Below are 223,239 nucleotides of genomic sequence, written 5' to 3'. Positions count from 1 at the left end.
TCCTCACACGGCTCTTGGCTGGCTGACGCCAGCTGAATATGCTGCATCCGCCGGGGTTAACCCCGGCGGATGCAAGCCGGAAGCTCGCATCACGCCCGGATGAGAAACCGGGGGACCGTCACTTCAAGGGCCGGTCTCTAGTTCCAGGTGGATGAAGAAACGGGGGTCACGTCACGCGCTCAGGAACGATGAAGCTTGTTAGCGATAACGAAGAAGAAGCACGCGGCGCGGATCTCAGTCACGCAGCCAGGCGCACGGTCCTTCACTTTCCCACGGCGAAACCGTCCTGTTGCCAACGGCCAGCGAATCTGCGGCGACGCGACCGCTTTCCTGCCTCAGGGGAACGGCCGCTAACCACTCATTTTCCGCGGCTCCAGGTGGAGGTACCCTCCGGCTCGCTCCGGGAGACACCGCCGAAGACCTGGTTCCTAGACAGCGTGTGGTCGAGCGGCACCCTCGTCGCCCCCCTCCGGCTAGATCGACACCAGGCGCACCTCTGGCTGTTCGATTTCCTTACGCTAAAGGAGACCCTCACGAAGAGAGGCGCTCCCGATGGACCGAGACAAGCTCATTATCATCAAGCCCGACTTTGTTGATCCGGCCTTGCCGGGCGCACGCTTCTACTGCTGGCACTGCGCCTTGATGGAAGGCGTCCTCGTCAGCTTTCCTACACTGGCGACGCGTATCGACGTTCTTCGGGTCGACTGGGCCCGACCGAGGCAAGCGGTCATTGAGTTGGTCGGAGCCGAGAACCAATCGCTCCCGCTCCTCTTGCTGGCCGATGATGCCGGCGCTCGAATGGCAACCGGGAGCTATAACGGACAAGCCTTCGTGCAAGGCAAAGATGCGATCCTGGAGGCGCTGGCGCGCCGACACGGAATTCCGTTCCCGCATCCATGATCAAGAAGGAGCGCACCAGCTTCGACGCTCGCTTTCGAAAAGAGCTGGCGCGCCGTCCGCCGAACCGGCTGCGGCAAGGCGTCGGACGTTCCGCGCTCGATCCGGAGGCGGGCGCTGATCGCTTCACAACCTAGTCGCCTCAGCGCGCACTAGCACTGCTTCTACAAGCCCTCCTCATGCTCGATGCAGGCGGTAACTCTGGCGTCGAAATAGGCGAGAGCAGCGGCTCTCTTGTCCGGAGGCAGCATCGGAAGCGCGAATGGCGCGGTTCTCCCCAACCCGAGGGCGGCGCCGCAGGCGGTGTCCTCCTCTGCTTGTCGCGAACAAGCGTAGATCGCATCCTCAAGCTGGGCACTATGCACCGCCGCCGAGCAGGACCGGACGCTATCGGCCAGGCTCGGCTCTGCCAGGCCCGCCACCAGGATCGTCAGAAACACTGCAGGCCTCTTTCTGTGTGCCGCCTGCTGGCGGACTGGCAAAGCTGACGCCACTCGGCAACGGTGAGCAAATCCGCCGACAACCTGCCGACCCTTCCCATCCGCCGCCGCGCCGGCGATCGACACAACGATCGATTGCAGGAGCTGGAAGAGGTGACCGGCGTCGCCGCCAGCTGGCACGATCACGGCGCCGCGAAGTAGTTGACTGCGCCCGCAAGCTGCCCGCACCCCTGCCAACAAAGCGAGCACCTCCGCGGCGACGGTGGCCGAGAGCACCGTCAGAAATCGCCGCAATGCTTAGTTGGGCGGTCTCTACGGTCCCCGGATGCCCGATCTCTACCAGGCGATGACCGCGTCGCTGAGCGAGTCTGCCGTCACCGAACTCGAAGCAGCTTAACGCGCAGCTGCGGAATGCCGTCGAAGCGAGCACCACAAGGACAAAAGAAGCGAATAAAAAGAGTTGGCTGGGGCGGCAGGATTCGAACCTGCGAATGCCGGTACCAAAAACCGGTGCCTTACCGCTTGGCGACGCCCCAACAGCCGCGGGGCCTTATACCGGCCCCGGGCGTGGTGGGAAGGGGGTTATGCGTCGATCCGCTCAAGCCAGCCGTACGGATCCTCCGTGCGGCCCCGCTGCAGGTTCACCAACGTGTCGCGCAGCGCGATCGTACGCTCGCCCGGGCCGCCGTTGCCGATCGAGAAGCTGCCCTGCGGCGAGGATACCTTGCCGATCGGGGTCACCACTGCCGCGGTGCCGCAGGCGAATGCTTCGCGAAGCCGGCCGCTGTGGGCATCTGCCTCCCACTGGTCGATCCCATAGCGTTCCTCGCGCACCGTGATCCCCTGGTCGCGGGCAAGGCGCAGGATCGAATCGCGGGTAATGCCGGGCAAGATCGTGCCGGTCAGCGGCGGCGTCAGCATGCTGCCGTCGTCGAACACGAAGAAGATGTTCATGCCGCCCAGTTCCTCGACCCAGCGGCGCTCGGCTGCATCAAGGAAGACGACCTGGTCGCAGCCCTGACGGATCGCCTCCGCCTGCGCCACCAGGCTGGCCGCATAGTTGCCGCCGCACTTGGCGTCACCGGTGCCGCCCGGCGCTGCGCGCGTATATTCCTGGGACACCCACAGCGAAACGCTCGGCGCGCCGCCCTTGAAATAGGCGCCGACCGAAGATGCGAGCACGATGTAGAGATACTCGGCCGAGGGCTTCACCCCCAGGAACACCTCGCTCGCGAACATGAACGGGCGCAGGTAGAGCGCCCCGCCCTCACCCTCGGGAATCCAGTCCCGCTCGACCAGCGAGAGCTCCCGGCAGGACGCGAGGAACAGCTCCTCCGGCAGCTCCGGCATCGCCATGCGGCGCGCCGAACGACGGAAGCGCTTCGCGTTCTCTTCCGGACGGAAAAGGCCGACGCCACCATCCTCGAGCCGGTACGCCTTCAGCCCCTCAAAGATTTCCTGCGCATAGTGGAGCACCGCCGCTGCGGGGTCCATCTGCACGGGGCCGCGCGCGACGATCTGCATGTCGTGCCAGCCCTTTTCGTCGGACCAGCGTGCAATCGCCATGTGATCGGTGAACACGCGACCGAAGCCCGGGCTCACCAGCTTGTCCGCACGCTCGCTGGCCGGGAGCGGCGAGGCGTTCGGCGTAAGAGGAAAGCGCGTTTCGGACTGGTCGATCATGATCTGCTCCGCAATCGGACGGCGCGGTGCCGTTCCGGCTTGCCGTGGCCTAAGCCCACTGGCAGAACAGGTCAACATGACTGTCCCAAATCGTGCAGCCTCGGCCCAGTTCCTCCGCGAGACGGAAATCCGCCGCGGCTTCGAGCTGCTCTATTTCGGGCATTCCAATCTGACCCGCGTGACCGACGCCGAGCTGGAAGCCCACAAGCTCGGCCGGGCGCATTACCGGGCCCTCTACTTCATTGCGCGCAAGCCCAGCCTGTCGGTGAGCGAACTGCTGCGGCTGCTCGCCATCACGAAGCAATCGCTGGGGCGTGTGCTGGGCGAGCTTTCCGAACGCGGATTGGTGGAAAGCCGAAGCGACGACCGCGACGCACGCAGGCGGCTGCTGAAGCTGACGCCGGAAGGCGCCGCGCTGGAGAGCCGCCTGTATCAGCTCGTGCGGGAGCGGCTGGCAAAAGCCTATCAGACGGCCGGACCCGAAGCGGTCGCAGGGTTCTGGACGGTGCTCGAAAGCCTCATCCCGGACAGCGACCGTCCGATAATCCGGGCACTCGGCGAGCGCTGATCAGCCGCGCGCGGCGGCCGCCATCTCGGCGTTGCGCCGAGCCGATGCCGCCAGCGTCTCCGCCATCAGACGACGCAGGACATCCTCGCGGTCGAGCACGTTGAGGCCCTCGCGGGTGGAGCCGCCCGGGCTCGCGACCCGGTCGGCCAGGGTCGCGGGCGAAGCGTCCGTCCGGCTGGCCAACGCTCCTGCGCCTTCGACGGTCGCGATCGCCAGGCGTCGCGCCTGGTCCTCCGGAAGGCCGAGTGCCGCGCCCGCCGCGCCCATCGCGTCGATGAAGCGAAAGACGAAGCCGGGGCCGCATCCGGACAGCGCGGTCACCGCATCGAAGAGCCCCTCCTCGGCGATCCATTCGACGGTGCCGAGCGGGGCCATCAGCGCCGTCGCCGCACCCCGCAGCCCCTCATCGGTGCTATCGCTGTGCAGCGCCACCACACCCTTGCCGATCGACACCGGCAGGTTCGGCATCGCGCGGACAATGGCATCCGCCTGGAATCGCGCCGCAAGCGCTGCATTCTCCACGCCTGCCAGGATCGAGAGCAGAAGCCTGGGGCGAAGCTGCGCAACCGCGGTCTGCGCGATGGCGTCGAGCTGCTGCGGCTTCACGCCCAGCATCACCGTCGCTGGTGCAGGCGCATCGGCAGGCACCTCGGTCAGCACGCGAATGGCGTCGATCGGCAGCGAGCCGCTGCGATTGATGACCGTGACGTCAGCCGCGGACACGTGTCCGGTGTCCAGCCAACGGCGCAGCATCGCGCCGGCCATGTTGCCACATCCGATCAGCCAGATCGGGCCGGCGAGCGGCTGCGTCACGCCTCGCCCCGCGTCTCGATCATCGAGGCGGCGATTGCCTCTCGCGGAGACTTGCCGCCCCACAATACGAATTGGAACACCGGGTAGAAGCGCTCGCACTCATCGATCGCGGTATCGACCAGAACCTCGGCCTGCTCCAGCGAGAGCGCCGCTTCCTCGACATCGATCATCGCTGCGTGGCGGAACAGCAGGATGCCGCTCGACGACCATAGTTCGAAGTGGCCGATCCACAGCTGCTCGTTGATCAGGCCGATCGCCTCATAGATCGAGCCGCGACGATCGTCCGCCACGCGCACGTCGGGAAAGGCCAGGAACTGGAGCACGCCGTCGTCCGCGCGCCAGATCGCGCGCAGCTCGAACTCGGTCCAGCTTCCCTTGACCTTGGCGACGATCTCATCCTCGTCGCGCTGGTGCGACCAGCCGTGCGCGGCGAAGTAGCGCTCCAACATATCGATCGGAGCGGCAGCGTCGCGATCATCCTCGGCTTCGTCGAGCATCAGGTCCTTTCCGGATGGGCAGTCGTCATGGTTCGGAAATGCCAAGCGGCGCGCACCGACACAAGGTCGACGCGCGCCGCTTGGTCCAGAAAGCTGGGGAAAACCCGTTAGCCGATGCTGTCGCCCGCAAGCGGTTCGGCCGCCGTGGGGGCCGTGCTTCCGCCGGCGAGCTTCGCCTCCAGTGCTTCCAGTCGTGCCCTCAGGCCATCTGCCTCGTCCCGCGCGGCAACGGCCATCGCCTTCACGACCTCGAACTCGTCGCGGCTGACGAAGTCGAGCCCGCCGACGAATTCACGCACCCGCTCGCGCGCTGCGCTTTCGCCCTCGCGCGCCATGCCAGCCAGGGTGCCGGCAGCGCCGTTCACGAACTTGGCGAAATCGTCGAAGATCCGGTTTTCGGATTGCATGTGTCAGGTCCTTCCCGCGTCTAGATCGCCATTTGGGCAGACGAGGTCGCGGGCACAAGGGTTTCGGCACCCGGATTACGCCGATCGATCTCCCAGGTGAGCGCCGTCGCCAGGATCAGCCACGCGACATAGGGCACGAAAAGCAACGCCGCACGCGGGCGGATCCGGGCAAACAACCAGGCCGTAAGCGCCACCAGAACAAGCAGCACCAGGATCAGCGCCAGGGCCGCGGACACGCGATGCGCTCCGAAGAACAGCGGCATCCAGGCGAGGTTGAGCACCAGTTGCACCACAAAGGCGCTGACGGCGATCCCACGCCCGCGCGCGCCTCGCGCGTCGAGCACCATGGCCAAGGCCACGCCCAGCAGCAGGTAGATCAGCGTCCAGGCGACCGGAAAGGCCCAGTCCGGGGGCGTGAACCACGGCTTTGCCAAGGCGGCGTACCAGGCGTTCTGGGATCCAGCGGGAACCAGGCTGCCGGCGACCAGTCCCAGGAGGAGGACGAGCGGCACGGTCACGATCGCCCACCGCAGGAAGCCCGCACGCAATTGCGCTCTGGAAGCGATCTCGTTCACGCGCTCAATCCTGTTCATCCGGTCGCGTTGTCTGCGGTGCGGCCGGGTGCAATGCAAGCCGGAGCCGCCACTCAGAGCCTGTCCCTATTCGGGACCGCCGCCCTCGTCGGGAGCATGGGCTGCGATGAGGAACTCGACGTTGCCTTCGGGACCGGTGATGGGGCTCTGCGTCACGCCCTCCACCTGCCAGCCGCGACCGCTGAGCCAGTTCGCCACCTCCTCGCACACGCGCGCGTGCACGGCGGGATCGCGGACGACGCCGCCCTTACCCACCTCCGCGCGCCCGGCCTCGAACTGCGGCTTCACCAGCGCGAGCAACCGTGCGCCCGGCTTCGCGAACCCCATCGGCACGTCGAGCACCTTGGCGAGCGCGATGAAGCTCGCATCGCAGACGATCAGGTCCACCCGCTCCGGCACATGCGCCGCGGTGAGGAGCCGCGCACTCGTCTGCTCGTGCACGATGACCCTAGGGTCCTGGCGGAGCTTCCAGGCGAGCTGGTTGGTGCCGCTGTCGACGGCATAGACGCGCGCCGCCCCACGGGTCAGGAGCACGTCGGTGAAGCCGCCCGTGGACGCGCCGACGTCGATCGCAACCGCGCCGTCGACCGTCCAGCCGAAGTGATCGAGGCCATGGGCGAGCTTCACGCCGCCGCGGGAAACCCAGGGATGGTCGCGTCCGCGCACGTCCAGCACGGCATCGTCCGCCAGCTGCTGCCCGGGCTTCTCGATCTTGCGATCGCCGACGAACACGAGGCCGGCCATCACCAACGCCTGCGCCCGCGTACGGCTCTCGGCGAGGCCTCGGTCGACGAGCAGCTGGTCGGCACGGATTTTGGGCATGGCGGCCGCATGGACCGGAACGGCCCCCGGAGGCAAGCCGTCAGCAGGCGACGACGTTCACTGCCAGCCCGCCCAGGCTCGTCTCCTTATACTCGGATCGCATGTGGTCGCCGGTCTGACGCATCGTCTCGATCACCGCATCCAGCGGCACGATATGGCTGCCGTCGCCGTGCAGCGCCAGATAGGCGGCGTTGACCGCCTTCACCGCGCCCATGGTGTTGCGCTCGATGCAGGGCACCTGCACCAGGCCGCCGATCGGGTCGCAGGTCAGGCCCAGGTTGTGCTCCATGCCGATCTCTGCGGCATTCTCGATCTGCTGGTTCGTGCCACCAAGCACCGCCGCAAGCCCCGCTGCCGCCATCGAGCAGGCGACGCCGACCTCCCCCTGGCACCCCATCTCGGCAGCCGAGATCGACGCGCGCTTCTTGTACAGGAAGCCAATGGCGGCCGCGGTCGCGAGCAGCACCCGCGAGCCCTCCGGTGTCGCTCCTTCCACGAACCGCTCGTAATATTGGAGCACTGCCGGGATGACGCCCGCGGCCCCGTTCGTGGGCGCGGTAACCACTCGTCCGCCGGCCGCATTCTCCTCGTTGACGGCCAGCGCCCACAGGCTGATCCATTCCATCACCGAAGCCGGCGCCGCTCGATCGCTGCGCGCAGCCAGCGTCGTGTGCAGCGCCTTGGCACGCCGACGGACGTTCAGGCCCCCCGGGAGCACGCCGTCGGTCGCACAGCCCCGTTCGATGGACGCGAGCATCGCTGCCCGCACGGCGTCCAGAAAGGCATCGGTTTCCTCGCGGCTGCGCCAGGCGCACTCGTTTCGGCGGACGATCTCACCGATCGAAAGGCCGGTCGCCTCGCCCAGCTCGAGCAACTCGGCACCAGAGGCGAACGGATGCGCGACCGCGGCGTTGGCGATGTGCAACCCGGCGCCCGCCTCCACCACCACGCCGCCGCCGATGGAGAAATAGGTCTGGGTGCGTTCGCCTTCGTACGCATCCCAGGCGGTGAAGCGAACCGCATTGGGATGCCCGGGCAGGAATTCGTGCGAGAAGACGATGTCGTCCGCGCCGAACGCGATCGGCACCCGGCCGCCAAGCTGCAATCGGCCGCGTTCGCGCACCGCCCGCAGGATCTCCGCTACTGCGTCGGGATCCACGGTATCGGGCAGATGGCCGGCAAGCCCGAGCACGACGGCGCTGTCCGTCGCGTGGCCGCGTCCCGTCAGCGACAGGGAACCGAACAGCTCGCAGCGGACACGAACCGGCTGCAGCGCCTCCAGCGCCGCCTCGGCAAAGCCATGGGCCGCCCGCATCGGCCCCACGGTGTGGGAGCTCGACGGCCCGATGCCGATCGTGAACAATTCGGTGACGCTGATCGCGCGGCGCGCGTCGGCGCGGCTGTTCTGGGAAGGATCGTCCGGCATGATGAACTCCCCGCCTCCAGGCGGTTGCATGCCCCCTCTGTCCTTCCTGCCTGAGAATGCTATCCCGTCGGCGGACGCCAGCGCGCCTCTCTCCAGATGTTGATGACGACCGGTCCTTCTGCCTGAAAGTTTCCGGGGCGGTTGCTCCTTCGGCGCCGGGCTGGTGCCCGATCTCTCCCATGTCGTCGCACCCGTGCTGCCGCTTGCGCCGGGCAGGTGTCAAGCCGGATCGGCGTCACTTCACGATGATGGGGATGCCGGCCACGGTCATGTGCACCTGGTCGGCCACCGCGGCGACGCGCTGGTTGACGGTGCCGGCAAGATCGCGGAACGCCCTGGCGAGCGCGTTGTCGGGCACGATGCCGAGCCCGACCTCGTTGGCTACGAGGAGCACCTGCCCCCGCGCGCGCTCCAGTGCCGCCAGCAACTGCGCCAGCCGCGCCTCGGCATCCTCCTCGCCGAGCAGCAAGTTGGAGGCCCACAGCGTCAGGCAGTCGACCAGCACCACGGCATCCTCGTCATCCGCGGCCGCGATCGCGCTGGCCAGGTCGACCGACGCCTCGACGGTCGTCCAGCGGCCGTCGCGATCCGCCTGGTGCCGGCGAATGCGATCGGTCATCTCGTCGTCGAACGCCTGGGCAGTCGCGACGAAGACCAGCCGACCACCCGACGCCTCTGCCAGGCTTTGTGCGTAGCGGCTCTTGCCCGAACGGGCGCCGCCCAGCACCAGCATCGTGCGTCCCGATCGTTCGATGCTCATCCTTTGCCCCTTGCCTGTTGCTCCGCCAATGCGGATGGAGGCTGCCGCACCCCAAGTAGAGGCTCCGCATTGCGCGCATTGATGTTCCACGGCGGCTGCCTCGAAGAGGCGACGCACTGCTTTCCCGATGCGCCGCAGCCATGGCTCGATCTCTCCACCGGGATCAACCCCGTTGCATGGAGCCCGACGATTGCGCCCGACATCGACCTCGATCGGCTACCCTCGGAGCGATCGCGCGCGGCACTGGAAGCGGCCGCCGCCGCCGCGTTCGGGGCGCAGCATCTGGCGATCACCGCATTGCCGGGCACCGAACTCGGGCTACGGCTGCTCAGTGGTCTCGGGTTGCCGTCGCCGCACCGCCACGGTGCGCCCGGCTACCGAACCCACGCGGATGCCCTCGCCTGCAGCGACATGGTCCCGATCGATGCGCTTGGAGCGGTCGGCGACGGCACCTTGCTGCTCGCGAACCCGAACAACCCGGACGGCCGCGTGGTCGCGCCCGAACAGATGCTGGACCTGGCCCGTCGTCTTGCTCGCGCAGGTGGCGTGCTGGTGATCGACGAGGCCTTCGCCGACGCGACTCCAGAGGTAAGCGTGCTCCCGCATCTGACGCCCAAGGATCGGGTGCTCGTCTTGCGGTCGTTCGGGAAGTTCTTCGGCTTGGCCGGCGTCCGCCTGGGCTTCACCTGTGGCGCGGCGGATCTGGTGGCGGCGTTGCGCGATCGGCTGGGAAGCTGGCCGATCTCCGCCCACGCCATCGCGCTCGGCACTGCCGCCTATGGCGATGCCGACTGGATCGCCGACGCCCGCAAGCAGCTGGCCGAGCGCTGCGGGGCTCTGGATGCCGTGCTGCGTCGTCATCACCTCGAGCCGCAGGGCGCAAGTCCGCTATTCCGTCTGATCGAGGACGCAGCGGCGCAGGCGATCTTCACCGACTTGGCGCGCCAAGGCATCCTGACCCGGCCGTTCGACTATGCGCCCGAGTGGCTGCGCATCGGCCTTCCAACGGATGCGGCGGCGCTGGCGCGGCTTGATCGGGCGCTCTCCCATCGCTGAGCCGATCGCCCTGCTCGCGCTTGCGATCGATGCCGCAGTCGGGTGGCCCGAGCGGCTCTATGCCCGCGTCGGCCACCCCGTCGGCGGCTTCGCGCGCCTGATCGGTGCGTGCGAGGCGCGCTGGAACGTTCCCGACCGGCCGGAGTGGAGCCGCCGTGCCGCCGGGGTTCTCACGGTCATGCTCCTGATCGTCGCCGCAGCGGGTGGCGCCTGGCTCCTCGAACGAACGGCCCGCAACCTGCTGGGTCCTTATGGCTGGATCGGCGTGGCGCTGTTGGCGGCACCCGGCCTGGCACAGCGAAGCCTCGACGATCACGTCCGGCCGGTTGCAGCGGCCCTGCTGGCCGGCGACCTGCCGAGGGCGCGTGCTGCAGTCTCCCGCATCGTCGGCAGGGACACTGCCGCGCTCGATGAAGCCGCCGTCGCGCGCGCCGGCATCGAAAGCCTTGCAGAGAGCTTCTGCGACGGCATCGCGGCACCGCTCTTCTGGCTTCTGCTGCTGGGACTGCCGGGGCTTTGGGCCTACAAGGCGCTCAACACTGCGGACAGCCTGATCGGCCATCGAGAGCCGCGCTGGCGTGCCTTCGGCTGGGCATCGGCGCGGCTCGACGACCTCGCCAATATTCTGCCGGCACGATTGGGTGGCGCCCTCCTCTGCCTTGCTGGCGCCGGCGGATGGCGAACGATGTGGCGCGACGCCCGCCGTCATGCGTCTCTCAACGCTGGCTGGACGGAAGCGGCGATGGCCGGCGCCCTTCGCGTCCGGCTGGCCGGGCCGGTCGCCTATGATGGCGTAACGGCGGACAAGCCGTGGATCGGCGGCGAATATCGGGACCCGACTTCAAAAGACCTTTTCAGAGCGCTCCGCGTCTATCGTCGCGCCTGTCTCTTTCTCTGGGTGATTGCAGGAGCCATTGCATGGGTGCCGTGATGTTGCAGGGGACCGGCTCCGATGTGGGCAAGTCGGTGCTGGTCGCGGGCCTCTGCCGGGCACTCGCCAATCGCGGCCTGCGCGTACGTCCATTCAAGCCGCAGAACATGTCGAACAACGCCGCGGTCACGGCGGAAGGCGGCGAGATCGGCCGTGCCCAGGCCACCCAGGCCCTGGCTGCGCGGGTCCGACCCACCGTCGACATGAACCCCGTGCTGCTGAAACCTCAGGGGGACCGCACCTCGCAACTGGTAGTGCGGGGGCAGGTGCGCGGCATTCTTCGGGCTGCGCAATGGCGCCAGGGTCGCGAAGGCCTGCTGGACGAGGTGCTGGCGAGCTACCGGCGCTTGCAGGCCGAAGCGGACATCGTCGTGATCGAGGGCGCCGGCTCGCCTGCCGAAATCAACCTGCGCGCCGGCGACATCGCCAACATGGGCTTCGCGCGCGCAGCCGGGGTGCCGGTGGTGCTGGTCGGCGACATTGACCGGGGCGGCGTGATCGCCTCGCTGGTCGGCACGCGCGCGGTAATAGACCCCGAGGATGCCGCCATGATCCACGGTTTTCTGGTCAACAAGTTTCGCGGGGATCCGGCGCTGTTCTCCGATGGCTACCATGCGATCGCAGAACGGACGGGGTGGCGCGGGTTCGGCGTGGTGCCGTGGCTCGCGGACGCGGTCAGGCTGCCGAGCGAGGATGCCGTCGTGCTCCAGCAATCCCAGGCCGTGAGAGCGGATCGCGTGGTGATCGCCTGCCCCATCACCGCCCATATCGCCAACTTCGACGACCTCGATCCCCTGCGCCTCGAACCCGACGTGGAACTGGTGATGGTAGCGCCCGGCAAGCCGATCCCGGCAGAGGCGGCGCTGATCGTCCTTGCCGGCTCCAAGGCGACGATCGCCGACCTTCGTTTCGTGCGCGCGCAAGGCTGGGACATCGACATCCGCGCGCATCATCGGCGCGGGCGGCCCGTGCTGGGCCTCTGCGGGGGTTATCAGATGCTTGGACGCAGCATCGCCGATCCGGAGGGGGTTGAGGGTCCTGCGGAGAGGGTCGGCGGCCTCGGGCTGCTGGCAGTCGACACCGTGCTCGGAGGCGACAAGACGCTGGCAGAGGTCCGCGGCACCGCCAACGGCGCGGCGTTCGAGGGCTATGAAATCCATCTCGGCCGGACCACGGGCGCCGACACGGCACGCCCGGCGGTGCGCTTCGAAGACGGCCGGACGGACGGCGCGGTGAGTGCGGATGGGCTGGTGACCGGAAGCTATGTGCATGGTCTGCTGGGGCTGGCCGCGCAACGGCGCGCGTGGCTCGCGCGGATCGGCGTGGCAGGCAGCGGCCCGGACCACAGCGCTTCCGTCGACCGCGCGCTCGACGGTATCGCGGCGGAGCTGGAGCAGCATGTCGACATCGACGCGCTGATCGCGCTGTCAGCCTTGGCCGATCGTCACTAGCGCCACCAGCAATCCGGTCTCCACCAGCTCGATTCCTGCACCATGGGCGTCGCCGGTGATCCCGCCCAGGCGTCGCCGGAACCAGGCCGCAGCAGCCCCGATCAGCAGCGGCGCGACGATCAGGGAAGGCACTGCGACGCATGCGGCCGCCAACACGGCCGCCCAGCCCCAAAGATCCCGCGCGCGGACCGCGGAGGCCACGGTTGCGCCGAGCCCAGCCGGTTTGAGCGGCCGGACCCAGCGTGCCCAGGCGAGCGGGCCCATGCGGGCGGCAAACGGCACCAGCACGAACGGAAGCCATCCGGCCCCCGCCGCGCCATGAAGCAGCACCAGCTTCGCCAGCAGCTGCAACACGATCGCCACCACGCCGAAGCTTCCGACACGGGGGTCGGCCATGACCGCGATCAGGCGGCTACGATCCCCGTGCGCGGCACCGACCCCATCAGCGACATCGGCAAGGCCGTCGAGATGCAGCGCGCCCGTGACGCCGACCCAGCAGGCGAGCGCCGCAAGCGCGCCGACCCAGGGGTCGGCGAGGCTCCCGAGCCACCCCGCCCCGGCAACGAGCGTCCCTACCACCAGCCCCACGACCGGGTAGCACCGGATCGCGGCCGCGAACGCCTTGGGGTCAGCGGACACCGATGGAACCGGCAGGCGGGTGAGGAAGCCGAACGCGAGCAGCAGCCCCTTCATGGGCGCAATGCCAGGATCTGCGCGGCGGGTGCCTCGCCGCGCCAGAGGCGTAGCGAGAGCACACAGGCATAAGGCAGGTCGAAGGCCCAACTCTGACGCCGGTCGAAGCCGCAGGCGGCTACCAGAGCCGCCCGCATGGCGCCCGCATGAGTAACGATCAGGCTGCCGTCCCCGACCTCTTCCAGGGCCCGGGCGACGCGTTCAAGGAGCGTCGACCAACGCTCCCCACCGGGTGGCGGCGCTCCATCCGGATCGTCCCAGAACCCGCGGAGAGCCGTAGCGTCCACCTCTTCCGGGCGCCGTCCATCCCAGTGTCCGAAATCGAGTTCCCGCCACCGTCCATCAAGGCCCAGCGGTACCTCGTGATCCGCCGCGACCGCCGTGGCGCAGTCCACCGAGCGGCGCAGATCGGACGCGACCACCTGCCGGATGGCCAATTCGGCCGCAGCCGAACGGCATGCCCGCACCCCGTTGGGGAGAACTTCACAATCCGTGCTGCCAAGCAGCCGGCCGGCAAGCGCCGGCTCGCCGTGGCGCATCAGGTGAAGATCGATCGGCGCCGTCACGCCTCGGAAACGCCTGCCTCGGCAAAGCTCGCCATCTGGTCGTGGGTCGCGATCGCGGCGCGCACCACCCCTGCTGCAATCGCAGCGCCGCTGCCCTCCCCCAATCGCATTCCCAGAGACAGGATCGGGGTGAGCCCGAGCCGGTCGAGCAGCCGCGCATGACCGGGCTCGGCCGAGCAATGTCCGGCGAGGCAATGCCCGACGATGTCCGGGTTGGTCGCCGCAAGCGGAGCGACGCCGGAACAGCAGATGAAGCCGTCCAGCAGCACGGGGACGCCTGCCTGCCGTGCTGCAAGCACCGCGCCGGCGATGGCGACGATCTCCCGTCCGCCCAGGCGCCGGAGGATCTCAAAGGCACCCGATGCCGCCTTCGCGTGACGGGTCAGGGCGGCGTCGACTGCCGCGACCTTGGCTTCGAATGCACTACCGTGGACGCCGGTACCCGGCCCCACCCAATCCCGCGCGCCGCCGCCGAAGCTCGCTGCCGCTAGTGCGGCCGCCGCGGTCGAGTTGCCGATGCCCATCTCGCCCAGCACGAGCAGGTCGAGATCCGGCTCGACCACCGCGGCGCCCGCATTGAGCGCCGCGAGGCACTCTTCGGCGGACATGGCGGGCGCTTCGACGAAGTCCTCCGTCGGGCGGTGGAGATCGATCGGGACGACGACCAGTTCCAGCCCGGCGGCACGGGCCAAGGCATTGATGGCGGCGCCTCCGGCTTCGAAGTTGGCGACCATCTGCGCCGTAACTTCGGACGGAAAGGCACTCACGCCTCGGGCCGCCACGCCATGGTTGCCCGCGAAGATTGCCACCCGCCCCCGGTCGATCCGAGGACGCTCGCGTCCCTGCCACCCGGCGAGAAACAGCGCGATCTCCTCCAGCCTTCCCAAGGATCCGGGTGGCTTGGTGAGGACGTCCTGACGGGCGGCAGCAGCACCGCGCGCTGCCGCATCGATGCTCCGAAGGCTTCCTAACGCCGCTTCGAACGCTGCGGCCGAAGCGAAGAAGCCGCTCATGCCACCACGAAGCCGGCGGGCGGCATGCGCGTCAGGAAGTGCCCCTTCACACCTTCCGGCCAGTCGCGATAGGGCACCTGTCCCGCATCGCTCTCTGCATACAGGACTGCATAGTCCAGGATAGCACGTGCCGCACCTTCGTCCGGCGTGAAGCGCCCGAGGACGTAGCCGACCTTCTCCGGCGCGCGCAGATGCACGGTGCAGGAGTCCCCGCAGGCGAACAAGCAGGGCATCTCCTCGACTGCCACGGCCTCATACGCGGGGTCGCTCGCCTGCACGGCCCGCAGTGCCTCGACCAGGCGGGCACCGCTTCGCTTGCCGCTGTCGCCGGTCTGGTCCTCACCGGGCACGCGGCAGGTGTTGCAGGCGACGATCGCCGGCCCGCTGGCCGCTGGCTTCAGGATCATGCGAGCGCACGCTCCGTCTGCACGGGCGGCACGCCGAGGCTGATGAGCAGACGGTGGAGAACCAGCAAGCCTGCGAGCACGGCCGCATTGCGCGCGAGCTGGCGCAGCAGCACGTCCGGAGCGAAAGCCGCGGTCCCGCCATCCAGCACTAGCGTCCCGAGAAGGATCATCACCTTGAAGGCGACGAAGGACGCGACGAAGCTCAGGCCGAGCCGGGTGAGGAGCCCCGCCCCCGATCGCGCCGCTGTCGAGTGCGCTGCGATGGCGCCCGCGACGGCCGCGAGCCCCATCACCCCACCCCAGCCGAGGCTGTTGGCGGCCAGAGGGTAATCAAGCCAGCAGAAGCCGACGAGCTGGCTCACCGCCCATGCGAGCAGCGCGAGCGACACCCCGTCCTTCGCCCGCATGTGCACCGCCGCCAGGGCGGCAAGCGCCGGGAATGGCGTCGCGCACTTGAACACCAGGGTGGTCGCGACGCTCGCCACGGTGAGCAGCAGGATCCAGAGCGCCGATGCGGCTTGCGAAGAACGGGGTGTCGTCATCGATCATTTCCCTCAGAAGCGGCCGCGCAGACCTGCATAGACGCTGCGGCCGAGCGTGCCGTACCGGTAGACGGTGGCATAGTCCTCGTCGAACAGGTTCTCCACCCGCGCGAAGAGCCGCACCTTCGGGCTCAGCGGGACCTCGCCCCGAACGTCGACCAGCGTATAGTCGTCCAGTCGCGTCGTGTTGGCCGCATTGTCATAGCTCTTGCCGGCCCAGCGCAGCGCCGCGCCCAGGGACGCACCACTCGGCAGGCTGTAGGTCGCGGACGCATTGGCCGTGTGGCGGGGACGCCGCGGCAACCAGTTGCCATAGGCGCTGCCGGTCGAGCGGTTCTCGGCCTCGGTCCAGCTGTAGTTGGCGTCGGCGGTCACCCGCGAACCCAGGCGGGCAGCGACGGTGGCTTCCACTCCGCGGGCAAATGCGCGGGCGATGTTGTCATAATAGCCCCAGCGCGCGATGTCGGTGCCGGGGATGACGCAGAGCGGGTCCGGTGTGGCGCCGCAGCCGATGTATTCGACCAGGTCGCGGGTCCGGCGCTCGAAATAGGTCGCCGAGAGCGTCACTGCACGGTCGAACAGGCGCTGCTCGACCCCCGCCTCCCAGCTCCGCGCGCGCTCCGGGTTGAGGGCCTGGTTCCCGTATTCGGAGAACAGCTGGTAGAGCGTCGGCGCCTTGAAGCCTTCGGAGTAGCTGGCGCGAACCACGGTGCCCCACGGCAGTGCCCAGGCTCCGCCCCCGGCGAAGAGCGTCTTGCTGCCGTAGCGGTTGTGGTTGTCCTGCCGCAGCCCCGCAGTCAGGGTGAGGCCGTCGATCACCATGCCGTTGATCTGCCCAAAGACGCCGGTGAGTTCGGCCTTGCCGCGTGCCGGCTCCGGCACCGGGTCCGACAAGGCGCCGGAAGGGGAAACGGAGCGGAAGCGCGACTTCTCGTTCTCGATCCCGAACACGGCGTTCCATCCGGTCGCGATCGCAAGGCTGCCCTGATACTCGAGCCGCTCGTTCCGGCCTGCCGCGTCGAAGGTCTTGGGTCGCTCGCGCGCCGGATCATAGTTGTCGCGGTTGGTGTCGGTATAGCCGTAGCCGAAGCGGTTGCGCAGACGGCCACCCAGAAGGTCGACGTTCAGGCCCGCATATCCCACGAACTCACGGTTGCGCGAATACTCCAGGCTGTCGCCGGCGAACCCGTCGATCTCCACGCGTCCATTGGCGTAATAGCCCCGCACCTCGGCGCTGACGCCGGTCGCCAGCTCGAGCCGCGCGCGGCCCTGCGCGCTTTGGTTCGTATAGCCGTCCGCCTCGCGGCCACCGAAGTCGGGTGCCACTGCCGAGACACCATCGGTAGTGAACGTCTGACCGCCGACGCGCCACGCGAGCGGGCCGGTCTTCCCGCCCACCGCGGCGCGGGCGCTCACGGTGTCGCGTGACCCCGCCTCGACATCGAAGCTCCCCTCGAGATCGCTCTGCGGCAGCGGCGTCACGACGTTGACGACGCCGCCGATCGCCTGGCTGCCCCAGAGGATCGACTGGACGCCCCGCAGCACCTCGATGCGGGAGGCATCCCCCACCAGCAGGTTCGCGAAGTTGTAGCCGCCGCCCGTCGAGGACGGATCGTTCAGCTTGACACCGTCGATCACCACCACCGTCTGGTCGGCTTCGGCACCGCGGATGCGAACCGAGGTGGCGGTACCGAAGCCGCCGTTGCTCGACAGGCTGACACCCGGGGTGCGGAGCAGCAGCCCTGCCACGGTCAGGTCCTGGGCCTGGTCGATCGCTTCCTTGTCGAGCACCGTGATGGATGCGGCGACCCGATCGGCAGCGACGGGCGTGCGGGTGGCGGTGACGACGACCTCGTCCGAGGCCGGGGCAGTCGCAGCGTCGGGCGCCGGCGCCTCCTGTGCAAAAACGGGAAGCGAAAACAGCAGCGGCAACGGCGCAAGAACTCGGATCATGAAACCCCCTTCAACATGCAACGCCCGCTGCTTGCCGGGAGAGGGCGCACGCCCTCGCCCCCGCAAGCATGCAGGCTGACGATGTCGTCGCTCGGGTTTCCCCGTCCGTTCGGCGCACCCTGACCGATCGAAGGACGACTGCGTCAGGCAGGTCTCCTGGCTCGCGGGTCTCAGCCGGTCCTCGCCGCCTTCTCAGGATCACTCCCAATGGCGTATGGCGCGGTGGCTCGCCGCGTACAGTTGCAGGGGCAGCCGGGGTTTTCCCGTTCCCTTTTCATCCCCGTCTCCGGGGAACCTGTCGCATGCCGCCCGGTAGCCGCGCCGCCGGGCGGGGTCAATCGCGCTGCGTTGCTGGGGTTGCGCGCGCGATCAGAATTCGATCCCGGCCTGGGCCTTCACCCCGTCCCGGAACGGATGCTTGACCTGCGTCATCTCGGTGACGAGGTCGGCCATGTCGATCAGCGCCTGCGGCGCGTTGCGCCCGGTGACGACGAAATGCTGCCGAGGCCCCCGTGCCGCAGCCGCCGCCAGCACCTCTTCCACTGGCAGATAATCGTAGCGCAGGACGATGTTGAGTTCGTCGGCGATCACCATGTCGTAGGTGGGATCCTCCAGCATCCGCTTCACCTCTTCCCAGGCGGTGCGGGTCACGGCGATGTCGCGGGCGCGATCCTGGGTGTCCCAGGTGAACCCCTCCCCCATGGGGCGAAACTCGATGTGATCGGAAAGGGCGTCGAACACCGCCTTTTCGCCGGTATCCATCGCCCCTTTGACGAACTGAATCACACCCACCTTCATGCCGTGGCCGATCGCGCGCACCGCCATGCCGAGCGCCGCGGTGGTCTTCCCCTTGCCAGGGCCGGTGTGGACGATCAGCAGCCCCTTCTCGATCGTCTTGGTTGCCATCATCGCCTGGCGCGCAAGCTGTACCTTGCGCATCCTGGCATTGTGGCGCGCGTCCTTGTCCTGCTCCAACCCACTCTCCTGACAGCAAATCCGCGCCCGCCGTCGCGCCGCGCACCGCGGTCGTCAAGGCGGCCGGATCAGGAAAGGTGGCGCTTCTCCAGCTTCCGGGCGAGGGTACGCCGATGCATGCCGAGCCGCCGCGCGGCCTCCGACACGTTGAAGTCGCTCGCGGCCAGCGTCTGGTGGATATGCTCCCACTCCAGCGTCTTGATCGTCGTGGGGGTGGCGGAGACCTCGACCTGAGCGTCGCCGCCGGGCCGATCGAACGCCGCCTCGATCTCGTCGGTGTGCGAGGGCTTCGTCAGATAGTTGGTGGCGCCCAGCTTGATCGCCTCCACTGCCGTCGCGATGCTCGCAAAGCCCGTCAGCACCACGATCCGCATCTCCGGGTCCGCGGCATGAAGCTGCTCGACACAGGCAAGGCCCGATGCCCCGCCGAGCCGCAGATCCACGACCGCGAACTCGGGCGCAAACCGATCGACGATGCCGGCCAGATCCTCGAGATCCGCCGTCACCTCCACCTGGTAGCCACGCCGCTCGAACGACCGGGCGAGCGTGCGCGCGAAGACCGCATCGTCCTCGACGATCAGGAGCCTGCGGTCGGTCATTCCGTCTCCTCCAGCGCGAGCGAGGCGATCGGCAGCGCCAGCACCACCTCCGCGCCGCCGCCGGCCCGGTTCTGTGCCTCCAGCGTGCCGCCCAGCGTCCGCAGGACGTTGGTCGCAAGGAACAGCCCCAGGCCGCCCGCTTCCTTGCTGCTGCGATACGGCTGCCCGACAGTCCCCAACATATCCTCCCGAAAGCCGCGTCCGTCGTCCCGGACCGCCAGCACCAATATGGGGCCGTCCATCACCGCCGCCAGCGTGATCGACCCGGCGCCGGCCTCGGCCGCATTGTCGAAGAGGTTGGTGAGCGCCTGCGCCAGCGCCCGATCGGCGACGATCGGCCGGTCGGGACCCAGATGGCTCTCGAACCGGAGAGGAACCGGGCCCTTGCCGCGCCAGTCTTCGACCACGCCTTCCAGGAAGCGATGCAGGCTGGTGCGCACCGGCGCCTCGCCGGTGACTTCGCCCGCGGCGAACAGGACGCCGCCCAGGATCTTCTTGCAGCGGGCGATCTCGTCCCGCATCTCGTCTACCTCCGCCGCCAGCCGCGGACTGCCGGCGATGGCGGGCTCCTGCCGCCAGTCGCCGAGCGCCACGGAAAGCGACGCGAGAGGGGTTCCCAGCTCGTGCGCGGCACCGCTCGCGAGCAATCCCATGCGGACGATATGGTCCTCTTCGGCCGCTCGCTGGCGGATCGCCGCTAGGTGCGCGTCCCGATCGCGGACGTTGCGGGCCATGCGGGTCACGAACGCGACCAGCAGGATCGAGGTGAGCGTGAAGTTGAACCAGTTGGCGGCCATGAACCCCGGGGACAGATCGCTCGCCAATGCCGCCGGCAGCGGCAGCGGTCGATGCACCACCGCAAGCGCTGCAAACGCCACGCTGGTCATCGCCACCAGCGCCCAGCTCGACCAGGCGGACAGCAGCACCGCGCCGATGACGACCTGCAACAGGTAGAGGGTCACGAACGGGTTCTTGGCCCCGCCGGACAGGTAGAGCTGGACCGTCAGCGCACCGACATCGACCAGCAGCACGCCGAACATCTGGAGGTTGGTGGTCGATCTGCCCCGACGGAACAGGGCGAATAGGTTGAGGCCGAGGAGCACCCCAAGCGTCGCCAGCATCGGCGTCAGCGGGAGGGCGATGCCAAGGCCGAAGTGCACGGCCAGAATCGCGGTCAGCTGCCCCCCGATCGCGATCCAGCGGAGCTGTACCAGCAGCCGCTGGTTCCGGCTCCCGGCGTCGCCGTCGGCGCGAAAGGCGATGCTACGCGTCATGTGGCGGCGCCTCGTGGACCTCCCTGCCCCAGCGGCGGGCGACCGCGACCATCACCAGCAGACCGGCGGCCAGCCCGAACCAGGTGAAGGCGTACCCAAGGTGATTGTTCCGGAAGCGGACGACCGTCAGGCCGCCGCGCGGCCATCCGGAACGTGGTCCGACGGCATCGATGAAATAGGGAGCGACATTCTCAAGCCCCCGTTTGTTGGCGATCGCTGCGACATCGCGCGAGTACCAACGATCCTGCCCGGGATCGTTGCTGCGCAGGAAGCCACCGCCGGGCTCCGTCACCCGCAACAGCCCCTCCACGGAGACCTGCCCTTCGGGCGCCGCCACCTTGCCGCGCAGTTCCGGCGGCACGAAGCCCCGATTGACCAGGAGCGTGAACTTGCCCGTGTCGAGCGGCGTCAGCACCCAGTATCCGGGACCGAGCTGCGTGCTAGCCTGTACGAAACTGTCCGCACCGGCCCGGTACCGGCCGCTTGCGATGACGCGGGTATAGACGTCCCCGTCATCGATGCCGCCCCAGGCCGTGGGCCCCGGAGCCGCGACAGGTGGAGCGTGCAGTCGCTGCTCCACCTGTGCGATCAACGCCAGCTTCCAGCTACGGCGTTCCAGCTGCCAGATCCCCAGCGCCACCAGCGCTGCAAAGACCAGGGCAATCAGCGTGCCCAGCGCGAGCCGGGCGACACGCTGCTTCACATCGCTTCCATGGCCTCGGACGCCATCTCGGGCATCATGTTGAGGTTCATGTGGTACATGACCCAGAGCGATCCGGCGACCACGATGACGACGATGATGATCGTGAAGATCAGCGCCATCAGCGTCCAGCCGCTTTCCGACTTGGTGTTCATGTGCAGGAAGTAGATCATGTGCACGACGATCTGCACCATCGCCATCGCCGTCACGATGCCCGCGGTCACCCGCGGATCCGAGAAGGCGTTGGTCATGACGAGCGCGAACGGGATCGCCGTCAGCACGACCGACAGGAGAAAGCCGATCACATAGTCGCGGCGCGAGCCATGTGCTTCGCCGCTGGCGTGATGGGCCACGGGTTCCGCGCTCATCGCAGCACTCCCAACAGATAGACAAAGGTGAAGACGCCGATCCAGACGACGTCGAGGAAGTGCCAGAACAGCGAGAGGCACTGGAGGCGACGCTGGTTGGCGGCGATCAGGCCACCGCGGCTCACCTGCACCATCAGCACCACCAGCCAGATGATGCCGAAAGTGACGTGCAGACCGTGCGTGCCGACCAGCGTGAAGAAGCCCGACAGGAACGCACTGCGCCACGGACCCGCACCTTCATGGATCAGGTGCGAGAACTCGTAGAGCTCGATGCCCAGGAACGCGAGGCCGAACAGGCCGGTCGCGGCCAGCCAGCCAAGGGTCGCGCCCTTGTTCTGCTCGCCGGCTGCGATCATTGCGAAGCCATAGGTGATCGACGACAGCAGCAGCATCGCGGTGTTCACCGCGACCAGCTTCAGGTCGAACAGCTCGTGCGGTCCGGGACCGCCCGCCAGGCTGCCGCTGTAGACGCCGTAGCAGGCGAACAGCATGGCGAAGATGAGGCAGTCGCTCATCAGGTACATCCAGAAGCCCAGCATGGTGCTGGACCCGGCGTCGTGATGATGCTCGTCGAGCTCGTAGAACATGGGCGCCTCGGCGCCGGGCGGAATCGTGGCCTCGGCCATCGTTATGCTGCTCCTGCCGCGGCGAGCTGACGCCCGTAGGCTTCCTCGGTGGCGGTTACTTCGGCGGCCGGGATGTAGAAGTCCCGGTCATAGTTGAAGCTGTGGATGATCGTCGCTGCGATCACGCCCAGCAGGCCCAGGGCTGCCAGCCACCACATGTACCAGATCAGGCCGAAGGCACAGATCGCGGAGAACGCGGCGATGATGAGGCCGGCACCCGTGTTCTTGGGCATGTGGATGTCGCGGTAGCCACCGGTCGGACGAACGGCCTGACGGTTCTTCATGTCGTACCAGGCGTCCAGGTCGTGGACGATCGGCGTGAACGCGAAGTTGTAGGCCGGCGGCGGGGACGAGGTCGCCCACTCCAGCGTGCGGCCACCCCATGGATCGCCCGTCAGGTCGCGCAGCTGGTCGCGCCGCAGGATGCTCACCCCGAACTGGATCAGCATGGCGAGGATTCCCACCGCGATCAGCGCGGCACCCAGCCCTGCGATGATGAACCAGATCTGGAGCGACGGGTCCTCGAACACGCGCAGGCGACGGGTAACGCCCATGAGGCCCAGGATGTAGATCGGCGCGAACGCGACCCAGAACCCGACGACCCAGCACCAGAAGCTGACCTTCCCCCAGAACGGGTCGAGGCGGAAACCCATGGCCTTCGGCCACCAGTAGTTCACGCCTGCGAACAGGCCGAACAGCACGCCGCCGATGATCACGTTGTGGAAGTGCGCGACCAGGAACAGCGAGTTGTGGAGGACGAAGTCCGCTGGCGGCACCGCGAGGATGACGCCCGTCATGCCGCCGATCACGAAGGTCAGCATGAACGCGACCGTCCACATCATCGGCAGTTCGAAGCGCACGCGCCCCTTGTACATGGTGAACAGCCAGTTGAAGATCTTCGCTCCCGTCGGGATCGAGATGATCATCGTCGTGATGCCGAAGAAGGAGTTCACGCTCGCGCCCGAGCCCATCGTGAAGAAGTGATGGAGCCAGACGAGGTACGACAGGATGGTGATGACGAGGGTCGCGTAGACCATCGACGTGTAGCCGAACAGGCGCTTGCTCGAGAAGGTGGAGGTCACCTCCGAGAAGATGCCGAATGCCGGCAGGATCAGGATGTACACCTCCGGGTGGCCCCAGATCCAGATCATGTTCACGTACATCATCGGGTTGCCGCCCAGGGTGTTCGTGAAGAAGTTGGTTCCGGCGTAGCGGTCGAGCGACAGCAGCGCGAGCACCGCGGTCAGCACCGGGAATGCGGCGACGATCAGCACGTTGGTCGCCAGCGACGTCCAGACGAACACCGGCATCTTCATCATGGTCATGCCCGGCGCGCGCATCTTCACGATGGTCGCGATCAGGTTGACGCCCGATAGCAAGGTACCGACACCCGCCACCTGCAAGGCCCAGATGTAATAGTCGACACCGACGTCCGGCGAATAGTCGAGGCCCGACAGCGGCGCCATCGCCAGCCAGCCGGTGCGGGCGAACTCGCCCACGAACAGGCTGACCATCACCAGCGCCGCGCCGAACGCCGTCATCCAGAAGCTGAAGTTGTTCAGGAACGGGAAGGACACGTCGCGGGCGCCAATCTGCAACGGCACCACCAAGTTCATGAGGCCCGTGACGAACGGCATCGCCACGAAGAAGATCATGATCACGCCATGGGCGGTGAAGACCTGGTCGAAGTGGTGCGCGGGCAGATAGCCCTCGCTGCCGCCGAAGGCCATGGCCTGCTGCAGACGCATCATCACCGCGTCGGCGAAGCCGCGCAGGAACATGATCAGCGCCAGGATGATGTACATGATCCCGATGCGCTTGTGGTCGACGGTGGTGAACCACTCCTTCCAGAGATAGCCCCAAAGCCGGAAATAGGTGAGCGCCGCGACCACCGCGACGCCGCCCAGCATGACCGCCCCGAAGGTGACCAGCAGGATCGGCTCGTGGATCGGGAAGCTTTCGAGCGTCAGTCGCCCGAAGATTGTCTTGAGAATGCTGTCTGACATGGTTCGGCCTTTATGCGCGGTCGGCCGCGCTCGCACCCGGCAGGCGGGGGCGGAGGAGCTGGGTCATATTGCGGTTCGCCTCGGATCCGGGATCCTGGGTGCCCTGGGCCGGCCCGGCCGGCTTCGACTGGTGATCGCCGCCGTGCTTTTCCTCGTTGCCCTTGAAGAGCGCGCCTTCCGGCTCGCCCGGCACCGCGTGGCGGTTGTTCACGCCGGGCTGCCCGCCGTGCCCCATGTTGTGGGTATCGCACGGGCGCTTGGGATCCGGGCACATCTGCACGATGCGCTCGAACAGGCCCTTGTCGACGCCGCCGAAGCGCATCACCGGCACCTTTTCGGACGGCTTCTCAAGCTTGAGATAGGTCGCCGCGTCGAGCGTTCCCTTGGCGGCCTTCGCCTCCGAGACCCAGCGCGCGAAGCCCGCGTCATCCACCGAGTGGGTGGTGAAGCGCATGTGGCTGTAGCCGGCGCCGCTGTAATTCGAGGAGATGCCCGGGAACTGGCCGGGACGGTTCAGGACGGCATGAAGCTTCGTCTCCATGCCCGGCATGGTGTAGATCATGCCCGCCATCGCCGGCACGTAGAACGCGTTCATCACGCTGGAAGAGGTCAGCCGGAACTGGACCTGGCGGCCGACCGGCACCACCAGCTCGTTCACCGTTGCGATCCCCTGTTCCGGGTAGATGAACAGCCACTTCCAGTCGAGCGACACCACTTCGACTTCCAGCGGCCGCTCGTTCGCCTTCACCGCCTGAGTCGGCGAGAGGCGACCCAGCGGGCGGTAGGGGTCGAGCAGGTGGGTCGAGGTCCAGGTCAGTGCGCCGAGCGCGATGATGATCAGCAGCGGCGCCGACCAGATCACCAGCTCGAGCATGATCGAGTGATCCCAGTCCGGCTTGTACTCGGCGTCCTTGTTGCTCGCGCGATAGCGCCAGGCGAACAGGACGGTGAGCACCATCACCGGCACGATGATGAGCAGCATCAGACCGGTCGACCAGAGAATCAGGTCGCCTTGCTGACGCGCCACGTCACCAGAGGGGTTCAGCACCACCAGGTCGCACCCTCCCAGGAGTGCGGCAAGCGGCAAGCTCAGGCCGCATCGCGCGGCGAAGGAAGACGATAGGCGGGACATCATCGGCGCGCCTAAACCTCCGTTCGCACATGCGGAATAGGACAATTTGTCCTATCCCCGATCGGCGCCCCGGAGCCTATCGGGACGCCGAACGTTCGGAGAGTTGAATACGTAATGGCTCAGGCCCATGCCTCGTCCGCGCCCTTGGAGCGCGATGCCCGCGTCGTGAATTCCCGCGGCCATGATGACGTGCACCCGGGGGAGATCGCCGTCGGTGTGATCATCGGGCGCACTTCGGAATTCTTCGACTTTTTCGTCTATGCGATCGCGTCGGTGCTCGTGTTCCCCCGGTTCGTCTTCCCCTATCTGGAAGCGGTCCAGGCGACCCTCGCCTCCTTTGCGCTGTTCGCATTGGCCTTCATCGCGCGCCCGGTCGGCAGCCAGATCTTCATGGCGATCGACCGCCGCTATGGCCGCAGCGTCAAGCTGACGATCGCGCTCTTCCTGCTCGGCACGTCCACGGTGTCGGTCGCCTTCCTCCCCAGCTATGCGCAGGTCGGCGCCGCTTCGGCGGTTCTGCTGGCGATCTTCCGGATCGGCCAGGGACTCGCACTGGGCGGCAGCTGGGACGGCCTCGCGTCGCTGCTCGCGCTCAACGCGCCGCCGCACAAGCGCGGTTGGTATGCCATGGTGCCGCAGCTGGGCGCTCCGATCGGCCTGATCGTGGCGAGCGGGCTGTTCGCCTTCTTCCTCGGCACGCTCGGGGGCGAGGACTTCCTCAGCTGGGGCTGGCGCTATCCGTTCTTCGTTGCGTTCGCGCTGAACGTCGTGGCGCTGTTCGCGCGCCTGCGCATGGTGGCGTCGCCGGAGTATTCCGAGCTGTTCAAGTCCCGCGAACTCACCGCATCGCCGGTTCCCGCGACGCTCAAGAACCAGTGGCGCAACATCATCATCGGTGCGTTCGCACCGCTGGCGAGCTTTGCGCTGTTCCACATGGTCACCGTATTCCCGCTCTCCTGGGTCGCGGTGTTCACGCAGCAGAGCGTCACCCGCTTCCTGGTGATCGAGATGGTCGGCGCCGTCTTCGGCGTGGTGGCGATCGTGTGCTCGGGCCTGCTCGCGGATCGCATCGGGCGCCGCTCGGTACTCGGCTACACCGCCGCTGCGATCGCGATCTTCGCCTGTGTCGCACCGATGCTGCTGAACGGCGGCGAGGCGGGCGAGACGGCCTTCATGATCGTCGGCTTCATCCTGCTCGGCCTGTCGTTCGGTCAGTCGTCGGGTGCCGTGACCAGCAACTTCCCGAAGCGCGCGCGCTACACGGGTGCCGCACTCACCTCGGATCTGGCCTGGCTGTTCGGTGCGGGCTTCGCTCCGTTCGCCGCGCTGTGGCTCGCGGAGACCTTCGGCCTGATCGCCGCCGGCGGCTATCTGCTGTCGGGTGCGGTCGCCACGCTGATCGCGCTGGGCCTCAACCGCGAACTGGCCCGCCGCCTCGACTGAGGCTGCGCTCCGGATCAAAAGAAAGGCGGCGGGGACCCGGTCCTCGCCGCCTTTTTCTTTGTCCGCTCCCGGCGATCAGGAGAACCCGACCACCGCGTGGGGCACATAGGGTGCTTCGAGCCGCTCGATCTCCTCATCGCTCAGCACGAGATCAAGCGCGGCGATCGCGTCCTCCAGGTGGCCCGGCTTGGACGCACCGACGATCGGCGCCGCCACCATCGGCTTTGCCAATACCCAGGCAAGCGCGACCTGTGCGGGCGGCACGCCCCTGCCCGCCGCCACCTCTGCCACCGCCTCGATGACCTTACGATCCGCATCGGCGGTGTGCGCGTAGAGGCTCTTGCCGAACGCGTCGCTCTGCGTTCGTTCGGTCTCGGCGTTCCAAGGTCGCGTTAGCCGCCCGCGCGCAAGCGGGCTCCACGGGATGACGCCGATCCCCTCGGCGTCGCAAAGCGGCAGCATCTCGCGCTCTTCCTCGCGATAGAGCAGGTTCACGTAGTTCTGCATGGTCGCGAACCGCGTCCAGCCATTCGCCTCGGCGACATGGAGCATGGTGGCGAACTGCCAAGCGTACATCGAGGAGGCGCCGATGTACCGGGCTTTGCCCGCCTTCACGACGTCGTGCAGCGCCTCCAGCGTCTCTTCGATCGGGGTTTCGGGATCGAACCGATGGATCTGGTACAGATCCACATAGTCGGTGCCGAGCCGGCGGAGCGAGGCGTCGATCTCCTGCAGAATGGCCTTGCGACTGAGGCCGGCGCCATTCGGCCCCGCGTGCATGCGACCGTGTACCTTGGTGGCGATCACCACCTCGTCGCGGCGTGTGAACTCCTTGAGGGCCCGCCCGACGATCTCCTCGGACGTGCCATCCGAATAGACATTGGCGGTGTCGAAGAAGTTGATCCCCGCCTCCACTGCCTGACGCAGCAGCGGCCGGCTGCGCTCCTCGTCCAGCGTCCACGGGTGGGTCCCGCGATCGGGAACGCCATAGGTCATGCAGCCGAGGCACAGGCGCGACACGTCCAGGCCGGTGCTGCCGAGCTTCCGATATTCCATGCTGATCTCCTCCAGACGCAAAAACGGCCGGCGCGGGAGGCTGATCCCGCACCGGCCGTGATTTGGACCATCGACGAGCCGCAGCCCGCCGCATGTTACTGGGCGGACACCTCACGAAGGCCGCCGCCCAGTGCCACATAGAGCGACACGCCGTTCTGGAGCTCTGCGGCGCGAAGCGCCAGCAGTTGCTGCTCGGCCGCGAACAGGTTGCGCTCCGCGTCCAGCACCTCGAGGTAGATCGAGATGCCGTTCTGGTACCGCAGCCGCGCCGTGCGGGCGAGGCTGCGCTGCGCGGCCACCGCCCGCGTCTGCGCCTCGATCTGCTCGGCGTAACGACGACGCGCGACCAGAGCGTCTGCGACTTCGCGGAACGCCTCCTGGACCGTACGCTGATAAGCCGCGACGAGTTCGTCCGCCTGTGCCCGCGTCAGCTGCAGATTCGCCTCGCGGCGTCCCCAGTCGAAGATCGGCAGGTTGAGCGCACCGCCGAAGGACCAGCTCTGCGAGCTTCCGCTGAACAGGCCCCCGAGATCCGGCGAGGCGAAGCCATAGTTGCCGGTCAGCGAGATGTTCGGGAAGAAGGCCGCCCGCGCCGCGCCGATGTCGGCATTCGCCGCACGCAGCTGCAGTTCAGCGCCCAGGATGTCCGGTCGATTGGCGAGAAGTGCGGAAGGCAGGCCTGGGTCGATCGCGCTGAACTGCGCGGACTGGCTGAGCGGACGCGCCTCCGGCAGCGGCCCGGTAAGCGGCCCACCGATCAACACGGTCAGCAGGTTCACCGACTGGGCGGTGGTCCGCCGCAACTCGGCGAGTTCCGCTTCCGCCTGGGTTACCAGCAAGGTGGACTGGTCGAAGTCCACCGAGGAGGTGACGCCGCGCTCCATGCGGATGCGCGCGATGCGCAATCCCTCGCGACGGGCTTCCAGCGTCCGTTCGGCAAGCGCGATGCGCTCCTCGCCCGCGCGGATCGACAGGTAGGTCGCCGCGACCTGGCTCACCAGCGACAGGCGGAACGAACGCTCCGCCTCGATCGTCGCCAGATAGCGCGCCCGTGCCGCTTCGCTGAGGTTGCGCACCCGGCCCCAGAAGTCGAGCTCGAACGAGGTGACCGCCACGCCGACGTTCAGTTGGGTGACTTCGATCGCGTCCGGCGACTCCGCCGCCTCGCCGCCGCCCCCCAGCGCATCGCCGAACCCCAGCGAGTTGAGCGGGGTCCGCGTGCGGGTGCCGCTGGCCTGTAGCCCCAGCTCCGGCAAGCGCTGCGCGTCGGTGATGCGGTACTGCGCCCGCGCCTGCTCGATGCGCGCGACGGACTGTGCCAGGTCGCGGTTATTGGCGAGTGCCGCAGCGATATAGGACTCCAGTCGCGCATCGCCGAAGAACTCGCGCCAGCCGATCTCGGTCGCGAGGCGGCTCCCCGGGGCGGCCACCGCCTCCGGGAACGTCCCGGACACGGGTGCCACGGGCTGGCGGTACTGGGGTGCGAAGTTGCACCCTGCGAGCATGGTGGTCGCCGCAAGGGCTGTGACGAGCTTACGCATTCTGGGGCTCCCCGGCGCGGCCGTCGCGCTCCGCAAGGCGTCGGGCATCCTCCGCCTCCTCGCGCGCATCCATCGCCTCATAGTCGTGGTCGCGGGCAAGCCACTTCTTTGCCGCGATGTAGAACACCGGCGTGAAGAAGATGCCCAGCAGCGTGGCGGTGATCATGCCGCCCATCACGCCCGTACCCACCGCATGGCGGCTTGCCGCACCCGGACCGGTCGCGATCACCAGCGGGACCATGCCCAGGATGAAGGCAAGGCTGGTCATCAGGATCGGCCGCAGGCGCTGGCGTGCGGCCTCTATGGTCGCAGCCTCGGCAGTCTTGTCGCCCTGCTCGTCCTCTATCGCGAATTCGACGATCAGGATCGCGTTCTTTGCGGCGAGGCCGATGATCGTGATCAAGCCGACGTTGAAGTAGACGTCCGCCGACAGCCCGCGCAGCGAGGTGAAGACCACCGCGCCCAGCACGCCGAACGGCACCACCAGAAGCACCGCCAGCGGAATCGGCCAGCTGTTGTAGAGCGCTGCCAGCAGCAGGAAGACGACCACCATGGAGAGGCCGAGCAGAAGGCCGATCTGCCCGCCCGCCTGCTTCTCTTCATACGCAGTGCCGGTCCACTCATAGGCCTGGCTGCCCTTCAGCACCTCACCCGCGATCTTCTCCATCTCCTCGAGCGCGGTACCGCTCGACTGGCCGGGAGCCGCCTGGCCCGAGATCGTCAGCGACGGATAGCCGTTGTAGCGCTCGAGCTGTGTGGGGCCCGAGGTCCAGCGCACGCTGGTGAAGGCGGAGAATGGAACCATGGTGCCGGTCGTCGCATTGCGGACGCGCAGGTTCAGCACATCCTCCGGCTTCATCCGCTGCGGAGCATCCGCCTGCAGATAGACGCGCAGCACATTGCCATCGCGGCTGAAGTCGTTGGCATAGGCCGAGCCGAAGCTGATCGCGAGGGTCGCGTTCACGTCCGCGATCGAGAGGCCAAGCGCACGCGCCTGTACCCGATCGATGTCGACGTAGAGCTGCGGCGCCTCACCCTGGCCTTCCGGCCGGACGCCGGCGAGCACCTTGCTCTGCATGGCGCGGCCGAGGATGGCGTCGCGTGCCGCAAGCAGGCCGGCACGATCGGTGCCGCTGCGGTCCTCGATCTTCATCGAGAAGCCCGTGGCGTTGCCGAGCGACTGGATCGGCGGCGGGTTCAGCGGGAATACCGTCGCCGACGCGATGCCCGACACGAAGCCGAACGTCTTGCCGATAATGGTGTCGACGCTGTTCTCCGCGCCCGGACGCTCTTCCCACGGGTGGAGATCGACGAACGACAACGCTGCCGACTGCCCTTGGCCGAAGAAGTTGAAGCCGACGATCGACACGATGTTCCGGACCTGCGGCTGCTCCTTCAGGAAGGCCTCGGTCGTCTTCACCGCCGCCTCGGTCCGCTGCATCGTGGACCCGGGCGCTGCGTCATAGTTGACCATGAAATAGCCCTGGTCCTCGTTCGGCAGGAAGCCGCCGGGCAGGCGCATGAACATCAGGACGGTGATGACAAGCACGACCGCGAACACGGCGAGCCAGCGCACCGGACGCGACAGCATCGATCCGACACCACGCCCGTAGCGGTTCGTCGCGCGACCAAACCGGTTGTTGAACCAGTTGAAGAAGCACTGCGGGATGCCCCGCCAACCCGGCTTCGGCTCCGGCGGGTGCTCGCCCGGCAGATGCGCCTGGTCCCGCTTCAGCAGCTGCCCGCAAAGAGCAGGCGTGAGCGTGAGCGCGAGCACGGCCGAGAAGAAGATCGACACGGCCAGCGTGACGGAGAACTGGCGATAGATGCCGCCGGTCGACCCGGGGAAGAACGCCATCGGGATGAACACCGCGATCAGCACCAGCGTGATGCCGATGATGGCGCCGCGGATCTGGCCCATCGCCTTTACGGTCGCGCGACGGGGGCTGAGCCCCTCCTCGGCCATGATGCGCTCGACGTTCTCCACGACGACGATCGCGTCGTCGACGAGGATGCCGATCGCCACCACCATGCCGAACAGCGACAGCGTGTTGATGGAAAAGCCGAAGAGGTAGAGCCCCAGGCACGCACCCGCGAGCGCGATCGGAACCACGATCGCGGGGATCAGCGTCGCACGCCAGTTCTGCAGGAACAGGAACATGACGAGGAAGACCAGCACCATCGCCTCGACCAGCGTATGGATGACGCTGTCGATCGAGGCGTTGATGAAGGGCGTGGTGTCGAACGGGACGCGCCACGTCATCTCGGGCGGGAAGTTCGCCTCCAGCTCCTGCATGCGGGTGCGCACGGCCTCTGCGGTCGCGACCGCATTGGCGCCTGCCGCGAGCTGCACGCCCATGCCGGCGATCTCGCTGCCGTTCAGGGTCGCCTTGAAGCCATAGCTCTCGGCACCGAGCTCGACGCGCGCCACATCGCCCAGGCGGATGGTCGCGCCGCTGGGATCGGAACGGACGATGATGTTCTGGAACTGCTCGGGATCGCTGAATCGATTCTGCGTGACGATCTTCGCGTTGAACTCGGTCTCCCGCGTGATCGGCTGCTCGCCCAGGCCACCACCGGCGGTCTGGCTGTTCTGCTCCTGAACCGCCGCCAGTGCCTCGGCCGGCGAGATGCCGTACCCGGCAAGCTTTTCCGGATCGAGCCAGATGCGCATCGCATACTGCGAGCCGAACAGCTGCACGTCGCCCACGCCCTCGACGCGGCGCAGTTCGTTGACGACGTTGTTCGCGGCGTAGTTGCCGAGCTCCACGACCGGCAGAGTGCCGTTCTTCGAGGTGAGCGCGACCACCATCAGGAAGCCGGAGGTGTTGTCGGTGATCTGGATACCCAGGCGCCGGACGTCTTCCGGCAACCGCGGCTCGGCTCGGTTGAGGCGATCCTGGACCTCGACGCGGGCGGTGTTCAGATCGGTGCCGCTCTGGAAGGTGAGCGTGATCTGCGCCGTGCCGTTCGAGCGGCTCGTCGAGTTCATGTACAGGAACCCGTCGATGCCGTTCATCTCGCGCTCGATGACCGAAGTCACGTTGCGGTCGAGCGTCTCGGCGTCGGCACCATTATAGGTGAAGGCGAGGTTCAGCGCCGGCGGCGCCACCTGCGGATATTGCTCGATCGGAAGGCCGATCAGCCCGATCACGCCGGCCAGGGCGATGAACGCCGCGATGACCCACGCGAAAACGGGCTTGTAGACGAAAAAGCGGTCCATGGATCAGCGTCCCGATGCGGGGCCGTTGGCGGCACCCGGTTGCCCGGGCTGCCCCGACTGCGCGGCAGTGCCGCCCTGGCCCGGCTGCCCGGCGGCCCCACCCTGTCCGGCCGGCCCGGCGCGGCCAGGGGCGCCGGCTGCGGCAGGCTGCTCGCCCTGCACCCGCACCTTGCCGCCCGGCTGCACCTTCTGCCAGCCTTCGGTGATCACGCGGTCACCCGCCTTCAGGCCCGAGCGGATGATCCAGTTGGCGCCGCTCTGCCCGCCCAGCTGCACTTGGCGCGTGCTGACGCTTCCGTCCTGCGCGACGACGGAGACGCTCGCGTTGGTGCCGTTGATCTGCACGGCGCGTTGCGGCACCATGAAGCCGTTGACGGTGCCCGCCGACAGGCGGCCGCGCACGAACTGCCCCGGCAACAGGCGGCGATCCGGGTTCACGAAGCTTGCCCGCAGCACCTGGCTGCCGGTTGCGGGATCGACGCTCAGGTCGGCGAAGTTCAGCCGGCCGACCGGGCCATATTCCTCGCCGCTCTCCAGGATCAGGCGGACTTCCACTCCGGTGAGCGTCGGCAGCTTCAGTTCACCGTTGCGCGCGCGGGTAAGCAGCGTCTGCAGCTCGGTGCTCGACTGGGCGAAGACAGCGTAGACCGGGGTCAACTGCTCAATGGTCGTGAGCGGCGTCGCCTGGGTGGCGCTGGCAAGCGCGCCCTCGGTCACCTGCGCCCGACCCACCCGGCCGCTGATCGGCGCTCGCACGGTGGCGTAGCTCAGCTCCAGCTCGGCACGCGTGAGCGCCGCCCGCGCATCGGCGACGCTCGCCTCCGCCTGGCGAAGCGTAGCCTGGGCAGCCTCGAACTCCTGCGCGCTCACCGCACGCTCGCTGATGAGCGGGCGGTAGCGTTCATACACCTGGCGGGCGTTGACGCGCGTCGCTTCTGCACGCTGCACTGCAGCGCGGGCCTGCTGCACCGCCGCGCGCTTGTCGCGCGGATCGATCAGGAACAGCGGCGTGCCTTCGCGCACGTCGGTTCCTTCCTGATAGAGACGGCGCTCGATGATGCCGTCGGTCCGCGCGCGGACTTCCGCCGAGCGCACCGCCTCGATGCGGCCGGGCAGCTCGATGATGTTGGGCACGCTCTGCGCCTGGATGGTCACCACTGAAACGAGCGGCGGCGGGGGTGCAGGCACTTGCTCCGCACCGCCGCCACAAGAGGCGAGCGCAAGCGCACCAGCGACGACGACCAGCGTCCGGCCGGGCCGGCCGAAGGAGGGGGCGATGATCACAAACGATTCTCCAAGAGGGCGAGCCCGTGCAGGCGGGGATTTCTGTACCGCTCCGTTGCGACAAATCAACTGTGTCGTGCATTTTTTTGCGGACCAGTTTATAACGTTTTCCGGGAAGCGTGGAGCTACTGATTTGAAATGTGGTGAACGCCGGGGCGCCGGCCGTCCGACGCGCGAAGAAGCAGCTGCCATCAACGATCGTGTGCTCGATGGGGCCCGTACCGCTTTCTGCCGCCAGGGAATATCCGGCGCGTCGATGGATGAAATCGCAACCGCGGTCGGCGTCACCAAGCACACCATCTACCGCCGCTATCCCAGCAAGGCAGCGTCGCTCGAAGCCGTTGTGCAGCGCGACATCGCGCGCTTCGCAGCAGAGATGCAGGCCAATAGCGATCAGGCCGCAGCAGAGGCCGGTGACCCCGTGGAGGCGCTGAAACTCGCCACGCGACGTTTCTTCCAATGCTGCGTGACGCCGGAGGACGTCGCCTTCATCTCCTTCCTCCAGGCGGAGGGCGCCTTTTCGGAGGACATGCGCCGCAAGCTGACCGAGTGGGAGCGCGTTGCGAACGCACCGCTGCGCGAACGAATCGAAGATGCGCAGGCGGCCGGCTGCGTTCGCACGGGCGACCCCGCCAGGATCTGTGAAGTCCTGGTCGATCTGATCGACGGCGGCGCCCGACGGTCCACCTCCGCCGAAGGCACCAAAAGCCTTTCGGAAGAGCGGTTCGAAGAGCGCTGGAGCATCTTCGCGCGCGCAATGCTCGAACGCTGTTGAGGCAGCCTAGCCGGCGAGGTTACTCGGCGGTCTCGCCCTCCGTCTCCAGGCGTTCCGCATCGAGGATGCGCACCCGCTTGCGTCCGGCCGCGACGATGCCGGCACGCTCCCACCGGCTCACCAGCCGACTGACGCTGTGGAGCGTCGTGGCGGTTAGTTCGGCGAGGTCCTGACGCGAAAGCGCCACCTGCACCCCGCCCTCCCCCGGTGCCCCGTCCGCTGCGAGCCGAAGGAGCGCGCGCGCCACCCGCTGCGCAACCGGAAGCGTGGACACCTCATGAAGCCGCTGGAGCATCTCCTCGTTGCGCTCGGCGATCATCTGCAGGAAGTTGCTCGCAAGTTCGGGGTGCGCGGCGATGAGCTGGCGCATCTTATCGGCGGGCCAACTCAACGCGCGAATGTCGGTCAGTGCCGTGACGGTCGCGGGATAGGGCATCTGGCGTAGCGCCGCGACGCAGCCCGGCATCGTCCCCGGCCCCAGCATGTGCACGGTCATGGCCGTGCCCCCGGTCGAGGTCCGCCACACCCGCACCCGCCCTTCCGTCAGCAGCAGGAACTGATCGGGGTAGTCCTCCTCGTACATCAGGACCTGACCGGCGCGGTACGCCCGGGGGGTCGCAGTGCGACGCAGCGCGGCGTCCAGTTCTTCCGGAAGACCGTCAAACAAGCGGCAATGGGTCAACAATCCTGGCACGGTGATACCGTTTCTCCGCGCGAGGAAGCGGCGCGCCCGTTACAAGCAGCTGCGAACCCCCCGCAGCTTCCCCGACAGTCCAGCACCTAGAAACCCGCACGACATGCTTCTTTGACGCGCGTCAAACGGCGTTGTTTGACCGCCATCAAATCCCGTTCGTCTCGGTCGTGCCATTCGGAACCGGTGATTCCGGGCACCTGAGCTGTGCCGAAACTATTGGCGCAGGGAGGACGATGCGCATGCCGATCGGAGTAATCACCGGTACCTATGGGCTGTTGATCCTGGTGACGCTGGTGTCGGGGTATTTCGCATTCCTGCACGCCAACACGCTCGCGCGGGAATCGCAGACGCCCGACAATGACGTCGTCGCCGGTCGAAGTCGCCCGGTCGGCCGCCGCGGGCGGGCACGCCGTTCGATCCTGGCGGTGATCATCTTCCACCTGGCCTGGATCGGCCTGATGGTTCTGATCGGCCTGCACGTGAGCGGCACGCTTTCCACCCTGGTCAAGTCTCAGGACGTGACGGTGCAGCGGCCGTAGGCGCCCGCGCCGCAGGTCTTGACGGAAATCAATGTTGCAGGGGGCCGAGCAGCCGAGGGCCCCCGTTAGCTGGATCGGCTGCTCGAGCGAGGGGCTCATGGACAATATCATCACAAATGCCGGGGCCTGGTTGCTCCTGGCCATTCTGGCGCTGTTCGGCGCGGCGCTTGCCGCCGACGCGGGCTTCGCCGTCCACATGGGAATCATGGCGATAGCGGCGCTGGCTGCGTCGTTCCTCACCATCTCGAAGGGCGACTTCAACGCGCTCCCGGGTCGGCTTGCCGGCCCCGCGGCACTGCAGAGCCGCTATTATGACGATGTGATCCGCTGGGGCGTGATCGCGACCGTCTTCTGGGGCGTCGTCGGATTCCTGGTCGGCGTCGTCATCGCCCTCCAGCTCCCCTTCCCGGCCCTGAACCTCAACAACGAGTTCACAACCTTCGGGCGCCTGCGGCCGCTGCACACCTCGGCCGTGATTTTCGCGTTCGGCGGCAACGCGCTGCTCGCGACGAGCTTCTATGTCGTGCAGCGCACCTGCCGCGCGCGGCTGTTCGCACCCAAGCTCGCGAACTTCGTGTTCTGGGGCTACCAGCTGTTCATCGTCCTGGCGGCGACCGGCTATGTCCTCGGCATCACCGAGGGCAAGGAATATGCCGAGCCCGAATGGTACATCGACCTGTGGCTGACGATCGTCTGGGTCTGCTACCTCGCGGTCTTCGTCGGCACGATCGTGAAGCGGTCCGAACCCCACATCTATGTGGCGAACTGGTTCTACCTGTCCTTCATCATCACCATCGCGATGCTGCACATCGTCAACAACCTGTCGATGCCGGTGTCGCTGCTGGGTTCCAAGTCCTATGCCGCCTTCGCCGGCGTGCAGGATGCGCTGACTCAATGGTGGTACGGCCACAACGCGGTCGGCTTCTTCCTGACCGCCGGCTTCCTCGGCATGATGTACTATTTCGTGCCCAAGCAGGCCGAGCGCCCGGTCTACAGCTACCGGCTGTCGATCATCCACTTCTGGTCGCTGATCTTCCTCTACATCTGGGCGGGTCCGCACCACCTCCACTATACCGCGCTGCCCGACTGGGCGCAGACGCTGGGCATGGTGTTCTCGGTGATGCTGTGGATGCCGAGCTGGGGCGGCATGATCAACGGGCTGATGACGCTTAACGGCGCATGGGACAAGATCCGCACCGATCCGATCATCCGCATGATGGTCTTCGCGCTCGCCTTCTACGGCATGGCGACCTTCGAAGGCCCGATGATGTCGATCAAGTCGGTCAACTCACTCAGCCACTATACCGAGTGGACGGTCGGCCATGTGCACTCCGGTGCGCTCGGTTGGAACGGCATGATTACCTTCTCGGCGATCTACTACATGGCGCCGCGCCTGTGGGGTCGTGAGCGGCTCTATTCGCTCCGGATGGTGAACTGGCACTTCTGGCTCGCGACGCTGGGGATCGTTCTCTACGCCTCCTCCATGTGGGTGGCGGGCATCACCCAGGGGCTGATGTGGCGCGAGTACGGCGAGGACGGATACCTCGTCTACGCCTTCGCCGAGGTCGTCTCCGCGATGAAGCCCTACTACGTGATCCGCATGCTGGGCGGCCTGTTCTATCTCACCGGGGCGCTGGTGATGGCCTGGAACATCTTCAAGACGATCAAGGGCGACCTGCGCCAGGAGGCGCCGATGACCGACGCCGCCTTTGATCCCGAGGCGGACCGCCCGGTCGTGCGGGCGCCCGCCGCCGGTACCCCCCAGCCCGCTCCCGCCGAGTAAGGACAAGGACGATGGCTTCCAAGTTCCTCGATCACAAGAAGATCGAACGCAACGTCACCGTCCTGGGCGTCCTCGCCTTCCTGGCGGTGATCATCGGCGGCATCGTGGAGATCGCTCCGCTGTTCTGGATCGACTCCACGGTGGAGAAGGTGGAGGGGGTCCGCCCCTACACCCCGCTCGAGCTCGCCGGCCGCAACATCTACATCCGCGAGGGCTGCTACAACTGCCACAGCCAGCAGATCCGCCCCTTCCGGGACGAGGTCGAGCGCTATGGCCACTACAGCCTCGCAGCCGAGAGCATGTACGATCACCCGTTCCAGTGGGGCTCCAAGCGCACCGGGCCGGACCTGGCCCGAGTCGGCGGTCGCTACTCGGACGAGTGGCACGTCCAGCACCTCAAGGACCCGCGCTCCGTGGTGCCGGAGTCGATCATGCCGCCCTATGCCTTCATGGCCGCGCGCGACCTGGATGCGGGCGACATGGCCAAGCACCTGACCGCCATGCGCCGGGTCGGCGTCCCCTACACGGACGAGGACATCCAGAAGGCGCAGCAGGACCTGCAGCTTCAGGCGCTTGCCGACGGCGACGCCGCGGACCTGGTCCGCCGCTATCCTAAGGCGCAGGCCCGCGACTTCGATGGGGATCCCAACCGGCTGACCGAGATGGATGCGCTGGTCGCCTATCTCCAGATGCTCGGCACCACCGTCGATTTCCGGTCGGCGGGGGCACAGGAGCAGCCCCGGTGAACTATAGCGATCTGCGGCATTTCGCAGACAGCTACGGCCTGGTCTTCATGAGCGTGGTCTTCCTCGTGCTGGTCGGATGGACGTTCCGCCGCAACGCCGGGAAGCACCACGACCAGGCCGCCCACAGCATCTTCGAGGAAGAGGACCGCTCCGATGGTTGAGCGCAAGCGGATCGACGACAAGACCGGCACCAGCACCGTCGGCCACGAATGGGACGGCATCGAGGAACTCGACACGCCGATGCCACGCTGGTGGCTGATCACCTTCTTCGCCAGCATCGTGTTCGCGGCGGTGTATGTCGTGCTCTACCCGGCGTGGCCGCTGGTCCACAGCGCCACCGCCGGCGTGCTGGGCTGGTCCAGCCGCGGCCAGCTGGCGAAGGAAGTGGCGACCGAGGGCACCCGCAAGGCGCCGATCGAGCAGGCCCTGGCCCGCATCCAGATCGAGCGTCTGCCGGAGAACAGCGAGCTGTTTCAGGCGGCCGTTGCCGGCGGCAGCGCGGCGTTCAAGGTCTATTGCGTGCAGTGCCATGGCGCAGGCGCCGCCGGCACCAAGGGCTATCCCAACCTCAACGATGACGACTGGCTCTGGGGCGGCGACCTGAAGACGATCCAGCAGACGCTGCTGAACGGCATCCGCCAGCCCGGCAACGATGCGACCCGCATGTCGGTGATGCCGGCCTTTGGCCGCGACGGCATCCTCCAGCCGGCAGAGGTTCAGGACGTGGTGAGCTATGTCCGGGTTCTCTCCCATCAGGAGAAGCCGAGCGAGGCCGCCCGCCGCGGCGCCACGCTGTTCGCGAACAACTGCGTCGCCTGCCACGGGCCGCAGGGCAAGGGCATGCGCGAGTTCGGTGCCCCGAACCTGACCGACGGCATCTGGCTGTACGGCGGCGATCGCGACACGCTGACGGAGACCGTCACCAACTCGCGCTATGGCGTGATGCCCGCCTGGGGTCATCGCCTCGACCCCGTCACCATGAAAATGCTCGCGGCCTATGTCCATTCGCTGGGCGGCGGCGAGGCGTTCGTACCCGAGACGCCGGCAGCCGTTGCGGCCGCCACGTCCAACCCGGAGGCGGCCACACCGGTCGCGCAACCCCGAAATGTCCAGCCCTGACGACCTGGCGGGCCCCAAGCAGAAGCTGTTCGAGGCCCGCACCAAGATCTTTCCCAAGGCAGTCGACGGCAGCTTCCGCCGGCTGAAATGGGCGCTGATGGCCGTGACCCTGACCATCTACTATGTGACGCCGTGGCTGCGGTGGGATCGGGGGCCGTACGCCCCCGACCAGGCGGTGCTGGTGGACATCGCCCACCGCCGCTTCTTCATGTTCTCGATCGAGATCTGGCCGCACGAGTTCTACTACGTCGCCGGTCTCCTCATCATGGCCGGGATCGGCCTGTTCCTGGTGACCTCTGCGGTGGGGCGCGCCTGGTGCGGCTATGCCTGTCCGCAGACGGTGTGGACCGACCTGTTCGTCCATGTCGAACGCGCGATCGAAGGCGACCGCAACGCCCAGATCCGCCTGCAAAAGGCGCCATGGGGTCCGGCCAAGATCGCCAAGCGCGCCACCAAGCACGGCATCTGGCTGCTGATCGCGGTCGCGACCGGCGGTGCCTGGATCTTCTACTTCGACGATGCGCCGACGCTGTTCGGCCAGGTCGTCCGCGGCGAGGCGCCGATCGCCGCCTATGCCACCATCGCGATCCTGACGGGCACCACCTATGTGCTGGGCGGGCTGATGCGCGAGCAAGTGTGCGTCTACATGTGCCCATGGCCGCGCATCCAGGGCGCGATGCTCGACGAGAAGTCGCTGCTGGTCACCTACAAATACTGGCGTGGCGAGCCGCGCACCCATGGCCTGAAGCGCGCCGGCCCCGCCGCACGACGTCCGGAGGTGCAGGACCAGGGCGCCGAGCCGCAGGGCGGCATCCCCTCGCTGGTGGCGCTCGCCGCCAACCCGGAAAAGGCGCCGCGGATCGGCGACTGCATCGACTGCAACGCGTGTGTGGCGGTGTGCCCGACCGGCATCGACATCCGCAACGGCAGCCAGATCGGCTGCATCACCTGCGGGCTGTGCATCGATGCGTGCGACCAGATCATGACCAAGATCGGCCGGCCGCCGCGGCTGATCGGCTACAGCACCATCGCCGACGAGACCATCGCGGGCGAAGGCGGTGAGCCGATGCATCCGCTGCGCCGGCTGCTGCGGCTGCGCACCATCCTCTACACGCTGGTGTGGGCGGGGATCGGCATGGGCATGCTGTTCGCGCTGGGCACCCGCACGCGCATCGACCTGTCGGTCAGCCAGACGCGCAACCCGCTCTACGTCCGCCTGTCGGACGGCAGCATTCGCAACACCTACACGATCAAGGTCCGCAACATGGAGAATCGCCCGCGGGAGGTGGAGATCGGCCTCTCCGGCCTGACGGGCGCCGCCATGTGGAACGACGGCGGCAGCCGCGAGACCGCAGGCCCGACCGTCCGGCTGAAGGTGCCCGCCGACCAGGTCGCACGGACCCGCGTGTTCGTGGCCGCGCCCGCTCAAGGACCGACCCGCCAGGACGTGACCTTCACCGTCCGCGCCCTCGACCAGGAAGGCGGGCAGGACACCGACGAGAACTTCTTCGAGCGCCCGGAGACCGGACAATGATCAGCCCCCGCCCCGCCCCCGCCCGCCGCTTCACCGGCTGGCACATGCTGGCGATCCTGCTGGGCATGTTCGGCACGATCATCGCCGTGAACTTCGTCATGGCGCGCTTTGCGGTCGGCACGTTCGGGGGAACCGTGGTGGACAACAGCTATGTGGCGAGCCAGAAGTTCAACCGCTGGCTTGCCGAGGCACGCGCGCAGGAGGCGCTTGGCTGGAAGCTGGACGTGACGGTGGATCACAGCCGCACCGTCCGCATCGCCACCAACTCGCCGATGGGGCCGCTGTACGCCGCCATGATCGACGCCGTGGCGACCCACCCGCTGGGCCGCGCACCCGAGCAGAAGCTCCACTTCCTGAACGTCGGTGGCGGCGCCTTCGCCTCGCAGCAGCGGCTGCCGGAGGGGCGGTGGCTGCTCCGGATCGAGGTGCGGGAGGGGCGCAGCACCGCCCGCTTCGACGACCAGGTCGGCGCATGAACGCGCCCGCCCCCGCGGCCGTCGCGGCCGAAGGCTGCGCCACCAGCCAGTTCAGCGTGCCGACGCTGCACTGCGCCGGCTGCATCGCCAAGCTGGAGGGCGGGCTGGCCGCCACGCCGGGGGTGATCGACGCGCGGGTCAACTTCACGGCCAAGCGGGTGCGGGTCACCCATCTTCCCGAACTCGACACCGGCGCGGTGCGCGCGGCAATCGCCCGCATCGGCTTTCCGGCCGAGCCGTTCCTGGGCGAAGCGGACGGCGCCGCCAGCCGGGAGAGCCGCGCGCTGGTGAAGGCGCTGGCCGTCGCAGGCTTCGCCGCCATGAACGTCATGCTGCTGTCGGTGTCGGTCTGGTCCGGCGCGGAAGGAGCGACCCGGCAGCTGTTCCACTGGCTGTCGGCGATGATCGCGCTGCCGGCGGTGGCCTATGCCGGCCGCCCGTTCTTCCGCAGCGCCTGGGCGGCGCTGCGCCATGGCCGCACCAACATGGACGTGCCGATCTCGATCGGGGTGGTCCTCGCCTGCGGGCTGAGCCTCTACGAGACCGCGACCGGCGGCCACGACGCCTATTTCGACGGCGCCGTCATGCTGCTGTTCTTCCTGCTCGCGGGGCGCTTCCTGGACAGCGTGATGCGGGCGCGGGCGCAGGACAGCGCGGGCGCGCTGCTGCGCCAGACGGCGCCCGGCGCGCAGGTGCTCGACAAGCAGAACGTGCCGCAGTGGCGCGCGGCCGAGGAGCTTGCCCCCAACATGCGGATGCTGGTGGCGGCCGGCGATCGGCTGGCAGCGGACGGCGTGGTGGAGAGCGGCACCAGCAGCATCGATCGCTCGCTGATCACCGGCGAAAGCGTGCCGGAGACGGTGGCAGCCGGCAGCCGGGTGCTCGCGGGCACGATCAACATGGACGGGCCGCTGATCGTGAAGGTGACCGCCGCGGGCGAGAACACCGCGATCGCGGACATCGCGCGGCTGATGGAGGCGGCGGGCGGCACCAAGTCGCGCTATGTCCGCATCGCCGATCGCGCGGCGCGGCTCTATGCGCCGGCCGTCCACAGCCTGGCGGCGCTGAGCTTCCTGGGCTGGATGCTGGCCGGGGCCGGCGTGCATCAGGCGGTGCTGATCGCGGTCGCCGTGCTGATCATTACCTGCCCCTGCGCCTTGGGACTCGCGGTACCGGTGGCCCAGGTGGTCGCGTCGGGCGCGCTGATGCGCGCGGGCGTGCTGATCAAGGACGGCTCGGCCCTGGAGCGGCTGGCGGAGGCCGACGCCGCGCTGTTCGACAAGACCGGCACGCTCACCCTCGGACGGCCGACCCCGTTCGGCACCCTGCCGCTCACCGCCGAGGAGAGGCCGGCAGCGCTCGCGCTGGCGCGCGCCAGCCGCCACCCGCTGTCCCGGGCGCTGGCTACAGCGCTGGAGGCAGAGGGCATCCAGGCGACGACGCTCGCGGACATGATCGAGCAGCCCGGCCTGGGCATCGAGGGACATGTCGATGGAGTGCGCGCACGGCTCGGCCGGGCGGACTGGGTCGGGGCGGAGCAGCCGGCGGAGGGCGCGGCGCTCAGCACCGGCTTCGTGCTCGGCAGCGCGCCCGCGCGGCTGCTCCGGTTCGAGGACGCCCTGCGGCCCGATGCCGAGGCGGCAGTCGCGCGGCTGCGCAGCCAGGGGCTTGCGCCCGCCATCCTGTCCGGAGACCGGGCACAGGCCGTGGCTGCCATCGGCCATCAGCTGGCGGTCGAGGCGACGGCCGAGCTGTCGCCCGCCGACAAGTTTGCCGCCATCGAGCAGCTGGCCGCCTCCGGTCGCCGCGTGCTGATGGTGGGCGACGGCCTCAACGACGGCCCGGCGCTGAAGGCGGCGCATGTGTCGATCGCGCCCTCCTCCGCCAGCGACGTCGGGCAGACCGCGGCGGACCTGCTGTTCCTGGGCGACCGGCTGATGCCGGTGCCGGTGGCGATCGCCGCCGCGCGCCGCACCATGGCGGTGGTGCGGCAGAACTTCATGCTGGCGATCGGCTACAACGTGCTCGCCGTGCCGCTCGCGATCGCGGGCTATGTGACGCCCCTGATCGCGGCGCTCGCCATGTCCGGGTCCTCGCTGATCGTCGTGGCAAATGCGTTGCGGCTGCGGAGTGCTGCCCGATGAACGGCCTGGCCCTGTTGATCCCCATTGCGCTGCTGCTGGGCCTGGCGGGCCTGGGCGCGTTCTTCTGGTCGGTGAAGTCTGGCCAATTCGACGACATGGACGGCGCGGCCATGCGGGTCCTGATCGACGACGAGGCCCCTGCCGAGGGCCCCGACGAGCGATCGGACCGCGGAAGGTTAGGCTAAAGTTAGTCCAAGAACGCATCTCTCGACCCGTGCGGAAGGCGCGTTTCCGCGGCATCGCGCGGCGGTTCCGGGGGCGTCACGCCGGCCCGGATTGCTTCCTTCGCGCACCTGATGGCGATCATGCTCCGGCAACGCTCCAACCTTAGTATCAGGGGGAGCGGAGCGTAGCTCGTGGTCGCTGCTGTAGGACAGAGCCGAACCCGACCGGCCCGTTCCCGACCAAGGTCGCGCACCATTGAGCGACCGTTCGTGTGCTGACGGCTACTCGTCCTCGCCGAGTGGCCGGCTGCGCCAACTTGCGTGCAGCGTCGGCACCGCGCTGAACAGCGCCATCATGTAGAAGGCGAGCGCAGTCAGTTCCTGCTGCGCAACGGGGGCCGACCATAACTCGGTCGCCAACATTCCCACCGTGAGCCATATGCCCCCGATGCCCGCCACGGCAACCGCCGCCAGGCCGACCAGAAGCGAGCCGCGCCGCTGCTGCCGCTCGAACTCATCCGCGCGCTCGCTGAAGCGCCGCAGCGGCCCCCAGATCGGCATCAGATTGGCGATGAAGAAGCCGACCATGATCAGTGTGTAGCCAAGCCAGTAGCTGCGGCCGGGGTGCAAAAGGCACCAGAGCAGCCCTGCGCTGGAGAACAACAACGCAATCAGCGGCGGCCAGCGCAAGTGCCTCCTGCGCGGCGTTCCCGTGGCCAGGGCGGGAACGCCCGTCCACATCACCGACCGATCCAGCCAGGCGAGAAAACGATGCTGTCGATCGCTCATTGCTCCACTCCTATCCGCCGCAGGCTGGTTCCGATCGCTTCGAACGGGGTGAGCGAGAAGATCAGCTCGACCGGCACGTCGAACACCGCAGCGACCTTGAGCGCCAGCTCGAGGCTCGGCTTGTAGTCGCCGCGCTCGAGGTAGCCGATCGTCTGCGGGTTCACGTCGACCGCCTCCGCGAGCTGTCGGCGCGACAACCCATGTTCGGCGCGAAAGACGGCGATCCTGTTGTGCATAGCCTTCTCAAAGCCCCGACTCATCTACGAGTCGTTGTGTTAACACAACAGATCGGGATAATGATCAAGCGTGTATGTCTGTACGCTCGCTCGGGCCTGGAGCAGACCGCCCGAACAAGACCGTGAACCGATACAAGACCGCGCCTGGATCGAGCGCTGAACGGCCGATTGTGGGTGGAAAACGGACATCAGTCCGCCGGTTAGCTACCGGAGAGAGTGAAAATATCTACGACGGCGGTTCTGCCTTCGGTAGAACGGATGAGGGCGATTTCACCTCCAATGTTGTGCGCCCAACTCCCCGCGGAAAGCGCCTGATAGCGAACGCCGGCGGGTAAGCTAATCGTCGAAAGGTGTCGATTGTGGGCGGACGAATGACGCTTAATGTGTAGCCTCCCGCTTCCTCGTTCCTGATGAAGACTGAGGCAGGAGGAAAGCGGACCGAAAGTCGTGCTCGCTGTCGAACTCTTGTCGCACTCTCTCGCGGCATCAAGCGTCCAAGTAGGCCGCGCTGGATAGCTATCGGTTTCGAATATCGGCGTTGACACAATCGCTGCTGGCTGGCTCCAGTCACGAAGCCACACGTAGCTACCATCAGAAAGGCGCGCGCCGCTACTGTTTGGATCGTAAGCGATAATCATTACGACGCAGCGAGCATCGACAGACTCGATTGTGCGCGTGGTGCGATATGTAAGACCTTGATCACTCGTTTGGCGCTGAGCCGCCAAGTGGGCGTCAGTAGTTTCCCGCAGACGCAACTGCGTTCCTACGGCGCAGGTCGGGGGTGATGAAGTAGCCTTAGATCCGGTCGCCTCTTGAGCAAGGGCTGTTAAAAGCAACAACAGCATTGCGCCTCCTGATGGATGCCGGAGCAAGTGTGCGATAGCCTACTTTGATTGCCAATATAAGTATGCGTCGTTGATACAGGATCGTTCACCGATCTTAGACCATGGTCGGTTCGCAACAAATTGCGTGGAATGTCCGCGAGTGGGCGAAAACCACCGCTATCGTGAAGGTAGCCGCTGCCCAATGAAGAAGCAGAGCACGGCAGCTCCCATGAGTGCGGCAGCTATCGCCGCGACCCGCAGGCCTTCGCCCTGGCTACCATAATAGGACGCGTGCGACACCTGAGCCAGAACGGCGATTGACATCAATGCGAGCAAACAGCCGATCACGATCAAAGTAGGGCGTAGCAGCTTCACCAAAAATCCGACTTCCCTATGTCTGCTAAAGGGAGCGATGCACGACCGGAGGGATGTCGGCAATTGGGCGATTCCTGCCGGTTCCTTCTGGCGTCCACTTTCGCCAGCGCGGACAGCCGACCGTGGGTGGAAAGCGGCCATACCCGAAGGCGGCTAAACAGAGCCGAGCACGTCACCGATGAAGCCGATCAATTCGAGGATCACGACTGTCAGGGTTGCAGGAAGCATCCACGCCCAGAGCCAGGCATAGCGTCGCGTGGTGCCCTGAGCGGTGCGCCAGCGAGCAAGCGCGTAAACCGGCGACCACAGGAGTAGAGCCGGTAGCCAGAACAGCAGCAGGATGACCGGAAAGAACACGCCGCCAGGATGGCAGCGCTGCAGAGTGCCAGCAAGTGGGCCCTTCCGGACAATCGGCCTTTATGAGTCTACGACCTAGTTGAGAAACCCACGGCGTTCGCGAGGGCCGATACCGATCTGCACCAGCGGCTTTGACGGCACGATTTCCACAGTATCGGTACCGCCGCGAACGGCTGGCCGTGCATATCGGGGGTTCGCGAGCACGGTCATTCCTCTCGCCCCCATTCGCCGCCCGTGAGACGGATCAACTCGGCTTCGGCGAGTTCGGCGGTTCCGTAGATCCCGCTCAGGACACGATCTTCCAGCCAATAGGGCTGAGACCCGTCTTCCAATGTTGCGCCGTCATGGACGACCTGAAATCCTCCATCAGGCCTGCGCCGGACAGAGTAGCGCATGCAACCGGAAGGCTCCGCATATCGTACAACTGTGTCGCCCACGGTCGCCATGGCGTTCGTGTAGCGCTTCTTCAGCGAGTTCGGCCAGTGAAAGTATCTCGGCGGTCGGCGATCATCAGTTTACAGCCTAGTTGAGCGCGTTTGGAACAGGTTCGGCTACGCTGCGGCGAACGCAACAGTTGCTCGCCGAAGGCGCTGTTGTGTCGGGACGGTGATCGTGCATAATTCGCCGCACGGGCCTTTGTCGCGGACGCCCGTTTAGACGGTTGTCGTCCAAGTCCGCTCCCGGAGTCGCGCCCTTGCGACCAGGAGCCGATATGATGCACGCCCATTCGCCCCGCCCTTCCGCCATCAGCCTTCCCCGGTTGTTCGCCAAGTTCCTGCGCTTCGGCATGCTGGCCTTTGGCGGGCCCGTCGCGCAGATCGCGATGATCCGGCAGGCGTTGGTGGAGGAGGAAGGCTGGATCCCGGGCAGCCGGTTCAATCGCCTGCTGGCGGTGATGCAGGTGCTGCCCGGGCCGGAGGCGCACGAGCTGTGCGTGCACATGGGCATGGTCGCGCGTGGGCGCATCGGCGGGGTGCTGGCGGGCCTGGGGTTCATGCTGCCGGGCTTCCTCCTGATGCTGCTGTGCGCCTGGGCCTATGCCGCCTTTATCGCGGGCGATGCGCAGCTCGCCGGGGTGCTGCTGGGTGTGCAGGCGGCGGTGCTGGCGATCATCCTGCGGGCCGTGCACCGGATCGGCAGCCATATCCTGGTCGACCGGACCCTGGTGGGGCTGGCGATCCTGGGCCTCCTCGGCACGCTGGCGGGGGTACCCTTCTGGGTCCTGCTGGCGGCGACGGGGGCTGCCCATGCGCTTCTTCGGCGGCCGGTGGCGATCCTGGGTTCGGTGCTGCTGGTGGCGGTCGCGGCCTGGATCGTGATCCAGAGTCGCGGGGCGCCGGACGCCGCCGTGCTCACGCACGTAGCCGCCCCGGCCGGAGTCCTCGCGCTCTTCGTGGCGGGGCTCAAGGGGGGGCTTCTCACCTTTGGGGGCGCCTATACCGCCATCCCCTATGTGCGCGAGGATACGGTGGGCCGGGGCTGGCTCGCGGACGGCGCCTTTCTCGATGGGGTGGCGCTCGCAGGGCTGTTGCCGGCGCCGCTGGTGATCTTTGCGACCTTTGCCGGCTATCTCGCCGGGGGACTGGCGGGCGCGCTGGCGATCACGGCGGGCATGTTCCTGCCGGCCTTTGCCTTCTCGCTCCTCTTCTTCGAGCGGCTGGAGGCGCTGGTCGACAACCCGACCCTACACCGCGTGCTCGACGGCGTCGCCGCGATGGTCGTCGGCATCATCGCCGCGACCTTCCTGGAGCTCGGCGCGAGCACGCTGGAGCGAGCGCCCCGCCTGCTGCCGGTGGTGGCGATCTTCGTGGTCGCGGCGCTGGTCAGCTGGCGGCTGAAGGGGCGTTGGCTGCCGCTCGCGCTCGTCGGCTTTGGCGGCGCGGCGGGTTGGCTGGCGCTTTCCTGACGCCCTGTTGCCGCTTGCGGCGGGGTTCGTCTTCCACTCCAGCGTCATCGTACACGCAAAAACCCTGCCCCCCCGCCTCTCCGTCCTGCGCGGGCAGTCGGTTGAGGTGGAGGAACAGGGTCCCCTCGCTCTGGGCGGAGAGCCTTAGAAGCGGGTGCCGATGCCGATGCCGAACACCAGCGGATCGAGACTGAGCTTGACGGTCTGGCGACCGGCCGCGGTGGTGTAGAGCTTGGCGGTGGTGTCGATGTCGATGTACTTCACGTCAAGGTTCAGGAAGACCTTGGGCGTGAGATCGATGTCGACGCCAGCCTGGGCGGCCCAGCCGAAGCTGTCGTCCATCTTGACCCGGGTCTCGCCGACCGCAGCCTCGAGCGAGCCCGACGCCTTCTCGTTCCAGAAGATCGTGTAGTTGACGCCCGCGCCGACATAGGGGCGCACGGTGCCCGTCGGGTTGAGGTGGTACTGGGCCGTGAGCGTCGGGGGGAGCACCCAGGTGCTGGCGAGCTTGCCGAGCGAGCCGGTGGTGCCGGTCTGGCCCGATGCCTTGTGCTTGGTGGTGGAGGCGATCAGTTCGAAGCCGATGTTGTCGGTGGCCATATAGGTGACGTCAACTTCGGGCATGAAGCTGTTGTTGACGCTGACCTTTTCACCCGGGAACGCCGGGAGCACGCTGCCCGACTTCTCGTTCGGCGCCACGACGATGCCGCGCAGGCGGACCAGGACGTCGCCTGCCGCGACTCCGACGCGGCCGGTATCCTGGGCTGCCGCAGGCGTTGCCGCCACACCGGCTGCAAGAGCGGCGAGGATCGCGCCCTTCATCGTCTTGTTCATCCCCCGTCTCCTTCAAATTGGGTGAGGGCGGGATAGGAGCGGCCCGGCCTACCAGCTTTGATCCAGCCCAAAGCCGTGTTTGCGCGCGGTCAACGTGGACAGGGCGACCACCGCGCATGAAGGTAGCGCGATGCTGACCAGCGCCCCGCCCTTCACGCGTCTCGCCTGTGCGGCCCTTTCCGGAGCGAGCGCGCTGATGCTCGCGGTGCCCGCGGGTGCGCTGCCGAGCCGGGTGCTGGTGGTGGCGACGTGCCACGGCGGGCGCATGTCGATCCCCATCGGGGAGGATCGGCAAGGGCCGGACAAGCAATGCCCCGGCGGGTGCCACGCCGCCTGCGCGCGCAAGCGTGGGGAAGACGACGCGGACTAAGGGTCTGGCTGCCCTGGTCGGCGGTGCCGCGGTTCCAGGAGCACCGAAACACCGCTCCCGGATCGCGTAGCTACTCCCGCGGCTGCCGGTGGTATGGCCTGGCTAGGCGTGCACCATCTCTGCGCTGAGGCGTAGCGGGAGCGGTTCACCGGCTTCGGCGCGGGCGAGGCTGTCGAGGGTGGTGGCGGCGATGGCTTCGAGCGCCTCGTTGGTCAGGAACGCCTGGTGGCCGGTGACGAGGACGTTCGGAAAGGTCAGCAGGCGCTGGAAGACATCGTCCTGGATGATCTCGTCAGACAGATCCTCGAAGAACAGGTCCGCCTCCTGCTCATAGACGTCCAGCGCGACGCCGCCGATCTTGCGGGACTTGAGGCCCTCGATCAGCGCAGAGGTGTCGATCAGCCCGCCGCGGCTGGTGTTCACGACGATCAGGCCGGGGCGTGCGGCCGCGATGGCTGCGGCGTCGACGATGTGGCGCGTCTCGGGCGTCAGCGGACAATGGAGGCTGACGATGTCGACGTGGCGCAGCAATTCGGCCGGCTCGACATAGCGCACGCCGATCGCCTCCAGTTCGGGATCGGGCGTGACGTCGCTTGCCAGCACCTCGCAACCGAAGCCGAGGCGAAAGGCGCGCGCGACATACCCGCCGATGCGACCGGTTCCGATCACGCCCACCGTGCGGCCGTGAACGTTGCGGCCGATCAGCCCGTCGAGCGCGAAGTTGTTTTCCCGAACGCGGGCCCAGGCGCGGTGGATCTTGCGATCGAGCGCCATCAGCAGCGCGACGGTGAACTCCGACACCGCGTGCGGCGAATAGGCGGGCACGCGCACGACCGTGATGTCCAGCGCGTCGGCTGCGCGCAGATCGACATTGTTGAAGCCGGCGCACCGCAAGGCGATGGTGCGGATGCCCGTGTTCGCCAGCGCCTCCAGCACGGGCCGGTCGACCCGATCGTTGACGAAGACGCAGACCGCGTCGTGGCCCTCCGCCAGCACCGCCGTCTGCTCGTCCAGCCGCGCCTCGAAGAAGCTCAGCGCGTGGCCGAACCGCGCATTGGCAGCCTCCAGGAACCGGCGGTCATAGCCCTTGGTACTGAACACCGCGACGCGCATGCCTGTCTCCCCCTGTCAGATGCGAAGGCCGGCAGGATCGCCGAAGCGACCGGCCTGGTAATCGTGGATCGCCTGGACGATCTCCTCGCGCGTGTTCATCACGAAGGGTCCGTGGGCGACGACCGGCTCGTCAATCGCGTCGGCGTGGCCGAAGAGAAGCAGCGCACCGTCACCGCTTGCGAGCGCGAGCGTGTCCCCGTCGTGGGCGAGTTCGGCGAGGTGCCATTGCGGGAGCGGCTTGCCCGCGACGGCAACGTTTCCGCGCACGGCGTAGAGGAAGACGCTGCGGTCGGCGGGTGCCGGCAGCCGGACGTCGGCTCCGGGGGCGAGCGATACGACCGACATGAAGACGCCGGTGAGCGAGTCCACCGGACCCTGCGTATCGGCGAAGCTGCCGGAGATGAGCCGCAGTTCGCTGCCGCTCCCGAGCGGCAACACCGGGATCGCATCCGCCTGCACGCCGGTGTAGCGCGGCTCGGTCATCTTGAGGCGGCCGGGCAGGTTCACCCAGAGCTGCAGGATCTCCATCGGGCCGCCGTCTCGCTTGAATGCGGGCGGGGAGAGTTCGGCGTGGATCAGGCCCGAGCCGGCCGTCATCCACTGCACGCCGCCCGCATCGACCACATAGGCGTGGCCGCCGGTGTCGTGGTGGGCGAGGCTGCCCTCCAGGATGAAGGTCACCGTCTCGAACCCGCGGTGCGGGTGCGGGCCGAACGGCAGGCCGTGGTTGCCGGGCGGGTAGGTCTGCGGGCCGTGGTGGTTAAGGAACAGGAACGGATCGACCTGCGGCAGGCCGGGTCCGGGCAGCGGACGGCGGGTGACGAGGTCGGCGATGTCATCGCGATGGGCGGGGTGTGCGGCGACCAGGCTGCGGTCGGTCATGCGCCGAGCTCCAGCGCCATGTCCGGCCCGACGGGGACGATGCCGGTCGGGTTGATGGTGGTGTGGCTCTGATAATAGTGCCGCTTGATGTGATCGAAGTTGGTCGTCTCCGCGACGCCCGGCAGGTGGTAGACGTCGCGGACGAAGCGGGAGAGCGCGGGATAGTCGGCGATCCGGCGCAGGTTGCACTTGAAGTGGCCGTGATAGACCGGGTCGAAGCGGATGAGGGTGGTGAAGAGGCGGATGTCGGCCTCGGTCAGCGTATCGCCGAACAGGTAGCGCCCCTGCCCCAGCCGCACCTCCAGTGCGTCGAGAGCTGCGAACAGCGGGACGACGGCTTCCTCATAGGCCTGCTGCGTGGTGGCGAAGCCGGCGCGGTACACGCCGTTGTTGACGTGCGTGTAGATGCGCTCGTTGAGCGCGTCGATCTCCGGCCGCAGGGGTTCGGGGGAGAAGTCGCCCGGCCGCGCGCCCGCGCCGTCGAAAGCGCTGCCGAACATGCGCAGGATGTCGGCGGACTCGTTGCTGACGATGGTGGCGCGCTGCTTGTCCCACAGGACCGGCACGGTGACGCGACCGCTGTAGTGCGGATCGGCGGCGGTATAGACCTGGTGGAGATAGTCGGCGCCGTGGAGCGGATCGCCCGTGACGCAGGGGCCGCCGGCGAAGGTCCAGCCGTTCTCCTGCATCAGCCAGTGCACGACCGAGACGGAGACGAGGTCTTCCAGCCCCTTCAGCCGGCGCGCGATCAGCGTGCGGTGGGCCCAGGGACAGGCGAGGCTGACGTAGAGGTGATAGCGGCCGGGTTCCGCCGCGAAACCGCCCTCGCCGGTCGGGCCGGCGGCGCCGTCGGGCGTCACCCAGTTGCGGAACTGGCTCTTGGAGCGCTCGAACCGCCCGCCCGTCTTGCTGGTGTCGTACCAGCGATCCTGCCAAACACCGTCGACGAGCAGTCCCATGCGTTTCCTTCCTGGTTGCCCGGGCGGAACGCACGAGCCCGGCGAACGTCCCCGCGCGCCGGGCCGGTCGATCAGATGAACTCGATCTTGGACACCACGTAATAGCGGTCGCCGGCGGGAACCGAGACCTCGACCTCGTCGTCGACCTTGCGGCCGATCAGCGCGCGGCCGAGCGGCGAGTTGTACGAGATGCGGCCGGTCTTGGCGTCCGCCTCGGTCTGGCCGACGATCTGGTACTTCACCGGCTTGTCGTCATCGTCGAGCAGCGTGACGGTGGCGCCGAACACGATCTTGTCGCCCGACAGGTCGCGCGGGTCGATCACCTGCGCGCGGCTGAGCTTGTCCTCAATGTCGGAGATCGATGCCTCGACCTGGCCCTGGCGCTCCTTGGCAGCGTGGTATTCGGCGTTTTCAGAAAGATCGCCGTGCGCGCGCGCTTCCTCGATCGCGTCCACGATCTGCGGCCGTTCTTCTTTGAGACGCTTCAGGTCCTGGATGAGCTTTTCATAGCCCTCCTGGAGCATCGGCATCTTTTCGACGGTCGCCATCGTTGCGGTCCTTCGTTCACGTCCCCTGGCGCGAGCGGACCCGGATGGCCCGCCCGCACCTATCGTCTTGTTCTGGGGATCAGTTGTGCGGCCGCGAATAATAGGCCTGTAGCGGACGCACTTCAAGGGAGCGCCGCGAGAGGGCCTCGATCGCCTGCGCCGTGGCCACGCTCGCCGATGCCGTGGTGAAGTACGGCACCTTCTGCGCGACCGCAGAGGCACGGATGGATTCGGAGTCGCGCAGCGACTGCCAGCCTTCGGTGGTGTTGAAGATCAGCGCGATGTCGCCGTCGAGGATGCGGTCGACGATGTGCGGCCGGCCTTGGGCCACCTTGTTGACGCGCTCGACCGGCACGCCGTGTTCGGCGAGATAGTCGGCGGTGCCGGCGGTGGCGACGATGGCGAAGCCCAGTTCCACCAGCAGCCGCGCGCCCGGCAGGATCACCGCCTTGTCGCTGTCCTTTACCGACACGAACACGGTGCCGCCGGTTGGCAGGGTGATGCCGGCGCCGAGCTGCGACTTGGCGAAGGCGGTAGCGAAATCGCTATCGATACCCATGACTTCGCCGGTGGACTTCATCTCCGGGCTGAGCACCGGATCGACGCCGGGGAAGCGGCCCCAGGGGAACACGGCTTCCTTGACGGCGATGTGGTCGATGTTGCGATCGATTGGCGGCAGATCGGCCAGCTTCTCGCCCGCCATCACCCGGCTGGCGATCTTGGCGACGGGAACGCCGATCGCCTTGGCCACGAACGGCACGGTGCGCGAGGCGCGCGGGTTCACCTCGATGAGGTAGACCTGCCCGTCCTTGACCGCGAACTGGATGTTCATCAGCCCCTTCACCGACAGCGCCTTGGCAAGCGCCACCGTCTGGCGCTCGATCTCGGCGATGAGTTCGGCCGACAGGCTGTAGGGCGGGATCGAGCAGGCGCTGTCGCCCGAATGGACGCCGGCTTCCTCGATGTGCTGGAGCACGCCCGCGACGGTCACGTCGGCACCGTCGCTGATCGCGTCGACGTCGACCTCGATCGCGTCGCGCAGATACTGGTCGATCAGCACGGGGCTGTCGCCGGAGACCTGCACGGCCGTCTGGATATAGTCATCAAGCTGGCGCTGGCTATCGACGATCTCCATCGCGCGGCCGCCGAGCACATAGCTGGGACGCATCAGGACCGGGTAGCCGATGCGCTCCGCGACCGCGACGGCCTCGTCGCGGCTGCGGGCGATGCCGTTTGCCGGCTGGAGCAGGCCGAGCTTGGAGACGAGGGCTGCGAAACGCTCGCGGTCCTCGGCCAGGTCGATCGCATCCGGGCTGGTGCCCAGGATCGGGATGCCTGCGTCTTCCAGCGCCTTGGCGAGGTTGAGCGGGGTCTGGCCGCCGAACTGGACGATGACCCCCAGGAGCGTGCCCTTCTGCTGCTCGACGTGCAGGATCTCCAGCACGTCCTCGGCCGTCAGCGGCTCGAAATAGAGGCGGTCGGAGGTGTCATAGTCGGTGCTCACCGTCTCCGGATTGCAGTTGACCATGATCGTCTCATAGCCCGCGTCCGACAGCGCGAAGCAGGCGTGGCAGCAGCAATAGTCGAATTCGATGCCCTGGCCGATGCGGTTGGGACCGCCGCCCAGGATCACAACCTTGGTGCGCTCGGACGGCTGGCTCTCGTCCTCGGGATCGCCGAAGGTCGGCGCCTCATAGGTCGAGTACATGTACGGCGTCTTCGCCTCGAACTCCGCGGCGCAGGTATCGATGCGCTTGAAGACCGGGCGGACGCCGAGCTTCAGGCGATGCTCGCGCACCTCCGCCTCGGTCACGCCGCCGGACATCGCCTTCACCACCTCGTGGATCAGGCCCGACCCTTGCGCGATGCCGCGCTGCATGCCGCGCAGGTGGACGGAGTCGAGCGCGAGCTTGGCGAGCCGCTTGTCGGAGAAACCCATCGCCTTGAGGCGGCGCATGCCGGCCGTGTCGATCGGCAGGCCGTTGCGCTTCACCTCGTCCTCGGCAGCGATGATCTCGGCGATGCGCTCCAGGAACCAAGGGTCGTACTTGGCGATCGCATGGACCTCGGCGACGGTGAAGCCCTCGCGCAGCGCCTGTGCCGCGACCAGCAGCCGGTCCGGGGTGGCGACCGCGAGCGCTGCTTCGATCAGGTCGCGGCGCGCGCCGACCAGCCGCTCGACCTCGTTGAAGCCGCACAGGCCGGTTTCGAGGCCGCGCAGCGCCTTTTGCAGGCTTTCGTGGATGTTGCGGCCGATCGCCATCACCTCGCCCACCGACTTCATCGCGGTGGAGAGCACGGCCTCCGAGCCCTTGAACTTCTCGAACGCGAAGCGCGGGATCTTGGTGACCACATAGTCGATGGTCGGCTCGAACGAGGCCGGCGTGGCGCCGGTGATGTCGTTGGTGATCTCGTCCAGAGTGTACCCGACCGCGAGCTTGGCCGCGACCTTGGCGATCGGGAAGCCGGTCGCCTTGGACGCGAGCGCCGAGGAGCGCGACACGCGCGGGTTCATCTCGATGACGATCAGGCGACCGTCCTTCGGATTGACTGCGAACTGGACGTTGGAACCGCCTGTTTCGACGCCGATTTCCCGCAGGACCGCGATCGATGCGTTGCGCATGATCTGGTATTCCTTGTCGGTCAGCGTCAGCGCAGGCGCGACCGTGATGGAGTCGCCGGTGTGGACGCCCATCGGGTCGATGTTCTCGATCGAACAGACGATGATGCAGTTGTCCGCACGGTCGCGGACCACCTCCATCTCATATTCCTTCCAGCCGAGCAGCGACTCCTCGATCAGCACCTCGGTGGTGGGCGAGGCGTCGAGGCCGGCGCGGACGATCTTGAGGAACTCGTCCTTGTTATAGGCGACGCCGCCGCCGGTGCCGCCGAGCGTGAAGCTGGGACGGATGATCGCGGGCAGGCCGACCTTCTCGAGCCCCTCCAGCGCCTCCGCCTCAGTATGCGCGATCGCCGAGCGCGCGCTTTCGAGGCCGATCTTGTCCATCGCATCGCGGAACTTCAGCCGGTCCTCGGCCTTGTCGATCGCGTCGGCGTCGGCACCGATCATCTTCACGCCGAACTTGTCGAGCGTGCCGTCGCGGAACAGCGCGAGCGCGGTGTTGAGCGCGGTCTGCCCGCCCATCGTCGGGAGCACCGCATCGGGGCGCTCCTTCTCGATGATCTTGGCGACCACGGCCGGGGTGATCGGCTCGACATAGGTCGCGTCGGCCAGCTCAGGATCGGTCATGATCGTCGCCGGGTTCGAATTGACCAGGACGATGCGAAAGCCCTCTTCCTTCAGCGCCTTGATCGCCTGCACGCCCGAATAATCGAACTCACAGGCCTGGCCGATGACGATCGGCCCGGCGCCGATGACGAGGATGGAGGAGATGTCGGTGCGTTTTGGCATTAGTCTTCTTCGGCCTCACAAATCGGGGGCTGCGTATTCATGGTCACGGTCAGTTGCCGCCGATGCCCGTCGTAAATTGCTCCGCCGATCACCGGTAAGGTGTCTCGCTCGGAAGCCGCAGGCGCACGAAACGCGTGCCGTTCGACTGCGCATCGGCATCAACTATCCAGCCGGGATGCGTCTTTGCCGTAGCCAGCCAAGCCTCGACTTGGCTCGGATCACCGCTTGCTACCACGAACATCTCAATGCGGACTGCGGCTGCATCAGCAGCCTTCACGCATTGTTGCGCAGGCGGCGGAGGCGGCAGCGCCTGCATCAAACGGCCTTCGTCAGCATCCCCACAAACCGCTCGAACAGGTAGAAACTGTCCTGCGGGCCGGGGCTGGCTTCGGGGTGGTACTGGACGCTGAACGCCGGCTTATCGGTGAGCTCAAGCCCCGCGTTGCTGCCGTCGAACAGCGAGACATGGGTCTCGCGGACGTTGGCGGGCAGGCTGTCGCGCTCGACGGCGAAGCCGTGGTTCATCGAGGTGATCTCGACCGCACCGTCTTCCAGCCGCTTGACCGGGTGGTTGGCGCCGCGGTGGCCCTGGAACATCTTGGTCGTGGTGGCGCCGACCGCCAGGCCGAGCAGCTGGTGGCCGAGGCAGATGCCGAACAGCGGCTTGCCGGTGTCGAGCAGCTGGCGGATCACCGGAACGGCGTATTCGCCGGTCGCGGCCGGATCGCCCGGGCCGTTGGACAGGAAGATGCCATCCGGGTTCTGCGCCATCACCTCTTCGAAGGTGGCGGTGGCGGGCAGCACCGAGACGCGCGCGCCGGCCTGGACGAGATTGCGGAAGATGTTGCGCTTCGAACCATAGTCGATCGCGACGACGTGGGGCGCGGCGCTGGCCTGCGCTGCCCGCGCCTGAGCCTCGTCGGCCGGGTTCTCGCTGGTGTCGTAGCCGGCGCCCAGGCGCCAGATGCCGCCCTGCCAGCCGTAATGCGTCTCGCAGCTGACGTCCTTGGCGAGGTCCATGCCCTCCAGCCCCGGCCAGCCGCGCGCCTTTTCGAGCAGCGCGTCGATGTCGAACTCGCCGGTGGGCGAATGCGCGATGACGCCGTTGGGGGCGCCGCCGACGCGGATGCGGCGGGTGAGCGCGCGCGTGTCGATGCCGGCCAGGCCGATACGGCCGTGCTTGCGCATCCAGGCGATCAGCGGCTCGGACGAGCGGAAGTTGCTGGGTGCGGTCGGATCCTCGCGCACGATCATGCCGAGCGCGTGGGGGTCGTTCGCCTCGATGTCGTCGGGGTTGGCGCCGACGTTGCCGATGTGCGGGAAGGTGAAGGTGATGATCTGCCCGGCAAAGGACGGATCGGTCATGATCTCCTGGTACCCGGTCATCGCGGTGTGGAAGCAGACTTCACCGACGGCGTCGCCCTCGGCACCGAAGCCGCGGCCCCACAACACGTCCCCCGACGCCAGAACGAGTACGCCGGTGGCTCCTTCGGGCGCGGGCATGGGTTTGGCGTCGGCCACTCGGGCGATCCTCCTGAAAAAGGTTGTGCTGGCGATGTCGCTAAGCGCTGCCGGCTAAGGCCCACTGGCCCCCACGTCAATCTGTTAAAGAAGGCGAGTTCCGGCTACCCTCCCCGGCTTTCCGACGAACCGAGAGAACCGATGATTCGCGACACCATCAAGGCTGCGCTGGTTTCCGCCATGAAGGGCGGCGACAAGCCGACGACCGCCACGATCCGCCTGATCCAGTCCGCGATCAAGAACCGGGACATCGAGGTGCGGACCGGCGGCGCCCCCGCCGACGACGACGCGCTGGTCGTCGAGGTGCTGCAGAAGATGGTGAAGCAGCGCCGCGAATCGATCGCCATGTACGAGCAGGGCAACCGCCCGGAGCTCGCCGCGAACGAAGCCGCCGAGGTCGAGGTGATCGAGCGCTTCCTGCCCGCCCAGATGGACGAGGCCGAGACGGCGGCGGCGATCGAGGCGATCAAGGCCGAACTCGGTGCCACGGGCATGAAGGACATGGGCCGCGTCATGGCCGAGCTGAAGGCGCGTCACGCCGCCAATCTCGACATGAGCAAGGCGTCGGGCGCGGTGAAGGCGGCGCTGGCAGGCTGAGCCCGAGCGCGTCCCTGCCTGGCGGCGGGGGCGCCGGCGGCGCGTACCCATGAGCCTCTCCCCCCAGTTCCTCGACGAGCTACGCGCCCGCACGGTGCTGTCGGCGCTGATCGGCAAGACCGTGAAGCTCCAGCGTGCGGGGCGGGAGTGGCGCGCCTGCTGCCCGTTTCACAACGAGAAGACGCCCAGCTTCTACGTCAACGACGACAAGGGCTTCTATCACTGCTTCGGCTGTTCGGCGCATGGCGATGCCATCCGCTGGATGACCGACCAGCGCGGGCTGCCCTTCATCGACGCGGTGAAGGAACTGGCGCAAGCCGTTGGTTTGGAAGTGCCGGCGCAGGACCGGCGCTCCGCCGAACGCGCCGAGCGCGCCAAGGGCCTCCACGATGCGATGGAGGAGGCGGCGCGCTGGTTCACCGAGCAGCTGCACGGGCTCGCCGGTGCCGAGGCGCGGGCGGCGCTGGAGCGGCGGGGCATCTCTGCGAGCACGGCGCGCAGCTTTGGGCTGGGCTTTTCCCCCGACTCGCGGGGCAAGCTCAAGGAAGCCCTCGGCAGCTATGGCGACCCGATGCTGGTCGAGGCGGGGCTGCTGATCCAGGTCGAGGACAAGGCGCCCTATGACCGGTTCCGCGGCCGGCTGATGATCCCGATCCGCGACGTGCGCGGCCGGGTGATCGCCTTTGGCGGCCGCGTGATCGGCGACGGCGAGCCGAAGTACCTCAATTCCCCCGAGACGCCGCTGTTCGACAAGGGGCGCACGCTCTTCAACCTTGATCGCGCGCAGGCTGCCGCCCGCAAGGCAGGCCGCGTGATCGCGGTCGAGGGCTATATGGACGTGATCGCGCTGGCCCAGGCGGGGTTCGGCGAGGCAGTGGCGCCGCTCGGCACCGCGATGACGGAGAGCCAGCTGGAACGGCTGTGGCGGATGGCGGACGTGCCGATCCTGTGCTTCGACGGGGACTCCGCGGGGCAGAAGGCGGCGATCCGCGCGGCGCATCGCGCGCTGCCGCTGCTGGGGCCCGGCCGCAGCCTTTCCTTCGTGACGCTGCCGCAGGGTCAGGATCCCGACGACCTGGTCCGCAGCAAAGGACCGGGCGCGTTCGAGGCGCTGCTGCGCGAGCCCGAGCCGCTGGTCGAGCGGCTGTGGAAGCAGGAGCTTGCCGCAGAACCGCTCACGACGCCGGAGAACCGCGCGGGCCTGAAGCGCCGGCTGGGCGAGCTTGCCCGCACGATCGGCGACCCGATGGTGCGCGACGAGTATCTGTCGGAGTTCCGCAACCGCTGCGACGCGGCGTTCGCGCCGCCCGAGCGGAACCGACAGTGGCAGGGCGGCGGCGGTGGTTCGTGGCAGCGCGGCAACGGGGGACAGCAGCGCGGCGGCAACCGGCCGGGCCAGCGCGGCGGCTGGCGCCCGCCCGAGCCGCCGCCGTCCGACACCGCGCGCCAGATCGCACAGGGCATCGACCCGGTGCTCGCCAAGGCCGTGGTCGCCGGGCTGATCCGCCACCCCGCGCAGATCGCCCGGCACCTGGAGGTGCTGGGATCGCTTCGCCTGGCCGACGGCGCGCTCGGGCGGTTGTTCGAAGCGGTCGTCGATATGGCACTTGCCGACCGGCAACTTGATAGCGGCGGAGTTCGTACCATATTGGCGAAGTCTGGTTTCAACGACATCGCAAACGAACTGCTGAGGGCGGATACCCTGCCCTTTTCGTTCACTCGTCATGACGAGGACGACGAAGCGCGGGCGGTGGCGGACCTGGACGAGGCGATCGCCGTTCTGGTGACGCGTCCCGCAGTGGATGCGGCATTGGCGGAGGCGACGGCAGCGTTGCAGGCCGGGCTCGATGAGACCGCATTCGAGCGTCAGGTGGCGCTGGTGCAGGAACAGGAAGCGCTCAAGGCGCGTCTTGCAAATCTGGTGCTGGCAGACGAAGACGATTAGAATCAGGCCGGATTTCAGTCCGGGTTTTTCGAGGGCAATTGATGGCGAAGGCGAACGGTGGCGGCGACGACACGATGGAGACGGGCGACGCGCCGCTGATCGATCTGAACGAGGGATCGATCAAGAAGCTGATCGCGCGCGCAAAGAAGCGCGGCTACATCACGGTCGATCAGCTCAACGAGATGCTGCCGCAGGACCAGATGTCCTCGGAGCAGATCGAGGACATCATGGCCGCGCTCAATGAAATGGGCGTGAACGTCGTCGAGAACGAGGAAGCCGGCGAGGAAGGCGAGACCGAGCAGGCCGCCGACGACGGCGACGAGGATTCGGGTGACCAGCAGGACGATTCCGCACCTGCGTTCGAGGCGGCGAAGAAGAAGGAGACGGTCGATCGTACCGACGATCCCGTCCGCATGTACCTGCGCGAGATGGGCGCCGTCGAGCTGCTCAGCCGCGAGGGCGAGATCGCGATCGCCAAGCGCATCGAGGCCGGCCGGGACACGATGATCCTGGGGCTGTGCGAGAGCCCGATCACCTTCAACGCGATCATCGGCTGGTCCGAGGCGCTGAACGAAGGCACGATGCAGCTGCGCGAGATCCTGGATCTCGACGCGATGCTGTCGAAGGGTCCGTCCGCCGAGCAGGTCGAAGCCGCCGAAGACGACGAAGGCGACGAGATCAGCGAGAAGAGCACCGGCCCCTCCTTCAAGGAAGAGGAAGAGCCGGAAGAGGAATCTTCGGAGGACGAGGATGGCGAGCGCCGCGGCCCGCGCAACTCCGACGACGAGGAGGAGGACAACACCCTCAGCCTCGCGCAGATGGAGGAGACGCTCAAGCCGCAGGCGCTGGAGAAGTTCGCCAACATCACCGCGATCTATGAGCAGTTCTCGCGCATGCAGGCGCGCCGGCTGGACGCCATGTCGTCGGGCGGCGAGCTGTCGGCCGCCGACGAGGCGACCTACCAGAAGCTGCGCGAGGACCTGACCGCGGAGGTCGAGAGCGTCCAGTTCCACCAGGCGAAGATCGAGTATCTCGTCGACCAGCTCTATGCGTTCAACCGGCGCCTGACGACGCTGGGCGGCCAGATGCTGCGCCTTGCCGAGCGCCACAAGGTGCCGCGCAAGTCGTTCCTGGAGCAGTATGTCGACCACGAGATGGACGAGCAGTGGCTGACCTCGGTCGCGACGCTCGACAAGAAGTGGAAGGCGTTCGCCGAGAACGAAGCCGCCGCCGTCGACCGCATCCGCAGCGAGGTCGCCGAGATTTCGCAGCAGACCGGCATGGCGCTCACCGAGTTCCGCCGCATCGTGAACATGGTGCAGAAGGCGGAGCGCGAGGCGCGCATCGCCAAGAAGGAGATGGTCGAGGCGAACCTGCGCCTCGTGATCTCGATCGCCAAGAAGTACACCAACCGCGGCCTGCAATTCCTGGACCTGATCCAGGAAGGCAACATCGGCCTGATGAAGGCGGTGGACAAGTTCGAGTATCGCCGCGGCTACAAGTTCTCGACCTATGCGACGTGGTGGATCCGCCAGGCGATCACCCGCTCGATCGCCGACCAGGCGCGGACCATCCGCATCCCGGTCCACATGATCGAGACGATCAACAAGCTGGTGCGCACCAGCCGCCAGTTCCTGCACGAGCAGGGCCGCGAACCGACGCCGGAGGAGATGGCCGAGCGCCTCTCCATGCCGCTGGAGAAGGTGCGCAAGGTGATGAAGATCGCCAAGGAGCCGATCTCCCTCGAAACGCCGATCGGCGACGAGGAAGACAGCCACCTGGGCGACTTCATCGAGGACAAGAACGCGATCATCCCCGTGGACGCCGCGATCCAGGCGAACCTGAAGGAAACCGTCACCCGCGTCCTCGCCTCGCTCACCCCGCGTGAGGAGCGCGTGCTGCGCATGCGCTTCGGCATCGGCATGAACACCGATCACACGCTGGAAGAGGTCGGGCAGCAGTTCTCGGTCACCCGCGAACGCATCCGCCAGATCGAGGCAAAGGCGCTCCGGAAGCTCAAGCATCCGAGCCGGTCTCGCAAGATGCGCAGCTTCCTCGACCAGTAAGCACCAGAAGGCCCCGGAAAGCAGCGCTTTTCGGGGTCTTTCTTTTGTGACGTCCCGGCGCCACGTGCACGGTCTGTTTACGCCCTTCTGCTACGCGTCCGGGCACCAGCGGGTGTCATGGCGGCCCCGGGGCATGGAGGCGACGGAGGAGGCCGGTCCGTGGGTGGGGTGATCAGCGCGACGGCGCCGGACGCATGGTCCATGGTGTCGTCGCTGGCGAAGCGCGACGGCAGTGCCGGGCAGCCGCAGCTTGCGGCGCTCGCCCGCGACGCGTGCGACCCACGCGACGTCGCCGATGCCGCCCATCACCTCTGCTTCCTCCACGGCCGGCAGCCCGGCGTCATCGAACATGCGGCAGCCCATAGCGACTTCGACTTTGCGCGCGACTGGCTGATCGAGGCGGCGGCGGGCTTCGCCCAGGAGCGCGGCCACCTGGTGGCGCTGGCTGCCGCGGCGGGGCCGATGCCGAGCACGCCGGGACAGGCCAATACCGAAGCGGCGATCGCCGCGCAGCGCCACGCGATCGACATGCTTTCGCAGTCCGAGCGTCGTGGCTGTGCGCTGGGCGCTGCGATCGCGCTGGTGCTCGATTGGCCGGCGATCCGCACCGGCCTTGATGCGGCGGCGATCCGCCAGGGAGCGGACCCGGTGCCGCTCACCTTGCCCGACTCGGCCGCGACCACCGACCTGGTCGCCATGCTCGCTGCCAACCGGGCGACCGAGCGGGCGATGCTGTTCGGGATGGAACAGTTGCTCGCCCAGCACCGCGGGCTCTGGGACCTGATGGAAGCACGATCGGAAGCCCGCGCCGGCTGAGCGCCCGTGCTTTTGCGATCTTCCCTGCGTGCGCGTTAACCGACAGGTTAGGAAGCCGGGCTACCACCGCCCTATGTTCGCTTCGATGCTCAGGGGCGCGCTCTGCCTCTCCCTTGCTGTCACCGCGACGCTGCCCGCCGGCGCGCGAACCCTGCTCGACTATACGGGCGAGTGCGTGCCCTTTGCCCGCAGCGCATCGGGCGTGCAGATCTATGGCGATGCCTGGACCTGGTGGGACCAGGCGAAGGGCAAGTACGAGCGCGGCCATATCCCCAAGGTCGGCGCGGTGCTGGCGATGGCGAAGTCCGAGCGGCTGCGGCTCGGCCATGTCGCAGTGGTCAGCCGGATCGTGGACAAGCGCGTGCTGATGGTGACCCACGCAAACTGGTCGCGGATCGGCGGCACGCGTGGACAGGTGGAGCAGGACGTGACGCTGTTCGACGTCTCCCCCGAGAACGACTGGACGCAGGTGAAGGTCTGGTATCGCGACAGCGACGGGCTGGGCGGCAGCATCTATCCCGCGCACGGCTTCATCTATGGCGACAAGCCGGTGGCCGAACTGAGCGGCAAGAGCCCCGATTACGTAGGATCGCTGATCGACGCCTATGCGCGCTGACCCCTGCCCGCTAGCCTGAGCCTAGGGGGTACGCATGGGGGCGTGGAAGCAGGACGAGCGCTGGGCGCTTGCGGCCGTCGCGACAGCGATCGTGGCGGGGCTCGTGCTGCGCATCGCGGCGGGCACCGGCGCGCTGTGGCTGGACGAGGCCTGGTCGGCGGTGTTCGCCCGCGACGCGGGAACGCCGCTCGGCATCCTCTGGCTGATCAACCACGACAACAACCACCACCTCAACACGCTGTGGATGCAAGTGGTGGGGTTCGATGCACCGCCGCTCCTCCAGCGCGGGCTGGCGATCGCGTCGGGCACGCTCACCATCGGCGTGGCGGCGGCGATCGGCTGGCGGCGCAGCCCCTTGGCCGGCGCAATCACGGCGGGACTGTTCGCGTTGTCGCCCGCGCTGGTCTGCTACGGTTCGGAAGCCCGCGGCTACGCGCCGATGCTGCTGGCGTTCGCGACCGCGGTGCTGCTGGTCGACCGCTGGCTCGCCGCGCCTGAACGAGCGCCCGGAGCAGCGAGCCTCGCGATCGCGCTTGGCCTGGGGCTGCTCGCCCAGGCGACGATCGTGTTCGGGCTGGCGGCGCTGCTCGGCTGGGCGGTGATCGAGCGGCGGCGCGTCGTCGGCCCTGGCACCGTGGCGCGCGAGATGCTGCGCCTCTTCGGTCCTGCCCTGCTGACGATGGCGACCATCATCGCGCTGATGTGGCTTGCCGCGCACACGAGCGCGACCGGTTTCGCCGTGGGCGGCGTGCAGCCGCACAGCTGGGCCGGCTGGGCGCATGCGCTGTCGCAGCTGCTCCACTATACGCTGGGGCTGCCGCCGCTGGTGGGCGCGGTGGTTCCCCTGATGCTGGTGCTGGCGCCCCGGAGCCGGCTGCGCGACCTAGCGCTGTGGAGCGCGATCGCCTTTCCGCTGGTGCTCGCCCTGCTGGGGCTGCCCAACAGCATGATGCCGCGCTACTATCTGGTCGGCAGCGTCGGGCTGCTGCTGTGGCTGGGCGAGTGGCTGGCGCAGCTTGCCGAGCGTGGCGCCCGGGCACGGGCGGCGGTCGGCGTGGCGCTGCTCGCCGGGGCGGTGGCGATGCTGGCGACCGACCGGCTGCTGATCCGCGACCAGCGCGGCGACCCGGGGCAGGCGATTGCCGCCATGGCCACGCTCGCACCTCGAGGGACGACCGTCGTGGTGCACCGTGACCGGGAGACGGCGGTGCTCGATGCGGCAGCGGCCGCACGCGGCTATCCGCTGGAGGTGCAGGTCGCGCCCTGCCCGGCCGCGCCGTTCGTGCTGGTCGACCGGGACGGCGACCACCCCTTTCCCGCGCACGTGCGCGCGTGCGGCCACCCCTATGCCGTGGTGGCGGAACGCCGTGCCCTGGGCCTGTCCGGCCTTCACTGGCAGCTGCTGCGTCGGAGCGACTGATCCGCCCGCGGCCGCGCCGAGGCGAGAGGCCGGCCGGTGTTGCGCAGGCGCAATAAATGCTACAGCCCCGACCCATGGATTCCGGCTTCAGCACCGCGGGCGAACAGGCGCCAGACGTACAGGCATATGCGGGCGAGACGCGCCGCTCGTTCGAAGCCGTGCAGGACGAGGCCGAAGCGGAAGCCCCCTCACCGAAGCGCTGGCTCGTGCCGGCGGTCGTGCTGGTGCTCGCGTTCGGGTGGGTGGCGCTGATGGTGTCGCTGGCCGGACCTTGGCTGGGGAGCGGTCCCTTCCCGCCTCAGGTCGCTAGCTTCGTGGCGGCGCTGTGCGTGCCGCCGATGCTGCTGGCGATCCTGTGGCTGGTCTTCCAGCGCAACAGCGCAGCGGAAGCGCGGCGGTTCGGCGACGTGGCGAGCGGGCTGCGCGAGGAGTCCGAGCGCCTGGAACAGTCGGTCGCGGCGCTCACCGAGCGGCTGGCGGCGAATCGCGCCGAACTGGCGGAACAGGCGAACACGCTGCTGGCGCTCGCCGGCAATGCCAGCGAACGGCTGGCAGTGATCCGCAGCGGCATGGCGCAGGAGAGCGAGGCGCTGAAGCGCCACACCGACCTGCTGGGCGGCACCGCGCGCGAGGCCGAGCAACGGCTGCAGCGATTGGTGCAGGCGCTGCCGGATGCCCGGACCGAGATCAGCGAGATCGCCCAGGCGGTCGAGCGTGCGGGGACGGCCGCGACCCGCTCGGCGGGCGAGCTCGACACCCGGCTGGTGCAACTGGCGGAGCATGGACGCGTCGCAGGCAGCGAGGCCGGGGCGGCGAGCGAGCGGCTGGCGCAGCATCTGGCGCGGATCGAGGCGGCGGGCGACTTTGCCGGCGCACGGCTGGAAACCGTCGCGGGCAGCATGGTCGACATGATCGAGGCCGTGTTGGAGCGGACCGGCAGCGCGGTCGAGAATGCCCGCTCGGCACTTGCCGCCGAGGGCGATGCCGCGATCGAGCGGCTCCAGCGCGAGCATCTGGCGATCGAACGCACCGCGCGCGAGGGGGGCGAGGCGCTGGACGAGCGCATCGCCCGCATCGAGGAGGGACTGGCGCGGATTGGCGCGACGCTGGACGAGCGGCACCGCGAAGGCGATGCGCTGGTGCGTACCCTGGCCGAGGGCATCGACGACGTCGACGCGCGCTTTGCCGCGCTGCATGCGACCGGCACCGACCGCGCCCAGGCACTGGCGGCGGCGATCGACGCGCTGCGCAACCTGGTGGGCTCGACCACCGCGGCGATGCGCAATGGCGATGCGACCGCGCAGGAGGTGATCACCACGGCTGAGCGGCTGCTGACCGCGCTCGACGCCTCGGCGCGCGAGCTCGACGAGACGCTGCCGGCGGCGCTGGAGCGGCTGGACCAGCGGCTCGCCATCACGCGCGGCGCCGTCGCAGGCACCACGCCGGAAGTGCGCGCGCTGGTGCAGGACGCCGAGGCGACGCAGCAGGCGGTGGAAAAGGTGGGGGCGCTGATCGAGGGCCAGCGGGTGGCGCTGAACGACGCCGCACGCACCATGGCCGAGACGCTGGACACCGGGCGCGAGCGCGTGGACGGCGTTCACGTCATCGTCGATGCGACGGTCGCGACCACCCGGCGCTTCGCCGAGGAGGCGGCACCCCAGCTGATCGAGGCGCTGGAGCAGATCCGCGCGACTGCGACCGGCACTGCGGAGGACGCGCAGAACGCGTTCGACCGGATCGTGCCGACCGCCGCCAAGCGGCTCCAGACCGAGAGCGCCGCCGCGCTTTCGCGTGCGATTGACCGGGCGGTCGTGCAGCAGGTCGCAGCCCTGGGCGAGGCTGCGACCAAGGCGGTCGAGACTGCGCACCGCGCCTCCGACCGGCTGGCGCAGCAGCTCGGCCAGATCGCCGAGACCAGCGCCGCCATGGAAGCGCGCCTCGCCGAGCATGAGGCGGAGCGCGAGGCGTCCGACACGGACACGCTGGCGCGCCGGGTCTCCCTGTTGATCGAGGCGATGCACTCGGCCTCCATCGACATCACCCGCGCCTTCTCGCAGGAAGTGACCGACGCCGCCTGGGCCGCGTATCTGAAGGGGGACCGCGGCGTGTTCACCCGCCGGGCCGTCAAGCTGATCGACTCCGCCCAGGCGCGCGAGATCGCGCAATTCTACGACGAGGATGCGGGCTTCCGCGAGCAGGTGAACCGCTACATCCACGACTTCGAGGCGATGCTGCGCCAGATCCTGACGCTGCGCGACGGATCGCCGCTGGGCGTGACGCTGCTGTCGTCGGACATGGGCAAGCTCTACGTCGCGCTTGCGCAGGCGATCGAGCGACTGCGCGGCTGAGCCGCGTCGCGGAAAGTTAGTCGAAAGTTAGTCCAAGAACCGCCCTCCCCGCATCCCCGGCGGACGGCGCCGGAAGGCTGCCGCCGGAACGTGTGCCCGGCGAGTCAGATCAGAGGTGGGCGCTGTAGGAAAGCCCCCGCCAGCGTTCCGGCGGCAGGGTTGCCGCCTGGCCATTGGCCGATATCGCGCCCGCGATGCAACTTCTGGGGCCGCCCACCGCTCTAGCCGGGTCTGCAAGTCAAAGCCGGCGGGGTGTTGCCGATGCCTTCTGCGGTGCTGCGTACCATTCTGGCCCCCCGCGCGACGATCTCGCCGGAAGCGCGCGAGCGCGGCTTGCGCTTCCTGCTGATCGATGCCGCCTTTGCCACCGCGATCGGCGCGCTCAACAGCGGCGTGGTGCTGCTGGCGCTGGCGCTGCATATCGGGGCGAGCGAGATCGAGATCGGCGTGATCGCGGCCATCCCGTTGCTGACCCAGATGCTCCAGGCGCCCGCCGTGACCCTGGTGGAGCGGGTGCGGCGTCGGCGGCTGATCTCGGTCGCCTGCGTGTTCGGCGCGCGGCTGGCGCTGCCGGTCTATGCGGCGGTTCCGCTGATCCCCGACCGGAACATCGCCGTCGGCGTGCTCGTCGCCGCAGCGCTGCTCCACTACGGCCTGAATGCGGTGGGCGCCTGCAGCTGGAACAGCTGGATGCGCGACCTGCTGCCCGAAGAGCAGCTGGGAGCGTTCTTCGCGCGCCGCAACCTCTATGGAACGGTCGTGGGCGCGGTGGCGACGCTGCTGGCCGCGTTCGCCCTCCAACGCGCGGGGCGATCGGACGCGGGCGGCGACCGCGTCTATGTGGCGCTCTACCTGATCGGCTTCCTGTGCGGGCTGGCGAGCACCGCGGCGCTGGCGCGGGTGCCGGAGCCGTGGATGGGACGGCGTCGTGGCCGGCCATCGCTGCGAAGGCTGCTGCTGCGGCCGCTGCGCGATCGCAACTTCCGCTCGGTGCTGCGCTACCTGGCGAGCTGGCAGTTCGCGGTAAACCTGGCGACGCCGTTCTTCACCGTCTATTTCGTGCGTGAGCTGGGCTTTTCGGTGGGCTTCGTCCTCACCCTGACGGTGGCGAGCCAGCTTGCCAATGCGGCGGTGGTGCGCGGCTGGGGGAGCCTGTCCGACCGGTTCACCAACAAGTCGGTGCTGACGGTCGCCTCCCCCCTCTACCTGCTGTGCGTCGCGGGGATGATCTTTGCCGACGACTTCACCGGCGACTGGTCGCGGCCGGCCTATCTGCTGGCGCTGCACCTGGTGATGGGTGCAGCCCAGGCCGGCGTGGGACTCGCAGCCGGCAACATCGTCATCAAGCTGAGCCCGGCAGGCGCGGCCACCAGCTTCATGGCGACCAACGCGCTAGTAGGGGCGCTGGCATCCGGCGCCGCGCCGATCGTCGGCGGCTGGCTGACCGAGTTCTTCGCGGCGCGCAAGCTGCACCTGTCGATCGATTGGACGAGCCCGAGCGGCACTGCCGAGCTGTTCGGCGTCGGCATCGCGCACTGGGAGTTCTTCTTCCTCCTGTCCGCGGTGCTGGGTCTCTATGCCCTCCACCGGCTGTCGGTGGTGACGGAGCTCGGCTCGGTCGAGCGGCGCGAGGTGATCCAGCACATCGTCCAGTCTGCGCGCTATAATCTGCGCAACGCCTCCTCGGTGGCCGGCGTGCGCCAGGCGCTCGCCTTCCCCGCCGATGCGCTCATCAAGTCGCGGGAGGGGACGCGCTTCCTGGTCGAGGCGCTGTTCGAGCGCCACCGCGACACGCGCGCGCCGGAGGTGGCGCAGGAAGCGGTCGGCACCATGCTGGATGCGGCGTTCGAGCCGCCCGCCGACGACCTGTTCGACGCGCTGGTCCGCCAGCTCGACGCGCAGCCCCGGCGGGACCCGCCTAGCGCCCGATAGCCGCCAGCACCGGATCGTGGCTGCCGTCGCGTTCGGCACGGGGAAGGTAGAGGCGGGGGCGATAGGCTTCGCGCGGGAGGCCATCGACGGTGAAGAGCTGCTCGGTGCCGAGGTCGATCCTGGCCGCGGAGCCGTCGATCGTCTCGTTGCTCAGCGCGCCGAGCAGGTCGCCTAGATCGCTGCCCACGGTGGTGGCGCCGATCGCGTCGAAGCCGATCATCAGCCCCTCCCCCATGCTGCCGGTCCAGCGGCCGCCGGCGACATAGACCTTGCCCCCGTAGCGCGCGCCGAAGGGGGCGACATATTCCGCGAACCGGCGCGGCGGCCCCAGCACGCGCGACTCATAGGGGATGACGTGCACCTGGTAGGGCCGCTCGTGATCGACGAAATGGCCGAGGATACCGCGGGCGACGCTGGTGTTGCCGCCGCTGGGCGTATTGCGCAGGTCGATCAGCAGCGTGGTGGTGTCGGCGAGGCCTGCCAGCGCCTGCGAGAATTGCGCGATCAAGGCTTGATCGCCGAGCGAGTTATGGATGCGCAGGATGCCGAGCGTGCCTTGCCGCTCCACGCTCAGCAGCGGGCCTTCTTGCACCCTCTTCGCCTGATCGGTGGTGGCGGCCAGGGCGACGCTGCGGCGGCGGTGCCCGTTGGTTACCTCCAGCGTGCGCGGGCGTCGGCGAATGCCGGCGAGCGCCATGTTGAAGGCGAAGTCGATCTGGGTCGGGGCGAGCGTCGCGAAGGGTCGGCCGGTGATGATCTCGACCGCCGCGCGTGGTGACCGGCCGTCCAGGGCCCGCACGACCATGCCGGGCTTCAGGCCCTTGGCGAGCGCGTCGCTGTCGGCCCGCACCTCTTCGATCCGGAACGCGGTGCCATCATAGCTGCCGAACAGGTCCGACGCCGTCGGGATGACGGCCCAGTCTTCCAGGTCGAGCGGCCCGACGACGAAATGCGGGTCGGCGAAGTTGTGCGCGACCAGCTGGAGCGTGTCGATGAAAACCTTGTCGTCCGGCGCACGGCGGGCCTGTTCGGCGAAGTTAGAGAGGATGGCGTTGCCGTCGATGCCGGGGCGGTCGAAATAGCCGTAGCGCTCCCGCAGCAGGGTTTCGAAGGACGTCCAGGCGGTCGTGGCGTCGAACGGCTTTGCCGGCGATTGTGCATGGGCCGCGGGGGCGGAAAGCAGCAGCAGGGCTGCCAGCGGAGCGGTCGCGGGGCGGAGGTCCATCGCGCGACCATCCGACACCGGGCGGCAGAATGGCAAGCCCGGCCTTCTGCGAGCGAATCAGGCTGCGGTGAGGCGCGTCATCAGGATTTCGCAGCGGTGGCGGAAGCCGAGGCGTTCGTAGAGGGCGATCGCGGCCTGGTTGCTGGCATAGGCGTGGAGGAACGGCGTGTCGCCGCGGGCGAGGATGCCGCGGGCGACCTCGCGCATCAGTGCGGCGGCGTAGCCGCGGCCGCGATGATCCGGATGGGTGCAGACGCCGCTCACCTCGGTGAAACCGTCGGGCTGCATGCGCTCGCCGGCCATGGCCACGAGGCGGCCGTCCTGGCGGATGCCGACGAAGCGGCCGAGCTGGTGGGTCTTCTCGAAGAACGGGCCGGGTTCGGCGAGGGTTGCGAGCGCGAGCATCTCTGGCGCGTCGGCGTCGCCGAGCGCGATGGGGGTTATGTCGGGAGCGCGGGCGTCTGGGATGTGGGTTGCCACCATCTGGACGCCGACATCCTGGGACACGACCGCAAGGCCGGGGACCGACGGAGGGGCATCCGCCTGCAGCAGTGCGATGTCGCCGTGCTCGATCACCAGCGCGGCAAGGTTGGCGAGGCTCGGCTCCGCATCGTCCGCGAGCGCGGCGAAGACGCCATAGGCGGGGTGGTAGCGGCGGGCTGTGCCGTGAACGACGGCGAAGCGTGCGTGGCGGCCGTTGAGCGCGGAGAGGGCTGGAAGGTCGAGGGGGTGTGGCGCGGTCATGGGCCGGAGCTTAGTCGGAGTGGGGGTGCTTCGGTAGCGCTGGTGGCGAGGGGTGCCGCCGATATCGGGCCGCGTCGCAACTGGGCCCCGGCCTTCGCCGGGGTACGGTTGAGCTTTGGGGTTGGGCGGTTGGTTAGTTGCGGGGGTTCGGCTTTGGCCACACCCTGCCCCGTGATCGTACCCCGGCGGAGGCCGGGGTCCAGGTGGGGGCCGGTTGCGGCGAAATGTGCTGCAGCATTACCCCCCTTGCTCGCGTCACACCGTGCTCCTGCGCAGGCAGGAGCCCAGGGTTATGAAGAACGGCGCTTGTGGCTCTGGGCTCCTGCCTTCGCAGGAGCACGGTCTCTTGCAGATACGCGGCGGTGCGATCGCGCGGGGGCCGCCGCGCGGCGCGGCTAGCCGAAGAAGTCGAGGTTCTCCGGGGTCAGCCAGCCATAGATGTAGTTGAGGTAGAAGGCCCCGAAGAGGACGAGCGAGACGATCGTGGTGCGGAGCGCGATCCTGCCGGGAGCGAACTGGGCAGGCGCGCTTTCGGCCTGGCCGGGGACGTGGGCGTGGCCCGCCTCCTCGGCCGTGCGCATGCCGAACGGCAGGACGAGGAATGCGCTGAGCACCCAGAACAGCAGGTAGATCGCCAATGCCGACTGCCAGCGCATATCCCTCAGGCCTCGATCAGGAGGACGTCCACGATCGGCTTCTTGCCGGTCCAACGGGTCGCCACGCGACGCACCGCCAGGCGAAGCTGCTCGCGCAGCTTCTCGCGATCGCGACCACCCTTGCGCACCGCGGCCTCGGCGGCGTCGGCGGCTTCCTCCAGGAAGGGATCGCGCTCGTCCTCGACCGGCACGCCCTGCGCGCGCACCACGGCGTTGCCGACCAGGTTGCCGCGGCGATCGATCGCGACCGCAACCGACATCTGGCCATATTGCGAGATACGGCGGCGCTCGTTGATGGTGTTGCCGTCCGCCGGCAGGATCACGTCGCCATCGAGCGCGAGGCGGCCGACCACGGCGTGGCCGATGCGCCGCGGACCGCCGGGCGCGAGGCGCAGGATGTCGCCGTTCTGCTGGGTGATCGCATCCGGCACGCCCTGCGCCAGCGCGAAGCGGGTGTGCTCGGCGAGGTGACGGGCCTCGCCGTGAACGGGCACGACGAGATCCGGGCGGATCCACTTGTACATGGCGGCGAGTTCCGGACGCCCCGGGTGGCCGGAGACGTGGACGTGCGCCTGGCGATCGGTGATCATCTCCACGCCCTTGGTCGCGAGCGCGTTCATGATGCGGCCGATCGCGACTTCGTTGCCGGGGATCTGCTTGGAGGAGAAGACGACGCGGTCGCCCTGCTCCAGGCTGATCTGGTGGCTGCCGTCCGCCACGCGGGCGAGTGCCGCGCGCGGTTCGCCCTGGCCGCCGGTGGCGATGATCAGCACCTCGTTGCGGGGCATCGACATGGCGGTATCGAAGTCGACGGTCGCCGGGAAGTCGGTGAGATAGCCGGTGGCACGGGCGACGCGCAGGATGCGGTCGAGCGAGCGGCCGGCGACGCAGACGGCGCGGCCGGTCTCCTGCGCGACCTTGCCCAGCGTCGACAGGCGCGCGGCGTTGGAGGCGAAGGTGGTGACCATGACGCGGCCGCGCGCGCTGGCGACCGTGTCGAGCAGCCCGGCATAGACGTCGTCCTCGGAGCCCGAGGCGGTGTCGTTGAGGACGTTGGTGGAATCGCAGACCAGCGCGAACACGCCTTCGTCGCCGATCGCTTCCAGCTCGGCCGGGGTGGAGGCTGCGCCGACCAGCGTCGTCTTGTCGAGCTTCCAGTCGCCGGTGTGGAACACGCGGCCATGCGGCGTGTCGATCAGGAGCGCGTTCGCCTCCGGGATCGAGTGGGCGAGCGGCACGAAGCGGAAGCCGAACGGGCCCGCGCGGAAGCTGCCGGCGCGCTCGATCACCTTCAGTTCGACGGTGTCGGCGATACCCTCTTCCTCGAGCTTGCCGCGGATCAGGCCGGCCGTGAACGGCGTGGCGTAGATCGGCACGTCGAGGTCGGCGGCGAGATAGGGCAGCCCGCCGATGTGATCCTCATGCCCGTGCGTGATGACGATGCCGACGAGGTCGTCCAGGCGATCCTCGATGAACTGGAGGTCGGGCAGCATCACGTCGATGCCGGGATAGGCCGGATCGGCAAAGGTGATGCCGCAATCGACCATCACCCACTTGCCCTGGGTTCCGTAGAGATTGACGTTCATGCCGATCTCGCCCGAACCGCCGAGCGCGACAAATAGAAGTTCGTTTCCGGGAGTCACTGGGTTCTTTCTTCAGGTAACTCGCCGCCATCCCGCGACGAGGGGCCCGGCCGTGCCGGTGCCACTTTGCAAAATCTCTTCAGGCTTTGGCGGCTATATGGGTTCTTGCCCACAGCATCGCCAGCCCTCGCAAGGTGAGGTCCGCCTCTACCACGTCGAACACCGCGGTGCGCTGCTCGAACAAGATGGCGAGGCCGCCGGTCGCGATCACCTTCACCGGCCGGCCGATCTCCTGCTTGAGCCGGGCGACCAGCCCCTCGATCATCGCGACATAGCCCCAATAGATGCCGATGTGCATCTGGCTGACGGTGTTGCGGCCGATCACGGTGGAGTCCGCAGGCGCCTCGATCGCGATGCGGGGCAGCTTGGCAGCCGCGGTCACCAGCGCGTCGAGCGAGAGGTTGATACCGGGGGCGATGATGCCGCCCTTATAGGCACCGCGGAAGTCGACCACGTCGAAGGTGGTGGCGGTGCCGAAGTCGATCACGATCAGGTCGCCGGGATGCTCGGCATGGGCGGCGATGACGTTGAGCGCGCGGTCGGCGCCCAGGTTCTGCGGCTCGTCCACGTCGAGGGGGAAGCCCCAGGGGGCGGCGGGGCTGCCGGCGATCACCGGCTCCGTCCCGAAATACTTGCGGGCGAGCACCTGGAGGTTGTGGAGCGCACGCGGGACGACGGTGCCGATCATCACGCCGTCCACGTCGGAACGCTGGTGGCCTTCCAGGGCGAGCAGCTGGCTCAGCCACACGGCATATTCGTCGGCGGTCCGCCGAGGATCGGTCGCGATGCGCCAGCGCGCGTGGATGGTCTCGCCTTCCATCAGCGCGAACACGATGTTGGTGTTGCCGGCGTCGATCGCGAGCAGCATGGCGGCTTCTACCCTTTGGTTCGTGGCGGGCGCGCGGGCGTCAGGCCAGCAGCACGTCGCCTGCGTGCATGACATGGCGCGTGCCATCGGCCAAGCGCAGCAGCAACGCCCCGTCGGAATCGAGCCCGTCGAACAGCCCGGTGACGCTGCCGCCGTCGGGCAGGCGCGCGGTAAGCGCGGTGCCGAGCGGATGGGCGCGATCGAGCCAGCGCTGGCGGACGGGGGCGAGCCCCTCCCCCCGCCAGCGGCCAAGCCAGCGCGCGAAGGCCTCCGCCAGCGTCTCCAGGAAGGCGTCGGGTGCGACCTGGGCGCCGTGCGCGGCGAGGCTGGTCGTGACGCGGTCGGGAAGATCGGGATGGTGGGCGAGGTTGACGCCGATGCCGATCACGACCGTACCCCCTGCCCGCTCCAGCAACATGCCCGAGAGCTTGGCGCCGTCGACCAGCAGGTCGTTGGGCCATTTGAGCGCGAGCCCCGCCGCTTGCGGAAGATAGACGCGCACCGCCTCGTCCAGCGCGACGGCCGCGACGAAGGCGAGCGTGGATGCCGGGGGATCGGCCGCGCGCAGGTTTACGACGGTGCTGGCGTAGCAGTTGCCGGGGGGCGAGACCCAGGCGCGGCCGAGGCGGCCGCGGCCGGCGGTCTGGCGCTCGGCACGCAGCCACAGGCCTTCGGATGCGAGACCGGCCCCAGCCAACGCCAACAGGTCGGCGTTGGTGGAGCCGGTCTCCGCAACGACGCGGATGGTCGTCAGAACAGCGACCGTGCCGCCGTCATGGTCCAGGCGCCGAGCGGGGCGAGCAGGAACCAGCCCACCGGCGAGATGAACACGGCGGTCGCCGCGAGCAGGCCGCCCTCGAAGCGATCGGTGCGGACGGCAACGCCCTCTGCCGGTGCGTCGAAGTAGAGCGTCTTGACGATGCGCAGGTAGTAATAGGCGCCCGGCACGGAGCCGATCACCGCAACCACCGCCAGCACGAACAGGTCGGCCTGCACCGCGGCGTTGAACACCTCCAGCTTGGCATTGAAGCCGAGCAGCGGCGGGATGCCCGCGAGCGAGAACATCATGATCGCGAGCGCGGCGGCAAGGCCCGGATGCGAGCGCGACAGGCCAGCGAAGCCTGCGATCGTCTCGATCGGGCGACCCGCCACGTCGCGCATCTGCAGCACCACCAGGAAGGAGCCGAGCGTCATGACGATGTAGATCGCCATGTAGAACAGCACCGAGGCGACGCCCTCCGGCGTGCCGGCGGCGAGGCCGACGAGCGCGAAGCCGACGTTGTTGATCGACGAATAGGCGAGCAGGCGCTTGATGTTGGTCTGGCCGATCGCCGCGACGGCACCGAGCACGATCGACGCGAGCGACGCGAAGATCACGATCTGGCGCCAGTCGGCGGTCGCCGGGCCCATCGCCTCGACCGCGACACGCATGCCGAGGCCGATCGCCGCCACCTTGGGCGCCGAGGCGAAGAAGGCGGTGACCGGGGTCGGTGCGCCCTCGTACACGTCCGGGGTCCACATGTGGAACGGCACGGCCGACATCTTGAAGGCGATACCCGCGAATACGAACACCAGGCCGAACAGCAGGCCGAGCGAACGATCGCCGCCGAGGTCGCCGGCATAGGCCTGCGCGATGTCGACGAACAGGGTCGTGCCGCTGAAGCCGTACACCAGGCTGATGCCGTAGAGCAGGATGCCGGAGGCGAGCGCGCCGAGGACGAAATACTTCAGGCCCGCTTCGGCCGAGCGCGTGTCGCGGCGCATGAAGCTGGCGAGGACATAGGCAGCAAGGCTCTGCAGCTCGAGGCCGACGTAGAGCAGCAGCATGTCGCCCGCCGACACCATCATGCCCATGCCGGTGCACGAGAGCAGGATGAGGATCGGATATTCGGGCTTCAAGTTATCGCCGGCCGTCTGCGCGAAGAAGCGCGGAGCGACCATGATCGCGATCGCCGAGGCGGCGTAGATCAGCACCTTGGCATAGGCTGCAAAGGCGTCGGCACGGTACATGCCGCCGAACGCGGTCGTCCCCGACGAGGCCGGGCCGATGAGCGCGATGCCCGCACCGACCATGACGAAGACGGATGCGATGCTGACCGCACGGGTCGAACGCTGCCCGCCCCAGGCGGCGACGAGCATCAGCACGATCGCGCCGGCCGCGAGCACGAGCTCCGGCAGGGTGGTCGCGAGTTGGGATGCGTAGCTCATCAGTGCGCCTCGGAGTGTGCAGGGGCGCCGTGCGCCGCTTCGCCGCCGTGCTCAGCCGCCGCGGCCGCAGCCGCTTCGGGGTTGCCGGGGGTGGGTCGGGAATCGCTGGCCGGGGTCGCACGTTCGATGCGGGCCAGCAGCGTGGTGACGTCGTTGCGCATCGGCGCCATGAAGCTTTCCGGATAGACACCCATCCAGAGCGCCACGGCCGCGACCGGTGCCAGCAGCGCGATCTCCCGAACCGACAGGTCCGGCATCGCCCGCACGTCTTCCTTGTCGAGCGGGCCATAGGCGACCCGGCGGTAGAGGTAGAGCATGTAGGCAGCGCCCAGGATGATGCTGGTGGTGCAGATCAGCGCCGCCCAGGTCGACACCTGGTAGAGACCGGCGAGGCTGAGGAACTCGGCGACGAAGCCGCTGGTCCCCGGCAGGCCGATCGATGCCATGGTGAAGAACAGGAAGAACACGGCATAGCGCGGCATGTTTTCCGCCAGACCGCCGTAGCGGGCGATCTCACGGGTGTGCAGGCGGTCGTAGATGACGCCCACGCACAGGAACAGCGCGCCCGACACCAGGCCGTGGCTGAGCATCATGATCATCGCGCCTTCGATGCCCTGCCGGTTGAAGGCGAACAGGCCGATGGTCACGATCGCCATGTGCGCGACCGACGAATAGGCGATCAGCTTCTTCATGTCCGACTGCACCAGCGCCACGAGCGAGGTGTAGACCACCGCCACCGCCGAGAGCAGGAACACCAGCCAGGCCAGATCGCCCGAGGCATCCGGGAACATCGGCAGCGAGAAGCGCAGGAAGCCGTAGCCGCCGAGCTTCAGCAGCACGCCCGCCAGGATGACCGAGCCCGCGGTCGGCGCCTGCACGTGCGCGTCGGGCAGCCAGGTGTGGACCGGCCACATCGGCATCTTGACCGCGAAGGACGCGAAGAACGCCAGCCACAGCCAGGTCTGGACCTGCGGCGGGAAGTCGTACGCCATCAGCGTCGGGATGTCGGTCGTGCCGGCAGTCGAGCGGATGTAGATCATCGCGATCAGCATCAGCACCGAGCCGAGCAGCGTATAGAGGAAGAACTTGTACGACGCGTAGATGCGGTTCGCGCCGCCCCAGATGCCGATGATCAGGTACATCGGGATCAGGCCACCTTCGAAGAAGATGTAGAACAGCAGCAGGTCCTGCGCCGCGAAGGTGCCGATCATCAGCACTTCGGTAAGGCAGAAAGCGGCCATGTATTCGGGCACGCGATCCGTCACCGACTTCCAGCTGGCGCCGATGCAGATCGGCATCAGGAAGACGCTGAGCATGATCAGCAGCAGCGAGATGCCGTCGATGCCCAGGGCCCAGTTGAAGCCGCCGACGTTGATCGGGCCTTCGACGAACTGCCACTGAGCACCGCCCACGTCGAACGACGCCCACAGCAGGATGCCCAGCGCGAAATCGACCAGCGTGGCGAGGAGCGCGATCCAGCGCGCCGCCTCCGCCTTGACGAACAGGCAGGCGATAGCCGCGATCGCGGGGACCGCCAGCATCACCGACAGGATCGGGAACTCCATCACTTCGCGAACCCCCGAACCAGGATCGTTACATAGCCGGCCATTGCCGGACCCCCCATTGCTTGTTCGGCCATCCCGGTGCCGCGCCCGGCCGGTGCGCTCGCGCCGCCGATCACGACGCGATCGCCCAGGTGACCGCCGCCGTCAGGCCGATCAGCATGACGAAGGCATAGGTGTAGAGATAGCCGGTCTGCATCTTGACCGCGACGCGGCTGCCCAGCGCGACCACCGCGGCCGAGCCGTTGGGCCCGAACCGGTCGATGGTGCCCTCGTCGCCGCGCTTCCAGAAGAAGCGGCCGAGCGCGAACGCCGGGCGGACGAAGATGAGGTTGTACAGCTCGTCGAAGTACCACTTGCGCAGCAGGAACTGGTGCAGCGGACGCAGGGCGGTTGCCGTGCGACGCGACGTACCGGGCTTGAGCACATAGGTGACCAGCGCTGCCACGAAGCCGAGGATCATGACGATCGTCGCCGCCAGCTTCACCAGCATCGGCACCTCGTGCATCGCGTGCATCAGATGCTCGTTGAAGAACAGGCTGCCGCCCCAGAAGCGCGCGCCCTCCTCTGCCCCGATGAACCACGGGTTGAACACGAAGCCTGCGGCCACCGCGCCCACCGTCAGCACGATTAGCGGTACCAGCATCGGCAACGGGCTTTCGTGCGGGTGATAGCCGCCGGTGCCGGCCGGAATCTGGTCCGCGTGCGCCGCAAGGGTCGAAGGCGCATGGCCTGCGTCCTCGGCATCCGCGTGCACTTCCTGGCCGTGCGAGTCCGCAGCGGCATGCGCATGGGCGTGGTCGTCGTGACCGTGCGCGTCATGGCCATGGCCGTGGGCATCGTGGAGCGCATGCTGGATGTGCTCCGACGCGGCCCAGCGCGGCGTGCCGAAGAAGGTCAGGAAGATCAGGCGCCACGAATAGAAGCTGGTCAGCAGCGCGGCGAAGGTGCCGACGTAGAACGCCAGCGTACCGGTGCCGCCGGCCGCGAACGCCGCCTCGAGGATCGCGTCCTTCGAGTGGTAGCCCGCGAAGCCGCCCACGCCGTAGATGCCCACGCCGGTGATCGCGAGCGTGCCCGCCATCATCGCCCAGAAGGTGAGCGGGATCGACTTCCGGAGACCGCCGTAGAAGCGCATGTCCTGCTCGTGGTGCATCGCATGGATCACCGAGCCCGCACCCAGGAACAACAGCGCCTTGAAGAAGGCGTGGGTGAACAGGTGGAACATCGCTGCGCCATAGGCGCCGACGCCGGCCGCGAAGAACATGTATCCGAGCTGCGAGCAGGTCGAATAGGCGATCACGCGCTTGATGTCGGTCTGCACGAGGCCGATCGTCGCGGCGAACAGGCAGGTCGCGGCGCCGACGACGGTGACGACGGTGAGCGCCGTGGGGCTCACCTCGAACATCGGCGACAGGCGGCACACCATGAAGACGCCGGCGGTGACCATGGTCGCCGCGTGGATCAGCGCCGACACCGGGGTCGGGCCTTCCATCGCGTCCGGGAGCCAGGTGTGGAGGCCGAGCTGCGCCGACTTGCCCATCGCGCCGACGAACAGCAGCAGGCAGAGGACGGTCATCGTATCGAAGCGCGCGCCCAGGAAGCCGATGGTCGAGCCGGCCATGCCCGGTGCTGCCGCCAGAATCTCCGGGATCGAGACGGTGCCGAACACCAGGAAGGTGCCGAAGATGCCGAGCATGAAGCCGAGATCGCCGACGCGGTTGACGACGAACGCCTTGATCGCGGCGGCGTTGGCGCTGGGCTTATAGTACCAGAAGCCGATCAGCAGGTAGGACGCGAGACCCACGCCTTCCCAGCCGAAGAACATCTGCACCAGGTTGTTCGCCGTCACGAGCATCAGCATCGCGAAGGTGAACAGCGAGAGGTAGGCGAAGAAGCGCGGCTGCGACGGGTCCTCGCTCATATAGCCCCAGCTATAGAGGTGGACGAGCGCGGACACGCTGGTGATCACCACCAGCATCACGGCCGTCATCGCATCGACGCGCAGCGCCCAGGCGATGTCCATGTCCCCGGACACGATCCAGGTGAACAGCGGCTCGACGTGCGCGACCTGCGTGCCCGTCATGAAGCCGATGAAGATCGGCCAGGACATGGCGCACGAGGCGAACAGCGCGCCCGTGGTCACGATCTTGGGAAATGCGGTGCCGAACGCACGGTTGCTCAGGCCCGCGATCGCGGCGGCCAGGAGCGGCAGGAGAACGATAAGCTGGATCACCGAATGATCACCCCTTCATCCGGTTGACGTCGTCGACCGAGATCGCGCCGCGGCCACGGAAATAGATCACCAGGATCGCCAGGCCGATGGCGGCTTCGCCGGCGGCCACGGTGAGCACGAACATCGCGAACACCTGCCCCACCAGGTCGCCCAGGTAGGAGGAAAAGGCCACGAAGTTGATGTTCACGCTGAGCAGGATCAGCTCGATCGCCATCAGCAGCACGATCAGGTTCTTCCGGTTGAGGAAGATGCCGAGCACGCCGAGCGTGAACAGGATCGCCCCCACGACCAGATAATGGATCAGACCGATCACAGCTCCACTCCCTGCCCGACGGGCTGATTGACGTTGCGAGTCGCGTCCTTGGAACGACGGTTGACCTGGCGGCTGACGTTCTGGCGATGGCTGTCGGTGCGGTTGCGGTGCGTGAGCACGATCGCGCCGATCATGGCGACCAGCAGCACCAGCCCCGCGCCTTCGAAGACGTAGAGGTAGCGCGTGTAGAGCAGGTGGCCGATCGCCTCGATGTTCGGGAGCGCGCCGTCGATCGGCGCGATGCGCCGGCCGAGCTCGATGCGGCCTGCCGACCAGGCGCCGACCGCGATCAGGATCTCTGCCACCAGCGCCACCGCGAGCACCAGGCCCAGCGGCAGGTAGCGGACGAAGCCCGCGCGCAGCTCCGCGAAGTCGATGTCGAGCATCATGACCACGAACAGGAACAGCACGGCGACCGCGCCCACATAGACGATGACGAGCAGCATCGCGATGAACTCGGCACCGACGAGCACCATCAGGCCGGCCGCGTTGAAGAACGCGAGGATCAGCCAGAGGACGGCGTGGACCGGGTTGCGCGACGTGATCGTCAGCGCCGCCGACACGATCACCACCGCGGCGAAGAGATAAAAGGCGAGTGTATGGATCACGGACGCGTTGGGCCCCCTGCCCTCCGTTCGCCCCGCGCGCTGCGCGAGGCCGGTTCACTTCTTGAGGAAGCAGCGCAGGGCCTCGACTGGCTCGGCCCGAACGGCATGAATTTCGAAGTCGCGCGCATTACCGGTACGGCGCGTCGCTCGCAAGGTTCGCGGCGATGGCGCGTTCCCAGCGGTCCCCGTTCGCGAGCAGCTTGTCCTTGTGGTAGATCAGCTCCTCGCGCGTCTCGGTCGCGAACTCGAAGTTGGGCCCCTCGACGACGGCGTCCACCGGGCATGCCTCCTGGCAGAGACCGCAGTAGATGCACTTGGTCATGTCGATGTCGTAGCGCGTGGTGCGGCGGCTGCCGTCCTCGCGCGGTTCGGCCTCGATCGTGATCGCCAGCGCCGGGCACACCGCCTCGCACAGCTTGCACGCGATGCAGCGCTCTTCGCCATTGGGATAGCGACGCAGCGCATGCTCACCGCGGAAGCGGGGCGACAGCGGGTTCTTCTCGTACGGATAGTTGATCGTCGCCTTGGGCTTGAAGAAATAGCGCAAGGTCAGCGCGTGGGCCTTGATGAACTCCCACAGCGTGAACGATCGGATTACCTGTGCGACGCTCATGCGGGCACTCCAACGCGGTCGAGCATGAGATACCCCGACACCATGAACACGAACAACAGCGACAGCGGCAGGAAGATCTTCCAGCCAAGCCGCATCAGCTGGTCGTAACGGTACCGCGGCACCGTCGCGCGAACCCAGCTGAACACGAAGAAGAAGAACAGGATCTTGGCGAACAGCCAGATGATGCCCGGGACCATGTAGAGCGGCGCCCAGTCGACCGGCGGCAGCCAGCCACCCCAGAACAGCGTCGCATTGAGCGCGCACATCAGGAGGACGTTGGCATACTCACCCAGCCAGAACAGCGCGAACGCCATCGAGCTGTATTCGGTCTGGTAGCCGGCGACGAGCTCGGACTCCGCCTCGGTCAAGTCGAACGGGGCGCGCTGGGTCTCGGCCATGGACGAGATCAGGAACACGACGGCCATCGGGAACAGCAGCGGGTTGAAGCCGAAGCCGTTGATGAAGCCGAAGATGTGCCCCTTCTGCTCCGTCACGATGGTCGAGAGGTTGAACGACCCGGCCCAGAGCACCACCGCGATCAGCACGAAGCCGATGGCGACCTCGTACGACACCATCTGCGCGGCACCGCGAAGCGCGGAGTAGAAGGGATACTTCGAGTTGGACGCCCAGCCCGCGATGATGATGCCGTAGACGCCGAGCGACGAGGCCGCGAGCACGTAGAGCAGGCCGACGTTGATGTTCGAGAGGACCATGCCCTCCTGGAACGGCACCACCGCCCACACGATCAGCGCGACCGTGAAGGTGATGATCGGCGCGAGCAGGAACAGGCCCTTGTTCGCGCTGGTCGGGATGATGGTTTCCTGGAGGAACACCTTCAGGCCGTCGGCGAAGCTCTGCAGCAGGCCGAACGGACCGACAACGTTGGGGCCGCGGCGCAGCGCCATCGCCGCCCAGATCTTGCGATCGGCGTAGATGATCATGGCGACAGCCAGCATCAGCGGCAGCGCGATCAGCAGGATCGAGACGACCGTGCCGACGAACCACGCCCAGTCGTAGGGAAGCCCTACGGTATTCTGAAAGAACGAAGTCACTCCGCGGCCTCCGCGAAATCCTGGCCATGGACCAGTTCAGCCGAGCAGCGCTGCATCGTCGGGCTCGCGCGGCAGATGGCGTTGGTGAGATAGAAGTCGGCGATCGGATAGGTGACGCTGCCTTCGGCACGCGCGTCCAGCACCGGCGGGTTCCAGTCGTAGCGGACCAGCCCCTCGGTGGCGAGCGCGGGCACTTCGGCGAACATCGCCGCGCGCAGCGCCTGGAACGTGTCGAACGGCAGGGTCGCGCCCAGTCGGTCCGACAGCGCGCGCAGGATCGTCCAGTCCTCGCGTGCGTCGCCCGGTGCGAACACCGCCGCATCGCCACGCTGCACGCGCCCTTCCAGGTTCACATAGGTGCCCGCCTTTTCGGCGTAGCTCGCACCCGGCAGGATCACGTCCGCATGGTGCGCGCCCTTGTCGCCGTGGTGGCCGATGTAGACCTTGAAGCTGCCCGCGAACGCCGAGAAGTCCACCTCGTCCGCGCCCAGGAAGAACACGAGCTTCGGATTGGCAGCAACGATATCGGCGATGCCACCCGGCTGCGCGAAGCCGAGCATCAGCCCGCCCATGCGCGCCGCCGCGGTGTGGACGACGTTGAAGCCGTTCCAGCCATCGCGAACCAGATTGCCGTCGGTGGCGAGCTTGAGCGCGGCTGCATGACCGTTCTTGAGGGCGCCCGGGCCGACGATGACCATCGGCCGCTCGGCCGCGTCCAGCGCCTCTGCGGCGCGGTCGGGAAGACCGCCCAGCAGCGACAGGTCCTCGCCCAGCCACTCGACCTTGTAGGTCAGGTCCGTCTCCGGCCCGATCGCGAACACGCGCGCGCCGCGCTTGATCGCCTTGCGCACGCGGGTGTTCACCAGCGGCGCCTCGTGACGGAGGTCGGTGCCGACCAGCAGGATCGCGTCGGCCTGCTCGACACCGGCGATGGTGGTGTTGAACGCCACCGCGCCGAGGTTCGAGACGTCATAGGCCATGCCGGTCTGACGGCCTTCGATCAGCGACGAGCCCAGGTTGCGGACCAGCGCCTTGGCGGCGAACATGGTCTCGCAATCGAGAAGATCACCCGCGATCGCGGCGACGCTGGAGCCGGCGTTGACCGCGGCGATCGCATCGAACCCCTCGTCCCACTCGACCGCGACCAGCTTGCCGTCGCGGCGCACGTACGGGCGGTCAAGCCGCTTGCGCACGAGACCGTCGACCGCGTGGCGGGTCTTGTCGTGCGCCCACTCCTCGTTGACGTCCTCGTTGATGCGCGGGAGCGCGCGCAGCACCTGGCGACCGCGGCTGTCGAGCCGAATGTTGGTGCCGACCGCGTCCATCACGTCGATGGCGAGCGTCTTCTTGAGCTCCCACGGGCGCGCTTCGAACGCATAGGGCTTCGAGGTCAGCGCGCCGACCGGGCAGAGGTCGACGACATTGCCCGAGAGCTCGCTCGACACCGCGCGCTCGAGGTAGGAAGTGATCTGCATGTCCTCGCCGCGATAGATCGCGCCGATTTCCTCCACGCCCGCGACTTCCTCCGCAAAGCGGACGCAGCGCGTGCACTGGATGCAGCGGGTCATCACCGTCTTGACGATGGGGCCCATGTACTTCTCGGTCACGGCGCGCTTGTTCTCGTCATAGCGAGAAATGCCGCGGCCATAGGCGACCGACTGGTCCTGCAGGTCGCACTCGCCGCCCTGATCGCAGATCGGGCAGTCGAGCGGGTGGTTGATGAGCAGGAACTCCATCACGCCTTCGCGCGCGGCCTTGACCATCGCGCTGTCGGTGCGGACTTCCTGACCGTCGGCGGCCGGAAGCGCGCACGACGCCTGCGGCTTGGGCGGCCCGGGCTTCACCTCGACCAGGCACATGCGGCAGTTGCCGGCGATCGACAGGCGTTCGTGGTAGCAGAAGCGCGGGATTTCCTTGCCCGCGATCTCGCACGCCTGGAGCACCGTGGCGCCCTGGGGGACCTCTACTTCGATCCCGTCTACTTTGAGCTTCGGCATTACTCGGCAGCTTCCATCATCGGTTCCAGCCCGCCGCCGCGCTTCTCGAGGATGCGGCGTTCGATTTCGGGGCGGAAGTGTCGGATCAAGCCCTGGATCGGCCATGCCGCCGCGTCGCCGAGCGCGCAGATGGTATGACCTTCGACCTGCTTGGTGACCTGTTGCAGCGTGTCGATCTCGGAAATGTCGGCGTCGCCGGTGCGCAGCCGCTCCATCACCCGCCACATCCAGCCCGTGCCCTCGCGGCAAGGCGTGCACTGGCCGCAGCTCTCGTGCTTGTAGAAGTACGACAGGCGGCTGATCGCGCGGACGATGTCGGTGGACTTGTCCATGACGATGATCGCCGCGGTGCCCAGGCCCGAGCCGAGCGCCTTCAGGCCATCGAAGTCCATCGGCGCGTCCATGATCTGCGCCGCCGGCACCAGCGGCACGGACGAGCCGCCCGGGATCACCGCGAGCAGATTGTCCCAGCCACCGCGGATGCCGCCGCAATGCGTCTCGATCAGTTCGCGGAAGGAGATCGACATCGCCTCCTCCACCACGCACGGACGGTTCACATGGCCGCTGATCTGGAAGAGCTTGGTGCCCTTGTTGTTCTCGTTGCCGAAGCTGGAGAACCATTCGGGACCGCGCCGCAGGATCGTCGGCGCGACCGCGATCGACTCCACGTTGTTGACCGTGGTCGGGCAGCCATAGAGGCCCGCACCGGCCGGGAACGGCGGCTTCAGGCGCGGCTGGCCCTTCTTGCCTTCCAGGCTTTCCAGCATCGCGGTCTCTTCGCCGCAGATGTAGGCGCCGGCACCGCGGTGCACGAAGACGTCGAAGTCATAGCCCGAACCGCAGGCGTTCTTGCCGACCAGGCCGCGGGCGTACGCCTCTGCGACGGCCGCGAACAGCGTCTCTGCCTCACGGATATATTCGCCGCGGATGTAGATGTAGGCGGCGCGCGCCCGCATCGCGAAGCCGGCGACCAGCGCGCCCTCGATCAGCTTGTGCGGATCGTGGCGGATGATCTCGCGGTCCTTGCACGAGCCGGGCTCGGACTCGTCGGCGTTGATGACCAGGAAGCTCGGCCGTTCCGGCGTCGGGTTCTTGGGCATGAAGCTCCACTTCATGCCGGTCGGGAAGCCTGCGCCCCCGCGCCCGCGCAGGCCCGACGCCTTGATGCGATCGATGATCACATCGGGGCCGAGCTGGAGCAGCGCCTTGGTATTGTCCCAGTCGCCGCGCTTGATCGCTGCGTCCAGGTTCCACGGCTGGAAGCCGTAGACGTTGGTGAAGATACGGTCCTTGTCCGCGAGCACGGTCAGCGCCCCTTCCCGATAAGCTTTTCGGCCAGCAAATAGGCCACAACCGCCACGCCGATCGCGATCAGGACGCCGATCAGCTTCAGCGCCCCCACGAACAGCTGCAGCAGCACCCAGAGCGCCACGAACCCGACGAGGATCGCCAGGATCAGGGATCCCAGCGCCTTCACGCCGCCGAACCCCATTCGCCGCGATAGTCGTGGTTCTCGGTCACCATCGCCTGGAGCGACGTCGGGCCGCCTTCCGGCGCGCTCGCCTGACGCTCGATCTGCGGACCGGGCTTCGGGGTCTCGCCCCGGGCCAGCGCGTCCAGGATCGCGACGGTCTTGTCGTAGTCGAGATCTTCGAAGTTATCGTCGTTGATCTGGACCATCGGCGCGTTGGCGCAGGTACCCAGGCACTCGACCTCGGTCAGCGTGAACAGGCCGTCCGGCGTGGTCTTGCCCTTGGCAAGGCCGCGGTTCTTGCAGGCCGCGAGCACGTCGTCGGAGCCGCGCAGCATGCACGGCGTCGTGCCGCAGACCTGCACATGGTAGCGGCCGACCGGCGCCAGGTTGAACATGGTGTAAAAGGTCGCGACCTCGAACACGCGGATATAGGCGACGCCGATCTCGCGCGCGACGAACTCGATCACCGGGACCGGCAGCCAGCCCTGGGTGTTCGTCTCCTCGCCGACCTGGCGCTGGGCCAGGTCGAGGAACGGGATTGAGGCCGATTGCTCGCGGCCTGCCGGATAGCGCGACAGGATCTCGCGCGCCTTTTCGGCGTTCTTCTCGTTCCACGCGAAGTTGCCCCAGCGTGCGCGGGTCTCTGCCTCGTCCGGAATATGGGGTGCGTCAGCCATCAGCGGTCACATTCACCAAAAACAATGTCCATCGCGCCCAGGATGGCGGTCGTGTCGGCGAGCATGTGCCCCTTCGACATGAAGTCCATCGCCTGGAGGTGGCTGAACGCGGTCGGGCGGATCTTGCACCGGTACGGCTTGTTGGTGCCGTCGGAGACCAGATACACGCCGAACTCGCCCTTGGGGCTCTCGGTCGCGACATAGACTTCGCCGGCGGGCACGTGGAAGCCCTCGGTGAAATATTTGAAGTGGTGGATGAGCGCTTCCATCGAGCGCTTCATCTCGCCACGCTTCGGCGGCGCGACCTTACGGTCGAGGCTGAGCGTGGGACCTTCCGGCATTTCGGCCAGGCACTGCTTCATGATGCGCGCCGACTGGCGCACCTCTTCCACGCGAACCATGAACCGGTCGTAGCAGTCGCCCCGCGTGCCGACCGGCACGTCGAAGTTCATGCGACCGTAAACGTCATAGGGCTGCGACTTGCGCAGATCCCACGGCAGGCCCGCGGCGCGGATCATCGGACCCGAGAAGCCCCACTTGAGGGCGTCTTCGCGGCTGACGATCGCGATGTCGACGTTGCGCTGCTTGAAGATGCGGTTTTCGGCCACCAGGCTGATCGCATCCTCGAACAGGCGCGGCAGGCGGGTGTCGAGCCACTCGGCGATGTCGGTCAGCAGCTTGAGCGGCACGTCCTGGCGGACGCCGCCCGGGCGGAAATAGTTCGCATGCATGCGCGCGCCCGAGGCACGCTCATAGAAGTTCATGCAGTCTTCGCGCAGCTCGAACAGCCACAGGTTGGGCGTCATCGCGCCCACGTCCATGATGTGCGAACCGAGGTTCAGCATGTGGTTCTTGATGCGGGTCAGCTCCGCGAAGAACACGCGGAGGTACTGCGCACGCAGCGGCACTTCGAGGTCGAGCAGCTTCTCGATCGCGAGCACATAGCTGTGCTCCATGCACATCGGCGAGCAGTAGTCGAGCCGGTCGAAGTACGGGATCGACTGCAGATAGGTCTTGTGCTCGATGAACTTTTCAGTCCCGCGATGCAGCAGGCCGACGTGCGGGTCGACCCGCTCGACGATCTCGCCGTCGAGCTCCATCACCAGACGCAGCACGCCGTGCGCCGCCGGGTGCTGGGGCCCGAAGTTGATCGTGTAGTTCTGGATCTCGACATCGCCGGTCGACGTATGATCGTCGGCGCGATGGTCGAGCTGGTCGAGATACTCAGCCATTACTGGTTCTGCCCTTCGCCCTTGGACGGAATCACATCCGGATCCTTGGGCTTTTCCTCCGGCTTGTTGCCCGGATCGGACTTGCCGACGCCGGTCTGCGCGGGAGAGTCGGTGACCTTCGCCTCCGGCGCGTTCGGCGGCGAATCCTTCTTGTCGTCGTCGGCGCGGCGCACCTGCTCGGCCGTCACCGGCGAGGGCGCACCCTTGGCCTGCGGCAGCGCCGCCTTGTGCTCGCCCGCAGGTGCCGCCTTCTCGTCACCCGGGAGGACGTATTCCGCGCCTTCCCACGGGCTCATGAAGTCGAAGCTGCGGAAGTCCTGCGCCAGCTGCACCGGCTCATAGACCACGCGCTTGGCGGCTTCGGAATAACGCACCTCGGCGAAGCCGGAGAGCGGGAAGTCCTTGCGCTGCGGGTGGCCGCGGAAGCCATAGTCCGTCAGGATGCGGCGCAGGTCGAGGTTGCCCTCGAAGATCACGCCGTACATGTCGAACACTTCGCGCTCGAGCCAGCCCGCGACGGGCCAGATGCCCGTCACCGACGGCACCGGCTGCACCTCGTCGGTGCGCACGCGCACGCGGATGCGGTGGTTCCGGGTGACCGAGAGCAGGTGGTAGCAGACGTCGAACCGCTCGACGCGCGACGGATAGTCGACGCCGGCGATCTCCATCAGCTGCTGATATTCGAGGCCCGGCGTGTCGCGCAGCGCGATCATCGCCAGCACGAGCTGATCACGCTCGACCAGCAGCGTCACTTCGCCGACGAGATCCTGCGCCTCGAGCAGCGCCGCGCCCAGGGCCGCGGTCGCCGTGTCGATGACGCCGTCGTTGGCGGCATAGGCAGGTGCGGGCGCCCTCACCGTTCGATGCTCCCCGAACGGCGGATCTTCCGCTGCAACTGCATGACGCCATAGAGCAGCGCCTCTGCGGTCGGCGGGCAGCCGGGGACGTAGATGTCCACGGGCACCACGCGATCGCAGCCGCGCACGACGCTGTAGCTATAGTGGTAATAGCCACCGCCGTTGGCGCACGATCCCATCGAGATCACGTACTTCGGCTCCGACATCTGGTCGTACACGCGACGCAGCGCGGGGGCCATCTTGTTGCACAAGGTGCCCGCGACGATCATCACGTCCGACTGGCGCGGAGACGCGCGCGGAGCCGCGCCGAAGCGCTCCATGTCATAGCGCGGCATGTTGACGTGGATCATTTCGACCGCGCAGCATGCGAGACCAAAGGTCATCCACCACAAGCTGCCGGTGCGCGCCCAATGGAACAGGTCTTCGGTCGAGGTGACAAGGAAACCCTTGTCGGTCAGCTCGCCGTTCAGGTCGTCGAAGAAGCGCTGGTCCGGCGCGACGTGCGCGCCGGGGGCCAGGGCGTTCTGCTCACCGAAAGCGGCAGGCGACGGGTTCAGTTCTACTCCCAATCCAACGCTCCCATCTTCCACGCGTACACGAGGCCCAGCGCCAGTTCGCCGATGAAGATCATCATGGAGATCCATGCCGTCCAACCGAGGTCGAACACCGACACCGCCCAGGGATATAGGAACGCCGCCTCCAGATCGAAGACGATGAAGAGGATCGCCACCAGATAGAAGCGGACGTCGTACTGGCTGCGCGAGTCCTCGAATGCGGGGAAGCCGCATTCATATTCCGAGAGCTTCTCGGCATTGGGCTTGTCCGCGCCGGTGAGGCGCGACACCAGGATCGGCAGCGCCACGAAGGCACCGGACAGGAGAAGCGCGATCCCAAGGAAAATCAGGATCGGCAGATATTGCGATAGGTCGACCAAGGTCATCTCGCGGTTGCGGAATGCTGAGGGGCTTCTAGGCGCATGACCCGGAGGCATCAAGGCGCAAACCCCTTGAGAATCGCTCGCAATTAGGCTCTGCTATGCGCTGGAACCCGCTTGCCGCGGCCACGCGCGGCGCCGCCCGCGGCCAAGTGGCGCGGACGGTGCGGAGCGGGACAAGATTTGTAACGAAACGCGGCGTCAGCCTGCCCTGGAACCGGGTGGCGGACGAATCGCACGGGGGCGCGAAAAGGCGGCGGAACGCACGAGGTTCCGCCGCGGTCAGGTCAGCGCAGCGCGCCTGCGACCAGCTTGTGAAGGCGCGAGTGAAGCGCGTCGTTGGCGGCCAGCACTTCGCGCTTGATGAAGGCGCGGTCGGCGCCCTTGAAGTCTGTCACGAAGCCGCCGGCCTCGCGCACCAGCAGGATGCCGGCCGCGATGTCCCAGGGCTGGAGACCCGATTCCCAATAGCCGTCGAAGCGGCCGGCGGCGACCCAGGCCAGGTCGAGCGCGGCGGAGCCGAAGCGGCGGATGCCGGCGACCTCGGGTGCGACGGCCCCGAAGATGCGGCTCCACTCGGCGAAATTGCCGTGGCCCATGAAGGGAATGCCGGTCGCGATCAGCGACTCGGTCAGGTCGCGGCGTGCCGAGACGCGCAGCCGCTGGTCCTGGTGCCAGGCGCCCCGGCCCTTCTCGGCCCAGAAGCTCTCGTCGGTGATCGGCTGATAGACGAGCGCGGTGGTGATTTCCGGCTGACCGCCGGCGCCCATCGGCTCCTCGACCGCGATCGAGATCGCGAAGTGCGGGATGCCATGGAGGAAGTTGCTGGTGCCGTCGAGCGGATCGATGATCCAGCGCGGCTTGGTGGGATCGCCTTCGATCTTGCCGCCTTCTTCCAACAGGAAGCCCCAGTCGGGACGCGCCTTGCGCAGTTCCTCGACCAGCGTCTGTTCGGCGCGCTTGTCGGCGACCGAGACGAAATCGGCCGGGCCCTTTCGGCTGACCTGGAGGTTCTGGACCTCGCCGAAGTCGCGACGCAGGCGGGGACCCGCCTTGCGCGCGGCGCGCTCCATGACCGTGAAGAGGCCGGAATGTGCAACCATGATATTTAGCGTCCCTGGGGCTTCTTGGCAGCCGGCGCGGCGCCGGGAGGCGCTTCGCGCACGCCGCACACGGCCGCGACCGCCGAGAGGCGATCGGTCGTGTTGGACGCGTTCAGCTTGTCCTTGTTCTTGTTGAGCATCTCGGTCGTGCGCAGGCTGATCTCGGCCAGCGGCGCGCGATAGATGCAGGCGAAGAGCGCGCTCTTCACCTGTTCGGGCACCTTTTCGGACTGGAGCCCGCCGATCATCGCGGCAAGCGTCTTGGAAGCGTTCTCCACCTCCTCGCGGGAGGGCTGGCCGGCGGCAGGCTTGGCAGCCGCGGGCTTGGCACCGCTCTTCGCCTTTTGCGCCGAGGCGCCGGGGCTCAGGACCAGGGCGGCCGCGGCCGCGAGGGGGAGGAGAAGCTTCATACGCGTTACTCTCGTTGCTCAGTCCGCGCGGCGGACGTAGGTCTGCTCGTACACGTCAACCACGATGCGGGTTCCGCTGGCGATGTGCGGCGGCACCATGACGCGCACGCCATTGTCCAGCACGGCCGGCTTGTAGGAAGACGAGGCGGTCTGCCCCTTCACCACCGCGTCCGCCTCGACGATCGTGGCTTCGATCGTGTCGGGCAGCTGAACGCTGATCGCTTCCTCGTCGTAGAGTTCCATCACCACGTCCATGCCGTCCTGAAGGAAGGCGGCCGCATCGCCCAGCAGGTCGCGCGGCAGCGAAACCTGATCATAGGTTTCCTTGTCCATGAAGACGAGCATGTCGCCTTCCGGATACAGGAACTGGAAATCCTTGGTGTCGAGGCGCACGCGCTCCACCGTCTCTGCCGAGCGGAAGCGGACGTTGTTCTTGCGGCCGTCGCGCAGGTTCTTGAGCTCCACCTGCATGTAGGCGCCGCCCTTGCCAGGCTGGGTGTGCTGGATCTTCACCGCACGCCAGATGCCGCCTTCATATTCGATGATGTTGCCGGGACGGATGTCGACGCCGCTGATCTTCATGCTGGAACCTGTGGTGGAAAGAGCCAAGGGCCGGCGACGCAAATCGCCCGGGCCACGATGCGCGCGGCTTTAGCCGCCGCCGCCGGTTCCGGCAAGCAGCGGATAGGGGTTGAGCGGCGTGCCCTGGTGCCAGCGCTCGCCCGGCGCCATGTGCTTCACCGCGAAATGGAGGTGGGGACCGTCCGGGCTGGCGTTGCCGGTGGAGCCGACGGTGCCGATCCCCTGCCCCCGGCGCACCAGCTGCCCCTCCTGCAAGCCGGAGGCATAGGCGTCGAGGTGCGCGTAATAGTCGACGTGGGCGCCATCGGCGGTTCGGATGTAGATGGTGTGGCCGCCGGCGGCGCTGTCGAACAGCTTCTCGATGCGGCCCCCGCGGGCGGCGAGCACGGGCGTGCCGCGCGGCGCCATGATGTCGATCGCCTCATGCTCGCGCGCGCCGCCGTCGCGGCTCTGGTCCCAGGTGTCGACGAGTTGCTCGGGCGCGATCCCGGCGACGGGGACGATGAGGCCTGCGGCGTTGGGACGCAGCCGCGCGGCGGGCGGAGCGAGGGCCGGTTCCGAGGCCACGCCGGGTGGCGGTGGGGTGCTGCCCGGCGACAGCATCAGGGCAAATGCGCCGCCCGCGAGCACCAGCAGCAGCAGGATCGACCAGCCGAGGCGGTTCATGGCTGGCGTGCCCGCCGGTTGGTGGTGCCGCCGATTGCTGTTCGACCCATCGCGCGCTCCGAGGATGTTTCGGGTGGAGAACGTTCGAGGGGGCGGTGGTATCCCGCGGCGGCGGTGTCGCGAGTCTCACGGGCGCCTTCCCGACTGGGCTCCGGCCTTCGCCGGGGTACAGGTGGGTTGTGCCGGCCCGCCCCAGTCCCGGCGTATCCCCGCGCAGGCGGGGCTTCTGCGAAACAGGGGCGCCGTCCTTTGGTCACACCCGTATTCCTGCGCAGGCAGGAATCCAGGGCCAAGCAGAGCAACGACGTGCGGTGCTTGGGACCCTGGGCTCCTGCCTTCGCAGGAGCACGGGAACGTGAAGCCTAGCGCGTCTTCCCCTTGGCGAGCAGTTCGGTGAAGGCGCGGACGGCGGCGGCTTCGTCGCCGTTCCAGACCGAGCCGCTCACCGCCAGGAAATCGGCGCCGGCGTCGATCAGCGGCTGCGCATTGTCCGGCGTGATGCCGCCGATCGCGACGCAGGGCAGCTCGAACAGCGTCGTCCACCAGGACAGGATCGCCGGCTCCGCGCGGTGGCGGACTTCCTTGGTGGTGGTAGGATAGAAGCTGCCGAAGGCGACATAGTCGGCTCCCGCCTCCCCCGCTCCCATCGCCAGGTGGCGGCTGTCGTGGCAGGTCACGCCGATCTGGACCGACGGGCCGAGCGCGGCGCGGGCCTCGCGCGGGTCGCCGTCCTCCTGGCCGAGATGGACGCCGTCCGCGCCCAGCCGCTTGGCGAGGCTGACGCTGTCGTTGACGATGAACGCGACCTCGCGATCGGCGCAGAGGCGCTGGAGCGGCTCGGCGAGGCGCGCGGCGGCGTGCTGGTCCATGTCCTTCACGCGGAACTGGAAGGCTGCGACCGGACCTGCATCGAGCGCGCGGGCGAGCCGGTCCGGGAAGGCGCCGGACACGTCGAGCGGCGAGATGAGATAGAGCTGGGTGGCCGGCCGGCGATTGTGGGCCTCGAATTGATCCGCAAAGCCTTCCAGCGCGTTGTCGGCTTCGAGGTCGTCTTCGGGATCGTGCATGGAAAGCTCCGGGTTCGCGGCAGTTCGGGTGGGGTGCTCCGGTTGGATCTACCCGCATTGGCGTGGCCGCTTCTACCCCGAGAAGCTGGCGGTCAAGCGCTGGTTCGCCTTCTACGCCGAGCATTTCGACACGGTGGAGATCAACAACAGCTTCTATCGCCTCCCCAAACCCGAAACGTTCGACGGCTGGGCGGCACAGGCGCCGCCGGGCTTTCGCTATGCGGTGAAGGCCAACCGCTTCCTGACCCAGGCCAAGAAGCTGAAGGATTGCGAGGAGCCGATGGCGCGGATGATGCCGGCGTTCCGGCATCTGGGGGAGACGCTGGGGCCGGTGCTCTACCAGCTGCCGCCGCGGTTCAAGGTCAACCTGGAGCGGCTGGAGGCGTTCCTAGAACTCGTGCCAAAGGACGTCGTCAACGTCTTCGAATTCCGGGAAAAGAGCTGGTACGACGACCGGGTGTTCGCGTTGCTGGAGCGATATGGCGCGAGTTTCTGTGCGCACGACATGCCGGGGTCGGACAGCCCGGACCTGGCGGTGGGGCCGGTCGCCTATGTCCGCTTCCATGGCGGCGAGGGGAAGTATTGGGGGCGCTATTCCGAGGAGCGGCTGCTGCGCTGGACCGACTGGATGATGGCGCAGGTGCGCGCCGGGCGCGAAGTGTGGGCGTATTTCAACAACGATGCCGAGGCGCATGCCATTCACGATGCGCTGACGCTGAAGGCGATGCTGCGGCAGGCAGGGCGGTAAGGTGCCGTATCCCCGCGCAGGCGGGGATCCAGGGTTTGGTGGAGCAACGGCGGTGGCGCTCGGTACCCTGGGCTCCCGCCTTCGCGGGAGCACTGCGACCGCAATCCACATAGCCGTACCCCGGCGGAGGCCGGGGTCCAGTTGCGGGCGGCTCGCGAGATGCGGAGAGGTTTCCCAACTGGGCCCCGGCCTTCGCCGGGGTGCCGGTGCGGGTGCGGGTTCCGTCAGGCGCCGGCGAGGAAGCTGCCGGGGACCGGGCGAGTCTCGGCGCTGAGGTCGAAGCCGGCGATCAGGGGGCGGCCCTTGGCGATCGCGTCCTGAACGGCCGGGAGCTTCAGCGAGGCGGCGTGGCTTTCTTTGCGATCCCAAAGCTCGGTGATCCAGATCGCGTCCGGATCGGCCGCGTCCTCGGCGATCAGATAGGCGAGGCAGCCCGGCATCGCGCCGGTGCCGCTGGCGAGGATGGCGACGAGCTCGGCACGGGTGCCGGGCCTTGCCCTGATCTTGCCGATCATGCCGAAACCTGCGGTCGTGCCTGCCATCGCCACCTCTCCGTTGAGAAGGCGCCCGCCGACCAGCGCGAGCGCGAGCCCGGCCAGCAGCGGGCGCCGCTCCATCAGTCCTGACCCTGGTAGATGCCGATGATCTTGTCGAGCATCGCCAGCGCCTCGTCGCGCGGACGCTGGAAGGTGTTGCGACCGATGATCGAGCCATTGCCGCCGCCGTCGCGGATGTCGCGTGCGTCCTGGTAGACCGCGTCGGCACCCTTGGCGGCGCCGCCCGAGAAGACGACGATGCGGCGGCCGTTGAAGCAGCTCTTCACGACATGGGCAACGCGCTTGGCCTGGGTGGAAGCGTCGAAGCCCTCATAGACCTTCTTGGCTTCCTTCTGCTCGATATGATCGGTCGGCAGCTTCACCTTGATGATGTGCGCGCCGAGCAGCGCCGCCATGTGGGCGGCATAGGCGCCCACGTCGAGCGCGAGCTCGCCGTCCTTGGAGAGGTTGCCGCCGCGCGGATAGGACCAGATCACGGTGGCGATGCCGACCGATTTGGCCTGGGCCGAAAGCTCGCGGATCTCTTCCATCATGTCGAACACGTCGTCGGCGCCCGGGTAGATGGTGAAGCCGATCGCCGAGCAGCCGAGGCGGAGCGCATCGTCGACGCCGCCGGTCACCGCCTGGTTAATGCCGGTCGCCCAGCTGTTGGACGAGTTGACCTTCAGGATGGTCGGGATCTGGCCGGCGAAGGTGCCCGCACCCGCCTCCAGCATCCCGAGCGGGGCTGCATAGGCGGAGAGGCCGGCGTCGATCGCGAGCTGGAAATGGTAATGCGGGTCATAGGCCGGCTCGTTGACCGCGAAGCTGCGGGCCGGGCCATGCTCGAACCCCTGGTCGACCGGCAGGATGACCAGCTTGCCGGTGCCGCCCAGCCGACCCTGCATCAGGATGCGGGCGAGGTTCGCCTTCACGCCGGGATTGTCGGACTCGTAGTTCGCGAGAATTTCTCTGACGATCGGCGTCATTCTGGAGGTCTCCCATGCTGCTGGTTCGCTGCGGCTGTTACCGCTTGCCTGACTTCGTTAGGCGGGCACCGCCGGCCCCACAAGGGCAGCCCAACCATGGGAGCGCTCACTTCGTCGCGGTGCAACAAACTTCCGCTCGACGCGTATGTCCCGGATGCCTGAACGGCCCTCTGCGACCCCGCGCCACCGCCCGTTGAGTCCAGGCGAGACAGCCATGCTGCGCGGCGTGTTCGGCGAGGGTATTGACTATGCGCGCGTGCGCATCCACCCGCGAAAATGGTGGTTCGTGTTTCCTGGCAACCGGCCGATGGCGCCGAACGGACATGCCTATTTTCCCGGCGAAACCCATGTTCCCGATTTCGCCGCACCCGGCGTGCCGTTGTGGCGCAAGGCGAGCTTCGTGCACGAGGGGACGCACCTCTATCAATGGTATGGGCTGAAGCAGTGGGTGTGGGTGCGCGGGCCGTTCCAGCGCAATTACGACTATCGGCTGGAGCCGGGGAAACCCTTCACCGCCTATGGGTTGGAACAGATGGGCATGATCGCCCAGCATTATTTCACGCTGGCGAACGGCGGCCGCATCCCCCTGCCCTATACGCTGGCGGACTATGCGCCGCTGCTGCCGCTGACATGAGGCCGCTGCTGGCGCTGGCGGTCGTGCTGGCGGGATGCTCGAGCCAGAGCGCCGACGATCCGGACTGGCATTCGAGCAAGCGCGCGACCGACCTGGTCGTGGAGGAAGCGCTTGCGGCTGAGCCGCCGGACTATGCGCGGGCGATCACCGCAATCGAGCGATCCGGGCGGCCGAGTGCGACGGTGGCGCTGGAGACGGGCAATCTGATCGTCGCTGGGCATCGCGAGGTGCAGCCGGAGCGGCGGCCGGCGGCGACGCTGGAACAGGGGCTGGCGCTGCTCGAACGGGCTGCGAGCGATCGCGGGGAAGCGGCTGATATCGCGCCACAACATCTGCGGCTCTGGTTCGAGCGCGGGGTCGGCAGCGACGTGTATCAGGCCATGCCGCCACGGCCCGAGCTGGCGCGGTGCTGGCGGTCGGTAGAGGACCGGGAGCTGCGGGCGGCGGCGTGTATCGCGATGCGGGCTCGCGGGCGGTAGGGGCCGGGCGCGCCGCGAAGTGTTCCGTGCTCCCGCGGAGGCGGGAGCCCAGGGTACAAAGGGCCACGCGCCGTTGGTCTGCTTGGCCCTGGATCCCCGCCTGCGCGGGGATACGGGATGTGAGCCGCGGGACGTGGCGTTCGGGACCCCGGGCCCCGGCCTTCGCCGGGGTACGAGTTCCGCGTTAGCGCGCCAGGGCGGCGACGCCGGGGAGCTCGCGGCCTTCCATCCACTCCAGGAAGGCGCCGCCTGCGGTGGAGACGAAGGTGAAGGCGCCCGCTGCGCCGGCCTGGTTGAGGGCTGCGACCGTGTCGCCGCCGCCCGCGACCGACACGAGCGAGCCGTCGCTGGTGAGCGCGGCGGCCGTCTTCGCGAGCGACACCGTGGCGGCATCGAACGGCGGCGTCTCGAACGCGCCGAGCGGGCCGTTCCAAACAAGCGTGCGGCAGTTCTTGAGCACGTCGCCCAGCGCCTCCACTGCGGCGGGACCAACGTCGAGGATCATCTCGTCGGCGGCGACCTCGTGGACGTTGACGGTGCGCGTCGGCGGGTTCGGGCGGAATTCGGTCGCGACCACCACGTCGTACGGCAGGTGGATGGTGCAGCCGGCCTTGTCGGCGGCGTCGAAGATCTCCTCGGCGGTGCCGGTGAGATCGTGCTCGCACAGGCTCTTGCCGACGTTCACGCCGCGCGCGGCAAGGAAGGTGTTGGCCATGCCGCCGCCGATGATGAGGTGGTCGACCTGCCCGACGAGGTGCTTGAGCACGTCGAGCTTGGTCGACACCTTGGCGCCGCCCACGACCGCCGCGACCGGGTGCTCGGGGTTGCCAAGCGCCTTGTCGAGCGCGTCGAGTTCGGCTTCCATTTGGCGGCCGGCGAACGCCGGCAGCTTGTGCGCGAGCCCTGCCGTCGAGGCGTGGGCGCGGTGCGCGGCGGAGAAGGCATCGTTGACGTAGAGGTCGCCCAGCGCCGCGAAGCGATCGACCACGGCGGGATCGTTCTTTTCCTCACCGCCGAAGAAGCGGGTGTTTTCCAGCAGCGCGATGTCGCCCGGCTGGAGCGTGGCCACCGCGTCGGCTGCGCCCTCCCAGTCGATGTAGCGGACCGGACGGCCGAGCACCTGGCCGAACGGGATCGCCAGCTGAGCGGTCGAGAATTCCGGGCTCGGCACCCCCTTGGGGCGGCCGAAGTGGGCGAGCACCAGCACAATGGCGCCGCGATTGGCGAGTTCGGTGACGGTGGAGATCGCCGCGCGCAGGCGGGTCGCGTCGGTGACGTGACCGTCAGCCATCGGCACGTTCAGATCCTCACGGACCAGCACGCGCTTGCCCGCGATGTCACCCATGTCGTCCAGGGTCTTGAAATTGCGTGTCATGTCTCGATCCTGATTGTGTCGCCCACGGCGATCGTTCCGCCCGCCAGCACGCGCGTGCAGGCCCCGCCGCGCCAGTCCGGCAACAGCGCCTCGAAGAGCCCCGGCACCAGCGCGTCCATGCGCTGGCACGGGTCGCATTCACAGGTGATTTCCAGCACCACGTCGGCGCCGATGCGCAGCCGCGTGCCGGGCACCTGCGGCACGTCGAACCCGTCGACCAGCAGGTTGGCGCGACGTTCCTGCCACGGGAGGGTCCGGCTGACCGCGGCAGTGGCCGCTTCCCAGTCGCCGCGCTCCATCAGCGTCACCTGGCGCTTGCCGGTGCCGCCGGGCTTGCGCCGGCCGCGGTGGTCGCCGGCGATGCCGGCTTCCACGCTGACGTCGGCGCGGTCGAGCACCTCCATGGGTGCCCGTACAAAGGCGTGGCGCGCGATGCCGGCGATCGTGCCGACCCGCGCGCCCGCTTGCCCGTCCTCTCCGGCATCCGCCAGCGCGACGGGCATCGACATCAGCCGAACTTGGCCATCGCGCAGGCGGTGTCGACCATGCGGTTGGAGAAGCCCCACTCGTTGTCGTACCAGCTGACGACGCGCACCAGCTTGCCGTCGATCACCGCCGTCTCCAGGCTGTCGACGGTCGAGGATGCCGGCGTGTGGACGATGTCGATCGAGACGAGCGGCTCGTCCGAATAGACCAGGATGCCCTTGAGCGGGCCGTCCTCGGAAGCCGCCTTGAGGATGGCGTTGACCTCGTCCTTGGTGGTGTCGCGCTTGGGCGTGAAGGTCAGGTCGACGAGGCTGCCGTCCGGCACCGGCACGCGCACCGACGAACCGTCGAGCTTGCCCTTGAGCTCCGGAAGCACCTCACCCACCGCGCGGGCAGCGCCCGTGGTGGTCGGGATGATCGACATGGCGGCCGCACGTGCGCGGCGCAGGTCCTTGTGGATCTGATCCAGGATCTTCTGGTCGTTGGTGTAGGCGTGGATCGTGGTCATCAGGCCCCGCTCGATGCCGATCGAGTCGTTCAGCACCTTGGCAACCGGCGCCAGGCAGTTGGTGGTGCACGATGCGTTGGAGACGATCGTGTGGCCGGCCTCCAGCTTGTCGTGGTTCACGCCGTAGACGACGGTCAGGTCGACGTTCTTACCGGGAGCCGAGATCAGCACCTTCTTGGCGCCGGCGTCGATGTGCTTCTGGGCGCTTGCGCGATCGGTGAAAAAGCCGGTGCACTCCAGCACCAGCTCGACGCCGTTCTCGGCGTGCGGCAGGTTCGCGGGGTCGCGCTCTGCCGTCACCTTGATGCGCTTGCCGTCAATCACGAGGTCGTTGCCGTCGGCCGAGACCTCGCCCGGATAGCGGCCGTGGATGCTGTCGCGGCTGAAGAGCCAGGCGTTGGACTTGGCGTCCGACAGATCGTTGATGGTGACCAGTTCGAGGCCGCAGTCCGGGCGCTCCAGAATGGCCCGCGCAACCAGGCGGCCGATGCGCCCGAACCCGTTGATCGCTACCTTCGTCATGTTGCCGATCCTTTCACTTGGATGGTCCAATGCCCGCGTTGCCGCGAGCTTCAATTCTCGAGCGCAGCCGCAACCTTGGTGGCGATCGCGTCCGCGGTCAGTCCGAAATATTCGTAGAGCTTGGGCGCCGGGCCAGAGGCGCCGAACCGGTCGATGCCGAAGCGCAGGCCGTCGCGCCCGGTGTAGCGTTCCCAGCCCATGGTGGTGCCGGCCTCGATCGAGACGATCAGCGCGTCCGCCGGCAGCACGTCGCGACGATAGTCGGCAGGCTGTGCATCGAAGCGCGACCAGCAGGGCATGGACACCACATCGGCACCGATACCCCGCGCTTCAAGCTGCGCGCGGGCGGAAACCGCGAGTTCGACCTCGGAACCGGTGGCCACGAGCACGACGCGGCGCGGCGCCTCGGCCGCGACCAGGCGGTACGCACCCTTGGCGCACAGGTTCTCCGAGGCGTCGGTGCGCAGCTGCGGCAGGTTCTGGCGCGACAGCGCGAGCAGCGACGGGCCGGTCGCGTCCTGGAGCGACAATTCCCAGCACTCGGCCGTCTCGATCGTGTCGCACGGGCGATAGACATCGAGGTTGGGGATCAGGCGCAGGCTGTTGAGGTGCTCGATCGGCTGGTGGGTCGGGCCGTCCTCGCCGAGACCGATGGAGTCGTGCGTCATCACATAGATGACGCGCGCGTTCTGGAGCGCCGACAGGCGGATCGCCGGGCGGGCATAGTCGGCGAACACCAGGAAGGTGCCGCCGAACGGGATGATGCCGCCGTGCAGCGCCAGGCCGTTCATTGCCGCCGCCATGCCGAACTCGCGAATGCCGTAATAGACATAGCGGCCGGCATAGTCGTTGCGGTTGAGCGGCTGCAGCGCCTTGGTCTTGGTGTTGTTCGAGCCGGTGAGGTCGGCTGAGCCGCCGACCGTCTCGGGCAGCTGCTCGGTGATGGTGCCGAGCACCAGTTCCGACGCCTTGCGGGTGGCGAGCTTCTGCGGGTTGGCGAGCAGGCCGTCGAGGTACGGCTTGAGCGTGAAGCCCTCGGTCAGCTCGCCCGACATGCGGCGGCGGAAGGTCGCGCCTTGCGCATCGGCGTCGCACCGCGCCTCCCAGGCGAGGCGGACGTCGCGGCTGCGGACGCCGGCGGCGGCCCAGGTCTCGGTGATTTCCTCCGGCACCTCGAACGCCTCGGGCTCCCAGCCCATGGCGAGGCGGGTCTTGGCGACGATGTCGGGGCCGAGCGCTGCGCCGTGGACGGCGCTGGTGCCTTCCTTGCCGGGCGCGCCCTTGCCGATGATGGTGCGGCAGGCGATCAGCGACGGGCGCGGATCGGCGAGCGCCTCGTCGATCGCGCGGCAGATGTCGGCGGGGTCGTGGCCGTCGCAGGCGACGGTGTGCCAGCCGGTGGCGGCATAGCGCGCGGCGACGTCCTCGCTCGACGACAGCTCGACCGCGCCGTCGATGGTGATGCGATTGTCGTCCCACAGCACGATCATGCGGCCGAGGCCGAGGTGGCCTGCAAGGCCGATCGCCTCGTGGTTGATGCCTTCCATCAGGCAGCCGTCACCGGCGATCACCCAGGTGCGGTGGTCGACCAGGTCGTCGCCAAAGGTGGCGTTGAGGTGGCGTTCGGCGAGCGCGAGGCCGACCGCGGTGGCGAGGCCCTGGCCGAGCGGACCGGTGGTGGTCTCGATGCCCGGCAGCTCGAAATTCTCGGGGTGGCCGGCGCACGGGCTGTGCAGCTGGCGGAAGTTCTTGATGTCGTCGATGGTCGGGCGCGCATGGCCGGTCAGGTGCAGCAGTGCATAGATCAGCATCGATCCATGGCCGGCCGACAGCACGAAGCGGTCGCGGTCCGGCCACTTGGGGTCGGCGGCATCGAATTTGAGGTAGCGGGTCCACAGCACCGTCGCCACGTCCGCCATGCCCATCGGCATGCCCGGGTGCCCGGAATTGGCGGCCTCCACCGCATCCATCGCAAGCGCACGAATCGCGTTGGCGAGCAGGGTATCCGAGGCGGCCATGAGTCATCCTTGTGACGGCGCGGTCCCCCTTGACCGCGTATGCCCGCCTTTGGGGCGGCGACCCGCCTTCGTCAACCGGCGAGCCGTGCTTGCGGCGGCCGGTCACCCCTCCTATCCGGGAACCATGGACCAGCCCCCAGCGAACCCAGGCCTCGCCCGCATTGACGCCGCGCTCCGGCGGATCGAAGCGGCTGCGCGCGCCCGTGCGGCTGCGGCCGAATCGCTCGAGCAGCGGCACGCGGCGCTGCGGGCCAGCATGGCGGAGGCGATCACCGCGCTGGACCAGGTGATCGGGGGCCAGGTCGACGACTGATGGCACAGGTCAGCTTCACGATCGCGAATCGCTCCCACAGCGTCGCCTGCCGCGACGGCGAGGAGCCGCACCTGCTGGCCCTGGTCGAGCGGCTGCAGCGGCATGCGCCGGCAGCGATGCGGGCCTCGGCCGGCACCTCGGCGGAGCGGACGCTGCTGCTGATCGCGCTGATGCTGGCGGACGAGCTGGACGAGCGCGACCGGACGCCTGCCACGCCACCCGCCGCACCTGCGCCCGAGCCGGCAGCACCGGTGCAGGAGCCGGAGCTGCCGCAGGACCTGCTCGACGAAATCGCCGAACGGCTGGAAGCCGTCGCGGCAGCCCTTGAGGATCACGGCCACGTCGCCTAAGTTGGTCCACGGCGGGCACTGCCCGGTACGAGCCTTCATTATCCCTGAGGCTATTCATCATCCATGGGGGCTGTCCCTGCGCAGATCCTGGTCTGACGTACATGGTCCCCACCTGACGTACTGGGCGTCAGTGGATATCGCGGCCAACGGCCACGGCGGTCCCGCCACCCGCTCCCCCCGATGACGCTCGACAAAAAAGCCCTGCGCGCCCAGCTGCGCGCCGCTCGCGACGGGTTCTTTGCCGAGCATCGCCCGCGGCTGGCCGTGCCCGATGTGCTGCGTGCGCGGCTGGCGCCGGGCGTGGTGGTTGCCAGCTATCTGCCGGTCGGGAGCGAGGCGGACCCCGCCCCGCTGGTCGACGCGGCACGAGAGGCCGGCTGCGTGCTGGCGCTCGCCTGGGTGGCGGATCGCGCGACGCCGATGGAGTTCCTGCGCTGGGACGCGGACACCGCGATCGAGGCCGGGCCGATGGGGCTGCGCCAGCCGTCGCGCAGCGCGCCCGCGGTGGTGCCGGACGTGATCCTGGCGCCGCTGGTGGGGTTCGACGCGACGCTCAACCGGCTGGGCCAGGGTGCCGGCTTCTACGACCGCGCGTTCGTGCAGCATGGGGGCGCCTGGCGGCTGGGGCTCGCCTGGTCGGTGCAGCAGGTGCCCGAGCTTCCCGCCGATCCCTGGGACGTGCCGCTGCACGCCATCCTGACAGAGCAGGCGCTGCACCTGCCGGAGCAACGTTGATGCAACCGACCTGGCGCAAACCCGTGGGGATGCTCGGCATCCTGGCGTTCATCCTGTTCTGGCTGGTGGCGGTGGCGAGCCTGTCTCCGTGGATCGGCGCCCTGCCCGCGCTGGTGCAGATGCTGGTCTATGGTGTCGCCGGGGTGGCGTGGATCGCGCCGCTGAAGCCGGCGCTGCGGTGGATGGAGACGGGGCGTTGGCGGCGCTGAGCGCGGCGTCGCCCCGGACTGGAACAGCACAGTTGCGCATTGCAGTACCCCGGCGGAGGCCGGGGTCCAGTTCCGACGCCCTGTGACGTGGCGCGCGCGATTTCCCGGGCGCCCCCCCAACTGGGCCCCGGCCTTCGCCGGGGTACGATGTTGGCGTAATGGGGTAGCCTGAGCGGGTGCGATGCGCGGGAGAGGCCCGGACTTCGCCAAGGTGAAGGCGTTGCCCGGGGGCGGCCTTCGTTATGTGGGAGTGTTCGCAAGCGGCGGACCTTGCCATAGGCGGTTCTTCAAGACCGCTGCAATGGCGCGAGTGACGGGGCTCGAACCCGCGACCTCCGGCGTGACAGGCCGGCGCTCTAACCAACTGAGCTACACCCGCTCGCTTGCGAGGAGGCGGGCTCTAGGCGAGCGATCAGGGCCTGTCAAAGCCAGAATTGGCCGATTTCGCAATTTTCGCAAAAAAGTTTCGGAAGCGTATCGAAGGGCGACAATGCCGCGCGCAGGCGAGTGCCTGTGGGGTCGATGTCGCGGTATTCCAGGGGGAGTTTCGCAAGCGGCGGACCAGCCATCGGCAGCTCCAACGAACCGCTGCAATGGCGCGAGTGACGGGGCTCGAACCCGCGACCTCCGGCGTGACAGGCCGGCGCTCTAACCAACTGAGCTACACCCGCTCGCTTGCGAGGAGGCGGCCTCTAAGCGAGGGCTCCGGACCTGTCAACCGCCTTCCCGTCGGCTTTTTCGCCGGCGGGCGTGTTCCCGGCCTGAACCGGGGTGCCGGGCGGTGCGACGTCGTTCACGAGCGTGCCGTGCTCGAACAGGAAGCCCGCGATGTCGGGCTTGCCGGCCGCCTTCACGACCGTCTGGATGATGATGAGCAGCGGCACCGCGAGCAGCGCGCCGGGCGTCCCCCACACCCATCCCCAGAAGCTGAGCGCCACCAGGATCATGAGCGGGCTGATGGTCAGGCGATGGCCGACGATCAGTGGGGTGACGACATTTGCCTCCACCAGATGCGCTCCGACCATGATCGCCGCCGGCAGCAGCGCCCACCAAACGTCGGTGAAGGTCATGAGCCCGCCCAGCGCCAGCAGCGCCGCCGACAGGATGGGGCCGAAATAGGGAATGTAGTTGAGCACGGCGACGATGCCGCCCCACATGAGCGGTGTCGGCATCCCTACGAACCACAGGGCACCCGCCACCAACAGCCCGAGCGTGAGGTTGATGAACGAGATGGTGCCCAGATAGGCGGAGGTGAAGTCGACCACGTCCTGGATCACCCGCGCCGTCGCCATCGCGCCGCCGAAGCTGGTGCGGCTGGTGATCGCCGAGCGCCTGAGCCGCGTCCAGCCGGCGAGGAAGAAGTAGATCACCAGGATCGCGAAGAACATTTCGATCAGGGCCGAGGGCGCCGTGCTGGCGGTGAAATCGAGCAGCGACGCCGGGCGCTCGGTGGTAGCGCCCGTCTGCCGGACGGGCGTGTTCGCGACGTTGGCGAGCAGCTCGTTCACGAACCGCTCCAAGTTGGAATAGAAGTCGATCAGCGGCGCGATGTTCTGCTGCACGCGCTCGATCCGCTCGGGCAGGATCTCCGCCCAGCCCCAGGCCGGCAACACGATCGAGGCGATCGCGCCGTTGGCGACGACCAGGAACAGAAGCACGCACACGAAGGCGGCGAGCGGGGCTGGCAGCCGGCGGCGCTCCAGCCACTCGAGCAGCGGCACCAGCGCGATCGCGATGACGATGGCCGCGGTGAGCGGCAGGAAGAAGCGCGACCCCGCTTTCAGGGCGAACGGCAGGGCGAGGACCAGGCCGGCCCCCGCGATCAAGGTGAGCGCGGCGAGCAGGCGGTCGCGGCGCAGCTCTTCCTTGGGGGCGCCCTCCGCAGGCTCGGGCAGCGCCGGTTCTGCCACGGTCGTGGCGGAAGAAGGGGCGGGAACGGATTCGGCGATACCGAAATGGTCCAAGTGCGGATGTCCTTTCGGTCGCACCGTAGCGGCTTTCCCGACGCGTGTAATCCCGTCCCGCTCGGCGCGTGCGCCGTAGATATGAAAGAGGCCGCCGAGCCCCCGCAGGGGCCCGACGACCTCAAGCATGGTCAGCGGCCGGAAGCTCCAGCCCGGGAGACCATGCGAACCGCGTTACGCCGCCCGGTCATGCGACCGGGCCGCCGTTCAGCGGCGCGTCTCCCGAACGAACTGAACCGACCCCATTGCTGAACCATGAGACATCGGATCACCTCCTTTCGCTAGTTGAGCTAGAGCGTGACCGCTGCTGCGATCACGACCCGAATGTGTGACACCGCGCCCCTGCAAACAAGTCTTGTAATGCGCGGCAGATTCAACGACCTTCTTCCGCCTGCCCGGATCAGCGGCCGCGACAGGCGCGGATCACCGCAGCGATCGCGGGGTCGGCCGGCACGGCAAGGACCGGCCCCTCCCCCAGCGAGACGCCGATCGGGCCCTTCACCTTCTGCAGCGCGGCGAGGAAGCGATCGTCGATGCTGGCGCGTGCCTCCACCCTGCGGCCGCTCGCCACCACCGGATAGGAGGCCGCGGCCATGCCGGTCACGATCCGCAGCATGGCGCCCGCCTCGACAGTGCCGCTGCGCAGGAAGACGAGCTGGCGGCGTGGGGAGTCGCAGCGGAGCGCAAAGGCCCCCGTGCCGCCCGCGTCCACGAAGCGGGCGTTGCCCTTGCCCGTGTGCCATTGTCCGGAGGCGGGCGCGACGCCGGCCAGTTCGGGCGCGGGCAACTCGCCGGGCGCGAGCGCGCCGACGTCGATCGGCGCGGGCGCGGGCGCCGGTTCGGGAGCGGCTTGCGGCGTCGGGCTGGGCGCGGGTGCGGGCTGCTCGCTGGAACAGCCCGCAAGCGCGAGCGCGAGCAGCCCTGCCCGCCACCGCATCACCCGCGGCAATCCTCCGTCAGGCGCAGCACTTCGGCCCAGGCAGGCACGACCAATGCCGCCTGGCCGGGCAGTTCGACGATGAAGCGGCCGCGGCTGAAGCCCATCGCATCGAGCAACGGATCCTGCGCGGGAAGGGCGGCGGCGACCGTGCCCGCCCCCGCCGTCACCGGAAGGGTGCGCGCGGTGCTGGAGGTGCGGATCGTCAGCGCGGCGCCGGGCGCGGCGGCACCCGTGCGGGTTAGCGTCACCTGGCGGCGCGCCCGATCACAGCGGAGCGTCAGCACGGGTGCGGCGCCGGGGGTGCCGAAGGAGGCGACGGAGCCCTGCCCGTCCTGCGCATAGCGCCAGTCGCCGCGGGTGACCGGCCAGTCGCGCCAATCCCCCACTGGCGGCGGCGCCGGCGGTGCGACGGGCGCAGCGGCGACCGGCGCGGGCGGCGGAGCTGCCGGCGGCGGTTCGGAGGGACGGACGCACTGGGTCAGGACCAGCAGGGGCAGGATGAGGACGACGCGACGCATGTCCGGCTTATGGGGGAAGCCGGCGGGCGGCTCAACCACCCGTCCCTCCCCGCGCGGCGAGCGGTTCGCCGCAGATGCGGTTGGCCCCGTTCGTCCGACGCATGGCGCGGGCCGGCCGGGTTGCGCTATCCGGACGCCATGACGATCAAGCTCATCTGCCTCGATGCCGACGACACGCTGTGGCACAACATGCGGCACTTCCACGCGACCGAAGCGGCGCTGCTCGCGCTGATCGAGCCGTTTGCGGCCCGCGACATCGCGCGAGAGCGGCTGAACGCCTGCGAGGCGCGCAACCTGAAGCTCTATGGCTATGGCGCCAAGGGCTTCACGCTGTCGATGATCGAGACGGCCATCGAGCTGGCCGACGACCCGCTGCCGAAGGCGGTGATCGCCGACATCCTAGAGGCGGGACGTGCGCTGCTGTCCCACCCCGTCGAGCTGTTCGAAGGGATCGCCGACACGCTCGAACAGCTGGCAGACCGAGGCCGTCTGGTGCTGGTGACCAAGGGCGACCTGCTCCACCAGGAAGCGAAGCTCGCCGCATCGGGACTCGGTGATCGGTTCAGCGGGATCGAGATCGTCAGCGACAAAACGGCCGACACCTTCCGGCGGCTGTTCGCCCGGGAGGGCGTCGCGCCGGAGGAGGCGGTGATGGCCGGCGATTCGCTGCGGTCCGACATCAACCCGGCGCTGGACGCGGGCGCCTGGGCGGCGTTCATCCCGCAGGAGGGCGCCTGGTCGCACGAGCACGCACCGCTGCCCGCCGAGCACCCGCGCTTTTGCCAGCTGCGAAACCTGGCCGAACTGCCGGGGTGGATCGACGCGATCGCCTAGCTCGGCTGCATCCCGGGCGTGAGCGGCACGACGGCAGCGCCGTTGCCTATCCCGCGCCGGGACGTTCGCCTCAACCGCGCTTGGAGGCGATCCAGCGGTCGATCTTCTGCTCCAGGATGTTCATCGGCAGCGAGCCCGTCATCAGCACCTGCGCGTGGAACTCCTTGAGATCGAACTTCGCACCCAGCGCCTGCTCGGCCCTGGCGCGCAGCTCCAGGATCTTGAGCTGGCCGATCTTGTAGGAGAGCGCCTGGCCCGGCATCGCGATGTAGCGCTCGACCTCGCTGGTGGCGTCGGTGCGGCCCATCGAGCTGTTGTCGAGCATGTACTTGATCGCCTGGTCTCGGGTCCAACCCTTGGCATGGATGCCGCTGTCGACGACCAGCCGCATCGCGCGCAGCATCTCGTCGTTCAAGCCACCGAAGCGCTGGTAGGGATGGGTCTCCATGCCGAGTTCGTCCCACAGCGTCTCGGCATAGAGCGCCCAGCCCTCGACATAGGCGGTGTTGCCGCCGAAGCGCATGAAATTGGGAAGCTCGGCATTCTCCTGCGCAAGGCTGATCTGGAAGTGATGCCCGGGCGCGCCCTCGTGCAGGTACAGCGTCTCCTGCCCCCAGGTGGAGCGCGACGGCAGGTCGTAGGTGTTATAGTAGAAGATGCCCGGCCGCGATCCGTCCGGCGCGCCCTGCATATAGGAGCCGCCGGCGTCCGTCTTTTCGCGATAGTCGGGCACCGGGCGGATCTCGAGCGGGGTCTTGGGTAGCGTCGAGAAGAGCTCGCCCACGCGGGCGTCCACCCGCTTGCCGATCGCATAATATTCGTCGCGCAGCGCCTGCTTGCTGGCGGGACGGAACTCGGGGGCCGTGCGCAGGAACTCGAAGAAGGCCGGGAGCGTGCCCTTGAACCCAACCTGGGTCTTCACCGCCTCCATCTCGCGGTGGATGCGCGCCACTTCGCTGAGGCCGAGGGCGTGGACCTCGTCGGCCGACAGCGGCAGCGTCGTGTTCTGCTCGATCAGGAAGGCGTAGAGCTTGGGGCCGCCCTTCATGTGGACGAGGCCGACGCCCTCGCGGGCAGCCGGCAGATATTCCTTGGCGAGGAAGTCGCGCAGGCGCTGGTAGGCCGGGCGGATTTCGTCGCGAATCACGGCGGCCGTCTCGGTGCGCAGCTGCGCCTGCTCGGCCGCCGGAATGTCAGCCGGGAACGCCTTCAGCGGCGCATAGAAGGTCGAACCCTCGACGCCCTGGGCCAGCTGCAGGTCGAGCTGGTCGATGACGTTGCGCACCACCAGCTTGGGCTGGACGACTCCGGCCGCCATGCCCTGGCGGAAGCGGCCGATCGCGGCGTCCAGAATCTGGGCATAGCGGTGATGGCGGCTGATGCTGTCGCGATAATCCTTCACCGTCTTGAACGGCGCCGCGCTCTGGCCCGAGGCGAGATCGGGATAGAAGGTGTGGATGCCGGTGAAATGGTCGATCGGACGCACCACCGACAGCGGCAGGATGTCGGGGCCGAGTGCCCGCAGCCCGAGTTCCGTCTGCCAACGGAACACGTCGTAGGCGAGCTGGTCGGTGGCCGAGAGCGCCGCGCGATCGATGCGCCGCAGCTGCGCCAGGTCCTTCTCGCCGGCCGCCCGCTCCGCGTCGAAATAGGCGTCGCTGATCATGTCGCCGAGCTGGTCGGCATAGCGCATGTCGCCGCGGAACAGCGCGTTGAGCGGATTGCGGCGGAGATTGTCCTCGTCGCTCTGCTTAAACAGCGCATGGAGGGCCGTCGCGGCGTCCACGGGCGCAGCCTCGGGCGCGGCCACGGAAGGCGGCGAAGAGGCAAGCGGCGGAGTCGTGGCGCAGCCTGCCAGAAGCGCCGCAACCGAAGCGGCGAGAAGTCGAACGCGCAAGTGGATCCCCCCAATACAACTGTGTTGCAGGGATGCAGCACCGCACCGGCCGAGGCAAGCGCCGTTCGGAGACCGCCCGCCTCCGGCGAGCGCCGTGGCTGTTCATCCCCGTTGTCCGCGAGACGCTTTGGGCGCAGAGGGGCAGTGCCGAGACCGGCAGGAGGCCCGAATTGCGTTTTTCCGTTGCCCTGGCGCTTGCGTTGGCGGCCACTGCCACTCCGGCGGTGGCGCAGGAGCACGACGCGCAGCTGTGGCTGACGGCCAACGCCTCCACCGAGTTGCGCGAAGGGCTCAAGCTGGAGCTGGAGACCAACCAGCGGTTCAGCGATGACAGCGGCGAACTGTACGAGAGCCAGTATCTCGCTGCACTCACAGTCCAGGTCGCGACGGGGGTGACCCTGACCGGCGGCCTGAACCGGGTGGTCCGGCCGCGCGACGGCAAAGTTCAGAACACCGAATGGCGGCCCCGCCAGCAGATCGGGTTCGCGATTGCAAAGCTGGGTTCAGGTCAGCTGGCGGGTCGCGTTCGCCTGGAGCAACGCTTCCGAAGCGACGACAGCGAGACGGGGCACCGGGTTCGTCCCGAAATCACCTACACCCTGCCCGTCTATCGCGACGTCAAACTGCGGCTGGCGCACGAAAGCTACTTCAACCTCAACAGCACCGGCTTTCAGGACCGGGGACATGAGCGGATGCGCAACTGGGCCATCGCGACCGTGCCCGTCACGAAGAACCTCAGCGCGCAGCTCGGCTACATGAACCAGTATCGCTTCAACGACGAGGACCCCGACGTCATGGAGCACGGGCTGATGACGGCTCTGTACGTGACGTTCTGACGAGAAGGCCGGCGCGCGGCCATCGCTTCGGCCGCGTGCCGCCTCTCCCGCGCCAGGACCCGGCTACGCCCGCCGGTGGCTCATGCGCGTCTTCTGCTGCTTGCCGTAGCGCGTCTTGCGCGTGCCCGGCTTGCCCTCGTTGGAGCGGCCCATCACCGGCGCCTTGTGCTCCGCTACCGGGAGGCCGAGTTCCTCGTTTTCCAGGCTGCGGATCTCGTCGCGCAGGCGCCCGGCTTCCTCGAACTCCAGGTTCGCGGCGGCCTCGCGCATCTTCTTTTCCAGGCTCTCGATGTACGACCGCAGGTTGTGGCCGACCATGTGCGGCCGTTCCTCGTCAATCTCGACCGTGACCTGATCCTTGGACGCGACATGAGCGATGATGTCGCCGATGTTACGCTTGATCGTGGTCGGCGTGATGCCGTGCTCGAGGTTGTACGCCTTTTGCTTTTCGCGGCGGCGGTCGGTCTCGGCGATCGCGCGCTCCATGCTGCCGGTCATGCGATCGGCGTAGAGGATCACGCGGCCTTCGACGTTGCGCGCGGCGCGGCCGATCGTCTGGATGAGCGAAGTTTCCGAACGGAGGAAACCTTCCTTGTCGGCGTCGAGGATCGCGACCAGCCCGCATTCGGGAATGTCGAGACCCTCGCGCAGCAGGTTGATGCCGACCAGCACGTCGTACACGCCCATGCGCAGGTCGCGGATCAGCTCGATGCGCTCCAGCGTCTCGACGTCGGAGTGCATGTAGCGGACCTTCAGACCCGCCTCGTGCATGAACTCGGTCAGATCCTCGGCCATGCGCTTGGTGAGCGTCGTCACCAGCGTGCGATAGCCGGCCTGCGCGGTCTTCTTCGCCTCGTGGATCAGGTCGTCGACCTGTTCCTCGACCGGCTTGATCTCGATCGGCGGGTCGATGAGGCCGGTGGGGCGGATGACCTGTTCGGAAAAGACGCCGCCGGTCTGCTCCAGCTCCCAGCCGCCCGGGGTCGCGGAGACGCAGACCGTCTGCGGGCGCATCGCGTCCCATTCGTTGAAGCGCAGCGGCCGGTTGTCGATGCACGACGGCAGACGGAAGCCGTACTCCGCAAGCGTGATCTTCCGCCGGTGGTCGCCCCGGGCCATGCCGTTGACCTGGCCGATGGTCTGATGGCTCTCGTCCACGAACAGCAGCGCGTTTTCGGGGAGATATTCGAACAACGTGGGCGGCGGCTCGCCCGGCAGGCGGCCGGTGAGGAAGCGCGAATAGTTCTCGATGCCCGCGCAGCTGCCGGTGGCGGCGATCATCTCCAGATCGAAGTTGGTACGCTGCTCCAGCCGCTGGGCTTCCAGCAGCTTGCCCTCGGCGTGCAGCTCCTTCAGCCGCTCGGCGAGCTCGTGCTTGATCGCCTCGCTTGCCTGCTTGAGCGTGGGCCCGGGCGTCACATAGTGCGAGTTGGCGTAGACGCGCACGGAGTTCAGCTCGGCAACCTTCTTGCCGGTCAGCGGATCGAATTCGGTGATCGCCTCGATCTCGTCGCCGAAGAAGGTGATGCGCCAGGCGCTGTCCTCATAGTGCGAGGGGAACAGCTCCAGGCTGTCGCCGCGCACGCGAAAGGCGCCGCGCTGAAACGCGGCGTCGTTGCGCTTGTACTGGAGGGCGACGAGCTTGCGCACGATCTCGCGCTGGTCGACCACCTGCCCTTTCTTCAGGTCGAAGATCATCGCCGAATAGGTCTCGACCGAACCGATGCCGTAGAGGCACGACACCGAGGCAACGATGATGACGTCGTCGCGCTCCAGCAGCGAGCGCGTGGCGGAGTGGCGCATCCGGTCGATCGCCTCGTTCACCGAGCTTTCCTTCTCGATGTAGGTGTCCGACCGCGGCACATAGGCCTCGGGCTGGTAATAGTCGTAGTAGCTGACGAAATATTCGACCGCGTTCTCGGGGAAGAAGCTCTTGAACTCGCCATAGAGCTGGGCGGCCAGGATCTTGTTGGGTGCCAGGATCAGCGCCGGGCGCTGAAGCGCCTCGATCGTCTTGGCCATGGTGAAGGTCTTGCCCGAGCCGGTGACACCCAGAAGCACCTGGTCGCGCTCGCCCGCCTGTGCGGCGGCCACGAGTTCCGCGATCGCGGTCGGCTGGTCGCCCGACGCTTCGTACTCGGAGACGAGCTTGAACGGCTTGCCGCCCTCCACCTTGGGCGGGCGTGCCGGACGGTGGGGCACGAACGAGGGGCCGGTTTCCGGCTCGGCAAGGCTGGTGCGGATCTGGATCGCCATAGGTCCCCAATATGGGGATGCGGTGAAGCAGCGGCAACGCGGGGCACAAGCTTTGCTTTGGTTGACCGGGCGCCGTGCAGCCCATAGTGCGATGCCCTCGCAACAAGCCCAGGCAAGACGAACCGCGCCTGTCCAGACGCGGCTGAAGGAAGAAGTGCATGACCGACGTCCGCGAACCCGTGCTCATTCCGGAATCCAAGGCGTTCCTGAACGCCAAGGTGCTGTGGGTGCGCCATTGGAACGACCGGCTGTTCTCGTTCGCGGTCGAGCGCCCGTCGAGCTTCCGCTTCCGTTCGGGCGAGTTCGTGATGATCGGGCTGCCGGGCGAGACCAAGCCGATCATGCGCGCCTATTCGATCGCCAGCCCGCATTATGCCGAGGAGCTGGAGTTCCTGTCGATCAAGGTCGAGGACGGCCCCCTCACCTCCAAGCTCCAGCTGATCCAGCCTGGCGACGAGGTGTACCTGGGCAAGAAGCCGACCGGCACGCTCGTCACCGACGCGCTGACCGGCGGCAAGCGGTTGTTCTTCTTCTCGACCGGCACCGGCCTGGCGCCGTTCCTGAGCCTCGCGCGCGACCCGGACGTCTATTCGATGTTCGATCAGGTGATCCTGGTGCATTCGGTGCGCCAGGTGAGCGACCTCGCCTATCACGACGAGCTGGCGTCGCGGCTGGCGGACGACCCGCTGGTGTCGGAAGAGGCGCAGGCGCAGTTCCACTATATCCCGACCGTGACCCGCGAGGCGTTCCGCAACACGGGCCGCATCAACGACCTGATCGAGAGCGCCGCGCTGTTCGGCGAGCCGGTGCAGGGCCCCAAGAAGCTCGATCCGGAGACCGACCGCATCATGCTGTGCGGCAGCATGGCGATGATCCGCGACTTCGCCGCGATGCTGGAGGGCATGGGCTTCGTCGAGGGTTCCAACGCGGCGCCCGGTCAGTTCGTGATCGAGCGCGCCTTCGTCGACTGATGATAGGGCGGCGGTCGGCTTTGAGACGTCTCGCCCACAGGTGAATCATCGGTCCCCGGCGCAGGCCGGGGTCCAGGTGGGGGACGGACGTTGTGTTTCGTCCCCTCACCACCGGCTTCCCAACCGGGCCCCGGCCTTCGCCGGGGTACGGGTTGCGCTCGTGATGGGCGCCGCCGCCCATCTTGCCGCAGCGCAGCAGGCTTGCTAGAGGCGCGCCAGCATCGAGAGTCGGGGCGACCCCGACACCAACCTGCTCCCGAGCAAGGTGGTGCCTTCGCGCTTCGCGGGAAGGGATGTGGCCGGTCGGCAAACCACGGGACCCAAGCCACGCGTCGCACCGACTCTCCAACGAGGTACGACAAAGGCATGACCCAAGAACCCCAGCAGTTCGCCAGCGACAACTACGCCGGCATTTGTCCCGCGGCATGGGCGGCGATGGACGAGGCCAATCGCGGCTATGTGCCCGCCTATGGTGAGGACCCGTGGACGCAGCGCGCCTCCGACTCGTTCCGCACGCTGTTCGAGACGGACTGCGAGGTATTCTTCGCGTTCAACGGCACCGCGGCCAATTCGCTGGCGCTGGCGGCGCTGTGCCAGTCCTACCACAGCGTGATCTGCTCCTCCTCCGCCCATGTCGAGACCGACGAGTGCGGCGCGCCGGAGTTCTTCTCCAACGGCTCCAAGCTGCTGGTCGCGCAGACCGAGGGCGGCAAGCTGACGCCCGAGGCCGTGCGTGCGCTCGCGACCGGGCGCTCCGACATCCACTTCCCGAAGCCGCGCGCGGTGACGATCACCCAGCCGACCGAGACCGGGCAGGTCTATTCGCTCGACGAAATCCGGGCGCTGTCCGCCACCTGCCGCGAGCTGGGCCTGCGCCTGCACATGGACGGCGCGCGCTTCGCCAACGCCTGCGCGGCGCTCGGCTGCTCGCCGGCCGACATGACGTGGCGCTCGGGTGTCGACGTGCTGTGCTTCGGCGGCACCAAGAACGGCATGGCCGCGGGCGAAGCGATCCTGTTCTTCGACCACGCCCTCGCCATCGACTTCGACTATCGCTGCAAGCAGGCGGGGCAGCTTGCCTCCAAGATGCGCTTCCTGGCGGCGCCTTGGGTCGGCATGCTGGAAAGCGGCGTGTGGCTGAGCAACGCCGCGCACGGAAACGAGTGCGCGCGGCGGCTGGCAACGGCGATCGCCGACCTGCCGGGCATCGAGCCGATGTTCCCGGTCGAGGCGAATGCGGTGTTCCTGCGCGCGCCGGAGGCGGTGCTGGAGGGGCTGCGCGCCCGCGGGTGGCGCTTCTATACCTTCATCGGTGGCGGCGCGCGCTTCATGTTCGCGTGGGACGCGGACCTAGGGCGAGTCGACGCGCTCGCCCGGGACCTGCGCGCGGCGGTGACGGAAGCGAACCGCGGCGAGACGCTCGCCGCCTGAGAGGCGCCGAAGCGCCCGCGGGGTGCGGCGCCGTGGGGGAACCGCGCCGCAACCTCGTCCATTGCAGAAATCCTGGCATGCAACGGACGAGGTCTACCATGACGGATGCACGCAGTTTCGAAAACAAGGTCGCGATCATCACGGGAGCCGCAGGCGCCATCGGCGCCGAGACGGCAGTGCTCATGGCGGAACGCGGCGCAAAGATCGTCGCGGTGGACATCGCCGGCGCCAATGTGGACGTGCTGAAGGAACGGATCGACGCGGATCGGCTGGTGATCGTGGAGGCGGACGTCAGCGACGAAGCGTCGGTGCGCAACTATGTCGAGGAAGCGAAGCGGGCGTTCGGCGGCCGCATCGACGTCTTCTTCAACAATGCGGGGATCGAGGGGCCGGTGAAGCCGATCGGCGATTACCCGCTGGACGCCTTCAAGAAGGTGATGGCGGTCAATGTCGACGGCGTGTTCCTGGGGCTGAAATACGTGCTGCCGGTGATGCTGGAGCAGGGCGGCGGCGCGATCGTCAACTCGTCCAGCGTGGCAGGGCTGAGCGGATCGCCGGGAACCTCCGCCTATAACGCCAGCAAGCATGCGGTGCTGGGGCTGACCCGCGTGGCGGCGATGGAGGTCGCCGACAAGAACATCCGGGTGAACTGCATCAACCCAGGCCCGATCCACAGTCGCATGATGGATTCGCTGGACGAAGGCAGCAAGGGTTCGGAAGCCGAACGTGCAAAGGCGCTGCCGGCGAAACGCTATGGGCGCCCCGAAGAGGTGGCGCAGCTGGTGGCGTTCCTCGTGTCCGACGCCGCGGGGTACATCAACGGCGCCTATCACCCGATCGACGGCGGCCTGCACGCATCGACGTAATCGCCCCGCCCTGTTGGGCTCCTGCTCAGGCAGGAGCCCAGGGTTTCGGGCGATCACGGGCGTTGCTCTGCTTGGCCCTGGATCCCTGCCCGCGCAGGGATACGGCTTGGGTGCAGGGTGGCGCCCCCTCGCGCCGCCATCCCAGCTGGGCCCCGGCCTTCGCCGGGGTACGGAAGAGCTTGGCGCGAGGGCCTCTTCCACCTGACCGGCGTCAGGCGTTTTCGAGCAGGCGTTCCTTGGCGATTTTCTCGCGCCAGACGAGCGGCGCGAGCGTGTGGACGTTCTGCCCCTCCGCATCGACGGCGACTGTGACGGGGAAGTCCTGCACCTCGAACTCGTAGATCGCCTCCATGCCGAGGTCCTCGAAGCCGACGACCTTGGAGCCCTTGATCGCACGGGCGACGAGGTACGCAGCCCCGCCGACTGCCATCAGATAGGCGCTCTTGTTTTCGCGGATGGCGTCGGTCGCAGCCGGGCCGCGCTCGGCCTTGCCCACCATCGCGAGCAGGCCCTGATCGAGCATCATGCGGGTGAACTTGTCCATGCGGGTGGCGGTGGTGGGACCGGCGGGGCCGACCACTTCCTCGCCGACCGGATCGACCGGACCGACATAATAGATCACGCGGCCCTTGAACTCGACCGGCAGTTCCTCGCCGCGGGCGAGCATGTCGGCGATCCGCTTGTGGGCGGCGTCACGGCCGGTGAGCATCTTGCCGTTCAGCAGCAGGCGGTCGCCGTGCCTCCAGGACTGCACCACTTCCGGGGTGAGCGTATCGAGGTCGACGCGCTTTGCCTCGGCCGAGGGCTTCCACTCGACATTGGGCCATTCGTCGAGCTTGGGCGCTTCCAGATAGACCGGACCCGAGCCGTCGAGGGTGAAGTGCGCGTGGCGGGTGGCGGCGCAGTTCGGGATCATCGCCACCGGCTTGGACGCGGCATGGGTCGGCCAGTCGAGGATCTTGATGTCGAGGATGGTGGACAAGCCGCCCAGCCCCTGCGCGCCGATGCCGAGCGCGTTGACCTTGTCGAACAGCTCGATGCGCAGCGCCTCGATGTCGTTCTGGGGGCCACGCTGCTTAAGCTGTGCCATGTCGATGGCACCCATCAGCGATTCCTTGGCGAGCAGCATCGCCTTTTCGGCGGTGCCGCCGATGCCGATGCCGAGCATGCCGGGCGGGCACCAGCCGGCACCCATCTGCGGGACCATCTCCAGCACCCAGTCGACGATCGAGTCGCTGGGGTTCATCATCTTGAACTTGGTCTTGTTCTCCGAGCCGCCGCCCTTGGCCGCGACGTCGACCGACACCGTGTTCCCCGGCACCATCTCGACGTGCATCACGCTCGGCGTATTGTCGCGCGTGTTGCGGCGGGTGAAGGCCGGGTCGGCCAGGATCGAGGCGCGCAGCTTGTTCTCCGGGTGGAGATAGGCGCGGCGGACGCCCTCGTCGACGACCTCCTGCAGCGAGCGGTTCGACTGGAGGCGGCAGTCCTGGCCCCACTTCACGAACACGGTGACGATGCCGGTATCCTGGCAGATCGGGCGATGCCCCTCCGCGCACATGCGGCTGTTGGTGAGGATCTGCGCGATGGCGTCCTTGGCCGCCGGGCTCTGCTCGGCCTCATAGGCCTGGCCCAGCGCGCGGATGTAATCCATCGGATGATAGTAGCTGATGAACTGGAGGGCGTCGGCGACGCTTTCGATCAGGTCGGCTTCGGTGATGATGGTGGTCATTGCGGGTCCATGTTGGGTTCGCGCCCCTATGCAACATGGGGGCGGCCACGAAAACCGCTGTCGCATCGACGTGCGCGCGCCTTGATCGGCGCGGCGGCCGTGCGTACCGACCGGGCATGGACCCGCTGCCCCAGACCGACCAGGACGCCGCCCAGGAGCTCGCCGCGCTCTCCGCGGAGATCGCGCGCCACAACCAGCTCTATCACGACGCCGATGCGCCCGAGATCAGCGACGCGGACTATGACGCGCTGGTCCGGCGGAACGCGGCGATCGAGGCCGCCTTCCCGCACCTGGTGCTGAGCGACTCGGCGGCACGGCAGGTTGGCGCCACGCCGACCGGGCACCTGGCCAAGGTGGCCCACGCGCGGCCGATGCTCAGCCTCGACAATGCCTTCAGCGACGAGGAGGTGGCGGATTTCCTGGGGCGGGTGCGCCGCTTCCTGGCGCTGGGTGCCGAGGCACCGGTGGTGCTGACGGCCGAGCCCAAGATCGACGGGCTGTCCTGCTCGCTGCGGTACGAGAACCGCCGGCTGGTGCGCGCGCTGACCCGCGGCGACGGCGCGGTCGGGGAGGACGTGACGGCGAACGTCCGCACCATCGCCGACATTCCGGAGACGCTGCCTGACGACGCGCCCGAACTCTTCGAGGTGCGCGGCGAAGTGTACATGGAGAAGGCGGCGTTCGCCGCGCTGAACGCACGGCTGCTGGCCGAGGCGACCGATCCGGCCAAGGCGCGGCAGTTCGCGAACCCGCGCAACGCGGCCGCCGGATCGCTGCGGCAGAAGGATGCAGGCGTCACCGCCACCCGGCCGTTGCGGTTCCTGATGCACGGGTGGGGCGAGACCAGCAGCCTGCCGGGCGAGGCCCAGGCTGCCGTGGTGGCGGCGATCGCCGGCTGGGGCTTTCCGGTCGCCGACAGCTTCGCGCTGACCCCGACGCTTGAGGAGGCGCTGGGCGTCTACCGCGCGATCGAGGCGCAGCGGGCCGACCTGCCGTTCGACATCGACGGCGTCGTCTACAAGGTGGACCGGCTCGACTGGCAGGCGCGGCTCGGCCAGGTCGGGCGCGCGCCGCGCTGGGCGCTGGCGCACAAGTTCCCGGCCGAGCGCGCGCAGACGACGCTGGAGCGGATCGACATCCAGGTCGGCCGTACCGGCAAGCTGACGCCGGTCGCGCGGCTGGAGGCGGTGACGGTCGGCGGCGTGGTCGTCACCAACGCGACGCTGCACAACGCCGACGAGATCGCGCGGCTGGGCGTGCGACCGGGCGACCGCGTGGTGCTGCAACGCGCCGGCGACGTGATCCCGCAGATCGTCGACAACCTGACCCGCGACGTGGCGCGCGAGCCTTGGGCGTTCCCAACCCATTGCCCGGAGTGCGGATCCGACGCGGTCGCCGAGGAAGGCGAGGTGGACATTCGCTGCACGGGTGGCCTCATCTGCCCGGCGCAGCGGGTCGAGCGCTTCAAGCACTTCGCGAGCCGCGGCGCGCTCGACATCGAGGGGCTGGGCGCGACGACCATCGAGGCGTTCGTGCGCGACGGGCTGCTGCATTCGCCGGCCGACATCTTTCGCCTGAAGGACCGGCGCGCCGACATCCTGGCCCGCGAGCGCTGGGCCGAGATCTCGGTCGACAACCTGCTCGCCGCGATCGAGGCGAAGCGGGAACCCGACCCCGTGCGGCTGCTGTTCGGCCTCGGCATCCGCCACATCGGCATCGTAACCGCGCGCGACCTGCTCAAACGCTATGCCACCCTGCCCGCGATTCAGCTGCTGGCCGACGAGATCATCGCGTTGCGCCAGGGCACGGCGCCCGTGGTCGGCGAGAGCGACCAGAAGTTCCAGGCGCGCGTCGACAAGGCGATCGCCGAGCACATCGGCGTCGAGAACGTGGGCGCAGCGGTGGGCCACGCGCTCGCCGACTTCTTCGCAGAACCGCACAATCGGGAGCTTTGGGCGGACTTGCTGGGCGAAGTATCGCCGCCCGCCTTCGTGCCGGAGATTCGCGACTCGGAAGTAACCGGCCTCACGGTGGTGTTCACCGGAACGCTGGAGACGATGTCGCGCGACGAGGCGAAGGCGCAGGCGGAGGCATTGGGCGCGCGCGTCGCGGGATCCGTGTCCGCCAAGACCGGGCTGGTCGTCGCCGGTGCGAACGCCGGCTCCAAGCTCAAGAAGGCGGCAGAACTGGGCGTCCGCGTGGTAAACGAGAGCGAGTGGGCGCAAATCGTTACGACAGCAGGGTAATTTCCGGGGAACCGCCAAGTGTGGCGTTTGTGCAACGCAACAAAAAGCTTTTGGTTCCCCCTCCCCCCATTGTCACAAAGCGGACATATGAATCGCCCACGGGGCGGCCAGACGGTGAACGGGCACCGCGTCTGAGCATCCGCTCACGATAGGGGAACACATGCGTACGAAGCTTTTTGCAGGCGCGGCTTTTGCTGCGCTGGTCATGCCGGCTGCTGCCTTTGCGCAGTCGACGGGCTCGCAGGATTTCGATGACAGCGGCGAGATCGTCGTCACGGGCAACCGTGAAACCGACGTCGGCGGTGTCGAAATCCCCGACTCGCCCAAGGCGAAGGTCGTGCTGAGCCAGGAGATCATCTCCCGCCAGACGCCGGGCCAGACCGTCAACCAGATCATCAACCTGGTTCCGGGTGTCAGCTTCACCAACAACGACCCCTTCGGCTCCGCCGGCGGCTCGTTCACCATCCGCGGGTTCGATTCGTCGCGTGTGTCGCAGACCGTGGACGGCCTGCCGCTGAACGACTCGGGCAACTACTCGCTCTATTCGAACCAGCAGATTGACCCCGAACTGGTTGAGACGATCAACGTCAACCTGGGCTCTACGGATGTCGACAGCCCGACCGCGGCTGCGGTCGGCGGCACCGTCAACATCAACACGCTGAACCCGTCCGAGGAAATGGGCGCATCGCTGGTTGCCAGCTACGGTGACATTGCCGCGGAAGGCGCCGGCTATCGTCCGTACCACCGCGTGTTCGGCCTGATCCAGACCGGTGACATCACCGGCGCCGGCACCCGGGCTTGGGTTTCGGCCTCGGTTGCGCGCAACGAAGCGAGCTTCGCCAACTACGGCAAGATCTACAAGCAGCAGTACAACGCCAAGATCCGCCAGGACATCGGCAGCAACGGCGACTTCATCGCGATTGCGGGCCACTACAATCAGAACCGCAACAACTTCGGTGGTTCGCCGCTGAGCGCGAGCGCGTTCGGCGACGACAAGAGCGTTCGCTTCTATGAGATCGCGGGTGGTTATCCGTGCCAGACCGACACGCCGCAGGCCGGCGTCGAGGATCGGACGAACAGCTGCGGCACCTCCTTCGAGCGTCGCTACAACCCGTCCAACACCGGCAACGTCCGCGTAAATTCGCTGTTCCACCTCGCCGAACAGCTGACGCTTTCGGTCGACGGTGCGTATCAGTACACCAAGGCCAATGGCGGCGGCACCAACGCTGCGCGCGAGCAATTCTACACCGCAGCGGGTACGAACCTCACCGGCACGTTCGGAGGCAACTACTACTTCGGTCGCGACCTGAACGGCGACGGCGACGTGCTCGACCAGGTGCTGGTCGGGAATCCTAGCCAGACGCAGACGGACCGTTACAACGCGATCGTCAACCTGGCCTATGACGTGAACGACACCAACCGCATCCGCGCCTTCTACGCGCTCGATACGGCGAACCACCGCCAGACCGGCGAAGCGACCGGTATCTATTCCAACGGTGAGCCGTTCGACGTCTTCCCGGTCAACGATCCGCTGACAGACGCAGCCGGCAACATCCTGCAGAAGCGTGACCGTGAGTCGGAGGCCACCCTGCACCTCGTCGGTGCCGAGTATCGTGGCAGCTTCCTCCAGGATCGCCTGACCGTGCTGATCGGCGGCAACTGGAAGTTCTTCAAGCGCGGCCTCCAGCAGAACTGCTTCACCACTGCAGCCAACGGCAACGTCGACTGCATCGCGGGCGGCGATGTCGCGGCCTATGCGGCAGCCAGCCCGTATGTAATCACGCCGGCGGGTCGTCCCACCGGTGCGAGGGCGCCGTTCTCGCGGGATCTCAACTACGACAAGTTCCTGCCGAACGTCGGCTTCACCTATCACTTCACGCCGGAGATCAGCGTCGGCCTGAACTATGCCAAGAACATCTCGGTTCCGAGCACCGACACGCTGTACAACTCGCTCTACGCGCCGGAAGGCACGGACGCGGCGAGCCCGGCTCCGGAAACCGCCGACAGCTTCGACCTGAGCCTCCGCTACACCAGCGGCAAGGTGCAGGCCTCGGTCACGCCGTGGTATTCGAAGTACAAGAACCGCATCATCTCGGCCTACAACCTCGACTGCGATTGCAACATCGACACCAACCTGGGTGAAGTCGAGAAGTACGGTGTCGATGCCAGCATCGCATACCGTCCGGTCCGTGAGCTGCTGCTGTACGCTTTCGGTTCGTACATCGGCTCCGAGATCAAGGACAACGTCCTCGCGGCGTCGTGCACGACTGCCGATCTGGCATCGGGCGCTTGCTTCACGGAAGGTGGCCAGTCTTACTTCGCGACGGCCGGTAACCGCGAGCGTGCGGCTCCCGAATGGCTGGCAGGTGCCCGCGTTCAGGCAACCCTCGGCAACCTCGATCTGGGCGCCCAGGCCAAGTACACCAGCGGTCGTTTCCTGAACGATACGAACACCTTCGAGGCAGACGGCTACACGGTCGTCGATCTCGACGCGCGCTACTCGCTGGCCGCCTTCGGCCTGGAGAAGACCGCGTTCCAGCTGAACGTCACCAACCTCTTCGACGAGTTCTACATCGGCTCGTTCAGCGGTGGCCTCAACACGCTGGGCACGGGCGCCTTCGTGAACTTCGGTGCGCCGCGCACCATCATCGGCTCGCTGATCGTCGGCTTCTAAGCCCTCGATCCGAACGCGACCTGAAAGCAGGCCGCCGTTCCCCATCCGGGGAGCGGCGGTTTTGCTTTTTGGCGGGGGGTGTGGTTCCCGCGCCCCTTCCCCGCGAAGTTGACCCGCAGTAAGGCGGCGGCACGATGGCTGCCGTGTCTTCCCTGTTCTCGCGCCCGTTCTTCGAAGAGAAGAGCCGCGCCTTCTGGATCCTGCAGGCCGCGGGGTGGAGCGGCTATCTGCTGCTGCGCACCGTCTCCACCGTGTTCAACGCGCCCAGCCTCAAGGTGGTGCTGGGCGTCATCGTGGAATCCATCGTCGGCTATTGCCTGACGCTGCTGATGTCGGTGCTCTACGGCAGCTATCGGCGCCTGCCCCGGATGTGGGCGATCATCTGCACGCTGCTGACGCTGTTCGCGGCCACACTGCTGTATGCGATCATCGAGACCTACACCTTCTCGCTGTCACGCGCCAACGCCCCGTCGACGGCGGTGCTGGACCTCTCGCTGCTGCCGGGGCTGTTGTTCCTCACCTTCACGGTGCTGGCCGGCTGGTCCGCCCTCTATTTCGGCATCAACTTCTACCTGATCGTCGAGCAGCAGACCCGCACCATGCAGGCGCTGGAGAACCAGGCGTCGTCGGCGCAGCTGGCGATGCTGCGCTATCAGCTGAACCCGCACTTCCTGTTCAACACGCTGAATTCGATCTCCACGCTGGTGCTGCTCAAGCACACCGAGCGCGCCAACATCATGCTGTCGCGGCTCGCCTCGTTCCTGCGCTACACGCTCGCCAACGAGCCGACCGCGCATGTGACGCTGTCGCAGGAGGTGGAGACGCTGAAGCTCTACCTCGACATCGAGAAGATGCGCTTCGAGGAGCGGCTGCAGATGCGGTTCGACATCGACCCGCGGGTGGCGAACGCCCGGCTGCCCTCGCTGCTGCTCCAGCCGCTGGTCGAAAACGCCATCAAATACGCGGTCACCCCGAAGGAAGAGGGTGCCGAGATCGCGGTTACGGCTCGGCTCGCCGGGGAACGGGTGCAGATTGGCGTTTCGGACACCGGCCCGGGCTTGAACGAGGCGTCGCGCAGGCCGACCTTATCGACCGGCGTGGGACTGGCAAACATCCGGGAGCGACTGGCGCAGGCATATGGTGAAGACCATCGCCTCGATACGCGGTCGATTCCGGGCAGCGGGTTCAGCGTCGAGATCGAAATTCCGTTCCAGGTCGAGGAACGCACGCGAGAGGCTGCATGACCATCCGTACCATATTAGTCGACGACGAGCCGCTGGCCATCCAGGGGCTGGAACTGCGCCTGCAGGCGCATGAAGACGTCGAGATCGTCGACAAGTGCGTCAACGGCCGCGAGGCCATCCGCTCGATCAAGACCCACAAGCCCGACCTCGTGTTCCTCGACATCCAGATGCCGGGCTTCGACGGTTTCTCCGTCGTCCAGGGACTGATGGAGGTGGAGCCGCCGCTGGTGGTGTTCGTGACCGCCTATTCCGACCACGCCCTGCGCGCGTTCGAGGCGCAGGCCGTGGATTACCTCATGAAGCCGGTGGACGACGCCCGCCTGGCCGACACGCTCGACCGCGTGCGCCAGCGGCTCAACGAGAAGCGCGGCCAGGCCGAGGTAGACCGGCTGAAGGAAGTGTTGGCCGAGGTGGCCCCGGAAGCCGCCGAGACGCTGTCGGACGGCAGCGACGGCGCGCACAATGCCAATCGGTTCGAGAAGCTGATCAACATCAAGGATCGCGGGCAGATCTTCCGCGTGGACGTCGACACGATCGAGCGCATCGACGCGGCCGGCGACTATATGTGCATCTACACCGGCGACAACACGCTGATCCTGCGCGAGACGATGAAGGACCTGGAGAAGCGGCTCGATCCGCGCCGGTTCCAGCGCGTGCACCGCTCGACCATCGTCAACCTGGACCTGGTGAAGCAGGTGAAGCCGCATACCAACGGCGAATGCTTCCTGGTGCTGGACTCGGGCGCGCAGGTGAAGGTGAGCCGCAGCTATCGCGACGTGGTGGCGCGCTTCGTCCACTGAGTTCCGGCGCACGGCGTCACTTGACGATGTGGAAAGTCGGTGTCACTTTCCACATCGGAAAGTGGAGAAACGCTGATGTCGCACCCTGATTCGCCTGATCCCGCCAGCGCCGCGCTGGCGCTTGCCGCCACCAATCGCGCCCGCTCCCGCATGGCCGCCGGCGATCTTGGTACCAGCTGGTACGCGCCCCTCTATGGCGTCGCGATTGGGGCGCTGATCGCCAGCTACGCGCTTCCCGAGCACCTGATCTCGATTGGGGTGGCGGTGAGCATTGTTGGCATGGCGCTGCTGTTCCGGTTCTGGAAGCGGCGCACGGGGCTTTCGGTGAACGGGTATCGCGCCGGCAGCACCCGCCCGACCGTGATCGCATTCGCGGTGCTGATGCTGGGCATGCTGATGGCCGGCGTCGTGCTCCGCTTCCGCCTGGGGGTCGTGTGGGCACCGCTGCCGCTGGGGGTGATCGGCGGGGTCGTGGCGACGCTCGCGAGCCGGCGCTTCGATCGGATCTGGCGCGAAGAACTGGCGGCGCCGCTGTGAGCGCGATCCCGGGCTATGATGCGGTGCTGAACGCCCCCGTGCGCCTGCAGGTCTGCGCGCTGCTGATCGAGGCGGAGGAGGTGGAGTTCGCCCGCATCCGGGAAGCCATCGGCATCAGCGAATCCGTGCTGTCCAAGCACGCGGCGCAGCTGGATGCGGCAGGCTATGTCCGGCTGCGCAAGGCCAGCATGGGGGGGCGGCAACGAACCTGGCTGGCGCTGACGACGCCCGGTAAGCAGGCGTTTCGAACGCATGTGGCCGCACTCACACGCCTGGCCGCCATGGCCGAGGCGGCGGAGTAACGCGCGGGCATCGCGACCCGCGCGCCCAGGATCGGTCAGCCCTGCTCGGCTTCGCCGGCCGCTGCCTCGTCCTCGTTGCCGGTCTGGAACCAGGCTTCCACCGGGCCGATCAGCTTGATCGTGAGCGGCTGGCCGTGGCGGTCGACCTTCTTGCCCAGGCCGACGCGGATCCAACCTTCCGAGATCGAATATTCCTCGACGTCGCGGCGCTCCACGCCCTTGAAGCGGATGCCGACGCCGCGCTCCAGCGCCTCGCGGTCGAAATGCGGGCTGCGCGGGTTGATCGAAAGGTGGTCGGGGGGTGTATCGCTCATGCGCGGCCGCATGGCGCAAAACCGCGCTCGCGCCAACAAAAAAAGGGCGGCGCGTGGCCCCTGCCCGCGCCGCCCTCCGATGGTGGCAGCGTCAGTTGCAGACGCGCACGCGCACCGGATAGCCGTAGTACGGATCGAAGCGCTGCTCGTCCCAGCACTGGCGGTGATCGCGATAGCGATAGGCGTAATAGCCATCGGCGGGATAATAGCCCCGCTGACGATAGTAGCGATCGTCATAGTCATAGGCGTAGCCGCGATCGCGGTAGTAGCGATCGCGATATCGGCGGTCGTTGGCGCTGGATGCGAGCGCTGCGCCCAGCACCACGCCGACGACACCGGCCGCAATCGCCGGACCGGCCGAGCTGCGCCCGCGGTAGCCCCGATAGCCGGGGTAATAGCCGTGGTAGCCGCCGTGCGGGTAATAGCCGCCGCGGTAGCGCTGGGCCTCTGCAGGCGCCGACGCGGTCAGCGCGGTGGCGGCAAGCGCGACGCCCAGCCCGGCCTTCTTCAACAAGGATTTCATCTCCGAACTCCTCCTCTCTCCTCGCGCCGGCCGTGACGAACATCACGCAACGGGCACGACAGGCAGGCAGTAGCGCGGATGCGCTGAACCAGGGGGTAACCCGTTGTTCAGCCAGGGTTTAGTCGGACAGCAAAAAGGCGCCGGATGCTGGTGCATCCGACGCCTCTTGCGTTGGTTCGCAGATCGCGAAGGCTAGGCCGGGATCAGGCCGCCTTGGCGCGCGAGGCGCGCTTGCGCTCGTGCGGATCGAGGTGGCGCTTGCGCAGACGGATGTTCTTCGGCGTGACCTCGACCATCTCGTCGTCGTCGATGTAGGCGATCGCCTGCTCCAGCGTCATCTTCTTCGGCGGGGTCAGACGGATGGCGTCGTCCTTGCCGCCCGAAGCGCGGAAGTTGGTCAGCTGCTTCGCCTTCATCGGGTTGACCTCGAGGTCATCCGTCTTGGCGTTCTCGCCGATGATCATGCCCTCGTAGAGGGTCTCGCCGTGGCCGACGAACAGGATGCCGCGGTCCTCGAGCGGACCGAGCGCATAGCCCTGGGCCTCGCCGGCGCCGTTGGAGATCAGCACGCCGTTCTTGCGACCCTCGATCGTGCCCTTGAATGGACCATAGCGCTCGAACAGGCGGTTCATGATGCCGGTGCCGCGCGTGTCGGACAGGAATTCGCCGTGGTAGCCGATGAGGCCGCGCGACGGTGCCGAGAAGGTGATGCGGGTCTTGCCGCCACCCGACGGACGCATGTCCGTCATCTCGGCCTTGCGCTGGTTCATCTTGTCGACGACCGTGCCCGAGAACTCGTCGTCCACGTCGATCACCACCGTCTCGTACGGCTCGGTCTTGGCGCCGTTCTCGTCGGTGCCGAACAGCACGCGCGGACGGCTGATGCCGAGCTCGAAGCCCTCACGGCGCATCGTCTCGATCAGCACGCCCAGCTGAAGCTCGCCGCGTCCGGCGACTTCGAAGCTGTCGCGGTCCTCGCTCTCGGTGACCTTGATGGCGACGTTGGACTCGGCCTCACGCTCCAGACGATCGCGGATCATGCGGCTGGTGACCTTCGAACCCTCACGGCCCGCGAGCGGCGAGTCGTTGACGGCGAAGCGCATCGACAGCGTCGGCGGATCGATCGGCTGCGCCTGGATCGCCTCGGTCACCGACGGATCGGCGATGGTGTTCGACACGGTCGCGACGGTGAGACCCGCGAGCGAGATGATGTCGCCTGCCTTAGCCTCTTCGGTCGGCACGCGCTCCAGGCCCTGGAAGGTCATGATCTTGGAGGCGCGGCCGGTCTCGATCACGTTGCCCGCCATGTCGAGCGCGTGGATCGGCTGGTTGAGCTTCACCGTGCCCGACTGGACGCGGCCGGTGAGGATGCGGCCCAGGAAGTTGTCGCGATCGAGCAGCGTCACCAGGAAGCTGAACGGTGCGTCGACGTCGAGGTTCGGCGCCGGCACGTGGCTGACGATCTTTTCGAACAGCGGGATCAGCGTGCCTTCGCGCGCATCGGGGTTGTCCGAGGCATAGCCGTTGCGGCCCGAGGCGTAGAGCACGGGGAAATCGAGCTGCTCGTCGGTGGCGTCGAGCGACACGAACAGGTCGAACACCTCGTCCAGCACTTCCTGCACACGGCTGTCCGAACGATCGATCTTGTTGACGACGACGATCGGCTTCAGGCCGAGCTTCAGCGCCTTGCCGGTCACGAACTTCGTCTGCGGCATCGCGCCTTCCGACGAGTCGACCAGCAGGATCACGCCGTCGACCATCGAGAGGATGCGCTCCACCTCACCGCCGAAGTCGGCGTGGCCGGGCGTGTCGACGATGTTGATGCGCACCGGCTCGCCGCCGCTCGGAGGCGCCCATTCGACCGAGGTCGGCTTGGCGAGAATGGTGATCCCGCGCTCCTTCTCGAGGTCGTTCGAGTCCATCGCGCGCTCTTCCACGCGCTGGTTGTCGCGGAAGGTGCCCGACTGGCGGAACAGCTGGTCGACAAGGGTGGTTTTGCCATGATCGACGTGCGCGATGATGGCGATGTTGCGCAGGCTCATTCAATTTCCCGGAAAGTGGCCGACGCAGTGCGCGGGCGGTTTCGGCGCGGCCCTTAGCTTATTTCGTGCGCCGCGGAAAGGTCATTCGACGAAGCGGCCGCCGTCGAGCACGGCCAGCGGATCGGAAATCGTCAACATCTCTTCCAGCGCGCGGCGCTTGTCGGGCTGGCGTGCATACCAGCGCTCCCAGATCCGCTGCCCCATCCAGTATCCGGCTTCGCCAGGCCAGCCCTCGGGCGCGCTGCTATAGTTCCCGACCCAACGATGCATCGCGACCTCGGCGGGCGAGCCGCGCGCCGGATCGCCCTTGGTGTCGGCGGTGGTCGCCAGGTCGGCCTTGAGCATCTGCCAGAGCGCGGCCTCGCGGGCGCTGCCCCAGGCCGCGCGCTTCGGGTCCATCTCGGTACCGGTCGCCAGCGCGGCGATGAAGTCGGCCGCGCCCTCGGCCAGCACGGCGCGCAGCAGCGGTCCGCCTGGCGACGGCTCGCCGCCGTCCCGCTGCAACGCGTGGACGGTTTCATGCGCATAGAATTGCCGGAGCACCGCGCGCAGCGCCTCGGGACTGCCGGCGATCCTGCACAGCGTCTCCAGTCCGAGCACCTGCATGCCAGGCGCTGCGGTTCCGCCGGAGTTGTCCGCCCCCACCACCAGGTAGATGCGTGGGAGTGGCCGGCCCGGGAACAGGCCACTCAGCGCGAGATAGGTGGCGCGAAGCTCCGGCGTCGTGCCCTTGACGACCGGCAGGCATTCCCGAACCGCTTCGGTATAGAGGCCGCGCTTGGCGGCGACGGTGCGCGCCAGATGGGCGGCATCGCGGATGCGACCGGGGGTGAACACCCGCACGCCTTCGCTCGCGCCATCCAGATAGTCGCGCTGGATCTGCTCGGCCGTCAGCGGGCCTTCCGTGCGCGCGAGCAACGCCGCAAAGCGATCGGCATCGCCGGTCTCGATTTCCGCGGTCAGCGGGTCGACAGCAGGCGGCGGGACTTCCACTTGGCCGAGCGCAAGCGCGGCCCCGATCAGCAACTTCAGCAACGTACTCCCCTTGGGCGATGCGTGTTATTTGCCTGATACACTTGCACGGCCGCGGCAAGCAACTATCCTCAAGGGACCAAGCACAGGAGACGATATGGCGACGCAGGTGGCGGAACAGGAGCTGAAACTCGAAGCGCCGGATCCCGTGCCCGCCGTGACGCCTGCCAAGGCTGCCGGGCTGGTGCCGGTGGACGACAAGAAGAAGTCGGAGCTGGAGACCCGCGTCGACAGCTTCATCGAGGACCTGATCGCGCAGGACGTGAACTCGCCCGAATTCGGCAAGCGGGTGGACGCGATCACCAACATGGGCGCGCGCGAGATCCGCGAGGCGGCGGGCCAGTCAAACCGCTTCCTGGACCGGCCGGTGAAGGCGATGGACCGCGAGCACGGCGTCGGTGCCGACCTCGCCCAGCTGCGCCGCACGATCGAGGACCTGGATCCCGGCAAGCAGGGCAATCTGCTGGCGCCGAAGAAGCTGTTCGGCATCCTGCCGTTCGGCAACAAGATGCGCGACTATTTCGACAGCTACAAAAGCTCGCAGACCCACATCGCGCAGATCCTGAAGAGCCTGCAGTCCGGCAAGGACGAGCTGCTGATGGACAATGCCGCGATCGACGTGGAGCGGCAGAACCTGTGGGCCGCGATGGGCCGGCTGGAGCAGATGATCTATCTGTCCAAGGAGATGGATCGCAAGCTGGAGGATCGCGCCAACGACCTGGACCACACCGATCCGGCCAAGGCCAAGGCGATCCGCGAGACGGCGCTGTTCTACGTGCGCCAGCGTACCCAGGATCTGCTGACGCAAATGGCGGTGACGGTGCAGGGCTATCTGGCGCTCGACCTGGTCAAGAAGAACAACGTCGAGCTGGTGAAGGGCGTCGACCGCGCCTCTACCACCACGGTCGGCGCGCTGCGCACGGCGGTGACGGTGGCGCAGGCGCTCACCAACCAGAAGCTGGTGCTCGAACAGATCACCGCGCTCAACACCACGACCGCGAACATCATCGATTCGACGGGCAAGCTGCTCAAGTCGCAGACCGCGCAGATCCACGAGCAGGCGGCGGCCTCCACCATCCCGGTCGAGACGCTGCAGCGCGCGTTCCAGAACATCTATGACACGATGGACGCGATCGACGTGTTCAAGCTGAAGGCGCTCGACAGCATGAAGACGACGGTCAACACGCTGTCCAACGAGGTCGAGCGGTCGAAGGGCTATATCGCCCGGGCCGAAGGCGCCGCGCAGAACGCCGGCGGCGGCGGCGAGACCTTCAAGCTCGAGGCGCTGTAAGGAACCGCCATGCAGAGCGAAGTCGACCACCAGATCGCCCGATCGACCGAAGTGCTGGAGCGATCGCGCGATCGCTATCGCGGCAGCGCGCAGCGCGTGAAGCGCAGGCGCGAGGCCGAGGTGCTGCGGCGGCTGGGCCGCATCGCCGCGGCCGACCTCGCGATCCTGATCGGGGCGCTGGTGGTCGGCTGGTTCGTGCCGCTGGGGATCGGCGGGGCGATGCTGGTGATGGCGCTGCTCATCGCCGCCACCGCGCTGTTCGCGATCTTCCCGGTCGTGAAGGCGGCCACGCCCGAGACGTTCGCGACCGCGCCGCTAAAGGCATTGCCGCAGCAGACCGAGCGCTGGCTGGAGACGCAGCGCCCTGCCCTGCCCGCGCCGGCACGTACGCTGACCGACTCGATCGGCGTGCGGCTCGATACGCTCAGCCAGCAGCTGGGGGCGCTCGACGAGCGCGAGCCGGCCGCGGCCGAGGTGCGCAAGCTGGTGGGCGAGCAGCTGCCCGAGCTGGTGCGCGGCTACCAGCGCGTGCCCGAGCCGCTGCGCCGGGTGGAGCGCAACGGCCGCACCCCCGACGACCAGCTGGTCGAGGGGCTGAAGCTGATCGACGAGGAGATCGCCGACATGAGCCGCCAATTGGCGCAGGGCGACCTGGACAGCCTGGCGACGCGCAACCGCTACCTCCAGATCAAGTATCGGGACGACGAGACGCTGGCGTAGCAGCCAGGAAGAGGCGTAGCATCGCGTCCGAGGCGGGCCTGCGCCCGCTTTCGAGGAGAGTCGCGATGACGGTGCGTCCTGCCTTGATCCCGGTGCTGCGCTATGCCGATGCCATGAGGGCGATCGACTTCCTGTGCACGGCCTTCGGCTTTGTGCGCCATGCCGTATACAGCGACGTGGACACCTCCCGAGTGGACCATGCCGAGCTGGTGTGGGCGGGGCAGATGATCATGGTGTCGTCTGCGATCGACACGCCCTTTGCACAGGCGGCGCGCATGCGCACGGCTGCCGAGGCGGGCTGCGTGACCCAGTCGCTCTACCTGGTGGTGGACGATGTGGACGGCCATGCCGCGACGGCTGCGGCTGCGGGTGCCGAGATCTTCCTGCCGCCCGAGGACCAGCCCTATGGCGGCCGCAGCTACAGCGCCCGCGATCCCGAGGGGAACGCCTGGACGTTTGGCAGCTACGATCCCTATGCGGGCTGAGGCCGGCTGATCCGCAGCTCAGATTGGACAGAGGGGCCGGGCCGGCCCACATGGCGGGCGTGACCGATACCGTTCTTCTGGAAGCGCCCGACACCGACCCGCCCCGCCAGCCGCAATGGACGGCATATGGGACGCCGGCTTACCGCCGCATCAGCCTGGCGCTGTTCCTTGCCGGGTTCGCCACCTTTTCGCTGATCTACTGCGTGCAGCCGCTGCTGCCGGAGTTCGCGCGCGATTTCGGCGTGGCGCCGGGGATTGCATCGCTGGCGCTGTCGCTGACCACCGGCCTGCTGGCGCTGGCGATCTTCGTGGCGGGCGCCTTTTCACAGATGGTGCCCAGGCGCGGGCTGATGTTCGCGTCGATGGCGGGAGCGGCCGTGCTCAACCTTGCCGCGGCGCTGACGCCGAGCTTCTCCCTGCTGCTCGCGGCGCGCGCGCTGGTGGGGCTCGTGCTGGGCGGCGTGCCGGCGGTGGCGATGGCCTATCTGGCCGAGGAGATCGAGCCCGCCCACCTGGGGCGCGCCATGGGCCTCTATGTCGCGGGTACCGCCTTTGGCGGGATGATGGGGCGCGTCGGCATGGGGCTGGCGACGGACCTTGCGAGCTGGCGCGGGGCAATGGGGTTGCTGGGCGGGCTCGACCTAGCGGCGGCGGTGGGCTTTGCGCTCCTGTTGCCGGCATCGCGCAACTTCGCGGTGGTGCGGGGCTTTGACCTTCGCTTTCACCTCAGTACGTGGGGAACGCATCTGCGCGACCCGCGGCTGCTGCGGCTGTTCACCCTCGCCTTCCTGCTGATGAGCGTGTTCGTGGCGCTGTTCAACTATGCGGGCTTCCGGCTGGCAGCCGCGCCCTATCACCTGGGGCAGACGGCGAGCAGCATGATCTTCCTGACCTATGCGCTGGGGATGGTCGCCTCCTCCAGCGCGGGGCGGCTGGCGGACCGGCATGGCCGCGCGCGGACGCTGGGCGTGGGGCTGGCGTTGCTGCTCGCCGGGATCGCCCTGACCCTGTCGGCGAGCCTGGAGTGGATCGTGGCCGGCATCACGCTGCTGACGATCGGCTTCTTCATCGGCCATTCGGTCGCGAGCGGCTGGGTCGGGCGCGTGGCGCAGGGGGCCAAGGGGCATGCGGCATCGCTGTACCTGCTGTTCTACTATGTCGGGTCGAGCGTGACCGGGACGCTGGGCGGCTGGTTCTGGGAGCATGGCGGATGGCATGCGCTTGCGGCGCTGACGGCGGTGCTGACGCTGCTAGGGTTTTGGGTGCTGGTGTCGCTGGCGCGGTCTAGCCGGGCGTAGGCACGCCCGAACCGGGCGGGGTCGTTGCTCCTTAGCTGCCGAGGCCATCCCGACTGGGCCCCGGCCTTCGCCGGGGTACGAGATCGAAGATTGAGGTGCTTCCAAGCTGCGGTGCTCCCGCGGAGGCGGGAACCTCGGGTCGCGGACAACCGCATTCCTGACCCTGGGCTCCTGCCTGCGCAGGAGCACGGTGGCGTCAGCGCTTGGGGGCGAACATCTCTCGGAGCGTTTGCTTCAGGATCTTGCCGTTCGGGTTGCGGGGGAGCGTGGCCTCGACGAAGCGGATCGCGACCGGCACCTTGAAGGCCGCGAGCCGCGCGCCGACCCAGGCTTGCAGTTCGGCCTCGTCGGCCTGCGTACCCGGCGCGAGATGGACGACGGCCGCCGGCTGTTCGCCGAGCGTGCGGTGGGGGATGCCGATCAGGGCGCAGTCGGTGACCGCCGGGTGCGCGTAGAGCACGTCCTCCACCTCGGCCGCGTAGATGTTCTCGCCGCCGCGGATCACCACGTCCTTCAGCCGATCGACGATGTGGCAGAAGCCGTCCGCGTCCAGGCGGGCGAGATCGCCGGTGCGGACCCAGCCTTTCACGAAGCTGGCGGCGGTTTCCTGCGGCCGGTTCCAATAGCCCTGCACCACCATCGGCCCGCGTGCCCAGAGTTCGCCGACTTGGCCGTGCGGAAGCGGCTCGCCGGTTTCATGGCAGAGGATCTTGAGGTCGGCGGTCGCGACCGGCGGGCCGCAGCTGGTCGGCCGGGCGAGATAATCCTCGGCGGCGTTGCTGGCGACCGTCGCCATCGTCTCGGTCATGCCCCAGCCGTTGCTGGGCATCGCGCCGAACTCCGCGTGGATGCGGCGGGCAAGCGCGGGCGCGGCCGGCGCGCCGCCATAGGCGATGCGGACGAGCGAGGAGAGGTCGTGCGCAGGGCGGTCAGGATGCTCGAGCAGCTGCCAGGCGATGGCGGGGACGCCGCCGATCGCCTCGATCCGCTCCCGCTCGATCAGGGCCATGGCGGCGGCGGGATCCCATTTCCGCATCAGCACGATGGTGCCGCCGGTGGCGATCGCGATCATGAGGAAGGCGCTGCACGCGGTGACGTGGAAGAGCGGGATCGGCAGCAGAACGGTTTGCGGCGCGGCGCGTTCCGGCAGCGGAGACCCGCGGCGCAACAGCGTGCGGGCGGAGACGAAGCCCGACGAGAGGATGTTGCTCATCAGGTTGCGGTGGGTGCCGACCGCACCCTTGGGCCCGCCGGTGGTGCCGCTGGTGTAGAAGATGGTGACGGGATCGTCGGGGGCGACGTCTGCCTCTGGGAACGCGACCTCGGGAAGGTCTGCCCAATCATCGGGGCTCCCGATCAGGGCCTCAAGCGGTTCCGCATGGTCAGGAAGCGGGTCCTGCCAGCCGGAGACCAGCACCGCCTCCAGCGCCGGCAACTCCGCATAGTGGTCGAGCAGCCGTTCGTGGCGGCGCGCGTCGGCGATCAGCAGGCGGGCACCGGTGTCGGCCAACGCGAAGGCGAGTTCGCCGCCGGTCCACCAGGCGTTGAGCGGCACGGCGATGGCGCCCAGGCTCGCGATCGCCATCAGCGCGATCGGCCATTGCGGGCGGTTGCGCATCGCGATCGCAACTCGGTCGCCCTTGGCGATGCCGCGCGCGGCGAGGGCTGCGGCGAGCGTAGCGACCGCGCGATAGCTCGCCTCGAAGGTGACGCGCTCCTCCTCGTGGATCAGGAACAGGCGGTCGCCATGCGCGCGCGAGGCCTGGGCGAGCGCCGCAAGGCTGCGGGGTGCGTGCATCCAGGTGCGGGTCGGCACGCCGCGTATCGTCACCGTCTCTATCTCGTACCGCGCGCCGGGTGCGGTGAGCCGCGCGGTCGCCTCTGCCAGGGTGCAGGCGGGCCAGGCGGAGCCAGGCGGTGGTTCGATCGGTTGGTGCGTGCCCACGGCGCGGCTTCAAGCCCCGGCAGCCGTCGTCGTCAAGCCGGGCGGATAGTGCTTGCCGAATACGTAAAGCGTGTGCCTATTGGTGCGATCGGATCGAAGGAACGACTATTCCCATGACGTACACCCCGGAACGGCTGGTCGAGACGCTGACCGCGCTGCTCGACCTGGAGGAACTGGACACGGACCTGTACCGGGGCGCGCGGCTGCCCGGCGGGCGCGGGCGCGTATTCGGCGGCCAGGTGATCGGCCAGGCGCTCCAGGCGGCGCAGCGCTCCGTCGAGGACAAGATCGCCCACTCGCTCCACGCCTATTTCATGCGCGCAGGCGATGCCGAGCATCCGATCATCTTCCGCGTGACCCGCGACTTCGACGGGCGGAGCTTCGCCACGCGGCGGGTGATGGCGTTGCAGCGCGGGCAGCCGATCCTGGTGCTCGCCGCTTCCTTCCAGCACCAGGAGGAAGGGCTGCACCATCAGGACGCGATGCCAGACGTGCCGCCGCCGGAGGCGCTGGGCTCCGAAGCGCAGGTCCAGGCGGAGATGGCAGGCGAGCTGTCGGACCCGGTGCGCAAGTTCCTCGCCCAGCCGCGGCCGATCGAGATGCGGCCGGTGGCGCCGGGCGACTGGCTGCGCTCCGAGCCGCGGCCTCCGGTGCAGCACAGCTGGTTCCGCACGGTCGCTCCCCTGCCCGACGATCCCGCGCTGCACCGGGCGGTGCTCGCCTATGCCAGCGACATGCTGCTGCTCGGCACGTCGATGATGCCGCACTCGGTACGGCTGGGCGATCCGCGCATGCAGACGGCGAGCCTGGACCACGCGCTGTGGCTGCACGAGCCGTTCCGGTTCGACGACTGGCTGCTCTACACGACCGACAGCCCCTGGGCGGGCAACGGGCGCGGGTTCAACCGCGGGCGCATCTTCACGCGCGACGGGCGGCTGGTGGCGAGCGTCGCGCAGGAAGGGCTGATCCGCAAGCGGGGGTGACGGCCAAGCAGAGCAACGACTTGCGGTGCTTGGAACCCTGGGCTCCTGTCTTCGCAGGAGCACGGGGGAAAGCGGCCGACATCACTGCCGCCTTCCCAACTGGGCCCCGGCCTTCGCCGGGGTACGGGATCGATCGGGTGGGAAAGCGGCCCTTATGCCCCGGCGCGCTGGGCGTAGGTCCAGGCGGTGGCGGCCAGGGTTGCGCTGTGGGCGGGGGCCTCTTCCTGCTCCAAGATCGCGAGGCGGAAGAGCGTGTAGGCGAGGTGCCAGTCGAGGGCTGCGCCTGCTCCCCGTCCGCTCGCGTGGCAATAGCGTGCCACCATCTCGTCTGCCGAGGGGATGCCGCTTTCGGGGCCGGCGCGTTCGTCGAGGCCCGGATGCAGCTCCGTGCCGCTCACCCAGCGCGCGAGCACATAGGCAAGGTCGATGCGCGGGTCGCCGACGCCGGCCTGGTCCCAGTCGAGGACCGCGGCCACGCGGACGCCCTCCTGCGAGAAAAGGAGGTTCTGGAGGCGGAAGTCGCCGTGGACGATCGCGGGCACCGTATGGTCCGGAAGCGCGGCTGGGAGCCAGTCGGCAAGGCGGGCGAGTTCGGGCGTCGCGCGGGCGTGCGGCTTGGCGGTCCAATGGCCGAGCTTCCGGCCGAGCCGGCATTCGGTGAAGCCGATGGCGTCCAAGGCGAGCGGCGCCGGGTCGATCGCATGGAGCGCCGCGAGCGCGTCGATCCAGGCATCGTAATGTTCCCGGCGATGGGCGGGCGTCATGCCGGGCATGGTCTCGTCCCAGAGGGTGCGACCCTCCACAAGTTGCATCACGTAGAAGGGCTCGCCGAGCACGGAGGCATCGGTGCAGAGCGCGAGCGGACGGGGCGCGGGAAAGCCGGTCGGCTGCAGCGCCTGGAGCAGGCCGAACTCGCGCTCGAGCGGATGGATAGCCCCCTGCGGCTCGGACGGGCGGCGGCGGAGCACATAGGCGCGCTCGGGCGTGTCGATGCGGTAGGTGCGGTTGCGGCGCCCTCCGGCGAAGCGGACATAGGCGAGCGGCCCTTCGAACCCGTCGACCGCCTGCACCATCCACTCAGCGAGCGCGGCGCCACCGAGGTCGTCGGCCGGCCGGGTCCCCAGCATCTGCGAGGTGTCGTGGGTGGTCATGCGCGCCCTCCGCGCCAGGACCGCAAGGGTGAGGGCTGCGCCCCTGCTGCCGGGCTGCCGTTCGCCATCGCGCTCTCCCCTTGCCGCGCGCGACCGTCTCCGCCGCGCCTGGGAACCATACGCGCACGGCCTGTGCGCGTTCCCTCGCCTTGCGCGTGCCAGCCCGCCCGCCCATGTCTCCGCACCGAAACAAGGAGCCCTGCCGATGATCCATCTCCACTATTGGCCGACCCCGAACGGCCACAAGATCACGCTGTTCCTGGAGGAGACCGGCCTCCCCTACACCATCCATCCGGTGAACATCGGCAAGGGCGAGCAGTTCGCGCCCGACTTCCTGAAGATCGCGCCCAACAACCGCATGCCTGCGATCGTCGACGACGAGCCGACCGACGGCGGCGAACCGATCAGCATCTTCGAATCCGGCGCGATCCTGCTCTATCTGGCGGAGAAGACCGGCCGCTTCCTGGGGCCGGACCTGCGCACCCGCGTCGAGCAGACGCAATGGCTGATGTGGCAGATGGGCGGGCTCGGCCCGATGCTGGGGCAGAACCATCATTTCAACCGCTATGCGCCCGAGAAAATCCCTTACGCTATCGAGCGCTACCTCAAGGAAACCAACCGCTTGTACGGCGTCCTTGACCGGCGGCTGGAAGGACGCGCGTTCATCGCCGGCGACTATTCGATCGCCGACATGGCGGCCTATCCCTGGATCGTGCCGCATGAGGCGCAGGGCCAGGATCTGGCCGACTTCCCCAACGTCCAGCGCTGGTTCGAGGCGATCCGCACGCGGGCTGCGACCGAGCGCGCCTATGCGCTCGGCGAGACGGTGAACGCGAGCGGTGGGGAGATGACGGAGGAAGCGCGTCGCAACCTGTTCGGCCAGACGGCGAAGCGGGACTGAGTGCCGGGACAATTTGCGACAGTTTTCCGGTCGCGCGACATACCGGTGCGACAGGCCGGGGCCAGATAAGGAGCCATCGCCGCGGCACCCTGCCCCGGCAAGCAATGCAGAGGTTTTTCGCATGAAGAAGTTCGTAGTTGCGGCAGCGCTGGGCGCCACCATGCTGACCGGCGTCGCCCAGGCGGGCCAGCAGGACACCCCGGCACCGCGCCGCGCCGGCCCGATGGCCATGATCGACGCCAACAAGGATGGCGTCCTCACCCGCGAGGAGGCGCTGGCAGCCGCCGACGTCCAGTTCGCGCGCATGGACCAGAACAAGGACGGCAAGGTCGACGCGACCGAGATGCGCCCGCCGCACCGTCGTGGCGGCGGAAATGCCCCGGCCTCGGCCGATGCCAAGGCCCCGGCCGGCAAGCCTGCACCGGGCATGCACCGGCGCGGCGGCATGGGCGAGCGGATGCTGGCGCGCGTCGACGCCAACAAGGATGGCACGATCAGCCGCGAGGAGTTCCGCGCCGCGGCAACCACGCGCTTCGAGCGGATGGACGCCAACCGCGACGGCCGTATCGACGCCGCCGAGCAGAACGCGCTGCGCGAGCGGATGAAGGCGCGCTCGGGCCGTCACGCCCCGCCGGCACCCGCCGAAAGCGCAAACGACTGACGTTCCCCGCCGGGCGGTGCCACGCCGCCCGGCGCTTTCCGCCCGGCTGTCGCCGGCCGGGGAGTGTGATAGGTCCCCTTTCCATGGCCGATATTCCCCACCTGCTGCTGGTCGACGACGAACGCTCGATCCGGGAGCCGCTTGCCCAGTATCTGACCAAGCAGGGCTTTCGCGTGACGCAAGCGGGCGACGCGGAGGGCGCACGTGCTCGGATGGCGGCGTACGCGATCGACCTCGTCGTGCTCGACATCATGATGCCGGGCGAGGACGGGCTGTCGCTGTGCCGCCATATCCGCGAGACCAGCGACACCCCCGTGATCCTGCTGACCGCACGCGCCGAGGAGACCGACCGCATCGTCGGGCTGGAGATGGGCGCCGACGATTATGTCGTGAAGCCGTTCTCCCCGCGCGAACTGGCGGCGCGGATCAAGGTGGTGCTGCGGCGCCTGGCCGCCGGTGGCGTGCGCCAGCATGCGCCGGAAAGCGGCTCCTTCGCCTTTGCCGGCTGGGTGCTGAAGAGCGGCGAGCGCAGCCTGGTCGACCGCGAGGGCGTGTCGGTGCCCCTGTCGACGGGCGAGTACAACTTGCTCCACGCGCTGGTGACACGGCCGCGCCAGGTGCTGACCCGCGACCAGTTGCTCGACCTGACCCAGGGGCGCGAGGCGGCGGCGTTCGATCGCGCCATCGACAACCAGATCAGCCGCCTGCGCAAGAAGATCGAGACCGACCCCAAGAACCCCGAGATCATCAAGACCGTCTGGGGCGGCGGCTATACGCTGGCCAGCGAGGTCACCCGGCTTTGAACCGGCTGTGGCCCCGCAGCCTCTCCGGCCAGATTGCGCTGCTGGTCGCGATCGCGCTGTTCGTCGCGCAGGCGATCAACTTCGGCATGCTGCTGCGCGAGCGGCGCGCCGTGCGCTTCGCGCAGGTGACGGTGCCCGCCGTGACCCGCATGGTGGACGCGGCGGAGCGCCTGCGCGGCGGCCGGCCCGTGGACCCGCGCGGACCCGATCGGGACCGCCCGCGCGCCGTGCGACTGGTGCCGGACAACCCGCTGACCCACCAGGAACCCAGCGACGGCGAGTTCGAGGCGGCGGTTCGCAGCGCCTTTGCCGACGCTGGGCTCCAGGTCGGCCGCATCGAGACGGAGATCCGGCTGGTCGATCCGGACAGCCCCGTCGTGCGCCGGATGGACCGGGTCCACGCCGAGCGCCTTCGGCGTTTCGGCGCCACGCTGAAGGTGGCGGCCGAGATCCCCGGCCACGGCTGGCTGGTGCTGGAGACGCCCTGGCCGAACACCCAGCAGGGGCTGGTGTGGCAGCTCGTGGCACAGACGCTGATCCTCTATGGCTTCGTGCTGCTGCCGGTGCTGTGGATCGGGCGCCGCATTTCCAAGCCGCTGCGGGCACTGGCGCAGGCGGCGCATGACTATCGCCCCGGATCGGCGGCGAACACGGTGGAAGAATCCGGGCCGGGGGACGTGCGCGCGGTGATCGCCGCCTTCAACGGCATGAGCGTGCGCGTGAGCGGCATGCTGGAGGAAAAGGACCGGATGCTGGGTGCGATCGGGCACGACCTGCGCACGCCGCTCGCGGCGCTCCGCGTCCGCATCGAATCGGTCGAGGATGACGCCGACCGCGCGCGCATGGCCGAGACCATCGACGAGATGAACCGCACGCTGGAGGACATCCTGTCGCTCGCGCGCCTGGGACGCCCCAGCGAACCCGAGACGCAGGTGGACCTGGCGGCGCTGGTGGACGCGGTGGTCGAGGACTTCCGCGACCTGGGTGCCGACGTTTCGTTCGAGGAGGCGGAGCGCCAGCGGCTGCGCCTGCGGCCGACGCTGATGCGGCGCGCGATCCGCAACCTGATCGAGAATGCGGTCAAGTATGCGGGCGGCGCGGAGGTGCGGCTGGTGGCCGATCCGGCGCGCGTGCGCATCGAGGTAGCCGACCGCGGCCCCGGCATCCCGCCGGACCAGATCGCCCGAGTGTTCCAGCCGTTCACCCGGCTGGAGACGTCGCGCAACCGCGAGACCGGCGGCATCGGCCTGGGCCTGGCGCTCGCGCAGGCGATCGTCGGCGATGCCGGCGGCGAGATCGCGCTCGCCAATCGCGACGGCGGCGGCCTGCTCGCCACCATCACCCTGCCGCGCGGATAAGCGGCCAAGCCGCCTGAATCCTTTCGGACGCGGAACCAGTTCGGCGCCGCCGCACTTGTTTCCCCATCCCTTCCAGCGCTTTCCCCAACAGGCACCCCGGATGATCAAGATCGCCAGCTACAACATGCGCAAGGCTCTGGGCACCGATCGGCGCCGCCGGCCGGAGCGCACGCTGGAGGTGCTGCGCGAGATCGATGCGGACGTGATCGCCCTGCAGGAATGCGACCGCCGCTTCGGTCAGCGCATGGGCGTGATCCCCGAACATATGCTGGAGGAGCATACCGACTGGCGTGCCGTTCCCTTGGCGGCACGCGCGCAGAGCATGGGTTGGCACGGCAATGCGCTGCTGATCCGCAAGTCGGCGCAGGTGCTGGATTGCGAGCGGATCGAGCTGCCCGCGCTGGAGCCGCGCGGGGCCGTGTCGGCCGATCTCCGCATCGGCGGGATGCTGCTGCGCGCGGTCGGCATGCACCTGGACCTGTCGGGCCTGTGGCGACGCAAGCAGGCGGCGGCGATCCTGAGCCATTGTGACAGCGCAGCGCGCGCGATGCCGACGGTGCTGATGGGCGATCTCAACGAATGGAGCGCAGCGTCGGGCTGCCTGCGCGACTTTGCGCGGCACCACCGGTTCGCCGCGACCGGCCCGAGCTTCCACGCGCGCCGACCGGTGGGCAAGCTCGACCGGATCATGGCCTCCCCCGAACTGCAGATCGTGGACGCCGGCGTCCATGACACGGCGGCGGCGCGCACCGCCTCCGACCACCTGCCGATCTGGGCGGTGGTGGAGCGGGCCTGAAGCGCCGCTCCAGACCCTCCCTTGCCCGCGCGGCGCTCCCCGCCTAAGCAGGCGGCGACCGCAAACCATAGGGGCACGGCCATGCAATTCCTGAAAACCCTGTTCTGGGCGCTGCTCGTCGGGGTCGTGGTGGCCTTCAGCCTCAACAACATGACGATGGTGCCCGTCCGCCTGTGGGGCAGCGTCGTGGCGGACGTGAACCTGCCGCTGCTGCTGATCGTCACCTTCCTGCTGGGCTTCGTGCCCGCCTATCTGTCGCTGGTGACGGTGCGGTGGCGGGCGCGTCAGCGTATCGCCGCGACCGAGCGGGCGCTGGCGGACCTGCGTGCGGCTCAGGCGACGCCGCCCGCCACGCTGGCGCCGGGCGACCTGCCTGCCGCGCGTGTAGTGCCGGCCCCGGCCGTGACCCCGGTCCATGCCGTGGACGCGCCGGTGACCGACAACGCGCTGGGCGAGCACCCGATCACGCCGGGCGCCCCGGGCACGATTATCCAGGACCGTTCATGACCTCTCCGATCTACGTCGCTCTCGATACTCCCGATCTCGAACGTGCCAAGGCGCTGGCAAAGCGCGTCCAGCGCCACGTCGGCGGCATCAAGCTGGGGCTGGAATTCTTCATGGCGAACGGCCGCCAGGGTGTCCGCGAAATGGCGGACATCGGCCTGCCGATCTTTCTGGACCTGAAGTTCCACGACATCCCGAATACGGTCGCCAAGGCGATCCAGGCGCTGGGGCCGATCAAGCCCGCAATCCTGACCGTCCATGCCGCCGGCGGCCGGGCGATGCTGGAGGATGCCAAGGCGGCAGCGCCGACGGGTACCAAGGTGGTGGCGGTGACGATGCTCACCAGCCTGGACAGCGACGACCTGCGCTCGATCGGCCTGTCCCCGGACCCGCACGAACAGGTCGTGCGGCTGGCGGAACTCGCCAAGTCCGCGGGTGTCGACGGCATCGTCTGTTCGGGCGAGGAGGTGCGCGCAGCGCGTGCCGCATGGCGCGACGGCTTTTTCGTGGTGCCGGGCGTGCGTCCGGCGCAGGGCAAGGTCGGCGACCAGAAGCGGGTGGTCACCCCGCGCGCCGCGCTCGACTCCGGCGCCTCGATCCTGGTGATCGGGCGGCCCATCACCCAGGCGGAAGACCCGGACGAGGCAGCACGCGCGATCGGCGCGACGCTCTAAGCTTCCCCCTCCCGGGCGAACACCATCGCGGCGGCGGGCTGTTTCCGCCTGGTTGACAGCCAGACCGTCGAGGCGCAGCCTCGGACCATGTTGGCAGTCGCCCTTGCGCTCCTTGCGAGCCCGCAAAGCTGCGTAGAGGTGCAGCAGCAGTGCCGTGCCTGCACCACCGTCGCGGGGCGGCAGCAATGCTCCAACATCGGCATCGCCTGTCAGCCGGTGCGGCGAATCTGCCGTGCCCCCGACAGGCAAGCCCGGCGAGCCCCGACGGCAGGCCCCAAGGAGCATTCGGCGCAGCGCTGAGCGTCGGCTTGTTGCGGCGCCTGCCGCTCGATATCCGGAAGGGCGAGCGCATGTGCTTTCCCCTCGCGCCTGCCGCCCGGCTGTTCTATCGGGCTGGCATGCCAGTTTCCGCCAAGATTTGCGGCCTCTCGACGCCCGCCACGCTCGATGCGGCCGTGGCCGGAGGCGCGAGCCACGTCGGCTTCGTGTTCTTCCCGCCCTCCCCCCGCAACGTCGGGCTGGACCTGGCGGCGGGGCTCGCCGCGCGAGTGCCGGGCCAGGTGCGGCGCGTGGGCGTGTTCGTCGATCCGGACGACGCGCTGCTCGACGCAGCGGTGGCGGCGGGGCGGCTCGACTCGATCCAGTTGCACAAAACCGCGCCCGAACGCGTGGCGGCGATCCGCAGCCGCTTGCGCCGGGACACCTGGGCGGCGTTGGCGGTGAAGACCCGCGCCGACCTGGACGCGGCGCGCAGCTATGCCGGGGCGGCGGATCGCATCCTCTATGATGCGAAGACGCCGCCGGGCGCGGCACTGCCGGGGGGCATGGGGCTACGCTTCGACTGGACGCTGCTCGACGGGTTCCGGCACCCGCTGCCCTGGGCCTTGTCGGGCGGGCTCGATCCGGCGAACGTGACCGAGGCGATCGCGCGTACCGGCGCACCGCTGGTCGACGTCTCGTCCGGGGTCGAGGAGGCGCCCGGGGTCAAGGATCCGGCGCGGATCGGCGCCTTCCTGGGGGCCGTCACCCGCGTCTGAGAGTGGCGCGCGCGCGGAAAGGGGTTGAGGGCGTCCCCGCCGCTGCTAAAGCCGGGGCCATGAATGCGCCCAACACCTTCCGCGCCCAGCCCGACGAGCGCGGCCATTTCGGCCAGTTCGGCGGCCGCTATGTCGCCGAGACGCTGATGCCGCTGATCCTGGATCTGGAGCGCGAATATCGCGCGGCCAAGGCCGATCCAGCGTTCCAGGCCCAGTTCGACGACCTGCTCGAACATTATGTCGGCCGCCCCAGCCCGCTCTACTATGCCGAGCGGCTGACCGAGACGCTGCGCGAGAACGCGGAGCCCGGCATGGGCGCGCAGGTGTGGTTCAAGCGCGACGAGCTCAACCACACGGGCGCGCACAAGATCAACAACTGCATCGGCCAGATCCTGCTCGCGATGCGGATGGGCAAGACCCGCATCATCGCCGAAACCGGCGCGGGCCAGCACGGCGTCGCGACCGCGACGGTGTGTGCGCGCTTCGGCCTGCCCTGCACCATCTTCATGGGCGCCAAGGACGTCGAGCGGCAGCAGCCGAACGTGTTCCGCATGAAGCTGCTGGGCGCGGAAGTCCGCCCGGTGGCGAGCGGGGCGGCGACGCTGAAGGACGCGATGAACGAGGCGCTGCGCGATTGGGTCGCGAACGTTCACGACACCTTCTACATCATCGGCACCGCGGCCGGCCCCCACCCCTACCCGGAGCTGGTTCGCGACTTCCAGTCGGTGATCGGGCGCGAGGCGCGCGCGCAGATGCTGTCGCGCATCAACCGCCTGCCCGACCTGCTGGTGGCGGCGATCGGTGGCGGCTCCAACGCGATCGGGCTGTTCCACCCGTTCCTGGACGACGCCGAGGTGGCGATGCTCGGCATCGAGGCGGCGGGCCATGGCCTGGACAAGCAGCATGCCGCAAGCTTGGCGGGCGGCGCACCGGGTATCCTGCACGGCAACAAGACGTACCTGCTGCAGGACGAGGACGGCCAGATCGCCGAGGCGCACTCGATCTCGGCAGGACTCGATTATCCGGGCATCGGCCCGGAGCACAGCTGGCTGCACGAGATCGGCCGCGTGAAGTATGAGGCGGTGACGGACGTGGAAGCGCTTGACGCCTTCCAGCTGCTGTGCCGGACCGAGGGCATCATCCCCGCGCTCGAACCTTCGCATGCGATCGCAGCAGTGTCGCGCAAGGCACGAGAAATGCGGGAAGACCAGATCATCCTCGCAAACCTGTGCGGGCGCGGCGACAAGGACATCTTCACGGTCGCGGCCGCCCTTGGGGTCGCGATATGAGCCGCATTGCCGACACCTTCGCGCGCTGCCGCGAGCAGGGGCGCGCGGCGCTGGTCACCTTCGTGACAGCGGGCGATCCGAACCCGCAGGCGACGGGCGCGATCCTGGACGCGCTGGTTGCGGGCGGCGCCGACGTGATCGAGCTCGGCATGCCGTTCACCGATCCGATGGCGGACGGGCCGGCGATCCAGCTGGCCAACATCCGCAGCCTGGGCGCGGGCACGACGACTGCCGACATCCTGGCGATCGTCCGCGAGTTCCGCAGCCGGCACGCCGACGTGCCGCTGGTGCTGATGGGCTATGCCAACCCGATGGTCCGCCGCAGTGCCGACTGGTTCGCGGAAGCGGCAGCGGATGCGGGCGTGGACGGCGTGATCTGCGTCGACATCCCGCCGGAAGAGGACGACAGCCTGGGCGTGGCGCTGCGCGCGCGCGGCATCGCGCCGATCCGGCTCGCCACCCCCACCACTGACGTGGCGCGACTGCCCGCGGTGCTCGATGGCGCCGGTGGCTTCCTCTACTACGTGTCCGTCGCCGGCATCACCGGCAAGCAGCAGGCGGCGCAGGCCTCGATCGACGAGGCGGTGGCGCGGCTGAAGCAATCGACCGACCTGCCGATCGCGGTGGGCTTCGGCGTCCGCACGCCCGAACAGGCTGCCGCGATCGGCGGCGTGGCCGACGGCGTGGTGGTCGGATCGGCGATCGTGGAGATCGTCGGCGTACACGGCACCGCTGCCGCGGAGCCGGTGCGCACCTATATTCAGTCGCTCGCCGCCGCGCTGGCGAGCGCCCGGAAGGAACTTGCATGAGCTGGATTACCCGCGTTCGCAACGCGCTCCCCTTCGTCGCCCCGCGCCAGACGCCCGATAACCTGTGGCACAAGTGCAAGGGCTGCGGGCAGATGGTCTTCACCAAGGAATTGGAGGAGAACCAGTATGTCTGCCCGATGTGCGACCATCACGAGCGCATCGGCCCCAAGGAGCGGTTCGCCTATCTGTTCGACGAGGGCAGCTGCGAGACGCTGCCGAGCCCGACCGTGCCGGAGGACCCGCTCAAGTTCCGGGACTCCAAGCGCTATGCCGACCGACTGAAGGCCGCGCGCGCCAGCACCGGTGACAGCGATGCGTGGATTAACGCGCTGGGCACCATCGACGGCCACAAGGCCGTGGTGGGCGTCCAGAACTTCGGCTTCATGGGCGGATCGATGGGCCAGGCCGTGGGCGAGGCGTTCATCGCCGGCGTGGAAAAGGCGATCGAGCAGAACTGCCCGTTCATCGTCTTCACCGCATCGGGCGGCGCGCGCATGCAGGAAGGCATCCTCAGCCTGATGCAGATGCCCCGCACTACCGTCGCCATCGAGATGCTGCATGATGCGGGCCTGCCGTACATCGTCGTGCTCACCGACCCGACCTCGGGCGGGGTGATGGCGGCCTATGCGATGCTGGGCGACGTGCAGATCGCCGAGCCGAAGGCGACGCTTGCCTTCACCGGCCGCCGCGTGATCGAGAGCACGATCCGCGAGAAGCTGCCGGACGATTTCCAGACGTCGGAATATTATCGCGACCATGGCCTGATCGACATGGTCACGCACCGCAAGGAACTGCGCAGCACGCTGGCCGAGCTGATCGACTTCCTGTGCGCGGGCAACAAGCAGGCGGCGTGATCCGCGGGCGTCGGCTCCTCGACGCGAGCCGGCGCCACTTCCCCCGCGACGGCGGCGCCAAGCGGCGCTAAGGGCGCTGCCATGCCCGACCATGCCCGTTCCGCCGACCCCGCCGTACAGTTCCAGCTCGACCGCCTGATGGCACTCGGCCCGGGGGCCGACGTGCTGGGGCTCGACCGGATCACGCGGCTGCTCGCGCGGCTCGACGATCCGCAGCAGGCGCTGCCGCCAGTGATCCATGTCGCCGGCACCAACGGCAAGGGGTCGACCTGCGCCTTCCTGCGCGCGGCGCTGGAGGCGGCGGGCAAGACCGTCCACGTCTATACCAGCCCACACTTGGTGCGCTTCAACGAGCGAATCCGGGTCGCCGGCCGCCTGATCGAGGACGCGGAACTGGCAGCGCTGCTGGCGGAGGTGCTGGATGCGGGCGCGGACATCGGCGCGAGCTTCTTCGAGGTGACGACGGCGGTCGCCTTCCTCGCCTTCACCCGCACGCGCGCGGACGCCTGCATCATCGAGGTCGGGCTTGGCGGGCGGCTGGATGCGACCAACGTGATCCCGGCCCCCGCTGCCACCGCCATCGCGCAGCTGGGCATCGACCACCAGGCGTTCCTGGGCGACACCGCCGAGGCGATCGCGCGGGAGAAGGCTGGCATCGCGAAGCCCGGCGTGCCGCTGATCACCATGGCCTATCCGCCGACCGTGGCCGAGGCGGTCGCAGCGGTGGCCGCCCACGCCGGCGCCCCGCTCTTCCCACGCGGCAGCGACTGGTCGTTCCGGGTCGAGAGCGGCGAGCTGTGCTACAGCGACGCGAAGGGGACGCTGGTGACGCCGCTCCCCGCGCTCGCCGGGCCGCACCAGCCGGCCAACCTGGCGCTGGCGATCGCCACGCTGCGCCACCAGACGCGGATCGCCGGTCCGGACGCTGCCTTTGCCGCAGCAGCGCGGGAGGCGCGCTGGCCCGCGCGGATGCAGCGCCTGGCGCGGGGCCCGCTGCTCGCGCTGCTGCCCCCCGGGTCCGAGCTGTGGCTCGACGGCGGGCACAACCCGGCGGCGGCCGACGCGGTGGCGGACACCATCGAGCGGGTCGCGCACGGGCGGCCGATCCACCTGGTGCTCGGGATGCTTGCCAACAAGGATGCCGAGGGGCTGCTGGCGCCGTTCGCCCCCTTCATCGCGAGCCTGACGGCAGTGCCGGTGCCTGGGCACGCGGATCATGCCCCGGCCGAGCTGGTGGAGACGGCACATCGCCTTGGCATCACGAGCACCGCGGTCGCCGGCGAGGTTTCGACGGCGCTACGGATGGTGGCCGGGCGGGCGGACGCAGGGGAGCCGCCGGTGGTGCTGGTGCTGGGCTCGCTCTACCTGGCGGGCACGGTTCTGGAGGCGAACGACGAACTGCCGGATTGATGCGCCTTATTGATATTGACTTGCAATAGAGGGCGCACGAACCTGCTGCCACACCACGCGGCAGGAGACTCGCATGACCACCGCCCAGCCCCTTTTGCATTCCCTGTCCGAGATGCTGCCGCACGGCTGGCCCTCGCAGGAGGATCGGCTGCTGCTCCTCTATGGCATCCGCCGCACGGGGGCGAACGGGCTCCACGACGCGGCGGCTGCGCATGCGTACATGACCGCGTTCGGCCGTGAGTTCCGCCGGCCCCTGCTGCTGCTGCGCGCGTTGATGGCGGAGGTGTCGAAGACGTCGGCCAACCCGATCCAGATCGCCCCCTGCTGCTGCCCGCGCATGACCTCCGGAGAGGCCGCGCTGGTGGATGTGCTCGGCTCCGTCGAGACGCACCCCGAGCGGGCCGAACTGCTGCTGCGCGACCTCCTAGGCGTGCGGCATGCAGGCGGGCTGGTCGCGACCGCCCACCTGCTCGCGCTGGCGTTTCGAGACGGCGGGCGGCCGCTCGACTAGGCGGCGGCGGGCGCCTCGTCCGGAACCTTCTCGGTGCCGGGCTGGCGGACGTTCTGGACGACGAAGCCGCGCCGCCACAACAGGCCGAGCAGCAGCAGGCCCGGCAGCGCCACCACCATGGTCAGCAGCCAGAAGCCGACCCAGCCGAGCGCATCGGCGGCCAGCCCCGCGGGTGCGGCGAGCCACGTCCGCCCGACCGCGGCGAAGGAGGACAGGAGCGCGAACTGGGTGGCGGTATAGGCGAGGTTCGAGAGACCCGAGAGATAGGTCACGAACACGGTCAGGCCGATGCCGCTCGTCACCTGCTCGGTGGCGACCGCGATCGTCAGCCAGGTCACGGAATGGCCGTGCATGGCGAGGATCGCGAAGGTCAGGTTGCTCAGCATCATCAGCACGCCCGAGGCGATCAGCGCCCGTCCCATGCCGAGCCAGGCCATGAACGGCGCGGCGAGCGCGGTGCCGACGATCAGGCCCCAGAAGCCGACCACCTTGTTGATGGCGATGAACTCGGTGTCGGAGAAGCCGAGCTCGACGATCATCGGGTTGAGCATCGCCTGCCCCATGGCGTCGCCGAGCTTGTAGATCAGCACGAACAGCAGGATCAGCACCGCGCCGCGGCGGCGCAGGAACTCACGGAAAGGCCCGACGACGGTGTCGCGCAGCCACTGGCCGTGCGAGCCTTCGCGCGCGACGGTGGCATCGTGGCGGCCCGGCCCGGCATACAAGGCGCCCAGCATCGCCGGCACGACACAGAAGGCGGTGAGGCCATAGCCCAGCGCCCAGCCGAGGCCCCACCCCTCCGGAGAGGCGATGGCGATGGTGCCGACGCCGGCGATGAGGTTGCCGATGCGATAGCCGAACTGGTTGTTGGCGGTGCCGAAGGGCAGTTCCTCGTCGGAGAGGATCTCGATGCGATAGGCGTCGATGACGATGTCCTGGGTCGCGGACAGGAAGGCCGTCACGATCGCCCAGAAGGCGAAGAGCCCCAAATGGAGCTCCGGCTGGCTGGCGCCGAGCATCCACACGGACACGAACAGGAGCGCCTGGATGAAGAACAGCCAGGCGCGGCGCTGCCCGACCAGCCGCGTGAGCACCGGCAGGCGCAGCCGGTCGATCAGCGGCGCCCACAGGAACTTGAGCGTATAGGGCGTGGTGAGGCCGATCGCGAAGCCGATGGTCTTCTTGTCGATGCCGACCTTGGCCAGCCAGAAGCCCATGGTGCCGAGCAGCAGCGTGAGCGGGAAGCCGCTGGCGATGCCGAGCAGGAACGCGACCAGCGGCTTCGGGCGCACATAGGGCGCCATCGCTGCCACGCGGCGCCTGCCTCCGTTGCGCTCGCCGGCGACCTCAACCATTGCACTTTCCTTGAAACGCCGCCCCGGCAGCAAACCGCGCGCACCCTAACGCGCTCCCGCCGCTTTTGAAGGGGCGCAAATCGGCCTGCCGCAAATCCTACCCATTCGGCTGGGGTTCATCTCCAGGGAGTGATAGAAGCGTGGCCGACGGCGAGGGTCCGGACTGGAGCCTCGAAACGTCACCCGTCGTCCCGCGTGTCTTACGGACAGCAACCAAGCACGCGGGACGTCGGGACTATCGTTCGGTCACCCCTCCGGCAAACATGCTCAAGCGAGCTTCGCGAAGAGGCTGAAGCTGCTCGGCAGCTTGCGCGGGGCCTTGCCGTCCAGCAGCGTTTCCAGCGCCTCGATCGCGGCGAGCAGGTCGCGCTGGGGATAGGGCTTGGCCAGGCAGCCGACCGCGAGCTCGCGTGCGCCCTCCGGGCAGGCACCCGTCACGAACATCACGGGGATGCCGCGCTGCCGGGCCGCGCGCGCCACGTCGATGCCGCTGCCGTCGCTCAGCGACACGTCCACCAGCACCAGGTCGATCGGGGCGTCACTGTTCACCGCGGCGAGGCCCTCGCTCACCAGATCGGTAGTGGCGACGATCTCGAATCCCGAATCCGCCAGAAGATGTTCGGCGTCGAATGCGACCAACGGCTCATCCTCCACCACCAGGATGCGCTGGATCCGCCGCTTCTTCTTGCCAAACAACATCCGCCGCTCGCTTCCCTCTCTACGGGGTCTGCCCTATAGCGTAGAAACACCCGAACCGATCGAACGATCACCGCCGCCGCACGATTTCGTCGCGCAGGCGTAACAGGATAGCATTTCCCCATCGTGTCGACGTCCAAGACCAATGAACCGCAGCGAATCGCAAAGCTGCTCGCCCGCGCCGGGGTTGCCTCGCGCCGCGACGTCGAACGGCTGATCGAGGCGCGCCGCGTCGCGCTCGACGGCGTGCCGATCGAGACGCCGGCGACGCTGCTCACTTCGCTGCGCGGCATCACCGTGGATGGCGAGCCGGTGCAGGCCGCCGCCCCGACCCGGCTGTTCCGCTATCACAAGCCCGCGGGCGTGCTGACCGCCGCTCGCGATCCGCATGGCCGCCAGACGATCTATGACCGCATGCCCGGCGACCTGCCGCGGCTGATGCCGGTCGGGCGGCTTGACCTTAACACTGAGGGGTTGCTGCTGCTGACCACCGACGGCGAGTTGAAGCGGCAGCTGGAACTGCCGGCGACGGGCGTCGAGCGCACCTATCGCGCGCGTGCCTATGGCGACGTGAGCCAGGCGCAGCTCGAAGAGCTGATGCTGGGCGTCGAGATCGAGGGCGTCCGCTATGGCCCGATCAACGCCAACATGGAGCGGCGGACCGGCACCAACGTCTGGATCGAGATGACCCTGACCGAGGGCAAGAACCGCGAAGTGCGGCGCGTGCTCGAGTATCTGGGCCTCCAGGTCTCGCGCCTGATCCGCACCCGCTACGGCCCCTTCTATCTCGAAGACATGCCGATCGCGTCGGTGGACGAGATCCGGCAGCACGACCTGGTCGCATTCCGCAAGACGCTGAAGGACCGGCCGACCAGCAAGCCGGCACCCGAGGGCGCCGATCCGGCGGCGCTGAAGCAGTGGCGCCGCGAACCCTCGCGCGATCGGACCGCGCCGGCACGTCCACGTCCTTCCCCGGCACCCTATGGCGAGCGGGTCGCGCGCGAGGTGCAGCCGCACCCGCAGGCGTTCCGCCGCAGCCGCCCGGCAGACGAAGACACGGGTGATGCGCCGCGCGGGAGTGGCTTTGGCAAGCGCACGGCCGAACGCGGCCCGCGCCGCAAGGACGGTCTTGCCGGCCGTCGCGACGACACCGGCGCACCGCGCAGCCCGCGGGGCCAGCGCGCAGCCGCCTTCGCCGACCGCACCGGCCGCAAGCCGGCCGCCGAGCGGGCGGAGCGCCCTGCCGAGGCGGGACGTGGCGACAAGCCCCGCCGTACGCTGTCGGCAGCCTTTGGTGGCGAACGCCCGGCGCGCGAGGATCGACGTCCGCCGCGTGGCGAACGCCCCGAGCGGACGGAGCGTCCCCAGCGAGGCGAGCGTCCGCAGCGCGGGGACGGGCCGCGCAGCGCATTCGGGAAGCCGCGCTCCGGGGAGTTTGGCGCTGCACCCCGTGGTGAGGGCCGCGGACCGCGCAGCGAAGGTCCGCGCACCCCCCGCCCGGAGGGCTCGAGGCCGCCGCGTGGGGATGGTCCGCGGGGACCGCGCGGAGATGGTCCGCGTGCGCCGCGCGGTGATGCACCGCGTCCGCCGCGGGGGGATGGTCCCGCCCGTCCGCCGCGGGGCGGGCGGCCCGGCGGTCCTCCGAAGGGTCGCCGCTGATGCGCATTATTTCCGGCCAGTGGCGGGGCCGTCCCATCGCCGCGCCCAAGGGTGAAGCGACCCGCCCGACCGCGGATCGCACGCGCGAGGCGCTGTTCTCGATGCTGGCAAGCCGTGTCGGCAGCTTCGAGGGACTGGCGGTCGCGGATCTGTTCGCGGGCTCGGGCGCGCTCGGGCTCGAGGCGCTGTCGCGGGGCGCCGCGTCGTGCCTATTCGTGGAGCAGGACCGGCATGCGCTCGATGCACTGCGCGCCAATGTCGAGAAGCTCGGCGCCAAGGGCGCACAGGTGCGGGCGCAGTCGGTGCTGGCGCTGGGGCCGACCGCCACGCCACTCGACCTGGTGATGATGGATCCGCCCTATGCGAGCGGCGCCGGGTGGGTTGCCGCCGACAAGCTCGCGCGGCTCAACTGGATTGGGCCGGCAACCTGGGTGAGCGTCGAGACCGGGCGCACCGAGGATGTCGATGCGTCTGGCTTCGTCGTCAATGCCGAGCGTGTCTATGGGAAGGCGAAGCTCACTTTGCTGCGGCGCGCGGAACCAGCCACAGACCCGCAAGACTGAACAGCCCGGCGATGGCGAGGTAGAGCCCAACGGGGGTGAGCCCGCCATTCTGCGCCAAGGCCTCTGCCGCCATCGGCGTCACCGCGCCGCCGATCACCCCGCCGACGTTGAACGCCATCGACGCACCGGTGTAGCGCACGCGCGGCGGGAACAGGCCCGGCAGCCAGGCGCCGAGCGGTCCATAGACGAAGCCCATCGCGAACAACGCGATGGCCAGCCAGGCGGTGACGGCTGCGATCGTGCCGCCGCCCATCAGCGGCTGCATGAGCAGGCCGGCGACGATCACGCCCCCACAGCCGAAGGCGAGCACCCGGCCGGTGGTGCTGCGATCCGCCCACCAGCCGGCGAGCGCGATGCCGGCGGCCATGAACAGGATCGCGAACAGCTGCATCGACAGGAAGGTGTCGCGCGAGAAGCCGAGGCGCGTGGTGCCGTGGCCAAGCGCGAAGGCGGTGGCGATGTAGTAGAGTGCGAAGCAGGCGACCGCGCCGAACGTGCCGGCGAGCGTGCCGCGAAGATGGCTGCGGAAGAGTTCGGCGAGCGGCACGGTTGCGGGCGCTTCGTGTTCCAGGGCGGCGCGGAACTCGGCGGTCTCGGTGAGCTTGAGGCGGACCCACAGGCCGAGGCCGACCAGGAGCGCGCTGGCGAGGAACGGCAGGCGCCAGCCCCAGCTGCGGAAGGCCGCCTCGTCCAGGCCGAGCCCGAGCAGCAGGAACAGGCCATTGGCGGCGAGGAAGCCAACCGGTGCGCCCAGCTGCGGCACCGATCCGAAGCGGCCGGCCCAGCCCTTGGGCGCATTCTCCACCGCGAGCAGCGCCGCCCCGCCCCACTCGCCGCCAAGGCCCAGCCCCTGGGCGAAGCGCAGCACGCACAGCAGGAACGGGGCGAGCAGACCGACCTGGCCGTAGGTGGGCAGGAACGCGATCGCGAGCGTCGAGCCGCCCATCAGCATCAGCGAGGCGACCAGCGTCGACTTGCGCCCCATGCGGTCGCCAAAGTGGCCGAACAGCGCCGCGCCGAGCGGGCGGGCGAGGAACGCGAGGCCGAGGCTGGCGTAGCTCAGCATCAGCCGCGCCGACTCCGACTCGGCCGGGAAGAACAGCGTCGGGAACACCAGCGCCGCGGCGGTCGCGTAGATGTAGAAGTCGTAGAATTCGACCGAGGTGCCGACGAGGCTCGCGAGCAGGATGCGGCGGCTGGAGGGGCCATTCTCAGCGGGCAGAACGGCGGCCGGGATCGGCATGGCGGCGGAGGGTGGGGCAGTCATGCGCGCTGGTTGGCCGGGCGATTACGTGAGGTCAACCTAGCTGCGCATCTTTATTGCTGATGCTGATGGCGCAACGCAGCATCATTACGTGCCCGATCTCGTGCTCCTGCGAAGGCAGGAGCCCAGGGTTCCGAGCGTGACAGGTCGTTGTTCTGCTTGGCCCTGGATCCCTGCTTTCGCAGGGATACGGCAGCTGCCGGGGCGGCTATTGCCTCAACCTCCAGCGCGAGGAATGCCATGGTTCAAGCCTTGCCCCGGCAGGCTTCGTTCCCTAGCTGTTCGCGCATGACCGTGCCGCAGACCACCCCCTCGCCCCAGGACCCGCCGTATCTGCGGGGCCTCAACGAACCGCAGCGCGAGGCGGTGCTGACGAGCGAGGGTCCGGTGCTGGTGCTGGCCGGCGCGGGCACGGGCAAGACCGCGGCGCTGACGGCGCGGCTGGCGCACCTGCTCTATACGCGCAAGGCATGGCCGTCGGAGATCCTGTCGGTCACCTTCACCAACAAGGCGGCGCGCGAGATGCGCGAGCGCGTCGGGCGGCTGGTCGGCGACGCGGTGGAGGGCATGCCGTGGCTCGGCACGTTCCATGCGATCGGTGCGAAGATGCTGCGCCGGCATGCCGAGCTGGTGGGTCTGCAGTCGAACTTCACCATCCTCGACACCGACGACCAGCTGCGGCTGATGAAGCAGCTGATCGTGGCGGCGAACCTGGACGAGAAGCGGTTTCCCGCGCGCCAGCTCGCCGGCGTGATCGACAGCTGGAAGAACAAGGGGATGACCCCTGCCGACGTCGACGCGGGCGAGAGCGAGCGCTTCGCCAACGGTCGCGGCGGCGAGCTGTACCAGCAGTATCAGGATCGCCTCAAGGCGGTGAACGCCTGCGACTTCGGCGACCTGCTGCTGCACGTGCTGACCATCCTGCGCACCCATCGCGACGTGCTGGAACACTATCAGCAGCGCTTCCGCTACATCATGGTGGACGAGTATCAGGACACCAACTCGGTCCAGTATCTGTGGCTGCGGCTGCTGGCGCAGGAGCGGAAGAATATCTGCTGCGTGGGCGACGACGACCAGTCGATCTATTCCTGGCGCGGCGCGCAGGTGGAGAACATCCTGCGCTTCGAGCGCGACTTCCCCGGCGCCAAGGTGATCCGGCTGGAGCAGAACTACCGCTCCACCCCGCACATCCTGGGTGCGGCCGGCGGCGTGATCGCCAACAACAGCGGCCGGCTGGGCAAGCAGCTGTGGACCGAGCTCGACGCGGGCGAGAAGGTGCGCGTGATCGGCGTCTGGGATGGCCCCGAGGAGGCGCGGCGCGTCGGCGAGGAGATGGAGGCGTGCCGCCGCGCGGGCAAGTCCTATGACGAGATGGCGATCCTGGTGCGCGCGCAGCACCAGACCCGCGAGTTCGAGGACCGGTTCATCGCCATCGGCCTTCCCTATCGCATCGTCGGCGGCCAGCGCTTCTACGAGCGGATGGAGATCCGCGACGCCATCGCCTACCTGCGCGTCGTCAATCAGCCCGCCGACGACCTGGCGTTCGAGCGCATCGTCAACGTGCCCAAGCGGGGCCTCGGCGACAAGGCGGTGGCGACCGTGCACCGCTATGCGCGCGCGACCGGCAGCCCGCTGATGACGGCAGCGGCGCGCATCCTCGACACCGACGAGTTGACCGGGGCGGCGCGCAAGTCGCTCGGCCGGCTGGTCGGCGACATCGCCCGCTGGCGCGACATGGCGCGCGACCTGCCCCATCCGGAACTCGCCCGCCAACTGCTCGACGAGAGCGGCTATACGGCGATGTGGCAGGCGGAGAAGTCGGCCGAGGCCGCCGGGCGCCTGGAGAACCTCAACGAGCTCGTCCGCGCGATGGAGGAATACGACAGCCTGGGCGCGTTCCTGGAGCATGTCAGCCTGGTGATGGACAATGAAGGCGCCACCCAGGAGCCGCAGGTCACCATCATGACGATCCACGCCGCCAAGGGGCTGGAGTTCGACACGGTGTTCCTGGCCGGCTGGGAGGAAGGACTGTTCCCCTCGCAGCGCTCGCTGGACGAGGGCGGGCTCGCCAGCCTGGAGGAGGAACGCCGCCTCGCCTATGTCGCGATCACGCGCGCGCGCCGGCTGGCGGTGATCCTGCATGCGGCCAACCGCCGCATCTATGGCCAGTGGACCTCGTCGCTCCCCAGCCGCTTCATCGGTGAGCTGCCGGCCGAGCACATCGATGCGGAAACCACCATGGCGGGCGGCGAGAGCCTGTGGCGCGCCAACTGGTCCGAGCGTGCCGATCCCTTTGCCGACGTCAGCCGCGGCACCGGGCGCGGGCCGGGCTGGCAGCGGGCGGCGAGCAGCGGCTCCACCTTCACCCGCGATGCGCCGCGCGTGATCGAGAGCCGCGCAAGTGCCGTCAGCCTGGGCAACAAGGGCCGCAGCGACGTGAGTGTGGGCCTGCGCGTATTCCACCAGAAGTTCGGATACGGCACGATCGCGGCGATCGAGGGCAACAAGCTGGAGATCGATTTCGAAACCGGCGGGCGCAAGCGCGTGCTCGATAGCTTCGTGACGATCGGCTGAGCGGACCCGGCCGCGCGGCGGTGCCGTCGCTCCGCTTCTCTGCACGGCCGGCCGCGTTGGGGATTTGAACCGAAAGGCGTGCCCTTGCGTTCAGGCATCTGTTGCGCTGCAACAAATTGCCCGATCACGGCTTGGAGCCCGCATGCGATACCCGACCCGACGTGAGATCGTCGCCACTGCCGGCCTGGCAGCTCTTTTCGGCGGCCCGTTTGCCGCCATGGCACGGAAGACGCAGAGCCCGGCCCAGCCCTTTTCCTGGGAGGCGTTGCAGGAGCGTGCGGCTACCCTCGCGCGCCAGCCCTATCGCGCGCCCGAGCGCGTCGCGGCGGCCGCGGCGATCGACTATGACGCGGTGGGTTCGATCCGCTACCGGCCGGAAGAGACGTTGGCGGGCGGCATCCGCCTGTTCCCGCTCGGCCGCTATGCGCCGACCCCGGTCAAGATCAACATCGTCGAGAACGGCCAGGCGCACGCCGTCCCCTTCTCACGCGACCTGTTCCAGGCGGTGTCGGGCCACGCGCCGCCGCTCGGCATCGCCGGCTTCCGCGCCATGGTGCCCGGCAAGGAGAGCGACTGGATGGCATTCCAGGGCGCTTCTTACTTCCGCACGGCCGGGTCGCAGGACCAATATGGCTTGTCGGCACGCGGGATCGCGATCAACACCGGCATTTCGGGGCGCGAGGAATTCCCCGACTTCACCGAGTTCTGGATCGAGCGCACTGGTGCGGACGCCTATACCGTCTATGCGCTGATGGACGGCGCCAGCGTGACCGGCGCCTATCGCATCGCCAGCCGCCACCAGAATGGCGTGCAGCAGGACGTGTCGGCGGTGCTGCACCTGCGCCGCGACGTCGAACGGCTGGGCATCGCGCCCGCCACCAGCATGTTCTGGTATGGCGAGGGCAACCGCGGCGCGGCCGTCGACTGGCGCCCGGAGATCCACGACTCCGATGGCCTCGCACTGCTGACCGGACGCGGCGAGCGTATCTGGCGCCCGCTCGTCAATCCGCCGCACGAGACGCTCGACAGCTTCGCCGACGAAAACCCGCGCGGCTTCGGGCTGCTCCAGCGCGACCGCAACTTCGACCATTATCAGGACGATGGCGCCTTCTACGACCGCCGGCCGAACCTCTGGGTCGAGCCGCGCGGGCAATGGGGCCGCGGCAACGTGGTGCTGTTCGCCTTCCCGACCGCGGCCGAGACGGTCGACAACATCGTCTCCTTCTGGGTGCCGGCAGAGGCGCCCAAGGCTGGCCAGCGATTGCAGTTCGACTATGGCCTGCGCTGGGGATCGGACGATCCGACACTATCCCAGGCGACCGCGCATGTGGTCGACAGCTGGACCGGCGTCGCCGGTCGGCCCGGAGACGCACCGACCAAGGGCGCGCGCAAGCTGGTCGTGGACTTTGAGGGCGCCGGCCTTGCCGGTCTCGACCGGTCGAGCGGGGTCTCGCCCGCGATCGACGTCGCGCGCGGCAAGCTGATCGCCAGCGCCGCTTATCCCGTGGTCGGGCAGAAGAACCGCTGGCGGATCACCGCCGACATCGCGCCCGAGGGCAGTGGTCCGGCCGACGTGCGGCTGTTCCTGAAGCGGGGCGACCGTGCGCTCAGCGAAACGCTGTTGTTTCCGGTGTTCAACGGGTGAAGCAGCCGGCTCGCCTCCCGGCAGAGGCCCCCATCGACATGCCGGTCCAGCAGTTCGACGGGCCGCCGCCCCCGCGCCGGATTCCCGAACCCTGGTCGGGTCCCAGCGAGGACGGCGGCGACCTGCTTGCCAGGCGCGTGCTGCTGGTGCTGCTCACCGCAATGCTGGCGACCGCCGCCTCGACCGCGCTCAAGGAGTCGCTGGTCGCGGATGGCTGGAGCGTCACCGACGCGCTGCTGCTGGTGATCTTCTTCCCGCTGTTCGCGCTGATCTCCTTCGGCTTCATCAATGCGTCGATCGGGTTCCTGCTGCTGATCACCGGCCTGCGTCCCGGCTTCATGCCGACGCCGCGCTGGTCGACGCCGCTGAAGGGCCGCACCGCCATCCTGATGCCGGTCCACAACGAGGACGTGGCGGCGGTCTATGGGCGCATCGCCCAGATGGCCGAGGCGATCGCCCAGGGCGGCATGGCCAAGCACTTCGACTTCTTCATCCTGAGCGATTCCGCCCCCGAAGCGGAGGCGGAGGAAGTCGCGGCATGGCGGGCGCTGGCGCAGCAGCTCGACTGCGCGCTCTACTATCGCCGGCGGACACAGAACGTCGGGCGTAAGCCGGGCAACGTCGCCGAGTGGATCCGGCGGTTCGGCGGCGCCTACGACTATATGCTGATGCTCGACGCCGACAGCCTGATGGGCGGCGACACGATCATCGGCATGGCGCAGGTACTCGACCGGCGGCCGGCGGTGGCGCTGCTTCAGACGGTGCCGATGGTGATCGGCGCGACCACGCTGTTCCAGCGCTGGATGCAGTTCGCGAGTCATCTCTACGGCCCGATCTCGACCGCCGGGCTGGTGTGGTGGTCCGGATCGGAGGCGACCTTCTGGGGCCACAATGCGCTGATCCGTATCGAGGCGTTCGCCGCCTGCTGCGGCCTGCCCGAGCTTCCCGGCGGACCGCCGTTCGGCGGCACCATCATGAGCCACGACATGGTGGAGGCAGCGCTGCTGCGGCGGCGCGGCTGGCGCGTCCACATGGTGCTGACGGATGCGACCTTCGAGGAATATCCGCCGACGCTGATCGATGCCGCCGTCCGCGACCGGCGCTGGGCGCAGGGCAACATCCAGCACCTGCGGCTGCTTGGCGCCTCCGGGTTTCACTGGATCAACCGGTTGCAGCTGTTGCTGGGGGCATCCGCCTATCTCGCCTCGCCGCTCTGGCTGCTCTTGATCCTGACCAGCATCGTCCAGGCGCTGGTGGGCGAGCCGAGCCTGATGAACCGGGGCACCTCGGCTGTGGTGCTGGCGGTGACGCTGCTGCTGCTGTTCGGACCCAAGCTGCTGAGCGTGATCTGGGCGACGGCTGACCGCGAGCGGCGCGAGGCGCTGGGCGGATGGCGGACGATCGGCCGGTCGGTGCTGCTGGACGTGCCGCTCTCGATGCTGGTCGCCCCGGCGATCGCGCTGACGCAGACGATCGACCTGGTCGGCATCGCCGCGGGCAAGCGGTCCGCCTGGGACCCGCAGAGCCGGCAGCGCGACGGCCTCGCCATGCGCGACATCCTGCCGCGCTATCGCTGGCACCTGGGGTTCGGGATGGTGCTGCTGCTCCTGTCGCCACTGATGCCGGTGACGGCGCTGTGGCTGCTGCCCGTCACGATCGGGCTGCTGCTCTCGCCGCTTGCGGTTCAATGGACCGCGAGCGCGCGCGCGGGTGCCTGGGCTGCACGGCACGCGATCTTCGAGCCGCGCTATGGGCAGCTGAGGACGGCGCCGCTTCCCGAACAGCGCGTGGGGCCCTCGCCGACCCCGGTCTGACGTCGCCGGTGCACCGTTTTCCGGCCCTGGCGCGTTGCGGCTCCATCAAGAGGAGGTGAGCCATGGAAATCATCCGATTGCCGAGCGGCGAGGTGGCGCCGGGCGATGTCGACTGCATCAGCATCGTCGCGCTTTCGGACGGCCGGTATGACCTGTCGGGCGCGGCGCTGGTCGCCTGCGGCGACGGGGACGAGGTGCAGTCGGTGGCGCTGATCGGCCTGCCGCCGTTCGAGACGCGCGAGGCCGCCGAGGACGCAGGGCTCGCCTGGGCGGCGGAGCAGTGCGTCGAGCGCATCTATGTGACGGACGTGGAGTTCTGCGTGCAGCCCTAGCCGCGGCGGGCGCCGCTTGCCCCGAGGGCCAAGCGGTGCCCGGTGCTTAGCGGAAGAACAGGAAGTAGAGGATCAGCACCACCGGGAGCGGCACGCCCAGCACCCACAGCAAACAGCCTCGCTTCATCGTTCGATCCTTTTTCGTTACGGCCAAACAACGTGGGCTTACCGGTTTAGTTTCCGGGCCGCCGAGATGCCTGTCAGACGCGCCCGCCGCTCTTGCTCATCTGCGGGAAACATTCCTCCGGCTAGGGGTTCTGCCCCCGCCGCCAGTGTATCGGCGGACCGAAGGAGTAAGAAGTCCATGCAGAAGTTGCTCGCAGGCGCGCTTGGCGCCGTCCTGGTCATGATCGCCCCCGCTGCCTCCGCACAGGCGCGACACGATCCCGCACCCCACGCGCAGGGCCAGCACCAGCAGAGCCGCACGACCGTTCGGACGGTCACCCGCACGACCACGACCACGCGCGGCAACAGCTATGGCAATTGGAACAACGGCTGGGGTGCGCGCCCCGGTGCGCCGACCGCCGCCTATCGCGGCCGCCAGAACGACTGGTACCGCCACGTCCGCGCCTGCCAGCAGCGCTTCCGCAGCTACAACAGCCGCACCGACAGCTACACGGTGCGCCGTGGCGTGACCCGCCGCTGCACGCTCTGACCCATGCCGGAGCCGGGACGCGCGTCCCGGCTCCCCACCGGAACCACCTTGGCTTTCCGCCCGTTGGCGCGGCGAACTGCAGGAGAGCCGCATGCCGACGCCCCAGGAAATCCAGACCCGCTTCTGGAAGGCGCTGAAATCCGATCGCACGCTGATGCTGGGGATCGACGGCGTCGGCGACGGCCATGCCCAGCCCATGACGGGCCAGACGCTGGACGGCGCGGAGCACGGGCCGATCTGGTTCTTCACCACCAAGGACAACACGCTGGTGAAGGAAATGCGCGAGGGCACCCGCGCCACCGCCCACTTCGCCTCCAAGAACCACGAGGTGTTCGCGAGCATCCACGGCAACCTGGTCGTGGAGCAGGATCGCGCCATGATCGACCGGCTGTGGAACCGGTTCGCCGCCGCCTGGTACGAGGGCGGCAAGGATGATCCCAAGCTGGAGTTGATCCGGCTCGATGCCGAGCACGCGAAGATCTGGCTGGACGAATCGAGCCTGTTCGCGGGCATCAAGATCCTGCTGGGGGTCGACCCCAAGGCCGATTACGCCGACAAGGTCGCCGACGTCACCCTCGGCTGACCGCCGCCCCCTCCCCGCCGGCATCCCTTCGCCGGCCGCCCTGCTCCCCCCGCACAAGGAGTTGCCGATGCCGACTGTCGAGACCCGCGACGGTACCAAGCTGTATGTGAAGGACTGGGGCAGCGGGCCCGCGGTCGTGCTGATCCACGGCTGGCCTTTGTCCTCGGACAGCTGGGACCCGCAGGCATTCGCGCTCGCCAACGCCGGCTATCGCGTGATCGCTTATGATCGTCGCGGCTTCGGCCGGTCGGAACAGCCGTGGTCCGGCTATGACTATGACACGCTGTCGGACGACCTAGCCGACGTGATGGAGGCGTGCGGCGTCACCTCGGGCGCGACGCTGGTCGGCTTCTCGATGGGCGGCGGCGAGGTCGCGCGCTACCTGTCGCGCCATGGCGGCAAGGGGGTCGCGAAAGCGGTGCTGGTCGGGTCCGTCGTGCCCTACATGCTCCAGACCGACGACAATCCGCACGGCGTGCCGCGCGCGCAGCTGGAGGACATCACCCGGCAGATCGAGGCGGACCGGCCGAAGTTCATGGCGAACTTCCTGGACCAGTTCTTCGGCGTCGGCTTCATCACCAGCCCGGTGAGCGAGGAGCGGCTGCACTGGGCGTGGAACCTCACGCAGCAGGCGGGGCTTAAGCCCACGCTCGCCTGTGCCGAGGCGTTCGCCTTCACGGACTTCCGCCCCGACCTCGCCGCGTTCACCGTGCCGACGCTCGTGATCCACGGCACATCGGACGACACGGTGCCGATCGACGCCACCGGCCGGGCGGCCGCCGCGGCGATCCCCGGCGCCACGCTGATCGAATATGACGACGCCCCCCACGGCCTGTTCGCGACCGATCAGGACCGGCTAACCGACGACCTGCTCGCGTTCCTTGGCGATCCGGTGGCGGCGACCCACGGCGGCACCATCGTCTGATCCCCGGCGCGCGGCGGCATGCCGCCGCGCGCCCCGCCCGTGGCATCCCAGGCAGCCTGCAAAGCGTGATTGCCGATGGCGCCGCCCCCGCATAGAGCCCTGAACATGGCCGCCGTCCAGCACCCGTTCGCAATCCACAATTTCCGCGCCTATTTCCTGGCCCGGCTGTCCACCACCCTCGCCCAGATGTCGATGGTGATCGTCATCGGCTGGCAGGTCTATGACCTCGCCCGACGGACGATGGACGTGAAGGAAGCCGCCTTCTACCTCGGGCTGATCGGCATCGCGCAGTTCCTGCCGCTGCTCGTCCTCTCGCTGGTCGCCGGCTGGGTCGCCGATCGCGTCGACCGCCGCTGGATCGCGCGCGGTTCGGTCGCGATCGAGGCGGGATGCGCGATCACCCTCGCGGTCGCGAGCTACCATGAGCATGTGACGCTGGAGCTGCTGTTCTTCGTGGCGGCGCTGCTGGGCGTGGCGCGCGCCTTTGCGGGGCCTTCGCTCCAGGCGCTCGCCCCCAATTTGGTGCCCAAGGCGATCCTGCCGACCGCGATCGCGATGAGCTCGGTCTCGTGGCAGGCCGGCACGGTGCTGGGGCCGACGATGGGCGGCTATCTCTATGCCGCGAGCCACTGGCTCCCCTATGCCGTGTCCGGGGCGCTGTTCACCTTCTCCTTCCTGATGCTGTCGCTGATCGGGCGGGTGCCGCACAATTCGGTGCGCGGGACCGCCAATCCCTTCCGCCAGATGCTGGAGGGCCTGTCCTATGTGCGCCAGAACCGCCTGGTGCTGGGGGCGATCTCGCTCGACCTATTCGCGGTGCTGCTGGGCGGCGCGACGGCCATGCTGCCCGTCTATGCGCGCGACATCCTGAAGGTGGGCGCCGATGGCCTCGGCCACCTGCGCGCGGCGCCCGCGGTCGGCGCGATCGCGGTGGCGCTGTGGTTCTCGTGGCGGCCGCTCCGGACCAATGTCGGCGTGAAGATGCTGGCGGCGGTGGCGGTGTTCGGCGGGGCGACGGTGGCCTTCGGCCTCAGCGCCCCGGCGCTGCTGCCGCTGCTCGGAAAGTCGGCGGTGGGGCATGACAGCGCACCGGCGGTGCTGCTGGCGCTGACGGCGCTGTTCGTGCTGGGCGCCGCCGACATGGTGTCGGTCTATGTGCGCCAGTCGCTGATTCAGCTCTACACCCCCGACGACATGCGCGGCCGGGTGGGCGCGGTGTCGACGCTGTTCATCTCCGGCTCGAACGAACTGGGCGAGGCGGAGTCGGGCTTCCTGGCGGCAGCGATCGGCCCCGTGGCCGCGGTTGTGGCAGGCGGCATCGGTGCGATATTGGTGACGGCACTGTGGGCACGCATCTTTCCGGAGCTTCGCCGGGCGCGCACGTTCGAGGCGCCCGCGACGCTGGAATTCACACCCGTCAAGGAGAAGGCAGAATGAAGGCCAACACCATCCTGGAGACGATCGGCAAGACGCCGCACATCCGCATCCAGCGGCTGTTCGGAGACGCCGAGGTGTGGATCAAGTCCGAGCGCTCCAACCCCGGCGGCTCGATCAAGGACCGCATTGCGCTCGCCATGATCGAGGCGGCCGAGGCTTCGGGCGACCTGCAGCCCGGCGGCACGATCATCGAGCCGACCAGCGGCAACACCGGCGTCGGCCTGGCGATGGTCGCGGCGGTCAAGGGCTACAAGCTGGTCCTGGTGATGCCGGAGAGCATGTCGATCGAGCGCCGCCGGCTGATGCTGGCCTATGGCGCGAGCTTCGACCTCACCCCGCGCGAAAAGGGCATGAAGGGCGCGATCGAGCGGGCGCAGGAGCTGGCCGAGCGCACGCCGGGCGCCTGGATCCCGCAGCAGTTCGAAAACCCCGCCAACGTCGACGTGCATGTCCGCACCACCGCACAGGAGATCCTGGAGGACTTCGCCGACACGCCGATCGACGTGCTGATCACCGGCGTCGGCACCGGCGGGCACATCACCGGCGTTGCCGAGACGCTCAAGAAGCAGTGGCCGCAGCTGAAGGTCTATGCGGTGGAGCCCGAGCTTTCGCCGGTGATCTCCGGCGGGCAGCCGGGGCCGCACCCGATCCAGGGCATCGGCGCAGGCTTCATCCCGGCCAACCTCCACACCCAGGCGATCGACGGCGTGATCAAGGTGGACGCAGCCGTCGCCAAGGACATGGCGCGCCGTTCGGCAGCCGAGGAAGGCATGCTGGTCGGCATCTCGTCCGGTGCGACGCTCGCGGCGATCCTGCAGAAGCTGCCCGACCTGCCCGACGGCGCACGGGTGCTGGGCTTCAACTACGACACGGGCGAGCGCTACCTGTCGGTTCCGGACTTCCTCCCGGAAAGCTGAGCGATCCACATGCTGGTGTCCCGCGGCGCGCGTGCGCCTGATTCCTCAGGCGTGCGCGCACCGCTGGGCACGGGCTCGCGCGTGCTCGACGGAGTGCTGGCGGCGGTAGCGCTGGCGGCGGTGCTGGTGCCTGCATGGGCAGTGACGCACGCGCCGCCGATGCCGCCCCAGGCCAGCCGCGCGATGCGGCATGCGGCACCGCGTCGCGTGCTGCCCCCGGCCGAACTGCCGGCCGTGGAGCCGATCGAATTTCAGGACATGACGGCGGACGAGGCGCGAGCCTTCAACGCCGGCATCCCGTTCCATGCCGGCCTCAACCCGGCTGCCCGCCCCTTCCGCTTCGGCGGTGCGGACGAGGACCGGGCGCGGGCGAGCGACTGCCTCTCGGCGGCCGTGCTCTATGAAGCGGGCGACGATCCGGAGGGGCAGAAGGCCGTGGCCCAGGTGGTGCTGAACCGCGTCCGCCACCCGGCTTTCCCGAAGACGGTGTGCGGGGTGGTGTTCCAAGGCTCGGAGCGGACCACCGGCTGCCAGTTCACCTTCACCTGCGACGGGGCGCTGGCGCGCTGGTATTCCGAGCCGTTCTGGGAGCGCGCGCGCAAGGTCGCGGACGCGGCGCTGGCGGGCGCGGTCTACAGGCCGGTCGGCCATGCCACCCATTACCACACCGACTGGGTGGTGCCGTACTGGAGCTCCAGCCTCGACAAGATCGTGGCGGTGCACACGCATCTGTTCTTCCGCTGGACCGGCTGGTGGGGAACCCCGCCCGCGTTCCGCTTCGCCGCCACCGGCAGCGAGCCGCGCGTAGCCCAGCTTGCGGCGCACTTCGACGCGCACAAGCTGCCGGAGGTGCTGGCGGCCGAGACGCAGGCGCTGGCGATGCAAAAGGCGATGGCGCTGCCGGCTTCGGCGCTGAAGCCATCGGCGGACGAACCCAACACCTTCCTGATCCAGGTCGACGCCAAGGATGCGGCGAGCTTCCCGATCCTGGCGGATCGTGCCTGCGGCGAGCGCCCCTATTGCAAGTTCATGGGCTGGACCGACCCACGCCAGCTGCCGGCGAGTGCCAAGGGCACGCTGTCGCCCCAGCAGCTGACGTCGATGTCGTTCAGCTACCTGCGCGACCGGCCGCGCAACCTGGAACGCGCGCTGTGGAACTGCGCGGACTTTCCCCAGCCCAAGCCGCAGTGCATGCGCCGCGCGCCACAGCCGATCGCCTCCCCCGCGCCGGGCGTGGCAGGGGAGGAAGGTCCCGCAGGGCTGAGCGGCGTGAGACGCAAGGCTGCCGCGCAGCCGGCGACGGCGCTTGCGGCACCGGAGGCGGGGGTCGCATCGTAGGGCCGCGAGGGGGCCAAGCGGGCACTACACTTAGGCGGTGGGATGGACGCCGGCCATGAATGGAATGGCAAGGATCGGCATCGGGCTTGAAGCCTGACGCCTCCAGGGTCAGCTGTCGCCAGCCCCGCGTTCAACGAAGCGGTTGATCAGCGCCCGAATGGCGACGCCGACAGCGAGCGAGATCACCAGCGCTCCGAGGATCAGCGACCATTCCAGGTCGTGATTGCAGGGCTCTTCGGGGATGCAGTCGCCCAGAGCACTCACCAGGATCGCCAGACCCAGCAGTGGCAGGCCGACGACAGCGGCCAGGGCACAGCCCCACTTTCCGCCAATTGTCCCTCCACCACGGTACCTTTCGTCGGCCATGTTGCGAGGCTGAACGAGAGGATGACGACGGGCAAGAGGCATCATGCATCAGCGGCTCTCCGCGGCTAGTCTGGCCCGCGGCTTAGCCCCCACACACCGCGCGGCCGCGGGGGTCGCGGAGGGCGGCGGCTTCGGAGAGCACGTCGCTCATCCGCTCGACGCGCAGGCCGCTGAAGGTGCCGCGGGCGGTGCATCGGCGGGCGCATTGCGGCGGCAGCTTGGCGGGGAAGATGATGCGCGCGTCCTCGATCCGCGCGTCCAGCTCGCAGGCGTTGCCGAAGTCGATCCGGAGGCGATCGCCCGAACGCTTGGCCGTCCCGCTCGCGCTGCAGCCGAGGCGGCCGCCGTTGAGGACGAAGGCGCCGACCCGCAGCGTCTCGCCCGCGGGCACGAGGCAGAGCCGGTCGCCGCCCCGCTCGTAGAGCCCGGTGATGGAATCGTCACCGGGATCGCGCACCACGCCGCGCTCGATCGCGACCGTCTCCAGATCGGGTGCCTCGGTGTTTGCCGGGTCGCCGCCTCCCGAACAGGCCGCAAGCGCCAGCGCCAGCGCGGCGACGCCTCGCCTCATTCGACGGCGACCAGCCGGCCGTCCTCGATCCGGCGGAAGAAGCAGCTGCGCGCGCCGGTGTGGCAGGCGGGGCCCGCGGGCTCGACGCGAAGCCAGAGCGCGTCCTGGTCGCAGTCGATGCGCACCTCCACCACGCGCAGGACATGGCCGGAAGTCTCGCCCTTCTTCCACAGCCGGTTGCGGCTGCGCGACCAGAAGGTCGCCTCGCCACTCGCAAGCGTCGCCGCCAGCGCCTCCGCATTCATGTGCGCGACCATCAGCAGCTCGCCGGTCGCGGCGTCGGTCGCCACGGCGGTGAAGAGCCCTGCGGCGTCGTACTTGGGATTGAGGGTGAGGCCGGTGTCGCGCGCGTCCATGGGCGGCGGCTTACCGGGGAGGCGGCGGGGCGGCAATCCGGGGGGCGCGCACATTCTTGATGACAGAAGGGCGACAAACCCGAAATCGCTCCCTATATGGCGCTCGCATCTCAGCGAACCCCGTGGGGCCGATGTTTAGCACCAATCCTTTCGACGACGACAAGCTGCGCGAAGAGTGCGGCATCTTTGGCGTTTCCGGCGCGGACGGCGCGGCAGCACTGGTGGCCCTGGGGCTCCACGCGCTGCAGCATCGCGGGCAGGAAGCGGCCGGCATCTCCAGCTTCGACGGGGTGCAGTTCCACACGCACCGCGCGATGGGGCATGTGGCGGGCAACTTCGACCGGCCCGACGTGATCGAGGCGCTGCCGGGGCAGACCTCCGTCGGCCATGTCCGCTACGCCACTTCGGGGGATACGGCGCTGCGCAACGTGCAGCCGCTCTATGCCGAACTGGCGAGCGGCGGCTTTGCAGTGGCGCACAACGGCAATCTCTCCAACGCTCTGCGCCTGCGCAAGGACCTGGTGCGGACCGGTTCGATCTTTCAGTCGACGTCGGATACCGAGGTGATCATCCACCTGGTGGCGACGTCGAACTACCGCACGCTGCTCGATCGCTTCATCGATGCGCTCAAGCAGGTGGAGGGCGCCTATTCGCTCATCTGCATGACGCCCGAGGGCATGATCGCCTGCCGCGATCCGCTGGGCATCCGCCCGCTGGTGATGGGCAAGCTCGGCGACTCGGTGATCTTCGCGTCGGAGACGGTGGCGCTCGACGTGGTCGGGGCCGAGTACGTGCGCGACGTGGAACCGGGCGAGCTGGTGATCGTGAAGGGCACCGAGCTGCGCTCGATCCGGCCGTTCACGCCCAACGCCCCGCGGCCGTGCATCTTTGAATACGTCTATTTCTCGCGGCCCGATTCGATCTCGGGCGGCAACTCCGTCTATTCGGTGCGCAAGGCGATCGGTGCCGAGCTGGCGATCGAGAGCCCGGTCGATGCCGACCTGGTGATCCCGGTCCCCGATTCGGGCGTGCCGGCGGCGATCGGCTATGCGCAGCAGTCGGGCATCCCCTTCGAGCTGGGCATCATCCGCTCGCACTATGTCGGCCGCACCTTCATCCAGCCGGGTGACAAGGTCCGCCACCTGGGGGTGAAGCTGAAGCACAACGCCAACCGCAAGCTGATCGAGGGCAAGCGGATCGTGCTGATCGACGACTCGATCGTGCGCGGCACCACCTCGCTGAAGATCGTGCAGATGATGCGCGATGCCGGCGCTGCCGAAGTGCACATGCGCATCGCCAGTCCGCCGACGCGGCACAGCTGCTTCTATGGCGTCGACACGCCGGAGCGCGCGAAGCTGCTGGCGGCCAAGCTCGATCTGGGCGGCATGACCGAATATATCCAGGCGGACAGCCTGGCGTTCGTGTCGATCGACGGGCTGTACAAGGCGCTGGGCGAGGCAGAGCGCGCAGCCGTGCGGCCGAAGTACTGCGACGCCTGCTTCACCGGCGACTATCCGACGCCGCTGACCGACCAGGACGAGACCCGCACGGTCGACCAGCTCGCGATGCTGGAGGAGCGCGTCGGCTGATCGCCGGCGCACCCCTGCTCTTTTTTTTCCAAGCTCCAGGATCTTCGATGACCGACAAGCCCCTTGCCGACCAGCTCGCGCTCGTGACGGGGGCCAGCCGCGGCATCGGCGCGGCGTCGGCACTGGCGCTCGCCGCCCGGGGCGCGCATGTGGTGCTGACCGCCCGTACGCCGGGCGGGCTTGAGGAAGTCGAGGAGGCGATCCACCAGGCGGGCGGCAGTGCGACGATCGCGCCGCTGGACCTGGCCGAGCCGGACGGCGTGGCGCGATTGGCGGCGGCGTTGGGCGAGCGCTGGCAGGCGCTCGACATGCTGGTGCTGAACGCGGCGATGCTGGGCACGCTGGGGCCGGTGAACGCGATCGACTTCAAGGAGATGTCGAAGCTGTTCACGCTCAACGTGACGGCGCAGGCAGCGCTGTTGGGCGCGTTCGGGCCGATGCTGCGCCAGGCGAAGAACGGCCGGGTCGTGGGGCTCACCTCCAGCGTCGGGCGCAACCCGCGCGCATACTGGGGGCTCTATGGCTCCTCCAAGGCGGCGTTCGAGAACCTGCTGACCGCATTCGGCGCGGAAGTGCGCCAGCTGACGGCGATCCGCACCGCGATCGTCGATCCGGGCGCGACCCGCACCAAAATGCGCGCGCGCGCCTATCCGGGCGAGGCGCCCGAAAGCGTCAAGCCGCCGGAGGTGGTGGCGGAGCGGATCGCGGCGCTGATGGTGTCGGGGTTCGAGACGGGGCATTTCGAGCGGGTCGACTGAGACGCTCGTGCTCCTGCGCAGGCAGGAGCCTAGAGTTTCCGACGGTGCCGCTTGTGGCCCTGGGCTCCTGCCTTCGCAGGAGCACCGGCGCGCGAGGTGTGACTAGTCGCCCTTCACCAGCGTGACCTGGGCGACGTGGATGCCGCCGCCGCGGAAGCCGCCTTCGCAATACATCAGGTAATAGCGCCACAGGTTGGCGAAGCCGGACGGGAAGTCGTCCGGGAGGTCGCCGGCTGCCTCGGCCGCGCCGAAGGCGAGGCGCCAGCGGTGGAGCGTCTCGGCGTAGTCCTGGCCGAAGCGGTGCTCGTCCTGCCAGGCGAGGCCCCGCGCCTCGGCAAGCCGCCGGAAGCGCTCGGTCGAGAGCAGCAGGCCGCCGGGGAAGATGTAGGCCTGGATGAAATCGACGTTGTTCGCATAGGCGTCGAACAGTGCGTCATCGATCGCGATATATTGGAGCGCGGCGCGGCCACCGGGCTTCAGCCGCGCGGCAATCGCGTCCAAATAGGCCGGCCAATATTCCTGCCCCACCGCCTCCACCATCTCGATGCTGGCGATGGCGTCGTAGCTGCCGGTGGCGTCGCGATAGTCGGTGAGCGACACCTCCACACCGTCGAGCTTCGCATCGGCCATGCGATGCTCGACGAACCGCTTCTGCTCGGACGAGAGGGTCAGGCCGTGGACCCGGCGACCGGCGCGGGCCGCGCGCTCGGCGAAGGAGCCCCAGCCGCAGCCGATCTCCAGGATCGCGTCGCCGGTCTTCGTCCCAGTTCGGTCGAGGATCGCCTGGAGCTTGCGATCCTGCGCGGCTTCCAGCGCCTCGGCGGGATCGGCGAACAGCGCGCTCGAATAGGTCATGCTGGGATCGAGCCAGGCGCGGTAGAAGTCGTTGCCCAGATCATAGTGGAACTGGATGTTGCGGCGGGCATTTGCGCGATGGTTGCGGCGCGACCAATGGGCGAAGCGCCGGGCGATGCCGGTCAACCGCCCCGCGCGGCCGACGTTGCCGAGCGCGCGGCCGTTGCGCATGAACAGGTCGAACAGGGGCACGGGATCGGGACTAGACCAGTCGCCCGACACCCAGGCCTCGTACCAACCCGCAGAGCCGCCGGTCGCGAGCCGCAGCATCGCACGCCAGCGGTGGAGCACCACCACCGCGACCGGCCCCTCGCCACGCCCGCCGAGCCGGACCGCGCGGCCGCTCGGGAGCGTCGCCTCGATGGCGCCGAACTCCAGGCCCTGGTCGATCCGGCCGAGCATCCGTTCGAACACGGGCGCGAGCCAGCGGAGCGGATCGCGCGTTGCGGTCAGGGAAGAGGGCAAGGAAGAGCGGGGCGCGTGCATGGCGCCCTACATGCACCTCCGCGCGATCACCGCAAGCCGTCCTGCTACCGACCTTATCCGGCGAAGACCCCACCCAGCGTGAGGATCGAGGCGACGTGCCGCTCCGACACCTCCATCGCATCGTCGCCGTAGCCGCCTCCCAATGCGCTCGCGAGCGGGATGCCGCGGTCGCGCGCCAGCGTCGCCACCCAGCGATCCCGGCGGACCAGCCCTTCGCGGGTGAGCGAAAGCCGGCCGAGCCGGTCGCCTGCGAACGGGTCCACCCCGGCCTGATAGAGGATCAGATCGGGCGCGAAGCCGTCGACGAGCGGGACCAGCGTTTCGGCCAGCACCGCGCAGTATTCGTCATCGCCGACGCCATCCGCGAGCGGCACGTCGAGGGTGGAGCGCGCCTTTCGCACGGGGAAGTTCTTGTCCGCGTGGATCGAATAGGTGGCGAGGCCGGGCCGGCCCGCCAGCAGCGAGGCGGTACCGTCGCCCTGGTGCACGTCGCAATCGACTACCAGCACGCGTGCGGCCGCCCCCTCCTCGACCAGCCGGTTGGCGGCGATCGCCAGGTCGTTGAACACGCAGAAGCCCGCGCCGGTGTCCGCCAACGCATGGTGGCTTCCGCCGGCGGTGTTCGCGGCAAAGCCGTGTTCGAGCGCGAGCCGGGCAGCTAGATAGGTGCCGCCGGGCACTGCCTGCGCGCGTGTCGCCACCTCGGCGGTGATCGGGAAGCCAATCCGCCGCGCCTTTTCCGGAGGCACGGCAAGCTCGATCACCTCGGCGACATAGCCGGGTTCGTGCACCGCCTCGATCCACCGGCGCGGCATGGGGTCCGGCTCGTGCCAGTCGATCCCGGCGCCCTGCGCGCGCAGCAGATCGCGGACCAGCCCGTTCTTGTTCCATTGATAGGTGCTGCGCGCCGGTGCGGGCGCGACATAATCGGGGTGGTGGACGACGCGGATCACGCTCCATAGGTAAGCGCACGCACCGCGGCCGCAACGCCGCGCCACAGGAGAGCGCCTTGACCGTTTTCGTCCGCCCCGACGTCCGCGCCTTCCTCGGCTACCTCGAGAACATGCCGGGCCCGCGCATGCACGAGCTGGAGCCGGCTGCCGCACGCGCGCAGCTCCTGGCAACCAAGGACGTGGCGGATCTGCCGACAGGAACGCTGGCGGTAGTCCGCGACTGCACCATCCCCGCACCGCATGGCGACCTGCGCGCCCGCCTGTTCGACGCGCGTCCCTCGCGGGAGCCGGGGCCCGTGGTGCTGTTCCTGCACGGCGGCGGCTTCGTGATCGGCGACCTCGACTCGCATGCGAGCCTTTGTGCGGAGATCGCGCGGATGCTCGACCTGCCGGTGGTGGCGCTCGACTATCGGCTTGCGCCCGAGCACCCCTGGCCGGCGGCGCCCGACGACGCCGAAACCGCCGCGCGCTGGCTGGCGGCCGGACCGGCCGTGCTGGAGCGCGGCGTGACGAGCCTGGTGCTGGCCGGCGACAGTGCGGGCGGCGCGCTGGCGATCGTCACCGCTATGGCGCTGCGCGATCGGCCCGCGGCGGCGCCGGTGATCGCGCAGTGGCCGATCTATCCCGTGGCGGACATCACCCGCGAATATCCGTCCCACGCCGAGTTTGCCGACGGCTATCTGCTGACCCGCGAGTCGCTTGCCTGGTTCGGCGAGGCGTATCGGGCGGAGCGCGCGAGCCTGCGCGCCTCACCGCTGCTGGGCGACATGGCGGAGATGCCGCCGGCGCTGGTGCTGACCGCCGGGCTCGACCCGTTGCGGGACCAGGGCCGCGCCTATGCAGCGGCCCTGGCCCAGGCGGGCGTCGCCGTCACCTATCGGGAGGCGCGCGGCAATGTGCATGGGTTCCTCAACCTGCGCCGCGCGATCCCGTCGAGCCAGGGCGATCTTGCCGGCGCGCTGGTGGCGCTGCGCCAGATCATCACCGAGGCGGAAGCCGAGCGCGTCCTGGCGCAGGCGGCCGGCTGAGCCCCTCGACTTGGCCGCGGCCGCACCGCTAGGAGACATGCCATGAACGAGACCAACCTTCCCTACCGGCCCTGCGCGGGCGTCATGCTGATCAACCGCGACGGCCGCGTGTTCGTCGGCCAGCGGATCGACTCCACGCTGGAGGCCTGGCAGATGCCGCAGGGCGGGATCGATCCGGGCGAGGATGCGCTGGAAGCAGCGCTGCGCGAGCTGCGCGAGGAGACCGGCGTGCAGCCGGACAAGGTCTCGCTGATCGGCGAGGCGCCGGAAGAGCTCACCTACGACCTGCCGGACGACATGATCGGCAAGGTCTGGGGTGGCAAATATCGCGGGCAGCGCCAGCGCTGGTTCGCCTTCCGCTTCGAGGGCGAGGAGCAGGACATCGACATCGTGACGCCCGAGCCGGAGTTCCGCGCCTGGCGCTGGGCCGAGCCGGAGGAGCTGCCGAAGGCGATCGTCGGCTTCAAGCGCGCGCTGTACGAGCGGCTGCTGGAGCTGTTCGCCGAGCCGCTGGGCCGTACCGCGCGCTGACGCGACGGAGCGAGTCGGAAGGCGGGTTCACCTCTCGCTGCATTGCAGCTAAGGACAGTCGCGTGACCAAGGCTGCGTATCTTTTCCTTGCCGCACCGCTCCTGCTGGCAAATGCCGCACCGCCGGCTGCCGCCAAGAAGGACGCGCCGATCCCCGAGCAGCTCAAGATGATGCTCGATGCCGCCATGGCATCGGGCAACGAGGGCGAGGTCGCGACGCTGGTCAAATATTCGCGGATCGCAGCGCCGGACAGCATCGACCTGGTCCGCGAGATCACCGGCAAGTGGACGGCCGACCGCGCCGCCCGACGCACCCGCGAGCTCCAGGAATCCTCGTTCTTCGCGCTGGTGAAGGGGCGTGCGGAACTCGGCGGCTATGCGAGTTCGGGCAACACCGACAATTTCGGCGCGACCGGCGTATTGGACCTTTCGCGCGAGGGTTTCCGCTGGCGCCACAAGCTGCGCCTGCAGCTCGACTATCAAAAGGCGAACGGCGTCACCAACCGGGAATATTATCTCGCCGCCTATGAGCCGAACTACAAGGTCGACGACCGGCTCTACATCTACGGCTCGACGCAGTTCGAGAGCGACCGCTTCGTCGGGTACAACAGCCGCTTCTCGGCCTCGGCGGGTGCCGGTTACAGCGCAATCAAGCGGCCGGCGTTGACCCTGGATCTGGAACTCGGCCCCGCGTTTCGTCAGACCGACTTCACCGACGAGACCCAGGAAAGCAGCCTTGCCGCGCGCGGTTCGGTCGATTTCGACTGGCGCCTGACCCCCGCGCTGACGCTGCGCCAGGACGCCTCCGCCTATTTGGCCGCGCAGGCGAACAGCACCGTGAGCAGCACCACGGCGGTCGACGCCAAGCTGCTGGGGCCGCTCTCCGCGCAGGTCTCCTATGCGGTGCGATACGAAAGTCGCCCGCCCGAAGGCAGCGTCACCACCGACACCACCACCCGCGCCTCGTTGGTCTATTCCTTCTAGGCCCCGTTCCTTCCAGGGCGGAACCGCGCTAGCCTCGCACCATGGATGTTCTTACAAGCGCGGAAGCCGCCGTTGTCGAACGGGCGCGCGCTGCCCCGATGCTGGCGCACCTCGAACCCTGGGTCGCGGTAAACAGCGGCACGCGCAATCTCGCCGGGCTGGCGCGGATGGCGCAACTGTTGGCCGATGCCTTTTCCGCACTTCCCGGCGGAATTGCGCTGATCAAGCCGGACCCGGTCGAGGCGATCTCCGCCAGCGGGCGGCTGCAGCCGATCGAGCATGGACGCCACCTGCTGCTGACGGTGCGGCCGCAGGCGTCGATCCAGCTGCTGTTCGCCGGCCATATGGACACGGTCTATCCGGCGGACCACCCGTTCCAGAAGATGCGGGTGCGCGAGGATGGCGCGCTGAACGGCCCCGGCGTCGCCGACATGAAGGGCGGGCTGGCGGTGATGCTCGCCGCGCTGGAGGCGATCGAGAACTCGGGCTTTGCCGGGCGTCTGGGTTACCAGGTGGTCATCAACTCCGACGAGGAGACGGGCTCGCTCTCCTCCGCGCAGCTGATCGCGCGCGCGGCACGCGGCAAGGCCGCCGCCTTCGTCTACGAGCCGTCGCTTGCCGACGGAACGCTGGCGGGTGCCCGCGGCGGCACGGGCAATTTCTCGCTCGCGGTGACGGGGCGTAGCGCCCATGCCGGGCGCAATCCCGAAGAAGGCCGCAACGCGCTGGTGGCCGCGGCCGAGCTTGCGCTGCGGCTGGCGGATGCGGCGGGCGATGGCCTCACCGTCAATCCGGCGCGGATCGACGGCGGCAGCCCCAACAATGTCGTGCCGGAGCATGCGGTACTGCGGGTCAACTTCCGTCCCGCCTCGCTCGACGCAGCGGCGCGCGCGCAGGCGGCGCTGGACACGGCCGCGACCGAGGTGGCGGCGGGGCACGACGTGCGCGTCGAGTGCCACGGCAGCTTCAACCGGCCGCCCAAGCCGATCGATGCCGCCGCCGAGCGCCTGTTCGGGCTGGTCCGCGATGCGGGCCAGAGCCTGGGGCTTTCGGTCGGCTGGCGCGACACCGGCGGCGTGTGCGACGGCAACAACATCGCCGCCTGCGGCGTGCCGGTGGTCGACACCATGGGCGTCCGCGGCGGCGCCATCCATTCGCCGGAGGAATATATGCTGCCCGACAGCCTTGCCGAGCGCGCCGCGCTGTCGGCGCTCTCGATTCTGCGGCTGGTCGAGCGGGGGAGCGCATGAGCTTTCGCATCCGCGCCGCCCGCGACAAGGACCTACAGCACCTCTATGAAATGGCGAAGCTGACCGGTGGCGGCTTCACCAACCTTCCACCCGACAAGCCGGCGTTGCGTGCGAAGCTGGAGCGGAGCCACGCCGCCTTTGCGCGCGATGCCGACAGCCTGGAAGACGAGCTGTTCGTGCTAGTGCTGGAGAATGCGGAAACCCAGGAGGTGCGCGGCACCTGCCAGATCTTCACCCAGGTCGGCCAGCACTGGCCCTTCTACTCCTATCGGGTCGCGACCCTCACCAAGCATAGCGAGGCGCTGCGCCGGACCTTCCGCGCCGAGATCCTCAACCTGGTGAACGACCTGGAGGGCGCGAGCGAGGTCGGCGGGCTGTTCCTGCACCCGGGCGAGCGCGCCGGCGGGCTGGGGCTGCTGCTGGCGCGCAGCCGCTACCTGTTCATCAAGGCGCATCGCCAGCGCTTTGCCGACCGCATCCTGGCGGAGCTGCGCGGCGTGATCGACGAGGCGGGCGGGTCGCCCTTTTGGGACGGGGTAGCGGGGCGCTTCTTCGGCATGAGCTTCCAGGAAGCGGATCAGTTCAACGCCATCCACGGCAACCAGTTCATCGCCGACCTGATGCCAAAGCACCCGGTCTACACGGCGATGCTGCCGGAGAATGCGCGATCAGTCATCGGCCTGCCCCACCCCTCCGGCCGCGCCGCGATGCGGATGCTGGAGCGCGAGGGCTTCCATTACGAAAACTACGTCGACATCTTCGACGGCGGCCCGACGATGACCGCGCGGACCGACCAGGTGGGGACCATCCGCAACGCGCGACAGGTACGTGTGGCCGAGCTGGGCGGCGACGGGGAGCCGATGCTGGTATCGGCCGGGCGGCTGGAGCATTTCCGCGTGGCGCTGGGCCAGGTGCGTGCGGGCGACGCCGGCGACGTGCTGCTCGACCCCGACTGTGCCGCATTGCTGGGCGTCGAGGCCGGCGACCAGGTGACGGTGGTGGAGCGCGACTGATGGCGATGCGGGAGATCAACTTCGACGGGATCGTCGGGCCGAGCCACAATTATGCGGGGCTGAGCCACGGCAACCTGGCCGCGACCCGCAATGCGGGTGCGGTCTCGCATCCGCGCGCGGCGGCGTTGCAGGGCATCGCCAAGATGCGCGCCAACCTCGCGCTTGGCCTGGCGCAGGGAATCCTGCTGCCGCATCCGCGGCCGGATCACCGCTGGCTGGCGGCGCTCGCGACCGACTATGCGGCGGCCCCTGCGCACCTGAAGGCGCAGGCGCTGTCCGCCTCGGCGATGTGGGCGGCCAATGCTGCCACCGTCTCCCCGGCGCCCGACACGGCCGATGGGCGCTGCCACCTGAGCGTGGCCAATCTGGTCACCATGGCGCATCGCAGCCACGAGTGGCCCGCGACGCTGGCACAGCTGCGACTCGCCTTCGCGCATGAGAGCTTTGCGGTGCATCCGCCGGTGCCGGCACCGTTCGGGGACGAAGGCGCGGCGAACCACATGCGGCTCTCGGCAGGCCATGACCAGCCGGGCGTCGAGGTGTTCGTCTATGGCGTCGCCGGCGGGCCCTTCCCCGCCCGCCAGCATCGCGAGGCGAGCGCGGCGGTGGCGCGGGCGCATGGCCTGGACCCGACCCGCACCTTGTTCGTGCAGCAATCGGACGCGGCGATCGCGGCCGGCGCCTTCCACAACGACGTGGTGGCGGTGGCGAACGAGCGCGTGCTGTTCTGCCACGAGCAGGCCTTTGCCGACGCGCCCGGCTTCTACGCCGACCTTCGCCGGTTGCTGCCGGAGGTGGAGATCGTCGAAGTGCCTGCGGCCCGCGTGCCGCTGGCGGACGCGATCGCCTCCTACCTGTTCAACGCGCAGCTGGTGACGCTGCCGGACGGGGTGCAGGCGCTGGTGCTGCCGGAGGAAGCACGAGCGACGCCGTCGGTCTGGAACTGGCTGCAGGAGCATGTCGCGGGCAACGGCCCCATCCGCCGACTGGAAGTGGTCGACGTTCGCGAGTCGATGGCGAACGGCGGCGGCCCCGCTTGCCTGCGCCTGCGCGTCGTCGCCGATCCCGCGACGATCGACCCGCGGTTCCTGGTGGACGAGGCGAAGCTCGACCGGATTGCGGAGGTCGTCCGCAGCCATTGGCCGGAGACGATCGCGCATGACGCCATCGCGGATCCGGCTCTGATCGAGCAGATCGAAACCGCGCGAGCAGCGCTGCTCGAAACGCTCGAACTTGTCGAATTAACTGACAGTTAACTACGCAGCGACGCGCAGAGGGCCCAGTTTTCTGCCGCTGGCATGGGGCTTGCTACGCGTCGGCCATGTGGAACCGCGTCACCCGCCTGTTCACGATCAAGACCAAGTTCGAGGCCTATCTGGTGATCTACGGCCTGGGCATGGGCGCCGTGGAGCGCGGGCTCAACTATGTCGAGCAATACCCCGGCGCCGGGGGATGGGCGTTGTTCACCCTCTGCCCGGTCGCGGTGTTCATGGCCGGCGGGCGCATCCTCGACTCGGTCGAGGCGCGCTGAAGACCTCTGACGGATGCCTCGCTGCCGGCATGTAAGTCAGCCGGCGCGGGCCGCCTCGAAGCCCTGGACCAATGCCGCGCCGCGGGCGCGCACGTCCTCGACGCTGCGGCCGGGCGCATAGAGCGACGAGCCGATCCCGAAGCCGGCGGCACCCGCCTGGAGGTACGGCCCCATGGTGTCGGGATCGATGCCGCCGACGGGGAAGACCGGGAAGCTCTTGGGCAGCACCGCGCGCATCGCCTTCAGCCCCTGCGGCCCGGCGAGTTCGGCGGGGAAGAGCTTGAGCGCGTCGGCACCGGCGGCGATGGCGCGAAACGCCTCGCTGGGGGTGAAGAAGGCGGGCAGCGACTGGAGGCCGGCGTCCTTGGTCGCGGCGATCACGTCCACGTCGGTGTTGGGGGAGATCACGATCTTGCCGCCGGCATCCGCCACCCGGCCGACGTCCGCCACGGTCAGCACCGTGCCGGCACCGACGAGCGCGCGATCGCCCATGCGATCGACGATGCGGCGGATGCTGTCGAACGGCTCGGGCGAGTTGAGCGGCACTTCCAGGCAGCGGAAGCCCACGTCGAACAGCGCGTCGGCGATCGCCGGCGCCTCGTCCGGGGTCAGGCCGCGCAGGATGGCGACGAGCGGCAGGCCGCCCAGCAGGGTGTCGATGGTCACTTCAGCAATCCTCCAATTCGCCACAGGCCGCGCGCAACCGCATCGGCGCCGTCGACCACGGTCACATCCGTTACACCCGCCAGCGCCAGGGCAACGCGGTAATGCGCCGCAAGCACGGCGTTGCAGATCAGAACCACGCCCTGCCCGGCTGCATCCCGCATCGCCGCCACTTCGCCGCCGATCAGCAGGCCGGAGAGATAGCTGGCGACCGCCTGCGGCGCGAGGCTGCCGAGCAGCACGTCGGCACGCGCCGAGAAGAGCAGCGGCAGCACGCCTGCCGGATTGTCGAGCGCGCGCTGAGCGCCGAGCGTGAAGGCGGCTTCGTCGGGCGTTTCCCCCTCCGCCAGCTGCCCCAGCAGCGAGTTGTTCCGCAGCAGCGCGTACATCTCGCCCGTCATGATGGTGGAGAAGCCGGTGATGCGGCCCCCTTCGACGCGCGCCCACTTGCTGTGGGTGCCGGGCAGCACGATGGTGCCGTCCGATAGGCCGCTGCCGAGGATCTGGGTCTCCTCGCCCCGCATCACGTTGGCGACGCCGCTTGCGTCGCGCGCGGAGAGGCCGGGGACGATGAAACAGTGGGCTGGCGCGTCCTCGACCCGCAGGGCGGCGGCGGCGAGCCCGGCGGGATCGGCGGGGCACGGAAGATACGGTGCCTCGTGCCAGCCGGCGCGCGCGCCCACCATGCCGGCGAGCACCACCCGCGTATCCGCCTCCAGCCAGCCTTCCAGCGTTTCCGCCAGCACCTGGCGGAACGCGTCGCGCTTCAGCCGTGCCGCACCGCGCGGGGAGTCGCGCCGGTCGATCACCGTACCGTCCGCGCCGAAGCGATAAGCGCGCAGGTTGCTCGATCCCCAGTCGACACCAACCAACGTCATGCGCGTGCTCCCAGCAGATGCAACGCGCGCCGGGCCGGCGCAGGGGCGTTGCGGGTCATGGCGCTGAAGTGGAACGGCTGCACGCAAATGTCGAGCCCGGTGCGGCACTCCAGCGCCCCGAGACGTTTTACGGGCAGGAGCGGGTTGATCGGGCGCAAGGACGGGCGCAGGAGGGCACCCGCATAGCGCCCGGCACACGGGAGGTTCGCGCGATGGATAGTGACGTAGTGATCATAGGCGGCGGTCCCGCCGGGCTCAGCCTGGCGCGTTCGCTGGCCGATGCGCCACTCCGCGTGACCGTGATCGAGCGCCAGCCCGAAGCGGCCATCGCCGCCCCCGCCTATGACGGGCGCGAGATCGCCCTCACCCACCGCTCGATCGGCACGCTGAAGGCGCTGGGTGCCTGGGGCCTGCTGCCGGCGGACGAGATCTCGCCCCTCAACGAGGCGCGGGTGCTGAACGGCGCCTCCCCCTTCGCACTCTCGTTCGAGACGTCCGGTCACGGCGGCGGGCCGCTCAGCCTGATGGTGCCGAACCATCGCATCCGCGAGGCGCTGTATCGGACGGTCGCCGAGCAGCCCAACCTGACGCTGCTTGCCGGCACCGGCGTTGCGGCGATCCGGACAGACGCTCGGTCTGCCGACGTGACGCTTGGAAACGGGCGGGTCCTTTCCGCGCGGCTGCTGGTGGCGGCGGACTCGCGCTTCTCGCGGGTACGCGAGCAGCTGGGGATCGGGGCGGAGATCAACCGGCTCGGTCGATCGATGATGGTGTGCCGCGTCCGCCACGAGGGCGACCATCAGGGCATCGCCACCGAGTGGTTCGATCATCACCAGACCGTGGCGATGCTGCCGCTCAACGGCCGGCGCTCGTCGGCGGTGCTCACCCTACCGACAGAGGCGATGGCGCGGATCGCGGCGCTGGACGAAGCGGCGTTGGGGGCGGAGCTGACGCGGCGGTACCAGGGGCGGCTCGGGCGGATGGAAGTGGACGCGCCCGCGCACGTCTATCCGCTCGCGACCACCTATGCCCGCCACTTTGCGGCGACGCGCGCGGCGCTGATCGGCGATGCGGCCGTGGGCATGCACCCGGTGACCGCCCATGGCTTCAACCTAGGCCTCCAGAGCCAAGCGACGCTGGCGCAGCTGGTGACCGATGCCGCACGGCGCGGCGGCGACATCGCGGCGCCGGCGCTGCTGCGCCGCTACGAGCTGACGCACCGGCTCGCCAGCCGGCCGCTCTATGCCGCCACGAATTTCCTGGTGCGGCTCTATACGGACGAGCGCCCCGGCGCGCGGCTCGCGCGCCATGCGACGCTCCGGGTCGGCAGCCGCCTGCCGCTGGCCCGCCAGGCGATCACTGCGATGCTGATGCAGCGCCCAACCCCCTAACGGAGAACAGAACCCAATGGTCGACCGTATCGCGTGTCAGGCGCTTCGCGGCAAAATCTGTACCGCCGCCGAGGCTGCGACCCACATCTCGTCCGGCAACACGGTCGGCATGAGCGGGTTCACCGGGTCCGGGTACCCCAAGGCCGTGCCGACCGCACTGGCCGCGCGGATCGAAGCCGAACACGCAGCGGGCCGGCCGTTCCGCGTGCGCATCTGGACCGGTGCCTCGACCGGTCCGGAGCTCGACGGCGCACTCGCCAAGGCGGACGGAATCGAGTTCCGCCTGCCCTACAACTCCGATCCGATCGCGCGCGCGAAGATCAACGCCGGCGAGATGGACTATTTCGACATGCACCTCAGTCAGGTCGCGCCGATGGCCTGGGAGGGCTTCCTGGGCCCGCTGGACGTCGCGGTGATCGAGGTGTCCGGCATCCGCCCGGACGGCGCGCTGATCCCGTCTTCCTCGGTCGGCAACAACAAGACCTGGATCGATCGCGCCGACAAGGTGATCCTGGAGGTCAACCGCTGGCAGGACGCCGGGCTCGAAGGCGTGCACGACATCTACTACGGCACCGCGCTGCCGCCGGCGCGCGTGCCGATCCCGCTGGTGCGACCCGACGACCGCATCGGCGAACCCTATTTCCGTTGCGACCCCAACAAGATCGTCGCGATCGTGGAGACGGACGCGCCCGACCGCAACCTGCCCTTCAGCCCGCCGGACGCGACGGCGCGCGCGATCGCGGGCCATCTGCTCGAATTCTTCGGGCATGAGGTGCGCCAGGGGCGCCTGCCCGCCTCGCTGCTGCCGATCCAGTCGGGCGTCGGCAACATCGCAAACGCGGTGCTGACCGGCCTGGTCGACAGCCCCTTCCACGACATGACCGCCTTCACCGAGGTGATCCAGGACGGCATGCTCGACCTGCTGGACAGCGGGCGCCTGCGCATGGCCTCCGCCACCGGATTCTCGCTGAGCCCCGAGGCGGCGGAGCGGCTGAACACGAACATGGGCGTGTACCGGACCAAGATGGTGCTGCGCCCGCAGGAGATCAGCAACCATCCGGAACTGGTCCGGCGGCTCGGCTGCCTGGCGATGAACGGGCTGATCGAGGCGGACATCTACGGCAATGTGAACTCCACCCATGTCATGGGGTCGCGCATCCAGAACGGCATCGGCGGATCGGGCGACTTCGCTCGCAATGCCTATATCTCGATCTTCATGACGCCCTCGACCGCCAAGGGCGGCGCCATCTCCGCGATCGTGCCGCAGGTGGCGCATGTGGACCACATCAACCAGGACGTGCAGGTGATCGTCACCGAGCAGGGGCTGGCCGACCTGCGCGGGCTGAGCCCCAAGCAGCGCGCGCGGCTGATCATCGAGAATTGCGCGCACCCCGACTACCGGCCGATGCTCGCCGACTATTACGCGCGCGCCCTGAAGGGGAGCTATGGCCTCCACGCGCCGTCGCTGCCGGGCGAGGCGCTGTCCTGGCACCAGCGCTTCATGGACACGGGGACGATGCGGCCCTGAGGACCTGCAAGCGGTTGCGCGAGATCAAGGCGGATCGGCTTAGGTCCGCCTAGACGCGATCCTGCGCTGCCACGCCCGGAGATGATGATGACCGCCGCCCCCGCCTCTTCTGCCAAGGCTTTGCCGAGCCTGTACGACCGCATCGGCGGGGCGGACGGGGTGCGGCTGGTCGTCGACCGCTTCTATGACCTGATGGAGCATGCGCCTGAATATGCCGAGCTTCGGGCCATGCACGATGCAGACCTGCTGCCCGTGCGGGTGTCGCTGACGCAGTTCCTCACCGCCTGGCTTGGCGGCCCGAGGGACTGGTTCGTGGCGCGGCCCGGCGCCTGCATCATGTCGCTGCACCGCGAAATGCCGATCACGCGCGAAACCGCCCGGCAATGGGTGCACGCGATGAGCCGGGCGCTCGCCGAGAACCGGGTGGAGCCGGCGCTCGGCGCGCAGATGCAGCAGTCGTTCCTGCGCATGGCGCACGCGATGATGCTGCGGGTGGAGTGAGGGGCCGGCGGGTCCGGAAACTAGCCCTGTGCTCCTGCGCAGGCAGGAGCACAGGGCCTCAGGCGGAAGCGTTCGTGGCCCTGGCCTCCTGCTTTCGCAGGAGTACCGGTTGCCCGCTTAGGCCGGCTTGCGGGTTTCCTCGACGCCCTCGTTCCAGCGCAGCGCCTTCAGCACCGTGTCGACGATCTGGGGCGCGTTGAGGCCGGCTTCGTCATACTGCTTCTCGGGCTTGTCCTGGTCCTGGAACACGTCGGGCAGGCGCATGGTGCGCAGCTTCAGCCCCGCGTCGATCAACCCTTCGTCACTCGCATAGGTGAGGACATGGGCGCCGAGGCCGCCGATGGCGCCCTCCTCCAGCGTCACTGCAACCTCATGGGTGGTGAGCAGGCGGCGGATCAGCGCCTCGTCCAGCGGCTTGGCGAAGCGCAGGTCGGCGACCGTGGTCGACAAGCCCTTGGCCTCCAGCTGCTCGGCGGCCTTGAGCGCTTCTTCCAGGCGGGTGCCCAGCGAGAGGATCGCGACCTTCTTGCCCTCGCGGACCACGCGGCCCTTGCCGATCTCGAGCCGTTCCGGCGTGGTCGGAAGCGGCAGGCCGACGCCGTTGCCACGCGGGTAGCGCAGCGCGATCGGGCCGTCGTCGTAGAGCGCGGCGGTGTGGGTCATGTGGACCAGCTCCGCCTCGTCGGCGGCGGCCATCACGACCATGTTCGGAAGCGTCGCCAGATAGGTGACGTCGAAGCTACCGGCGTGAGTGGCGCCGTCGGCGCCGACCAGCCCGGCGCGGTCGATCGCGAAGCGAACCGGCAGGTTCTGGATCGCGACGTCATGGACCACCTGGTCATAGGCGCGCTGGAGGAAGGTCGAGTAGATTGCGCAGAACGGGCGCATCCCCTGGGCGGCGAGGCCGGCCGCAAAGGTGACGGCATGCTGCTCGGCGATGCCGACGTCGAACGAGCGCTCGGGGAACCGCGTCTGGAACTTGTCCAGGCCGGTGCCCGCGGGCATCGCCGCGGTGATGGCGCAGATCGTCGGGTCGCGTTCGCCCTCTGCCACAAGCGCCTGTGCGAAGACGCTGGTGTAGCTCGGCGGCCCCGGCGGTGCCTTGGCCTGGGTGCCGGTGATGACGTCGAACTTCTGGACGCCGTGGTACTTGTCCGCGGACGCCTCGGCCGGGGCATAGCCCTTGCCCTTTTGCGTCACGACGTGGAGCAGGATCGGGCCCTCTTCCGCGTCGCGGATGTTCTCCAGCACCGGGATGAGGTGGTCGAGGTTGTGGCCGTCGACCGGGCCGACATAGTAGAAGCCGAGTTCCTCGAACAACGTGCCGCCCATCGTCATGCCGCGGGCGAACTCGTCGGTCTTGCGGGCGGCCGAGTGCAGCGGGCGCGGCAGGCGGCGGGCGACCTTCTTCAGCGTCTCGCGGATTCCCAGGAAGCCGCGGCTGGAGACGATGCGCGACAGATAGGCCGAAAGCCCGCCCACCGGCGGCGCGATCGACATGTCGTTGTCGTTGAGGATCACGACCAGGCGATTGCCCGCCTGTTCGGCGTTGTTCATCGCCTCATAGGCCATGCCCGCCGACATCGAGCCGTCGCCGATCACCGCGATCGCCTTGCCGGGCCGGCCGGCAATCTTGTTGGCGATGGCGAAGCCCAGCGCTGCCGAGATCGAGGTCGAGCTATGGGCGGCGCCGAACGGGTCGTATTCGCTCTCGCTGCGCTTGGTGAAGCCGGACAAGCCGCCACCCTGGCGCAGCGTGCGGATGCGGTCGCGGCGACCGGTCAGGATCTTGTGCGGATAGCATTGATGCCCGACGTCCCAGATCAGCCGGTCGTCGGGCGTGTTGAACACATAATGGATCGCCGTCGTCAGCTCGACCACGCCGAGGCCGGAGCCGAGGTGGCCACCCGTCGTGCCCACCGCCGAGATGGTTTCCAGGCGCAGTTCGTCGGCAAGCTGGCGCAGCTGCGCAGGCTTCAGCGCCCGCAGATCCTGCGGCGTCCGGACCGTGTCGAGCAGCGGCGTATTAGGAACGTCTACCATCGGCAGGGCTTAGCGCGACCCGCGCGCAGTGTCGATTGCCGGAAACGGAAGGTCGGCGGCCTAGCGGCAGTCCGCGCACTTGCCCCGAACTTCGATCACCGGACGCGTGGGCGCAAAGCCGGCGCCGCTGGCTGCCGAGCGCACCGTGCGGGTGATGCTGTCGTCGTCGATGTGCGTGGTCTGGCCGCAGCTGTCGCACACCAGGAAGATGCAGTCGTGCAGGCAATCGGGGTGCGCGTTGGCGACATAGGCATTGGCGCTCTCGACCCGCCGCGCGAGGTTCGCGTTCACGAACAGGTCCAGGATGCGATAAACGCTGTTCGGGGCGACGCGGCGCCCCTCCGCCTGCGACACCGCATCGGCGATGTCATAGGCCGAGGCCGGCTTCTCGAAGCCCGCCAGGACCGAGAAGATGCGCGCGCGCATGGCCGTCCACTGCTCGCCCGAGCGAACCAGAGTGGCTTCCGCGACGCGCGAAAGCGCCTCGCCCGAATGTTCATGATGGTCGTGCGCGTGCATGGCGATGAGATAAGCCTCCGCCGGGGCCGCGGCAAGCCGCCTGCGGGTCAGGCGATCGCGCGGCGGTTCAGGTCGTGCCCCAGCGCCAGCAGGCCGACGCCGATGATCGTCCAGAAGGTCTCCCCGCCGCCATGCGGCAGGTGGAGCGCCCCCATCATGACGCCGAGGCCGAGGCCGCCGATCGCCGCCGGCATCATATAGCCGTGCGTCATCATGCCGCGGCCGAGCGCCAGCGCGCCGAAGCCGATCGCGAGCGCCAGGCCCACTTCGTGGAACAAGGGGTTCATCAGCGCGCCGGCGGCCGAGGCGAAGAGCCCCAGGAACAGCGCGCTCGCCAGGCAGTGCACCACGCACAGACCCGACAGCCCGATCGCGAACCGATCGAGCACACCGTCGCGCCGCAAGGGGATGCTGCTGCTGGCCATGGACGATGCAGATAGTCCTGCCCGACACACGTTACAACATCACATTTTCGATTTTTTCCGCTGCGACCGACGTGTCCACGGCATCGACGCGCACCGCCGGTGGGCGTAGAGCAGGCGCATGGCACACAGCCCCTCGATCGCGCCCGACGTCGTGGCGCCCAGCGCCCGCCCTTCCCGCCCCGCCGCGATTGCCACCTGGCTGCTCGCCGTCGCCGGGCTGATCGTCGTCATGGTGGTGGTGGGCGGCATCACCCGCCTGACCGAGTCGGGATTGTCGATCACCGAGTGGAAGCCGCTGACCGGCATCGTCCCGCCGCTCAAGGCCGAGCAGTGGCAGGCCGAGTTCGACAATTACAAGCGCATCCCCGAATACCAGCAGCTCAATCAGGGCATGACGCTTGCCGGCTTCCAGGCGATCTTCTTCTGGGAATATCTCCACCGGTTGCTCGGGCGGTTGATCGGCGTCGCCTTTGCCCTGCCGCTGCTGTGGTTCGCGGTGCGGCGCGCGATTCCGCGCGGCTATGGCTGGCGGCTGGTGGCGCTGCTGGCGCTGGGCGGGCTGCAGGGGGCGATCGGCTGGTGGATGGTCGCCTCGGGCCTCGTCGAGCGGACCGACGTCAGCCACTTCCGGCTGGCGACTCACCTGCTGACCGCGCTCTTCATCCTGGCAGGGCTGGTGTGGACCGCGCTCGACCTGCGCGACCTGGCGCGCGATCCAGGGGCGCGGCCGGCACGGCTGACCGGCGCCGGGCTGCTGGTCGGTCTGGTGCTGTTCGTGCAGCTGGTGTTCGGCGCCTTTACCGCCGGGCTGAACGCCGGCCTGGTCACCAACGAGTGGCCGCTGATGAACGGCCGCTTCTTCCCCGAAGGCGTGCTGCAGCATCGCAGCCTGGGCGACGCGCTGCTCAACGACCCGTTCCTGATCCACTTCGTGCATCGCTGGTGGGCATGGGTGACGGTGGCGGCGCTGGTGGTGCTCGCGCGGCTCGCCCGGCGCGCAGGCGACCGCCGCGCCTCGATCGCGATCCACAGCGCATTCGGCATTCAGATCCTGCTCGGCATCGCAACCGTGATGACGAGCGTGAACATCCCCCTCGCCGCGCTCCACCAGCTCGTCGGCGCGCTGCTGGTGGCAAGCGTCGCCTGGGGGGCGCATGCGATCGGTCGGCGCCCTCGACGCGCATGAGCCGGATCGCGCTGCTCCAGGCGACGTTCGCCGATGTTGCCGAGGCGGAGCGCATCGGCCGGGCGGTGGTCGAGGAACGGCTCGCCGCCTGCGCGAACCTGCTCGCGCCCTGCACGTCGATCTATCGCTGGCAGGGTGCGGTCGAGACGGCGTCCGAGGTGCCGGCGCTGTTCAAGACGCGGCCGGACCTGGTGGAAAGGCTCGCCGCCCGGATCGCGGCCCTGCACGGCTATGAACTGCCGGTGATCGAGTGGTGGAGCGCGGAGGCATCTGCTGCGGTGGTTGACTGGATAGCGCGGGAAACCGGCTGAACCACGCCTACTGGTATCATAATACCCGTCAGCAAAGCCGCGGTTTGCTTGACTTTGCGCAGCCCCTCGCGCATTCGACCCCTCGTTCGCGCCGCTCCTGGAATCGGTGGCGGCGTGTTGCATGGTGCAACGACCCAGCAAAGAGGTCTCAAGCCTATGAAGGCGCTGATGAAGACCACCAAGTCGGCCAAGCCGCACGAGGTGGAGAAGAAGTGGCATATCGTCGATGCCGAAGGCCTGGTGGTCGGTCGCGCGGCGACGATCATCGCCAATGTCCTGCGTGGCAAGCACAAGACGAGCTTCACCCCGCACGTCGATTGCGGCGACAACGTCGTCGTCATCAACGCGGACAAGGTGCGGTTCACCGGCCGCAAGCTGACGCAGAAGCTCTACTACAAGCACACCGGCTATGCTGGTGGTCTTAAGGAAGTGCGCGCGGACAAGATCCTCGAGGGCCGTTTCCCGGAGCGCATCCTGGAGAAGGCGGTTGAGCGCATGATCCCGCGCGGCCCGCTCGGCCGCCAGCAGATGCGCAACCTGCGCATCTACAAGGGCACCGAGCACCCGCACGAGGCCCAGAACCCCGAAGTCCTCGATATCGCGGGCATGAACCGCAAGAACAAGGTGGGCGCCTGATGTCTGACAATCGCCAGTCCCTTTCCGACCTGGCCAGCCTGACGCAGCAGGCCCCGGCCGCTCCGCAGCAGCAGGACGCCGCACCGGCGGCCGCAGCTCCGGCCCCGGACGCCGCCGCTCCCGAGGTTCCGGCCCAGCCGACCACGCCGCTGCGCGCTCAGGAGATCGACAAGTACGGTCGCGCCTACGCCACCGGCCGCCGCAAGGACGCGGTTGCTCGCGTCTGGCTGAAGCCGGGTTCGGGCAAGATCACGATCAACGGTCGTGACCAGGAAGTCTATTTCGCGCGTCCGACGCTGCGTCTCGTCATCAACCAGCCGTTCGGCGTTGCCGAGCGTGAAGGTCAGTATGACGTGATCTGCACCGTCAAGGGCGGCGGTCTGTCCGGCCAGGCAGGTGCGGTGAAGCACGGCATCAGCCAGGCGATCACCCGCTACGAGCCGGTGCTGCGCGCGCCGATCAAGGCCGCCGGGTTCCTGACCCGCGACAGCCGCGCCGTCGAGCGTAAGAAGTACGGCAAGGCGAAGGCCCGTCGTAGCTTCCAGTTCTCGAAGCGCTAAGCGACAGCTCATCGCATTTGGAAGGGCGGTCCCCGTGCGGGGCCGCCTTTTTATTTGCCCGGTCATGATCGGGTGGTAGCAGCGCGCCGGTAGTCGCGTGAAAGGACCCGTGTGCCGACCCTGACGATCCCGCTCCTCCTCCGGCGCCCGGCCGTTCGGAGCCGCGCCGCATGACTTCCCGCGAGACGACATCCTTCCTGCCGCTCGCCCATGCCGATAGATGGCAGGACGATCTCAACCGGACGGTGCTGGAGACGCTGAAGACGATCGGCTTCGCGTTGATCCAATGGCCGTGGCTGCTGCGCAGCCTGTCCGGCGGATCCGATGCGGCCAAGGCCGCGCTGCTCGCGGACCTGAAGCTGGCGCCCGATGCGCTGCCCAACCTGGGCAGCTGGAAGGCGGATACCGGCTATCTCTCGTTGATCGTCGACCACATCAAGTCGATGCATCCGCAAAGCGTCGTCGAGCTCGGCTCCGGCGCGTCGAGCCTGGTGACGGCAAAGGCCTTGCAGCTGCACGGCGGCGGCCGTCTTACCAGCCTGGACCAGCATGCCGACTTCGTGCGGGCGACGCTCGGCTGGCTGCACGACCATGGCGTGGACGCGGCGCTGCACGCCGTACCGCTACGTCCCGCCCCCAAGGACTGGCATGGCGTGTGGTACGACACCAGCCCCGTGCCGGACCGGATCGACCTGCTGCTGATCGATGGCCCGCCCTGGACCATCCACCCGTTCGTGCGCGGGGCGGCGGAGACGCTGTTCAAGCGGATGCCGGTGGGCGGCACCGTGCTGCTCGACGACGCGGCGCGCCCCGGCGAACGGGTGATCGCCGCCCGCTGGCGTCGGCGCTGGCCGAACTTCCGCTTCGAACTCGTCAATCGCGGTACCAAAGGGACGCTGATCGGCACGCGCGTTTGGTGATCAGACCGAGGTAGTCCCCGGCCCGGCTGGGTTCGGGTACTCGTGGGCCGCCTCAGCCCACCGGCTCGGCGGCGACCTGCGGCTCGGTCACGGTATAGTCCGCCTCGCCCATGCGGCGGGCGATGGTCTCGAACTTGCCGTCCTGGATGCGGATCTCGTTGAACGAGGGCGGGTTGTCGCGGGTGCGCACCGACAGCGTTCCCGCGCCCACCAAGCGGATCGTGCGGCCGTTGACGACCTCCTCCACGTCGAAGGGGTCGTGGACGTGCCCCGAGAGCACCGCGTCGACGCCCGCCGCCGCCAGGGCCTCCAGCGCCTCCCGCCCGTGGCGCGTCTTGCCGGTCGAGCGGGTGCCCGCCTCGATCAGTGGGTGATGGGCCGCCACGAACACCAGGTCGCCTTTGGGCACGGCATCGAGCAACCCGAGCGATGCCTGCAGCGCCTTTTTTCCGACGAAGCCCTTCGACCAGTTGAACCGCATCTGGAAGCGGGCGGTGGTCTTGAGCGGCACCACGGTGATGCCCCGGATGTCGAGCGGCTGCTCGATGACACGTTCGAGCTGTTTGTAGCGGTGGTAGGGCATCAGGAAGCGCGCGAAGGGGTTGAAGTAGGGCAGGTCGTGGTTACCGACCTCCACCGTGGTCGGCCGTTGCAGCCCCTCCAGCCACGCCGAGGCCTGCTCGAACTCGCGGGACCGCGCGCGCATCGTCAGGTCGCCGGTCATGATGATCGCGTCCGGCTTTTCCGCCTTCACCGCGCGATCGAACCAGGCAACCGCGGCCCGGTCCTCCGCACCGAAATGGACGTCGCTGACGTGAAACAGCCGGATCATGCCTTCTCCTCCGCTGGGGTGGGGCGCGGCGCCCCTACCCCAACGAACGCACGAGAAGGCAGATGGGTCAGCGCGGCGCCGAGCCCGAGCCGCTCCACATTTTTTCGCCGCCGACCCAGGTCTCCAGCACGCGGGTTTCGCGCAGCGCCTCGGGCGTCGCTTCGCTCGGATCGCGATCGACGATCAAGAAGTCCGCGCGCATGCCCGGCGCCAGCGTGCCGAAACGCTTTTCGGCAAAGCCCGCATAGGCCGCATCGCTGGTAAAGCCGCGCCACGCCTCCAGCCGGCTGACCGCTTCCTGCGGCTGCCAGCCACCGGGCGGCTGGCCCTGCGGATCCTGGCGCGTGAAGGCGGCGGCCCAGCCCACGAAGGGGTTCGGGTTCTCCACCGGATAGTCGGAGCCGAAGGCGATGTGGCCGCTCTGCTTGAGCAGGCTCGCCCAGGCGTAGGCGCCGACGAGCCGGTCCGGCCCCAGGCGGGCCTCGACCATCAGGCGGTCCGACGTCTGGTGCACCGGCTGCATCGACGGGATGATGCCGTTCCGACCGAAGCGCGGCAGGTCCACGGGGTCGACGATCTGCGCATGCTCGATGCGCCAGCGGCGATCGTCCTTGTAGGTCGAACCGATCTCCTCGATCGCGTCGAGCGCCTGGGTGTTGGCGCGATCCCCGATCGCGTGGATCGCGATCTGGAAGCCATCCATCGCGCCGCGGCTCATCAGGTTGAGCAGCTGGTCGTCGGCGAGGAAGCCGAGGCCGGTCTCCTTGGCGGCATCGGCATAGGGCCGCTTGAGCCAGGCACCGCGCGAGCCGAGCGCGCCATCGGCATAGAGCTTGATGCCGCCCATGCGCAGCTTGTCCGCGTAGAGCCAGGGCGTCGGCGCGTTGCCGCCGACCTGGAGCGCCACATCGACGCCGGCCGAATAGCTCATGATGCGCACGCGCAGCTGGCCGATGTCGCCCATGCGGCGGAAGGTCAGCCAGTCGTCGAGCGTGGTGCCCATGTCCGCGGTCGCGGTGATGCCGTTCGACAGCAGCAGTTCCTGCGCCTTGAGGAAGGCGGCGTTGCGCTCCCGCGGCGACGGCTTCGGCACATGGCTGTCGACCAGCGACATAGCCGCATCGACGAGAACGCCGCTCGGCTGTCCGTTCGGCAGCTTCTCGATGCGGCCGCCCGCCGGGGCGACCGTCTTTGCGGTGATGCCTGCCGCCTTCAATGCGGCCGAGTTGACCCACACGGCGTGCCCGTCGGCGCGGGCGAGCACCACCGGCTTGTCGCGATAGGCCACGTCGAGGTCTGCGGCAGTCGGGAAGCCCTGGCCCCAGACTTCCTGGTTCCAGCCGCCCCCGACGATCCATGGACGGTTGCTGTTCGCCTGGGCGTAATGCGCGATCGCTGCCTGCGCCTCCGCCAGCGATCGGGTCTTCGACAGATCGAGCTGGAGCGCGCGGAAGCCCAGTTCCATGAAGTGGCCGTGCGCATCGATCATGCCGGGGATCAGCACCCGCCCCTTCATGTCGCTGCGCCAGTCGAGCTTTTCGGGGCGCTTGTCGCCCTTCTTGAGCAGCTTGGTGATCTTGCCGTCGGGCCCGATCAGCACGCCGACGAAGCGCACGACGTTGCCGCGTGCGTCAAGGGCGACACCGTTGACGTTCTCGACCAGCGCGTCGGCATGGGCCGGTGCGGTGGCGAGCAGCGAGGCGAGGAACGCCGCGGTCCAGCGCTTTACGGGGAGGTTCACTTGGCGAGCCTCCGCACCAATGCGCTCGTGTCCTGGCGGCCGCCGCCCATCTTCTGCACCTCGCCATACCATTGGTCGACGAGGGCCGAGACCGGCAGGCTCGCACCATTGCTGCGCGCTTCTTCGAGCGCGAGGCCCAGGTCCTTGCGCATCCAGTCGATGGCGAAGCCGAAGTCGAACTGGTCGTCCGCCATGGTCCCCCAGCGGTTGACCATCTGCCAGCTCTGCGCCGCGCCGCCGGAGATGGCGTCGAACACCTTGGCGAGATCGAGATCGGACGCCTGGGCAAAGCGCAGCGCCTCGCTCAGGCCGCCGAGCACGCCGGCGATGCAGATCTGGTTGACCATCTTGGTCGTCTGCCCCGCGCCCGCCGCGCCGACATGGACGATGCGCGCGGCATAGCTCTGGAAGATCGGCTCGGCCGCTGTCATCGCCTCGGGCGAGCCGCCGCACATGATCGACAGCGCACCCTTTTCGGCGCCCGCCTGGCCGCCGGATACAGGCGCGTCGAGCACCAGCAACCCGCGCGCTTCGCCCTCGCTCGCCAGGCGACGTGCGATCGCGGCGGAGACGGTGGTGTGGTCGGCAAACAGCGCGCCGGGGCGCATCGCGGCAAAGGCGCCATCGGCGCCCAGCGTGACCTGCTCAAGGTCCGCATCGTTGCCGACGCAGGCGAGCACCGCATCTGCGCCCTCGGCCGCCTCGGCGGGGGAGCCGGCGACGTTGCCGCCGTGCTGCTCGGCCCAGGCGTCCGCCTTGGCGCGGGTGCGATTGTAGACGGTGACCTCGTGCCCGGCGCGCACCAGATGCCCCGCCATCGGGGCGCCCATGACGCCCATGCCGATGAATGCGATCTTCATGGCCGCCGCATAGGGTTTTGCGCGGCACCGCGCCAGCGGCCTCGCAGCGATTTGCCGGCTCCGGAGACGTGTTTCAGTTTGCGACGCCGTTTTGATGGTAAACGACTTTGCATCTGGCGGCGGCACGTTCCATAAACCCGCTTCAGGACAAATCCGCGGAACGGCGGTGGAAGGGTCGAGAGGTGACAGCTCCGTTTCGGTTTCCGCGTTTCTTCGTCACCAGTCCCTCGCCCTGCCCCTATCTGCCCGATCGGCAGGAGCGAAAGGTCTTCACCGAACTGACGGGTCCCCATGCGGGCGAACTCAACGATGCGCTCGGCCGCATCGGGTTTCGCCGCAGCCAGTCGGTCGCCTATCGCCCCAGCTGCGGCAGCTGCACCGCCTGCGTTTCGGTGCGGGTGGTCGCGGGCGAGTTCCAGCTGAACGCGACCCAGCGCAAGCTGCGGCGGCGCTACAGCGACCTGGTGGTCACCGCCTGCCGCCCCTGGGCCACCGACGAGCAGTTCCAGTTGCTGCGCCGCTATCTCTCCGCACGGCATCCGGGCGGCGGCATGACGATGATGGACGAGAGCGACTATGCCGACATGGTCGAGCAGACGCCCGTCAACTCGCACATCATCGAATATCGCGAACCGAGCGTCGACGGGCGGCCGGGGGCGCTGGTGGGCGCCTGCATCACCGACCAGCATGCGGACGGGCTGTCGATGATCTACAGCTTCTTTCGCACGGACGATCCGTCGCGTCCGGGATTGGGCACCTACATCATCCTGGACCACATCCTGCGCGCGCGAGCGACGGGCCTCCCCTATGTCTATCTTGGCTATTGGGTGAAGGGGTCGGCGCGCATGGCGTACAAGACCCGCTACCGCCCGCTCGAGGCACTGGGACCAGCCGGGTGGACGCGGCTGGAGGACATCGAAGCCGTGCCCGCGAGTCCCCTGGAGGCAGCTGTTCTCGCCTGACCTTGCGCGGTGCGGGGCGGCACCCTGGCTCAGCCGTCGCGGCCGAGCAGGCCGACCGCCACGTCCACGTCGAGTTCCTCGTCGCCATGGCCGATGCGCGTGCCGGAAATCGGCGCCGCGCCAGCACTGTCGAGAGCGGCGGCGACCCGGACATAGTCGAGGCCCGGGGTTCCGCCGACGGAGGGATCGAGCATCTGCCACCCCTGCCCGTCGAGGAACACCTCCGCCCAGCCATGCGGCGCCGGACGCTCGCGCCGGGCACAGCCGCCGAGGCTGTATCCCGAGACATAGCGCGCCGGCAGGCCGATCACACGCAGGCAGCCGACCAGCACCTGCGCCAGATCACGCGGACTCGCGCGATCCCCGGCAAAGGCGTCCGCGGCCGGCAGCACGCCATCGCCGCGGCGGCGTTCGATGGCGAAGCGGCCGTGCAGCGCCTCGGCAATCCGGGTGGCGCGCGCGTCGTCCGGCCCGCTCCCCGCCGCCTCCTGCGCGAATGCGGTCATCGCGGCATCCGCCGCCGACAGCGGCGTGGTGCGGAGGTAGAAGGCGGACGGCAGCGGTTCGTCCGCGCCGTCGAGGCAGCGGCGAGTCTCGCTCAGCAGCACTTCGCCCGAGATGGTGATGCCGATCGTCTCCAGCGGCCCCTCGGCGTAGAGCATGCGGGTGAGGTTGCCGTAGCCGTCGCGGCTCTCGCGCAGGCGCGCGTCGCAATCCACGTCGATCCGCCAGGCGACCACCGTCTGGTTGACCGTGTCGTCCGGGAACATGCGCAGCAACTGTACCACACGCGCCTGCGGCTCGGTGAAGCGGTAGCGGCTGTGGTGTTCGACCTCGATACGCATCAGATGAACCGGAACTGGCGGGCGATCGCGGCATCCAGCATCGCATTCTCCCGGATGAAGGCGGTCAGATACTCATGGAGACCGCTGACGATGACCTCCTCGGCGCGCGTCTTCTGCATGCGCGCGAGCCGCGTGCGGGCCATGCGATCGGCCTCTCCCTGCAAGCCGGCGCGCTTGCCGAGCAGGTTGAGCATCTCGACGGTCTCGGCGACGCAGGCGGCAAGGCTACGCGGGACCTCGCCGCGCGACAGCAGCAGCTCGATCACCAGGCTCGGCCGCAACCCTTCGTCGTACAGCCAGCGATAGGCGGTGACGGCCGAGACGGTCTGGAGGATGGTGGTCCACTGGTCGCGATCGACCGGGCCGCCGACCTTCTCACCTTCCGGCAGCAGCAGGTGATACTTCACGTCGATCAGCCGCGCGGTGTTGTCCGCACGCTCGATCGCGGCGCCCAGCTGGATGAACCAGGTCGCCTCGTTCTTCATCATGCGGTGGACGGCGCCCTCGAAGCCGCGCGTCTCCGCCTTGATCGCTTCGACCAGGCTCAGCACCTCGGCGGGCGCGTCGCCGCCGGTTGGCGTGTTGAACTGCAACCACGCGCGGTTGATCGCCGAAAAGGCGTCGCGGGTGAGCGCGGTGCGCACCGCCTTGGCGTTGTTGCGGGCCACGTCCAGGCACCAGAGGATCGAGCCCGGATGGCTGCGGTCGCAGGTGAGGAAGCGGGCGACATGCGCCTGCGTCACCGGAAGACCGGTCTCGGCGAAAGCATCCTCGGTGTAGGTGACGCTGAGCGCGCTCGCCCAGGCTGCATCGCCCGCCGGGCGGGCGGAGAGCGCGTCGAGGCGAACCGTCGCCTCCACCAGCCGGGCGATGAAGTCCGCCCGCTCGACATAGCGGCCGAGCCAGTAGAGCGAAGCTGCGGTGCGGGAGAGCATCGCCATCGCGTCAGCCCTCGCCCTGCATCTGGGGCATGCCACCCTGGCCCTGCTGCTGCTGGCTCCCACCGGGTGCGGGGTTGTCGGGGAGCAGCACGAAGCTGTCCTTGGTGCCGCCGCCCTGGCTGGAGTTCACCACCAGCGATCCCTCCCGAAGCGCGACGCGGGTGAGTCCGCCCGGCACGACCTTCACGCCCTGGCTTCCGGTGAGAACAAAGGGGCGGAAGTCGACGTGGCGGGGGCTCAGCCCCTTGTCGGTCATGGTCGGCACGGTGGAAAGCGCGAGCGTCGGCTGCGCGATGTAGCGGTGCGGCTCGGCGACCAGCGCGGCGCGGAACGCTTCGATCTCGGCGCGGCTGGCGGTGGGGCCCACCAGCATGCCGTAGCCGCCGGAGCCGTCCACCAGCTTCACGACCACCTGATCGAGATTGTCGAGCACGTACTTCAGCGCCTGCGGCTCGCGGCAGCGCCAGGTCTCGACATTGGGCAGCAGCGGCTCGCCGCCCGAATAGAAGCGCACGATCTCCGGCATGTAGCTGTAGATCGCCTTGTCGTCGGCGATGCCGTTGCCGGGCGCGTTGATGAGGGTGACGTTGCCTGCGCGATAGGCGGCCATGATGCCGGGAACCCCCAGCATCGAATCCGGTCGGAACACCAGCGGGTCGAGGAAGTCGTCGTCGATGCGGCGGTAGATCACGTCCACCTTCACCCCGCCGGCAATGGTCTGCATGTAGACCACGTCGTCGTCGACCAGCAGGTCGGCGGCCTCGACCAGTTCGATGCCCATCGAATCCGCCAGGAAGCTGTGCTCGTAATAGGCGGAGTTGAAGTGGCCGGGCGTGAGCACGACGCAAACCGGATTGCGCCCGCAGCCGTTCGGGCTCACCGAACGCATCGTCTCCAGCAGCAGGTCCGGATAGCTGTCGACCGGCGCGATGCGCATCTGTCGGAACAGCTCCGGACACAGGCGGATCATCGCCTCGCGATTCTCCAGCATGTAGGAGACGCCGGAGGGGGTGCGGGCATTGTCCTCCAGCACCCAGAACTCGTCCGGCCCGGTGCGCACCAGGTCGATGCCGCAGATGTGCGCCCACACGTCGTGCGGCGGGCGGATGCCGACCACCTCAGCGCGGAACTGGGGATTGCCCCAGATCAGCTCCGGCGGAAGGATGTTCTCCTTCAGGATGCGGCGTTCGCCATAGATGTCGTTCAGAAAGGCGTTGATCGCCTCAACCCGCTGGATCAGCCCGCGCGACAGCCGCTCCCATTCGTCGGCGAGGAATGCCCGCGGCACGATATCGAACGGGATGATGCGTTCCGCCGCTTCGCTCTCGCCATAGACGGCGAAGGTGATGCCCAGCTGGCGGAAGGTGGCTTCGGCCGATTGCAGCCTTCGACCAAGGTCACGCTCCGGCGTCTCCCGCATCCAGCGCGCGAGCGCTTCCAGTTCCGGCCGTGGCGCCTGTGGTCCGCCATGGCCCCAAATCTCGTCGAATGCCGCCCTCTTCATCAACTTAGCTGAAGCTCCCGCAAGCAACATAGTTCCATGCTGGGACAGGTTTGTGCGGCGCACAAGACGAAAAGCTTCGTTCTAGTCGGGCGCGGAATAATCCGTGTAAGTTTTAGTTGGTCCGCTGTGGCTGGTTCAGTTCGGCAAGCTGGCCAGCATGTCCGCCGTCAGCAGCTGCGGGAGGACCTTCGGCGCTTCTGCGCCCGGCGTGTACCAGAGGTAGAGCGGCACGCCGGCGCGGCCATGCGCCTCCAGGAAGCGGCCGAGCGCCGGATCGCCATCGGTCCAGTCGCCGACCAGAACCTGCACGCCCTTGGCTCGGAAGGCGTCGCGGACACGCGCGGTCTCGATCGCCGTCTTCTCGTTGACCTTGCAGGTGACGCACCAGTCGGCGGTGAAATAGGCGAACACGGGCTTGCCCGTCCCGCGGAGTTCGGCGAGCCGGGCTTCGCTGAACGGCTCGGTGCCGGCAACGGCGGCCTCGGCACGGGCGGGCGCGCGTTGGACGCTCACGATCGCGAGCCCCGCGACCAGCAGTGCCGGCAGAATCGGCCACCCGGCACGGGGGCGGCCGCTCGCCTGGCGAAGCCCGGTCCACCACAGCGCAAGGCCGAGCAGGAGCGCGATCGCCAGGCCGAACGCCATGCCGTCCACCCCCGCCTGCTGGCCGAGGATCCAGGCGAGCGCGAGCGCGGTTGCGAACATCGGCAGCGACAGGATGCGTTGGAGCCGTCCCGTCCAGCCGCCGGGGCGCGGCAGGCGGCGGCGCAGCGCCGGCACGAAGCCGAGCAGCAGGAACGGCAACGCCAGGCCCAACCCGAGCCCGGCGAACACCGCGAGCGCCGCCGGCGTCGGCAGCACCAGCGCCGCGCCAAGCGCCGCCCCCAGGAACGGTCCGGTGCAGGGCGTCGCGACAAAGGCGGCGAGCGCCCCGGTGGCGAAGGCGCCCGCGGCACCGCTCTCGCCGGCAAACCGCGGCGTCGGGAGGGTGAACAGCCCGGTGAGGTTGAGCGCCACGCCGGTCACCAGCAGCAGCAGCAGCAGGATGACGCGCGGGTCCTGGAGCTGGAACGCCCAGCCGGCAGCGACACCCGCGGCGCGCAGGGCGAGCATCGCCCCGCCCAGCGCCAGGCACGTCACCAGCACGCCGGCCGTATAGGCCAGCGCATCCTGCCGGGCGCCCCGCTCGGACCCGCCCGCCCGCGCGAGATGCAGCGCCTTGAGGCTCAGGATCGGGAAGACGCAGGGCATGACGTTGAGGATCAGGCCGCCGATCAGCGCGCCGAGCAGCGCCAGCAGGATGGTGCCGCCCTGCCCCCTCGGCTCAGCGACGGTGCCGGGTCGGGCGGAGACGGTGAACGCCTGGCCGGTACCGGTCGCCAGCACGCCTTCGATCCGCTCGGGGGCAGCGCCTTCCGCGGCGTCGGTCTCGATCACCAGCAGGTCGCCGTCGCGCGCCACCCTCTGCGGTGCGCTGTAGGAAAGCGCGCCCTTCGTGAGCGGGTAGAAATATGCGTCCGCCGCGCTTTGGTTCGCCGGGAAGGGAACGCCGATACGGATACGCGCCGCCTGCCCCTCCCGTACGACCGCGAACTGCGCCGGCGAGCCGAGCGGCCGCGGCAGCGCCGCGCGCCACCGGTCGAACAGGGCGCGACGCTCCGGCGCGATGCGACCATCGCCTACGCTGAGCTCGATGGCGAGATCGGCATGTTCGGGAACGCACAATTGCTCGGTGCAAACCAGATAGTCGCTGCGCACGCGGAGCGGCAGGCGGGTGCCGGGCGCAAGTCCCTCCGGCAGCTTCAGCCGCACGAGCTGGGCGAACGGCCCCTCATAGACATAGTTCATCAGCCCCGCGACGGTCAGCCGCTGGGGTACCGGGTAGAGCAGCGGCCCCGCCGTCACGCCTGCCGGAAGCGTCCAGTCGAGCCGGGTGGCGACACCGGCGTCGCCGGGGTTCTGCCAATAGCCGTGCCAGCCCGGCTGGGGCGTGGAATCGAACGCCAGCGTGACGGTATCGCCGGCGGCAGGCGTCTCCGTCTCGGCAACCAGCCGGATCGCGATGTGCGGCCCTTGGTTCGGCGCCTGCGCGCGGGCGTCCCCTGGGCCGAGCAGCGCCAACACCGCCAGAAGCATGAAACAGAAGCGCGCCATCAACCTTCCTTGCCGCATCGGCTGCGATCGGGGATAGCCCTGTCCCATCCCGGATGCACCCCTGCCATTCTCAGGAGTTTAGTTCATGCGTCTTGTTCGTCCGCTTGCGTCGCTGATTGCGGCCGGCCTGCTCAGCAGCACCGCGATGGCACCGCTGCGCGCGCAGGAAGCGCCAGCGGCTCCCGCGGCTCCCGCTGCGGCCCCGACCACGCCCCCGAAGCTTATCGTCGCGATCTCGGTCGACCAGTTCTCCGCCAACCTCTTTGCGGAATATCGCAATCGCTTCACCGGCGGCTTTGCGCGACTGCTGGACGGTGCGGTGTTTCCCTCCGGCTATCAGAGCCATGCCGCGACCGAGACCTGCCCCGGCCACTCCACGATCCTGACCGGCTCGCGGCCTTATCGCACCGGCATCATGGCGAACGATTGGTACGACCAGAAGGCGGCCCGCGCGGACAAGAAGATCTATTGCGCCGAGGACGAGACGGTGCCGGGCAGCAACTCCGACGACTATACGGTTTCGGACCGCCACCTGAAGGTGCCGACGCTGGGCGAGCGGATGAAGAACGCCAATCCGGCCACCCGCGTCGTCTCCGTCGCCGGCAAGGATCGAGCGGCCGTGATGATGGGCGGCCACAAGGTGGACGAGCTGTGGTGGTGGGGCGGCAAGGGCTTCGTCTCCTATGCCGGCCGCGCGATGCCCGCCGTGGTGCAACGGGCCAACGCCGCCGTCGCCGCGCAGATCGCCCGGGCTCAACCCGCGCTCGATCTGCCGGCGCTGTGCCAGGCGCGTTCGCAGCCGATCCAGGTCGGCACCCGCACGGTCGGTACCGGCCGGTTCGAGCGGGCGGCCGGCGACACCAACGCCTTCCGCCGCTCGCCCGAGTTCGACGGGGCCGTGCTGGCGCTTGCGGCGGGGCTGATCCAGGACATGAAGTTGGGGCAAGGCCAGACCACCGACATCATCTCGGTCGGCGCTTCGGCCACCGACTATGTCGGCCACGGCTTCGGCACCGAAGGCAGCGAGATGTGCCTCCAGATGCTGTCGCTCGACCGCTCGCTCGGCGACTTCTTCGCGGTGCTGGACGCGACCGGCGTCGATTATCAGGTGGTGCTGACCGCCGACCATGGCGGCCAGGACATCGCCGAGCGCCACGCCATTCACGCCATGCCCGATGCGACCCGCCAGGGCGGCGCGCTGGACGTGAAGGTGATCGGGCAGGAGATCGGCCGGAAGCTGGGGATCGCAGGCCCGGTGCTGCTGGGCGGCGTGAACGGCGACATCTGGTTCGACATCAAGCTGACCGCAGCGCAGCGCGCCTCGGTGGAGCGCGAGGCGATCGCCCGGCTTTCCGCCAATCCGCAGGTGGAGGCGGTCTTCACCCGCGCCCAGGTGCTGGCGACGCGGATGCCGGGCCATACGGACCCGCAGACCTGGTCGCTGCTGGAGCGGGCGCGCGCCTCGTTCGATCCCGAGCGTTCGGGCGACCTGCTGGTGCCGCTCAAGCCGCGCGTCACGCCGGTGCCGCTGCCGGTGGGCTCCACCGTCGCCTCGCACGGCAGCTTCTGGGACTATGACCGGCGGGTGCCGATGCTGTTCTGGCGCAAGGGGATGACGCCGTTCGAACAGCCGCTGGGGGTCGAGACGGTGGACATCCTGCCGACGCTCGCCGCGCTGATCCACCTGCCGGTGCCGGCGGGGGAGATCGACGGACGGTGCCTGGATCTGGACGCGGGTCCGGGCGACAGCTGCCGGCGATAACGGAAGGGGGCGGCCTGAGGGGGCCGCCCTTTTTGTTTATCGGAACGTCCGGTGCTTGCGGCCCCGGGCTCCTGCTTTCGCAGGAGCCCGGGATTTGGGGCGATTAGCCCCAGCCGCCGAAGACTAGTGCTCCTGCGAAGGCAGGAGCCCAGGACCAAGAGCGCTGGCGCCTGTGGCCCTGCTCCCGCAGCGGGATTTTAGCCGAGCCGCCCGAGCGCCGCCTGGAGGCGTGTTGCTTCCGCCTGCTTGTCGGCGTGGTCGGCGCGGGCTTTTTCCACCGCCTCCGGCTTGGCGCGACCCACGAAGCTCGGGTTGTCGAGGCGCGCGGCGAGCGAGTCCCGCTCCTTCTGCGCCGCGGCGATCGCCTTGGTGAGGCGGGCGCGCTCGGCTTCCAGGTCGACCACGCCTTCCAACGGCAGCACGAAGGTCGCCTCGTCCACCACGATCTGGAGCGCGCCGCCGGCGGGAACCTCCCCTGTCGCCACGTCGACGCGGGCGAGGCGTGCGAGCACACTCCCCTGCGCCGCCACGCGCTCGGCCGTCAGCGGCGAGGCATCGCGGACGTGGATCGGCAGGCGGGCGCCCGGCGGCACGTTGAGCTCGGTGCGCGCGGCGCGCACTTCGCTCACCAGGCGGATCACCCAGTCGATTTCCTGGCTCGCCGCCGGATCGAGCGCGCGCGCGTCGGCGATCGGCCAGCGCGCGACGATCAGGTCGTTCGAGCGGGTGCCCATCGCATGCCACAGCTCTTCGGTGATGAAGGGCATGAACGGGTGGAGCATCACCAGGATCTGGTCGAGCACCCAGCCGGCGACCGCGCGGGTCTCGTCGGCACCCTCGGCACCCTCTCCCTGCAGCACCGGCTTGATGAGCTCCAGATACCAGTCGCAGAAGCGGCTCCACACGAACTGGTAGATGGCATTGGCCGCGCCGTCGAAGCGCAGGTCGGCGAAGGCGAGGTCGACGGCCTGCACGCACGCGACCGTCTCGGCCACGATCCACTTGTTGACCGCGAGCGTCGCCGCCGGCGGCTCCAGCGTGGTGGAGGCCGTGATGCCATTGGCCTGGGCGAAGCGCGATGCGTTCCAGAGCTTGGTCGCGAAGTTGCGATAGCCCTCGACCCGCTTCTCATCCATCTTGATGTCGCGGCCCTGGCTTTCCATCGCCGCCATGAAGAAGCGCAGCGCGTCCGCGCCATAGCGGTCGATTAGGCCGAGCGGATCGACGGTATTGCCCTTGGACTTGGACATCTTGGCGCCGTCCGCGGCGCGCACCAAGCCGTGCAGGTAGAGCTTGCGGAACGGCACATCGCCCATGAAGTGCAGCCCCTGCATCATCATGCGCGCATCCCAGAAGAACAGGATGTCGAAGCCCGAGATCAGCACGTCGTTGGAATAGCGCCCGCCCAGCGTCGGGTCGGTGTTCTCCGGCCAGCCGAGCGTCGCGAACGGCCACAGCGCCGAGGAGAACCAGGTGTCGAGCACGTCGGGATCGCGGGTGAGCGCGACGCCCTCACCCGCTTCCGCCTGCGCCTCTTCCTCGGTCTCGGCGACGAACACGCGGCCGTCTTCGGCAAACCACGCCGGGATGCGATGGCCCCACCACAGCTGGCGCGAGACGCACCACGGCTGGATGTTCTCCATCCAGTTGAAATAGGTCTTTTCCCAGCTCTTGGGCACGATCTGCGTCTTGCCCGAACGCACCGCCTCGATCGCCGGCTGGGCGAGCGTCTTGGCGTCGACGTACCATTGGTCGGTCAGCCAGGGCTCGATCACCACGCCCGAACGGTCGCCATAGGGCGTCTGGATGGTACGCGGCTCGGCGTCGTGTTCGTTGCCGTCCTTGTCGACGTGGGGGACGAGGAAGCCCTCTTCCTTCAGCCGCGCGACGATCGCCTTGCGCGCCTCGAAGCGGTCGAGGCCGAGCAGTTCGGCCGGGATGAGCCCGTCCGCGGTCTGGGTGACCTGCGCCTTGGCGTCGAGCATGTTGAGCATGTCGCGCGCCTCGATGCCGGCGCGGCGACCGACCTCGAAATCGTTGAAGTCGTGGCCCGGCGTGATCTTGACCGCGCCCGAACCGAGCGCCGGATCGGCGTGCTCGTCACCGACGATCGGCACCAGGCGGCCGGTGATCGGCAGCCGTACCTGCTTGCCGATCAGCGCGGTGTAGCGCGGATCCTCGGGATGCACCGCCACCGCCATGTCGGCGAGGAGCGTTTCCGGCCGGGTGGTGGCGACGCGGATCTCGCCCGATCCGTCCGCCAGCGGATAGCGCAGGTGCCAGAAGCTGCCCTGCACTTCGCGCGTCTCGACCTCCAGGTCGCTGATCGCGGTGCCGAAATGCGGGTCCCAGTTCACCAGCCGCTTGTCGCGATAGAGCAGTCCGTCGCGGTGCAGCTGGACGAAGACCTTGAGCACGGCCTTCGAAAAGCCCTCGTCCATGGTGAAGCGCTCGTTGGCCCAATCCATCGAGCAGCCCAGGCGCCGCAGCTGCCCCGTAATGGCGCCGCCGCTCTCCGCCTTCCACTCCCAGACCTTGTCGACGAACGCCTCGCGGCCGAGGTCGGTGCGCTTCACGCCTTCCTTGGCGAGGTTGCGCTCGACGACCATCTGCGTGGCGATGCCGGCGTGGTCGGTGCCGACGACCCAGCGTGCATCCTTGCCCTGCAAGCGCGCGTGGCGGACCAGAATGTCCTGCAGCGTGTTGTCGAGCGCGTGGCCGATGTGGAGGCTGCCCGTCACGTTGGGCGGCGGGTTGACGATCGTCCAGGGCTCGGCGCCGGGCCGCTCGGGGCGGAACAGCCCCTGCTCTTCCCAATGCGCATACCAGCGCGTTTCGATGGCGGCGGGATCGAAGGTCTTTGCAAGCTCGGTCATGGCCGAGCGCATGGCGCAGCCACCGCGCGGACGCAAGCGCGCCCGCACGGGAGCGGCTTACTCGCGGCCGCTGATGCGAGCGATCTCGCGCGCGACCATCGCCTCCACGATCGCGGGCAGCTTGGCGTCCAGCCAGTCGCTGAGCATCGGGCGCAGCATCTCGCGCACCAGCGCCTCGAGCGAATCGGCGCCCGGTGCTTCCGGCTTCACCACCATCCGCGACAGCGCCTCGAGCGCGCCGCGGCTCGCCTCGGCCGCACGCTCGGACAGGATCGTCGGGTCCGGTTCCGGAGCCGGGGCAGCCGGGGCGGCGGCGGCACGCTGGGGCAGCGGATCGCTGACCGCGTCCTTCAGCTCCAGCACCTCGTCCTCGTCGTCCTCGTCATACACCGGAGCTGGCGTACGAACCGGCTTGCGGACGCGCGAGACGGGACCGTCGCCTTCCTCGGCGATGATCCGTTTGATCGACGAGAGGATGTCCTCCATCGACGTCTCGGTACTCATGTCCCCCACCGCGAACCTCATGGTTACCGTCTTCCTGACCGATCAGCTGTCGGGGTTTGCACGATTGGTGTCAACGGGGCGCGTCGCTGCATCGCCGCCCCGACGATTGGCGGCGTCGGCGCCGTCCGTGATGCCATAGGGGTTCACGTCGTGCCGCAGTTCCGGCTCCAGCTCGCGGGTGACGACCGGCGTCTGGGCCGGCGTGCCGACCGTGGTGGTAGCGACGGGCTTGGGCGCCGGATCGCTGTCCCAGTCCCAGATGCGGTTGCGCACGCGGCTGTAGTTGGTGGTGGGATCGTAGAGCGCGCCGCCGTCGAGCCCCAGGTCCTGCGCCTCGGCCCGTCCCATCGCCGCGAGCAGCGCGAAGCCGGCGACATAGGCGTCGCGCCGCGCCGACACGAGCTGGACCTGCGAGTTGAGCAGTTCCTGCTCGGCATTGAGGATGTCGAGGATGGTGCGCGTGCCGACGCTGTTCTCGGCGCGGACGCCCTCCAGCGACAGGCGGTTGGCGGAAACCTGCACTTCCGAGGACTCGATCACGCGCAGCGACGATTGCCAGGCGGCGAAGGCGGAGCGCGCGTCGGAGACGACGGCGCGCTCGACCTGCGTCACCCGCTCGATCGCCGAGCTCTCCACCGCCTGCGCGCGCCGGACCTGCGCGGCGGGGCCACCGCCCTGGAACAGCGGCACCGACAGCTGCAGGCCGGCCGTGACGGACGCACCGTCCGGCGAGATGCGGATGCCGTTGATGTCGGGGATCGAGTTGAGAACGGTCGAATAGCTGCCGCCGCTCACCGCGGCCACCCGCGGCAGGCGGCTGGCGCGCGCGACGCGAACGTCGAAGCCGGCGGCATCGCTCTCCCGCTGCGCGGCCTGGAGCGAGGGATTGTTGTCTACGGCGACCGACACCGCGCCCTGCGGGTTCCCCGGCAGGTTCGGCAGCTCGGGCGGGGGCGCCAGCGTGCCGGGAGGGGCACCCGTCACCTCGACGTAATTCTCGCGGCTGGTGATCAGCTGTGCCTCCGCACTGCGAAGCTGCGACTGGGCGGAGGCGAGCCGTGCCTCCGACTGGGCGACGTCCGTACGGGTCAGGTCCCCGACTTCGAACCGGTCGCGCGAGGCCTGGAGGTTCACCTCCAGCACGCGGAGGTTCTGCTGGTTGAGGCGCACGATCGCCTCGTCCCGCAGCACGTCGTTATAGGCGGCTACCACCTGGGTGAACACGTTCGCCTCGACGCTGCGCAGGTTCGCGCGCCCCGCCTCCACCCGCCGTTCGGCCGCACGCACCGAATTGCGCACCGCGCCGCCGCTGTAGAGCGGCACCGACAGGTTGACGCCCGCCGCCGCCGTCCGCTGCGGCTGGGCGATGCTGTTGTTCGCCGTGTTGAGCACGTTCTCGCTATACGAGCCGTCGGCGCTCAACTGCGGGAGGCCGGAGGCGCGCGCCAGCGGCACCCCCTCGTCGGTGGCGCGCAGGTTTGCGCGCTCCCCGGTCAACTGCGGGTTGCTGCTGTAGGCGCGCACCAGCGCCTCACGCAGCGTCTCCGCCTGGGCGGACGATGCCGCACAGGCGATGAGACTGACCCCGGCGATCCAACGAAACGCGCGCATACTCCCCCCCATGGTTTTGCGCGGCTTTAGAACTGGAAGGTGGGCGGTTTGGAGAACCCCGGCAGCACAACACAGTCCACATCCGCAAAGTCGACCAAGCCGAAGCCGCCTTCGCTACGGCGCCCGGCGGCGAGCCGGCTGATGCCCCGGTCGATCACGCCCGTCGTCACGCGGCCGTCGATCTTGGCCTGGTGCACGATCGCGTCCGGCACGAACTCGACGGCGCCGTCGATCACGATCGCGTCATAGGGCGCGCCCTGCGCCCAGCCCTCGACCAGCGGCCCTTCGACCACCGTGACGTTGGCCATGCCGGCAAGTGCCTCGCGCGCCTGCGCGGCGAGCGTCACATCTTCCTCCAGCGCGACCACCGAGCCGGCGAGCTCCGCGAGCACCGCTGCGACATAGCCGGTCGCCGCACCGATCAGCAGCACCCGGTCCGTCGAGGCGATCTCCGCCTCGTTGACGAGGCGCGCCGAGGCGAGCGGCGCGTTCATGGCGCGGCCGTTGCCCAGCGCGATGTCGCGATCATAATAGGCGATCGGACGTGCGGCGGCGGGTACGAAACGCTCCCGCGGCACCTCGCCCATCACCTTGACCACCCGCGAGTCGTCGACAGCGCTGGTGCGAAGCTGGCTCGCCACCATCGCCGCGCGCATTTCCTCGAACCGAAGGGTATCTGCCGAACCGTCCATGATGCTCCTGTCGCACGTCTGTATTATTCGTGCAATACACTAGTTGAGAACGCTGCTATGTACTTCGCACGCGCGATGCCGCCAAGCGACCGCCGCCATTTTCTGGCCCACAGTGGAGCGAGGGCGGAAACCTGGTTGACCGCGGGGCGAAAACCGAGCAAGTGCCCGCCTCCCGACGTCGAGGCCCGATGGCGGAGTGGTGACGCAGAGGACTGCAAATCCTTGCACCCGGGTTCGATTCCCGGTCGGGCCTCCATCTTCTGCAGCGCAAGGCTGCACGACGTCAGAGCACCCCTGACATCTCACGTCCATGCTTCCGAGCGGAACGACGGAGGCAGGATGATCCCCTTCATGATGCGAACCGCGAGGCTTAGCGGCGTCGCGATGCTGGCGCGGTGCCAGGCACGGGACGCCGCCGGCGCTCAACTCCGGTAGCGCGCCTCCAGCAGGTCGAGCTCGCGGACCAGCTTGCTGGACGTGGCGCTGCCGATGCGGCGTTCGCGTGCGCTGCGGAAGATGGCGGCGCGTTCGGCCTTGAGACCGGCGAGGCGCAGTTCGCGTTCGATGCCATCCTCGCGGCGCGCCGCCTCGGCCGCCTCCCCTTCCTGGCTGCGCGCCTCGATGCGCTCGCGGTAGAGGTCCATGATGCGGGCTCCGGCGGACGCGTACAGATCGGCGTCGTTGCGGCCGGCGGCCAGGTCGTGCTGGACGCGCTCGATCTCGCGGATCGCAGCCTCCGCAGCGGCGACGCGCGCGGCATCCTCCTCCGCCTGGACGGAGGCGTCCGCCGGCATCTTCAGGCCCCGCAGCAGCAGCGGAAGTCCGATGCTGGCGACCACCAGCGAGGTGACGATCACCCCTGCGGCCAAGAAGATGGCGAGGTCCCGTGCCGGGAACGGCGTTCCGTTCGCGGCGAGCAGTGGCAGGGTGAGCACACCCGCCAGGGTGATCGCCCCGCGCACTCCCGCAAAGGACATGGCGGCGACGAGCCGCCACTCCGGGCTCTGCCTGGCGTCGCCCCGGCGCAGCAGCGTAAGGCGCAGGGAGATCCACACCCAGACGAACCGCAATGCGGCGAGCCCGACGTTGATCGCGAGCACGTACAGGGCCAACCACCAGACATTCTGGTGGCCGGTCAGCGCGACCGTCTCACGCGCGCCGTGGAGGATGGCCGGCAACTGCTCGCCCAGGAGGACGAAGATGATGCCGTTGGCGGCGAACTGGATCGTGTCCCAAACGGAATTGCGACGAACGCGCGTCGCGGGGAGCGCCTGTCGCGAGATCTCGGCAAAGCTCATTGTCACGCCGGCAGCGACGGCCGCCAGGATGCCGGAACAGTGGAAATGCTCCGCCAGCAGGTAGGAGCCGAACGGGATCAGCAGGCTGACCAGGATCTGCGAGCCGATCTCCTCGCCGAAACGCCTGGACACGCGATACTTGGCCCAGGTCACGGCCATGGTGACGGCAACACCGATCGCGAGCCCGCCGAACGCCACCCAGAGGAAGTTGAGCGCAGCGCTGGAGGCAGAGAAGGTGCCGGTGAGCGCTGCGGCGATGGCGAAGCGCAGGCACACCAGGCCCGACGCGTCGTTGAGCAGCGACTCCCCCTCCAGGATGTGCATCATCCGCTTGGGGATCGGCACGCGCGCGGCGATGGCGGAGACTGCGATCGGATCGGTCGGCGACACGACGGCTGCGAGCGCGAAGGCGACCGCGAGCGGCATGGCGGGGATCATCCAGTGGATGAACAGCCCCATGCCCAGCACCGTGATCACGACCAGGCCAAGCGCCAGCTCGACCACGGTCGGCAGATCCTTGAACAATTCGTCCTTGGGGATGCGCCAGCCATCCAGGAACAGAAGAGGTGGCAGGAACAGGAAGAAGAACAGTTCCGGATCCAGTGCGACCCGCCAATCGCCCGCCAGCCCGATCGCCGCGCCGAGCGCGATCTGGACCAGCGGCGCCGGCACCGCGAAAGGCACCATCCGCGAGACGGCACCGCTGACCACCACTGCCAGCAGCAGCACAAGAACGATCGTTACTGATTCCAACAGCCACTCCAATGCGAAAGGAAAGGCGTGGGCACATCACTGCGCCCACCTCCTTCCCCTCCCCTAGCGACCGGAGGGCGCCCGATGCAAACCGCAGGGGCGGGTGCGGCTCAGCGCGACGCGACGCGCACCCCCTTGGCCAGCGTCACTTCGTTGGATCCGAGCAGCACGACCGGGTCCACGCCAAGCCGCGGCACGGGCGACTGCTGGCCCGACTTCCAGGCCGCAAGCTCGACCCGGTACAGATCGTAGCGGCGGTAGAAGTCCACGAATGGCTGGTCGAGTTGCTCCAACGCGCCTGCGGCGAAGCTCTCGAACGCGCCGGCCGGAAGGGCGGCGGCGGTCGCGATCATCGGCACGGCGCGGGCGCAGAATTCCTTCTGCACCGGCGGCTGCGCGAAGAAGTTGTAGAGGCGCGTCATGGAATCGTCGAAGCGGTCCTGCCAGTCGCCGCCGGCGGCGCGATATTCGGCGGACAGCGTCTTGTGCGCGGCAGCGAAGCTCTTCGTCTGCGTCTTGATCAGCGCATTATAGTGGGCGACGATCGTCGGGTCCGAGACATTGCACTGGAGCGCGGCGACGTTGAGCGCGCTGCGCAGGTGCCACACCTTTCCGGCCGTCGAAAGCGCGCGATTGGGGGTCGGATAGCCGCCGTCCGGCAGGGCCGTCGGCGTGCTCAGCCCCGCGGCGCTGCCGGCGGGCGGCACGGGCATCGGCGCAGGTGTCGGCGTGGGAGCGGGCGCAGGTGGCGGCGGAGCCGGCTCCGGCTTGCGGGCGCAGCCGGCGATGGCGAGCGCGCCAACGGCGACGAGCAGCTGCAGCTTATGGGCTTTGTACATGATACGCTTCCATTTCCCTGAACCCTTGCCGGCTTCGCAGGTCAAGGTAACTCAGGAGTTAACGATGCGATGAGCCGCGGTCCCGGACGCACTACCTCCTTTCCGAGCTGGGGATCCCGCGCTTGACAGCCTGTGGGGAGCCACGGATGCTGCCGGGGACCCACATAACCGGCGGCAGGAGAGGATGCTGCAGACCCGCCGCACTGCTGCGGCCGCACGCCCCCTCCCCGCGACAAAGAGGCCTTCACCCGGTGATCTCCACGTCTTTTGCCTATCCTTTCCTCCTCGCGCCGCTTGGCGCACGCCGCGTGGAGGCGCTGTGGTGGCGGTCCAGCGCAGCGAGCCCGTCAGCATCGTCCAGCTCGGCGCCCCGCTGGGCGAAGGTCCGGTGTGGGTGGAGCGCGACGCCGCGCTCTGGTTCGTCGACATCAAGAGCTACCGCATCTATCGCCTCAATCCGGAAACCAACGCGATCCAAAGCTGGCAGACGCCGGGCCAATGCGGCTTCGTGCTGCCCTCTGCGGACGGAGGACTGATCGCGGGCCTCCAGAGCGGGCTTGCCCGCTTCGATCCGACCACGGGGGCGTTCGTGCCGCTGGTGGATCCGGAGCCGCAGCATCCGGGCAACCGGCTCAACGACGGCACCGTCGATCCGCACGGTCGCCTCTGGTTCGGCACCATGGACGACGGCGAGACCGCGGAAAGCGGCACCATCTATCGCCTGGGCGCGGACGGGCGCTGCGTCGCCTCCACGCCGTCGTGCGCGATCACCAACGGCCCGGCGTTCAGCCCCGACGGTCGCACCATCTATCACGTCGATACCGGCAAGGGCCTGATCTACGCGTGCAGCGTGGACGAGGACGGGACGCTCAGCGACGCGCGGCTGTTCGCCCAGATCCCCAATTCGGAAGGGCATCCGGACGGCCCCACCGTCGATGCCGAAGGTTGCATCTGGGTCGGGCTCTACAACGGCTGGGGGGTGCGCCGCTATTCGCCGAAGGGCGAGCTGCTGGAGCAGATCCGCTTCCCCGTCAGCGCCATCACCAAGGTCGCGTTCGGCGGGCCGGAGCGCAAGACGCTCTATGCCACCACCGCCTCCAAGCACCTGTCGGCAGCGGAACGCGCCGAGCAGCCGCATGCAGGCGACCTGTTCGCGTTCGAGGTGGACGTGCCCGGCATTCCGGGCGTCGAGATCCGCCACGGAATCTGAGCGAAAAGCGGCGGGCTGTCGGAAGGCTCCGGCAGCCCGTCGAAGGCGGGAGGATCATCGGGCGGCGGGCGACCTGCCGCTGCCCGGCGACGCTTCCCCTATGCCCCCGTGCGGCTCGCCCGCGCCTTGACCCGCATCAACGCGCACGCCGGCGCGTTTCGCGCGACAAAGCAATCCATGTTACGTATAGGCCCTGCATGGCAGCGATTGAGATTTGCGCCGACTGTTCGGTGCGGGACCTAGCTTTGTGCGGCAGCCTTACCGACCATGAACTGGAAGCGCTGAACGCGCTCGGCCGGCGCCAGCGACTCTCCAAGGGCGAGACGGTGATCTGGGCAGGGGATGAGAGCATCATCTGCGCCAACCTCTTGTCGGGCGTGCTCAAGCTCAGCGCCTCCACTGCCGACGGGCGCGAGCAGATCGTCGGCCTGCACTATCCCGCCGACTTCATCGGCCGCCCCTATGCGGACGCAGCCGACTTCACCGTCACCGCGCTCACCGATGCCGAACTGTGCGTCTTTCCGCGCAAGCAGTTCGAGCAGGTGCTGGAGGACCATGTCCGCATGGAGCGGCTGCTGCTCCAGCGTACCTTCGCCGCCCTCGACGAGGCGCGCGGCCGCATGCTGATGCTGGGTCGCAAGTCCGCGGAAGAAAAGATCGCCGGGTTCCTGCTCGACATGGCGGACCGCGCCGGCAGCAGCGCCTGCCGCGCGAGTGCCGAAGGGCCGATCACCTTCGACCTGCCGCTGACCCGAGGACAGATCGCCGACGTGCTGGGCCTCACCATCGAGACGGTGAGCCGGCAGATGACCAAGCTCAAGGCATCCGGCGTGATCGGGCTGCCCGGCGGCCGCGCGGTGACGCTGCGTGACCGGTCGGCGCTGGAGGAACGGGCGGAACCGGCCTGAGCCCGGCGCTCAGGCGACGCGGCAGCGCGCCTGGAGCCGGTTGTCGAGCAGCAGGCGGGCGGCCGGCGTGAGCCTGGCTTCCGCCAGCGTGCGGATCGCCAGCTCCTCGAACGCCATGGCGGCACGGCAGCCGTCGAAGAAGCAGCGCAGCATGTAGCCCAGGGTCGCCGCGCAAGGCCCGCGATCGACGGCATGCGGCCGGAGCACCGCGAGGATGTCCTGCGCCTGCACCGCAAAGGTGACGTGCTGGGCGCGGACGTACGCCAGCAGCGTGTCTGCCAGCGGCTCCGCTTCCGCCCCGAACAGGGCGTCCAGCAGCGCATCTTCGCGGCTCGCCTGCTCCACGGCCTGCGCATCGAGCGCGTCGCAGAGCGACTCGATCTCTTCCGCGTCGGGCAGTTCCGGCAGCGCGTCCGCACATTTCTCGAGCCGGCTGCAGAGCTGTTCGCTGCGCATATGGTCGGAAAGCAGCGGCACGAGGTCGATTTCGTCGATGACGTGCCAGCGGCGGGTGGCCGGACGCCTGGGTTTGAACAGGTGCTGGATGTCAGTCATTCAGGCCTCCAGCCCGCCTTGTGCGGTCGAACGCCAGGAGCGGCGTTGACCCGCATCAAACGCCCGCGCCCAAGTTTGACGCGCGTCAACGTGCCCGCGCGCGCGGGAGCAGAAAGGGGCGACATGCACCGCTACCTGCCCGATCTCGCGCGCCGCTCCGTGCCCCGCTACACCAGCTATCCCACCGCTGCGGAATTCCACACCGGCGTCGGCCCGGCCGAACAGGCGGAGGCGCTTGCGGCCATCGCGACAGAGACCCCGGTATCGCTCTACGTCCACATCCCCTATTGCCACGAGATCTGCTGGTATTGCGGGTGCAACACTGGGGCGATCGGCCGCGCCTCCCGCCTCGATGCCTATCTGGTGGCGCTGGAGCAGGAAATCGGCGCGGTAGCAGCCCGGATGCGCGGCCGGGTCGTCGCGATCCATTTCGGCGGCGGCAGCCCCAATGCGCTGCCTCCGGAAGACTTCGTGCGGCTGACCGAGCTGCTGCGCCGGAGCTTTGCCTGCGCGGATCGGTTGGAGATCGCGGCGGAGCTCGATCCCCGGACGCTGGACGCGACCTACGCAGAGGCCCTCGCGCGCGCCGGCGTGACCCGGGTGAGCCTGGGTGCGCAGTGCTTCGCGCCGCATGTGCAGCGCGCGATCAACCGCATGCAGCCGTACGAGATGGTGCGCCAGGCGGTGCTCGACCTGCGCGCCGCCGGGATCGCCGCGGTGAACCTGGACCTGATGTACGGCCTGCCGCACCAGACCTCCGAGGACCTGGCCGAGACGCTCGCCGCCGCGCTCGATCTTGCGCCCGATCGCATCGCGATGTTCGGCTATGCGCACATGCCGCGACTGCTGCCGCGCCAGCGGATGATCCCGGACGAGGCGCTGCCGGATGCCGCGCAGCGCTTCGCCCAGAGCGCGCTCGCCTATGACATCCTGGTCGCGGCGGGATATGCGGCGATCGGCTTCGACCATTTCTCACGACCACAGGACAGCCTCGCGCGGGCGGCCGCCAGGGGGACGCTGCGCCGCAACTTCCAGGGCTTCACGGACGAGCCGGGCGAGGCGATCATCGGATTGGGAGCCTCCTCGATCAGCCAGTACGACGGGCTGCTGGTGCAGAACGAGAAGCACGTCGGCCGCTACCGCATGCGCGTCGCGAACGGCGGCCTGGCGGCGGTGCGCGGTGTCGCGCGATCGGCCGACGACCGGCTGCGCTCGGGCCTGATCGAACGCCTGCTGTGCGACGGAAGCGTCGACGCGACCCCGGCCCCGGACGCGCTGCCTGGGCTCGCCGACCTGGCCGAGGAAGGTCTCGTGCGGATCGACGGCACTCGTGTGACCGTCCTGCCGGACGGCCGACCCTATGCGCGGCTCGCGGCGGCCGCGTTCGACCGCTATCGCCAGCCCGATGCGCAGCGATTCAGCAAGGCGGTCTGACCGGGAAAGCCTCGGCCACTCGCGCGTTGAGGGGACGCAAGGAGATCGCCCGTGGCCACCAACCAGCCGAGCAACGCCCCCGAGACACCCCAGAGCGACGCGCGCGACGACGCGACTGCGGCCGCCGTGCTGACCGACGCACGATTGGACGAGAGCCCGGGCGGCGGCGGCCTGGGCGGCACCGCCGCGGCGGAGACGGACTCGCAACGGGGGCGGCCGGCGCAGGCTGCCACGCCGCAAGCGGGAGCGGCCGACACGGCGACGATGCCGGGCCATCCGGAAGCCGAGGCACGCACCCAGTCCTCCACCGCGGAGCCGCACCCGCGCGCGCAATGACCGACGTCGACGTTGCCATCATCGGCGCCGGTGCTGCCGGCATCGGCGCGGCGCGCCGCCTGCACGGGCGCGGCCTGAATGTGTTGGTGCTGGAGGCGAGCGACCGCATCGGCGGGCGCGCGTGGACGCTGGGCGTCCGGGGCATGCCGCTCGACATGGGCTGCGGCTGGCTCCACTCCGCGGACCGCAACCCCTGGGTGAAGATCGCCGAGGATGCGGGTTTCGCGATCGATCGCAGCGAGTCCGCCTGGGGCAAGCAGCTGCGCGACCTGGGCTTCCCGCCCGAGCAGCGCAAGGCGGCGAACCGGGCGTTCGAAGTCTGGGATGCGAGGCTGCGCAGCAACCCGCCGCCGAGCGATCGTGCCGCCGATGCGCTGCCGCCCGAGGGCGAGTGGAACGCCTATGTCGAGGCGTTGAGCGGCTACATCAACGGAACCGGGCTCGCCGACCTCTCGGTGGCGGACTACCTTGCCTATGACGATGCCGCGACCGACGAGAATTGGCGCGTGCCCGACGGCTACGGCACGCTGGTGGCGTCGCAGCTGCCGCGGGTGGCGGTGGCGCTCGGCACCCCCGTGCGGCGCATCCGCGACGAGGGCGGTCATCTGGTGCTGGAGAGCCCGCGCGGCGCTGTGCGCGCGCGGACGGCCATCGTGACCGTCGCGACGCCGGTGCTCGCCCGCGGAGGAATCGCGCTTCCGGCCCGCTACGACGCCCGCTGCCATGCCGCTGCGCAGTTGCCGCTGGGGCTCGCCAACAAAGTCTTCCTACGATTGGAGGAGCCGAAGGCGGTGCCGCCGGACAGCCACCTGCTCGGTAACCCGCGCGCGATCCATACCGGCAGCTATTACCTGCGCCCGTTCGGGCGGCCCGTGGTGGAGTGCTTCTTCGGCGGCAGCGGCGCTGCGGCGCTGGAGAGGGCCGGCGCGGACGCCACCGCGGCGTTCGCACGGGAAGAACTTGGGGCGCTGCTCGGCGCGGACTTCGCACGCGGGCTGCGGCTGATCGCCGCCTCTGCCTGGGGGCAAGCGGACGGCTTCGGCGGGTCGTACAGCCATGCCCTCCCCGGCCATGCCAATGCCCGCGCCGTTCTCGCGGGTCCAGACGACCGGCTGTTCTTCGCGGGCGAAGCCTGTTCGGCGAGCGACTTCTCCACCGCGCACGGCGCCCTCGCCAGCGGCGAAGTTGCTGCCGAAGCGGCACTCGCCGCGCTGGGCTAAAGTCACCCCAGCTTTCGAACCGCACGCCTGCGTAGGCAGGCCAGGCGCGCAGTGTTGGCAGGCTGGACAGCCGGCGCGCCGAAGCGCGCCGGCCTTCCGTCAGTAGTTCTTCGAGTAGCGTACGCTGACGTTCGATCCACCGAACGACCCGGTCTGCGAGAGCACGCTCAGCGCCTTGGTCAACGCCACCTCGAGCTGGGTGGCGGTGAAGCCCCGCGCGTCGGTGATGATCTCGATATAGATGTCGTCGGTCAGGTACTGGCCGGCAGCCAGCGCGGTGCCGCGGCCCGTCGCCTCGTCGCTCCCCAGGATGCGCAGCCGGTCGATGCCGGTCGCCGAGCGCAGCTTGCCGAGCGGGTTGAGCCCGCCGCCGCCGGACCCGCGCAGCGAGTTGAGCGCCGCCGCCAGCTGGATCGCCTCGGTCGCCGACAGGTCGGTCACAGAGCGGCCGAACAGCAGCCGTGCCAGTACCTCGTCCTGCGCGAGCGCGGGGGTGGAGGTGAAGGAGATGCGCGGCGCCTGCGCCGTACCGGCGACCAGGATGGTGGCCGTGACGTCCTCGACGGTGGTGTTCGCCTCGATGTCGATCACCGGGTTGGTGAAGTCGTCGCCTTCGAAGCTGATCTTGCCCCGGTCGACGTCGAACTCCTTGCCGGCGAAAGAATAGGTGCCGCGGATCAGGTCCAGGCCGCCGGCGATGCGAGGCGCCGCCGAGGTGCCGCCGATCCGCAGGTCCGCTTTCCACTCGGACTCCAGGCCCATGCCCGACACGTAGAGCTGGTTCTCCGCGCGCACCCGCAGGTCGAGCTTGAACAGGCCCACCGGTGCCGCGCGAGGCGCCGGCTGCGGGTTGGCCGCGGCCGCGCGGATCTCGCTCTTGCGGCGAATTCCGGTGAGCTCGGGAACCTCCGACGCGCCCTGGAACGCGATCTGGTAGCGCGCCTCGGGGATGTTGAGCTGGCCCGTGATCGAGCCGCCCTGCGCATTGTTGAGCACGCGGATCTGGCCGCTCGCCGACGCGCCGAGCGCATCGCTGCGCGCCAGCTGGGCATTGTCGAGCGTCGCCTGCACGTCGATCGGGAAGCCGATGTCCGCGGCGAGGCCGACGCTGCCCTTGGCCGAAAGGCTGCCCTCGCCGGCCCGCGCGTTGAGCGTCACCAGCTCGAAGCGGTCGTTGTTGAACCGGCCGTCGATCTGCGTCCGGGTCAGCCGTGTTCCGAGCGCCTCATTCTCGTAGGTGAGGTTGTTGGCGCGCACGACGCCGGTCAGCCGCGGCGCCTGCACGCGCCCGCTGAAGTCGGCGGCGATGCCGATCGGCCCCGACAGCTGCTGGTCGGTCAGGCCTGCAAAGGAGAAGAGCACGCCTGCCGGGCCGTTGTAGCGGATGCCGCCCGACAGGGGCGCCGCCATCAGGCGGGTCGTCCATGATCCGGCACCCGGCGCCAGGGGACGCAGGTTCGCGACCATGCGCCCCACGGTGGTGGTGCCGCGGCGAATCAGCGCGCGGCCGCTGCCGCCCTCCGGCCGCAAGTCGCCCGCGAAGACGACGTCGACCGGATCGGAGACCGCCGCCAGGCTGGAGCGGGTGAAGTTGCGCACGGTCAGCCGGGCATCCGCCTGCGGGAAGCTCGCGCCGCTCGGCTGTGCGAAGTCCAGGCTGCCGGTGGCCGTGCCGCCGAGGCCCAGGCCCGGCACGAACGCGTTGAGCAGGCTCACGTCGAGGCTGTCGAGCCGCGACTGGAGCGTCATGCCGGCGCCGTAGGAGCCCGCGATCCGCATCGATCCGCGATCGAAGTTGATGCGCGTCGGGTAGAGGCGATAGCCGCCCGAGCCCGGCACGATGCGCGCAGGGTTGGCGGTGCGGAAGTTGACGTTGTTGCCTACTCCCTGCAGCGCCACGAGATACTCGTTCGGGCTCAGTCGGGCGTTGGCGGCCACGCGGAACGGCACGCCCGAGGAACCCTCTGCCAGCAGCTGCGCGGTGCCGTTGCCGCCACGGTAGTTCACCTTGGCACGCGCCCGCGTCACGACCATCTCGCCGCTGCGGAAGTTGCCGAGCTGCGCGTCCGCCACGATCTGCGGCTGGTCGTAGAGCACCGCCGAGGCGGTGACGATCGCCTGGCCGATGGTGATCCCATCCTGGCCGGGGATGCGGGCGTTGTAGGCGCGCGCGTTCACGTCGGCGCGCTGGTACTTGCCGACGGCGCCAAGGTTGGCGAAGCCGTTGATGCCCGAGCCCGAGAAGTTCAGGCGGCCGGCGAACGGCCCGGCATTGGTCGCCTGCACGCGGCCATTGATGTCGACTCCGGCAAAACGCGCCGAGCGGATGTCGGCCGTCAGGCGCGGCGCCGTGCTCAGCAGGACGTTCGCGTTGAACGGGCCATAGTTGGTGCCACCGGACGCGACGATCGCATAGCGATCCCCCTGCCCGCGCACATCCGCCTTGAGGTCGACCAGACCGATGCCCACGCCAGGCCGGGGCGCCCGTAGCGACACCACCGGTGCCGCCATGGAACCGGACACGCGCGCGGTGAGCGGGCCATATTGCGTCGAATAGGCGTCTGCGTTCACCAGCAGGGGCCCAGCGGGGTCGTACCGGCCCGAGCCGCGCAGGATGCGAAACTGGGGCGCGCTAAGCTTCAGGTTCGAGAAGCTGATGATGCCTTCCGGGCTGTAGGCGATGTTCGCCGAGGTGGTCGCATTGCCGCCCAGGAAGTTGCGGATGCCCTCGTTGAACAGCTGCTTGGTCTGCGCGACCACGCGGCCGCGGATGCCGTAGCCGCCGTTGGCCGCGGTGTAGAGATCGGCATCGGTCTGCAGGTTGATGATGCCGATGCTGGCGATCTCGTAATTGTTGATCCGCCCCTTCAACGCGCCCGTGTAGCGGCCGGTCGAGAGGTTCGCGGCGATGATCGCGGTCGCGTCGATCCGGTCGGAGCGCAGGCGCAGGTTGTCGGAGAGCACCTGGTCGCCGTTGCTGATCGCCAGATCACCGTTGATCGCGACGTTCGTCACCAGTCCACCGACCGCGGCGTTGAGGCCGGAGATGCGCCGTGCCTTGGCGTTGATCGGGATCAGGATGCGTTCGCTGTCGATGGTCGCCTTGCCCTCGGCATAGAGCTGCTGGACGACGGTTTCACCGAAGCCGATGGCGGCGGCCTGGACCTTGTAGTCGACGGTCGGCGTGCGGAACGGGCCGTCGAGGACGACGGCGGCGCGCACCGAGCGACCGTTGAGGTTGGGCGCGATCGAGCCGGGGGTGAGCAGCATCGCCTCGACCCGGAAGTCGCCGAAGCGGCTCTGGCCGAGATCGACCTTGCCGTCGGTCGCGACCGAAAGCGCGTCCGAACGCAGGCGGAGCTTGGCATCCACGACGCGCTCGTCGAGTGCGGTGTCGAGCGCGATCTGCAGGCGCGGCGCGGTCAGACGTTCGACCGGTCCCTCGAGGTAAAGCCCCGGACGCGCGAAGCCGCGGACCTGGAAGTTGCCCGAGCGGCCGAGGACGTTGAGATCGACGAGCGGCTGCCCGCCGAGCGTGCCGGCGGCGCGACCGCGCCAGTCGCTCCACGCGCCACGGCCGTCGACGTTCAGCACCAGCGGCGCCTTCAGCCCGGCGAGACCTGCGACCAGGCCGTTGCTGGGGGCCGTCACGCGCAAGTCGACGTCGAGCTTGTTGTCTTCGGGTACCGCATCAAGGCGCAGCACCAGCCGGTCACCGCCGGCAAGCCCGCCGCCTGCGATGGTGCCGGCGTTCGCCTGGATCTGCGCGCGTCGGTCCGCGATGTGCGCCTGGCCGTCGATCTTTGCGACATAGCGCTGGCCCGCGACCGCCGGCCCGATCTCCAGGCGGCCGACCGACAGCTTGTTGACGTCGATGTCATAGTCCGGGAGCAGCGGGCCCTGGTCCTCGCTCGGCGGGGTGGCGAGCAGCACGGGATTGCGATCGTAGCGGATCAGCGGGCTGGTCAGCGAGCGCACGTCGACATGGCTGCGGATGAAGGCGAACGGGCGCCAGTCGATCGCGACCTGCGGTGACGAGGCAAAGACGCCCTTGGTGTCGCGCAGCTGCAGGTCGTGGATCACCATCGCGCCGTAGAGCGACCCCTCGATCCGGCCGACATGGACCTTCAGGCCGGAGGCGGTCGAGAAATTGTTGATCTGGCGGACCAGGATACCCTGGCCAGAGCGGGTGTTCAGGCCGATCACCAGCACGACCAGCAGCAGCACCAGACCTGCCAGGACGATGGCGACCCATTTGGCGATGCGCTGCCACAGCGGCCGACGATCGACCACGACGACGCGCTCTTCGCCGGCGCCGGGTTCGCGGATCACTTCCTCGGCCATCAGAACGCCTGCCCGATCGAGATGTAGAGGGCCACCTTGGACTCGCCTTCGCGCCGCTTCAGCGGCGTTGCGACGTCCACGCGGAGCGGGCCAAAGTTGGTGTAGAAGCGGCCGCCGATACCGGCGCCGAAGCGCAGGTCGGAAGCGTCGGGCATCGTTCCTTCATAGACTTGCCCTGCATCCAGGAAGGGCACGATCCCGAAGTTGCCGAAGCGGTAGCGCGCCTCGATCGCGAACTCGTTGAGGCTGCGGCCGCCGATCGGATCGCCGTCCGGCGCGCGCGGCCCCAGTTCCTGGTAGCCGAAGCCGCGGACCGAACCGCCGCCGCCCGCATAATAGCGCCGCGAGGGCGCGAGATCGTCGCGATCGATGCCGAAGATGCTGCCGGCGCGTGCCCGGCCGGCCAGCACGATGCTGGACGTGACGGGATAATAGGCCGTGCCCTCGACCATGAAGCGGCCATAGGGCCTGACGTCGCCGCGCACCGACGTCTCGGGGCTCGCGTTCAGCTTCAGGCGGAAGCCCTTGGTCGGGTTGAGCAGGTTGTCGGAGGTGTCGAACCCGCCGAACAACGGCAGCGCCGCGACGAAATAAGTGCCGCGGTCGCGCTTGTTCTTCTCGAAGCTCCAGACGTCCTCGTTCGTGCCGGTCAGCTCGAAGCCATAGGAATAGGTGAAGCGCTTCTGCCAGATCGGCGTGGAATCATAGGAGATCTTGCCGGCAAGGGTGCCGGTGAACGCCTCATAGGCCTCGTAGTTGGAGTGGTTGGCGGCTGCGGTCAGGCTGACGGTACGATCGCGCTTGCCCGCGTTCTGGCGACGGAAGGTCGCGCTCAGGCCCTGCTCCTGGGTACCGGCGACGCCGGCGATGATCAGCGCGCCTTCGGGCGGGAAGAGGTTGCGGTGCGTCCAGGAGCCCTCGACGCGCACACCTTGGCCGGTGCCATAGCCCGCCTCGGCCGCCAGCGTCCGGGCCGGTCCGGCCGTCTGGTGCACGGCCAGGTCGACGTATTCGGTTCCGTCCGGCGCAAGCTGCCCGGTACGCTTCGGCTCCACCGAGACGCTGGAGAAAAGCCCCGTGCCCACCAGCGCGTCGCGCAGGTCGTCGACCTTGCGCGTATCGTAGAGTTCCCCCCGCTCGAAGCGCGCCAGCACGCCGACATGCTCGGCGTCGAAGGCGAGCTTGCCGTCCGTCGTGTAGCCGCCGAACGAGGAGCGCGGGCCGGTGTCCACAGGCAGCGTATAGTCCCCGGTCACCGTCTGCTCGTCGAGCAGGATGTCGCGCTCGCCCACCTTGACGAAGGGATAGCCCTGCTGCGGCAGCTTCAGGCTGACGTTGGCCTCCGCTGCCTGCACCCGTTCCGCGATGATCGGCTCGCCGACCTTGAGCGGCAGTTCCTTGTCGACGAGGTTCGGCGGCGTCGTGGGCGCCGCGTCCACCTTGATCGAGGCGAGCTTGTACTGTGGCCCGGGCGTCGCGTTGATCGTCACCTGGACGGTGCCGCCCTCTTGCTGCTCGACCGTGGATACGGCGGTGCCGTCGTAATAGCCCTCGGCATGAAGGATACGGACGGCGAGCTGCTCGTCCTCCTTGGCACGCGCGGTGATCATCGCCGCGTTCGCCGCCTTGGTACCGTCCTTCTTGAGCGAGGAGAGCGCGTCGAAGCGATCGAGCGTGTCGATGTCGTCCAGGCCGTTGACCGCCACCTTGTAGCGGATCTCGGTGCCTTCCTTGTCGTCGACGCCCGCGACCTCGACCGGGTTGGGGGGGGGGGGGGGGGGGCGGGGGGGGGGGGGGGGGGGGGGGGCGGGGGGGGG

The 223,239-nt window shown here is 68.5% G+C and carries 213 protein-coding genes, 4 tRNA genes and 3 riboswitches; of the genes, 101 read left to right on the top strand and 116 right to left on the bottom strand.

The window, feature by feature from the left end; all coding sequences use genetic code 11:
- The first annotated feature begins 552 nt into the window (after positions 1-552).
- Both MHZ35_RS02350 and MHZ35_RS02345 read left to right on the top strand, forming a co-directional pair.
- On the top strand, positions 553-900 hold the full coding sequence (locus MHZ35_RS02350) for a DUF3088 domain-containing protein (RefSeq protein WP_239434219.1): 348 nt from the start codon (positions 553-555) through the stop codon (positions 898-900).
- A complete protein-coding gene (locus tag MHZ35_RS02345; protein WP_239434218.1) occupies positions 897-1,034 on the top strand; it encodes a hypothetical protein in 138 nt (45 codons plus the stop codon). The genes MHZ35_RS02350 and MHZ35_RS02345 overlap by 4 nt, the downstream gene beginning before the upstream one ends.
- Positions 1,035-1,061: 27 nt before the next feature.
- Here MHZ35_RS02345 and MHZ35_RS02340 read toward each other — a convergent pair whose 3' ends face one another.
- A complete protein-coding gene (locus MHZ35_RS02340; RefSeq protein ID WP_239434217.1) occupies positions 1,062-1,337 on the bottom strand; it encodes a hypothetical protein in 276 nt (91 codons plus the stop codon).
- A 63-nt stretch (positions 1,338-1,400) separates the two neighbouring features.
- Between MHZ35_RS02340 and MHZ35_RS02335 the strand changes: the two genes are divergently transcribed.
- Positions 1,401-1,538, top strand: a complete 138-nt coding sequence (locus tag MHZ35_RS02335; protein WP_239434216.1) for a hypothetical protein — start codon at positions 1,401-1,403, stop codon at positions 1,536-1,538.
- Positions 1,539-1,798: 260 nt separating this feature from the next.
- Here MHZ35_RS02335 and MHZ35_RS02330 read toward each other — a convergent pair.
- Both MHZ35_RS02330 and MHZ35_RS02325 read right to left on the bottom strand, forming a co-directional pair.
- Positions 1,799-1,873, bottom strand: a tRNA-Gln gene (locus MHZ35_RS02330).
- Positions 1,874-1,919: 46 nt separating this feature from the next.
- Positions 1,920-3,020 (bottom strand): branched-chain amino acid aminotransferase, encoded by a 1,101-nt coding sequence (locus MHZ35_RS02325; RefSeq protein ID WP_239434214.1) that lies wholly within the window; start codon positions 3,018-3,020, stop codon positions 1,920-1,922.
- A 76-nt stretch (positions 3,021-3,096) separates the two neighbouring features.
- Here MHZ35_RS02325 and MHZ35_RS02320 point away from each other — a divergent pair, with 76 nt between their 5' ends.
- On the top strand, positions 3,097-3,588 hold the full coding sequence (locus MHZ35_RS02320; RefSeq protein WP_239434213.1) for a MarR family winged helix-turn-helix transcriptional regulator: 492 nt from the start codon (positions 3,097-3,099) through the stop codon (positions 3,586-3,588).
- Here the strand turns inward: MHZ35_RS02320 and proC are convergent, their stop codons facing one another.
- The 7 genes from proC to cobU all read right to left on the bottom strand — a co-directional run bounded on the left by proC (position 3,589) and on the right by cobU (position 8,906).
- The gene (proC, locus tag MHZ35_RS02315) at positions 3,589-4,401 is read right to left on the bottom strand and encodes a pyrroline-5-carboxylate reductase (RefSeq protein WP_342453496.1); all 813 of its coding nucleotides are present in this window, start codon (positions 4,399-4,401) and stop codon (positions 3,589-3,591) included.
- Positions 4,398-4,898, bottom strand: a complete 501-nt coding sequence (locus tag MHZ35_RS02310; RefSeq protein WP_132882049.1) for a YbjN domain-containing protein — start codon at positions 4,896-4,898, stop codon at positions 4,398-4,400. The genes proC and MHZ35_RS02310 overlap by 4 nt, the downstream gene beginning before the upstream one ends.
- Positions 4,899-5,005: 107 nt before the next feature.
- The gene (locus MHZ35_RS02305; RefSeq protein ID WP_239434212.1) at positions 5,006-5,305 is read right to left on the bottom strand and encodes an accessory factor UbiK family protein; all 300 of its coding nucleotides are present in this window, start codon (positions 5,303-5,305) and stop codon (positions 5,006-5,008) included.
- 20 nt (positions 5,306-5,325) lie between these two features.
- On the bottom strand, positions 5,326-5,880 hold the full coding sequence (locus MHZ35_RS02300; RefSeq protein WP_239434211.1) for a TspO/MBR family protein: 555 nt from the start codon (positions 5,878-5,880) through the stop codon (positions 5,326-5,328).
- Between the two features lie 84 nt (positions 5,881-5,964).
- Positions 5,965-6,720, bottom strand: coding sequence for a TlyA family RNA methyltransferase (locus MHZ35_RS02295; RefSeq protein ID WP_239434210.1), 756 nt, complete (start codon positions 6,718-6,720; stop codon positions 5,965-5,967).
- Positions 6,721-6,760: 40 nt separating this feature from the next.
- The gene (locus tag MHZ35_RS02290; protein ID WP_239434235.1) at positions 6,761-8,146 is read right to left on the bottom strand and encodes an L-serine ammonia-lyase; all 1,386 of its coding nucleotides are present in this window, start codon (positions 8,144-8,146) and stop codon (positions 6,761-6,763) included.
- Positions 8,147-8,247: 101 nt separating this feature from the next.
- Positions 8,248-8,336: riboswitch (glycine riboswitch) on the bottom strand.
- Between the two features lie 45 nt (positions 8,337-8,381).
- Positions 8,382-8,906: a bifunctional adenosylcobinamide kinase/adenosylcobinamide-phosphate guanylyltransferase gene (gene cobU / locus MHZ35_RS02285; protein ID WP_239434209.1), complete on the bottom strand. Its 525-nt coding sequence runs from the start codon at positions 8,904-8,906 to the stop codon at positions 8,382-8,384.
- A 69-nt stretch (positions 8,907-8,975) separates the two neighbouring features.
- On the opposite strand from cobU, the gene MHZ35_RS02280 reads away from it, so the two are divergent.
- From MHZ35_RS02280 to MHZ35_RS02270, 3 genes are read left to right on the top strand one after another with little or no spacing between them, the layout of a single operon-like run.
- Complete coding sequence (locus MHZ35_RS02280; protein ID WP_239434208.1) at positions 8,976-9,962, top strand: aminotransferase class I/II-fold pyridoxal phosphate-dependent enzyme; 987 nt, start codon at positions 8,976-8,978, stop codon at positions 9,960-9,962.
- Positions 9,916-10,893 (top strand): adenosylcobinamide-phosphate synthase CbiB, encoded by a 978-nt coding sequence (gene cbiB, locus MHZ35_RS02275; protein WP_239434206.1) that lies wholly within the window; start codon positions 9,916-9,918, stop codon positions 10,891-10,893. Before MHZ35_RS02280 ends, cbiB begins: the two co-directional genes overlap by 47 nt.
- A complete protein-coding gene (locus MHZ35_RS02270; RefSeq protein WP_239434204.1) occupies positions 10,881-12,344 on the top strand; it encodes a cobyric acid synthase in 1,464 nt (487 codons plus the stop codon). Before cbiB ends, MHZ35_RS02270 begins: the two co-directional genes overlap by 13 nt.
- Here the strand turns inward: MHZ35_RS02270 and cobS are convergent.
- The 14 genes from cobS to cyoA form a co-directional block, all read right to left on the bottom strand.
- Positions 12,321-13,037: an adenosylcobinamide-GDP ribazoletransferase gene (gene cobS, locus MHZ35_RS02265; RefSeq protein ID WP_239434203.1), complete on the bottom strand. Its 717-nt coding sequence runs from the start codon at positions 13,035-13,037 to the stop codon at positions 12,321-12,323. The two genes, MHZ35_RS02270 and cobS, sit on opposite strands and share 24 nt — an antisense overlap.
- Positions 13,034-13,603: a histidine phosphatase family protein gene (locus MHZ35_RS02260; protein WP_446741003.1), complete on the bottom strand. Its 570-nt coding sequence runs from the start codon at positions 13,601-13,603 to the stop codon at positions 13,034-13,036. The genes cobS and MHZ35_RS02260 overlap by 4 nt, the downstream gene beginning before the upstream one ends.
- Positions 13,600-14,616 carry a nicotinate-nucleotide--dimethylbenzimidazole phosphoribosyltransferase gene (gene cobT, locus MHZ35_RS02255; RefSeq protein ID WP_239434201.1) on the bottom strand — a complete coding sequence of 339 codons (1,017 nt, stop codon included), beginning with the start codon at positions 14,614-14,616 and terminating at the stop codon, positions 13,600-13,602. The genes MHZ35_RS02260 and cobT overlap by 4 nt, the downstream gene beginning before the upstream one ends.
- A complete protein-coding gene (locus tag MHZ35_RS02250) occupies positions 14,613-15,020 on the bottom strand; it encodes a DUF1636 domain-containing protein (RefSeq protein ID WP_446741005.1) in 408 nt (135 codons plus the stop codon). Before MHZ35_RS02250 ends, cobT begins: the two co-directional genes overlap by 4 nt.
- Positions 15,020-15,565 (bottom strand): hypothetical protein, encoded by a 546-nt coding sequence (locus MHZ35_RS02245; RefSeq protein ID WP_239434198.1) that lies wholly within the window; start codon positions 15,563-15,565, stop codon positions 15,020-15,022. Before MHZ35_RS02245 ends, MHZ35_RS02250 begins: the two co-directional genes overlap by 1 nt.
- A 12-nt stretch (positions 15,566-15,577) precedes the next feature.
- Entirely contained in the window at positions 15,578-17,518 is a 1,941-nt protein-coding gene (locus tag MHZ35_RS02240) for a TonB-dependent receptor plug domain-containing protein (protein ID WP_239434197.1), read from the bottom strand.
- 129 nt (positions 17,519-17,647) lie between these two features.
- Positions 17,648-17,832: riboswitch (cobalamin riboswitch) on the bottom strand.
- A 55-nt stretch (positions 17,833-17,887) separates the two neighbouring features.
- Positions 17,888-18,493: a cob(I)yrinic acid a,c-diamide adenosyltransferase gene (gene cobO / locus MHZ35_RS02235; protein ID WP_274615581.1), complete on the bottom strand. Its 606-nt coding sequence runs from the start codon at positions 18,491-18,493 to the stop codon at positions 17,888-17,890.
- A 68-nt stretch (positions 18,494-18,561) separates the two neighbouring features.
- Positions 18,562-19,092, bottom strand: coding sequence for a response regulator transcription factor (locus MHZ35_RS02230; protein WP_125959992.1), 531 nt, complete (start codon positions 19,090-19,092; stop codon positions 18,562-18,564).
- Positions 19,089-20,366, bottom strand: coding sequence for an ATP-binding protein (locus MHZ35_RS02225; RefSeq protein ID WP_239434194.1), 1,278 nt, complete (start codon positions 20,364-20,366; stop codon positions 19,089-19,091). Before MHZ35_RS02225 ends, MHZ35_RS02230 begins: the two co-directional genes overlap by 4 nt.
- On the bottom strand, positions 20,356-21,069 hold the full coding sequence (locus tag MHZ35_RS02220; RefSeq protein WP_239434192.1) for an SURF1 family protein: 714 nt from the start codon (positions 21,067-21,069) through the stop codon (positions 20,356-20,358). Before MHZ35_RS02220 ends, MHZ35_RS02225 begins: the two co-directional genes overlap by 11 nt.
- Complete coding sequence (cyoD, locus tag MHZ35_RS02215) at positions 21,066-21,434, bottom strand: cytochrome o ubiquinol oxidase subunit IV (RefSeq protein WP_125959995.1); 369 nt, start codon at positions 21,432-21,434, stop codon at positions 21,066-21,068. The genes MHZ35_RS02220 and cyoD overlap by 4 nt, the downstream gene beginning before the upstream one ends.
- Positions 21,431-22,060 carry a cytochrome o ubiquinol oxidase subunit III gene (gene cyoC / locus MHZ35_RS02210; RefSeq protein WP_125959996.1) on the bottom strand — a complete coding sequence of 210 codons (630 nt, stop codon included), beginning with the start codon at positions 22,058-22,060 and terminating at the stop codon, positions 21,431-21,433. The genes cyoD and cyoC overlap by 4 nt, the downstream gene beginning before the upstream one ends.
- A gap of 2 nt (positions 22,061-22,062) precedes the next feature.
- Entirely contained in the window at positions 22,063-24,066 is a 2,004-nt protein-coding gene (cyoB, locus tag MHZ35_RS02205) for a cytochrome o ubiquinol oxidase subunit I (RefSeq protein ID WP_239434191.1), read from the bottom strand.
- A gap of 10 nt (positions 24,067-24,076) precedes the next feature.
- Complete coding sequence (gene cyoA, locus MHZ35_RS02200; RefSeq protein WP_446741002.1) at positions 24,077-25,201, bottom strand: ubiquinol oxidase subunit II; 1,125 nt, start codon at positions 25,199-25,201, stop codon at positions 24,077-24,079.
- A gap of 111 nt (positions 25,202-25,312) precedes the next feature.
- Here cyoA and MHZ35_RS02195 point away from each other — a divergent pair, with 111 nt between their 5' ends.
- Entirely contained in the window at positions 25,313-26,641 is a 1,329-nt protein-coding gene (locus MHZ35_RS02195) for an MFS transporter (RefSeq protein WP_239434190.1), read from the top strand.
- Between the two features lie 75 nt (positions 26,642-26,716).
- Here the strand turns inward: MHZ35_RS02195 and MHZ35_RS02190 are convergent, their stop codons facing one another.
- The 4 genes from MHZ35_RS02190 to MHZ35_RS02175 all read right to left on the bottom strand — a co-directional run bounded on the left by MHZ35_RS02190 (position 26,717) and on the right by MHZ35_RS02175 (position 33,745).
- The gene (locus tag MHZ35_RS02190) at positions 26,717-27,697 is read right to left on the bottom strand and encodes an aldo/keto reductase (protein ID WP_239434189.1); all 981 of its coding nucleotides are present in this window, start codon (positions 27,695-27,697) and stop codon (positions 26,717-26,719) included.
- 95 nt (positions 27,698-27,792) lie between these two features.
- Complete coding sequence (locus MHZ35_RS02185) at positions 27,793-29,238, bottom strand: efflux transporter outer membrane subunit (protein ID WP_239434188.1); 1,446 nt, start codon at positions 29,236-29,238, stop codon at positions 27,793-27,795.
- Positions 29,231-32,461, bottom strand: coding sequence for a multidrug efflux RND transporter permease subunit (locus MHZ35_RS02180; RefSeq protein ID WP_239434186.1), 3,231 nt, complete (start codon positions 32,459-32,461; stop codon positions 29,231-29,233). The genes MHZ35_RS02185 and MHZ35_RS02180 overlap by 8 nt, the downstream gene beginning before the upstream one ends.
- Positions 32,462-32,464: 3 nt before the next feature.
- On the bottom strand, positions 32,465-33,745 hold the full coding sequence (locus MHZ35_RS02175; RefSeq protein WP_239434185.1) for an efflux RND transporter periplasmic adaptor subunit: 1,281 nt from the start codon (positions 33,743-33,745) through the stop codon (positions 32,465-32,467).
- Between MHZ35_RS02175 and MHZ35_RS02170 the strand changes: the two genes are divergently transcribed.
- Positions 33,738-34,520, top strand: a complete 783-nt coding sequence (locus MHZ35_RS02170) for a TetR/AcrR family transcriptional regulator (protein ID WP_239434183.1) — start codon at positions 33,738-33,740, stop codon at positions 34,518-34,520. The two genes, MHZ35_RS02175 and MHZ35_RS02170, sit on opposite strands and share 8 nt — an antisense overlap.
- Before the next feature lie 19 nt (positions 34,521-34,539).
- Here MHZ35_RS02170 and MHZ35_RS02165 read toward each other — a convergent pair whose 3' ends face one another.
- A complete protein-coding gene (locus MHZ35_RS02165) occupies positions 34,540-35,187 on the bottom strand; it encodes a Crp/Fnr family transcriptional regulator (protein ID WP_239434181.1) in 648 nt (215 codons plus the stop codon).
- 266 nt (positions 35,188-35,453) lie between these two features.
- Between MHZ35_RS02165 and MHZ35_RS02160 the strand changes: the two genes are divergently transcribed.
- The 9 genes from MHZ35_RS02160 (at position 35,454) to ccoS (ending at position 43,740) form a co-directional block, all read left to right on the top strand.
- A complete protein-coding gene (locus MHZ35_RS02160) occupies positions 35,454-35,753 on the top strand; it encodes a hypothetical protein (protein WP_125960005.1) in 300 nt (99 codons plus the stop codon).
- 97 nt (positions 35,754-35,850) lie between these two features.
- Positions 35,851-37,536: a cytochrome-c oxidase, cbb3-type subunit I gene (gene ccoN / locus MHZ35_RS02155; protein WP_239434179.1), complete on the top strand. Its 1,686-nt coding sequence runs from the start codon at positions 35,851-35,853 to the stop codon at positions 37,534-37,536.
- An 11-nt stretch (positions 37,537-37,547) separates the two neighbouring features.
- The gene (gene ccoO / locus MHZ35_RS02150) at positions 37,548-38,282 is read left to right on the top strand and encodes a cytochrome-c oxidase, cbb3-type subunit II (RefSeq protein WP_239434178.1); all 735 of its coding nucleotides are present in this window, start codon (positions 37,548-37,550) and stop codon (positions 38,280-38,282) included.
- Entirely contained in the window at positions 38,279-38,443 is a 165-nt protein-coding gene (locus MHZ35_RS02145; protein ID WP_125960008.1) for a cbb3-type cytochrome oxidase subunit 3, read from the top strand. The genes ccoO and MHZ35_RS02145 overlap by 4 nt, the downstream gene beginning before the upstream one ends.
- Entirely contained in the window at positions 38,436-39,401 is a 966-nt protein-coding gene (gene ccoP, locus MHZ35_RS02140; RefSeq protein ID WP_239434177.1) for a cytochrome-c oxidase, cbb3-type subunit III, read from the top strand. The genes MHZ35_RS02145 and ccoP overlap by 8 nt, the downstream gene beginning before the upstream one ends.
- Complete coding sequence (locus tag MHZ35_RS02135) at positions 39,388-40,935, top strand: 4Fe-4S dicluster domain-containing protein (RefSeq protein WP_239434176.1); 1,548 nt, start codon at positions 39,388-39,390, stop codon at positions 40,933-40,935. Before ccoP ends, MHZ35_RS02135 begins: the two co-directional genes overlap by 14 nt.
- A complete protein-coding gene (locus MHZ35_RS02130; protein ID WP_239434175.1) occupies positions 40,932-41,411 on the top strand; it encodes a FixH family protein in 480 nt (159 codons plus the stop codon). The genes MHZ35_RS02135 and MHZ35_RS02130 overlap by 4 nt, the downstream gene beginning before the upstream one ends.
- A complete protein-coding gene (locus MHZ35_RS02125; RefSeq protein ID WP_239434174.1) occupies positions 41,408-43,555 on the top strand; it encodes a heavy metal translocating P-type ATPase in 2,148 nt (715 codons plus the stop codon). Before MHZ35_RS02130 ends, MHZ35_RS02125 begins: the two co-directional genes overlap by 4 nt.
- Positions 43,552-43,740, top strand: coding sequence for a cbb3-type cytochrome oxidase assembly protein CcoS (gene ccoS / locus MHZ35_RS02120; protein ID WP_239434173.1), 189 nt, complete (start codon positions 43,552-43,554; stop codon positions 43,738-43,740). The genes MHZ35_RS02125 and ccoS overlap by 4 nt, the downstream gene beginning before the upstream one ends.
- A gap of 261 nt (positions 43,741-44,001) precedes the next feature.
- Here ccoS and MHZ35_RS02115 read toward each other — a convergent pair whose 3' ends face one another.
- The 3 genes from MHZ35_RS02115 to MHZ35_RS02105 all read right to left on the bottom strand — a co-directional run bounded on the left by MHZ35_RS02115 (position 44,002) and on the right by MHZ35_RS02105 (position 46,300).
- Entirely contained in the window at positions 44,002-44,508 is a 507-nt protein-coding gene (locus tag MHZ35_RS02115) for a hypothetical protein (protein WP_239434172.1), read from the bottom strand.
- Positions 44,505-44,744, bottom strand: a complete 240-nt coding sequence (locus MHZ35_RS02110) for a helix-turn-helix transcriptional regulator (protein WP_239434171.1) — start codon at positions 44,742-44,744, stop codon at positions 44,505-44,507. The genes MHZ35_RS02115 and MHZ35_RS02110 overlap by 4 nt, the downstream gene beginning before the upstream one ends.
- A gap of 1,352 nt (positions 44,745-46,096) precedes the next feature.
- Positions 46,097-46,300 (bottom strand): hypothetical protein, encoded by a 204-nt coding sequence (locus MHZ35_RS02105; RefSeq protein WP_239434170.1) that lies wholly within the window; start codon positions 46,298-46,300, stop codon positions 46,097-46,099.
- Between the two features lie 712 nt (positions 46,301-47,012).
- Between MHZ35_RS02105 and chrA the strand changes: the two genes are divergently transcribed.
- The gene (chrA, locus tag MHZ35_RS02100) at positions 47,013-48,206 is read left to right on the top strand and encodes a chromate efflux transporter (protein WP_239434169.1); all 1,194 of its coding nucleotides are present in this window, start codon (positions 47,013-47,015) and stop codon (positions 48,204-48,206) included.
- A 144-nt stretch (positions 48,207-48,350) separates the two neighbouring features.
- On the opposite strand, the gene MHZ35_RS02095 is transcribed toward chrA, so the two are convergent.
- Positions 48,351-49,040: an OmpW/AlkL family protein gene (locus MHZ35_RS02095; RefSeq protein WP_239434168.1), complete on the bottom strand. Its 690-nt coding sequence runs from the start codon at positions 49,038-49,040 to the stop codon at positions 48,351-48,353.
- 130 nt (positions 49,041-49,170) lie between these two features.
- Between MHZ35_RS02095 and MHZ35_RS02090 the strand changes: the two genes are divergently transcribed.
- Positions 49,171-49,410: a hypothetical protein gene (locus MHZ35_RS02090; protein WP_239434167.1), complete on the top strand. Its 240-nt coding sequence runs from the start codon at positions 49,171-49,173 to the stop codon at positions 49,408-49,410.
- A 102-nt stretch (positions 49,411-49,512) separates the two neighbouring features.
- Here the strand turns inward: MHZ35_RS02090 and MHZ35_RS02085 are convergent, their stop codons facing one another.
- From MHZ35_RS02085 to carA, 7 genes are all read right to left on the bottom strand, one after another.
- Positions 49,513-50,523, bottom strand: coding sequence for a 2-hydroxyacid dehydrogenase (locus MHZ35_RS02085; RefSeq protein WP_239434165.1), 1,011 nt, complete (start codon positions 50,521-50,523; stop codon positions 49,513-49,515).
- 15 nt (positions 50,524-50,538) lie between these two features.
- A complete protein-coding gene (locus MHZ35_RS02080) occupies positions 50,539-51,405 on the bottom strand; it encodes a pirin family protein (protein WP_239434163.1) in 867 nt (288 codons plus the stop codon).
- Positions 51,402-52,364 (bottom strand): glutathione S-transferase family protein, encoded by a 963-nt coding sequence (locus MHZ35_RS02075; protein ID WP_239434162.1) that lies wholly within the window; start codon positions 52,362-52,364, stop codon positions 51,402-51,404. The genes MHZ35_RS02080 and MHZ35_RS02075 overlap by 4 nt, the downstream gene beginning before the upstream one ends.
- 71 nt (positions 52,365-52,435) lie before the next feature.
- Positions 52,436-52,912, bottom strand: a complete 477-nt coding sequence (greA, locus tag MHZ35_RS02070; RefSeq protein ID WP_125960018.1) for a transcription elongation factor GreA — start codon at positions 52,910-52,912, stop codon at positions 52,436-52,438.
- Between the two features lie 79 nt (positions 52,913-52,991).
- A complete protein-coding gene (carB, locus tag MHZ35_RS02065; RefSeq protein ID WP_239434160.1) occupies positions 52,992-56,324 on the bottom strand; it encodes a carbamoyl-phosphate synthase large subunit in 3,333 nt (1,110 codons plus the stop codon).
- A gap of 88 nt (positions 56,325-56,412) precedes the next feature.
- Entirely contained in the window at positions 56,413-56,640 is a 228-nt protein-coding gene (locus MHZ35_RS02060; protein WP_239434158.1) for a hypothetical protein, read from the bottom strand.
- Entirely contained in the window at positions 56,640-57,845 is a 1,206-nt protein-coding gene (gene carA, locus MHZ35_RS02055; RefSeq protein ID WP_239434157.1) for a glutamine-hydrolyzing carbamoyl-phosphate synthase small subunit, read from the bottom strand. Before carA ends, MHZ35_RS02060 begins: the two co-directional genes overlap by 1 nt.
- Positions 57,846-57,986: 141 nt before the next feature.
- Between carA and MHZ35_RS02050 the strand changes: the two genes are divergently transcribed.
- The 8 genes from MHZ35_RS02050 (at position 57,987) to MHZ35_RS02015 (ending at position 69,585) form a co-directional block, all read left to right on the top strand.
- On the top strand, positions 57,987-58,442 hold the full coding sequence (locus tag MHZ35_RS02050) for a GatB/YqeY domain-containing protein (RefSeq protein ID WP_239434155.1): 456 nt from the start codon (positions 57,987-57,989) through the stop codon (positions 58,440-58,442).
- Positions 58,443-58,491: 49 nt separating this feature from the next.
- Positions 58,492-60,387: a DNA primase gene (gene dnaG, locus MHZ35_RS02045; protein WP_239434153.1), complete on the top strand. Its 1,896-nt coding sequence runs from the start codon at positions 58,492-58,494 to the stop codon at positions 60,385-60,387.
- A 41-nt stretch (positions 60,388-60,428) separates the two neighbouring features.
- A complete protein-coding gene (gene rpoD / locus MHZ35_RS02040; RefSeq protein ID WP_239434152.1) occupies positions 60,429-62,453 on the top strand; it encodes an RNA polymerase sigma factor RpoD in 2,025 nt (674 codons plus the stop codon).
- 168 nt (positions 62,454-62,621) lie between these two features.
- Positions 62,622-63,269 (top strand): DUF6975 family protein, encoded by a 648-nt coding sequence (locus tag MHZ35_RS02035; RefSeq protein ID WP_446741004.1) that lies wholly within the window; start codon positions 62,622-62,624, stop codon positions 63,267-63,269.
- 73 nt (positions 63,270-63,342) lie between these two features.
- Positions 63,343-63,885, top strand: a complete 543-nt coding sequence (locus MHZ35_RS02030; RefSeq protein ID WP_239434150.1) for a CHAP domain-containing protein — start codon at positions 63,343-63,345, stop codon at positions 63,883-63,885.
- Positions 63,886-63,919: 34 nt separating this feature from the next.
- A complete protein-coding gene (locus tag MHZ35_RS02025) occupies positions 63,920-65,305 on the top strand; it encodes a hypothetical protein (protein WP_239434149.1) in 1,386 nt (461 codons plus the stop codon).
- A 74-nt stretch (positions 65,306-65,379) separates the two neighbouring features.
- Positions 65,380-67,653, top strand: a complete 2,274-nt coding sequence (locus MHZ35_RS02020; RefSeq protein WP_239434148.1) for a hypothetical protein — start codon at positions 65,380-65,382, stop codon at positions 67,651-67,653.
- Between the two features lie 273 nt (positions 67,654-67,926).
- Positions 67,927-69,585 (top strand): MFS transporter, encoded by a 1,659-nt coding sequence (locus MHZ35_RS02015; RefSeq protein ID WP_239434147.1) that lies wholly within the window; start codon positions 67,927-67,929, stop codon positions 69,583-69,585.
- Here the strand turns inward: MHZ35_RS02015 and MHZ35_RS02010 are convergent.
- The 26 genes from MHZ35_RS02010 to thiE form a co-directional block, all read right to left on the bottom strand.
- A complete protein-coding gene (locus MHZ35_RS02010) occupies positions 69,572-70,810 on the bottom strand; it encodes a S41 family peptidase (RefSeq protein ID WP_239434146.1) in 1,239 nt (412 codons plus the stop codon). The two genes, MHZ35_RS02015 and MHZ35_RS02010, sit on opposite strands and share 14 nt — an antisense overlap.
- Before the next feature lie 57 nt (positions 70,811-70,867).
- Positions 70,868-71,554, bottom strand: coding sequence for a GNAT family N-acetyltransferase (locus MHZ35_RS02005; protein ID WP_239434145.1), 687 nt, complete (start codon positions 71,552-71,554; stop codon positions 70,868-70,870).
- A 395-nt stretch (positions 71,555-71,949) separates the two neighbouring features.
- Positions 71,950-72,210: a DUF1467 family protein gene (locus tag MHZ35_RS02000; RefSeq protein WP_239434144.1), complete on the bottom strand. Its 261-nt coding sequence runs from the start codon at positions 72,208-72,210 to the stop codon at positions 71,950-71,952.
- 5 nt (positions 72,211-72,215) lie between these two features.
- Positions 72,216-73,853, bottom strand: coding sequence for a ribonuclease J (locus MHZ35_RS01995; protein WP_239434143.1), 1,638 nt, complete (start codon positions 73,851-73,853; stop codon positions 72,216-72,218).
- Between the two features lie 79 nt (positions 73,854-73,932).
- Positions 73,933-74,721, bottom strand: a complete 789-nt coding sequence (locus tag MHZ35_RS01990; protein ID WP_239434142.1) for a type III pantothenate kinase — start codon at positions 74,719-74,721, stop codon at positions 73,933-73,935.
- 40 nt (positions 74,722-74,761) lie between these two features.
- Positions 74,762-75,475, bottom strand: a complete 714-nt coding sequence (locus MHZ35_RS01985) for a biotin--[acetyl-CoA-carboxylase] ligase (protein ID WP_274615596.1) — start codon at positions 75,473-75,475, stop codon at positions 74,762-74,764.
- On the bottom strand, positions 75,472-76,929 hold the full coding sequence (gene nuoN, locus MHZ35_RS01980) for an NADH-quinone oxidoreductase subunit NuoN (protein WP_239434140.1): 1,458 nt from the start codon (positions 76,927-76,929) through the stop codon (positions 75,472-75,474). The genes MHZ35_RS01985 and nuoN overlap by 4 nt, the downstream gene beginning before the upstream one ends.
- The gene (locus tag MHZ35_RS01975; protein ID WP_125960036.1) at positions 76,929-78,497 is read right to left on the bottom strand and encodes an NADH-quinone oxidoreductase subunit M; all 1,569 of its coding nucleotides are present in this window, start codon (positions 78,495-78,497) and stop codon (positions 76,929-76,931) included. The genes nuoN and MHZ35_RS01975 overlap by 1 nt, the downstream gene beginning before the upstream one ends.
- Positions 78,498-78,606: 109 nt before the next feature.
- Positions 78,607-80,727, bottom strand: coding sequence for an NADH-quinone oxidoreductase subunit L (gene nuoL / locus MHZ35_RS01970; RefSeq protein ID WP_239434138.1), 2,121 nt, complete (start codon positions 80,725-80,727; stop codon positions 78,607-78,609).
- A gap of 7 nt (positions 80,728-80,734) precedes the next feature.
- A complete protein-coding gene (gene nuoK / locus MHZ35_RS01965; protein ID WP_239434136.1) occupies positions 80,735-81,040 on the bottom strand; it encodes an NADH-quinone oxidoreductase subunit NuoK in 306 nt (101 codons plus the stop codon).
- A complete protein-coding gene (locus MHZ35_RS01960; protein WP_125960039.1) occupies positions 81,037-81,648 on the bottom strand; it encodes an NADH-quinone oxidoreductase subunit J in 612 nt (203 codons plus the stop codon). The genes nuoK and MHZ35_RS01960 overlap by 4 nt, the downstream gene beginning before the upstream one ends.
- A 127-nt stretch (positions 81,649-81,775) precedes the next feature.
- Complete coding sequence (gene nuoI, locus MHZ35_RS01955) at positions 81,776-82,261, bottom strand: NADH-quinone oxidoreductase subunit NuoI (protein WP_125960040.1); 486 nt, start codon at positions 82,259-82,261, stop codon at positions 81,776-81,778.
- Positions 82,258-83,313: an NADH-quinone oxidoreductase subunit NuoH gene (gene nuoH, locus MHZ35_RS01950; RefSeq protein ID WP_129340855.1), complete on the bottom strand. Its 1,056-nt coding sequence runs from the start codon at positions 83,311-83,313 to the stop codon at positions 82,258-82,260. The genes nuoI and nuoH overlap by 4 nt, the downstream gene beginning before the upstream one ends.
- Positions 83,310-85,310 (bottom strand): NADH-quinone oxidoreductase subunit NuoG, encoded by a 2,001-nt coding sequence (gene nuoG, locus MHZ35_RS01945; protein WP_239434135.1) that lies wholly within the window; start codon positions 85,308-85,310, stop codon positions 83,310-83,312. The genes nuoH and nuoG overlap by 4 nt, the downstream gene beginning before the upstream one ends.
- On the bottom strand, positions 85,310-86,614 hold the full coding sequence (nuoF, locus tag MHZ35_RS01940) for an NADH-quinone oxidoreductase subunit NuoF (protein ID WP_125960043.1): 1,305 nt from the start codon (positions 86,612-86,614) through the stop codon (positions 85,310-85,312). Before nuoF ends, nuoG begins: the two co-directional genes overlap by 1 nt.
- 2 nt (positions 86,615-86,616) lie before the next feature.
- Complete coding sequence (locus MHZ35_RS01935) at positions 86,617-86,787, bottom strand: hypothetical protein (RefSeq protein WP_165284517.1); 171 nt, start codon at positions 86,785-86,787, stop codon at positions 86,617-86,619.
- Positions 86,784-87,461, bottom strand: coding sequence for a complex I 24 kDa subunit family protein (locus MHZ35_RS01930; protein WP_125960045.1), 678 nt, complete (start codon positions 87,459-87,461; stop codon positions 86,784-86,786). The genes MHZ35_RS01935 and MHZ35_RS01930 overlap by 4 nt, the downstream gene beginning before the upstream one ends.
- Positions 87,461-88,693, bottom strand: a complete 1,233-nt coding sequence (locus tag MHZ35_RS01925) for an NADH-quinone oxidoreductase subunit D (RefSeq protein ID WP_132881996.1) — start codon at positions 88,691-88,693, stop codon at positions 87,461-87,463. Before MHZ35_RS01925 ends, MHZ35_RS01930 begins: the two co-directional genes overlap by 1 nt.
- Positions 88,693-89,550: an NADH-quinone oxidoreductase subunit C gene (locus MHZ35_RS01920; RefSeq protein ID WP_239434134.1), complete on the bottom strand. Its 858-nt coding sequence runs from the start codon at positions 89,548-89,550 to the stop codon at positions 88,693-88,695. The genes MHZ35_RS01925 and MHZ35_RS01920 overlap by 1 nt, the downstream gene beginning before the upstream one ends.
- On the bottom strand, positions 89,547-90,107 hold the full coding sequence (locus MHZ35_RS01915; protein ID WP_317893264.1) for a NuoB/complex I 20 kDa subunit family protein: 561 nt from the start codon (positions 90,105-90,107) through the stop codon (positions 89,547-89,549). Before MHZ35_RS01915 ends, MHZ35_RS01920 begins: the two co-directional genes overlap by 4 nt.
- A 2-nt stretch (positions 90,108-90,109) precedes the next feature.
- Positions 90,110-90,484, bottom strand: coding sequence for an NADH-quinone oxidoreductase subunit A (ndhC, locus tag MHZ35_RS01910; protein ID WP_125960149.1), 375 nt, complete (start codon positions 90,482-90,484; stop codon positions 90,110-90,112).
- Positions 90,485-90,771: 287 nt separating this feature from the next.
- Positions 90,772-91,587: an inositol monophosphatase family protein gene (locus MHZ35_RS01905; RefSeq protein WP_239434133.1), complete on the bottom strand. Its 816-nt coding sequence runs from the start codon at positions 91,585-91,587 to the stop codon at positions 90,772-90,774.
- Between the two features lie 5 nt (positions 91,588-91,592).
- Complete coding sequence (locus MHZ35_RS01900; protein WP_125960049.1) at positions 91,593-91,997, bottom strand: hypothetical protein; 405 nt, start codon at positions 91,995-91,997, stop codon at positions 91,593-91,595.
- Between the two features lie 18 nt (positions 91,998-92,015).
- Positions 92,016-92,579, bottom strand: coding sequence for an elongation factor P (gene efp, locus MHZ35_RS01895; protein ID WP_125960050.1), 564 nt, complete (start codon positions 92,577-92,579; stop codon positions 92,016-92,018).
- 69 nt (positions 92,580-92,648) lie between these two features.
- Positions 92,649-93,245, bottom strand: a complete 597-nt coding sequence (locus MHZ35_RS01890; RefSeq protein ID WP_239434132.1) for a M23 family metallopeptidase — start codon at positions 93,243-93,245, stop codon at positions 92,649-92,651.
- A 362-nt stretch (positions 93,246-93,607) separates the two neighbouring features.
- Positions 93,608-94,312 (bottom strand): thiamine phosphate synthase, encoded by a 705-nt coding sequence (gene thiE, locus MHZ35_RS01885; protein ID WP_239434131.1) that lies wholly within the window; start codon positions 94,310-94,312, stop codon positions 93,608-93,610.
- Here thiE and MHZ35_RS01880 point away from each other — a divergent pair.
- Positions 94,311-95,060, top strand: a complete 750-nt coding sequence (locus tag MHZ35_RS01880; RefSeq protein WP_239434130.1) for a DUF72 domain-containing protein — start codon at positions 94,311-94,313, stop codon at positions 95,058-95,060. The genes thiE and MHZ35_RS01880 overlap by 2 nt on opposite strands.
- 224 nt (positions 95,061-95,284) lie before the next feature.
- On the opposite strand, the gene MHZ35_RS01875 is transcribed toward MHZ35_RS01880, so the two are convergent.
- Both MHZ35_RS01875 and MHZ35_RS01870 read right to left on the bottom strand, forming a co-directional pair.
- A complete protein-coding gene (locus MHZ35_RS01875; RefSeq protein ID WP_446741001.1) occupies positions 95,285-95,677 on the bottom strand; it encodes a putative quinol monooxygenase in 393 nt (130 codons plus the stop codon).
- Complete coding sequence (locus MHZ35_RS01870) at positions 95,677-96,585, bottom strand: class I fructose-bisphosphate aldolase (RefSeq protein WP_239434129.1); 909 nt, start codon at positions 96,583-96,585, stop codon at positions 95,677-95,679. The genes MHZ35_RS01875 and MHZ35_RS01870 overlap by 1 nt, the downstream gene beginning before the upstream one ends.
- Positions 96,586-96,799: 214 nt before the next feature.
- Here MHZ35_RS01870 and MHZ35_RS01865 point away from each other — a divergent pair, with 214 nt between their 5' ends.
- Entirely contained in the window at positions 96,800-97,219 is a 420-nt protein-coding gene (locus MHZ35_RS01865; protein ID WP_239434128.1) for a vgr related protein, read from the top strand.
- Complete coding sequence (locus MHZ35_RS01860; RefSeq protein ID WP_239434127.1) at positions 97,216-97,698, top strand: hypothetical protein; 483 nt, start codon at positions 97,216-97,218, stop codon at positions 97,696-97,698. The genes MHZ35_RS01865 and MHZ35_RS01860 overlap by 4 nt, the downstream gene beginning before the upstream one ends.
- A gap of 184 nt (positions 97,699-97,882) precedes the next feature.
- Here the strand turns inward: MHZ35_RS01860 and MHZ35_RS01855 are convergent, their stop codons facing one another.
- The 4 genes from MHZ35_RS01855 to tkt are packed head-to-tail and all read right to left on the bottom strand — an operon-like array spanning position 97,883 to position 102,607.
- Complete coding sequence (locus tag MHZ35_RS01855) at positions 97,883-99,073, bottom strand: phosphoglycerate kinase (protein ID WP_239434126.1); 1,191 nt, start codon at positions 99,071-99,073, stop codon at positions 97,883-97,885.
- Entirely contained in the window at positions 99,070-99,576 is a 507-nt protein-coding gene (locus tag MHZ35_RS01850) for an MOSC domain-containing protein (protein WP_342453497.1), read from the bottom strand. Before MHZ35_RS01850 ends, MHZ35_RS01855 begins: the two co-directional genes overlap by 4 nt.
- A gap of 5 nt (positions 99,577-99,581) precedes the next feature.
- Entirely contained in the window at positions 99,582-100,589 is a 1,008-nt protein-coding gene (gene gap / locus MHZ35_RS01845; RefSeq protein ID WP_239434125.1) for a type I glyceraldehyde-3-phosphate dehydrogenase, read from the bottom strand.
- Between the two features lie 50 nt (positions 100,590-100,639).
- Positions 100,640-102,607, bottom strand: a complete 1,968-nt coding sequence (gene tkt, locus MHZ35_RS01840; protein ID WP_239434123.1) for a transketolase — start codon at positions 102,605-102,607, stop codon at positions 100,640-100,642.
- 124 nt (positions 102,608-102,731) lie between these two features.
- On the opposite strand from tkt, the gene MHZ35_RS01835 reads away from it, so the two are divergent.
- The 4 genes from MHZ35_RS01835 to MHZ35_RS01820 all read left to right on the top strand — a co-directional run bounded on the left by MHZ35_RS01835 (position 102,732) and on the right by MHZ35_RS01820 (position 104,214).
- Entirely contained in the window at positions 102,732-102,920 is a 189-nt protein-coding gene (locus MHZ35_RS01835; RefSeq protein WP_239434122.1) for a hypothetical protein, read from the top strand.
- Entirely contained in the window at positions 102,920-103,270 is a 351-nt protein-coding gene (locus MHZ35_RS01830; RefSeq protein ID WP_132881982.1) for a cell division protein ZapA, read from the top strand. The genes MHZ35_RS01835 and MHZ35_RS01830 overlap by 1 nt, the downstream gene beginning before the upstream one ends.
- A 180-nt stretch (positions 103,271-103,450) precedes the next feature.
- Positions 103,451-104,005 (top strand): 5-formyltetrahydrofolate cyclo-ligase, encoded by a 555-nt coding sequence (locus tag MHZ35_RS01825; RefSeq protein WP_239434121.1) that lies wholly within the window; start codon positions 103,451-103,453, stop codon positions 104,003-104,005.
- Entirely contained in the window at positions 104,005-104,214 is a 210-nt protein-coding gene (locus tag MHZ35_RS01820; protein ID WP_129340834.1) for a DUF2842 domain-containing protein, read from the top strand. Before MHZ35_RS01825 ends, MHZ35_RS01820 begins: the two co-directional genes overlap by 1 nt.
- Before the next feature lie 302 nt (positions 104,215-104,516).
- Here MHZ35_RS01820 and MHZ35_RS01815 read toward each other — a convergent pair.
- From MHZ35_RS01815 to MHZ35_RS01790, 6 genes are all read right to left on the bottom strand, one after another.
- A tRNA-Asp gene (locus MHZ35_RS01815) sits at positions 104,517-104,593 on the bottom strand.
- Positions 104,594-104,636: 43 nt separating this feature from the next.
- A complete protein-coding gene (locus MHZ35_RS01810; RefSeq protein ID WP_239434120.1) occupies positions 104,637-104,795 on the bottom strand; it encodes a hypothetical protein in 159 nt (52 codons plus the stop codon).
- 13 nt (positions 104,796-104,808) lie between these two features.
- Positions 104,809-104,885, bottom strand: a tRNA-Asp gene (locus MHZ35_RS01805).
- Between the two features lie 21 nt (positions 104,886-104,906).
- Positions 104,907-106,124 carry an AI-2E family transporter gene (locus MHZ35_RS01800; protein WP_239434228.1) on the bottom strand — a complete coding sequence of 406 codons (1,218 nt, stop codon included), beginning with the start codon at positions 106,122-106,124 and terminating at the stop codon, positions 104,907-104,909.
- Positions 106,125-106,578: 454 nt separating this feature from the next.
- Positions 106,579-107,118 carry a hypothetical protein gene (locus tag MHZ35_RS01795; protein ID WP_239434119.1) on the bottom strand — a complete coding sequence of 180 codons (540 nt, stop codon included), beginning with the start codon at positions 107,116-107,118 and terminating at the stop codon, positions 106,579-106,581.
- Positions 107,115-107,636, bottom strand: coding sequence for a hypothetical protein (locus MHZ35_RS01790; RefSeq protein WP_239434118.1), 522 nt, complete (start codon positions 107,634-107,636; stop codon positions 107,115-107,117). The genes MHZ35_RS01795 and MHZ35_RS01790 overlap by 4 nt, the downstream gene beginning before the upstream one ends.
- Positions 107,637-107,774: 138 nt before the next feature.
- On the opposite strand from MHZ35_RS01790, the gene MHZ35_RS01785 reads away from it, so the two are divergent.
- Positions 107,775-108,470 (top strand): HAD family hydrolase, encoded by a 696-nt coding sequence (locus MHZ35_RS01785; protein ID WP_239434117.1) that lies wholly within the window; start codon positions 107,775-107,777, stop codon positions 108,468-108,470.
- A 70-nt stretch (positions 108,471-108,540) separates the two neighbouring features.
- Here the strand turns inward: MHZ35_RS01785 and MHZ35_RS01780 are convergent, their stop codons facing one another.
- Positions 108,541-110,367 (bottom strand): DUF885 domain-containing protein, encoded by a 1,827-nt coding sequence (locus MHZ35_RS01780; RefSeq protein ID WP_446741000.1) that lies wholly within the window; start codon positions 110,365-110,367, stop codon positions 108,541-108,543.
- Positions 110,368-110,399: 32 nt separating this feature from the next.
- Between MHZ35_RS01780 and MHZ35_RS01775 the strand changes: the two genes are divergently transcribed.
- The gene (locus tag MHZ35_RS01775) at positions 110,400-111,203 is read left to right on the top strand and encodes a DUF2490 domain-containing protein (RefSeq protein WP_239434115.1); all 804 of its coding nucleotides are present in this window, start codon (positions 110,400-110,402) and stop codon (positions 111,201-111,203) included.
- A 63-nt stretch (positions 111,204-111,266) separates the two neighbouring features.
- Here MHZ35_RS01775 and uvrB read toward each other — a convergent pair whose 3' ends face one another.
- On the bottom strand, positions 111,267-113,459 hold the full coding sequence (uvrB, locus tag MHZ35_RS01770) for an excinuclease ABC subunit UvrB (RefSeq protein WP_239434114.1): 2,193 nt from the start codon (positions 113,457-113,459) through the stop codon (positions 111,267-111,269).
- 158 nt (positions 113,460-113,617) lie between these two features.
- Between uvrB and MHZ35_RS01765 the strand changes: the two genes are divergently transcribed.
- The 3 genes from MHZ35_RS01765 (at position 113,618) to MHZ35_RS01755 (ending at position 116,727) form a co-directional block, all read left to right on the top strand.
- On the top strand, positions 113,618-114,430 hold the full coding sequence (locus tag MHZ35_RS01765; protein ID WP_132881973.1) for a ferredoxin--NADP reductase: 813 nt from the start codon (positions 113,618-113,620) through the stop codon (positions 114,428-114,430).
- Between the two features lie 213 nt (positions 114,431-114,643).
- Positions 114,644-114,754, top strand: a riboswitch (SAM-I-IV-variant riboswitch).
- A gap of 42 nt (positions 114,755-114,796) precedes the next feature.
- A complete protein-coding gene (locus MHZ35_RS01760; RefSeq protein ID WP_239434113.1) occupies positions 114,797-115,861 on the top strand; it encodes a threonine aldolase family protein in 1,065 nt (354 codons plus the stop codon).
- 98 nt (positions 115,862-115,959) lie between these two features.
- Positions 115,960-116,727 carry an SDR family NAD(P)-dependent oxidoreductase gene (locus MHZ35_RS01755; RefSeq protein WP_239434112.1) on the top strand — a complete coding sequence of 256 codons (768 nt, stop codon included), beginning with the start codon at positions 115,960-115,962 and terminating at the stop codon, positions 116,725-116,727.
- A 211-nt stretch (positions 116,728-116,938) separates the two neighbouring features.
- On the opposite strand, the gene MHZ35_RS01750 is transcribed toward MHZ35_RS01755, so the two are convergent.
- Entirely contained in the window at positions 116,939-118,459 is a 1,521-nt protein-coding gene (locus tag MHZ35_RS01750) for a fumarate hydratase (protein WP_239434110.1), read from the bottom strand.
- A gap of 116 nt (positions 118,460-118,575) precedes the next feature.
- On the opposite strand from MHZ35_RS01750, the gene ligA reads away from it, so the two are divergent.
- From ligA to MHZ35_RS01720, 6 genes are all read left to right on the top strand, one after another.
- Positions 118,576-120,705 (top strand): NAD-dependent DNA ligase LigA, encoded by a 2,130-nt coding sequence (ligA, locus tag MHZ35_RS01745; RefSeq protein ID WP_239434109.1) that lies wholly within the window; start codon positions 118,576-118,578, stop codon positions 120,703-120,705.
- Between the two features lie 160 nt (positions 120,706-120,865).
- Positions 120,866-123,379, top strand: coding sequence for a TonB-dependent receptor (locus tag MHZ35_RS01740; protein ID WP_239434108.1), 2,514 nt, complete (start codon positions 120,866-120,868; stop codon positions 123,377-123,379).
- Positions 123,380-123,513: 134 nt separating this feature from the next.
- A complete protein-coding gene (locus tag MHZ35_RS01735) occupies positions 123,514-124,623 on the top strand; it encodes a sensor histidine kinase (RefSeq protein WP_125960079.1) in 1,110 nt (369 codons plus the stop codon).
- A complete protein-coding gene (locus MHZ35_RS01730; protein WP_239434107.1) occupies positions 124,620-125,423 on the top strand; it encodes a LytR/AlgR family response regulator transcription factor in 804 nt (267 codons plus the stop codon). Before MHZ35_RS01735 ends, MHZ35_RS01730 begins: the two co-directional genes overlap by 4 nt.
- A gap of 75 nt (positions 125,424-125,498) precedes the next feature.
- Positions 125,499-125,960, top strand: coding sequence for a hypothetical protein (locus MHZ35_RS01725; protein ID WP_239434106.1), 462 nt, complete (start codon positions 125,499-125,501; stop codon positions 125,958-125,960).
- Positions 125,957-126,262 carry a transcriptional regulator gene (locus MHZ35_RS01720; protein WP_132881967.1) on the top strand — a complete coding sequence of 102 codons (306 nt, stop codon included), beginning with the start codon at positions 125,957-125,959 and terminating at the stop codon, positions 126,260-126,262. Before MHZ35_RS01725 ends, MHZ35_RS01720 begins: the two co-directional genes overlap by 4 nt.
- Positions 126,263-126,297: 35 nt before the next feature.
- Here MHZ35_RS01720 and MHZ35_RS01715 read toward each other — a convergent pair whose 3' ends face one another.
- From MHZ35_RS01715 to MHZ35_RS01700, 4 genes are all read right to left on the bottom strand, one after another.
- A complete protein-coding gene (locus MHZ35_RS01715; RefSeq protein ID WP_239434105.1) occupies positions 126,298-126,576 on the bottom strand; it encodes a DUF3297 family protein in 279 nt (92 codons plus the stop codon).
- 91 nt (positions 126,577-126,667) lie between these two features.
- A complete protein-coding gene (locus MHZ35_RS01710; RefSeq protein ID WP_125960084.1) occupies positions 126,668-127,099 on the bottom strand; it encodes a hypothetical protein in 432 nt (143 codons plus the stop codon).
- Positions 127,100-127,302: 203 nt separating this feature from the next.
- On the bottom strand, positions 127,303-129,141 hold the full coding sequence (gene typA / locus MHZ35_RS01705) for a translational GTPase TypA (protein ID WP_239434104.1): 1,839 nt from the start codon (positions 129,139-129,141) through the stop codon (positions 127,303-127,305).
- A gap of 81 nt (positions 129,142-129,222) precedes the next feature.
- Positions 129,223-130,176: a hypothetical protein gene (locus tag MHZ35_RS01700; RefSeq protein ID WP_239434103.1), complete on the bottom strand. Its 954-nt coding sequence runs from the start codon at positions 130,174-130,176 to the stop codon at positions 129,223-129,225.
- A gap of 94 nt (positions 130,177-130,270) precedes the next feature.
- Here MHZ35_RS01700 and MHZ35_RS01695 point away from each other — a divergent pair, with 94 nt between their 5' ends.
- From MHZ35_RS01695 to MHZ35_RS01680, 4 genes are all read left to right on the top strand, one after another.
- Entirely contained in the window at positions 130,271-131,464 is a 1,194-nt protein-coding gene (locus MHZ35_RS01695; RefSeq protein ID WP_239434102.1) for a toxic anion resistance protein, read from the top strand.
- 9 nt (positions 131,465-131,473) lie between these two features.
- A complete protein-coding gene (locus tag MHZ35_RS01690; RefSeq protein WP_239434101.1) occupies positions 131,474-132,184 on the top strand; it encodes a hypothetical protein in 711 nt (236 codons plus the stop codon).
- Between the two features lie 65 nt (positions 132,185-132,249).
- Positions 132,250-132,669 carry a VOC family protein gene (locus MHZ35_RS01685; RefSeq protein WP_239434100.1) on the top strand — a complete coding sequence of 140 codons (420 nt, stop codon included), beginning with the start codon at positions 132,250-132,252 and terminating at the stop codon, positions 132,667-132,669.
- Positions 132,670-132,728: 59 nt separating this feature from the next.
- A complete protein-coding gene (locus tag MHZ35_RS01680; protein WP_239434098.1) occupies positions 132,729-133,967 on the top strand; it encodes an MFS transporter in 1,239 nt (412 codons plus the stop codon).
- A 196-nt stretch (positions 133,968-134,163) separates the two neighbouring features.
- Here the strand turns inward: MHZ35_RS01680 and MHZ35_RS01675 are convergent, their stop codons facing one another.
- Complete coding sequence (locus MHZ35_RS01675; RefSeq protein ID WP_239434096.1) at positions 134,164-135,912, bottom strand: class I adenylate-forming enzyme family protein; 1,749 nt, start codon at positions 135,910-135,912, stop codon at positions 134,164-134,166.
- A 113-nt stretch (positions 135,913-136,025) separates the two neighbouring features.
- On the opposite strand from MHZ35_RS01675, the gene MHZ35_RS01670 reads away from it, so the two are divergent.
- Positions 136,026-136,895, top strand: coding sequence for an acyl-CoA thioesterase (locus MHZ35_RS01670; RefSeq protein ID WP_239434094.1), 870 nt, complete (start codon positions 136,026-136,028; stop codon positions 136,893-136,895).
- Positions 136,896-137,047: 152 nt separating this feature from the next.
- Here the strand turns inward: MHZ35_RS01670 and MHZ35_RS01665 are convergent, their stop codons facing one another.
- Entirely contained in the window at positions 137,048-138,046 is a 999-nt protein-coding gene (locus MHZ35_RS01665; protein WP_239434093.1) for a phosphotransferase family protein, read from the bottom strand.
- A gap of 205 nt (positions 138,047-138,251) precedes the next feature.
- Here MHZ35_RS01665 and MHZ35_RS01660 point away from each other — a divergent pair, with 205 nt between their 5' ends.
- From MHZ35_RS01660 to MHZ35_RS01600, 13 genes are all read left to right on the top strand, one after another.
- Positions 138,252-138,947 carry a glutathione S-transferase N-terminal domain-containing protein gene (locus tag MHZ35_RS01660; protein WP_239434092.1) on the top strand — a complete coding sequence of 232 codons (696 nt, stop codon included), beginning with the start codon at positions 138,252-138,254 and terminating at the stop codon, positions 138,945-138,947.
- 121 nt (positions 138,948-139,068) lie between these two features.
- The gene (locus MHZ35_RS01655; protein WP_239434091.1) at positions 139,069-139,608 is read left to right on the top strand and encodes an EF-hand domain-containing protein; all 540 of its coding nucleotides are present in this window, start codon (positions 139,069-139,071) and stop codon (positions 139,606-139,608) included.
- Positions 139,609-139,691: 83 nt separating this feature from the next.
- On the top strand, positions 139,692-140,411 hold the full coding sequence (locus MHZ35_RS01650) for a response regulator (protein ID WP_125960095.1): 720 nt from the start codon (positions 139,692-139,694) through the stop codon (positions 140,409-140,411).
- Positions 140,408-141,769, top strand: a complete 1,362-nt coding sequence (locus MHZ35_RS01645) for a sensor histidine kinase (RefSeq protein WP_239434090.1) — start codon at positions 140,408-140,410, stop codon at positions 141,767-141,769. Before MHZ35_RS01650 ends, MHZ35_RS01645 begins: the two co-directional genes overlap by 4 nt.
- 100 nt (positions 141,770-141,869) lie before the next feature.
- Positions 141,870-142,565 (top strand): endonuclease/exonuclease/phosphatase family protein, encoded by a 696-nt coding sequence (locus tag MHZ35_RS01640; RefSeq protein WP_239434089.1) that lies wholly within the window; start codon positions 141,870-141,872, stop codon positions 142,563-142,565.
- 81 nt (positions 142,566-142,646) lie between these two features.
- Positions 142,647-143,072 carry a LapA family protein gene (locus tag MHZ35_RS01635; RefSeq protein WP_239434088.1) on the top strand — a complete coding sequence of 142 codons (426 nt, stop codon included), beginning with the start codon at positions 142,647-142,649 and terminating at the stop codon, positions 143,070-143,072.
- Positions 143,069-143,743 carry an orotidine-5'-phosphate decarboxylase gene (gene pyrF, locus MHZ35_RS01630; protein ID WP_132881952.1) on the top strand — a complete coding sequence of 225 codons (675 nt, stop codon included), beginning with the start codon at positions 143,069-143,071 and terminating at the stop codon, positions 143,741-143,743. The genes MHZ35_RS01635 and pyrF overlap by 4 nt, the downstream gene beginning before the upstream one ends.
- Positions 143,744-144,141: 398 nt before the next feature.
- Positions 144,142-144,780 carry a phosphoribosylanthranilate isomerase gene (locus MHZ35_RS01625; RefSeq protein ID WP_239434087.1) on the top strand — a complete coding sequence of 213 codons (639 nt, stop codon included), beginning with the start codon at positions 144,142-144,144 and terminating at the stop codon, positions 144,778-144,780.
- Between the two features lie 59 nt (positions 144,781-144,839).
- Positions 144,840-146,069, top strand: a complete 1,230-nt coding sequence (gene trpB, locus MHZ35_RS01620) for a tryptophan synthase subunit beta (protein ID WP_239434086.1) — start codon at positions 144,840-144,842, stop codon at positions 146,067-146,069.
- A complete protein-coding gene (gene trpA / locus MHZ35_RS01615; protein WP_239434085.1) occupies positions 146,066-146,878 on the top strand; it encodes a tryptophan synthase subunit alpha in 813 nt (270 codons plus the stop codon). The genes trpB and trpA overlap by 4 nt, the downstream gene beginning before the upstream one ends.
- Positions 146,875-147,732 carry an acetyl-CoA carboxylase, carboxyltransferase subunit beta gene (accD, locus tag MHZ35_RS01610; protein ID WP_125960100.1) on the top strand — a complete coding sequence of 286 codons (858 nt, stop codon included), beginning with the start codon at positions 146,875-146,877 and terminating at the stop codon, positions 147,730-147,732. The genes trpA and accD overlap by 4 nt, the downstream gene beginning before the upstream one ends.
- An 81-nt stretch (positions 147,733-147,813) precedes the next feature.
- Positions 147,814-149,142, top strand: coding sequence for a bifunctional folylpolyglutamate synthase/dihydrofolate synthase (locus tag MHZ35_RS01605; RefSeq protein WP_239434084.1), 1,329 nt, complete (start codon positions 147,814-147,816; stop codon positions 149,140-149,142).
- A 73-nt stretch (positions 149,143-149,215) separates the two neighbouring features.
- On the top strand, positions 149,216-149,653 hold the full coding sequence (locus MHZ35_RS01600; protein WP_239434083.1) for a DUF6628 family protein: 438 nt from the start codon (positions 149,216-149,218) through the stop codon (positions 149,651-149,653).
- Here MHZ35_RS01600 and MHZ35_RS01595 read toward each other — a convergent pair.
- Both MHZ35_RS01595 and MHZ35_RS01590 read right to left on the bottom strand, forming a co-directional pair.
- Entirely contained in the window at positions 149,650-151,008 is a 1,359-nt protein-coding gene (locus MHZ35_RS01595; RefSeq protein ID WP_125960102.1) for an AmpG family muropeptide MFS transporter, read from the bottom strand. The genes MHZ35_RS01600 and MHZ35_RS01595 overlap by 4 nt on opposite strands.
- 267 nt (positions 151,009-151,275) lie before the next feature.
- Positions 151,276-151,707: a response regulator gene (locus MHZ35_RS01590; protein ID WP_239434082.1), complete on the bottom strand. Its 432-nt coding sequence runs from the start codon at positions 151,705-151,707 to the stop codon at positions 151,276-151,278.
- A 123-nt stretch (positions 151,708-151,830) separates the two neighbouring features.
- Here MHZ35_RS01590 and MHZ35_RS01585 point away from each other — a divergent pair, with 123 nt between their 5' ends.
- Positions 151,831-153,363 (top strand): pseudouridine synthase, encoded by a 1,533-nt coding sequence (locus MHZ35_RS01585; RefSeq protein ID WP_239434081.1) that lies wholly within the window; start codon positions 151,831-151,833, stop codon positions 153,361-153,363.
- Positions 153,363-153,926, top strand: coding sequence for a 16S rRNA (guanine(966)-N(2))-methyltransferase RsmD (gene rsmD, locus MHZ35_RS01580; RefSeq protein ID WP_239434080.1), 564 nt, complete (start codon positions 153,363-153,365; stop codon positions 153,924-153,926). The genes MHZ35_RS01585 and rsmD overlap by 1 nt, the downstream gene beginning before the upstream one ends.
- On the opposite strand, the gene MHZ35_RS01575 is transcribed toward rsmD, so the two are convergent.
- Complete coding sequence (locus tag MHZ35_RS01575) at positions 153,880-155,169, bottom strand: MFS transporter (protein WP_239434227.1); 1,290 nt, start codon at positions 155,167-155,169, stop codon at positions 153,880-153,882. The two genes, rsmD and MHZ35_RS01575, sit on opposite strands and share 47 nt — an antisense overlap.
- Before the next feature lie 309 nt (positions 155,170-155,478).
- On the opposite strand from MHZ35_RS01575, the gene MHZ35_RS01570 reads away from it, so the two are divergent.
- The 10 genes from MHZ35_RS01570 to MHZ35_RS01525 all read left to right on the top strand — a co-directional run bounded on the left by MHZ35_RS01570 (position 155,479) and on the right by MHZ35_RS01525 (position 167,410).
- Positions 155,479-157,764 carry an ATP-dependent helicase gene (locus tag MHZ35_RS01570; RefSeq protein WP_239434079.1) on the top strand — a complete coding sequence of 762 codons (2,286 nt, stop codon included), beginning with the start codon at positions 155,479-155,481 and terminating at the stop codon, positions 157,762-157,764.
- A 142-nt stretch (positions 157,765-157,906) separates the two neighbouring features.
- On the top strand, positions 157,907-159,409 hold the full coding sequence (locus MHZ35_RS01565; RefSeq protein ID WP_239434078.1) for a glucan biosynthesis protein: 1,503 nt from the start codon (positions 157,907-157,909) through the stop codon (positions 159,407-159,409).
- On the top strand, positions 159,406-161,223 hold the full coding sequence (gene mdoH / locus MHZ35_RS01560; RefSeq protein ID WP_239434076.1) for a glucans biosynthesis glucosyltransferase MdoH: 1,818 nt from the start codon (positions 159,406-159,408) through the stop codon (positions 161,221-161,223). Before MHZ35_RS01565 ends, mdoH begins: the two co-directional genes overlap by 4 nt.
- A gap of 62 nt (positions 161,224-161,285) precedes the next feature.
- Positions 161,286-161,555, top strand: coding sequence for a hypothetical protein (locus MHZ35_RS01555; protein ID WP_125960109.1), 270 nt, complete (start codon positions 161,286-161,288; stop codon positions 161,553-161,555).
- Positions 161,556-161,859: 304 nt separating this feature from the next.
- Positions 161,860-162,210 (top strand): BA14K family protein, encoded by a 351-nt coding sequence (locus tag MHZ35_RS01550; RefSeq protein ID WP_132881937.1) that lies wholly within the window; start codon positions 161,860-161,862, stop codon positions 162,208-162,210.
- Between the two features lie 91 nt (positions 162,211-162,301).
- Positions 162,302-162,793 (top strand): pyridoxamine 5'-phosphate oxidase family protein, encoded by a 492-nt coding sequence (locus tag MHZ35_RS01545; protein ID WP_125960111.1) that lies wholly within the window; start codon positions 162,302-162,304, stop codon positions 162,791-162,793.
- Positions 162,794-162,860: 67 nt separating this feature from the next.
- Positions 162,861-163,718 carry an alpha/beta fold hydrolase gene (locus MHZ35_RS01540; protein WP_239434074.1) on the top strand — a complete coding sequence of 286 codons (858 nt, stop codon included), beginning with the start codon at positions 162,861-162,863 and terminating at the stop codon, positions 163,716-163,718.
- 105 nt (positions 163,719-163,823) lie between these two features.
- Entirely contained in the window at positions 163,824-165,155 is a 1,332-nt protein-coding gene (locus tag MHZ35_RS01535) for an MFS transporter (protein WP_239434073.1), read from the top strand.
- A complete protein-coding gene (gene cysK, locus MHZ35_RS01530) occupies positions 165,152-166,072 on the top strand; it encodes a cysteine synthase A (RefSeq protein ID WP_239434072.1) in 921 nt (306 codons plus the stop codon). Before MHZ35_RS01535 ends, cysK begins: the two co-directional genes overlap by 4 nt.
- A gap of 51 nt (positions 166,073-166,123) precedes the next feature.
- Positions 166,124-167,410, top strand: coding sequence for a cell wall hydrolase (locus tag MHZ35_RS01525; RefSeq protein WP_239434071.1), 1,287 nt, complete (start codon positions 166,124-166,126; stop codon positions 167,408-167,410).
- Positions 167,411-167,518: 108 nt separating this feature from the next.
- On the opposite strand, the gene MHZ35_RS01520 is transcribed toward MHZ35_RS01525, so the two are convergent.
- From MHZ35_RS01520 to hisI, 3 genes are all read right to left on the bottom strand, one after another.
- Positions 167,519-167,776 carry a hypothetical protein gene (locus MHZ35_RS01520; RefSeq protein ID WP_239434070.1) on the bottom strand — a complete coding sequence of 86 codons (258 nt, stop codon included), beginning with the start codon at positions 167,774-167,776 and terminating at the stop codon, positions 167,519-167,521.
- Between the two features lie 82 nt (positions 167,777-167,858).
- Complete coding sequence (locus MHZ35_RS01515; RefSeq protein WP_239434069.1) at positions 167,859-168,347, bottom strand: hypothetical protein; 489 nt, start codon at positions 168,345-168,347, stop codon at positions 167,859-167,861.
- Positions 168,344-168,703 carry a phosphoribosyl-AMP cyclohydrolase gene (gene hisI, locus MHZ35_RS01510; RefSeq protein ID WP_239434068.1) on the bottom strand — a complete coding sequence of 120 codons (360 nt, stop codon included), beginning with the start codon at positions 168,701-168,703 and terminating at the stop codon, positions 168,344-168,346. The genes MHZ35_RS01515 and hisI overlap by 4 nt, the downstream gene beginning before the upstream one ends.
- A 131-nt stretch (positions 168,704-168,834) precedes the next feature.
- On the opposite strand from hisI, the gene purF reads away from it, so the two are divergent.
- Together purF and MHZ35_RS01500 are read left to right on the top strand one after the other, a co-directional pair.
- Positions 168,835-170,292: an amidophosphoribosyltransferase gene (gene purF, locus MHZ35_RS01505; RefSeq protein ID WP_132881926.1), complete on the top strand. Its 1,458-nt coding sequence runs from the start codon at positions 168,835-168,837 to the stop codon at positions 170,290-170,292.
- A gap of 47 nt (positions 170,293-170,339) precedes the next feature.
- The gene (locus MHZ35_RS01500) at positions 170,340-171,050 is read left to right on the top strand and encodes an SDR family NAD(P)-dependent oxidoreductase (protein WP_239434067.1); all 711 of its coding nucleotides are present in this window, start codon (positions 170,340-170,342) and stop codon (positions 171,048-171,050) included.
- A 102-nt stretch (positions 171,051-171,152) separates the two neighbouring features.
- Here the strand turns inward: MHZ35_RS01500 and MHZ35_RS01495 are convergent, their stop codons facing one another.
- Positions 171,153-172,391: a class I SAM-dependent methyltransferase gene (locus tag MHZ35_RS01495; RefSeq protein WP_446740999.1), complete on the bottom strand. Its 1,239-nt coding sequence runs from the start codon at positions 172,389-172,391 to the stop codon at positions 171,153-171,155.
- 53 nt (positions 172,392-172,444) lie between these two features.
- Positions 172,445-173,344 (bottom strand): histone deacetylase family protein, encoded by a 900-nt coding sequence (locus MHZ35_RS01490; RefSeq protein WP_239434066.1) that lies wholly within the window; start codon positions 173,342-173,344, stop codon positions 172,445-172,447.
- Between the two features lie 110 nt (positions 173,345-173,454).
- Between MHZ35_RS01490 and MHZ35_RS01485 the strand changes: the two genes are divergently transcribed.
- The 7 genes from MHZ35_RS01485 (at position 173,455) to MHZ35_RS01455 (ending at position 179,680) form a co-directional block, all read left to right on the top strand.
- Complete coding sequence (locus tag MHZ35_RS01485) at positions 173,455-174,372, top strand: alpha/beta hydrolase (protein WP_239434224.1); 918 nt, start codon at positions 173,455-173,457, stop codon at positions 174,370-174,372.
- Between the two features lie 42 nt (positions 174,373-174,414).
- On the top strand, positions 174,415-174,903 hold the full coding sequence (locus MHZ35_RS01480; RefSeq protein WP_239434065.1) for an RNA pyrophosphohydrolase: 489 nt from the start codon (positions 174,415-174,417) through the stop codon (positions 174,901-174,903).
- Positions 174,904-174,965: 62 nt separating this feature from the next.
- Positions 174,966-175,886, top strand: a complete 921-nt coding sequence (locus tag MHZ35_RS01475) for a DUF481 domain-containing protein (protein ID WP_239434063.1) — start codon at positions 174,966-174,968, stop codon at positions 175,884-175,886.
- A 41-nt stretch (positions 175,887-175,927) separates the two neighbouring features.
- Positions 175,928-177,136, top strand: coding sequence for a hydrolase (locus MHZ35_RS01470; protein WP_239434062.1), 1,209 nt, complete (start codon positions 175,928-175,930; stop codon positions 177,134-177,136).
- A complete protein-coding gene (locus MHZ35_RS01465) occupies positions 177,133-178,149 on the top strand; it encodes an arginine N-succinyltransferase (RefSeq protein ID WP_239434061.1) in 1,017 nt (338 codons plus the stop codon). Before MHZ35_RS01470 ends, MHZ35_RS01465 begins: the two co-directional genes overlap by 4 nt.
- Positions 178,149-179,405 carry an N-succinylarginine dihydrolase gene (locus MHZ35_RS01460; protein ID WP_239434059.1) on the top strand — a complete coding sequence of 419 codons (1,257 nt, stop codon included), beginning with the start codon at positions 178,149-178,151 and terminating at the stop codon, positions 179,403-179,405. The genes MHZ35_RS01465 and MHZ35_RS01460 overlap by 1 nt, the downstream gene beginning before the upstream one ends.
- Positions 179,406-179,470: 65 nt before the next feature.
- Positions 179,471-179,680: a hypothetical protein gene (locus MHZ35_RS01455; RefSeq protein ID WP_125960127.1), complete on the top strand. Its 210-nt coding sequence runs from the start codon at positions 179,471-179,473 to the stop codon at positions 179,678-179,680.
- Positions 179,681-179,716: 36 nt separating this feature from the next.
- Here MHZ35_RS01455 and MHZ35_RS01450 read toward each other — a convergent pair whose 3' ends face one another.
- Together MHZ35_RS01450 and MHZ35_RS01445 are read right to left on the bottom strand one after the other, a co-directional pair.
- Positions 179,717-180,346 carry a 2-dehydro-3-deoxy-6-phosphogalactonate aldolase gene (locus MHZ35_RS01450; protein ID WP_239434058.1) on the bottom strand — a complete coding sequence of 210 codons (630 nt, stop codon included), beginning with the start codon at positions 180,344-180,346 and terminating at the stop codon, positions 179,717-179,719.
- Positions 180,343-181,221, bottom strand: a complete 879-nt coding sequence (locus MHZ35_RS01445; protein WP_239434056.1) for a 2-dehydro-3-deoxygalactonokinase — start codon at positions 181,219-181,221, stop codon at positions 180,343-180,345. The genes MHZ35_RS01450 and MHZ35_RS01445 overlap by 4 nt, the downstream gene beginning before the upstream one ends.
- A gap of 212 nt (positions 181,222-181,433) precedes the next feature.
- On the opposite strand from MHZ35_RS01445, the gene ubiM reads away from it, so the two are divergent.
- The 3 genes from ubiM (at position 181,434) to MHZ35_RS01430 (ending at position 184,641) form a co-directional block, all read left to right on the top strand.
- Positions 181,434-182,612 carry a 5-demethoxyubiquinol-8 5-hydroxylase UbiM gene (ubiM, locus tag MHZ35_RS01440; RefSeq protein ID WP_239434055.1) on the top strand — a complete coding sequence of 393 codons (1,179 nt, stop codon included), beginning with the start codon at positions 181,434-181,436 and terminating at the stop codon, positions 182,610-182,612.
- Between the two features lie 16 nt (positions 182,613-182,628).
- Positions 182,629-184,140, top strand: coding sequence for an acetyl-CoA hydrolase/transferase family protein (locus MHZ35_RS01435; RefSeq protein ID WP_239434054.1), 1,512 nt, complete (start codon positions 182,629-182,631; stop codon positions 184,138-184,140).
- An 87-nt stretch (positions 184,141-184,227) separates the two neighbouring features.
- Entirely contained in the window at positions 184,228-184,641 is a 414-nt protein-coding gene (locus tag MHZ35_RS01430) for a group II truncated hemoglobin (RefSeq protein WP_239434053.1), read from the top strand.
- Between the two features lie 117 nt (positions 184,642-184,758).
- On the opposite strand, the gene dxs is transcribed toward MHZ35_RS01430, so the two are convergent.
- The 3 genes from dxs to MHZ35_RS01415 are packed head-to-tail and all read right to left on the bottom strand — an operon-like array spanning position 184,759 to position 187,628.
- On the bottom strand, positions 184,759-186,684 hold the full coding sequence (gene dxs, locus MHZ35_RS01425; RefSeq protein ID WP_239434052.1) for a 1-deoxy-D-xylulose-5-phosphate synthase: 1,926 nt from the start codon (positions 186,682-186,684) through the stop codon (positions 184,759-184,761).
- A 60-nt stretch (positions 186,685-186,744) separates the two neighbouring features.
- On the bottom strand, positions 186,745-187,203 hold the full coding sequence (locus MHZ35_RS01420; protein WP_125960134.1) for a Fur family transcriptional regulator: 459 nt from the start codon (positions 187,201-187,203) through the stop codon (positions 186,745-186,747).
- Between the two features lie 47 nt (positions 187,204-187,250).
- The gene (locus tag MHZ35_RS01415; protein ID WP_125960135.1) at positions 187,251-187,628 is read right to left on the bottom strand and encodes a MerC domain-containing protein; all 378 of its coding nucleotides are present in this window, start codon (positions 187,626-187,628) and stop codon (positions 187,251-187,253) included.
- 118 nt (positions 187,629-187,746) lie between these two features.
- Here MHZ35_RS01415 and MHZ35_RS01410 point away from each other — a divergent pair, with 118 nt between their 5' ends.
- The 5 genes from MHZ35_RS01410 (at position 187,747) to MHZ35_RS01390 (ending at position 191,241) form a co-directional block, all read left to right on the top strand.
- Positions 187,747-188,814, top strand: coding sequence for a COX15/CtaA family protein (locus tag MHZ35_RS01410; protein WP_239434051.1), 1,068 nt, complete (start codon positions 187,747-187,749; stop codon positions 188,812-188,814).
- On the top strand, positions 188,811-189,125 hold the full coding sequence (gene cutA, locus MHZ35_RS01405; RefSeq protein WP_239434050.1) for a divalent-cation tolerance protein CutA: 315 nt from the start codon (positions 188,811-188,813) through the stop codon (positions 189,123-189,125). Before MHZ35_RS01410 ends, cutA begins: the two co-directional genes overlap by 4 nt.
- A 156-nt stretch (positions 189,126-189,281) precedes the next feature.
- Positions 189,282-189,761, top strand: a complete 480-nt coding sequence (rplM, locus tag MHZ35_RS01400; protein ID WP_125960262.1) for a 50S ribosomal protein L13 — start codon at positions 189,282-189,284, stop codon at positions 189,759-189,761.
- Positions 189,761-190,321 (top strand): 30S ribosomal protein S9, encoded by a 561-nt coding sequence (gene rpsI / locus MHZ35_RS01395; protein ID WP_239434048.1) that lies wholly within the window; start codon positions 189,761-189,763, stop codon positions 190,319-190,321. Before rplM ends, rpsI begins: the two co-directional genes overlap by 1 nt.
- Before the next feature lie 170 nt (positions 190,322-190,491).
- Complete coding sequence (locus tag MHZ35_RS01390; protein WP_239434047.1) at positions 190,492-191,241, top strand: class I SAM-dependent methyltransferase; 750 nt, start codon at positions 190,492-190,494, stop codon at positions 191,239-191,241.
- Between the two features lie 52 nt (positions 191,242-191,293).
- Here the strand turns inward: MHZ35_RS01390 and MHZ35_RS01385 are convergent, their stop codons facing one another.
- The 3 genes from MHZ35_RS01385 to MHZ35_RS01375 all read right to left on the bottom strand — a co-directional run bounded on the left by MHZ35_RS01385 (position 191,294) and on the right by MHZ35_RS01375 (position 194,674).
- Positions 191,294-192,073, bottom strand: coding sequence for a metallophosphoesterase family protein (locus tag MHZ35_RS01385; RefSeq protein WP_132881908.1), 780 nt, complete (start codon positions 192,071-192,073; stop codon positions 191,294-191,296).
- A 67-nt stretch (positions 192,074-192,140) separates the two neighbouring features.
- Positions 192,141-193,814 (bottom strand): amidohydrolase, encoded by a 1,674-nt coding sequence (locus tag MHZ35_RS01380; protein ID WP_239434046.1) that lies wholly within the window; start codon positions 193,812-193,814, stop codon positions 192,141-192,143.
- The gene (locus tag MHZ35_RS01375; RefSeq protein WP_239434045.1) at positions 193,811-194,674 is read right to left on the bottom strand and encodes an NAD(P)-dependent oxidoreductase; all 864 of its coding nucleotides are present in this window, start codon (positions 194,672-194,674) and stop codon (positions 193,811-193,813) included. The genes MHZ35_RS01380 and MHZ35_RS01375 overlap by 4 nt, the downstream gene beginning before the upstream one ends.
- Before the next feature lie 182 nt (positions 194,675-194,856).
- Here MHZ35_RS01375 and MHZ35_RS01370 point away from each other — a divergent pair, with 182 nt between their 5' ends.
- A complete protein-coding gene (locus MHZ35_RS01370; RefSeq protein WP_239434044.1) occupies positions 194,857-195,636 on the top strand; it encodes an arginyltransferase in 780 nt (259 codons plus the stop codon).
- Between the two features lie 29 nt (positions 195,637-195,665).
- Here MHZ35_RS01370 and MHZ35_RS01365 read toward each other — a convergent pair whose 3' ends face one another.
- From MHZ35_RS01365 to MHZ35_RS01350, 4 genes are all read right to left on the bottom strand, one after another.
- Positions 195,666-196,481, bottom strand: a complete 816-nt coding sequence (locus MHZ35_RS01365; RefSeq protein WP_239434043.1) for a transglutaminase family protein — start codon at positions 196,479-196,481, stop codon at positions 195,666-195,668.
- Entirely contained in the window at positions 196,481-197,416 is a 936-nt protein-coding gene (locus MHZ35_RS01360) for an alpha-E domain-containing protein (RefSeq protein WP_239434222.1), read from the bottom strand. Before MHZ35_RS01360 ends, MHZ35_RS01365 begins: the two co-directional genes overlap by 1 nt.
- Positions 197,417-197,426: 10 nt before the next feature.
- A complete protein-coding gene (locus MHZ35_RS01355) occupies positions 197,427-198,926 on the bottom strand; it encodes a circularly permuted type 2 ATP-grasp protein (protein WP_239434041.1) in 1,500 nt (499 codons plus the stop codon).
- Between the two features lie 135 nt (positions 198,927-199,061).
- Positions 199,062-201,080, bottom strand: coding sequence for a protein-disulfide reductase DsbD family protein (locus MHZ35_RS01350; protein ID WP_239434040.1), 2,019 nt, complete (start codon positions 201,078-201,080; stop codon positions 199,062-199,064).
- 85 nt (positions 201,081-201,165) lie between these two features.
- On the opposite strand from MHZ35_RS01350, the gene MHZ35_RS01345 reads away from it, so the two are divergent.
- Entirely contained in the window at positions 201,166-202,842 is a 1,677-nt protein-coding gene (locus MHZ35_RS01345; RefSeq protein WP_239434039.1) for an alkaline phosphatase family protein, read from the top strand.
- Between the two features lie 197 nt (positions 202,843-203,039).
- Here MHZ35_RS01345 and MHZ35_RS01340 read toward each other — a convergent pair whose 3' ends face one another.
- Genes MHZ35_RS01340 through MHZ35_RS01325 form a run of 4 tightly spaced genes read right to left on the bottom strand, consistent with a single transcriptional unit; the run spans position 203,040 to position 208,525 of the window.
- On the bottom strand, positions 203,040-205,718 hold the full coding sequence (locus tag MHZ35_RS01340) for a valine--tRNA ligase (RefSeq protein ID WP_239434038.1): 2,679 nt from the start codon (positions 205,716-205,718) through the stop codon (positions 203,040-203,042).
- 57 nt (positions 205,719-205,775) lie between these two features.
- The gene (locus MHZ35_RS01335; RefSeq protein WP_239434221.1) at positions 205,776-206,231 is read right to left on the bottom strand and encodes a DUF2497 domain-containing protein; all 456 of its coding nucleotides are present in this window, start codon (positions 206,229-206,231) and stop codon (positions 205,776-205,778) included.
- Positions 206,232-206,264: 33 nt separating this feature from the next.
- Positions 206,265-207,833: a TolC family outer membrane protein gene (locus MHZ35_RS01330; RefSeq protein ID WP_132881898.1), complete on the bottom strand. Its 1,569-nt coding sequence runs from the start codon at positions 207,831-207,833 to the stop codon at positions 206,265-206,267.
- A gap of 26 nt (positions 207,834-207,859) precedes the next feature.
- A complete protein-coding gene (locus tag MHZ35_RS01325; protein WP_239434036.1) occupies positions 207,860-208,525 on the bottom strand; it encodes a protein-L-isoaspartate O-methyltransferase family protein in 666 nt (221 codons plus the stop codon).
- A gap of 182 nt (positions 208,526-208,707) precedes the next feature.
- On the opposite strand from MHZ35_RS01325, the gene MHZ35_RS01320 reads away from it, so the two are divergent.
- Positions 208,708-208,781: transfer RNA gene (locus MHZ35_RS01320), tRNA-Cys, on the top strand.
- 166 nt (positions 208,782-208,947) lie between these two features.
- Here MHZ35_RS01320 and MHZ35_RS01315 read toward each other — a convergent pair.
- Together MHZ35_RS01315 and MHZ35_RS01310 are read right to left on the bottom strand one after the other, a co-directional pair.
- Positions 208,948-210,576 (bottom strand): Na+/H+ antiporter, encoded by a 1,629-nt coding sequence (locus MHZ35_RS01315; protein WP_239434035.1) that lies wholly within the window; start codon positions 210,574-210,576, stop codon positions 208,948-208,950.
- A 110-nt stretch (positions 210,577-210,686) separates the two neighbouring features.
- Positions 210,687-211,415: a hypothetical protein gene (locus tag MHZ35_RS01310; RefSeq protein ID WP_239434034.1), complete on the bottom strand. Its 729-nt coding sequence runs from the start codon at positions 211,413-211,415 to the stop codon at positions 210,687-210,689.
- Positions 211,416-211,737: 322 nt separating this feature from the next.
- Between MHZ35_RS01310 and MHZ35_RS01305 the strand changes: the two genes are divergently transcribed.
- Together MHZ35_RS01305 and MHZ35_RS01300 are read left to right on the top strand one after the other, a co-directional pair.
- A complete protein-coding gene (locus MHZ35_RS01305; RefSeq protein ID WP_239434033.1) occupies positions 211,738-212,625 on the top strand; it encodes an SMP-30/gluconolactonase/LRE family protein in 888 nt (295 codons plus the stop codon).
- 197 nt (positions 212,626-212,822) lie between these two features.
- Positions 212,823-213,533 carry a Crp/Fnr family transcriptional regulator gene (locus MHZ35_RS01300; RefSeq protein ID WP_132881894.1) on the top strand — a complete coding sequence of 237 codons (711 nt, stop codon included), beginning with the start codon at positions 212,823-212,825 and terminating at the stop codon, positions 213,531-213,533.
- 9 nt (positions 213,534-213,542) lie between these two features.
- On the opposite strand, the gene MHZ35_RS01295 is transcribed toward MHZ35_RS01300, so the two are convergent.
- Positions 213,543-214,088: a hypothetical protein gene (locus MHZ35_RS01295; RefSeq protein ID WP_239434032.1), complete on the bottom strand. Its 546-nt coding sequence runs from the start codon at positions 214,086-214,088 to the stop codon at positions 213,543-213,545.
- A 123-nt stretch (positions 214,089-214,211) separates the two neighbouring features.
- On the opposite strand from MHZ35_RS01295, the gene hemN reads away from it, so the two are divergent.
- From hemN to MHZ35_RS01280, 3 genes are read left to right on the top strand one after another with little or no spacing between them, the layout of a single operon-like run.
- Complete coding sequence (gene hemN / locus MHZ35_RS01290; RefSeq protein WP_239434031.1) at positions 214,212-215,522, top strand: oxygen-independent coproporphyrinogen III oxidase; 1,311 nt, start codon at positions 214,212-214,214, stop codon at positions 215,520-215,522.
- 51 nt (positions 215,523-215,573) lie between these two features.
- Positions 215,574-215,858: a hypothetical protein gene (locus MHZ35_RS01285; RefSeq protein WP_239434030.1), complete on the top strand. Its 285-nt coding sequence runs from the start codon at positions 215,574-215,576 to the stop codon at positions 215,856-215,858.
- A complete protein-coding gene (locus MHZ35_RS01280; RefSeq protein ID WP_239434029.1) occupies positions 215,855-217,078 on the top strand; it encodes a flavin monoamine oxidase family protein in 1,224 nt (407 codons plus the stop codon). Before MHZ35_RS01285 ends, MHZ35_RS01280 begins: the two co-directional genes overlap by 4 nt.
- A 99-nt stretch (positions 217,079-217,177) precedes the next feature.
- On the opposite strand, the gene MHZ35_RS01275 is transcribed toward MHZ35_RS01280, so the two are convergent.
- Entirely contained in the window at positions 217,178-221,422 is a 4,245-nt protein-coding gene (locus MHZ35_RS01275) for a translocation/assembly module TamB domain-containing protein (protein ID WP_239434028.1), read from the bottom strand.
- A partial coding sequence (locus tag MHZ35_RS01270; protein WP_274615570.1) for an autotransporter assembly complex protein TamA occupies positions 221,422-223,239 on the bottom strand: 1,818 nt, incomplete at its 5' end. The genes MHZ35_RS01275 and MHZ35_RS01270, both read right to left, overlap by 1 nt.

The organism is Sphingomonas sp. ACRSK (genome assembly GCF_022346685.1).
GTDB lineage: Bacteria > Pseudomonadota > Alphaproteobacteria > Sphingomonadales > Sphingomonadaceae > Sphingomonas > Sphingomonas molluscorum.
Note: the sequence above shows the minus strand (reverse complement) of the source record. Positions and strands in the feature narration are given on the sequence as shown.

Excerpts from the sequence above, each read along its gene's own strand:
- cyoB (WP_239434191.1), bottom strand. The coding sequence starts at position 24,066 with ATGTCAGACAGCATTCTCAAGACAATCTTCGGGCGACTGACGCTCGAA.
- thiE (WP_239434131.1), bottom strand. The coding sequence starts at position 94,312 with ATGCACGATCCCGAAGACGACCTCGAAGCCGACAACGCGCTGGAAGGC.
- MHZ35_RS01365 (WP_239434043.1), bottom strand. The coding sequence starts at position 196,481 with ATGCGTATCGAGGTCGAACACCACAGCCGCTACCGCTTCACCGAGCCG.
- MHZ35_RS02270 (WP_239434204.1), top strand. The coding sequence starts at position 10,881 with ATGGGTGCCGTGATGTTGCAGGGGACCGGCTCCGATGTGGGCAAGTCG.
- MHZ35_RS01650 (WP_125960095.1), top strand. The coding sequence starts at position 139,692 with ATGGCCGATATTCCCCACCTGCTGCTGGTCGACGACGAACGCTCGATC.
- MHZ35_RS02290 (WP_239434235.1), bottom strand. The coding sequence starts at position 8,146 with ATGCCGGACGATCCTTCCCAGAACAGCCGCGCCGACGCGCGCCGCGCG.
- hemN (WP_239434031.1), top strand. The coding sequence starts at position 214,212 with ATGCACCGCTACCTGCCCGATCTCGCGCGCCGCTCCGTGCCCCGCTAC.
- ligA (WP_239434109.1), top strand. The coding sequence starts at position 118,576 with ATGGACCCGCTGCCCCAGACCGACCAGGACGCCGCCCAGGAGCTCGCC.
- MHZ35_RS01730 (WP_239434107.1), top strand. The coding sequence starts at position 124,620 with ATGACCATCCGTACCATATTAGTCGACGACGAGCCGCTGGCCATCCAG.
- MHZ35_RS01865 (WP_239434128.1), top strand. The coding sequence starts at position 96,800 with ATGCTGCGCGGCGTGTTCGGCGAGGGTATTGACTATGCGCGCGTGCGC.
- MHZ35_RS01890 (WP_239434132.1), bottom strand. The coding sequence starts at position 93,245 with ATGAACCGCCTCGGCTGGTCGATCCTGCTGCTGCTGGTGCTCGCGGGC.
- cutA (WP_239434050.1), top strand. The coding sequence starts at position 188,811 with ATGAGCCGGATCGCGCTGCTCCAGGCGACGTTCGCCGATGTTGCCGAG.
- MHZ35_RS01605 (WP_239434084.1), top strand. The coding sequence starts at position 147,814 with ATGCCCGACCATGCCCGTTCCGCCGACCCCGCCGTACAGTTCCAGCTC.
- MHZ35_RS01575 (WP_239434227.1), bottom strand. The coding sequence starts at position 155,169 with ATGCCGATCCCGGCCGCCGTTCTGCCCGCTGAGAATGGCCCCTCCAGC.
- efp (WP_125960050.1), bottom strand. The coding sequence starts at position 92,579 with ATGAAGATCAGCGGCGTCGACATCCGTCCCGGCAACATCATCGAATAT.
- MHZ35_RS02125 (WP_239434174.1), top strand. The coding sequence starts at position 41,408 with ATGAACGCGCCCGCCCCCGCGGCCGTCGCGGCCGAAGGCTGCGCCACC.
- MHZ35_RS02190 (WP_239434189.1), bottom strand. The coding sequence starts at position 27,697 with ATGGAATATCGGAAGCTCGGCAGCACCGGCCTGGACGTGTCGCGCCTG.
- purF (WP_132881926.1), top strand. The coding sequence starts at position 168,835 with ATGTTTAGCACCAATCCTTTCGACGACGACAAGCTGCGCGAAGAGTGC.
- MHZ35_RS02310 (WP_132882049.1), bottom strand. The coding sequence starts at position 4,898 with ATGCTCGACGAAGCCGAGGATGATCGCGACGCTGCCGCTCCGATCGAT.
- trpB (WP_239434086.1), top strand. The coding sequence starts at position 144,840 with ATGAATGCGCCCAACACCTTCCGCGCCCAGCCCGACGAGCGCGGCCAT.
- MHZ35_RS01755 (WP_239434112.1), top strand. The coding sequence starts at position 115,960 with ATGACGGATGCACGCAGTTTCGAAAACAAGGTCGCGATCATCACGGGA.
- carB (WP_239434160.1), bottom strand. The coding sequence starts at position 56,324 with ATGCCAAAACGCACCGACATCTCCTCCATCCTCGTCATCGGCGCCGGG.
- MHZ35_RS02170 (WP_239434183.1), top strand. The coding sequence starts at position 33,738 with ATGATCACAAACGATTCTCCAAGAGGGCGAGCCCGTGCAGGCGGGGAT.
- cysK (WP_239434072.1), top strand. The coding sequence starts at position 165,152 with ATGAAGGCCAACACCATCCTGGAGACGATCGGCAAGACGCCGCACATC.
- MHZ35_RS01535 (WP_239434073.1), top strand. The coding sequence starts at position 163,824 with ATGGCCGCCGTCCAGCACCCGTTCGCAATCCACAATTTCCGCGCCTAT.
- MHZ35_RS02060 (WP_239434158.1), bottom strand. The coding sequence starts at position 56,640 with ATGCAGGCGCTGCCGCCTCCGCCGCCTGCGCAACAATGCGTGAAGGCT.
- MHZ35_RS01480 (WP_239434065.1), top strand. The coding sequence starts at position 174,415 with ATGAACGAGACCAACCTTCCCTACCGGCCCTGCGCGGGCGTCATGCTG.
- MHZ35_RS01375 (WP_239434045.1), bottom strand. The coding sequence starts at position 194,674 with ATGAAGATCGCATTCATCGGCATGGGCGTCATGGGCGCCCCGATGGCG.
- gap (WP_239434125.1), bottom strand. The coding sequence starts at position 100,589 with ATGACGAAGGTAGCGATCAACGGGTTCGGGCGCATCGGCCGCCTGGTT.
- MHZ35_RS02030 (WP_239434150.1), top strand. The coding sequence starts at position 63,343 with ATGTTCGCTTCGATGCTCAGGGGCGCGCTCTGCCTCTCCCTTGCTGTC.
- MHZ35_RS02095 (WP_239434168.1), bottom strand. The coding sequence starts at position 49,040 with ATGAACAAGACGATGAAGGGCGCGATCCTCGCCGCTCTTGCAGCCGGT.
- ccoP (WP_239434177.1), top strand. The coding sequence starts at position 38,436 with ATGGTTGAGCGCAAGCGGATCGACGACAAGACCGGCACCAGCACCGTC.
- MHZ35_RS01275 (WP_239434028.1), bottom strand. The coding sequence starts at position 221,422 with ATGGCCGAGGAAGTGATCCGCGAACCCGGCGCCGGCGAAGAGCGCGTC.
- MHZ35_RS01495 (WP_446740999.1), bottom strand. The coding sequence starts at position 172,391 with ATGCACGCGCCCCGCTCTTCCTTGCCCTCTTCCCTGACCGCAACGCGC.
- MHZ35_RS01870 (WP_239434129.1), bottom strand. The coding sequence starts at position 96,585 with ATGACGCCGATCGTCAGAGAAATTCTCGCGAACTACGAGTCCGACAAT.
- MHZ35_RS02085 (WP_239434165.1), bottom strand. The coding sequence starts at position 50,523 with ATGCGCGTCGCGGTGTTCAGTACCAAGGGCTATGACCGCCGGTTCCTG.
- rpoD (WP_239434152.1), top strand. The coding sequence starts at position 60,429 with ATGGCGAAGGCGAACGGTGGCGGCGACGACACGATGGAGACGGGCGAC.
- MHZ35_RS01825 (WP_239434121.1), top strand. The coding sequence starts at position 103,451 with ATGACGCTCGACAAAAAAGCCCTGCGCGCCCAGCTGCGCGCCGCTCGC.
- MHZ35_RS01850 (WP_342453497.1), bottom strand. The coding sequence starts at position 99,576 with ATGCCCGTCGCGCTGGCGGATGCCGGAGAGGACGGGCAAGCGGGCGCG.
- MHZ35_RS02305 (WP_239434212.1), bottom strand. The coding sequence starts at position 5,305 with ATGCAATCCGAAAACCGGATCTTCGACGATTTCGCCAAGTTCGTGAAC.
- MHZ35_RS01565 (WP_239434078.1), top strand. The coding sequence starts at position 157,907 with ATGCGATACCCGACCCGACGTGAGATCGTCGCCACTGCCGGCCTGGCA.
- MHZ35_RS02000 (WP_239434144.1), bottom strand. The coding sequence starts at position 72,210 with ATGCGCTGGCAGTCGGCATTGGCGATCTACCTGCTGTTCTGGGTGCTC.
- MHZ35_RS01690 (WP_239434101.1), top strand. The coding sequence starts at position 131,474 with ATGCAGAGCGAAGTCGACCACCAGATCGCCCGATCGACCGAAGTGCTG.
- MHZ35_RS01855 (WP_239434126.1), bottom strand. The coding sequence starts at position 99,073 with ATGACACGCAATTTCAAGACCCTGGACGACATGGGTGACATCGCGGGC.
- MHZ35_RS01415 (WP_125960135.1), bottom strand. The coding sequence starts at position 187,628 with ATGGCCAGCAGCAGCATCCCCTTGCGGCGCGACGGTGTGCTCGATCGG.
- MHZ35_RS01990 (WP_239434142.1), bottom strand. The coding sequence starts at position 74,721 with ATGCTGCTCGCGATCGACGCCGGCAACACCAACATCGTGTTCGCGCTG.
- ubiM (WP_239434055.1), top strand. The coding sequence starts at position 181,434 with ATGGATAGTGACGTAGTGATCATAGGCGGCGGTCCCGCCGGGCTCAGC.
- MHZ35_RS02345 (WP_239434218.1), top strand. The coding sequence starts at position 897 with ATGATCAAGAAGGAGCGCACCAGCTTCGACGCTCGCTTTCGAAAAGAG.
- trpA (WP_239434085.1), top strand. The coding sequence starts at position 146,066 with ATGAGCCGCATTGCCGACACCTTCGCGCGCTGCCGCGAGCAGGGGCGC.
- MHZ35_RS01715 (WP_239434105.1), bottom strand. The coding sequence starts at position 126,576 with ATGAGCGATACACCCCCCGACCACCTTTCGATCAACCCGCGCAGCCCG.
- cobU (WP_239434209.1), bottom strand. The coding sequence starts at position 8,906 with ATGAGCATCGAACGATCGGGACGCACGATGCTGGTGCTGGGCGGCGCC.
- MHZ35_RS01710 (WP_125960084.1), bottom strand. The coding sequence starts at position 127,099 with ATGAAATCCTTGTTGAAGAAGGCCGGGCTGGGCGTCGCGCTTGCCGCC.
- MHZ35_RS01410 (WP_239434051.1), top strand. The coding sequence starts at position 187,747 with ATGGCACACAGCCCCTCGATCGCGCCCGACGTCGTGGCGCCCAGCGCC.
- MHZ35_RS01460 (WP_239434059.1), top strand. The coding sequence starts at position 178,149 with ATGGCGATGCGGGAGATCAACTTCGACGGGATCGTCGGGCCGAGCCAC.
- cyoA (WP_446741002.1), bottom strand. The coding sequence starts at position 25,201 with ATGATGTCCCGCCTATCGTCTTCCTTCGCCGCGCGATGCGGCCTGAGC.
- MHZ35_RS02180 (WP_239434186.1), bottom strand. The coding sequence starts at position 32,461 with ATGGACCGCTTTTTCGTCTACAAGCCCGTTTTCGCGTGGGTCATCGCG.
- nuoN (WP_239434140.1), bottom strand. The coding sequence starts at position 76,929 with ATGAGCTACGCATCCCAACTCGCGACCACCCTGCCGGAGCTCGTGCTC.
- MHZ35_RS02010 (WP_239434146.1), bottom strand. The coding sequence starts at position 70,810 with ATGGACCTCCGCCCCGCGACCGCTCCGCTGGCAGCCCTGCTGCTGCTT.
- MHZ35_RS01635 (WP_239434088.1), top strand. The coding sequence starts at position 142,647 with ATGCAATTCCTGAAAACCCTGTTCTGGGCGCTGCTCGTCGGGGTCGTG.
- cobS (WP_239434203.1), bottom strand. The coding sequence starts at position 13,037 with ATGAAGGGGCTGCTGCTCGCGTTCGGCTTCCTCACCCGCCTGCCGGTT.
- ccoN (WP_239434179.1), top strand. The coding sequence starts at position 35,851 with ATGGACAATATCATCACAAATGCCGGGGCCTGGTTGCTCCTGGCCATT.
- MHZ35_RS01880 (WP_239434130.1), top strand. The coding sequence starts at position 94,311 with ATGGAAAGCTCCGGGTTCGCGGCAGTTCGGGTGGGGTGCTCCGGTTGG.
- cyoC (WP_125959996.1), bottom strand. The coding sequence starts at position 22,060 with ATGGCCGAGGCCACGATTCCGCCCGGCGCCGAGGCGCCCATGTTCTAC.
- MHZ35_RS02195 (WP_239434190.1), top strand. The coding sequence starts at position 25,313 with ATGGCTCAGGCCCATGCCTCGTCCGCGCCCTTGGAGCGCGATGCCCGC.
- MHZ35_RS01875 (WP_446741001.1), bottom strand. The coding sequence starts at position 95,677 with ATGGAGCGGCGCCCGCTGCTGGCCGGGCTCGCGCTCGCGCTGGTCGGC.
- MHZ35_RS01465 (WP_239434061.1), top strand. The coding sequence starts at position 177,133 with ATGAGCTTTCGCATCCGCGCCGCCCGCGACAAGGACCTACAGCACCTC.
- MHZ35_RS02240 (WP_239434197.1), bottom strand. The coding sequence starts at position 17,518 with ATGATCCGAGTTCTTGCGCCGTTGCCGCTGCTGTTTTCGCTTCCCGTT.
- MHZ35_RS01280 (WP_239434029.1), top strand. The coding sequence starts at position 215,855 with ATGACCGACGTCGACGTTGCCATCATCGGCGCCGGTGCTGCCGGCATC.
- MHZ35_RS02350 (WP_239434219.1), top strand. The coding sequence starts at position 553 with ATGGACCGAGACAAGCTCATTATCATCAAGCCCGACTTTGTTGATCCG.
- cyoD (WP_125959995.1), bottom strand. The coding sequence starts at position 21,434 with ATGAGCGCGGAACCCGTGGCCCATCACGCCAGCGGCGAAGCACATGGC.
- MHZ35_RS01325 (WP_239434036.1), bottom strand. The coding sequence starts at position 208,525 with ATGGACGGTTCGGCAGATACCCTTCGGTTCGAGGAAATGCGCGCGGCG.
- MHZ35_RS01740 (WP_239434108.1), top strand. The coding sequence starts at position 120,866 with ATGCGTACGAAGCTTTTTGCAGGCGCGGCTTTTGCTGCGCTGGTCATG.
- MHZ35_RS01545 (WP_125960111.1), top strand. The coding sequence starts at position 162,302 with ATGCCGACGCCCCAGGAAATCCAGACCCGCTTCTGGAAGGCGCTGAAA.
- MHZ35_RS01515 (WP_239434069.1), bottom strand. The coding sequence starts at position 168,347 with ATGAGGCGAGGCGTCGCCGCGCTGGCGCTGGCGCTTGCGGCCTGTTCG.
- MHZ35_RS01330 (WP_132881898.1), bottom strand. The coding sequence starts at position 207,833 with ATGCGCGCGTTTCGTTGGATCGCCGGGGTCAGTCTCATCGCCTGTGCG.
- MHZ35_RS01785 (WP_239434117.1), top strand. The coding sequence starts at position 107,775 with ATGACGATCAAGCTCATCTGCCTCGATGCCGACGACACGCTGTGGCAC.
- MHZ35_RS01485 (WP_239434224.1), top strand. The coding sequence starts at position 173,455 with ATGCCGGGCCCGCGCATGCACGAGCTGGAGCCGGCTGCCGCACGCGCG.
- cobT (WP_239434201.1), bottom strand. The coding sequence starts at position 14,616 with ATGAGCGGCTTCTTCGCTTCGGCCGCAGCGTTCGAAGCGGCGTTAGGA.
- MHZ35_RS01765 (WP_132881973.1), top strand. The coding sequence starts at position 113,618 with ATGACCGACGTCCGCGAACCCGTGCTCATTCCGGAATCCAAGGCGTTC.
- MHZ35_RS01830 (WP_132881982.1), top strand. The coding sequence starts at position 102,920 with ATGGCACAGGTCAGCTTCACGATCGCGAATCGCTCCCACAGCGTCGCC.
- uvrB (WP_239434114.1), bottom strand. The coding sequence starts at position 113,459 with ATGGCGATCCAGATCCGCACCAGCCTTGCCGAGCCGGAAACCGGCCCC.
- MHZ35_RS01760 (WP_239434113.1), top strand. The coding sequence starts at position 114,797 with ATGACCCAAGAACCCCAGCAGTTCGCCAGCGACAACTACGCCGGCATT.
- MHZ35_RS01600 (WP_239434083.1), top strand. The coding sequence starts at position 149,216 with ATGACCACCGCCCAGCCCCTTTTGCATTCCCTGTCCGAGATGCTGCCG.
- MHZ35_RS01660 (WP_239434092.1), top strand. The coding sequence starts at position 138,252 with ATGATCCATCTCCACTATTGGCCGACCCCGAACGGCCACAAGATCACG.
- MHZ35_RS01695 (WP_239434102.1), top strand. The coding sequence starts at position 130,271 with ATGGCGACGCAGGTGGCGGAACAGGAGCTGAAACTCGAAGCGCCGGAT.
- MHZ35_RS01500 (WP_239434067.1), top strand. The coding sequence starts at position 170,340 with ATGACCGACAAGCCCCTTGCCGACCAGCTCGCGCTCGTGACGGGGGCC.
- MHZ35_RS02135 (WP_239434176.1), top strand. The coding sequence starts at position 39,388 with ATGTCCAGCCCTGACGACCTGGCGGGCCCCAAGCAGAAGCTGTTCGAG.
- nuoI (WP_125960040.1), bottom strand. The coding sequence starts at position 82,261 with ATGAGCGTCGCACAGGTAATCCGATCGTTCACGCTGTGGGAGTTCATC.
- MHZ35_RS01640 (WP_239434089.1), top strand. The coding sequence starts at position 141,870 with ATGATCAAGATCGCCAGCTACAACATGCGCAAGGCTCTGGGCACCGAT.
- MHZ35_RS02020 (WP_239434148.1), top strand. The coding sequence starts at position 65,380 with ATGGATTCCGGCTTCAGCACCGCGGGCGAACAGGCGCCAGACGTACAG.
- MHZ35_RS02075 (WP_239434162.1), bottom strand. The coding sequence starts at position 52,364 with ATGGGACTGCTCGTCGACGGTGTTTGGCAGGATCGCTGGTACGACACC.
- MHZ35_RS02320 (WP_239434213.1), top strand. The coding sequence starts at position 3,097 with ATGACTGTCCCAAATCGTGCAGCCTCGGCCCAGTTCCTCCGCGAGACG.
- MHZ35_RS01670 (WP_239434094.1), top strand. The coding sequence starts at position 136,026 with ATGACGTACACCCCGGAACGGCTGGTCGAGACGCTGACCGCGCTGCTC.
- MHZ35_RS02225 (WP_239434194.1), bottom strand. The coding sequence starts at position 20,366 with ATGACGCGTAGCATCGCCTTTCGCGCCGACGGCGACGCCGGGAGCCGG.
- accD (WP_125960100.1), top strand. The coding sequence starts at position 146,875 with ATGAGCTGGATTACCCGCGTTCGCAACGCGCTCCCCTTCGTCGCCCCG.
- MHZ35_RS01900 (WP_125960049.1), bottom strand. The coding sequence starts at position 91,997 with ATGAAGCTTCTCCTCCCCCTCGCGGCCGCGGCCGCCCTGGTCCTGAGC.
- MHZ35_RS01295 (WP_239434032.1), bottom strand. The coding sequence starts at position 214,088 with ATGACTGACATCCAGCACCTGTTCAAACCCAGGCGTCCGGCCACCCGC.
- ccoS (WP_239434173.1), top strand. The coding sequence starts at position 43,552 with ATGAACGGCCTGGCCCTGTTGATCCCCATTGCGCTGCTGCTGGGCCTG.
- MHZ35_RS01860 (WP_239434127.1), top strand. The coding sequence starts at position 97,216 with ATGAGGCCGCTGCTGGCGCTGGCGGTCGTGCTGGCGGGATGCTCGAGC.
- pyrF (WP_132881952.1), top strand. The coding sequence starts at position 143,069 with ATGACCTCTCCGATCTACGTCGCTCTCGATACTCCCGATCTCGAACGT.
- greA (WP_125960018.1), bottom strand. The coding sequence starts at position 52,912 with ATGGCGACCGTCGAAAAGATGCCGATGCTCCAGGAGGGCTATGAAAAG.
- MHZ35_RS01350 (WP_239434040.1), bottom strand. The coding sequence starts at position 201,080 with ATGGCGCGCTTCTGTTTCATGCTTCTGGCGGTGTTGGCGCTGCTCGGC.
- MHZ35_RS02115 (WP_239434172.1), bottom strand. The coding sequence starts at position 44,508 with ATGAGCGATCGACAGCATCGTTTTCTCGCCTGGCTGGATCGGTCGGTG.
- MHZ35_RS01750 (WP_239434110.1), bottom strand. The coding sequence starts at position 118,459 with ATGACCACCATCATCACCGAAGCCGACCTGATCGAAAGCGTCGCCGAC.
- rplM (WP_125960262.1), top strand. The coding sequence starts at position 189,282 with ATGAAGGCGCTGATGAAGACCACCAAGTCGGCCAAGCCGCACGAGGTG.
- MHZ35_RS01835 (WP_239434122.1), top strand. The coding sequence starts at position 102,732 with ATGGACCAGCCCCCAGCGAACCCAGGCCTCGCCCGCATTGACGCCGCG.
- MHZ35_RS01735 (WP_125960079.1), top strand. The coding sequence starts at position 123,514 with ATGGCTGCCGTGTCTTCCCTGTTCTCGCGCCCGTTCTTCGAAGAGAAG.
- MHZ35_RS01590 (WP_239434082.1), bottom strand. The coding sequence starts at position 151,707 with ATGTTGTTTGGCAAGAAGAAGCGGCGGATCCAGCGCATCCTGGTGGTG.
- MHZ35_RS01420 (WP_125960134.1), bottom strand. The coding sequence starts at position 187,203 with ATGCACGCGCACGACCATCATGAACATTCGGGCGAGGCGCTTTCGCGC.
- MHZ35_RS02005 (WP_239434145.1), bottom strand. The coding sequence starts at position 71,554 with ATGACCGCGCCACACCCCCTCGACCTTCCAGCCCTCTCCGCGCTCAAC.
- MHZ35_RS01300 (WP_132881894.1), top strand. The coding sequence starts at position 212,823 with ATGGCAGCGATTGAGATTTGCGCCGACTGTTCGGTGCGGGACCTAGCT.
- MHZ35_RS01595 (WP_125960102.1), bottom strand. The coding sequence starts at position 151,008 with ATGGTTGAGGTCGCCGGCGAGCGCAACGGAGGCAGGCGCCGCGTGGCA.
- MHZ35_RS01905 (WP_239434133.1), bottom strand. The coding sequence starts at position 91,587 with ATGGTTGCACATTCCGGCCTCTTCACGGTCATGGAGCGCGCCGCGCGC.
- MHZ35_RS02130 (WP_239434175.1), top strand. The coding sequence starts at position 40,932 with ATGATCAGCCCCCGCCCCGCCCCCGCCCGCCGCTTCACCGGCTGGCAC.
- MHZ35_RS01390 (WP_239434047.1), top strand. The coding sequence starts at position 190,492 with ATGACTTCCCGCGAGACGACATCCTTCCTGCCGCTCGCCCATGCCGAT.
- MHZ35_RS01775 (WP_239434115.1), top strand. The coding sequence starts at position 110,400 with ATGCAGCACCGCACCGGCCGAGGCAAGCGCCGTTCGGAGACCGCCCGC.
- MHZ35_RS01665 (WP_239434093.1), bottom strand. The coding sequence starts at position 138,046 with ATGACCACCCACGACACCTCGCAGATGCTGGGGACCCGGCCGGCCGAC.
- MHZ35_RS01385 (WP_132881908.1), bottom strand. The coding sequence starts at position 192,073 with ATGATCCGGCTGTTTCACGTCAGCGACGTCCATTTCGGTGCGGAGGAC.
- MHZ35_RS01925 (WP_132881996.1), bottom strand. The coding sequence starts at position 88,693 with ATGGCTGAGTATCTCGACCAGCTCGACCATCGCGCCGACGATCATACG.
- MHZ35_RS02245 (WP_239434198.1), bottom strand. The coding sequence starts at position 15,565 with ATGACGACACCCCGTTCTTCGCAAGCCGCATCGGCGCTCTGGATCCTG.
- MHZ35_RS01355 (WP_239434041.1), bottom strand. The coding sequence starts at position 198,926 with ATGAAGAGGGCGGCATTCGACGAGATTTGGGGCCATGGCGGACCACAG.
- MHZ35_RS01310 (WP_239434034.1), bottom strand. The coding sequence starts at position 211,415 with ATGTACAAAGCCCATAAGCTGCAGCTGCTCGTCGCCGTTGGCGCGCTC.
- MHZ35_RS01820 (WP_129340834.1), top strand. The coding sequence starts at position 104,005 with ATGCAACCGACCTGGCGCAAACCCGTGGGGATGCTCGGCATCCTGGCG.
- MHZ35_RS02080 (WP_239434163.1), bottom strand. The coding sequence starts at position 51,405 with ATGACCGACCGCAGCCTGGTCGCCGCACACCCCGCCCATCGCGATGAC.
- MHZ35_RS01790 (WP_239434118.1), bottom strand. The coding sequence starts at position 107,636 with ATGCGTCGCGTCGTCCTCATCCTGCCCCTGCTGGTCCTGACCCAGTGC.
- MHZ35_RS01455 (WP_125960127.1), top strand. The coding sequence starts at position 179,471 with ATGTGGAACCGCGTCACCCGCCTGTTCACGATCAAGACCAAGTTCGAG.
- cbiB (WP_239434206.1), top strand. The coding sequence starts at position 9,916 with ATGCGGCGGCGCTGGCGCGGCTTGATCGGGCGCTCTCCCATCGCTGAG.
- rsmD (WP_239434080.1), top strand. The coding sequence starts at position 153,363 with ATGCGCATTATTTCCGGCCAGTGGCGGGGCCGTCCCATCGCCGCGCCC.
- MHZ35_RS01930 (WP_125960045.1), bottom strand. The coding sequence starts at position 87,461 with ATGGCTGACGCACCCCATATTCCGGACGAGGCAGAGACCCGCGCACGC.
- MHZ35_RS01555 (WP_125960109.1), top strand. The coding sequence starts at position 161,286 with ATGGAAATCATCCGATTGCCGAGCGGCGAGGTGGCGCCGGGCGATGTC.
- ccoO (WP_239434178.1), top strand. The coding sequence starts at position 37,548 with ATGGCTTCCAAGTTCCTCGATCACAAGAAGATCGAACGCAACGTCACC.
- MHZ35_RS02050 (WP_239434155.1), top strand. The coding sequence starts at position 57,987 with ATGATTCGCGACACCATCAAGGCTGCGCTGGTTTCCGCCATGAAGGGC.
- MHZ35_RS01435 (WP_239434054.1), top strand. The coding sequence starts at position 182,629 with ATGGTCGACCGTATCGCGTGTCAGGCGCTTCGCGGCAAAATCTGTACC.
- MHZ35_RS01445 (WP_239434056.1), bottom strand. The coding sequence starts at position 181,221 with ATGACGTTGGTTGGTGTCGACTGGGGATCGAGCAACCTGCGCGCTTAT.
- MHZ35_RS02110 (WP_239434171.1), bottom strand. The coding sequence starts at position 44,744 with ATGCACAACAGGATCGCCGTCTTTCGCGCCGAACATGGGTTGTCGCGC.
- MHZ35_RS02025 (WP_239434149.1), top strand. The coding sequence starts at position 63,920 with ATGGGGGCGTGGAAGCAGGACGAGCGCTGGGCGCTTGCGGCCGTCGCG.
- hisI (WP_239434068.1), bottom strand. The coding sequence starts at position 168,703 with ATGGACGCGCGCGACACCGGCCTCACCCTCAATCCCAAGTACGACGCC.
- rpsI (WP_239434048.1), top strand. The coding sequence starts at position 189,761 with ATGTCTGACAATCGCCAGTCCCTTTCCGACCTGGCCAGCCTGACGCAG.
- MHZ35_RS01470 (WP_239434062.1), top strand. The coding sequence starts at position 175,928 with ATGGATGTTCTTACAAGCGCGGAAGCCGCCGTTGTCGAACGGGCGCGC.
- MHZ35_RS01340 (WP_239434038.1), bottom strand. The coding sequence starts at position 205,718 with ATGACCGAGCTTGCAAAGACCTTCGATCCCGCCGCCATCGAAACGCGC.
- tkt (WP_239434123.1), bottom strand. The coding sequence starts at position 102,607 with ATGGCCGCCTCGGATACCCTGCTCGCCAACGCGATTCGTGCGCTTGCG.
- dxs (WP_239434052.1), bottom strand. The coding sequence starts at position 186,684 with ATGGTAGACGTTCCTAATACGCCGCTGCTCGACACGGTCCGGACGCCG.
- chrA (WP_239434169.1), top strand. The coding sequence starts at position 47,013 with ATGATGCACGCCCATTCGCCCCGCCCTTCCGCCATCAGCCTTCCCCGG.
- MHZ35_RS01625 (WP_239434087.1), top strand. The coding sequence starts at position 144,142 with ATGCCAGTTTCCGCCAAGATTTGCGGCCTCTCGACGCCCGCCACGCTC.
- MHZ35_RS02185 (WP_239434188.1), bottom strand. The coding sequence starts at position 29,238 with ATGCGTAAGCTCGTCACAGCCCTTGCGGCGACCACCATGCTCGCAGGG.
- MHZ35_RS01360 (WP_239434222.1), bottom strand. The coding sequence starts at position 197,416 with ATGCTCTCCCGCACCGCAGCTTCGCTCTACTGGCTCGGCCGCTATGTC.
- MHZ35_RS02295 (WP_239434210.1), bottom strand. The coding sequence starts at position 6,720 with ATGCCCAAAATCCGTGCCGACCAGCTGCTCGTCGACCGAGGCCTCGCC.
- typA (WP_239434104.1), bottom strand. The coding sequence starts at position 129,141 with ATGAGCCTGCGCAACATCGCCATCATCGCGCACGTCGATCATGGCAAA.
- nuoG (WP_239434135.1), bottom strand. The coding sequence starts at position 85,310 with ATGCCGAAGCTCAAAGTAGACGGGATCGAAGTAGAGGTCCCCCAGGGC.
- dnaG (WP_239434153.1), top strand. The coding sequence starts at position 58,492 with ATGAGCCTCTCCCCCCAGTTCCTCGACGAGCTACGCGCCCGCACGGTG.
- MHZ35_RS01655 (WP_239434091.1), top strand. The coding sequence starts at position 139,069 with ATGAAGAAGTTCGTAGTTGCGGCAGCGCTGGGCGCCACCATGCTGACC.
- MHZ35_RS02160 (WP_125960005.1), top strand. The coding sequence starts at position 35,454 with ATGCCGATCGGAGTAATCACCGGTACCTATGGGCTGTTGATCCTGGTG.
- MHZ35_RS02325 (WP_239434214.1), bottom strand. The coding sequence starts at position 3,020 with ATGATCGACCAGTCCGAAACGCGCTTTCCTCTTACGCCGAACGCCTCG.
- MHZ35_RS01725 (WP_239434106.1), top strand. The coding sequence starts at position 125,499 with ATGTCGCACCCTGATTCGCCTGATCCCGCCAGCGCCGCGCTGGCGCTT.
- MHZ35_RS01345 (WP_239434039.1), top strand. The coding sequence starts at position 201,166 with ATGCGTCTTGTTCGTCCGCTTGCGTCGCTGATTGCGGCCGGCCTGCTC.
- MHZ35_RS01570 (WP_239434079.1), top strand. The coding sequence starts at position 155,479 with ATGACCGTGCCGCAGACCACCCCCTCGCCCCAGGACCCGCCGTATCTG.
- MHZ35_RS01540 (WP_239434074.1), top strand. The coding sequence starts at position 162,861 with ATGCCGACTGTCGAGACCCGCGACGGTACCAAGCTGTATGTGAAGGAC.
- MHZ35_RS02230 (WP_125959992.1), bottom strand. The coding sequence starts at position 19,092 with ATGACCGACCGCAGGCTCCTGATCGTCGAGGACGATGCGGTCTTCGCG.
- MHZ35_RS02090 (WP_239434167.1), top strand. The coding sequence starts at position 49,171 with ATGCTGACCAGCGCCCCGCCCTTCACGCGTCTCGCCTGTGCGGCCCTT.
- MHZ35_RS01520 (WP_239434070.1), bottom strand. The coding sequence starts at position 167,776 with ATGGCCGACGAAAGGTACCGTGGTGGAGGGACAATTGGCGGAAAGTGG.
- MHZ35_RS01550 (WP_132881937.1), top strand. The coding sequence starts at position 161,860 with ATGCAGAAGTTGCTCGCAGGCGCGCTTGGCGCCGTCCTGGTCATGATC.
- MHZ35_RS01685 (WP_239434100.1), top strand. The coding sequence starts at position 132,250 with ATGACGGTGCGTCCTGCCTTGATCCCGGTGCTGCGCTATGCCGATGCC.
- MHZ35_RS01430 (WP_239434053.1), top strand. The coding sequence starts at position 184,228 with ATGACCGCCGCCCCCGCCTCTTCTGCCAAGGCTTTGCCGAGCCTGTAC.